This window comes from Peteryoungia aggregata LMG 23059, assembly GCF_030814435.1.
Classification (GTDB): Bacteria; Pseudomonadota; Alphaproteobacteria; order Rhizobiales; family Rhizobiaceae; genus Allorhizobium; species Allorhizobium aggregatum.
The window spans coordinates 1-228,416 of record NZ_JAUSUW010000001.1; the positions used below are offsets into that span (position 1 = coordinate 1).

Annotated in this window: 210 protein-coding genes, 2 tRNA genes and 1 other RNA gene (1 of these 213 running past the window's edge); 127 read left to right on the forward strand and 86 right to left on the reverse strand. The window is 62.0% G+C overall.

Annotation, left to right across the window (positions count from 1 at the left end; all coding sequences use genetic code 11):
* Positions 1-94 precede the first annotated feature (94 nt).
* The gene (gene dgcA / locus J2045_RS00005; RefSeq protein WP_307367646.1) at positions 95-1,078 is read right to left on the reverse strand and encodes an N-acetyl-D-Glu racemase DgcA; all 984 of its coding nucleotides are present in this window, start codon (positions 1,076-1,078) and stop codon (positions 95-97) included.
* 181 nt (positions 1,079-1,259) lie between these two features.
* On the opposite strand from dgcA, the gene mnmA reads away from it, so the two are divergent.
* Together mnmA and J2045_RS00015 are read left to right on the forward strand one after the other, a co-directional pair.
* Positions 1,260-2,456, forward strand: a complete 1,197-nt coding sequence (mnmA, locus tag J2045_RS00010; protein WP_307367648.1) for a tRNA 2-thiouridine(34) synthase MnmA — start codon at positions 1,260-1,262, stop codon at positions 2,454-2,456.
* Between the two features lie 159 nt (positions 2,457-2,615).
* Positions 2,616-2,692 (forward strand) — tRNA-Met (locus J2045_RS00015).
* A gap of 131 nt (positions 2,693-2,823) precedes the next feature.
* Here the strand turns inward: J2045_RS00015 and J2045_RS00020 are convergent.
* Positions 2,824-3,642, reverse strand: a complete 819-nt coding sequence (locus tag J2045_RS00020; RefSeq protein ID WP_307367652.1) for a DUF2971 domain-containing protein — start codon at positions 3,640-3,642, stop codon at positions 2,824-2,826.
* Between the two features lie 39 nt (positions 3,643-3,681).
* Complete coding sequence (locus tag J2045_RS00025) at positions 3,682-4,323, reverse strand: ThuA domain-containing protein (protein WP_307367655.1); 642 nt, start codon at positions 4,321-4,323, stop codon at positions 3,682-3,684.
* A gap of 216 nt (positions 4,324-4,539) precedes the next feature.
* Here J2045_RS00025 and J2045_RS00030 point away from each other — a divergent pair, with 216 nt between their 5' ends.
* Positions 4,540-5,124: a transglycosylase SLT domain-containing protein gene (locus J2045_RS00030; protein ID WP_370872943.1), complete on the forward strand. Its 585-nt coding sequence runs from the start codon at positions 4,540-4,542 to the stop codon at positions 5,122-5,124.
* A 314-nt stretch (positions 5,125-5,438) separates the two neighbouring features.
* Here the strand turns inward: J2045_RS00030 and J2045_RS00035 are convergent, their stop codons facing one another.
* The 3 genes from J2045_RS00035 to J2045_RS00045 form a co-directional block, all read right to left on the reverse strand.
* Entirely contained in the window at positions 5,439-6,443 is a 1,005-nt protein-coding gene (locus tag J2045_RS00035; protein ID WP_307367658.1) for a Tim44 domain-containing protein, read from the reverse strand.
* Positions 6,444-6,741: 298 nt separating this feature from the next.
* Positions 6,742-8,337 carry a phosphoglycerate dehydrogenase gene (serA, locus tag J2045_RS00040; protein WP_307367661.1) on the reverse strand — a complete coding sequence of 532 codons (1,596 nt, stop codon included), beginning with the start codon at positions 8,335-8,337 and terminating at the stop codon, positions 6,742-6,744.
* Positions 8,338-8,485: 148 nt separating this feature from the next.
* Positions 8,486-9,664 carry a phosphoserine transaminase gene (locus J2045_RS00045; protein ID WP_307367664.1) on the reverse strand — a complete coding sequence of 393 codons (1,179 nt, stop codon included), beginning with the start codon at positions 9,662-9,664 and terminating at the stop codon, positions 8,486-8,488.
* Between the two features lie 245 nt (positions 9,665-9,909).
* On the opposite strand from J2045_RS00045, the gene J2045_RS00050 reads away from it, so the two are divergent.
* Entirely contained in the window at positions 9,910-10,902 is a 993-nt protein-coding gene (locus tag J2045_RS00050) for a transporter (RefSeq protein ID WP_307367667.1), read from the forward strand.
* 68 nt (positions 10,903-10,970) lie between these two features.
* On the opposite strand, the gene J2045_RS00055 is transcribed toward J2045_RS00050, so the two are convergent.
* Both J2045_RS00055 and J2045_RS00060 read right to left on the reverse strand, forming a co-directional pair.
* Positions 10,971-11,816: an outer membrane protein gene (locus J2045_RS00055; RefSeq protein ID WP_307367671.1), complete on the reverse strand. Its 846-nt coding sequence runs from the start codon at positions 11,814-11,816 to the stop codon at positions 10,971-10,973.
* Positions 11,817-12,169: 353 nt separating this feature from the next.
* Positions 12,170-13,171 carry an LLM class flavin-dependent oxidoreductase gene (locus tag J2045_RS00060; RefSeq protein WP_307367674.1) on the reverse strand — a complete coding sequence of 334 codons (1,002 nt, stop codon included), beginning with the start codon at positions 13,169-13,171 and terminating at the stop codon, positions 12,170-12,172.
* Positions 13,172-13,324: 153 nt separating this feature from the next.
* Here J2045_RS00060 and ruvC point away from each other — a divergent pair, with 153 nt between their 5' ends.
* The 18 genes from ruvC (at position 13,325) to glmM (ending at position 28,621) form a co-directional block, all read left to right on the forward strand.
* Positions 13,325-13,837, forward strand: coding sequence for a crossover junction endodeoxyribonuclease RuvC (gene ruvC, locus J2045_RS00065; protein ID WP_307367675.1), 513 nt, complete (start codon positions 13,325-13,327; stop codon positions 13,835-13,837).
* A 55-nt stretch (positions 13,838-13,892) separates the two neighbouring features.
* Complete coding sequence (locus J2045_RS00070) at positions 13,893-14,153, forward strand: AbrB/MazE/SpoVT family DNA-binding domain-containing protein (RefSeq protein WP_166600906.1); 261 nt, start codon at positions 13,893-13,895, stop codon at positions 14,151-14,153.
* Positions 14,134-14,553: a type II toxin-antitoxin system VapC family toxin gene (locus J2045_RS00075; protein ID WP_307367680.1), complete on the forward strand. Its 420-nt coding sequence runs from the start codon at positions 14,134-14,136 to the stop codon at positions 14,551-14,553. Before J2045_RS00070 ends, J2045_RS00075 begins: the two co-directional genes overlap by 20 nt.
* A gap of 17 nt (positions 14,554-14,570) precedes the next feature.
* Positions 14,571-15,188: a Holliday junction branch migration protein RuvA gene (ruvA, locus tag J2045_RS00080; RefSeq protein WP_307367683.1), complete on the forward strand. Its 618-nt coding sequence runs from the start codon at positions 14,571-14,573 to the stop codon at positions 15,186-15,188.
* A 62-nt stretch (positions 15,189-15,250) separates the two neighbouring features.
* A complete protein-coding gene (locus tag J2045_RS00085) occupies positions 15,251-15,532 on the forward strand; it encodes an AbrB/MazE/SpoVT family DNA-binding domain-containing protein (protein ID WP_307367686.1) in 282 nt (93 codons plus the stop codon).
* A complete protein-coding gene (locus J2045_RS00090; protein WP_307367689.1) occupies positions 15,529-15,924 on the forward strand; it encodes a type II toxin-antitoxin system VapC family toxin in 396 nt (131 codons plus the stop codon). The genes J2045_RS00085 and J2045_RS00090 overlap by 4 nt, the downstream gene beginning before the upstream one ends.
* Entirely contained in the window at positions 15,921-16,961 is a 1,041-nt protein-coding gene (ruvB, locus tag J2045_RS00095; protein ID WP_307367692.1) for a Holliday junction branch migration DNA helicase RuvB, read from the forward strand. Before J2045_RS00090 ends, ruvB begins: the two co-directional genes overlap by 4 nt.
* A gap of 4 nt (positions 16,962-16,965) precedes the next feature.
* Entirely contained in the window at positions 16,966-17,481 is a 516-nt protein-coding gene (locus tag J2045_RS00100) for an NUDIX hydrolase (RefSeq protein WP_307367695.1), read from the forward strand.
* A gap of 58 nt (positions 17,482-17,539) precedes the next feature.
* Positions 17,540-17,983 (forward strand): tol-pal system-associated acyl-CoA thioesterase, encoded by a 444-nt coding sequence (gene ybgC, locus J2045_RS00105; protein ID WP_307367698.1) that lies wholly within the window; start codon positions 17,540-17,542, stop codon positions 17,981-17,983.
* Positions 17,984-18,229: 246 nt separating this feature from the next.
* Positions 18,230-18,949 (forward strand): protein TolQ, encoded by a 720-nt coding sequence (tolQ, locus tag J2045_RS00110; RefSeq protein WP_307367701.1) that lies wholly within the window; start codon positions 18,230-18,232, stop codon positions 18,947-18,949.
* A gap of 24 nt (positions 18,950-18,973) precedes the next feature.
* A complete protein-coding gene (tolR, locus tag J2045_RS00115; RefSeq protein ID WP_102018331.1) occupies positions 18,974-19,426 on the forward strand; it encodes a protein TolR in 453 nt (150 codons plus the stop codon).
* A gap of 10 nt (positions 19,427-19,436) precedes the next feature.
* On the forward strand, positions 19,437-20,465 hold the full coding sequence (gene tolA, locus J2045_RS00120; protein ID WP_307367705.1) for a cell envelope integrity protein TolA: 1,029 nt from the start codon (positions 19,437-19,439) through the stop codon (positions 20,463-20,465).
* Between the two features lie 21 nt (positions 20,466-20,486).
* On the forward strand, positions 20,487-21,791 hold the full coding sequence (gene tolB / locus J2045_RS00125; RefSeq protein WP_166600916.1) for a Tol-Pal system beta propeller repeat protein TolB: 1,305 nt from the start codon (positions 20,487-20,489) through the stop codon (positions 21,789-21,791).
* 165 nt (positions 21,792-21,956) lie between these two features.
* A complete protein-coding gene (gene pal / locus J2045_RS00130) occupies positions 21,957-22,493 on the forward strand; it encodes a peptidoglycan-associated lipoprotein Pal (RefSeq protein WP_166600917.1) in 537 nt (178 codons plus the stop codon).
* Between the two features lie 161 nt (positions 22,494-22,654).
* Positions 22,655-23,641, forward strand: coding sequence for a tol-pal system protein YbgF (gene ybgF, locus J2045_RS00135; RefSeq protein WP_307367712.1), 987 nt, complete (start codon positions 22,655-22,657; stop codon positions 23,639-23,641).
* Entirely contained in the window at positions 23,641-24,966 is a 1,326-nt protein-coding gene (gene tilS / locus J2045_RS00140) for a tRNA lysidine(34) synthetase TilS (protein WP_307367715.1), read from the forward strand. Before ybgF ends, tilS begins: the two co-directional genes overlap by 1 nt.
* 120 nt (positions 24,967-25,086) lie before the next feature.
* Positions 25,087-27,018: an ATP-dependent zinc metalloprotease FtsH gene (gene ftsH / locus J2045_RS00145; protein WP_166600920.1), complete on the forward strand. Its 1,932-nt coding sequence runs from the start codon at positions 25,087-25,089 to the stop codon at positions 27,016-27,018.
* Positions 27,019-27,265: 247 nt separating this feature from the next.
* Positions 27,266-28,621, forward strand: coding sequence for a phosphoglucosamine mutase (gene glmM / locus J2045_RS00150; RefSeq protein ID WP_307367720.1), 1,356 nt, complete (start codon positions 27,266-27,268; stop codon positions 28,619-28,621).
* A gap of 80 nt (positions 28,622-28,701) precedes the next feature.
* Here the strand turns inward: glmM and J2045_RS00155 are convergent, their stop codons facing one another.
* Entirely contained in the window at positions 28,702-29,448 is a 747-nt protein-coding gene (locus tag J2045_RS00155; protein WP_307367724.1) for a YebC/PmpR family DNA-binding transcriptional regulator, read from the reverse strand.
* 162 nt (positions 29,449-29,610) lie between these two features.
* On the opposite strand from J2045_RS00155, the gene J2045_RS00160 reads away from it, so the two are divergent.
* Complete coding sequence (locus J2045_RS00160; RefSeq protein ID WP_307367727.1) at positions 29,611-30,114, forward strand: pyridoxamine 5'-phosphate oxidase family protein; 504 nt, start codon at positions 29,611-29,613, stop codon at positions 30,112-30,114.
* A gap of 9 nt (positions 30,115-30,123) precedes the next feature.
* On the opposite strand, the gene J2045_RS00165 is transcribed toward J2045_RS00160, so the two are convergent.
* On the reverse strand, positions 30,124-30,966 hold the full coding sequence (locus J2045_RS00165; RefSeq protein ID WP_370872944.1) for an MBL fold metallo-hydrolase: 843 nt from the start codon (positions 30,964-30,966) through the stop codon (positions 30,124-30,126).
* 226 nt (positions 30,967-31,192) lie between these two features.
* Here J2045_RS00165 and J2045_RS00170 point away from each other — a divergent pair, with 226 nt between their 5' ends.
* Positions 31,193-32,548: a methyl-accepting chemotaxis protein gene (locus J2045_RS00170; RefSeq protein WP_307367730.1), complete on the forward strand. Its 1,356-nt coding sequence runs from the start codon at positions 31,193-31,195 to the stop codon at positions 32,546-32,548.
* 33 nt (positions 32,549-32,581) lie between these two features.
* On the opposite strand, the gene J2045_RS00175 is transcribed toward J2045_RS00170, so the two are convergent.
* Complete coding sequence (locus tag J2045_RS00175; RefSeq protein ID WP_307367733.1) at positions 32,582-33,406, reverse strand: TIGR00282 family metallophosphoesterase; 825 nt, start codon at positions 33,404-33,406, stop codon at positions 32,582-32,584.
* Between the two features lie 10 nt (positions 33,407-33,416).
* A complete protein-coding gene (locus tag J2045_RS00180; RefSeq protein WP_307367736.1) occupies positions 33,417-33,995 on the reverse strand; it encodes a 5-formyltetrahydrofolate cyclo-ligase in 579 nt (192 codons plus the stop codon).
* Positions 33,996-34,162: 167 nt separating this feature from the next.
* Here J2045_RS00180 and J2045_RS00185 point away from each other — a divergent pair, with 167 nt between their 5' ends.
* On the forward strand, positions 34,163-36,184 hold the full coding sequence (locus J2045_RS00185) for a methyl-accepting chemotaxis protein (protein ID WP_307367739.1): 2,022 nt from the start codon (positions 34,163-34,165) through the stop codon (positions 36,182-36,184).
* An 85-nt stretch (positions 36,185-36,269) separates the two neighbouring features.
* On the opposite strand, the gene ssrS is transcribed toward J2045_RS00185, so the two are convergent.
* From ssrS to J2045_RS00200, 3 genes are all read right to left on the reverse strand, one after another.
* Positions 36,270-36,428: non-coding RNA, 6S RNA (ssrS, locus tag J2045_RS00190), on the reverse strand.
* A 54-nt stretch (positions 36,429-36,482) separates the two neighbouring features.
* Positions 36,483-36,863, reverse strand: a complete 381-nt coding sequence (locus J2045_RS00195; protein WP_166600928.1) for a cell division protein ZapA — start codon at positions 36,861-36,863, stop codon at positions 36,483-36,485.
* Positions 36,864-36,932: 69 nt separating this feature from the next.
* Complete coding sequence (locus tag J2045_RS00200) at positions 36,933-37,205, reverse strand: DUF4164 domain-containing protein (protein WP_166600929.1); 273 nt, start codon at positions 37,203-37,205, stop codon at positions 36,933-36,935.
* Positions 37,206-37,545: 340 nt separating this feature from the next.
* Here J2045_RS00200 and tkt point away from each other — a divergent pair, with 340 nt between their 5' ends.
* The 7 genes from tkt to J2045_RS00235 all read left to right on the forward strand — a co-directional run bounded on the left by tkt (position 37,546) and on the right by J2045_RS00235 (position 47,027).
* On the forward strand, positions 37,546-39,528 hold the full coding sequence (gene tkt, locus J2045_RS00205; RefSeq protein ID WP_307367744.1) for a transketolase: 1,983 nt from the start codon (positions 37,546-37,548) through the stop codon (positions 39,526-39,528).
* A gap of 75 nt (positions 39,529-39,603) precedes the next feature.
* Complete coding sequence (gene gap, locus J2045_RS00210) at positions 39,604-40,614, forward strand: type I glyceraldehyde-3-phosphate dehydrogenase (protein ID WP_307367747.1); 1,011 nt, start codon at positions 39,604-39,606, stop codon at positions 40,612-40,614.
* A gap of 373 nt (positions 40,615-40,987) precedes the next feature.
* Positions 40,988-42,817, forward strand: coding sequence for a potassium/proton antiporter (locus tag J2045_RS00215; protein WP_307367750.1), 1,830 nt, complete (start codon positions 40,988-40,990; stop codon positions 42,815-42,817).
* Positions 42,818-42,901: 84 nt separating this feature from the next.
* A complete protein-coding gene (locus J2045_RS00220; RefSeq protein ID WP_307367753.1) occupies positions 42,902-44,101 on the forward strand; it encodes a phosphoglycerate kinase in 1,200 nt (399 codons plus the stop codon).
* A 417-nt stretch (positions 44,102-44,518) separates the two neighbouring features.
* Positions 44,519-45,433 (forward strand): fructose bisphosphate aldolase, encoded by a 915-nt coding sequence (locus tag J2045_RS00225; RefSeq protein ID WP_307367756.1) that lies wholly within the window; start codon positions 44,519-44,521, stop codon positions 45,431-45,433.
* A gap of 103 nt (positions 45,434-45,536) precedes the next feature.
* Positions 45,537-46,460 carry a PhzF family phenazine biosynthesis protein gene (locus tag J2045_RS00230; RefSeq protein WP_307367759.1) on the forward strand — a complete coding sequence of 308 codons (924 nt, stop codon included), beginning with the start codon at positions 45,537-45,539 and terminating at the stop codon, positions 46,458-46,460.
* Positions 46,461-46,583: 123 nt separating this feature from the next.
* Complete coding sequence (locus J2045_RS00235; protein WP_307367762.1) at positions 46,584-47,027, forward strand: PACE efflux transporter; 444 nt, start codon at positions 46,584-46,586, stop codon at positions 47,025-47,027.
* 12 nt (positions 47,028-47,039) lie between these two features.
* On the opposite strand, the gene J2045_RS00240 is transcribed toward J2045_RS00235, so the two are convergent.
* The gene (locus tag J2045_RS00240) at positions 47,040-47,195 is read right to left on the reverse strand and encodes a hypothetical protein (protein ID WP_307367766.1); all 156 of its coding nucleotides are present in this window, start codon (positions 47,193-47,195) and stop codon (positions 47,040-47,042) included.
* A 207-nt stretch (positions 47,196-47,402) separates the two neighbouring features.
* On the opposite strand from J2045_RS00240, the gene J2045_RS00245 reads away from it, so the two are divergent.
* The 3 genes from J2045_RS00245 to rcdA all read left to right on the forward strand — a co-directional run bounded on the left by J2045_RS00245 (position 47,403) and on the right by rcdA (position 49,760).
* On the forward strand, positions 47,403-48,698 hold the full coding sequence (locus J2045_RS00245) for an MFS transporter (protein ID WP_307367769.1): 1,296 nt from the start codon (positions 47,403-47,405) through the stop codon (positions 48,696-48,698).
* Positions 48,695-48,889, forward strand: a complete 195-nt coding sequence (locus J2045_RS00250; protein ID WP_307367772.1) for a DUF1192 domain-containing protein — start codon at positions 48,695-48,697, stop codon at positions 48,887-48,889. Before J2045_RS00245 ends, J2045_RS00250 begins: the two co-directional genes overlap by 4 nt.
* Positions 48,890-49,241: 352 nt before the next feature.
* Complete coding sequence (rcdA, locus tag J2045_RS00255; protein ID WP_166600941.1) at positions 49,242-49,760, forward strand: protease adaptor protein RcdA; 519 nt, start codon at positions 49,242-49,244, stop codon at positions 49,758-49,760.
* Between the two features lie 145 nt (positions 49,761-49,905).
* Here rcdA and J2045_RS00260 read toward each other — a convergent pair whose 3' ends face one another.
* A complete protein-coding gene (locus tag J2045_RS00260) occupies positions 49,906-51,357 on the reverse strand; it encodes a methyl-accepting chemotaxis protein (RefSeq protein WP_307367775.1) in 1,452 nt (483 codons plus the stop codon).
* A 248-nt stretch (positions 51,358-51,605) separates the two neighbouring features.
* Positions 51,606-51,827 carry a 50S ribosomal protein L31 gene (gene rpmE, locus J2045_RS00265; RefSeq protein ID WP_166600943.1) on the reverse strand — a complete coding sequence of 74 codons (222 nt, stop codon included), beginning with the start codon at positions 51,825-51,827 and terminating at the stop codon, positions 51,606-51,608.
* 188 nt (positions 51,828-52,015) lie between these two features.
* On the opposite strand from rpmE, the gene J2045_RS00270 reads away from it, so the two are divergent.
* Together J2045_RS00270 and J2045_RS00275 are read left to right on the forward strand one after the other, a co-directional pair.
* Positions 52,016-53,818: an ABC transporter transmembrane domain-containing protein gene (locus J2045_RS00270; protein WP_307367779.1), complete on the forward strand. Its 1,803-nt coding sequence runs from the start codon at positions 52,016-52,018 to the stop codon at positions 53,816-53,818.
* Between the two features lie 213 nt (positions 53,819-54,031).
* Positions 54,032-55,003, forward strand: a complete 972-nt coding sequence (locus tag J2045_RS00275) for a Bug family tripartite tricarboxylate transporter substrate binding protein (protein WP_307367784.1) — start codon at positions 54,032-54,034, stop codon at positions 55,001-55,003.
* A 66-nt stretch (positions 55,004-55,069) separates the two neighbouring features.
* Here the strand turns inward: J2045_RS00275 and J2045_RS00280 are convergent, their stop codons facing one another.
* The 7 genes from J2045_RS00280 to J2045_RS00310 all read right to left on the reverse strand — a co-directional run bounded on the left by J2045_RS00280 (position 55,070) and on the right by J2045_RS00310 (position 63,062).
* Entirely contained in the window at positions 55,070-56,716 is a 1,647-nt protein-coding gene (locus J2045_RS00280; RefSeq protein ID WP_307367788.1) for an FAD-binding dehydrogenase, read from the reverse strand.
* A gap of 88 nt (positions 56,717-56,804) precedes the next feature.
* Positions 56,805-57,836 carry a peptidoglycan -binding protein gene (locus J2045_RS00285; RefSeq protein ID WP_307367790.1) on the reverse strand — a complete coding sequence of 344 codons (1,032 nt, stop codon included), beginning with the start codon at positions 57,834-57,836 and terminating at the stop codon, positions 56,805-56,807.
* A complete protein-coding gene (locus J2045_RS00290) occupies positions 57,837-58,871 on the reverse strand; it encodes a flagellar motor protein MotA (protein ID WP_307367793.1) in 1,035 nt (344 codons plus the stop codon).
* A 99-nt stretch (positions 58,872-58,970) separates the two neighbouring features.
* Positions 58,971-59,771: an inositol monophosphatase family protein gene (locus J2045_RS00295; RefSeq protein ID WP_166600949.1), complete on the reverse strand. Its 801-nt coding sequence runs from the start codon at positions 59,769-59,771 to the stop codon at positions 58,971-58,973.
* Between the two features lie 139 nt (positions 59,772-59,910).
* Complete coding sequence (locus J2045_RS00300) at positions 59,911-61,176, reverse strand: MgtC/SapB family protein (protein ID WP_307367798.1); 1,266 nt, start codon at positions 61,174-61,176, stop codon at positions 59,911-59,913.
* A 39-nt stretch (positions 61,177-61,215) separates the two neighbouring features.
* Entirely contained in the window at positions 61,216-62,406 is a 1,191-nt protein-coding gene (locus J2045_RS00305; protein ID WP_307367799.1) for a tetratricopeptide repeat protein, read from the reverse strand.
* Between the two features lie 8 nt (positions 62,407-62,414).
* Positions 62,415-63,062 (reverse strand): thiamine phosphate synthase, encoded by a 648-nt coding sequence (locus tag J2045_RS00310; protein ID WP_307367801.1) that lies wholly within the window; start codon positions 63,060-63,062, stop codon positions 62,415-62,417.
* Between the two features lie 105 nt (positions 63,063-63,167).
* On the opposite strand from J2045_RS00310, the gene J2045_RS00315 reads away from it, so the two are divergent.
* Together J2045_RS00315 and J2045_RS00320 are read left to right on the forward strand one after the other, a co-directional pair.
* The gene (locus J2045_RS00315; protein WP_307367803.1) at positions 63,168-63,944 is read left to right on the forward strand and encodes a sulfite exporter TauE/SafE family protein; all 777 of its coding nucleotides are present in this window, start codon (positions 63,168-63,170) and stop codon (positions 63,942-63,944) included.
* Positions 63,945-64,028: 84 nt separating this feature from the next.
* Positions 64,029-64,289, forward strand: a complete 261-nt coding sequence (locus J2045_RS00320) for an ArsR/SmtB family transcription factor (RefSeq protein WP_166600953.1) — start codon at positions 64,029-64,031, stop codon at positions 64,287-64,289.
* Positions 64,290-64,442: 153 nt separating this feature from the next.
* Here J2045_RS00320 and J2045_RS00325 read toward each other — a convergent pair whose 3' ends face one another.
* A complete protein-coding gene (locus J2045_RS00325) occupies positions 64,443-64,619 on the reverse strand; it encodes a YdcH family protein (protein WP_166600954.1) in 177 nt (58 codons plus the stop codon).
* A 234-nt stretch (positions 64,620-64,853) separates the two neighbouring features.
* Between J2045_RS00325 and J2045_RS00330 the strand changes: the two genes are divergently transcribed.
* The 5 genes from J2045_RS00330 to J2045_RS00350 all read left to right on the forward strand — a co-directional run bounded on the left by J2045_RS00330 (position 64,854) and on the right by J2045_RS00350 (position 67,688).
* Positions 64,854-65,057 (forward strand): YdcH family protein, encoded by a 204-nt coding sequence (locus tag J2045_RS00330; protein WP_006726870.1) that lies wholly within the window; start codon positions 64,854-64,856, stop codon positions 65,055-65,057.
* 16 nt (positions 65,058-65,073) lie between these two features.
* Entirely contained in the window at positions 65,074-65,574 is a 501-nt protein-coding gene (purE, locus tag J2045_RS00335) for a 5-(carboxyamino)imidazole ribonucleotide mutase (RefSeq protein WP_166600955.1), read from the forward strand.
* Positions 65,571-66,635 carry a 5-(carboxyamino)imidazole ribonucleotide synthase gene (locus J2045_RS00340; RefSeq protein ID WP_307367811.1) on the forward strand — a complete coding sequence of 355 codons (1,065 nt, stop codon included), beginning with the start codon at positions 65,571-65,573 and terminating at the stop codon, positions 66,633-66,635. Before purE ends, J2045_RS00340 begins: the two co-directional genes overlap by 4 nt.
* A 178-nt stretch (positions 66,636-66,813) precedes the next feature.
* A complete protein-coding gene (ykgO, locus tag J2045_RS00345; RefSeq protein ID WP_006726873.1) occupies positions 66,814-66,939 on the forward strand; it encodes a type B 50S ribosomal protein L36 in 126 nt (41 codons plus the stop codon).
* A 113-nt stretch (positions 66,940-67,052) separates the two neighbouring features.
* Positions 67,053-67,688 carry a tetratricopeptide repeat protein gene (locus tag J2045_RS00350; protein ID WP_307367814.1) on the forward strand — a complete coding sequence of 212 codons (636 nt, stop codon included), beginning with the start codon at positions 67,053-67,055 and terminating at the stop codon, positions 67,686-67,688.
* Between the two features lie 19 nt (positions 67,689-67,707).
* Here the strand turns inward: J2045_RS00350 and J2045_RS00355 are convergent, their stop codons facing one another.
* Positions 67,708-67,977 carry a helix-turn-helix domain-containing protein gene (locus tag J2045_RS00355; protein WP_307367817.1) on the reverse strand — a complete coding sequence of 90 codons (270 nt, stop codon included), beginning with the start codon at positions 67,975-67,977 and terminating at the stop codon, positions 67,708-67,710.
* On the reverse strand, positions 67,955-68,227 hold the full coding sequence (locus tag J2045_RS00360; protein ID WP_307367820.1) for a BrnT family toxin: 273 nt from the start codon (positions 68,225-68,227) through the stop codon (positions 67,955-67,957). The genes J2045_RS00355 and J2045_RS00360 overlap by 23 nt, the downstream gene beginning before the upstream one ends.
* A 164-nt stretch (positions 68,228-68,391) precedes the next feature.
* On the opposite strand from J2045_RS00360, the gene J2045_RS00365 reads away from it, so the two are divergent.
* Positions 68,392-69,399, forward strand: coding sequence for an alpha/beta fold hydrolase (locus tag J2045_RS00365; protein WP_370872962.1), 1,008 nt, complete (start codon positions 68,392-68,394; stop codon positions 69,397-69,399).
* Positions 69,396-70,112, forward strand: coding sequence for a dienelactone hydrolase family protein (locus J2045_RS00370; protein WP_307367823.1), 717 nt, complete (start codon positions 69,396-69,398; stop codon positions 70,110-70,112). The genes J2045_RS00365 and J2045_RS00370 overlap by 4 nt, the downstream gene beginning before the upstream one ends.
* Before the next feature lie 52 nt (positions 70,113-70,164).
* Here J2045_RS00370 and pyk read toward each other — a convergent pair whose 3' ends face one another.
* Positions 70,165-71,604 carry a pyruvate kinase gene (gene pyk, locus J2045_RS00375; protein WP_166600958.1) on the reverse strand — a complete coding sequence of 480 codons (1,440 nt, stop codon included), beginning with the start codon at positions 71,602-71,604 and terminating at the stop codon, positions 70,165-70,167.
* A complete protein-coding gene (locus J2045_RS00380) occupies positions 71,604-71,993 on the reverse strand; it encodes a DUF1036 domain-containing protein (RefSeq protein ID WP_246699848.1) in 390 nt (129 codons plus the stop codon). Before J2045_RS00380 ends, pyk begins: the two co-directional genes overlap by 1 nt.
* A gap of 302 nt (positions 71,994-72,295) precedes the next feature.
* On the opposite strand from J2045_RS00380, the gene J2045_RS00385 reads away from it, so the two are divergent.
* From J2045_RS00385 to J2045_RS00395, 3 genes are all read left to right on the forward strand, one after another.
* Complete coding sequence (locus J2045_RS00385; RefSeq protein ID WP_307367827.1) at positions 72,296-73,105, forward strand: N-formylglutamate amidohydrolase; 810 nt, start codon at positions 72,296-72,298, stop codon at positions 73,103-73,105.
* A gap of 11 nt (positions 73,106-73,116) precedes the next feature.
* Positions 73,117-73,422 (forward strand): DUF1244 domain-containing protein, encoded by a 306-nt coding sequence (locus J2045_RS00390; RefSeq protein WP_307367830.1) that lies wholly within the window; start codon positions 73,117-73,119, stop codon positions 73,420-73,422.
* 106 nt (positions 73,423-73,528) lie between these two features.
* The gene (locus J2045_RS00395; RefSeq protein ID WP_054148241.1) at positions 73,529-73,795 is read left to right on the forward strand and encodes a DUF2312 domain-containing protein; all 267 of its coding nucleotides are present in this window, start codon (positions 73,529-73,531) and stop codon (positions 73,793-73,795) included.
* Positions 73,796-73,872: 77 nt separating this feature from the next.
* Here J2045_RS00395 and J2045_RS00400 read toward each other — a convergent pair whose 3' ends face one another.
* Positions 73,873-75,714: a peptidoglycan L,D-endopeptidase MepK gene (locus tag J2045_RS00400; protein WP_307367833.1), complete on the reverse strand. Its 1,842-nt coding sequence runs from the start codon at positions 75,712-75,714 to the stop codon at positions 73,873-73,875.
* A 188-nt stretch (positions 75,715-75,902) separates the two neighbouring features.
* Entirely contained in the window at positions 75,903-77,420 is a 1,518-nt protein-coding gene (locus J2045_RS00405) for a sigma-54-dependent transcriptional regulator (RefSeq protein WP_307367836.1), read from the reverse strand.
* A 253-nt stretch (positions 77,421-77,673) separates the two neighbouring features.
* Here J2045_RS00405 and J2045_RS00410 point away from each other — a divergent pair, with 253 nt between their 5' ends.
* The 16 genes from J2045_RS00410 (at position 77,674) to J2045_RS00485 (ending at position 94,510) form a co-directional block, all read left to right on the forward strand.
* Positions 77,674-79,524 carry a M3 family oligoendopeptidase gene (locus J2045_RS00410; protein WP_307367840.1) on the forward strand — a complete coding sequence of 617 codons (1,851 nt, stop codon included), beginning with the start codon at positions 77,674-77,676 and terminating at the stop codon, positions 79,522-79,524.
* A 20-nt stretch (positions 79,525-79,544) separates the two neighbouring features.
* Entirely contained in the window at positions 79,545-80,705 is a 1,161-nt protein-coding gene (locus J2045_RS00415; protein ID WP_307367845.1) for an aminodeoxychorismate synthase component I, read from the forward strand.
* Entirely contained in the window at positions 80,690-81,310 is a 621-nt protein-coding gene (locus tag J2045_RS00420; protein WP_307367849.1) for an aminotransferase class IV family protein, read from the forward strand. The genes J2045_RS00415 and J2045_RS00420 overlap by 16 nt, the downstream gene beginning before the upstream one ends.
* A 3-nt stretch (positions 81,311-81,313) precedes the next feature.
* Positions 81,314-82,615, forward strand: a complete 1,302-nt coding sequence (locus J2045_RS00425; protein ID WP_307367852.1) for a hypothetical protein — start codon at positions 81,314-81,316, stop codon at positions 82,613-82,615.
* A gap of 4 nt (positions 82,616-82,619) precedes the next feature.
* Positions 82,620-82,904 (forward strand): YciI family protein, encoded by a 285-nt coding sequence (locus J2045_RS00430; RefSeq protein WP_307367855.1) that lies wholly within the window; start codon positions 82,620-82,622, stop codon positions 82,902-82,904.
* Between the two features lie 56 nt (positions 82,905-82,960).
* Entirely contained in the window at positions 82,961-83,143 is a 183-nt protein-coding gene (locus J2045_RS00435) for a type II toxin-antitoxin system HicA family toxin (RefSeq protein ID WP_307367858.1), read from the forward strand.
* A 20-nt stretch (positions 83,144-83,163) separates the two neighbouring features.
* Positions 83,164-83,562, forward strand: a complete 399-nt coding sequence (locus J2045_RS00440) for a type II toxin-antitoxin system HicB family antitoxin (protein WP_307367861.1) — start codon at positions 83,164-83,166, stop codon at positions 83,560-83,562.
* A gap of 3 nt (positions 83,563-83,565) precedes the next feature.
* Positions 83,566-84,468, forward strand: coding sequence for a heme-dependent oxidative N-demethylase family protein (locus J2045_RS00445; RefSeq protein WP_307367865.1), 903 nt, complete (start codon positions 83,566-83,568; stop codon positions 84,466-84,468).
* Positions 84,469-84,604: 136 nt separating this feature from the next.
* Complete coding sequence (locus tag J2045_RS00450) at positions 84,605-86,047, forward strand: homospermidine synthase (RefSeq protein ID WP_307367868.1); 1,443 nt, start codon at positions 84,605-84,607, stop codon at positions 86,045-86,047.
* Between the two features lie 185 nt (positions 86,048-86,232).
* A complete protein-coding gene (omp10, locus tag J2045_RS00455; RefSeq protein WP_307367872.1) occupies positions 86,233-86,598 on the forward strand; it encodes an outer membrane lipoprotein Omp10 in 366 nt (121 codons plus the stop codon).
* A 205-nt stretch (positions 86,599-86,803) separates the two neighbouring features.
* Positions 86,804-88,651 carry a 5'-nucleotidase C-terminal domain-containing protein gene (locus J2045_RS00460; protein ID WP_307367874.1) on the forward strand — a complete coding sequence of 616 codons (1,848 nt, stop codon included), beginning with the start codon at positions 86,804-86,806 and terminating at the stop codon, positions 88,649-88,651.
* A 121-nt stretch (positions 88,652-88,772) separates the two neighbouring features.
* Complete coding sequence (gene hemH / locus J2045_RS00465) at positions 88,773-89,807, forward strand: ferrochelatase (RefSeq protein ID WP_307367877.1); 1,035 nt, start codon at positions 88,773-88,775, stop codon at positions 89,805-89,807.
* Positions 89,808-90,216: 409 nt separating this feature from the next.
* A complete protein-coding gene (locus J2045_RS00470; RefSeq protein ID WP_307367882.1) occupies positions 90,217-90,825 on the forward strand; it encodes a hypothetical protein in 609 nt (202 codons plus the stop codon).
* An 81-nt stretch (positions 90,826-90,906) separates the two neighbouring features.
* The gene (locus J2045_RS00475) at positions 90,907-92,862 is read left to right on the forward strand and encodes a methyl-accepting chemotaxis protein (RefSeq protein ID WP_307367884.1); all 1,956 of its coding nucleotides are present in this window, start codon (positions 90,907-90,909) and stop codon (positions 92,860-92,862) included.
* Positions 92,863-93,041: 179 nt separating this feature from the next.
* Positions 93,042-94,046 (forward strand): SPFH domain-containing protein, encoded by a 1,005-nt coding sequence (locus tag J2045_RS00480; protein ID WP_307367887.1) that lies wholly within the window; start codon positions 93,042-93,044, stop codon positions 94,044-94,046.
* A 5-nt stretch (positions 94,047-94,051) separates the two neighbouring features.
* Entirely contained in the window at positions 94,052-94,510 is a 459-nt protein-coding gene (locus J2045_RS00485) for an NfeD family protein (RefSeq protein ID WP_307367889.1), read from the forward strand.
* Between the two features lie 8 nt (positions 94,511-94,518).
* Here the strand turns inward: J2045_RS00485 and J2045_RS00490 are convergent, their stop codons facing one another.
* Complete coding sequence (locus J2045_RS00490; RefSeq protein WP_307367892.1) at positions 94,519-95,514, reverse strand: KpsF/GutQ family sugar-phosphate isomerase; 996 nt, start codon at positions 95,512-95,514, stop codon at positions 94,519-94,521.
* Positions 95,515-95,667: 153 nt separating this feature from the next.
* Here J2045_RS00490 and J2045_RS00495 point away from each other — a divergent pair, with 153 nt between their 5' ends.
* A complete protein-coding gene (locus J2045_RS00495) occupies positions 95,668-97,212 on the forward strand; it encodes an outer membrane beta-barrel protein (protein WP_307367895.1) in 1,545 nt (514 codons plus the stop codon).
* Positions 97,213-97,233: 21 nt separating this feature from the next.
* Here J2045_RS00495 and galU read toward each other — a convergent pair whose 3' ends face one another.
* Complete coding sequence (galU, locus tag J2045_RS00500) at positions 97,234-98,121, reverse strand: UTP--glucose-1-phosphate uridylyltransferase GalU (RefSeq protein WP_307367898.1); 888 nt, start codon at positions 98,119-98,121, stop codon at positions 97,234-97,236.
* A gap of 194 nt (positions 98,122-98,315) precedes the next feature.
* On the opposite strand from galU, the gene J2045_RS00505 reads away from it, so the two are divergent.
* Positions 98,316-99,527, forward strand: a complete 1,212-nt coding sequence (locus J2045_RS00505) for a lytic murein transglycosylase (protein ID WP_307367901.1) — start codon at positions 98,316-98,318, stop codon at positions 99,525-99,527.
* A gap of 108 nt (positions 99,528-99,635) precedes the next feature.
* Positions 99,636-100,847 (forward strand): SGNH/GDSL hydrolase family protein, encoded by a 1,212-nt coding sequence (locus J2045_RS00510; protein ID WP_307367904.1) that lies wholly within the window; start codon positions 99,636-99,638, stop codon positions 100,845-100,847.
* Between the two features lie 76 nt (positions 100,848-100,923).
* Here J2045_RS00510 and J2045_RS00515 read toward each other — a convergent pair whose 3' ends face one another.
* The gene (locus J2045_RS00515; RefSeq protein ID WP_307367907.1) at positions 100,924-102,378 is read right to left on the reverse strand and encodes a glutamate synthase subunit beta; all 1,455 of its coding nucleotides are present in this window, start codon (positions 102,376-102,378) and stop codon (positions 100,924-100,926) included.
* 174 nt (positions 102,379-102,552) lie between these two features.
* Complete coding sequence (gltB, locus tag J2045_RS00520) at positions 102,553-107,271, reverse strand: glutamate synthase large subunit (RefSeq protein WP_370872946.1); 4,719 nt, start codon at positions 107,269-107,271, stop codon at positions 102,553-102,555.
* A gap of 414 nt (positions 107,272-107,685) precedes the next feature.
* On the opposite strand from gltB, the gene J2045_RS00525 reads away from it, so the two are divergent.
* The 5 genes from J2045_RS00525 to J2045_RS00545 all read left to right on the forward strand — a co-directional run bounded on the left by J2045_RS00525 (position 107,686) and on the right by J2045_RS00545 (position 111,546).
* Positions 107,686-108,732: a threonine aldolase family protein gene (locus tag J2045_RS00525; protein WP_307367910.1), complete on the forward strand. Its 1,047-nt coding sequence runs from the start codon at positions 107,686-107,688 to the stop codon at positions 108,730-108,732.
* Between the two features lie 145 nt (positions 108,733-108,877).
* The gene (locus J2045_RS00530; RefSeq protein ID WP_307367915.1) at positions 108,878-109,180 is read left to right on the forward strand and encodes a BufA1 family periplasmic bufferin-type metallophore; all 303 of its coding nucleotides are present in this window, start codon (positions 108,878-108,880) and stop codon (positions 109,178-109,180) included.
* A gap of 101 nt (positions 109,181-109,281) precedes the next feature.
* Complete coding sequence (bufB, locus tag J2045_RS00535; RefSeq protein ID WP_307369212.1) at positions 109,282-110,178, forward strand: MNIO family bufferin maturase; 897 nt, start codon at positions 109,282-109,284, stop codon at positions 110,176-110,178.
* Positions 110,168-110,950: an HvfC/BufC N-terminal domain-containing protein gene (locus J2045_RS00540; RefSeq protein ID WP_307367917.1), complete on the forward strand. Its 783-nt coding sequence runs from the start codon at positions 110,168-110,170 to the stop codon at positions 110,948-110,950. The genes bufB and J2045_RS00540 overlap by 11 nt, the downstream gene beginning before the upstream one ends.
* Positions 110,947-111,546 carry a DoxX family protein gene (locus J2045_RS00545; protein ID WP_307367920.1) on the forward strand — a complete coding sequence of 200 codons (600 nt, stop codon included), beginning with the start codon at positions 110,947-110,949 and terminating at the stop codon, positions 111,544-111,546. Before J2045_RS00540 ends, J2045_RS00545 begins: the two co-directional genes overlap by 4 nt.
* 26 nt (positions 111,547-111,572) lie before the next feature.
* Here J2045_RS00545 and J2045_RS00550 read toward each other — a convergent pair whose 3' ends face one another.
* On the reverse strand, positions 111,573-112,043 hold the full coding sequence (locus tag J2045_RS00550; protein ID WP_307367922.1) for an Hsp20 family protein: 471 nt from the start codon (positions 112,041-112,043) through the stop codon (positions 111,573-111,575).
* 396 nt (positions 112,044-112,439) lie between these two features.
* Here J2045_RS00550 and J2045_RS00555 point away from each other — a divergent pair, with 396 nt between their 5' ends.
* Entirely contained in the window at positions 112,440-113,429 is a 990-nt protein-coding gene (locus tag J2045_RS00555) for an alpha/beta fold hydrolase (protein ID WP_307367925.1), read from the forward strand.
* Positions 113,430-113,438: 9 nt separating this feature from the next.
* Here the strand turns inward: J2045_RS00555 and hisN are convergent, their stop codons facing one another.
* Both hisN and J2045_RS00565 read right to left on the reverse strand, forming a co-directional pair.
* Positions 113,439-114,215: a histidinol-phosphatase gene (hisN, locus tag J2045_RS00560; RefSeq protein ID WP_307367928.1), complete on the reverse strand. Its 777-nt coding sequence runs from the start codon at positions 114,213-114,215 to the stop codon at positions 113,439-113,441.
* 320 nt (positions 114,216-114,535) lie between these two features.
* Complete coding sequence (locus J2045_RS00565; RefSeq protein ID WP_307367930.1) at positions 114,536-115,411, reverse strand: N-formylglutamate amidohydrolase; 876 nt, start codon at positions 115,409-115,411, stop codon at positions 114,536-114,538.
* Between the two features lie 198 nt (positions 115,412-115,609).
* Here J2045_RS00565 and cpdR1 point away from each other — a divergent pair, with 198 nt between their 5' ends.
* On the forward strand, positions 115,610-115,972 hold the full coding sequence (gene cpdR1 / locus J2045_RS00570; RefSeq protein WP_006726917.1) for a response regulator CpdR1: 363 nt from the start codon (positions 115,610-115,612) through the stop codon (positions 115,970-115,972).
* 95 nt (positions 115,973-116,067) lie between these two features.
* Positions 116,068-116,142: transfer RNA gene (locus J2045_RS00575), tRNA-Val, on the forward strand.
* 88 nt (positions 116,143-116,230) lie between these two features.
* Here the strand turns inward: J2045_RS00575 and J2045_RS00580 are convergent.
* Positions 116,231-116,656: a hypothetical protein gene (locus J2045_RS00580; protein WP_307367951.1), complete on the reverse strand. Its 426-nt coding sequence runs from the start codon at positions 116,654-116,656 to the stop codon at positions 116,231-116,233.
* A gap of 1 nt (position 116,657) precedes the next feature.
* Positions 116,658-117,350 carry a fumarylacetoacetate hydrolase family protein gene (locus J2045_RS00585; protein ID WP_370872964.1) on the reverse strand — a complete coding sequence of 231 codons (693 nt, stop codon included), beginning with the start codon at positions 117,348-117,350 and terminating at the stop codon, positions 116,658-116,660.
* A 254-nt stretch (positions 117,351-117,604) separates the two neighbouring features.
* On the opposite strand from J2045_RS00585, the gene J2045_RS00590 reads away from it, so the two are divergent.
* The 18 genes from J2045_RS00590 to J2045_RS00675 all read left to right on the forward strand — a co-directional run bounded on the left by J2045_RS00590 (position 117,605) and on the right by J2045_RS00675 (position 142,953).
* Positions 117,605-119,032 (forward strand): mannose-1-phosphate guanylyltransferase/mannose-6-phosphate isomerase, encoded by a 1,428-nt coding sequence (locus tag J2045_RS00590; protein WP_307367956.1) that lies wholly within the window; start codon positions 117,605-117,607, stop codon positions 119,030-119,032.
* 132 nt (positions 119,033-119,164) lie between these two features.
* Positions 119,165-122,509: a transglutaminase family protein gene (locus J2045_RS00595; protein ID WP_307367958.1), complete on the forward strand. Its 3,345-nt coding sequence runs from the start codon at positions 119,165-119,167 to the stop codon at positions 122,507-122,509.
* A gap of 4 nt (positions 122,510-122,513) precedes the next feature.
* Positions 122,514-124,928 carry a circularly permuted type 2 ATP-grasp protein gene (locus J2045_RS00600; RefSeq protein WP_307367961.1) on the forward strand — a complete coding sequence of 805 codons (2,415 nt, stop codon included), beginning with the start codon at positions 122,514-122,516 and terminating at the stop codon, positions 124,926-124,928.
* 4 nt (positions 124,929-124,932) lie between these two features.
* Complete coding sequence (locus tag J2045_RS00605; protein ID WP_307367964.1) at positions 124,933-125,814, forward strand: transglutaminase family protein; 882 nt, start codon at positions 124,933-124,935, stop codon at positions 125,812-125,814.
* Positions 125,815-125,909: 95 nt separating this feature from the next.
* Positions 125,910-127,127 (forward strand): TadE/TadG family type IV pilus assembly protein, encoded by a 1,218-nt coding sequence (locus J2045_RS00610; RefSeq protein ID WP_307367966.1) that lies wholly within the window; start codon positions 125,910-125,912, stop codon positions 127,125-127,127.
* 263 nt (positions 127,128-127,390) lie between these two features.
* Positions 127,391-129,853, forward strand: coding sequence for a glycogen/starch/alpha-glucan phosphorylase (locus tag J2045_RS00615; protein WP_166601461.1), 2,463 nt, complete (start codon positions 127,391-127,393; stop codon positions 129,851-129,853).
* Positions 129,853-132,066 carry a 1,4-alpha-glucan branching protein GlgB gene (gene glgB, locus J2045_RS00620; RefSeq protein WP_307367971.1) on the forward strand — a complete coding sequence of 738 codons (2,214 nt, stop codon included), beginning with the start codon at positions 129,853-129,855 and terminating at the stop codon, positions 132,064-132,066. The genes J2045_RS00615 and glgB overlap by 1 nt, the downstream gene beginning before the upstream one ends.
* A 12-nt stretch (positions 132,067-132,078) precedes the next feature.
* A complete protein-coding gene (gene glgC / locus J2045_RS00625) occupies positions 132,079-133,338 on the forward strand; it encodes a glucose-1-phosphate adenylyltransferase (RefSeq protein WP_307367974.1) in 1,260 nt (419 codons plus the stop codon).
* Between the two features lie 8 nt (positions 133,339-133,346).
* Positions 133,347-134,786 carry a glycogen synthase GlgA gene (gene glgA / locus J2045_RS00630; RefSeq protein ID WP_307367977.1) on the forward strand — a complete coding sequence of 480 codons (1,440 nt, stop codon included), beginning with the start codon at positions 133,347-133,349 and terminating at the stop codon, positions 134,784-134,786.
* A 3-nt stretch (positions 134,787-134,789) separates the two neighbouring features.
* On the forward strand, positions 134,790-136,418 hold the full coding sequence (locus J2045_RS00635; RefSeq protein ID WP_307367980.1) for an alpha-D-glucose phosphate-specific phosphoglucomutase: 1,629 nt from the start codon (positions 134,790-134,792) through the stop codon (positions 136,416-136,418).
* Positions 136,419-136,534: 116 nt separating this feature from the next.
* Positions 136,535-136,894, forward strand: a complete 360-nt coding sequence (locus J2045_RS00640; RefSeq protein ID WP_307367984.1) for an ArsR/SmtB family transcription factor — start codon at positions 136,535-136,537, stop codon at positions 136,892-136,894.
* 10 nt (positions 136,895-136,904) lie between these two features.
* Positions 136,905-137,414: an arsenate reductase ArsC gene (locus J2045_RS00645; RefSeq protein WP_307367987.1), complete on the forward strand. Its 510-nt coding sequence runs from the start codon at positions 136,905-136,907 to the stop codon at positions 137,412-137,414.
* A gap of 5 nt (positions 137,415-137,419) precedes the next feature.
* A complete protein-coding gene (locus tag J2045_RS00650; RefSeq protein WP_307367990.1) occupies positions 137,420-138,121 on the forward strand; it encodes an aquaporin in 702 nt (233 codons plus the stop codon).
* Positions 138,118-138,531 carry an arsenate reductase (glutaredoxin) gene (gene arsC / locus J2045_RS00655; RefSeq protein WP_307367994.1) on the forward strand — a complete coding sequence of 138 codons (414 nt, stop codon included), beginning with the start codon at positions 138,118-138,120 and terminating at the stop codon, positions 138,529-138,531. Before J2045_RS00650 ends, arsC begins: the two co-directional genes overlap by 4 nt.
* A complete protein-coding gene (gene arsH / locus J2045_RS00660; protein WP_370872947.1) occupies positions 138,506-139,246 on the forward strand; it encodes an arsenical resistance protein ArsH in 741 nt (246 codons plus the stop codon). The genes arsC and arsH overlap by 26 nt, the downstream gene beginning before the upstream one ends.
* Before the next feature lie 82 nt (positions 139,247-139,328).
* Positions 139,329-141,287: a glycogen debranching protein GlgX gene (gene glgX, locus J2045_RS00665; protein WP_307368000.1), complete on the forward strand. Its 1,959-nt coding sequence runs from the start codon at positions 139,329-139,331 to the stop codon at positions 141,285-141,287.
* A gap of 89 nt (positions 141,288-141,376) precedes the next feature.
* A complete protein-coding gene (locus tag J2045_RS00670) occupies positions 141,377-141,865 on the forward strand; it encodes a MaoC family dehydratase (RefSeq protein ID WP_307368003.1) in 489 nt (162 codons plus the stop codon).
* Between the two features lie 20 nt (positions 141,866-141,885).
* Complete coding sequence (locus J2045_RS00675; protein ID WP_307368006.1) at positions 141,886-142,953, forward strand: DUF2332 domain-containing protein; 1,068 nt, start codon at positions 141,886-141,888, stop codon at positions 142,951-142,953.
* Here J2045_RS00675 and J2045_RS00680 read toward each other — a convergent pair.
* From J2045_RS00680 to J2045_RS00705, 6 genes are all read right to left on the reverse strand, one after another.
* A complete protein-coding gene (locus J2045_RS00680) occupies positions 142,942-143,256 on the reverse strand; it encodes a type II toxin-antitoxin system RelE/ParE family toxin (protein WP_307368009.1) in 315 nt (104 codons plus the stop codon). The two genes, J2045_RS00675 and J2045_RS00680, sit on opposite strands and share 12 nt — an antisense overlap.
* Positions 143,243-143,512: a type II toxin-antitoxin system ParD family antitoxin gene (locus J2045_RS00685; protein ID WP_307368012.1), complete on the reverse strand. Its 270-nt coding sequence runs from the start codon at positions 143,510-143,512 to the stop codon at positions 143,243-143,245. The genes J2045_RS00680 and J2045_RS00685 overlap by 14 nt, the downstream gene beginning before the upstream one ends.
* A gap of 133 nt (positions 143,513-143,645) precedes the next feature.
* Complete coding sequence (locus tag J2045_RS00690) at positions 143,646-144,200, reverse strand: sarcosine oxidase subunit gamma (RefSeq protein WP_307368015.1); 555 nt, start codon at positions 144,198-144,200, stop codon at positions 143,646-143,648.
* Positions 144,193-147,186, reverse strand: coding sequence for a sarcosine oxidase subunit alpha (locus J2045_RS00695; RefSeq protein WP_307368018.1), 2,994 nt, complete (start codon positions 147,184-147,186; stop codon positions 144,193-144,195). The genes J2045_RS00690 and J2045_RS00695 overlap by 8 nt, the downstream gene beginning before the upstream one ends.
* Positions 147,183-147,503, reverse strand: coding sequence for a sarcosine oxidase subunit delta (locus tag J2045_RS00700; protein ID WP_054148190.1), 321 nt, complete (start codon positions 147,501-147,503; stop codon positions 147,183-147,185). Before J2045_RS00700 ends, J2045_RS00695 begins: the two co-directional genes overlap by 4 nt.
* A gap of 17 nt (positions 147,504-147,520) precedes the next feature.
* On the reverse strand, positions 147,521-148,774 hold the full coding sequence (locus tag J2045_RS00705) for a sarcosine oxidase subunit beta family protein (protein WP_307368026.1): 1,254 nt from the start codon (positions 148,772-148,774) through the stop codon (positions 147,521-147,523).
* 304 nt (positions 148,775-149,078) lie between these two features.
* Between J2045_RS00705 and rpsU the strand changes: the two genes are divergently transcribed.
* Both rpsU and J2045_RS00715 read left to right on the forward strand, forming a co-directional pair.
* Positions 149,079-149,303 carry a 30S ribosomal protein S21 gene (rpsU, locus tag J2045_RS00710; protein WP_006726944.1) on the forward strand — a complete coding sequence of 75 codons (225 nt, stop codon included), beginning with the start codon at positions 149,079-149,081 and terminating at the stop codon, positions 149,301-149,303.
* 124 nt (positions 149,304-149,427) lie between these two features.
* The gene (locus tag J2045_RS00715; protein ID WP_166601481.1) at positions 149,428-150,306 is read left to right on the forward strand and encodes a tetratricopeptide repeat protein; all 879 of its coding nucleotides are present in this window, start codon (positions 149,428-149,430) and stop codon (positions 150,304-150,306) included.
* 151 nt (positions 150,307-150,457) lie between these two features.
* Here J2045_RS00715 and J2045_RS00720 read toward each other — a convergent pair whose 3' ends face one another.
* The 3 genes from J2045_RS00720 to J2045_RS00730 form a co-directional block, all read right to left on the reverse strand.
* A complete protein-coding gene (locus tag J2045_RS00720; protein WP_166601482.1) occupies positions 150,458-150,682 on the reverse strand; it encodes an aa3-type cytochrome c oxidase subunit IV in 225 nt (74 codons plus the stop codon).
* A 132-nt stretch (positions 150,683-150,814) separates the two neighbouring features.
* The gene (locus J2045_RS00725; RefSeq protein ID WP_307368036.1) at positions 150,815-151,564 is read right to left on the reverse strand and encodes an N-acyl amino acid synthase FeeM domain-containing protein; all 750 of its coding nucleotides are present in this window, start codon (positions 151,562-151,564) and stop codon (positions 150,815-150,817) included.
* A gap of 200 nt (positions 151,565-151,764) precedes the next feature.
* Positions 151,765-154,074 (reverse strand): putative bifunctional diguanylate cyclase/phosphodiesterase, encoded by a 2,310-nt coding sequence (locus J2045_RS00730; protein ID WP_370872965.1) that lies wholly within the window; start codon positions 154,072-154,074, stop codon positions 151,765-151,767.
* 378 nt (positions 154,075-154,452) lie between these two features.
* Between J2045_RS00730 and J2045_RS00735 the strand changes: the two genes are divergently transcribed.
* Positions 154,453-155,043, forward strand: a complete 591-nt coding sequence (locus tag J2045_RS00735; RefSeq protein ID WP_307368042.1) for a TRAP transporter small permease subunit — start codon at positions 154,453-154,455, stop codon at positions 155,041-155,043.
* Positions 155,036-156,817, forward strand: a complete 1,782-nt coding sequence (locus tag J2045_RS00740; RefSeq protein ID WP_307368045.1) for a TRAP transporter large permease — start codon at positions 155,036-155,038, stop codon at positions 156,815-156,817. Before J2045_RS00735 ends, J2045_RS00740 begins: the two co-directional genes overlap by 8 nt.
* A 197-nt stretch (positions 156,818-157,014) precedes the next feature.
* Here the strand turns inward: J2045_RS00740 and J2045_RS00745 are convergent, their stop codons facing one another.
* Positions 157,015-158,121: a TRAP transporter substrate-binding protein gene (locus J2045_RS00745; RefSeq protein WP_307368047.1), complete on the reverse strand. Its 1,107-nt coding sequence runs from the start codon at positions 158,119-158,121 to the stop codon at positions 157,015-157,017.
* 239 nt (positions 158,122-158,360) lie between these two features.
* Here J2045_RS00745 and J2045_RS00750 point away from each other — a divergent pair, with 239 nt between their 5' ends.
* Complete coding sequence (locus tag J2045_RS00750; protein WP_307368051.1) at positions 158,361-159,119, forward strand: gamma-glutamyl-gamma-aminobutyrate hydrolase family protein; 759 nt, start codon at positions 158,361-158,363, stop codon at positions 159,117-159,119.
* On the opposite strand, the gene J2045_RS00755 is transcribed toward J2045_RS00750, so the two are convergent.
* The 4 genes from J2045_RS00755 to J2045_RS00770 form a co-directional block, all read right to left on the reverse strand.
* Positions 159,120-159,599, reverse strand: a complete 480-nt coding sequence (locus J2045_RS00755) for a hypothetical protein (protein ID WP_307368054.1) — start codon at positions 159,597-159,599, stop codon at positions 159,120-159,122. It abuts the gene before it with no gap.
* 76 nt (positions 159,600-159,675) lie between these two features.
* Entirely contained in the window at positions 159,676-160,638 is a 963-nt protein-coding gene (locus J2045_RS00760) for a 2-hydroxyacid dehydrogenase (RefSeq protein ID WP_307368056.1), read from the reverse strand.
* A gap of 56 nt (positions 160,639-160,694) precedes the next feature.
* Complete coding sequence (locus tag J2045_RS00765) at positions 160,695-161,711, reverse strand: LacI family DNA-binding transcriptional regulator (RefSeq protein ID WP_166601491.1); 1,017 nt, start codon at positions 161,709-161,711, stop codon at positions 160,695-160,697.
* A gap of 76 nt (positions 161,712-161,787) precedes the next feature.
* A complete protein-coding gene (locus J2045_RS00770) occupies positions 161,788-162,315 on the reverse strand; it encodes a MarR family winged helix-turn-helix transcriptional regulator (RefSeq protein WP_307368064.1) in 528 nt (175 codons plus the stop codon).
* A gap of 90 nt (positions 162,316-162,405) precedes the next feature.
* Here J2045_RS00770 and J2045_RS00775 point away from each other — a divergent pair, with 90 nt between their 5' ends.
* From J2045_RS00775 to J2045_RS00790, 4 genes are all read left to right on the forward strand, one after another.
* A complete protein-coding gene (locus J2045_RS00775; protein ID WP_307368067.1) occupies positions 162,406-163,203 on the forward strand; it encodes a creatininase family protein in 798 nt (265 codons plus the stop codon).
* A 94-nt stretch (positions 163,204-163,297) separates the two neighbouring features.
* On the forward strand, positions 163,298-164,410 hold the full coding sequence (locus J2045_RS00780; RefSeq protein ID WP_307368072.1) for a CobW family GTP-binding protein: 1,113 nt from the start codon (positions 163,298-163,300) through the stop codon (positions 164,408-164,410).
* 57 nt (positions 164,411-164,467) lie between these two features.
* Positions 164,468-165,454, forward strand: coding sequence for a WD40 repeat domain-containing protein (locus J2045_RS00785; protein WP_307368075.1), 987 nt, complete (start codon positions 164,468-164,470; stop codon positions 165,452-165,454).
* 302 nt (positions 165,455-165,756) lie between these two features.
* Positions 165,757-167,592: a methyl-accepting chemotaxis protein gene (locus J2045_RS00790; protein ID WP_307368078.1), complete on the forward strand. Its 1,836-nt coding sequence runs from the start codon at positions 165,757-165,759 to the stop codon at positions 167,590-167,592.
* 74 nt (positions 167,593-167,666) lie between these two features.
* On the opposite strand, the gene J2045_RS00795 is transcribed toward J2045_RS00790, so the two are convergent.
* The 5 genes from J2045_RS00795 to odc2 form a co-directional block, all read right to left on the reverse strand.
* Positions 167,667-168,299 carry an outer membrane protein gene (locus tag J2045_RS00795; RefSeq protein WP_166601497.1) on the reverse strand — a complete coding sequence of 211 codons (633 nt, stop codon included), beginning with the start codon at positions 168,297-168,299 and terminating at the stop codon, positions 167,667-167,669.
* A gap of 313 nt (positions 168,300-168,612) precedes the next feature.
* Positions 168,613-169,248: an outer membrane protein gene (locus J2045_RS00800; protein WP_307368083.1), complete on the reverse strand. Its 636-nt coding sequence runs from the start codon at positions 169,246-169,248 to the stop codon at positions 168,613-168,615.
* A 174-nt stretch (positions 169,249-169,422) separates the two neighbouring features.
* Positions 169,423-170,121: an OmpW/AlkL family protein gene (locus J2045_RS00805; RefSeq protein WP_307368086.1), complete on the reverse strand. Its 699-nt coding sequence runs from the start codon at positions 170,119-170,121 to the stop codon at positions 169,423-169,425.
* A gap of 269 nt (positions 170,122-170,390) precedes the next feature.
* On the reverse strand, positions 170,391-170,987 hold the full coding sequence (locus tag J2045_RS00810) for a GNAT family N-acetyltransferase (RefSeq protein WP_307368089.1): 597 nt from the start codon (positions 170,985-170,987) through the stop codon (positions 170,391-170,393).
* A gap of 69 nt (positions 170,988-171,056) precedes the next feature.
* Positions 171,057-172,190, reverse strand: a complete 1,134-nt coding sequence (gene odc2, locus J2045_RS00815; protein ID WP_307368092.1) for an ornithine/lysine decarboxylase — start codon at positions 172,188-172,190, stop codon at positions 171,057-171,059.
* A 567-nt stretch (positions 172,191-172,757) separates the two neighbouring features.
* Between odc2 and J2045_RS00820 the strand changes: the two genes are divergently transcribed.
* The 3 genes from J2045_RS00820 (at position 172,758) to J2045_RS00830 (ending at position 175,485) form a co-directional block, all read left to right on the forward strand.
* Entirely contained in the window at positions 172,758-173,651 is an 894-nt protein-coding gene (locus J2045_RS00820; RefSeq protein WP_307368095.1) for a LysR family transcriptional regulator, read from the forward strand.
* A gap of 77 nt (positions 173,652-173,728) precedes the next feature.
* A complete protein-coding gene (locus tag J2045_RS00825) occupies positions 173,729-174,373 on the forward strand; it encodes a DUF1007 family protein (RefSeq protein ID WP_307368097.1) in 645 nt (214 codons plus the stop codon).
* Entirely contained in the window at positions 174,367-175,485 is a 1,119-nt protein-coding gene (locus J2045_RS00830) for a nickel/cobalt transporter (protein WP_370872948.1), read from the forward strand. The genes J2045_RS00825 and J2045_RS00830 overlap by 7 nt, the downstream gene beginning before the upstream one ends.
* A 5-nt stretch (positions 175,486-175,490) precedes the next feature.
* On the opposite strand, the gene J2045_RS00835 is transcribed toward J2045_RS00830, so the two are convergent.
* The 4 genes from J2045_RS00835 to J2045_RS00850 form a co-directional block, all read right to left on the reverse strand.
* Positions 175,491-175,892 (reverse strand): hypothetical protein, encoded by a 402-nt coding sequence (locus J2045_RS00835; RefSeq protein WP_307368100.1) that lies wholly within the window; start codon positions 175,890-175,892, stop codon positions 175,491-175,493.
* Between the two features lie 14 nt (positions 175,893-175,906).
* Positions 175,907-176,596: a GNAT family N-acetyltransferase gene (locus J2045_RS00840; RefSeq protein WP_307368103.1), complete on the reverse strand. Its 690-nt coding sequence runs from the start codon at positions 176,594-176,596 to the stop codon at positions 175,907-175,909.
* A gap of 108 nt (positions 176,597-176,704) precedes the next feature.
* A complete protein-coding gene (locus tag J2045_RS00845; protein ID WP_307368105.1) occupies positions 176,705-177,403 on the reverse strand; it encodes a tellurite resistance TerB family protein in 699 nt (232 codons plus the stop codon).
* Between the two features lie 86 nt (positions 177,404-177,489).
* Entirely contained in the window at positions 177,490-178,128 is a 639-nt protein-coding gene (locus J2045_RS00850) for a 2-dehydro-3-deoxy-phosphogluconate aldolase (protein ID WP_307368108.1), read from the reverse strand.
* A 154-nt stretch (positions 178,129-178,282) separates the two neighbouring features.
* Here J2045_RS00850 and J2045_RS00855 point away from each other — a divergent pair, with 154 nt between their 5' ends.
* Together J2045_RS00855 and J2045_RS00860 are read left to right on the forward strand one after the other, a co-directional pair.
* On the forward strand, positions 178,283-178,771 hold the full coding sequence (locus J2045_RS00855) for a CYTH domain-containing protein (RefSeq protein WP_307368111.1): 489 nt from the start codon (positions 178,283-178,285) through the stop codon (positions 178,769-178,771).
* A complete protein-coding gene (locus J2045_RS00860) occupies positions 178,755-179,663 on the forward strand; it encodes a CHAD domain-containing protein (protein WP_307368114.1) in 909 nt (302 codons plus the stop codon). The genes J2045_RS00855 and J2045_RS00860 overlap by 17 nt, the downstream gene beginning before the upstream one ends.
* A 37-nt stretch (positions 179,664-179,700) precedes the next feature.
* Here the strand turns inward: J2045_RS00860 and J2045_RS00865 are convergent, their stop codons facing one another.
* The 4 genes from J2045_RS00865 to J2045_RS00880 are packed head-to-tail and all read right to left on the reverse strand — an operon-like array spanning position 179,701 to position 184,362.
* Complete coding sequence (locus J2045_RS00865) at positions 179,701-181,101, reverse strand: ABC transporter ATP-binding protein (protein WP_307368117.1); 1,401 nt, start codon at positions 181,099-181,101, stop codon at positions 179,701-179,703.
* Positions 181,098-181,916, reverse strand: coding sequence for an ABC transporter permease (locus J2045_RS00870; protein ID WP_307368120.1), 819 nt, complete (start codon positions 181,914-181,916; stop codon positions 181,098-181,100). Before J2045_RS00870 ends, J2045_RS00865 begins: the two co-directional genes overlap by 4 nt.
* Positions 181,913-182,848, reverse strand: coding sequence for an ABC transporter permease (locus tag J2045_RS00875; RefSeq protein ID WP_307368123.1), 936 nt, complete (start codon positions 182,846-182,848; stop codon positions 181,913-181,915). The genes J2045_RS00870 and J2045_RS00875 overlap by 4 nt, the downstream gene beginning before the upstream one ends.
* Entirely contained in the window at positions 182,845-184,362 is a 1,518-nt protein-coding gene (locus J2045_RS00880) for an ABC transporter substrate-binding protein (RefSeq protein ID WP_307368126.1), read from the reverse strand. Before J2045_RS00880 ends, J2045_RS00875 begins: the two co-directional genes overlap by 4 nt.
* 172 nt (positions 184,363-184,534) lie before the next feature.
* On the opposite strand from J2045_RS00880, the gene trhO reads away from it, so the two are divergent.
* Positions 184,535-185,479, forward strand: coding sequence for an oxygen-dependent tRNA uridine(34) hydroxylase TrhO (gene trhO / locus J2045_RS00885; protein WP_307368130.1), 945 nt, complete (start codon positions 184,535-184,537; stop codon positions 185,477-185,479).
* A 24-nt stretch (positions 185,480-185,503) separates the two neighbouring features.
* Here the strand turns inward: trhO and J2045_RS00890 are convergent, their stop codons facing one another.
* From J2045_RS00890 to J2045_RS00900, 3 genes are all read right to left on the reverse strand, one after another.
* Positions 185,504-185,752, reverse strand: coding sequence for a hypothetical protein (locus J2045_RS00890; protein WP_307368133.1), 249 nt, complete (start codon positions 185,750-185,752; stop codon positions 185,504-185,506).
* A gap of 71 nt (positions 185,753-185,823) precedes the next feature.
* Complete coding sequence (locus J2045_RS00895) at positions 185,824-188,058, reverse strand: putative bifunctional diguanylate cyclase/phosphodiesterase (RefSeq protein WP_307368136.1); 2,235 nt, start codon at positions 188,056-188,058, stop codon at positions 185,824-185,826.
* A 242-nt stretch (positions 188,059-188,300) separates the two neighbouring features.
* Positions 188,301-188,939, reverse strand: a complete 639-nt coding sequence (locus J2045_RS00900; RefSeq protein WP_307368139.1) for an NAD(P)H-dependent oxidoreductase — start codon at positions 188,937-188,939, stop codon at positions 188,301-188,303.
* 162 nt (positions 188,940-189,101) lie between these two features.
* On the opposite strand from J2045_RS00900, the gene J2045_RS00905 reads away from it, so the two are divergent.
* Positions 189,102-189,497, forward strand: coding sequence for a winged helix-turn-helix transcriptional regulator (locus tag J2045_RS00905; protein ID WP_307368142.1), 396 nt, complete (start codon positions 189,102-189,104; stop codon positions 189,495-189,497).
* A gap of 33 nt (positions 189,498-189,530) precedes the next feature.
* Here the strand turns inward: J2045_RS00905 and J2045_RS00910 are convergent, their stop codons facing one another.
* The 6 genes from J2045_RS00910 to J2045_RS00935 all read right to left on the reverse strand — a co-directional run bounded on the left by J2045_RS00910 (position 189,531) and on the right by J2045_RS00935 (position 197,423).
* A complete protein-coding gene (locus tag J2045_RS00910) occupies positions 189,531-190,904 on the reverse strand; it encodes a GH1 family beta-glucosidase (RefSeq protein WP_307368144.1) in 1,374 nt (457 codons plus the stop codon).
* Positions 190,905-191,178: 274 nt separating this feature from the next.
* On the reverse strand, positions 191,179-192,351 hold the full coding sequence (locus J2045_RS00915; protein WP_307368148.1) for a Gfo/Idh/MocA family protein: 1,173 nt from the start codon (positions 192,349-192,351) through the stop codon (positions 191,179-191,181).
* Positions 192,352-192,557: 206 nt separating this feature from the next.
* Positions 192,558-193,610, reverse strand: a complete 1,053-nt coding sequence (locus J2045_RS00920; RefSeq protein ID WP_307368151.1) for a sugar phosphate isomerase/epimerase family protein — start codon at positions 193,608-193,610, stop codon at positions 192,558-192,560.
* A 139-nt stretch (positions 193,611-193,749) separates the two neighbouring features.
* On the reverse strand, positions 193,750-194,703 hold the full coding sequence (locus J2045_RS00925) for a substrate-binding domain-containing protein (RefSeq protein ID WP_307368154.1): 954 nt from the start codon (positions 194,701-194,703) through the stop codon (positions 193,750-193,752).
* Between the two features lie 73 nt (positions 194,704-194,776).
* Positions 194,777-195,799: an ABC transporter permease gene (locus tag J2045_RS00930; RefSeq protein WP_307368157.1), complete on the reverse strand. Its 1,023-nt coding sequence runs from the start codon at positions 195,797-195,799 to the stop codon at positions 194,777-194,779.
* A 97-nt stretch (positions 195,800-195,896) separates the two neighbouring features.
* Positions 195,897-197,423 carry a sugar ABC transporter ATP-binding protein gene (locus J2045_RS00935; protein ID WP_307368159.1) on the reverse strand — a complete coding sequence of 509 codons (1,527 nt, stop codon included), beginning with the start codon at positions 197,421-197,423 and terminating at the stop codon, positions 195,897-195,899.
* A gap of 176 nt (positions 197,424-197,599) precedes the next feature.
* On the opposite strand from J2045_RS00935, the gene J2045_RS00940 reads away from it, so the two are divergent.
* A complete protein-coding gene (locus J2045_RS00940) occupies positions 197,600-198,619 on the forward strand; it encodes a LacI family DNA-binding transcriptional regulator (RefSeq protein WP_307368162.1) in 1,020 nt (339 codons plus the stop codon).
* 99 nt (positions 198,620-198,718) lie between these two features.
* On the opposite strand, the gene J2045_RS00945 is transcribed toward J2045_RS00940, so the two are convergent.
* Positions 198,719-199,255 carry a metal-independent carbonic anhydrase family protein gene (locus J2045_RS00945; RefSeq protein ID WP_307368165.1) on the reverse strand — a complete coding sequence of 179 codons (537 nt, stop codon included), beginning with the start codon at positions 199,253-199,255 and terminating at the stop codon, positions 198,719-198,721.
* Between the two features lie 129 nt (positions 199,256-199,384).
* On the opposite strand from J2045_RS00945, the gene J2045_RS00950 reads away from it, so the two are divergent.
* Complete coding sequence (locus J2045_RS00950) at positions 199,385-200,323, forward strand: LysR substrate-binding domain-containing protein (protein ID WP_307368168.1); 939 nt, start codon at positions 199,385-199,387, stop codon at positions 200,321-200,323.
* A 135-nt stretch (positions 200,324-200,458) separates the two neighbouring features.
* Positions 200,459-200,941: a transcription elongation factor GreA gene (gene greA / locus J2045_RS00955; protein WP_307368171.1), complete on the forward strand. Its 483-nt coding sequence runs from the start codon at positions 200,459-200,461 to the stop codon at positions 200,939-200,941.
* Positions 200,942-201,185: 244 nt separating this feature from the next.
* On the opposite strand, the gene xylA is transcribed toward greA, so the two are convergent.
* The 5 genes from xylA to J2045_RS00980 all read right to left on the reverse strand — a co-directional run bounded on the left by xylA (position 201,186) and on the right by J2045_RS00980 (position 208,224).
* Positions 201,186-202,496: a xylose isomerase gene (gene xylA, locus J2045_RS00960; RefSeq protein ID WP_307368175.1), complete on the reverse strand. Its 1,311-nt coding sequence runs from the start codon at positions 202,494-202,496 to the stop codon at positions 201,186-201,188.
* A gap of 253 nt (positions 202,497-202,749) precedes the next feature.
* On the reverse strand, positions 202,750-204,198 hold the full coding sequence (gene xylB, locus J2045_RS00965; RefSeq protein WP_307368178.1) for a xylulokinase: 1,449 nt from the start codon (positions 204,196-204,198) through the stop codon (positions 202,750-202,752).
* A gap of 23 nt (positions 204,199-204,221) precedes the next feature.
* Positions 204,222-205,247 (reverse strand): LacI family DNA-binding transcriptional regulator, encoded by a 1,026-nt coding sequence (locus J2045_RS00970; RefSeq protein ID WP_307368181.1) that lies wholly within the window; start codon positions 205,245-205,247, stop codon positions 204,222-204,224.
* A 169-nt stretch (positions 205,248-205,416) separates the two neighbouring features.
* Complete coding sequence (locus tag J2045_RS00975; protein ID WP_307368184.1) at positions 205,417-207,000, reverse strand: DHA2 family efflux MFS transporter permease subunit; 1,584 nt, start codon at positions 206,998-207,000, stop codon at positions 205,417-205,419.
* A 33-nt stretch (positions 207,001-207,033) separates the two neighbouring features.
* Complete coding sequence (locus J2045_RS00980; protein WP_307368187.1) at positions 207,034-208,224, reverse strand: HlyD family secretion protein; 1,191 nt, start codon at positions 208,222-208,224, stop codon at positions 207,034-207,036.
* A gap of 142 nt (positions 208,225-208,366) precedes the next feature.
* On the opposite strand from J2045_RS00980, the gene J2045_RS00985 reads away from it, so the two are divergent.
* From J2045_RS00985 to J2045_RS01010, 6 genes are all read left to right on the forward strand, one after another.
* The gene (locus tag J2045_RS00985) at positions 208,367-209,068 is read left to right on the forward strand and encodes a TetR/AcrR family transcriptional regulator (RefSeq protein ID WP_370872949.1); all 702 of its coding nucleotides are present in this window, start codon (positions 208,367-208,369) and stop codon (positions 209,066-209,068) included.
* A 112-nt stretch (positions 209,069-209,180) separates the two neighbouring features.
* The gene (locus J2045_RS00990; protein WP_307368190.1) at positions 209,181-209,942 is read left to right on the forward strand and encodes a TerC family protein; all 762 of its coding nucleotides are present in this window, start codon (positions 209,181-209,183) and stop codon (positions 209,940-209,942) included.
* Positions 209,943-210,088: 146 nt separating this feature from the next.
* Positions 210,089-211,858: an SLC13 family permease gene (locus J2045_RS00995; RefSeq protein WP_307368194.1), complete on the forward strand. Its 1,770-nt coding sequence runs from the start codon at positions 210,089-210,091 to the stop codon at positions 211,856-211,858.
* 441 nt (positions 211,859-212,299) lie between these two features.
* Positions 212,300-213,757: a glutamate--tRNA ligase gene (gene gltX, locus J2045_RS01000; RefSeq protein ID WP_307368197.1), complete on the forward strand. Its 1,458-nt coding sequence runs from the start codon at positions 212,300-212,302 to the stop codon at positions 213,755-213,757.
* Between the two features lie 171 nt (positions 213,758-213,928).
* Positions 213,929-215,425 (forward strand): lysine--tRNA ligase, encoded by a 1,497-nt coding sequence (lysS, locus tag J2045_RS01005; protein WP_307368200.1) that lies wholly within the window; start codon positions 213,929-213,931, stop codon positions 215,423-215,425.
* A gap of 271 nt (positions 215,426-215,696) precedes the next feature.
* Complete coding sequence (locus J2045_RS01010) at positions 215,697-216,341, forward strand: hypothetical protein (RefSeq protein WP_307368203.1); 645 nt, start codon at positions 215,697-215,699, stop codon at positions 216,339-216,341.
* Between the two features lie 211 nt (positions 216,342-216,552).
* Here the strand turns inward: J2045_RS01010 and J2045_RS01015 are convergent, their stop codons facing one another.
* Positions 216,553-217,926 (reverse strand): M20 family metallopeptidase, encoded by a 1,374-nt coding sequence (locus J2045_RS01015; protein ID WP_307368207.1) that lies wholly within the window; start codon positions 217,924-217,926, stop codon positions 216,553-216,555.
* 112 nt (positions 217,927-218,038) lie between these two features.
* On the reverse strand, positions 218,039-219,652 hold the full coding sequence (locus J2045_RS01020) for a hypothetical protein (RefSeq protein ID WP_307368210.1): 1,614 nt from the start codon (positions 219,650-219,652) through the stop codon (positions 218,039-218,041).
* A gap of 246 nt (positions 219,653-219,898) precedes the next feature.
* On the opposite strand from J2045_RS01020, the gene J2045_RS01025 reads away from it, so the two are divergent.
* The 5 genes from J2045_RS01025 (at position 219,899) to arsA (ending at position 225,265) form a co-directional block, all read left to right on the forward strand.
* Positions 219,899-220,786: a metal ABC transporter substrate-binding protein gene (locus tag J2045_RS01025; RefSeq protein ID WP_307368213.1), complete on the forward strand. Its 888-nt coding sequence runs from the start codon at positions 219,899-219,901 to the stop codon at positions 220,784-220,786.
* A gap of 2 nt (positions 220,787-220,788) precedes the next feature.
* Positions 220,789-221,670 (forward strand): manganese/iron ABC transporter ATP-binding protein, encoded by an 882-nt coding sequence (locus J2045_RS01030; protein ID WP_442417748.1) that lies wholly within the window; start codon positions 220,789-220,791, stop codon positions 221,668-221,670.
* Positions 221,651-222,559 (forward strand): metal ABC transporter permease, encoded by a 909-nt coding sequence (locus tag J2045_RS01035; protein ID WP_307368221.1) that lies wholly within the window; start codon positions 221,651-221,653, stop codon positions 222,557-222,559. The genes J2045_RS01030 and J2045_RS01035 overlap by 20 nt, the downstream gene beginning before the upstream one ends.
* Positions 222,556-223,413 carry a metal ABC transporter permease gene (locus J2045_RS01040; protein WP_307368223.1) on the forward strand — a complete coding sequence of 286 codons (858 nt, stop codon included), beginning with the start codon at positions 222,556-222,558 and terminating at the stop codon, positions 223,411-223,413. The genes J2045_RS01035 and J2045_RS01040 overlap by 4 nt, the downstream gene beginning before the upstream one ends.
* Before the next feature lie 82 nt (positions 223,414-223,495).
* Positions 223,496-225,265, forward strand: a complete 1,770-nt coding sequence (gene arsA / locus J2045_RS01045; protein WP_442417747.1) for an arsenical pump-driving ATPase — start codon at positions 223,496-223,498, stop codon at positions 225,263-225,265.
* A 13-nt stretch (positions 225,266-225,278) separates the two neighbouring features.
* Here the strand turns inward: arsA and J2045_RS01050 are convergent, their stop codons facing one another.
* Positions 225,279-226,175 carry a DMT family transporter gene (locus J2045_RS01050; RefSeq protein WP_307368227.1) on the reverse strand — a complete coding sequence of 299 codons (897 nt, stop codon included), beginning with the start codon at positions 226,173-226,175 and terminating at the stop codon, positions 225,279-225,281.
* A 187-nt stretch (positions 226,176-226,362) separates the two neighbouring features.
* Here J2045_RS01050 and J2045_RS01055 point away from each other — a divergent pair, with 187 nt between their 5' ends.
* The 3 genes from J2045_RS01055 to J2045_RS01065 form a co-directional block, all read left to right on the forward strand.
* A complete protein-coding gene (locus J2045_RS01055; RefSeq protein ID WP_307368230.1) occupies positions 226,363-227,271 on the forward strand; it encodes a LysR family transcriptional regulator in 909 nt (302 codons plus the stop codon).
* Between the two features lie 2 nt (positions 227,272-227,273).
* Positions 227,274-227,954, forward strand: a complete 681-nt coding sequence (locus tag J2045_RS01060) for a hypothetical protein (protein WP_307368232.1) — start codon at positions 227,274-227,276, stop codon at positions 227,952-227,954.
* A 127-nt stretch (positions 227,955-228,081) separates the two neighbouring features.
* Positions 228,082-228,416 carry the beginning of an ABC transporter substrate-binding protein gene (locus tag J2045_RS01065; protein WP_307368235.1) on the forward strand. It continues 823 nt past the right edge of the window, so the window shows 335 of its 1,158 coding nt (coding positions 1-335); it begins with the start codon at positions 228,082-228,084; its stop codon lies off the right edge, out of view.

Consider the following 228,416-nt stretch of genomic DNA (forward strand, 5'->3'; position numbering starts at 1 on the left):
CCGGCCCGCGCTGGCGCTCGGCGGCCCGGCCCCCCCGGCCCCCGGCGGCGGGCCCGGCCGCCGCCCGCGCCCCCCCCCCTATGTCGACAGCCTTCTACCCCCACAACCCACGCGGCGGCAGCGGCATCACCGCGCCGTCATAGGCAATCGCTGGCTCGCGATCCCGCGCCAGAAGCAGCGGACCGTCGAGATCGACAAAGGCAGCCCCCTGCCCGATCAGAAAGGCCGGCGCCATGGCAAGCGAGGTGCCGACCATGCAGCCGATCATGATCTCGAAACCGGCTTCAACAGCCGCATCCCGCATAGCAAGCGCTTCCGTCAGCCCGCCGGTCTTGTCGAGCTTGATGTTGACCGCATCATACTTGCCCTTCAGGCCGCCAAGCGAGGCCGCGTCATGGCAGCTTTCGTCGGCACAGACGGGCAGGACACGATCGAGGCCGAGAAGAGCATCATCAGAACCCGCCGGAAACGGCTGCTCGACGAGCTTCACCCCGAGATCGAGAAAGACAGGCGCCAGCGCCTTGTACTGCTCGAGGCTCCAGCCCTCATTGGCATCGACGATGATGGCAGACGTCGGCGCACCCGCCCTGACAGCCCGGATGCGCTCGACATCCCCCTCACCGCCGAGCTTGACCTTCAGAAGTGGCCGCGAGGCTTCATTCTCCGCCGCCGCCTGCATGCTCTCAGGCGTGCCGAGCGACAGCGTGTAGGTCACGGACAACGGCTTTGGCTCTGGTAACCCAAGAAGTTGCCAGACCGGCTTGCCTGCCCGCTTGGCCTCCAGATCCCAGAAAGCGCAGTCCAGCGCATTGCGCGCAGCGCCCGGCTTCAGCCGGCTCTGCAGCCCTGCCCGGTCGAGCCCATCAGCCACCTCAGGCACCAGCGCCTTGAGCACCTCGACCACGCTCTCCACCGTCTCGCCATAACGTGCATAGGGCACGCATTCGCCCTGGCCCGCATGCACGCCATCCGTCAGCCGCACGGTGACCACCTTCGCCTCGGTCTTCGACCCGCGCGAAATCGTGAAGGTTCCCGCAATCGGGAAGCTTTCCGGCGTGACGGTCATATGGACGGGCATTCTCAAGACCTCCCTGCGGGCAATCCCCGCGAATCGCTGCTCTTGCACGAAGAAGCAATCCTTTCTATATCCGTCAACTAAAGGACCGGTACCGGCAGCAGGTGAAAAACCCTGCAGAGCCTGGCCAAGATCGCCTGAAGCGGCGGGCTGAACGGTCGCATGAAGCACAGAGACGAAGCCCGTGAACACGCTGGATTTTGACAAGAGACCGGAAGATACGCGCGTTGTCGTCGCCATGTCGGGCGGCGTGGATTCCTCCGTCGTCGCCGGCATCCTGAAGCGCGAGGGTTATGACGTCCTCGGCATCACGCTGCAGCTCTACGACCATGGCGCCGCCGTCCACCGCGCCGGCTCCTGCTGCGCCGGTCAGGACATCGACGATGCCCGCCGCGTCTGCGAAACGCTCGGCATCCCCCACTACGTGCTCGACTACGAACAGCGCTTCCGCGACACCGTGATCAACCCGTTCATGGAAAGCTATGTCGCCGGCGAAACGCCGATCCCCTGCGTTGCCTGCAACCAGACGGTCAAGTTCGCCGACCTTCTGGCGACCGCTCGGGAACTCGGCGCCGATGCGCTGGCGACCGGCCACTATATCCGCTCGAAGTCCGTGCCGCTGGCAAATGATCCCGGCCACCGCGCCCTCTTCCGTCCGATCGATAGCGAGCGCGACCAGAGCTATTTCCTCTTTGCCACGACGCAGGAGCAGATCGACTATCTGCGCTTCCCGCTCGGCGCCATGTCGAAGGCGGAAGTCCGCGTGCTTGCCGAAGACATGGGCCTCGTCGTTGCCCAGAAGGCCGACAGCCAGGACATCTGTTTCGTGCCCCAGGGCAAATATGCCGACGTGATCAACAAGCTGAAGCCGAATGCGGCTCTGGCTGGCGACATCGTGCATCTCGACGGCCGGGTACTCGGCAATCACGAAGGCATCCTGCATTACACGATTGGCCAGCGGAAGGGTCTCGGCGTCGCCACCGGCGAGCCGCTCTATGTCATCTATCTCGATGCCCGCTCGCGCCGCGTCATTGTCGGCCCGAAGGAAGCGCTGGAAACCCACCGCGTCTATCTGCGCGACATCAACTGGCTGGGCGACCGGACGCTGGCGGAAGACGCAAGTGACGGGATGCCATGCTTCGCCAAGGTGCGCTCCACCCGCCCGCCGACGCCGGCGGTGCTGCATGCCGACGAAAAGGGCGTCTATGTCGATCTCGAAATCGGCGAAGCCGGTGTGGCCCCCGGCCAGGCCTGCGTCCTCTATTCGGCACCGGGTGCGGACGCCCGCGTCTATGGCGGCGGCTTCATCGAGCGCTCGGAACGCTCCGGCACGGCCGAAAGCGCGCTGAAGGCGCTTCTCGCCAGCCCCGTGGCGGCTTGAGGCCAAGGCTTTCGGGCCGCTCTCAAGCTCCTCAGTCAAGCCGGTGGAAAGCCACGCTGTTTTTGGCCAAACCGCGCTTGACTTTGATCGGAGCCTCGCCTTATAAGCCGCCCATCGCTTCGGACGGCGACGGCCTCAGGGTCCAGATGTTCGATGTGTGGCGGGGTAGCTCAGGTGGTTAGAGCGTGGGATTCATAACCCCAAGGTCGGCGGTTCAAGTCCGCCCCCCGCTACCAAAAAACTCCAACTATATTTTGTAATTTCAAAGTATTTCGATCAGTGTCTAAGCCAAATCTGGCTGACATTGTTGTAACGGCATCTTATGCGCCCGTTGGATTGTGATGTGACGTAGCGCTGGCTGGATTGCTCAGCGATAAGTTGCTGCCGATTTCACGACCTCCACCCCACCAAACCCATGTTTGCTAAGAAACGCCTCCACCAAAGCTTGTGAGGTGTGGTTCTTTGGCCCGATGCAAACCTTACAAATCGGCTGCGGAACGATATCGGTCAATGTTAATGGCCGGTACGCGACAATCGCTGAACCCCGCGAACGAAATTGGGTACCCGGGTTTGATAAATCACTCCGAAGAATAAGGCGGCTCTCCCTTTCTTCAGAGAAGGCCGGATTTTTAATTAGATAGGGTACGTCGTGCAGCATTATCGAAATAGGGCTGGCGCTCGAAACATCACCGCCAATTGATTCAATTATAGCACGCTCGACAGCATCAATCGTGTCTAGATCAAACGCCAAGTGTTTCCAGTTTAGTGAGGCAAGCCGCTCGCGAATTAGCTCGATATGCTGATCAGAACTATAGAGCACCTTCTCAATTTTCGCCACGCCGTGTTCGCTCATGTAACCCATGCGAGAAAAGTAGTCTTCATTGAAGCCTATTGAAAATCCCGCAGCATCATCCGCGTAACCTCGCCACTGACTGAGCATATCGCCCTGATCTGACAAACAAAATCCGAATGTCTGAAATTTGCTCGAGATCGCGTCCACCTGTAAGGCGATGGTCGGCCATATTGAGTGCTCCTGCGGCGACTTAGAAGCTAGGCTCATGAGTAGCCTAGTCATCCAGCGCCCCTCTTCACTGTCGTTCGAAGCAGAAAGATCTGAAAGCCAGATAGAACGATTACTGATTATGCTCCAGAACGCATGGCTATTGCAGTAATGAAATAGGGGCATCTACCACTCCTAGTATTCCACGAACCTTTCTACAAACCCTCACCGCGCCGCCCAAACCAGCCCTCTCCGCACAATCTCCCGCATCTGCGGCACGTCGAACTCCGCCGCCTGGTGGCCGAGCGAGGAGTAGAACACCCTGCCCTGCCCGTGGCGGCGCTTCCACACCACCGGCATCTTATGCCCGTCAATCCAGGCATCATGCTCGCCGGTAAAGGTGGTCGTCGCCAGCACCTCGTTGTTGGGGTCGACATGCATGTAATACTGCTCGGAGCGATATGGGAAATCGCCGATGCCTGTCACGAGCGGGTCCTCGGGCTTCACGATATTGACCGTGTAATCATAGATATTGCCGGGATGGGCGACCCATTGGCCGCCGATCATGTATTGATACTGCACGCAGTCGCGAAAGCTGTCGCCCGCCTGGCCGTGGAAGCCGCCGAGGCCGACGCCGCCGCGCACGGCGAGCTCCAGGTTCTCGATCTCGGGCTTCTCGATCCTGGTCATCGTCGACATCGGCACTATCAGGCTGTAGTCGCGGATCGCGGGATCGGCAAAGGCCGCCGTGCCCGCTTCGACGCGGACGGAAAAGCCTTCCGCCTTGAGCATGTCGGAGACGATGGCCGCACATTGGTCGGGCTGGTGCCCGTCCCAGCCGCCCCAGCAAATCAGAACCTGACGCATGTAAATTTCCTCGCAAGCCCCCGGCCGCTCCCCTGCCGGGAGCGGCAGACTGCGGGCAAAGCGATCCAAGGTCAACGGCGCGGCAGGCGAAGACTGCGCCGCCCTCGACAGGCATCCCCACCCCCCGATTGGGGGATGCGAGATCCGGGGGCGGTTAAAAAAACCTTTCGTTAAATTTTAATGAATAGAATGGTGGGCCTGTAGCGAGGTTTTGTCATGCGTACCGCTCTTTACTCTGCCCTCGGCGTCATGCTGACGCTGTCGGCCTGCGCCAAGCCGCCATCCCAGACCCGCAATGCCTGCGCGATTTTCGAAGAGCGCGACGGGCTGTTCAACAACTGGCGCCGCGCCGCCGTCGCCGCCGAACGCGAATATGGCGTCCCCGTCCCCATCCTGATGGCGACCATCTATACGGAATCGAGTTTCCGCCATAACGCCAAGCCGCCGCGCAAATGGTATCTCGGCTTCATCCCCGGCAAGCGCGCCTCCTCGGCCTATGGCTATTCGCAGGCCCTCGACGGCACCTGGGAACGCTACCAGCGCGAAACCGGCCGCTGGGGTGCCCGCCGCACCGATTTCGCCGACGCCATCCGCTTCATTGGCTGGTATCACCGCGAGAGCGCGACGAAGGTCAATATTCCGCTCAACGACCCCTACAAGCTCTATCTCGCCTATCACTCCGGCCACACCGGCTATCTGCGCGGCGCCTACAACAAGCGTCCGGAGGCTCTGCGGGGCGCCAAGCGGTTTACCGATATTACATATACTTACGCCCGACAGTTGCAGCAGTGCCCGGGTTGAGGGTGGGGCTTTAGGTTCTTAGGCTGGCGGTTGACGTCGGCGGTTGCGATACCCCCCTCTGCCCTGCCGGGCATCTCCCCCACACGGGGGGAGAACGGCGCGCGGCACCCTCTCCACATCCCACAACCGTTCTGCTCGTGGTTTCCGTCCTGCTGGTCAGGCGGCCACGGCGGTGGTGGCCACTCTCCCCCCGTGTGGGGGAGATGTCACGAAGTGACAGAGGGGGGTACCCCGCGCACCAACGTCGACAGCCAAAGAAAAAACCTCCCCACCGTAACCGATGGGGAGGCTTCTTGCATTCAATGACCTAAGGATCAGTTGGCGCTCTGGATCGCCGAGATCTGCCACTGCGTGTTCGGACGGCGGGCGAAGGTCCAGATCTCGACCGATTCGACCGGCGTGTTCGCATCACCCTCGACGACGTCTCCGCTCTGGCGGTCGACGACATAGTCGATCGCCTCGTAGCGCATCGCGACAGTCGCGTATTCCATCTTGTCCTCGGCCCAGCTTTCGGCCACGTCGCCCTGGACGAGATGCACGTCGCGCACCTCGTTCTTGACGCCCTTGGTGGCGTTTTCACTCAGTTCCTCGGCCAGATAGGACATGGCTTCCGGCGTCGTGACGCGGCGCAGTGAACCATAGTCCTCGGCTGCATAGGCGCGCTGCATCTCCTGCAGCAGTTCCTCGAAGCGCTCGAGATCCTTCGGCGTGATGCCGAGTTCGTCGGGTTGACCGGACCGACGTGCCGAGGCCGCCGACGCCACACCGCCGCCAAGCTTCGGGATCTGGAAGCTCGGGCGAGCCTGATCACCGCTCTGGTTGTCACGCGCCATGCCGCCAAAGCCGCCGAAGCCCGGAGGATTGCCGGCGCCAGACGTTGCAGCCTGACGATTGGCGAACATGCGCATCGCAAAGCGGATCAGGAAGAAGATCAACAGGCCCTGCAGCAAAAGACCGAGGAAGCCGAAGCCGCCGCCAAAGCCTGTGCCCATCATCATGCCGAACAGACCGCCGAGCAGCAGGCCGCCCATCAGACCGCCGGCCAGACCACCGAAGAGGCCACCGGGACGGGCTGCCTGATTGGCAGCGGTCGACGGGTTGGCGCCGGGCTGGTTGGTATTGGTGCGCGGGGTCATGGTCCGCTCGATCGGCGCTGCCGGCGTCGGTGCCGTCCGCGTTGCCGCCGGTGCGTCGAAGGTGCGCGTGCCACGGCTGCCGAGGCCGCCTGAGGCGCGACGCGCCTCGGCGAAATCGACGGCCACCAGCGTGACCATCATGCCGAGCGCGAGTGTCGCGAATGTCTTTGCGTATTGCCGCATAGGTTTTTCCTGTCCTCCTCGAAACGAACTTTCCTGCCCCGTTGGGCTTGGGCCCCATATGGAGAGAGCTCTCTTACATTTGAAGAGAGAGCGAGCCGATTTCCATTGAATTTCAAGTGATCGAATTCAGGCCTTGAGCCAAAGCTTGATCATCAGCCCGACGACGCATTGAGCGAGAAACGGCTAAGAAGCGACAAAATCAGATAACTTTGGTCAAGCTGGGCACCATCAGAAAAACGCAAACGGCGCGGATTTGATCCCGCGCCGTCCATGACTGGCAACAATTTCAGGACAAACGTCAGTCGACGTTGAAGACCAGCGGCTTGGCCTGCTTGATCGCCGGGTTGGCGCCCAACTGGTCGAGAACGGCCTGCTCGACGGGACCGTCGACATAAAGAAGCGCGATGGCATCGCCGCCTTCCTTGTCGCGACCGAGCTGGAAGTTGGCGATATTGACCTTGGCATTGCCGAGCGTCGTGCCCATGAAGCCGATCATGCCGGGCACGTCGGTGTTGGAGATGTAGATCATGTTCTGACCGACATCGGCATCCATGTTGATGCCCTTGATCTGGATGAAGCGCGGCTTGCCGTCGGAGAAGACCGTGCCGGCAACCGAGCGGGTCTGCTTCTCGGTGGTGACGGTGAGCTTGATATAGCCGTCATAGACGCCGGTCTTGTCGCGCTTCACTTCCGAAACGATGACGCCCTTTTCCTTGATCATGATCGGGGCCGAGACCATGTTGACATCGGCGACCTGCGGGCGGATGAGACCGGCGAGCAGCGCCGAGGTCAGCGCCTTGGTGTTCATGGTCGAGGTCACGCCGTCATAGAGGATCTCGATTTCCTTGATCGGGTTCTCGGTCATCTGGCCGGCAAACGAACCAAGGACATCCGCAAGACGGATGAACGGCTTCAGGATCGGTGCTTCCTCAGCCGTGATCGACGGCATATTGATGGCGTTGGAGACGGCACCCTTCATGAGATAGTCCGACATCTGCTCGGCGACCTGCAGAGCGACGTTTTCCTGGGCTTCCGTGGTCGAGGCGCCGAGATGCGGTGTGCAGACAACGTTCGGCAGGCCGAAGAGCGGGCTTTCGGTCGCGGGCTCGACTTCGAAGACGTCGAAGCCGGCACCGGCGACATGGCCGGACTTGATGGCGTCCGCAAGCGCTGCCTCATCGACCAGACCGCCGCGGGCGCAGTTGATGATGCGCACGCCGGGCTTCGTCTTGGCGATGTTCTCGCGGCCGAGGATACCGCGCGTCTTGTCGGTCATCGGAACATGCAGGGTGATGAAGTCGGCCTTCTCCAGCAGTTCGTCGAGCTCGACCTTGGTCACGCCCATTTCCTGGGCGCGCTCGGTGGAGAGGAAGGGGTCGTATGCCAGCACATGCATGCCAAGGCCGATGGCCTTCTTGCAGACGATGCCGCCGATATTGCCGGCACCGATGACGCCGAGCGTCTTGCCGGTGATTTCGACACCCATGAACTTCGACTTTTCCCACTTGCCGGCCTGGGTCGAGGCATCGGCCTGCGGCAGCTGGCGGGCAACGGCAAACATCAGGGCGATGGCGTGTTCTGCCGTCGTGATCGAATTGCCAAACGGCGTGTTCATCACGATGATGCCGCGCTTGGAGGCAGCCGGGATATCGACATTGTCGACGCCAATACCGGCGCGGCCGATGACCTTGAGGTTGGTCGCAGCCGCGATCAGCTTTTCCGTCGCCTTGGTGGCGGAGCGGATGGCCAGACCATCATAGTTGCCGATGATTTCGGCGAGCTTTTCCTTGTCCTTGCCGAGCTTCGGCTGGAAATCAACTTCCACGCCGCGATCACGGAAGATCTGGACAGCGGTTTCCGAGAGTTCGTCGGATACGAGAACGCGAGGTGCCATGGTATGGGCTCCTTAAAGGGGTTCAGACTGAAACCTTTCCGCCGTCATGCTCGGGCTTGTCCCGAGCATCTGCGACCGATCGGTCTTGGTGATGGGATCAGATCCTCGGCACAAGGCCGAGGATGACGATGTCATGCGGTGAAAAAGATCAGACAGCAGCCTTGGCCAGAGACGCCTTTTGCGTCTCATAGGCGAAGGTGAGCCACGGCATCAGAGCCGCCATGTCGGCAGTCTCGATCGTCGCACCGGCCCAGATGCGAAGGCCGGCCGGCGCATCGCGGTAAGCGCCGATGTCGAAGGCGACACCCTGCTTTTCGAGGATGCTGGCAATGCCCTTGGCAAAGGCCGCCTGGGCATCGGCATCGAGTGCCGTAATCGCCGGGTCGACAATCTTGACGCAGACCGAGGTGTTCGAACGCGTCGCATCGTCGACCGCGAGATTGGCGATCCAGTCGTTCTTGTCGATGAAGTCGAAGATCACCTTGGCATTGGCATCGGCACGGGCGATCAAGGCTTCGAGGCCGCCGATCGACTTCGCCCATTTCAGCGCATCAATGTAATCCTCGACGCAGAGCATCGACGGCGTGTTGATGGTCTCGCCGACGAAGATGCCTTCGATCAGCTTGCCGCCGGATGTCATGCGGAAGATCTTCGGCAGCGGCCAGGCAGGCACATAGGTCGTCAGGCGCTCGACAGCGCGCGGGGACAGGATGATCACGCCGTGACCGCCCTCGCCGCCCAGAACCTTCTGCCAGGAGAAGGTCGTGACATCGAGCTTGGAGAAGTCCAGGTCCTGAGCAAAGGCAGCAGAGGTGGCGTCGCAGATCGTCAGACCCTTGCGATCATCAGGGATGAAATCGGCATTCGCAACGCGCACGCCAGACGTCGTGCCGTTCCAGGTGAAGACGACGTCGCGGTCGAAATCGACGGCGGCGAGATCAGGCAGCAGGCCGTAATCGGCATTGAACTTGCGGACATCGGCAAGCTTCAGCTGCTTCACCACATCGGTGACCCAGCCGGCGCCAAAACTTTCCCAGGAGAGCATGTCGACGCCGCGTTCGCCGAGCAGCGACCACATGGCCATTTCAACGGCGCCCGTGTCGGAGGCCGGAACGATGCCGATGCGGTAGTCAGCGGGAACGTTCAAGATTTCGCGGGTAAGGTCGATGGCCAGCATAAGCTTTTCCTTGCCGACCTTGGCGCGGTGCGAACGACCGAGCGGGGCATCGGAAAGCGCATCGAGCGACCAACCGGGACGCTTCGAGCAGGGGCCAGACGAAAAATGAGTATTTGCCGGACGCGCGGCGGGGGCGATCACATCAGCCATATAGATACCCTTCCAGGTAATTAGCCTCTCGTTGGGGAGAGGTGTCCCGCCGTCGGAACTACTCTTGTCGACGACCCCAGTCAAGCGGGGTTGCGTCGCGATGAGCAAAATTTTTGTTCCGTCCGCGCCAGAGATGGCGCAGCCCCGCTGCAACGACTGTCATCAATCCGTCATCCATCGGGCGCATCTGCCTCAAGACCCACCGCCTCCCCGCCTCCAGTCCCGCCACCACGGAGCCAGCAACGATGTTTCCCCTGAGCAGCGCGATTCCCGGCCTCGTCTGGGCCTACCGGATCACCCCCGGCATGCGAAGCGAACGACTGCCGGCGGAATGTTCCATCGAGCAGGCGCAGCCCGGGGATGGCTTCATCTGGCTCCATCTCAACCTAGCGGACGGACGCGTGCCAGCGTTTCTCGAACAGTTTCAGCCCCTGACACCCCCGGCGATCGCAGCGCTCACGACCCATGACACGCATGCAGCACTATCGGTGGACGAAGGCCTGCTGTTTGGCACGTTGATCGATTTTCAGCGCGAGTTCGATTCGACCACAAGGGACATCGGCTGGCTGCATGTCGCCCTGTCCGGCAACTTCATCATCACGACCCGGCTGCAACCGATCCGCTCGGTCGACAAGGTCCGCGCTGCGGTGGAAAAGAACGCCGCCCGCTACACTTCACCGCTTCAGATCTTCGAACTTCTCGTGGCCGAGTTTCAACGCGGCCTGATTGCCGTGGTTCTGGAACTGACGGAAGAGCTGAACCAGATCGAAGACCATGTCTACGGCACGGAAATGCGCGACGAGCGGCGGCGACTGACACCGGTACGGCGGTTGATCGTCAGGCTGCACAGGCACTTGCGCACCATGCTGCTGGTCATGCGCCGGGCTGCAGCCGCCGACGACGAGGACCTGCCGGAGGAGATGGAGGACAGCCTGGCGCGTCTCGCAGCAAGGCTAGAAGCCGTCGATCAGGATGTCTATGCGCTGGCCGACCGGGCGAGACTCCTGCATGAGGAACTGGATTCCAAGCAGAGCGCCGAGACGAACCGGCATCTCTACATTCTCTCTCTGATGACGGCGCTGCTCCTGCCGCCGTCGCTAGTGACAGGCTTCTTCGGCATGAACACCACCGCCCTCCCCTTTGCGGAAGGTTTGCACGGCACGGCCTATGCCTTCGGCTTCATCCTGATGTCGGTAATGCTGTCCTGGTGGATCCTGCGCAGAACCGGAATTCTGTGATCCCAAATGCGCGAAAGGGCCCGAACGGGGCCCTTTCTGATCTGTGACGTTGGACGTCCGTGTCCGGCTTACTTGTAGACCGGCAGTTCCGGCGGCGGCTCGTAGGCGACGGGGGTTTCGCAGCCGCCGAAGACGTAACGCGCGCCAGCATGCAGGCTGTGGCTATGGAAGCCCTTGTCGTAGCCGGGGCCGCCGTTCGAGGCATAACCGAACATGTCGCCGCCCATGGTGTGGCGGAAGCGATAGCCGACATCGGCCTTTACGTTGCAGGTGACGTCGATCGAGGCACCGGCCATCAGCTGATAGGCGAAGCGCCAGCTGCCCTTGCCGCCGTGTTCAACGGTCGGGTCGCAACCAGAACCGTCGTCAGCGCACGACGTGTTGCGCAGCTTGTCCCACTTGACGTAGGAGCCGCCGATACCGCCACCGATGTACGGGGTGAAGTAGGCGTATGTGCCGAGGTCGACATAGGCGTTCGCCATAAGGGTGTAGGCCTTCATCGCCGAAATGTCTGCTGAAGTACACGCCACGGCGCAGGCGCCAGCACCGGCACCGCCGCCGGTCGTCGAGCCACGGAAGTCGGACTTGAAGAGGTAGTCGAACGTCAGGTCGGTGCGCAGATAGCTGTTGACCTGATAACCGACACCGCCGCCGACCCAGAAGCTGTCCTTGATCGAGGACGTAGTGAAACTGGCTTCGTCGGCGTTGGAACCCTGAAAGAATTTGGCACCGCGCAGCTTGTTGAAGCTGTAGCCGAGGTCCCCGCGCAGATACCAGCCGGAGGCTTCGGCAACTGCAACTTCAGGGGCATCCACATAAACAGGCTGCGGCTCAGGCTGATACACATCGGCGGCATAAGCGGCCGAGCTCGCAAGCAGGGCAGCCGTTGCCGCGGCAAGAATGGTTTTCGTCATGACAGGATACTCCAAGTCCCAGCGTTGTCGCGTCAGGCTGTCTCACGCCCGACATCCTGAATTGGGACAGATAATGGAGTGCAAAGGTTAAGTTGGGATTAACTACAGTTCTTAACTCTAACCTTTACCCCTTTGCTAACCTTGATACTTGGAACAATCCGGGTTCCGAAATGAAAAGACGCAGTCCCTTGCGGAACGGATCTTTTGTAAACAGGACAAAAGGGTGGAGTTGCCAGGTGAAAGAGCCCTCCGGCCACGCGCTTGCACTCCGCTTCGATGGGTCAAAAAGGTCGCGGCAACAGGCTGTACCGCCCATATCGACCTGGAAACGACGGAAGACGGCCGTCAGCACATCAGGCCGGCTGGGCGACACGCTTCCGCAGTCCGGCAAAGAGTTCGACCGAGCGGATGCGGGCACCGAGATCATGCACCGGCGTGGACACGATCAGCTCGTCCGGCCCCACCTCGGCGATGAAGTCGTCGAGCCGGCGCGCCGCCGTCTCGGGCGAGCCCACGATCGCATAGCGCAATGTGTGCTCCACCCCGATCCTTTCGATCTCGGTCCAGTAGTCATCCATACTGGCGACCGGTCGCGGGAACGGGCGACGGATGTTGCGGCGGAGGTTGACGAACTGCTGCTGGGCAGAGGTGAAGAGATGGGCAGCGATCTCGTCCGTCTCGGCCACGGCCGCCATCACCCCGACCATCACATGCGGCTTCTGGAGCCCTGCGGACGGCTGGAAACGTTCCCGATAGATCGCGACGGCATCGAGCAACTGGTCCGGCGCAAAATGCGAGGCAAACGCATAGGGCAGCCCCAGCGCGGCAGCCAGATGAGCGCTGTAGAGACTGGAACCGAGCAGCCAGATCGGCACATGGCTGCGCATGCCCGGGACCGAGAGCAGACCCTGCTCCTCATCGGGTTCGCCGAGAAGCCGCTGCAGTTCGAGGATGTCATGCGGAAAGCTCTCGGCCCCCGCCTCCATGTTGCGCCTCAGCGCCCTGGCAGTGCGCATGTCGGTGCCCGGTGCCCGTCCAAGACCAAGATCGACACGCCCCGGAAACAGCGCCTCCAGCGTGCCGAACTGTTCGGCGATAACAAGCGGCGCATGGTTCGGCAGCATGATGCCACCGGATCCGACGCGGATCGTCTGTGTGCCCGCTGCCACATGCGCGATGACGAGCGCCGTGGCCGCACTGGCAATGCCTGGCATGCCATGATGTTCGGCAAGCCAGAAGCGACGATAACCGTTGGCTTCGGCCACCTGTGCCAGCCTGCGCGACGCGTCCAGCGCCTCGCGCACGGAGTGCCCTTCGGCAACGGGAGAGAGATCGAGGATGGAAAACGGAATCATTGGCATGGATCCTGAACGGGGCATCTCTCTCATTTAGGCAACGACCTGAAGCGACCCAAGGGGTGATCGTGATATTTTATAACGACACTCGCTTGTTTTTGTTTTGTTCACATTTCACTGGCACAGATCCCATCGCTTGCATTAGGGTTAGCCATGACTTCCACGATTCGCATCATCGGCATAGATCCGGGCCTCCGTCGCTGTGGCTGGGGCGTTATCGAGACATTAGGCAACTCGCTGCGTTTCGTAGCCTCCGGCACGGTCACCTCTGACGGCGACATGGATCTTGCCTCCCGTCTCTGCCAGTTGCATGACGGTCTGGCCGAGGTGGTTCATACCTACAAGCCGGATGAGGCCGCCGTCGAACAGACCTTCGTCAACAAGGATGCGGTGGCAACACTGAAGCTCGGCCAGGCCCGCGGCATTGCCATGCTGGTCCCGGCCCGCGCCGGTCTGCGCGTCGCCGAATATGCCCCGAATGCCGTGAAGAAAGCCGTCATCGGCGTCGGCCACGGCGAAAAGGCGCAGATCCACATGATGCTGAAGATCCTGATGCCCAAGGCCGAATTCAAGGGCAATGACGCAGCCGATGCGCTCGCCATCGCCATCTGCCACGCCCACAATCGCGGCGGGGAACGCATGCGGCAGGTGCTCGCATCCGCCTGATTTGTTCTTGACTTGTTCCACTTCGTCGCTTAAGTAATACCGCAGAGGTATTACTATGCGTGTCACCGAAAAAGGTCAGGTCACCATCCCCAAGGACATCCGCGATCGGCTCGATATCAAGCCCGGGTCGGAAGTAGAATTCGTTGTCGCCGAGGAAGGTGTCATGCTGGTCAAGAATGGCGACGCAGCGGATGCGTTCAAGGATTTCGATGCCTGGGCTCGGAGCGTTCAAGGGACCTTCGACACCGCTGGAATGACAGCAGACGAGTATGTCGATTGGCTTCGAGGACCACGTGATGACCTCGACCGTCATTGACACAAATACGCTGATCGACGTGCTCGGGCCAGCCGGCGCAACGCGCGCCTGGTCGCTTGATGCAATGAAGCGCTGCTTCCATGAAGGCCCGCTCGTGATCAATCCGGTGATTTGGTCTGAACTTGCAGCCTCGCCCTTGAGCGAGCAACAGCTGAGCCTGGCGCTCGATTGGCTCGACCTGAAGAAGGAACCACTATCCTACGAAGTGGCGTTTCGCGCGGGCAAGGCGCACCTGCTCTACAGAAGAAACGGTGGCCAGCGCGAACGCACCCTGCCGGACTTCTTTATCGGCGCGCACGCAGCCGTTCGGTCGCATCGCCTGCTGACGCGGGATGCTGCGCGCTATCGCAGCTATTTCCCTGATCTCGACATCATCTCCCCCGAAACCCACCCCCTGTGACGCGACGGACTCATCCCATGATCGGCAAACTCAAAGGCACCATCGATGAGATCGGCGACGACTATGTCCTCGTCGACGTCCACGGCGTCTGCTACGTCGCCCACTGCTCATCGCGCACGCTCGGCCGGATAGGCTCGGCCGGCGAGGCAGTCGTGCTGTTCATCGAGACCTATGTGCGCGAGGACCAACTGAAGCTCTTCGGCTTCATGAGCGCGCTGGAACGCGAATGGTTCAACCTGCTGCAAAGCGTCCAGGGTGTCGGCGCAAAGGTGGCGCTGGCCGTCCTCTCCACCCTCACCCCGTCGGAACTCGCCAACGCCATTGCGCTGCAGGACAAGGCCGCGATTTCCCGCGCCCCCGGCGTCGGGCCGAAAGTCGCGCTGCGCCTCGTCACCGAACTGAAGAACAAGGCCCCCGCCTTTGCCGGCGAAGCCTCGGCCAATATCGGCCTCAAGCAGGAACTCGGCGAAGGCGTCGCTTCCGCCCCGGTTGCCGATGCTGTCTCAGCGCTCACCAATCTCGGCTATTCCCGCGATCAGGCGGCCAACGCCGTGGCGGCAGCCTTGAAGAACGGCGGCGAAGGGGCAGACAGTGCGAAACTGATCCGGCTGGGGTTGAAGGAGCTTTCGCGGTAGGAATTGGTGCGACACCGGAATACTGCTATCCTTAAAGTAGGAATTAGTCGAGGAGGTAAGAAATGGGTGCGATGACCGTCATGACCTCCAAGGGTCAGATCACGATCCCGAGCGAAGTTAGAGACTCATTGAATTTGGCGCCAGGCACACGGTTCTATGTGGCCGCCCGCAACGGCTACGTCGTCGCGATCCCCAAGAACAAGAACCTGATGGATCTTGCTGGCATGTTCAAAATGCCTCCGGGTGCGAGCTTGAGCCTCGAAGACATGGAGACTGCCGTTGCGGAGGCTGTGTCCGAGGATGACCAGCGCATCCGCCGCGAAACCGCAGAGCGATTGAAGTGATAGGGGTCGATACCAACGTTCTTGTTCGATTTCTTGTCGAGGACGATCTACTGCAACACGCCCTTGCGCGCGACTTCTTCTCAAAACGAAGCGCCGAAGACCCTGCTTATGTCAGCGCGATTGTCATCGCAGAGACTGTGTGGGTGTTGCGCCGGAACTTGAAGCTGCCCTCGTCAACCGTTAGCAACCTCATTCAAAATTTGCTGGCAGCAGATCGCCTCGTCGTGGAGTTTACCGAAGAACTAGACGCCCTGCTCTCTGGAGACCTGCCCGGAACGGATATCGCGGATTACCTGATTGCCTGGTCCGCGACGCGGGGAGGCTGCGAGAAAACTGTAACCTTCGACAAGACTGCGGCTGTAGCAATCCACGGCATGGAACTTCTCGCATGATGACCAACAACCCGATCCTGACGCCTGAAAAGCGCGGCGAAGACCTCGATGCAGCGCTGCGCCCGCAGACGCTCGACGACTTTACCGGCCAGGCGGAAGCCCGGGCCAATCTGAAGATCTTCATCGAGGCTGCCAAGAACCGCGGCGAGGCGCTGGATCACGTCCTCTTCGTCGGTCCTCCCGGCCTCGGAAAGACCACGCTTGCCCAGATCATGGCCAAGGAACTCGGGGTGAACTTCCGCTCGACATCAGGCCCTGTGATCGCCAAGGCCGGCGATCTCGCGGCTCTTCTGACCAATCTCGAAGAGCGAGACGTGCTCTTCATCGACGAAATCCATCGCCTGAGCCCCGCGGTCGAGGAAATCCTTTATCCGGCGATGGAAGACTTCCAGCTCGACCTGATCATCGGCGAAGGGCCTGCCGCCCGCTCGGTGAAGATCGACCTGTCGAAGTTCACACTCGTTGCCGCCACCACTCGCCTCGGCCTTCTGACGACCCCGCTGCGCGACCGTTTCGGCATTCCGGTGCGGCTGAATTTCTACACCGTCGAAGAACTGGAATCGATCGTCCGCCGAGGCGCTCGCCTGCTCAACCTGCCGATGACCGAAGACGGCGCCCGCGAAGTCGCCCGCCGCGCCCGTGGCACGCCGCGCATCGCCGGCCGCCTGCTCCGCCGTGTCCGCGATTTTGCCGAAGTCGCGCGTGCCGAAGCCGTCACCCGCCAGATCGCCGATGAGGCACTCACACGACTGAACGTCGACAACATGGGCCTCGACCAGCTCGACATGCGCTATCTCTCGATGATCGCGGTAAATTTCGGCGGCGGCCCGGTCGGCATCGAAACCATCGCCGCCGGTCTCTCTGAGCCACGCGATGCAATCGAGGACATCATCGAGCCCTACATGATCCAGCAGGGTTTCATCCAGCGCACCCCGCGCGGCCGTGTCTTGACGGCCACCGCCTGGAAGCATCTCGGCATGACGCCACCGAAGGATCTCGAAGCGGCACAATTCCGGCTGACGCTTGAGGATGATTGACCCCGTGTCCAAACGCACCCTGATCACCATCAAGGACGGCAAGCGGCGCTTCAACCATCGCATCGCCGGCCTCGCCTTCCGCGACGGCCATGTGCTGGTCCACCGCGCCACCCACGAAACCTTCTGGACCTTCCCCGGTGGCCGCGCCGAGATCGGCGAGACATCGACGGAAACGCTGGTCCGCGAGATGCAGGAGGAGCTGGGCGTCGAGGCTAAGGTCGGTGAGCTGCTCTGGATCGTCGAGAACTTCTTCGACTACGAGGACAAGGCCTGGCACGAGCTCGGATTCTATTACCGGATGGAGATCGCGGACCACTTCCCCTTCCATCCCACCGACATCGTCCACCGCAACGAAGACGGCAAGAACAGCCTGGAGTTCAAATGGGTCGCCGCAACGAAGCAGGCGCTGAAAGAGCTCGATATTCCACCCTATTTCATCGCCGACGAGATCGAGACCTTGCCGACGACACCGAAACACATCGTCTGGCATGACGGCGATCTCGACGAGAAGCAGGGCTGAGACTGGCTTACCCCTGCGGATTCTGCTAGGTGCCGCCAGAAATCAGCGAGGACAGGGCGTGGACGAGACAAGATCCATTTCACTTTGCGGCGAGATCCGGGACGACGTGCATCACCTCATCCAGCGCGTCTATTATGAGGACACCGATTTCTCCGGCGCCGTCTATCATGCCCGTTACCTGCACTTCATGGAGCGCGCCCGCACCGACTATCTGCGCTGCCTTGGCGTCGAGCAGTCGGGGCTTTTCGAGACCTCGGACGAAGGGCTCGCCTTCATGGTCCATCGCATGGAGATCGACTTCAAGGCCCCGGCCCGCATGGATGACATCGTCACGATCCTGACCCGCACCGAGAAGGCGGGCGGCGCCAAGATGATCCTGCAGCAGGAGATACGCCGCGGCGAGCAACTCTTGATTTCGGCCAAGGTCGTGATCGCCGTCGTCAATCGCAACGGAAGGCCGCGCCGCCTGCCGGAAGATCTCGCCAGACAGTTCCTCGGCTGAATTCACAAAGCCCTGATTGAAGCGTCCGGTAACACCTTTTTAACCTTAATCGGGTCTTACTCCGAGCTTGGAAGTTTGTGCAGCGCACGCCTTCCTTTGACCAAATTTTCATCCCAGAAGCACTCTGGGAGCTAAGGCGGGAAAAGGGTTTCGGCGGCTGCGACCGCACAAGTTTTCCACCAGTAAAGCTCATATCGCCGCCCGGTCCAACCCACCGGGCGTTTGGATTTCGGGGAATTGAAGGCGATGGAACAAGTTGGAATGGCGGCAGCGACCCATGACGTGAGCCTTTGGGGCCTCTTCATGCAGGCGGGCCTGATCGTCAAGCTCGTCATGATCGGCCTGATGGCTGCCTCCGTCTGGACCTGGGCCATCGTCATCGACAAGTATCTGAGCTACGCCCGCGCCCGTCGCCAGTTCGACCAGTTCGAACAGGTGTTCTGGTCCGGCCAGTCGCTCGAAGAGCTCTATCGCACCCTTGCCGAGCGCAACAACACCGGCCTTGCCGCCATCTTCGTCGCCGCCATGCGCGAGTGGAAGAAGAGCTTCGAGCGCGGCGCCCGCTCGCCGATCGGCCTTCAAATGCGTATCGACCGTGCCATGGATGTGACGATGGCACGCGAGTCCGAAACGCTAGAATCGCGCCTGTCGTCGCTCGCCACGATCGGCTCCGCCGGTCCCTTTATCGGTCTCTTCGGTACCGTTATCGGCATCATGACCTCGTTCCAGGCTATCGCCGGCTCGAACAATGCCAGCCTCGCGGTCGTCGCACCGGGTATCGCCGAAGCGCTGCTCGCAACCGCAATCGGCCTGATCGCCGCTATTCCCGCGGTCATCGCTTACAACAAGTTCTCCGGCGAAGCGGGCAAGCTCTCGTCGCGCATGGAAGGCTTCGCAGACGAGTTCTCGGCCATCCTGTCGCGTCAGATCGACGAGAAGCTGCAGCCGCGCCAGGCGGCACAGTAAGGCCCGGAAGGCAGGAGACGCATCATGGGTATGTCGGTCGGATCGGGTAGCAAGGGTGGCGGACGCCGCGGACGTCGCGGTGGCAAGAAAGCCCTCGTCAGCGAAATCAACGTCACACCCTTTGTCGACGTTGTGCTCGTGCTTCTGATCATCTTCATGGTCGCCGCACCGATGATGACCGTCGGCGTGCCGATCGACCTGCCGCAGACCCAGGCCAAGGCGATGAGCAGCGAGAACCAGCCGATCACCGTCTCGGTCAATCCGGCGGGCGAGATCTACCTGCAGGAAACGGCGATCCCGATCGAGGAAGTCGTGCCGAAGCTGCAGGCGATCGCCACCACCGGCTACAATGAACGTATTTTCGTCCGCGCCGATACCGCCGCCACCTATGGCATTGTCATGCAGGTCATGGCGCGGATTTCGTCGGCCGGCTTCACCAATATCGGTCTTGTGACCTTGCAGGAACAGCAGAATTGATCGGACGGACATGAAGGGCAGCCTCTTCACATCCTCGTTTCTGCACACACTGGCGCTCTCTGCAGCCCTGGTGAGCCTCGGCTCGCCTGAAAAGCTGGAGATGGCGCCGATGGAAACCCTCCCCGTCGATATCGTGCCGATCTCGGAATTCACCCAGATCCAGCAGGGCTCCAAGACGGCACCGCTGGCGGAGACATCCGCACCCGTGCCGACGAAAAAGCCGCCGATCGCCGAACCGGCTGAGAACTTCGGTGACAATGAAGTCGACCTGAAATCGCCTCCCACGCCGTCACAGCGCCCTGTCGAGCAGGAAGTTGCCGCAGCACCGAAGAAGGTGGAGACGCCGGCACCGACCCCTGATCCGGAAGTGAATGAGGTGAAGGAAGTCGTGCCCGAAGAGACGGCACCGCCACCGGAACCCGAAACACAGCCGACCGAAGAGGCCGTGCCGGAAGAAGCCGTCGCCGAAGAGATCCCGCTGCCCGAGAAGGCGCCGATCCCGGCTGCCCGCCCGAAACCCGAGATCGCCAAGCCGGCAGAGACGAAGCCGAAGCCTGACGCCAAGAAGGACACCAAGGCCCAGGAGACCGCGAAGTCGAAGCCGCAGATGGAAAGCGACTTCAACGCCGACGATGTGGCGGCCCTCCTCAACAAGACAGATGCAGCCGGTGGCGGCGCCAAGCGCTCGACCGCGCCCGAGGCACTCGGCGGCAGCACCAACACCGGTGGCTCGACATTGAGTCAGAGCGAGCTAGACGCGCTGCGCGGCATCATCCAGGACAACTGGCTGATCACCCCGGGCATGGCCGATGCCGCAGACGTACGCATCAGGGTGACCTTCCGCCTCGACCAGAACGGTGCGCTTGTCGGCGAGCCCGAGGCCACAGCGACCGGCGGTTCTCCTCAGGCCCAACAGGTTCTGATGAGCGGCGCCGTGCGCGCCGTACGCAAGTCCGCCCCCTTCACAAATCTGCCCCCGGACAAATACGACGCTTGGTCTGAAGTTGTCGTCAATTTCGACCCCAGCGAACTGATGTAAGAGCTGAAAGGCTTGGTAAGCATGAAAACTCTCCTCCTCCGAATTCTGCTGGTCTGTGCCGGCATGGCGGGCGCCTTCGTCGCCCCGGCGAATGCGACCGTCGAAATCAACATCAACCGCGGCAACGTCCAGCCGCTGCCGATCGCGATCACCGACTTCATCTCGGCCGACGGCATCGGCGCCCAGATCTCCGCTGTGGTCGAAGCCGACCTCAAGCGTTCGGGTCTCTTCGCGCCGGTCAATCGCGCGGCCTTCATCGAGAAGATCCAGAACCCGGACCAGGCACCGCGCTTCCCCGACTGGACGGCTCTCAAGGCCGAAGCACTCGTGGTCGGTCGGATCGCCCGCGAGCCGGATGGCCGCCTGCGCGCCGAATTCCGCCTGTGGGACACCTTCGGCGGCCAGCAGATGACGGGCCAGCAGTTCTTCACCGACCCGAAGAACTGGCGCCGTGTCGCCCACATGATCGCCGACGCCATTTATGAGCGTATCACAGGCGAAAAAGGCTATTTCGATACCCGCATCGTCTTTGTCTCCGAAAGCGGCCCCAAGACCGACCGCAAGCGCCAGCTCGCGATCATGGACCAGGATGGCGAGAACATGCGCCCCCTCACGAGCTCCAAGGACATCGTGCTGACGCCGCGCTTCTCGCCAAACCGCCAGGAAATCACCTACATGTCCTTCGAAGGCGACCAGCCGCGCGTCTATCTGCTGCAGCTGGAAACCGGTTCTCGTGAGGTCGTGGGCAATTTCCCCGGAATGACATTTGCGCCGCGCTTCTCGCCGGATGGCCAGCGGGTCATCATGAGCCTGCAGCAGGACGGAAACGCCAACATCTATACGATGGACCTTCGTTCGCGCACCACGACGCGCCTGACTTCGACCGCAGCGATCGACACCTCGCCCTCCTATTCGCCGGATGGCAACCAGATCGTCTTCGAAAGCGATCGGGGCGGCCGCCAGCAGCTCTACATCATGGGTGCCGATGGCTCCGGCCAGCGCCGCATCTCCTTTGGTGACGGTTCATACTCGACCCCGGTCTGGTCTCCGCGTGGCGACCTGATCGCCTTCACCAAGCAGTCGGGCGGCAAGTTCTCGATTGGCGTGATGAAGACGGATGGTTCCGGTGAGCGTATCCTCACCACCGGCTTCCACAACGAAGGCCCGACCTGGGCTCCGAATGGCCGCGTGCTGATGTTCTTCCGCCAGAACGCCGGCGCAGGTGGTCCTCAACTCTACTCGATCGACCTGACGGGCTACAACGAACAGCTGGTGAAGACGCCATCCTTCGCCTCTGACCCGGCATGGTCGCCGCTGATGGAATAGTGATCGCAAAGAGGCGCATTTGCGCCTCTTTCTCGCCGCAAACGGCCTTCAGATCCGGCCATACAGGCGTGAATTGATCACTTGTTAACCACGATTGTTGGAAGCCGGTTAACCGCGATTGGTTAAGGTCCGGCAACCCTAACAGAGAATTCAAGGAGACCGGCAATGAGCCGCATTCATTCCCCGGCCACGAGCCGTCTGCAGAAAATGGCAACCAACCCGGCCATGGTCGCATTTGCCGTGGCGCTTGCCCTCGCAGGCTGCGCCAACAAGAAGAACCTGCCCAACAGCGCCGGTGAACTCGGTCTCGGCGCGGGCGCCGGTGCAGCGACCCCGGGCTCGGCCCAGGACTTCACCGTCAATGTCGGCGACCGCATCTTCTTCGACACCGATTCGACGGCAATCCGCGCCGATGCCGCCCAGACGCTCGACCGTCAGGCACAGTGGCTCGCCCGCTACCCGAACTACGCCATCACCATCGAAGGCCATGCCGACGAACGCGGCACCCGCGAATACAACCTGGCGCTCGGTGCTCGTCGTGCCGCCGCTACGCGCGACTACCTTGCACAGCGTGGCGTTCCGGCGCAGCGCCTGAAGACCATTTCCTACGGCAAGGAACGTCCGGTCGCCGTCTGCGACGACATTTCCTGCTGGTCGCAGAACCGTCGCGCCGTCACCGTTCTCGGTGGCGCCGGCATGTGATCGGGCCCACCGGTTATCACCAGCACGTGAAGGCGGTCCTCGGGCCGCCTTTTACTTTTCTCCATACTTTGGCCGAACTTGGTTGCTTTTTGCAGGCAATTGGGAAAACTCCTGTCGGCGCTGGTTCGGCGCAATTCGTCGCGAAAACAGGAAAAAGGAACATGAACAAACTTGTGATGGCCGCTCTGCTTGCGACGGCCTCGCTGACGGGACTGCCTGGATACGCAAACGCGTTCCAGCTGTTTCCGAACGTCCAGTTGGGCCAGAAGACTGTGCCTGAACATTCGCCAAAGGCAGAGGTCCATCTCGCCCAGGCAACAGACCCGACCCTGCGTGTCCAGCAGCTTGAGGAAGAGATTCGCGCCCTGAACGGCAGGATCGAGGAAATGAGCTTCCAGCTCCTGCAGATGCAGGAAGCCATCCGCAAGCAGCAGGAAGACAACGAGTTCCGTTTCCAGGACCTTGAAAAGAAGAGTGGTTCCCTGACCCGTCCCGCAACGGCCGGTGGCCAGCAGGATTCGGTCGCTGAGATCATCACCGAAACCCCGGACGTCGGCGAAACCGCCGACGCTTCCGGTCTTGGCCAGTCGCCCGGCACGCCCCCCGGTGAACAGACGCTCGGTTCGATCGCACTCGACGAGAGCGGCATGCCGGTCACCGCAACGTTAAACGAGGACGCCCTCGGTAACGGATCGACGGCCCTGCCGGGTGTCACCGCCCCCTCGACGGTGCAACAGGCAGCCCCCCAGCAGACTGCGTCGCTGAATTCCGAAAGCGATGTCTACCAGATCGCCTATGCCCATGTGCTCTCCGGCGACTATTCGCTGGCCGAGAGCGAATTCCGCGATTTCATCGCCGCCTATCCGAGCAGTGCGAAGATCGCAGACGCGAATTTCTGGCTCGGCGAAGCACTCTACTCCCAGGGCAACTACAACGAGGCAGCCAAGACCTTCCTCAATGCCCACCAGACCTACAACACCTCCCCCAAGGCGCCAGAAATGCTGCTGAAGCTCGGCATGTCGCTCGCCGCCCTCGAGAACACCGAGACCGCCTGCGCCACGCTGCGCGAAGTCTCCAAACGTTACCCCAAGGCTTCCCGCGCCGTCGTTTCCAAGGTCGCGAGCGAGCAGAAGCGCCTCGGCTGCTGATGGCGGCCCCGCTCGCGGCAGGCACTTCCCTGCCCGAACTTTCGCCAGACGCGGCGATCTCTGAATTCCTTACCTCTCTCCAGCGACCGATGCGCCTGCTCGTCGCGATATCCGGCGGCAGCGATTCGACCGGCCTGCTCGTTGGTCTGGCCCGTGCCTTGGAGACGCAGCGCTTTCCGCATCGCCATTCCCTTGTCGCCGCCACCGTAGACCATGGCCTCCGATCTGCCTCGACCGAAGAAGCGCGCATGGTGGGCAGCCTCTGCCACGATCTCGGCATACCGCACCGGATTTCGCGCTGGACAGGCGAAAAGCCGCAGGCCGGTCTTTCCGCTGCCGCTCGGCTAGCGCGCTACCGCCTGCTCGCCGAAGCGGCGAACGCTCTCGGTGCCGATGCGATCGTCACGGGCCATACGCGCGACGACCAGATCGAAACGGTCACCATGCGCGCCGACCGCGCGCCGCAAGCGACCCTCGGTATGGCGGGTATGGCGGACGCCACGCTTTATGATCGCCACCTGTGGATCCTGCGCCCGTTCCTGCATACGCGACGCGCCGCAATCCGCGACGAGTTGCATGCCCTCGGTCGGCCCTGGATCGATGACCCCAGCAACGAAGACACCCGTTATGAGCGGGTCAGGACCCGGAAGGGCAAGGTCTCGATCGACATCGCACGGATCGAGGACGCAGCGCGAAGACGCCGGGTCCTCTCGACGGCCGCAGCCGCCTGGCTGACGCGCCATGCCTGGACCTTCCCAGGCCCCTCCGTAGCCATCACGCTTGATGGTTCACCGTCATGTCCTGCAGACATCAGGGACCATGCGCTCGCGGCACTGATCGCCATTCTCGGCGGCAAACCTCATCGCCCCTCTGCAGACAGCTTCAACCGACTTGTCGATCGTCTCGACTCGGGCGCCGATTTCCGCCTGACCCTGTCCGGCACGCTGGTGCTGCGCCGCCGCGACAGGCTGTTTCTGCTGCGCGAGAGGCGCGGTCTTTTGCCGCTGCCCGTGCCAGCGGGAACACGTGCCGTCTGGGATGGTCGTTTCGAAGTCGAGAACAAAGGCGTGATCGAGGTCATCGTCGAGGCTGGCCCTGTTCCGGTGATCGACCCCGACCTGCCGGGTCCGGTCCGGGCCGCCATGGCTGGCAATGCGCCGAAAATCCCCTTTTCCAACGGCTTTTCCGGCAATCTTGCGCCAGAGGTCATGGTGAAGCCGCGACTGTCTCTCTTCGCCGACTTCATGCCGGTCTTCGACCAGCCTGTCGCCGATGCAATCGGTCGGCTTTTCGGCCTGGAGCCGACGCCAACCTCTCCGATTTAAGAGTTATTGACGGAAAACGATCTCAGGCTGCCCCTTTGCCTTGGCAAGGGCGCGGCGCGATCCTATGTTACGAGGTAATTCTGCGGGGCTTCGTCCCGCACCACAGGTTCGGGGAGTTCAATGAACCCAAATTTTCGGAATTTCGCGCTCTGGGCGATCATCGCCCTCCTGCTGATCGCATTGTTCAGCATGTTCCAGACGTCGCCGTCTCAGACGAGCTCGCGCGAGATCCCCTATTCGCAGTTCCTGCGCGAAGTGGACTCGGGTCGCGTTCGTGACGTCACCGTCACTGGCAACCGTGTTCTCGGCACCTATGTCGAGAGTGGCACAGCCTTCCAGACCTATGCGCCCGTCGTCGATGACAACCTGCTGACCAAGCTGGAAGCCAAGAACGTGATGATCGTCGCACGGCCGGAAACCGACGGTTCGTCCGGCTTCCTGAGCTATGTCGGCACGCTGCTCCCGATGTTGCTGATCCTCGGCGTCTGGCTGTTCTTCATGCGTCAGATGCAGGGTGGCTCGCGCGGCGCCATGGGCTTCGGCAAGTCCAAGGCCAAGCTCCTCACTGAAGCGCATGGCCGCATCACCTTCGACGATGTTGCCGGTGTTGATGAAGCCAAGCAGGATCTTGAGGAAATCGTCGAATTCCTGCGCGACCCGCAGAAGTTCCAGCGTCTCGGCGGCAAGATCCCGCGCGGCGTGCTGCTCGTTGGCCCTCCGGGCACGGGTAAGACGCTGCTCGCCCGCTCGGTTGCCGGCGAAGCCAACGTACCCTTCTTCACCATTTCCGGTTCGGACTTCGTCGAAATGTTCGTCGGCGTCGGCGCAAGCCGCGTCCGCGACATGTTCGAGCAGGCCAAGAAGAACGCACCCTGCATCATCTTCATCGACGAAATCGACGCCGTCGGTCGCCATCGTGGCGCCGGTCTTGGCGGCGGCAACGACGAACGCGAACAGACGCTCAACCAGTTGCTCGTTGAGATGGACGGCTTCGAGGCAAATGAAGGCATCATTCTGATTGCCGCGACCAACCGTCCCGACGTTCTTGACCCAGCCCTTCTGCGTCCAGGCCGTTTCGACCGCCAGGTCGTGGTGCCCAACCCTGATATCATCGGTCGTGAGCGCATCCTGAAGGTCCATGCCCGCAACGTGCCGCTGGCCCCGAATGTCGACCTCAAGGTTCTCGCCCGTGGTACGCCCGGTTTCTCCGGTGCGGATCTCGCCAACCTCGTCAACGAAGCCGCCCTGATGGCCGCCCGCCGCAACAAGCGCGTCGTCACCATGGCCGAGTTCGAAGATGCCAAGGACAAGATCATGATGGGCGCGGAGCGCCGCTCCTCCGCCATGACCGAAGCCGAAAAGAAGCTGACCGCCTATCACGAGGCCGGCCACGCGATCACCGCCCTGCAGGTTCCGGTCGCTGATCCCCTGCACAAGGCAACCATCATCCCGCGCGGACGTGCGCTCGGCATGGTGATGCAGCTGCCCGAGGGCGACCGCTATTCGATGAGCTACAAGTGGATGGTCTCGCGTCTCGTCATCATGATGGGTGGTCGCGTTGCCGAAGAACTGACTTTCGGCAAGGAGAACATTACTTCTGGCGCATCCTCGGACATCGAGCAGGCGACCAAGCTCGCCCGCGCCATGGTCACGCAGTGGGGCTTCTCCGACATCCTCGGACACGTCGCTTATGGCGAAAACCAGCAGGAGGTTTTCCTTGGCCATTCTGTTTCGCAGACGCGCAACGTCTCGGAATCGACCGCCCAGAAGATCGACACGGAAGTCCGCCGTCTGATCGACGAGGCCTATACCGAGGCCCGCCGCATCCTGACGGACCATCACGATGCCTTCGTGGCAATCGCTGAAGGCCTTCTCGAATATGAGACGCTCTCCGGTGAGGAAATCAAGGCGCTGATCCGCGGCGAGAAGCCGTCGCGCGACAGCGGCGATGACAGCACGCCGAGCCGCGGTTCTGCGGTTCCCTCGACCGGTCGAAAAGACGCGTCGAAGGGTGGAGAACCGGAAGGCGGACTGGAACCCCAGCCGCATTGAGCGAGACCGCAGTCACTGATCAAGGCCACCCTCACGGGTGGCCTTTTTCGTTCAGCCAGCCCCGCACCGCAGAATCCGGTGGACGACATGTGCATCAGTAACGCCATGTAATCGGCTTTTGCGCTATTTTACGTGTTCTCCGGCGCATTCTATGGCATGAGCAGCCAACCGAATGTCCCCAGGCGATCGCTGAATGATGATTGCAGCCCGCTCCGGGAGACCTCGAAATAGACTTGAAGGACAACAGATGACACGTCGTTACTTCGGCACGGATGGCATTCGCGGTCTCTCCAACCGCTTCCCCATGACCCCCGACCTCGCAATGCGCGTCGGCATAGCGGCAGGCACAATCTTCCGCAGGGGCGGTCATCGGCACCGTGTCGTGATCGGCAAGGACACGCGCCTCTCCGGTTACATGCTGGAAAACGCGATGGTCGCAGGCTTCACGGCCGCGGGCCTGGACGCCTTCGTTCTCGGCCCGATCCCCACCCCTGCCGTCGCCATGCTGACGCGTTCGCTGCGCTGCGACCTTGGCGTGATGATCTCGGCCTCGCACAATCCCTTTGCCGACAACGGCATCAAGCTGTTTGGCCCTGATGGCTACAAGCTCTCCGACGAGCTGGAGCTGCAGATCGAAGATCTGCTGGAAAAGGACATTTACGGCCAGCTCGCCGCTCCGAATGACATCGGTCGTGCCAAGCGCATCGACGGCGTCCATGACCGCTATGTCGAATTCGCCAAGCGCACCCTGCCCCGCGACGTCACCCTCCACGGCCTGCGCGTCGCCATCGACTGTGCCAACGGCGCGGCCTACAAAGTGGCTCCGGCAGCCCTGTGGGAACTGGGCGCCGAGGTGGTGACGATCGGCAACGAGCCGAACGGTACGAACATCAACCTCGAATGTGGCTCGACCCATCCCGAAACGCTGCAGAAGAAGGTGCACGAAATCCGCGCGGACATCGGCATCGCCCTTGATGGCGACGCCGACCGCGTGATCATCGTCGACGAAAACGGCACCGTGATCGACGGCGACCAGCTGATGGCGGTCATCGCTGAAACCTGGGCGCAGGACCAGATGCTCCGCGGCGGCGGCATCGTCGCAACCGTCATGTCGAATCTCGGCCTCGAGCGCTTCCTCGGTGACAAGGGCCTGACGCTGGCACGCACCAAGGTCGGTGACCGCTATGTCGTCGAGCACATGCGCAGCCACGACTTCAACGTCGGTGGTGAACAGTCCGGCCATATCGTGCTCTCCGATCACGGCACGACCGGCGACGGCCTCGTGGCCGCCCTGCAGATCCTCGCGGCCGTCAAGCGGACCGGCAAGACCGTCAGCGAGATCTGTCACCGCTTCGAGCCCGTACCGCAGCTCCTGCGCAATGTCCGCTTCTCCGGCGGCAAACCGCTTGAGGATGCTGCGGTCAAGCAGGCGATTGCCGATGCCGAGTCAGAACTCGCAAAATCCGGCCGCCTCGTCATCCGCCCGTCCGGCACCGAGCCGCTGATCCGCGTCATGGCCGAGGGCGACGACCGTGCTCAGGTCGAGCGCATCGTCAACGACCTCGTCGATGTGATTGCGAGCGTCCGCAGCGCAGCAGCCTGACCCATCAGCCATGGCCCAAACGAAAGAGCCCGGCTGGTCAACAGCCGGGCTCTTTCGTTTGATGCAAGGAAGATCGGTGATCAGGCCGAGAGCTTCGCCATGACTTCATCCGACACTTCGAAGTTCGAATAGACGTTCTGCACGTCGTCATCATCTTCCAGCGTGTCGATGAGCTTCATCAGCGAGGTCGCCTTTTCTTCATCGACTTCGATCGTGTTCTGCGGCTTCCAGATCGCCTTGACCGATTCCGCGCCACCGAGCACGGCCTCGAGCGCCTTGGACACTTCATTCATGTCTTCGAAGGCGCAATAGACCGTGTGGCCGTCTTCATCGGAAACCACGTCTTCGGCACCGGCTTCGATCGCCGCTTCCATGACCTTGTCGGCATCGCCGACAGAGGCCTTGTAGGTGATTTCGCCGACATGGTCGAAGGAGAACGACACCGAGCCGGTTTCGCCCAGAGCGCCACCCGCCTTGGAGAAGGTCGAACGGACGACGGAAGCCGTACGGTTGCGGTTGTCGGTCAGCGTCTCGACGATGACGGCAACGCCGCCGGGGCCGTAGCCTTCGTAGCGGATCGCGTCATAGGTCTCGGCATCGGCACCGGACGCCTTCTTGATGGCGCGCTCGATGTTGTCCTTCGGCATCGACTGTGCCTTGGCGTTCTGAACGGCGAGGCGAAGGGCCGCGTTCATGGTCGGGTCAGGTAGACCGGTCTTTGCAGCAACGGTGATTTCGCGCGCAAGCTTGGAGAACATCTTGGAACGGATACCGTCCTGCTTCCCCTTGCGGTGCATGATGTTTTTAAACTGTGAATGGCCAGCCATGGCACCCCTGATCAGGTCTTTATGTTGGGAATGGGCGCCTTATACGGGCGAAACCGGCCCTGTTCAAGCCCATCGGACAGGCCTCGACGCTACGCAGCCGCAGGAACAAGTCCGCCGCCAACTCGTTGCCTCCACGATTGAAACGTCAGGGAGATCGACGACATGGCAAGCTTCAGCGAAGCCCGCGAAAATCCGGTAGATCAGCTTTGGGACGAAATCGACGACGTGCATGCCGGCATGCTCGGCATCGTCGGCTCCGACTTCACCATGCGCCCGATGGCACCGCAGGCTGACCGCTCGACGCATATCATCTGGTTCTTCACCAGAACCGACACCGACCTCGTCAAGGCGTTGCGCCCGGGCAGTCGGGGACAGTTCTGCATCGTCGGCAAGAACCATGACTATCATGCATCCCTGACTGGCAGCCTGACTGCGGTGAAGGACCTGGCCAAGATCAGCGAATACTGGAACTCCGTCGTCGCCGCCTGGTATGAGGGCGGCAAGGACGATCCCCTCCTCATCATGCTGGCGCTGTCCCTCGACGAAGGCGACATCTGGGCCTCGACCGGCAGTTCGATCAAATTCGGCTGGGAGATCGCCAAGGCCAATCTCAACCCCGAAAAAATGCCTGACATCGGCGTCCACCGTCACGTCCGCTTTGCCTGAAAGGCAGGCTTAGACCCCCTGAAGAACGAGGATCAGCGGCTTTTTCGGCAAGGTTCGCATGGACACGGTGAAGCCGCGGTTCTCGGATATCTGGCTATCGAAACCGCCATCGAACATCGACAGGAAGCTTTCGACGGGAGCACCGCGCCGATGCATCGGCAGGATGACGGCCGAGCGTAAGCGCTTGACGATCCGGCTCATGCTGTCGGCACCGAGCGTCAGTCCACCATCGACGGGCACCATCACGATATCAAGCCGTCCGATCTCGCCGTAATGCGTGTCGGTGAGTTCGTGATGCAGGTGGCCGAGATGGCCGATGCACAACCCGGCCACCTCGATGATGAAGATCGAGTTGCCGTTCGGCTCCATCGCACCGCCCCAGCTGCGGATATCCGTGGGGACGTTGCGCACATAGGCGTCGCCGACCACAAGCCGGTGCTGAATGGGCTGGCCGGGCTCGGCCTCGTTCCAACCGTGCAGGACCGCGCCGATCGCCGGATCGGGAGTGAGCGTGTAGTGGCTGGAATGCGCCTTGTTCATCGTCACCACGTCGGGCGTGCGCGATGTCCTGAGCCAGCCGTTGAAGTCGGTGGCGATCGAAATGCCGCCCGGCGTATCGATCTGGAAGGTCGAATGCCCGACAAAGGTGATCACAACGTCTTCCTGGACCTGCGCAAGTGTCAGCGCGGGCGCCCCGGAGGCCGGTGGAGTGAAGTTGGCATATTGCACGTGAGGAAGCCCTTCGGCGATCAGCTGGCACTGGCTGACCTGGGGACGCTCCGACTGCTGTGAGAATGCGCTACCGGCAAGGGCCGCAAGCGCCATCGTGGACAACACCAGTTTCAGCATCATGCCGCTCCCTGCACCGTATCCAGATCTGTGCAGAGAGAATGGGCCAGCTTCCCTCCGGGGTAAAGCCGAACAGCCTCCCCCGGCGTGTCAAATTGCCGTTATCGCAACAACTCGAAAATCATGGGGGGAGATTGCCATGCTTAATCGATCCTTAAGCGCTGATGGTCAATCCTTGTAACTCGAAGGAACAGAAGTTCCCATGACAACAGGTGGAGAGGAAATACCTATGCCGGCGGCGCAAGCCATATTCGACCAAGACACACAAACCACCGGCCATGCCCTTCTGGAGTGTATCGAAGCAGCCCTCAAAGACGATTTCAGCAAGTTGCCGTCCGGCGCGGACGATCTGGAGCGCGCGATTGCGCGCCTGATCACCCGGTGTCAGGAACGGTCCGCAGGCCAGTTGAAGGATGTCGTCGACGTCTCCGTCAATCTGAACGAGACGGCCACGATGTCGGCCAATCTCCTCTACGACCTGAAGCAGGTCGACCACCGGACGCATGACATTGCAGCCGCCGCAGAAGAGATGGCAGCCACCGTCGACGAGATCGCCCGCCACGGCGAGGAGATATCCGACGGCACACGCCGGGCAGGTGCCGCCTGCGACGAGGCACGCCAGGCGGCTCTGGAAACCCGCACGACCATGCAGGGCATCAACCAAGCGCTCGGCGACACCACTGGCAGGATCACCGCGATCCAGTCGCTGGGTTCGCGGATCTCGGAAATCGCTGCCAACATCAAGAAGATCGCCTCGCAGACCAATATGCTGGCCATCAACGCTGCCGTCGAGGCGGCGCGCGCAGGGGAAGCCGGCAGGGGCTTCGCCGTCGTCGCTGCCGAGGTCAAGGCGCTGTCCGATCGCACGGCCAATGCCACGACCGAGATCAGCAAGATCGTTCAGGACCTGGAGCAGGGCTTGAACTCGATGAACGAGGCGATGTCCGTCAGCCGCTCGTCGGCTGGCGCTGGCACAGAATCGCTGGACAAATTGACGGCAAGGCTCTCCGACGCACTTCGGCAGGTCACCGAAAGCGCCGACAGCGCGGCACAGATCGCAAGCGGTCTCGTCGAGCAGAAGGCGGCATCTTCCAGCGTCGCGACCGGCATCACCCACATCGCCACGAGTGCCGGCGATGCCACGCGGCAACTGGGCCGCGTCATGGACGCTGTCGCACGCGCCCAGTCGGGTCTCGACCGACGGCTGAAGACGCTTGCCGAGGAGGACATCCCCGGCAAGGTCGTACTCTTGGCACAGTCGGACCACGTGATCTGGAAGCGGCGCCTGGCCAACATGATCGTCGGGCGCGACACGCTTGACGCCCGCGAGCTCGCCGATCACAAGAATTGCCGGCTCGGAAAGTGGTATCTCGGGGCCCGGACGACGCCCCTCGGACAGGACACCGATTTCGTAGAACTCGACGAGCCGCATTGCCGAGTCCACCAGCATGGCATCGAAGCCGTTCGGAGCTTCAATGCCGGCGACATAGGAGCGGCCCTCAAGCAGCTGCAATGCGTCGAGGTCGCATCAGGGGAAGTGCTGCAGAAGCTCGGCCGCCTGGAGCGCAAGACCTCGCACGGCTGAAGCGTCTAGCTTTGCGAGAATAAGATCCCGTTGTCAGGACCAGAACGACGGGATCGTCTCCGCCAGACGCGGGCCGAGCCTGAGCGGCGCGATCTTTTCGGCAAGCCCCGTTGCATCGGAAATCTCGACGCCAACGCCGCAGATCGTCGCCGGGCCGCTTGCCGCTTCGAAACGGCCCTTCGGCATCTTCGAAATGAACCGGTTGAGCGGCTCTTCCTTTTCCATACCGAGCGAGGAATCGTAGTCGCCGCACATGCCGGCGTCGGACATGTAGGCGGTACCGCCATTCAGGATCTGATGGTCGGCGGTCGGCACATGGGTATGGGTGCCGACGACAAAGCTCGCACGGCCATCGACGAAATGGCCAAAGCACTGCTTCTCACTGGTCGCCTCGGCATGGAAGTCGAAGACGATGACATCCGCCTGCTCCTTCAGCGGGCAGGCGGCGAGGATCGCCTCGGCCGACTTGAAGGGGTCATCCAGCTCCGGGTGCATGAAGACGCGCCCCATGATATTGGCGACCAGCACGCGCGCGCCGTTGCGGGCATAATAGAGGCCTGAGCCCTTGCCCGGCGTGCCTGCGGGGTAATTGGCCGGTCGAAGGAACTGGTCGTGCCGGGTGCAGAAGGATACGGCCTCCTTCTGGTCCCAAACGTGGTTGCCGGTTGTGACGACATCGGCGCCGGCATTGATCGTTTCCAGATAGATGTCTTCGGTAATGCCGAAGCCGCCGGCAGCGTTTTCACCGTTGACGATGACAAAATCGAGCTTCAGGTCGGAGATCAGGCCCGGAAGGCGCTCCCAAACAGCAGTCCGTCCGGTCTTGCCCACCATGTCTCCGAGGAACAGAAGTCGCATTTTCGTCCAATCACTCCATGAATGTTCTAAGGCCGCTCTCGGTCAACACGGCTTCCAGCCGGACGTCATGGGCCTCATTAGGCACTTCTGCCACCTCCTGACAGTCGAATGCAATGCCGATCAGCCGCGGATGCCGGCCTTTTTCCCGCAGGCGCGCGATTGCACGGTCATAATGACCGGCACCATAGCCGATCCGATTGCCCTGTCCGTCGAAGGCCGACAAAGGAACAAGCAGAAGGTCTGGATCGACGACCGCTGCATCCGGCCCCGGTCCCCGAGTGCCGAACCCAGTGTCCACGAGTTCCGCACCGGTTACGAGTTCGCGAAAGACGATTGTCTCCCGATCGATCACCACCGGCAGGCACAGTCTGGCGCCACGCGCCTTCAGACGCGCCATCAAGGGCCTGATGTCGGCCTCCGAGCGGATGGGAAGGAAGCCGGACACGATGGCCCCGGGATCGATCGCAATCGCATCCCCCGCATGGTCGGCCATGCCGAGCCCGTGCTCCAACCTCAGCGCCGGATCCAGCTGGTCCCGTGCTGCCAGTCGCTCCTTGCGGATCAAGGCCTTGAGCTCACGTTTTTCCATGTCACATCCACTTTTCTTACTCCACCCCGCCAGAATTGGGGGAGCGGACCCGTCTTTTTCCGCTTTTGACGTCCGTCAATCGGCACCTTCAAATACCCTAAAAAACTAAGGCTTAACTCAAACCGACTAGACTAACGTTCTATTTATCGAAAATGGGACGCAACCGCATGAAGTTATTCTCGCGCTTCGGCATCACGAAAACAATTACCGCGACGACCGTGCTGATCCTGGTCGCGTCGCTTAGCGCGGTCTCCTGGGTGATCTCCGGCAACATTGAACGGCGCATCCAGGAACAGGCGATCGCTGGCCAGGACGCCAGTCTGCGCACGGCAGCCACCATCATCGAGCGTGACCTCCCGGGCACCAAGGTCACCTGGGCCCAGAACGGCAACGTCGATCGCATCGTGATGGACTCGATCCCCGCTGAATTCACCGATCATACGATGATCGAAACGATTGGTCGGATGACCGGCCAGACCGCCACGATCTTCGCCTGGGATGCCGAGAACAAGGACTTCTGGCGGCGCACGACCAACATCATCAAGCCGGATGGCAAGCGCGCGGTGGGCACCGCACTTGGCCAAACGGGCGCCGTCTACCCCTATTCGGTCAAGGGTGAAGTGTATCGCGGCGAAGCGATCATCCTCGAGAAGCCCTACTACACGATCTATCAACCGATTTTCTCCCCGACCGGTGACGTGCTCGGCATTCTCTATGCCGGCGTTCACAAGGAGGAAATCAACGGCATCGCCACGGAGATGACCTATGCGATCGGGACGACCGCCCTGGTCGTGCTGCTGGTCGCCACGGGCCTTATCGCCCTCTTCGTCCGGCAGATTGTCGGCCCCCTGCCGCGCCTGACAGCTGTTGCCGAACGCCTGGCCTCGGGCCATCTCGATACCGCAGTTCCGGATCAGGACCTGAAGAACGAGATCGGCGCCCTGGCCCGGGCCATCAACATCTTCCGCGAAAGTGCGATCCAGAAAATCGAAATCGAACGCCGCGCCACCGAGGCAGCTGCCGAGGGCGAGCGCGAGCGGACCGAACGCGAACGGGCGAAAGCCGAAGACAGCCGCACCGTCCAGGAAGCCGTCGACATTCTCGCCGATGGCCTGCACAAGCTGAGCGACGGTGACCTTACAGTTCGCATAGAACGCCCCTTTGGCGGCAATCTCGACAAACTGCGCATCGATTTCAACGCCTCGATCGAGAAGCTGAACACCACGTTGTCGGAATTGCGCGCAGAGACCTTCGGAATCGAGGCGAGCTCGGGCGAGATGCGGTCCGCCACCGACGATCTGTCGAAGCGCACGGAACAACAGGCTGCCTCGCTTGAGGAAACTTCCGCCGCTCTGGAAGAAATCACCTCGACGGTGCGCAGTTCCTCCGCCAAGGCGGACCAGGCGGCGCAGATCGCCCTCAAGGCCCGTCAGAGCACGGAAAGCTCAAGCAAGGTCGTCGCAGACGCGATCGAGGCGATGAGCCGGATCGAGCAGGCCTCAAGCGAAATCTCCAAGATCATCAACGTGATCGACGAGATCGCCTTCCAGACCAACCTGCTGGCACTGAATGCCGGCGTCGAGGCGGCCCGCGCCGGCGAAGCCGGCAAAGGCTTCGCCGTCGTCGCCCAGGAAGTCCGCGAGCTGGCACAACGATCCGCCAACGCTGCCAAGGACATCAAGGCGCTCATCAACAAGTCGGGTGAAGCGGTTGCCGGCGGCGTCTCGCTGGTCCAGCAGACGGGCACGGCCCTCGGCGAGATCTCCAATCAAGTCGCGGTCATCAACGATCATATCTCGTCGATTGCCACGGCGACCCGCGAGCAGTCGACCGGCCTCAACGAGATCAATGGCTCGGTCAACCACATGGACCAGTTCACCCAGAAGAACGCCGCCATGGTCGAGGAAGCCACCGCCGTCACCCATCGCCTCGCCGACAGCGCCCGCAACCTCGCAGCACTGATCGCGCAGTTCAGCGTCAACGACGACGGCCGCATGGGGCAGACGGCGGCTCCGGCCCGCCAGACAGCCAGCTACCAGCCCAGGGCAGCAGCCCCGCAGCCGGCGGAAGCACGCGCCCGCCCGGTCGCCTCGCCCGCCCGCAAGATGGTCGGCACGCTCGCCAAGGCCTTCGGCGGCAATTCCGCTGCGGCAGCGGCGCCGTCGAAGGACAACTGGGAAGAATTCTGATCCCGGAATCAGATCTGCAAGACAAAGCCGTCGCGAGTGATCGCGGCGGCTTTTTTTTTCGTCTGGCCGATGTCCGGAGAATGAAGTGCGATCCACGGCAACCGATGGAGATTTACGATCCTGGGTGCCTACAAACGTAGGTGGGCGCCATATGTCCGAGCCCACGGGCCCGGCCAGGGACAGCTCCCTTTGGATCGAGTATGGCCCCAGGGATTGTGGTTCCTGTCGTGAGGCGCAGATCGCAACTCAGATATAGGCGCTTCGCGGACACTTAGCCAGTGGGCTTGGCAAATAGTCCTCAGGCCTGCGTTTGCGGAGCCTGGCGCTGGGTGAGCTTGCGAGTGATCCCGTTAAGACGCTCCGCGAGCTCGGTGATCGCATGCACCATGGCTTCCTCCCGGTGATGCACGCCTGAAAGGACCGTATCGCGCCCGTCGCGGAAACCGGCAAGTTCCGCCTCGGCGGCCGCAAGACGACGGTTGATCTCCGCCATCTCGTCCATGACCATGATCCCGGCCATGACGGTGATCCTGAGATCACCAATTTCCCCGAACTGTCCCTTGAGGTGACCGACATAGCGATCGAACTGGCTCGCGAGCTCGGTGAGATGGGACTCCTGCCCCTCCTCGCAGGCCATGCGATAGGCTTTCCCGTCGATCGTCACTGTGACCTGGGCCATCGGTCTTCCAACTCTCTCCAACGCACGGCGCTCTCACGCCGGAAGAAACAAGCTCGGTTGCCCGAACCCTCAGCGATCGAGCACCGCTCGGATCGTCTCCATCGCCGTGACCAGGCGTCGCGACACTTCGCGATTGACCTCTTCCAGCCGATTGGCCCGAAACTCCGACTGGTCGAGTTCCTGGGCAAGTCGGGCACGATCGGCATGAACGCGACGAACTTCGCCGTCGATCTCGTTGTTCTCCCGCTCCGCCTCGAACCGCATGTCGACGGCATTCTCCAGTCCGGCCACCGCCTGACGAAGCGCCACGAGCGCGGCATCGACCGATTTTTCCGTCGGCATTCTACGTTCCTGCCTCAGTGATGTCTGTTCGCTACACGAATCGTCGTGGCCGCCCGGGTGTTTTGAGGGGGGACAGTAAGCCCCGCGCTTGCCGCGCGTCAATAAAGCGCAAGCCCTTCCTACAAGCCAATTCTGTGGAAGACGGACCAGTTTTGCTGCTCCGGAAGTCATTCGCAAAAGTCGCACAGGAAACAGGCAGACCGGCGCTTTCTTGGCTTCGGAAACGCCCGAAGTCCGCCCATTTGTTGACTTGTGCGGTGCACCTGCTAAGGATCACCCCCGTTCAGACGGCCCGTCCCTTCGGGCCGTGTCTCGAAGCCCCGGAACAAGCGGAAAAGCCATGATTTCTCCCGAAAAACATCAGCGGATGGCGAATGCGATCCGTTTCCTCGCCATGGATGCAGTGGAAAAGGCCAATTCCGGCCACCCCGGCATGCCGATGGGCTGCGCCGATGTCGCGACCGTTCTTTTCACCCGCTACCTGAGCTTCGACCCGAAGAACCCGCTCTGGCCCGACCGCGACCGTTTCGTGTTGTCGGCAGGTCACGGCTCGATGCTGATCTACTCGCTGCTGTATTTGACCGGCTACGAGGACATGACCATCGAGGACATCAAGTCCTTCCGTCAGCTCGGCGCCAAGACCGCCGGCCACCCGGAATATGGCCACGCCTCCGGCATCGAGACGACCACCGGTCCGCTCGGCCAGGGCATTGCCACCGCCGTCGGCATGGCACTCGCCGAAAAGAAGCTGGCAGACGAGTTCGGTTCGGACCTGCAGAACCATTATACCTATGTGCTTGCCGGTGACGGTTGCCTCATGGAAGGCATCAGCCAGGAAGCGATCACGCTGGCCGGCCACCTGAAGCTCAACAAGCTGATCGTCTTCTGGGACGACAATGGCATCTCGATCGACGGCGCGATCTCGCTCGCAGATTCGACCGACCAGCATGCCCGCTTCCGCTCGGCCGGCTGGAATACGATTGCCATCGACGGCCACGATCCGGAAGCGATCGCAGCAGCCATCGAGACTGCCAAGAAGTCCGACAAGCCTACCATGATCGCCGCGAAGACCGTCATCGGCTTCGGCGCCCCGAACAAGGCCGGCACCCACAAGGTTCACGGCTCGCCGCTCGGCGCCGACGAAATCGCCGCCACCCGCAAGGCGCTCGGCTGGAACGAGGAAGCCTTCTCGATCCCCGCTGACGTGCTGGACGCCTGGCGCCTCGCCGGCCTGCGCTCGACCAAGACCCGCAAGGACTGGGAAGCCCGCCTCGCTGGTACCGACGCCGAGAAGCGCGCCGAATTCAACCGCCGCTTCGCTGGCGAACTGCCCGGCACGCTCTCCGGCGCTGTTGACGCTTACAAGAAGAAGCTCGCTGAAACCAAGCCGACGGTCGCAACCCGCAAGGCTTCGGAAGACGCGCTCGAAGTCATCAACGGCGTCGTCACCGAAACGCTCGGCGGCTCGGCCGACCTGACCGGCTCGAACAACACCAAGACCAGCCAGACCAAGTCGATCACCCCGACCGACTTCTCCGGCCGTTACATCCACTACGGGATCCGCGAACACGGCATGGCTGCTGCCATGAACGGCATCGCCCTGCATGGTGGCCTGATCCCCTATTCCGGCGGCTTCCTGATCTTCTCTGACTATTGCCGTCCGTCGATCCGTCTGGCCGCCCTCATGGGCATCCGCGTCATCCACGTCCTGACCCACGATTCCATCGGTCTTGGCGAAGACGGCCCGACCCACCAACCTGTCGAGCACATGGCAGCGCTCCGCGCCATTCCGAACCTGATGATGTTCCGCCCGGCCGACGCCACTGAAACCGTGGAATGCTGGCAGGTGGCGCTCGAAACCAAGGATCGTCCGTCGGGGATCGCGCTCACGCGTCAGAACCTGATCCCGGCCCGCACCGAATACGAAGAGCGCAACCTCTGCGCTCAGGGTGCTTACGAGCTGATCTCGGCCAGCGACGCCAAGGTTTCGATCTTCGCCTCCGGTTCGGAAGTCGAGATCGCGATGAAGGCCCAGCAGCAGCTGGAAGCCAAGGGCATCTCCGCCCGCGTCGTCTCCGTTCCCTGCTTCGAACTCTTCTTCGAACAGGATGCCGACTACCAGGAAGCGATCATCGGCGATGCGCCGGTCAAGATCGCCGTCGAAGCCGGCATTCGCCAGGGCTGGGACGCGATCATCGGCTCCACCGGCACCTTCATCGGCATGAAGTCCTTCGGCGCCTCCGGGCCTGCCAAGGAACTCTACAAGCACTTCGGCATCACGGCGGACGCCGTCGTGGCAGCCGCCGAAGCCAAGCTTGCCTGACACAATCCCGCCAGGGCGTCCCCCGGGGCGCCCTGACATTGCCCAAGAGCTCAATATTAAATCGGGAGTGAACCAATGACTGTGAAAGTTGCCATCAACGGCTTCGGCCGTATCGGACGTAACGTTCTCCGCGCCATCGTCGAATCCGGCCGCACCGACATCGAAGTCGTCGCCATCAACGATCTTGGCCCGGTCGAGACGAACGCGCATCTGCTGCGCTACGACTCGATCCACGGCAAGTTCCCGGCCACGGTCAAGGTCGAAGGCGACTCGATCATCGTTGGCGGCGGCAAGCCGATCAAGGTCACCGCGATCAAGGATCCGGCCACGCTTCCCCACAAGGAACTCGGCGTCGACATCGCCATGGAATGCACGGGCATCTTCACCTCGCGTGACAAGGCTGCCCTTCACCTCCAGGCTGGCGCCAAGCGCGTCATCGTCTCGGCTCCGGCTGACGGCGCCGACCTGACGGTCGTTTTCGGCGTCAACCACGACCAGCTGACCAAGGACCACCTGGTCATCTCCAACGCATCCTGCACGACGAACTGCCTGGTTCCGGTCGTCAAGACGCTGGATGACGCCGTCGGCATCGACCACGGCTTCATGACCACGATCCACTCCTACACGGGTGACCAGCCGACGCTCGACACCATGCACAAGGACCTGTACCGCGCCCGCGCCGCAGCCCTGTCCATGATCCCGACCTCGACCGGTGCAGCCAAGGCCGTGGGCCTCGTCCTGCCGCATCTCAAGGGCCGTCTGGACGGCACCTCGATCCGCGTGCCGACCCCGAACGTCTCGGTCGTCGACTTCAAGTTCGTCGCCAAGAAGAACACCACCGCGCAGGAAATCAACGACGCCATCATCGCCGCCTCCAACGGCGCGCTGAAGGGCATCCTCGGCTACACCGACGAGCCGCTGGTTTCCCGTGACTTCAACCATGACAGCCACTCGTCGATCTTCGCGCTCGACCAGACCAAGGTTCTCGAAGGCAACTTCGTGCGCATCCTGACCTGGTACGACAACGAGTGGGGCTTCTCCAACCGCATGTCGGACACGGCTGTGGCCATGGCCAAGCTCATCTGATCTATCGGAAATGATCACGCCTGAGGGCGGGCCAGCGATGGTCCGCCTTTTTGCCTTTTGGGGCATCGACGATAGGGAAGGCAGAAAACTGTTCCGATCGTGTTCCTGGGTGCAAGTTACACCCTGATCAGGGAACTGCTTTCCGAACCCAGATAAAAACATGTCGGCCGGATTGAAGAATTTCGATCCGCCCCACTATCTTCAAGATCTTGTTCCACCCTCTTCAAGCCGTTCGGCAAGCACCACATCTTCCGGTTTGAGAAGGAACCCGTCCCAGGATGGGGAACGACCACCTTTCGGTTTGACAGCCGGATGGCGGCAACGGACAGTGGTGGCGTTGCCATTCGGCCGGCATCGGGAAAGGGGAAGAGGATTGAGTGAATTTTATGCGGTCACGCTCGTTGCAACGGCCCTTGTCTTTCTGGCCGCATTTTCGAGCCTGATTGCCTTTCGCTTCGGCGCACCTCTCCTCCTTCTGTTCCTGACAATCGGCCTCGGTGCCGGCGTCGACGGTCTCGGGATCGATTTTTCCAACTTTCCCCTCGCCTATGTGGTCGGCTCGCTGGCTCTCGCAGTTGTCCTGTTTGATTCGGGTTATGGCACGTCGCTGCAGTCATTCCGGCTCTCGGCCGCACCCGCCCTCACGCTCGCGACGCTCGGGGTGTTGCTCACGACACTGCTTGTGGGCGTAGCCGCGCATTTCCTGTTCGGCTTCAGTTATCTCGAGGGCATGCTGCTCGGCGCGATCCTTGGCTCCACCGACGCAGCGGCCGTCTTCTTCCTGCTGCGCATAGGCGGCATCAACATCCGCGACAGGGTGCGTTCGTCGCTCGAAGTGGAATCCGGCACCAACGACCCGATGGCGATCTTTCTCGCCATCGCGCTGGTTGAACTCATCTCCAACGGCAGCGGCGCAGGGGGTCTCTCGCTAGAACTCCTCCGGCTGTTCGTCGAGCAGATGGGCATCGGCCTGGTTCTCGGCCTCGCCGGCGGTGCCTCGATCGCCTTCATTTTGCGCAGGCTGCATATCGAACAGGGGCTCGCCCCAATCTTCATGCTGGCACTTGCCCTGATGATCTTCGCCTTCACCGGCATGATCGGTGGCAGTGGCTTTCTGGCGGTCTATGTGGCCGGCATTTATGCCGGTTCGCGCAAGCTGCCCTCCACGGTCGCAATCAAGCGCTTCCAGGACGGCATGACCTGGCTCGCCCAGATCATCATGTTCCTCGTGCTCGGGCTACTCGCGACACCCTCGCAATTCCCGGAGATCCTGCTGCCAGCCGTTCTGCTTGCGCTTTTCCTGGTTTTTGTCGCAAGGCCGATCGCCGTCTGGCTCTGCCTGCTGCCCTTCGACTTCACCCAGCGCGAAACGGGCTTCATCGCCTGGGTCGGCCTGCGTGGCGCGGTTTCCATCCTGCTCGGCATCGTTCCAGTCATCGGCTCAATGGAAAACGGCCAGGTCTTCTTCAACACCGCCTTCATCGTCGTCATGATCTCGCTCGTCCTGCAGGGCTGGACGATCAAGCCGCTCGCCCGGCGTCTGGGCCTCATCATCCCACCGCGCATCGGTGCGATCGACAAGGTCGAACTCGACCTGCCCGGCTCTGCCAATCACGAACTCCTCGCCTACCGTGTTGTGGCCGGCTGTCCGGTTCTGCGCGGCGAGCGTATCCCGCGCTGGGCCATGCCCTCGTTGGTCATCCGCGACGGCAAGTCGATGCGCTACCAGTATGCCGGACGCCTGCGCGAGAACGACCAGGTCTATCTCTTCATTGCACCCAGCTATTCCAGGCTGCTCGACCGCCTCTTTGCCACCGAAGCGCTGGTCGAGGAGGATGACACCGAATTCTTCGGCACGTTCGCCATCTCGCCCGCCACCCATGTCCACGATCTTGACGAGGCCTATGGACCATTGTCCATCTCCGACATCGAGCGCGGCAAGACCGTTGCCGAACTGATCACCCAGCGCGTCGGCGGCCGTGCCGACTATGCCGACCGGGTCCGCCTCGGCACGATTGTTCTCATCGTCCGGGACATCGACGAAAATGGCCATATCGCCTCCGTCGGAGTCTCGATGGAGCCGGTGGAGCCCGCAACTACCTGGCCGATCTTCCTCAGCATTCGCGAACTTGCCCGCGCCGCCAGCGATTACCTCCGCCACAAGCGCGCTGCGGCCGGCGGCAAACGAACCGGCGAAAAATGACGGCGCTTGCCTTGCGCCGTCACGCAAGCGGTGTAAGGTCCGGCCCGTCAGCCCAGTTCAACAGCATTCAAGACGGGTAGTTTCATGCCGGCTTTCAAGACACTCGACGATCTCACCGACATCGCAGGCAAGCGCGTGCTTGTCCGCGTCGACCTCAACGTTCCCGTCACCGACGGCAAGGTTTCCGACACGACGCGCATCGAGCGTGTGGCGCCGACGATCCTCGAACTGTCGGAAAAGGGCGCCAAGGTCATCCTGCTTGCCCATTTCGGCCGCCCGAAGGGTGAACCCGTGGCCGACCAGTCGCTATCGCTGATCGCGCCCGCCGTCGAGGAAGTGCTCGACCAGCGCGTCGCCTTCGCCTCGGACTGCATCGGAGCTCCCGCCGCAGACGCCATCGCCAAAATGGAGAACGGCGACATCCTGCTGCTGGAAAACACCCGCTTCCACAAGGGTGAAGAGAAGAACACCCCGGAATTCGTGGCAGACCTCGCCAAGAACGGCGACCTCTACGTCAACGACGCCTTCTCCGCCGCGCACCGCGCGCACGCCTCGACCGAAGGCCTCGCCCATCACCTGCCGGCCTATGCCGGCCGCACCATGCAGGCCGAACTTGAGGCGCTCGAAAAGGGTCTGGGACAGCCGACCCGTCCGGTCGTCGCCATCGTCGGCGGCGCCAAGGTCTCGACCAAGATCGACCTCTTGTCCAACCTCGTGACCAAGGTCGACGCGCTCGTCATCGGCGGCGGCATGGCCAATACCTTCATCGCCGCCCAGGGCATCAATGTCGGCAAGTCGCTTTGCGAGCACGACCTCGCAGACACAGCCCGCTCGATCATGGAAACGGCAAAGACCGCCGGCTGCGCCATCGTGCTCCCCATCGATGGCGTCGTTGCTCGCGAGTTCAAGGCGAACGCTGCAAACGAAATCGTCGACATCAACGCCATCCCCGCCGATGCGATGATGCTCGACGTCGGCCCGAAGTCGGTCGAGCTGATCAACGGCTGGATCGAAAAGGCAGCGACCCTGGTCTGGAACGGCCCGCTCGGCGCCTTCGAAATCGCCCCCTTCGACAAGGCGACCGTCTCGGCCGCTCTCCATGCAGCCGAACAGACCAAGGCTGGCAAACTCGTCTCCGTCGCCGGTGGTGGCGATACGGTCTCGGCGCTGAACCATGCCGGTGTTGCCGGCGACTTCTCCTATGTCTCGACGGCGGGCGGTGCCTTCCTCGAATGGATGGAAGGCAAGGAACTGCCAGGCGTCGCTGTCCTCACCAAGGGCTGATCTCGGCGGCAAGCCGACTGGACAATACCGAACCGCGCGCCTCCCGGGCGCGCGGTTTTTTCGTGCGCATCGTCATTTGGCCGTCAGCCCAGACATGTTAATATATACCTGAGGGGAACCTTGGTCCGGTCGAAGGGTTGTGATTTCCGGAGGCTGGCGGTGTGACGGTCGCAGATCGGCTGCCGATTGAACCGCATTTAAAAATCTTTGAATTTTCAAACGATTGAAATCATTTCAATCGTTTCAATAGGTTAGCAGGCCATTTTCCGTTCGGGCAAGTTCTGTTATCGCCGAAGTCATCGCGGTCTTGAAGACCGAAGGCGGTCACGGACTGATCGGGGCGGCTGGGCCGAACGGTCAAGAGAGCAAAGAAGTGGTCGGCGCCTGGCGCGCCATGTTCAGGGATAGGAGTGAGATATGGTGGACGCGAAGATGTTGAACACGATGACCTCGGCACCGGGGTTCATTGCAGCGCTGGATCAGAGCGGCGGTTCGACACCCGGCGCCCTGCGTCTCTATGGCATCGCAGAAACCGACTACCAGGGCGACGATGAGATGTATCGCCTGATCCATGCCATGCGCGTGCGCATCATGAAGGCGCCAGCCTTTACCGGCGACAAGGTGATCGGCGCGATCCTCTTCGAACGCACCATGGATGGTGACGTCGACGGCCTGCCCGTTCCGTCCTTCCTCTGGGAGAAGCGCGGCGTCGTTCCTTTCCTGAAGATCGACAAGGGCCTGCTCGAAGAAGAGAACGGCGTTCAGATGATGAAGCCGATGCCCGACCTCGACGCCCTGCTGATCCGCGGACGCGAGAAGGGCATCTTCGGCACCAAGATGCGCTCGGTCATCGCCCATGCCGACAAGGCCGGCATTGCAGCCGTGGTCAAACAGCAGTTCGAAGTGGCCCGCCAGATCATTGGCCAGGGGCTGGTTCCGATCATCGAGCCGGAAGTCTCGATCAAGAGCCCGACCAAGGTCGAGGCTGAAGCCATCCTGCGCGACGAGATCGCGGCTGAACTCGACAAGCTGCCATCAGGCGACAAGGTGATGCTGAAGCTCACCATCCCGACGGTCGCCGATTTCTACGCCCCGCTGATGTCCCACAATGCAGTCGTCCGCGTTGTGGCTCTCTCCGGCGGCTACAGCACGATGGATGCCTGCGACAAGCTGAGCCGCAACCACGGCATGATCGCGAGCTTCTCGCGGGCGCTCGCCGAACAGCTGCGGGTGAGCATGAGCGACGCGGAGTTCAATGCCAGCATCGCGAAGACCATCGACCAGATCTACGCCGCAAGCGTCGTGAAGGTCGGAGCCATGGCGGCCGAGTAAGCGGCAGCCCCAATTGAACCGAAACTTGTCATCAGGACACGAAAGCCCGGCATCTGCCGGGCTTCTTGCTTTAAGGGAGAAGGCAACGATTCCGGGAGCCCTTATGCCGACCGTTGCACACACCATCCCTTTCATCACCGTCGATGTCTTCACCGATACCCGCTTTGCCGGCAATCCTCTGGCCGTCATCACCGATGCGCGGGATCTGAGCGAGGCGGACATGCAGCGGATCGCCGCAGAGTTCGGCTATTCCGAGACAACTTTCGTCCTGCCACCGCAGAACCCCGAGAACACGGCCGAAGTCCGCATCTTTACGCCGGTCACCGAAGTGCCCTTCGCAGGCCACCCGAATGTCGGCACCTCGCATGTGCTGGCGGCATCAGGCAGTATCTTCGGCAGGCCCGTCGGCGACACCATTCGTTTTGAGGAAAAGGCGGGGCTCGTCGAGATCTCTGTCCAGCGCGATGCAAGGGGCGCTGTGACCAGCACGACCATCCGCGCACCGGGACCTCTCACGATCGGCGCCAAGATACCGGCCAACATCATCGCGCCCTGCCTGAGCCTGAACGAGAAGGACATCGAAACACGCCGCCATGAACCGGTCTTTGCCTCCGTCGGCCTGAAATTCATCCTTGTTGAGGTGAAGGACCTGGATGCCCTTGGACGGGCCAGCTCCCGGATCGAGCCGCTGACAGTGCTCCGCGACGCCCATGCTGGCGAAGGTTCCGACTGCGCCACGTTTCTCTACACATGGGTTGGTCCTGACCATGTTCGGGCCCGCATGTTCGCCCCCTTCGACAATGTGGCGGAAGATCCGGCCACCGGCAGTGCCTCCGGCGCTCTAGGCGCATTTCTGACGACGCTCGGAAACGCCCCGGCCGAAAGGCAGATCCTGATCGAACAGGGCGTGGAAATGGGCCGCCGCAGCCTTATCCACCTGGATGTTCGATCACAGGGTGGAGGCTTCGATCACGTCACCATCACCGGCGCCTCGGTGGAAGTCATGCGCGGGACGATCCTGATCTGAGGCAGCGGAGGAGCTTTGCGCCTTGCCGGCGGCGATGCGTGGCCCTATATCGCGGTGGAGGACGACCTCACCACCTTGGCCATCACTGCGGGACGACCCGCCTGTTTTCCCGGAGGGAAAGACATGCGCAGCGTCGCAGACCGCATCCGCCACGCAGTGAGTTTCGAGCTGATTGGGCTCGCGATGATCACGCCCCTCGGCGCCTGGGTCTTCGCGATACCGATGCACGATATCGGTGTCGTGGGCATCGGTGCCGCCACACTCGCCACGGGCTGGAACTATCTCTACAATCTCGGTTTCGACCACCTGTTGCGCCGCTTCACCGGCACGACGCTGAAGACGGTGCCCATGCGCATCTTCCATGCCCTGCTGTTCGAGGTCGGCCTGCTGATGATCCTGATGCCCTTCATCGCCTGGTATCTGGGCATCACTCTCTGGCAGGCCTTCGTCATGGACGTGGCCTTTGCCCTGTTCTACCTGGTCTACGCCTTCGTCTTCAACTGGGCCTATGACCGGCTCTTTCCCCTGCCCGAATGGCAAACGGAGAAGGCTGGCGCCGCGAACTGACGCGGTGCCAACTCATGGCCTGATCAACAGCGTGATCGACCAGGTGACGAAGGCGACCACCGCCAGTTTCCAGAAGTCGCTGCGTCGCTTCAAGCCCGGCAGGCCGAGCGGCTTGATCACCTGGACGATCATCGCGAGAATCAGAAAGGCGGAGATGGCCTTGGTCATCGAATTTCCTTGTGGAGCCCGCACGGAATGTCGCACTGGCGGCTCTTGATACGGCGACGCAGCCACATCACTGTCACTTTTGCCCGCCAGAAGGTAATCCTGCAAGCACCAAGGTCGTATTCAGACAACGGTAGGAACATCCGGCTACAGTGAATTCGTCGTGCACCTCCGTTCCGGGCGCCACCCACACCAATCGACAAGAATGCCATGAGACGTAATCTTCTGCCGGTAATGGCCCTGCTTCTGGGCACGCTTTTCCTGTTCCTCGGAAACGGCCTGCACGGGCTGCTGCTCCCGGTGCGCGGCGCAGCCGAAGGCTATTCCAACGAGGTTCTCGGCCTGCTCGGCACCACCTGGGCCGCCGGCTTCGTGCTCGGCTGCTTTGTGGCACCTAAGCTGGTCATGCGCGTCGGCCATGTCAGGGCCTTCTCCACCTTCGTCTCGCTGATTTCGGTCAACGCACTTTTGACCGGCATCATCGTCGATTCGACCTGGTGGGTAGCGCTGCGCGTCATCACCGGATTCTGCACCGCCGGCACCTCGATGATCATCGAGAGCTGGTTGAACGAGCGCGCCACCAACGAGAGCCGGGGCATGATCTTCTCGCTCTACATCTCGATCACCCTGATTGGCGTCGTGGCGGGGCAGATGCTGGTGGGCCCGCTTGACCCTCAGACCACCGTTCTCTTCATGGTCTGCGGCATCGTCTATGGCTTTGCCGTGATGCCGACGCTGATGTCGACCGCAGCCACGCCGCAGCCGCTCCGATCGATCAAGCTCGACCTGCCACTGCTCTATCGCAACTCGCCAGTCTCTTTCGTCGGCATCCTGATGATCGGCATCGCCAATGGCGCCTATGGCACGCTGGGCGCCGTCTTCGGCGCCCGCACCGGCCTCGATGCCTCGACCATTGCCCTGCTTCTGTCGGTGACGATCTTCCTCGGTGCCATCATGCAGTTCCCGGCGGGGAAGCTCTCCGACCGCATCGACCGTCGCTACGTGCTGGCCGCACTCTCGGCACTTGCCGCCTTTGCCGCCCTTGGCCTTGTCTTCCTGACGCCCACCGATCCGCTCTGGATCTTCATTTTCGTCGGCATCTATGGCGCTGCCGCCAACGCCCTCTATCCGATCGCCGTTGCCCATGCCAACGACTTCGCCAAGCCGGATGAGTTCGTCAAGGTTTCAGGCGGCCTGCTGCTGCTCTTCGGCATCGGCACGATCATCGGCCCGACGCTTGGCGGTCCGGTCATGACCGCCGCCGGCCCCTATGCCCTGTTTGCGGTCACGGCAATCTCGCATCTCCTGATCTCGGCCTATGCGATCTATCGCAGCCGCCTGCGCGCCGCGATCCCGGCTGCCGATCGCGAGAATGTTCCGAACCTGCCGATCTCGGCCTCGCCGATGAGCAGCACGCCGGAAGGCCTCAGCCTCGATCCGCGTGCAGCGCCTCTGCCGGACCAGGAGCCGTATGACGAACAACAGCAGAGGGAGGCGCGCGCATGATCATCGACGAGGAACCCCGCAAGCGCGGCACGAGCCATGAACTGGGTTGTGATCTCTCCGCCATCTCTGCCGACGAATTGCGGCACCGAATCACGCTGCTCGAAAGTGAGATTGAACGGATCAAGGGCGAGATCGGTCGCAAGGAGGCTGGCCGCAAGGCCGCCGACAGTCTCTTCGGCCCCAAAGTATAACGGGTAATTTCTACAGGAATGGCGGCGAAAGAACCATTTCTCATGTTTCCGTTTACTTCACGTTAAGCCTTCTGCGCGAAACTATGGGTATCCAGAGCTCCTGGATTCAGGCGATTTCCTTATTGTAGGTCGATCTGATTTTCTCCCTGTTTTACCTTGAGAGCCGCATTTGCGGCTCTTTTTTTGTCCAAAGGGGCAAAGGTTTCACGAAGGTGTGGGAATTAACCCTTCCTTAAGTTTCGCCTTGCGGATTTGGGCTATTGGTAGCATCGTAGCTTCACAAGATGCGGCAGGAACAAGTTCGTAGCGCTGCCGTTACATGCCTAAGTGATGCGTTTACAGGGAAACACTCATGTCTGAACTCGGTGTGAATACGGTTAGCTTCGCCGGTCGTGTGGCAGCGTCCAGCCAGTTCAAGGCGACCTATGCCGAAGGCATGGGATTGGTTGAAGAAACCGCCGCCTATCTCGACGGCTCCGGTCGCGCAGCCGCAAAGGTTCTGCCGCGCCAGGCATCGGTTCTGTATGCGGCCGAGTCGATGCGCCTGACCACCCGACTGATGCAGATGGCCTCGTGGCTTCTGCTCCAGCGCGCCGTCAACAATGGCGAAATGAGCCGCGACCAGGTTCTGTCGGAGAAGAGCAAGGTTCGTCTCGACGGTTTCAACGTCGATCGCTCGGCACCGGGCTGGAACGATCTGCCGGAAGCCTTCCGCGACCTCGTGGAGCGTTCCCTGCGCCTCCAGAACCGCATCGCCCTGCTCGACCGCGAGATCTATCGCCCGGCCACCGAAGATGACTTCCAGCCGGACAACGAAAACAGCGTACAGGCTCAGCTGAACCTGCTTCGGACCGCATTCACCGCCGGCTGATCACGCCGCAAGCACCACCTTTCACCCGGCCAGCGATTGCTGTGCCGGGTTTTTGTTGTGGTGCGGGCGCCTCTAAACCTAGTGAACCCCTGGGGCAACGACGCCCTTCACGGTCGCACTGATGCAGAGGCAGGCGACGGCAGGATCAGCCTGCCCGTCGCAGTCTTTGCCCGTGCGATGCGGACGCAGAGCCAGGCTTGGCAGAGAGCTTGAATTGGCTCACCAGCGAACGCAGACGTCCGGCCTCCTGGGCGAGCCCTTCGGAAGCAGCCGTCGCCTCTTCCACCATCGCAGCATTCTGTTGCGTGGTCTTGTCCATGTCGTTCACGGCACGATTGACCTCCGCCAGGCCCGTCGATTGCTCGGAAGCGGAGCTGGCAATCTTGTCCATGAACTGGTTGATTTGGGAGACATAGCCTCCGATCGTGCTGAGTGCGACACTGGTGTCGCGCACGAGCTTCACGCCACTATCGACCTGGCTTGAGGAGTTCTGGATCAGCCCCTTGATTTCTTTCGCCGCATTGGCGGAACGCTGAGCAAGCTCGCGCACCTCTTGAGCGACAACCGCGAAGCCCTTGCCGGCCTCTCCGGCCCGCGCCGCTTCGACACCCGCGTTGAGCGCAAGGAGGTTGGTCTGGAAGGCGATCTCGTCGATCACGCCGATGATGTTGGAGATCTGCTGAGAGCTCTCCTCGATGCGGCGCATGGCGTCTTCCGCATTGGCAACGACTTCGGCCGACCTTGCTGCATCCTGATTGGCCACCAGCGCGATCTTGCGCGCCTGGTCGGTCGTGTTGCTGGCAGAGGTGACGCTGGACGTGATCTGGTCCAAAGCCGCAGCGGTCTGTTCGAGGGATGCGGCCTGCCGCTCGCTGCGCGTAGACAGGTCATTGGCACTTTGCGTCAGGTCCTGCGTGCCCTCATCGATGGTCGCGGCTGTGGATAGCACAGAGGCAAGAACCGCGGACAATTGCTCGACCGAGAGATTGAAGTCCTGACGAAGCGGTTCGTAATTCTGGTTCAGCGGCTGCTCGAGGCGGTGCTCCAGATCCCCTTCGGCGAGGCGCTTCAACCCGCCCCCGATGGATGAGACGGCGACCTTGAGATGTTCCGCCTCCTTCTGGAGCAAGAGATCACGCTCACGACGCTCCTCCTCCATCTGCTCCTGGCCTTGCTGAAAAAAGTGGTTCATCGCAACCGCGACATCGCTGAAGACGGCACGCATCAGAGTGAGCAACAACTCATCCCGCTTCGACTTGTTCTTCCACCGGACTTTATCGACGAGCGCGCAGATGAGGCCACTGCTGTAGTGGGCATAACCACTGAGGTAATCGACATAGTCCACCTGCGAGGCAATGTTGCGTGCAATCACTGCCTGCTCGTCGAAATAGCCTTTGGAGAAGTCGCCAATCGAAATGCTTCGGAATTTTCTCTCTTCCTGACTGTACAGGGCGTCCGGCAGTGGGCTGACGCCGATGGACTTGTAGGCACGCTCCAGCACGCCCCGAAGTTCCGGCAGGATCGCGTCGCGGACAACCTCACCCTTGACCTTGTCCGCTGCATTCCAAGACTTCAGTTTCGCTTCGATGTCGATCATGCGCGCAACCCGCTCCGAGTTTTGGGTTAGAATATGCGCATATTGAGGTATTCATACTGAACAACCTGTTAACTTGGACGAGGACGGACAACGCCAGCTGCAGCCCAACAAGCGGCGGGCAGTTCGAATGAATTCAGGCATCGAAAGCTCGACCGTGACGCGGACAGGATGAAGTCGGCAGAGCGCGCCAACAACGCAAAAGCCCGGCACAGAGGCCGGGCTTTTGGTATTCAATATCGTTCGAACGATCAGAGGCCGAGGCCGCCGAAACGCTTGTTGAACTTCGAAACGCGACCGCCGCGGTCCAGCAGCTGCTGGTTGCCACCGGTCCAGGCCGGGTGCGAGCTCGGGTCGATTTCCAGGTTCATGACGGCGCCAGCCGAACCCCAGGTCGAACGCGTCTCATATTCGGTGCCATCGGTCATGACGACTTTGATGACGTGGTAGTCGGGATGGATGTCAGCCTTCATCGCTCTATTCCTGCTGTGCCGTGGGGTCCATATGCCGCAATTGCCTCGGCAGAACCTATTCAATAGATGAAGCCGCAGTCCGTCTGGGCTACGGCTTCCCAATTCGATGCCGTGCCTATACATGAAGGGCGCAGGGATAACAAGTGCCATGGCGCGAAAGCCCGTAAGCACTGAAGGAGCATGACAGAGTGACCTCGGAAGCAGATACCACAGACAAGAAGCGCCGCTCTCTGAAGCCTCTGACCAGCCTTTTTCCCTATCTGAGGAACTACCGGGGACTGGTTGCCGGCGCCCTCGTCTTCCTCTGTCTGGCAGCGGCAACCACGCTCGCCTTGCCGATCGCCATCCGCCGCATGCTGGACCATGGCTTCCAGGCAGCCGACAGCGCCTTCATCAACAAGTATTTCGCCATGATGATCGTCATGGCGCTCGTGCTCGCCGTGGCAAGTGCCCTGCGCTACTACTATGTCATCACCATTGGTGAGCGCGTCGTGGCCGACCTTCGCCGCGATGTCTTCGCTCATGTCACGCGGCTCTCGCCCTCCTTCTTCGACATCAACCAGTCAGGCGAGATTGTCTCGCGTCTCACCGCCGACACGACTCAGCTGAAATCCGCCGTCGGCGCGACCGCCTCGCTTGCATTGCGCAACACCATCCTCTGTCTGGGCGCCGTGGCGATGATGATCGCCACCAGCCCGAAGCTCTCGATCATGGTGCTGGCGGCCATCCCGGTCATCGTCTTCCCGCTGGTCGGCTTTGGCCGATCGGTCCGCCAGCGCTCGCGCACCGCCCAGGACACACTCGCCGGAGCCTCGTCCTATGCAGGCGAAGTCATCAGCGCCGCCCGCACGCTACAGGCCTTCAATGCCGAGGAAGCCGCCCGTGGCCGCTACTTCTCCGCAGTCGAAAGCGCCTACGAAGCCGCCCGCTCCGCCATCCGCTCGCGCGCCCTGCTGACCGGTGTCGCCATCGCGCTCGTTTTCGGCAGCGTTGTCGGCGTGCTCTGGTACGGCGCCCAGAGCGTACTCGCCGGCTCGATGAGCGGCGGCACGCTCGGCCAGTTCCTGCTCTATTCGCTGATCGCGGCCGGCTCGCTCGGCACCCTCTCGGAAGTCTGGGGGGAACTCTCCCAGGCCGCCGGTGCGGCCGAACGCCTGCATGAACTGCTGGCCGAACATCCCGCCATCGCGGCCCCGGCCGTACCCAAGGCCCTGCCAGAACCAGCCCAGGGCAGCCTGACCTTCGACAACGTCCACTTCACCTATCCGTCGGCGAAGACGAAATCAGCGCTGAACGGGCTCTCCTTCTCGGTCGCCCATGGCGAAACGGTCGCAATCGTCGGCCCCTCGGGTGCGGGCAAGAGCACGATCTTCTCCCTGATTCTGCGCTTCTACGATCCGGCATCCGGCACGATCAGGCTCGACGGCGTCGATATTCGCGAAGCAGATCCGCAGGCCGTTCGGGCACGCATCGCGATCGTGCCGCAGGACACGACGATCTTCGCCTCGTCGATCCACGACAACATCGCCTTCGGCACCCCCAATGCCTGCCGCGGCATGGTCGAGTCGGCAGCGGAATCGGCCCAGGCCAGCGAATTCATCAGCAAGCTGGAAAACGGCTTCGACACCATCGTCGGCGAACGCGGCGTGACGCTCTCCGGCGGCCAGCGCCAGCGCATCGCGATTGCCCGCGCCCTCTTGCGCGACGCGCCGCTGCTTCTTCTCGACGAAGCGACGTCGGCGCTCGACGCGGAAAGCGAGACCCTCGTGCAAAAGGCCCTCGACGGACTGATGCGCGACCGCACCACCATCGTGATTGCCCACCGGCTGGCAACCGTGCTGAAGGCCGACCGCATTCTGGTGCTCGACGACGGCCGGATCGTCGAGGAAGGCACGCATCAGAGCCTCATCCAGCAGGGCGGCCTCTACGCCAAGCTCGCCCGGCTGCAATTCGAGACCGGTGGCCGCGACTTCACCGCAGCAGCGCAGTAGCGCTCGCCCCACACCCGTGATGGGTGGAGATCCACCCCTCAGAAGGCGTCAAATGGGTGGATTTCCACTCACTCGATGCCACCGCTCCTCACCCAGGACCAATGACGCACGGCCTCTGGTTGAACCCGTCCGCATGCCTGCCACACTTACGCTCGTTGCCGGAGCTGGAGGAGCAGCGTCGGCGGACATTCGACACTGGATGGAGGAGTAGTCATGTCGTTCACCAAATCCCTTTTTGCCGCCGGTCTGAGTGCCGGCCTTCTGCTGGCTGCCCAGGCACAGGCAGCCTTTCCCGAGCGTCCCGTGACGCTCGTCGTGCCCTTTGCCGCAGGCGGATCGACCGACGTCGTCGCCCGCGTGATTGCCGAGAAAATGTCGGAGGATCTCGGCCAGCAGGTGATAGTACAGAACGTGGCAGGTGCCGGCGGGAGCCTCGGCGCCGGCAATGTCGCCCGGGCCGAGCCGGATGGCTACACGATCCTGATGGGCACGGTCGCCACCCACGCGCTCAATCCACTGATCCTGAAGAACAAGCCCTATGACGCCGAGGCGGATTTCGCCCCCGTCTCGCTGCTGGTGCTGGTGCCGAACGTGCTGGTCGTCAATCCCGAACTGCCGGCAAAATCGGTCGAGGAGCTTCTGGCGCTCCTGAAGGCCGAGCCGGACAAATGGAGCTACGCATCCTCCGGCAATGGCACGCCTCTGCACCTGTCGGGAGAGCTGTTCAAGTCCATGGCCGACGTGACCATGGAGCACATCCCCTACAAGGGATCGGGCCCTGCGCTCAACGACCTGCTCGGCAACCAGGTATCGGTCATGTTCGACAACCTCCCCTCCTCGTCTGCCCATATCAAGGCGGGCACGCTGAGGGCGCTCGCCGTGACCACGGCCGAACGGGCGCCATCCTTCCCGGATATACCGACCATGGCCGAGGCAGGCCTGCCGGGCTACGAAACCTATACCTGGAACGCGCTCTTTGCCCCGAAGGACACGCCGAAGGAGGTCGTCGACCGGCTGAACGCCGCAGCCGTCAAGGCCATGGCCGACCCCGGTGTCGCCGAGCGGATGAAGGAATTCTCCGCCACAATCGTTGCCTCGACCCCGGACGAACTTGCCACGCATGTGAAGGCCGAAGTCGCGAAATGGACGCCGGTCGTCAAGGACGCGAACGTCCAGATGGACTGAGCCGAAACCGGCACGAACGGAAAAGGGCGGCACGCGCCGCCCTTTTTATTCGGCCTCTGCGCCTGATCAGCGCCCGACGCTTCTCCCTGCCACCCGGCCGGAGAACAGGCAGCCCCCGAGGAAGGTGCCTTCCAGCGCGTTGTAGCCATGCATGCCGCCGCCGCCGAAGCCGGAGACCTCGCCCGCCGCATAAAGCCCCGGCACCGGCTTGTTCTCGCGGTTCAGCACGCGCCCGTCGAGATCCGTATGCAGCCCACCCAGCGTCTTGCGGGTGAGGATATGCAGCCTGACGCCGATCAGCGGACCGGCTGCCGGATCGAGTAGCCGGTGTGGCTTGGCCGTTCGCATCAGCTTGTCGCCGAGATAGTTGCGTGCGCCGCGAATGGCGACAACCTGCGCATCCTTGGAAAAGCTGTTGCTCATCTCACGGTCGCGGGCCTCAATCTGGGCACGCACATGATGCACGCCGAGACGATGCTCGCCTGAAAGCTCGTTCATCCCGGCGACGAGGTCTTCCAGATTGTCACGAACGACGAAATCCTCGCCCTTGTCCATGAAGGCCTGCACCGGCCCCGGCGGGTTCTTGCCGAGACGCTTGAGGAGCAGCGGAATATTCTTGCCGGTCAGGTCGGGGTTCTGCTCGGAGCCCGAGAGTGCGAACTCCTTCTTGATGATCGCCTTGTTCAGGATGAACCAGGAATAGTCATGTCCGCGGGAGCGGATCGCCTTCAGCGTCGCGAGCGTGTCGAAGCCCGGCATCGCCGGAGCCGGGAAACGATTACCCTCGGCATCGCACCAGAACGAAGACGGTCCCGGCAGGATGCGGATGCCATGGTTTGGCCAGATCGGATCCCAGTTCTTGAGGCCCTCGGTATAGTGCCACATCCGGTCGCCATTGATGATCTCGCCGCCGGCACCTTGCGTGATCGCGAGCATGCGACCATCGACATGGGCGGGAACGCCGGCCACCATGTGTTTCGGGGCCGGTCCGAGGCGATCAATCGGCCAGCTCTTGCGGACGAGGTCGTGATTGCCGCCGATGCCACCGGAGGCCACGATGACCGAGCCCGCTCGAACCTCGAAATCACCGACCACGTTGCGCGAACTCGATCCACCGCGCGGTGTCGCATCTCCGGCGAGAATCATGCCGGACGCGCCGGTGACGGCACCATCGGTCACTGTCAGGCGGTCGACCTGATGGCGAAAGAGGAAGGTGAGTTTGCCCGTGGCCGCCGCAGCCTCCGCGCGCTGGACGAAGGGCGCAAGTACGCCGGGGCCCGTCCCCCAGGTCACATGGAAGCGCGGCACCGAATTGCCGTGACCGTCCGCGTGACCACCGCCCCGCTCCGCCCAGCCGACGACCGGGAACCAGCGCACGCCCTGCTCTCTCAGCCAGCCGCGTTTTTCTCCCGCAGCAAACTGCAGATAGGCTTCGGCCCATTGCCGAGGCCAGAAATCTTCCGTGCGATCAAAGGCCGCCGACCCGAACCAGTCCTGCCGCGCCAGCTCTAGGCTGTCGCGAACCCCCATGCGTCGCTGCTCCGGGCTGTCGATGAGGAACAGACCGCCGAGCGACCAGAAGGCCTGGCCTCCCAGGTTTTGCGCGCCTTCCTGGTCGATCAGGCAGACTTTCAGACCGCGATCGACCGCCTCCGTGGCAGCCACCAGTCCAGCGAGACCGCCGCCGATGACGATGACGTCGAATTCCTGCATGCCGCCCTCCCGATGCCAATTTCCTTACCTTTACGCGCACGTAAGACTTCAGGCAAGTTGTCTGACGGGCAAACAATTCCGCATGGGCTCAGCGCTCGGTCAGCTTGAGCTCGATGCGCCGGTTCTGGGAGAGGACTTCGGGCGAATCGCCCTCGGCAATTGGCTGAAACTCGCCGAAGCCGGCCGCCACGAGGCGGTTGGCAGGCACACCACGGGAAATCAGATACTTGACCACGGAGGTGGCACGGGCGGACGAAAGCTCCCAGTTGTCGCGGTAACGACCCGTGCCGGTGAGAGGGGAAGCATCCGTGTGACCGTCGACGCGAAGCACCCAGTTGATCTCCGGGGGAATTTCCTGGGCGAGTTCAAGCAGGGCCGCAGCAAGCTTGTCCATCTCCGCCTGCCCTGCAGCATCGAGATCAGCCCCACCGACGGGGAAGAGGACTTCCGACTGGAAGACGAAGCGGTCGCCGACGATCCGGATGTTTTCGCGATCGGAGAGGATCTCGCGCAGCCTCCCGAAGAAGTCGGAGCGGTAACGGTTCAGTTCCTGGACACGCTGGGCAAGCGCCACATTGAGACGGCGTCCAAGATCGGCAATCCGGGCCTGGGACGACTGACCCTTGGCCTCGGACGCCTGCAGAGCCTCCTCGACCGCCGCGATCTGCGCCCGCAGAGCAGCGATTTGCTGGTTGAGCAGCTCGATCTGGCTCATGGCGCGAGCGCTGACCTGCTTTTCGGTATCCAGGGCATCGGTCAGGCGCCCCACCTTTTCGTTGGCCACATCGGCAGATCCTGCCCCGCTGTCGAGGAGCTGTTGCAGCCGCGACCGATCGGCTTCCGATGACGCAAGAGAGGATTGCAGGGACGCCAGGGTATCCTCGAGATCCTGCTTGCCGCTCTTTTCAAGCGCCAGCAACTGCGTCAGTTCCGCGATCTGGCTGTTCAGCCGGTTGAGCACCTCGTCCTTGCCCGAGATCTCGCGGCCAAGGATGAACTGCGCAACGACGAAGACCGTGAGCAGGAACATGATCGCGAGCAGAAGGGTCGACAGGGCATCGACAAAGCCCGGCCAATAGTCGATGCCGCGCTCGCGGCGCCGGTTGCGCCCCAGCGCCATTTACTTGTTGCTCCCGCTGATCTTGTCGTTCAGCCGGTCGAGCGTCTTGCGCATGGCACGCGCATCCTCCTGTTGCGCCTCGATCCAGTCACGCAGCATCTGCTGTTCGTTGCGCATGTTCTTGACCAGCCCCTGAATACCCTCGGCCAGGCCCGCAATCGCGGCCACCGAGCGATCATTGCCCTCACGGCTGGCGAGCTTCTGAATCTCTACCACCAGAAGGCGGACATCTTCTCCAGCAACCGCCCCAGACGCATCCGTGACCACCGGACGTTCGGAATCGAGATCGGTCACCGAGGACAGCCAGTTTTCCAGCTCCGTGTAGAAACGGTTCTGCGCACGACCAGCCTGGAGGTCGAGGAAGCCCAGGATCAGCGAGCCCGAAAGCCCGAGCAGGGAGGACGAAAATGCGGTGCCCATGCCGGCGAGCGGTGCCGTCAGGCCCGATTTCAACGATTGCAGGATGTCATTGCTGTCACCGGAGGCCGGATCCAGCGACTGGATCACCGCGTTGATCGAGCCGATCGTTCCGATCAGGCCCCAGAAGGTACCAAGCAGGCCGAGAAAGACGAGGAGGCCGATCAGATAACGGCTGGTGTCACGCGATTCGTCGAGCCGTGTGCCGATCGAATCGAGAATGGAACGCAGCGCGGTGGTCGAGATCGCCATCGAGCGGCGACCGCCGATCAGCGCCCGCATCGGCGCAAGGAGACGCGGATCGCGGCCCACCCGAGCGGCATTGTCGCCAGCTGCACGGAACGAGTTGAACCAGCGCACCTCCGGCCGCAGCGCAAGCACCTGGCTGAACACCAGGATGATGCCAATGGCGAGAACACCCAGGATCAGGCCGTTCAGGCCGGGATTGGTGATGAAGGCGGCGTGTGCCTGCCGATAGAGGATGGCGGCGATGAACGACACGATGATCAGGAAGATCACCATCGTCGTGAAGAAGGGCATCGGGCTGGAGAGCTTCTGACCGTATTCTCCTGTCGGCGTTCCGGCCGCCTCCAGGTCCTCCAACTTCACTTTCGCCATAATACACTCGACCTCCGGGGAATCTTGGACCGGAGGCTAGTGGAAAATTGAGACGAATTGAAGCCGCAGACTTTGGGAAAATTTTCCCCTGCCTGCCAATCAGGCGTGCGGCACCGGCCGATTCACAACCTCTTCCAATGCCTTGCGGATATATTCGTTGCCGGCGAGCACGGTGCCGTTCTCGAACATGTCCTGACCACCCTTCATGTCGGACACGAAGCCACCGGCCTCCTTGATCAAGAGAATGCCGGCTGCGATGTCCCAGGCGTTGAGCTGTGCTTCCCAGAAGCCATCGAAGCGACCGGCAGCGACATAGGCGAGATCAAGAGCAGCCGCGCCGATGCGACGTACTCCGGAGACTTCGCCCATGACATGGCGCAACTCGACGAGGAACTTGCCATGCTGGCCCCGGCCGAGATGCGGCATGCCGCAGCCGATGACACAATCGGAGAGCACCTTGCGGGCGCCGACGCGGATGCGGCGGTCATTGAGGAAGGCACCGCCGCCCTTCTCCGCCGTGTAGAGCTCATCGGTCGCCGGATTGAAGACGACGCCGGCGACGATCTCGCCATTGCGCTCAAGCGCGATCGAGACGGCAAACTGCGGAATGCCATGCAGGAAGTTGGTCGTGCCGTCGAGCGGATCGACGATCCAGCGATGCGCGCCGTCGGTGCCCTTGATCTCCTCGCCTTCCTCACCGAGGAAGCCGTAAGTCGGACGCGACTTTAGCAGTTCTTCCCGGACGATCTTCTCGGCCCGGAAATCAGCCTGCGAGACGAAGTCGCCCGGTCCCTTGACCGAGACCTGCAGGTTCTGCACTTCGCCGAAATCTCGCGAAAGCGACTTGCCGGCTTTGAGCGCGGCCTGGACCATGACGTTAAGAAGGGCGGAGCGGGCCATAGATCGAATTCCTTGAAACTGGGAGGCGCCGGAAGGCGGCGACCGGGGCAGCGCGCGATGGCGGCGGCGTTTGGCGGGTTCAAGACCACAAATGCCGCCGGAATTCAAGGGGGATGGCTGAAAGCGCCATGCGGCAGCGTCAGAGCAGACCCGCGCCAAAGGTGACCAGGACCCCCGCGAGCATGGCCGCCAGCGACGCGATGGCGACGCGGAGCGAAAAAGCTGGACTGCCGGCAGCGGCTGCATACAGGATCTTCGCACACATGTTGGCGATAACCGCAATGCCGATCGCCCGGGTGGCGACGTCGCTGGTCAGTTGCGGCACCATGCCGGTGACCGTGACTGTTGCCGCGTCGACATCGGCAAGCGCCGAAAGCGCCGAAACCACATAGAGCCCACCATTCCCGAAGATCTCGGCCGACGCACGCGCCAGGAAGGCGATGACGGTGATCAGCAGTGCCATCTTGATGACTTCACTGAGCTCGAAGGGGTTGGCCGGTGCGGCAACCTCGCTGCCGAGGCCGCCGCGCCGCACGAAGAGCAGGGCAGCAGCAGCCATGACCCCGCCGCCGATCAGCAGGCCCGGCAGCAGCACGCCGGCAATGGCAGGCGCAAGCCCGGCCAGCAAGACTCCGGTCCGCACCAGCGAGACGCCACCGGCCGCAACCGCTCCAGCAGCCGCACTCGCCGCCCCCGTCCCGACACGGCTCTGCCGCGCCATGGCAAGGGTCGTGGCGGTTGAGGAGACGATGCCGCCCACCGCTCCGGCAATGAGATCGCCCTGGCCGCCCCCGATCAGGCGGACAACGACATAGCCGACATAGGAGATCGAGGCGAGCATGATGACCAGCATCATCAGGCTGCGCGGCGAAACCCCGCCGAACGGACCATAGGGGGCAGCCGGAATCAGGGGCAGGAGGACGAAGCTCATGGCGAGCAGAACCACCGCCGAGCGCAGCTCGACCCAGGTGAGCCGCCGGATCGCGCCGTGCAGGAACTCCCGGCTGGCGAGCACAGTCACCATGAAGGCCCCGCCGGCGGAAGCGACCGCCATGTCACCAAGCACCGCGAGCGCGCCAAGGCCGAAGGTCGCGATCGACGCAATGACAGTGGTCGCGCTGAAGGAGCCCTCGGCGCGTGCCTCCATCAGGCCGAAACGGAGCATCACGAGGGCGATCATGATCAGGAAGCTGGCGAGAACAAGGCCTGAAAACCCGCCCGGCATCAGTGCTCCATCAAGGAGGCCGGCGAGCCCGCCGGTCATGCCGATCAGCGTAAAGGTACGGATCCCGGCAATCCGAGCCCCTTCCGGCTCGTCTCGTTCGCGCCAGTGGCGCTCAACCCCGACGGCGGCACCGATCGCCACCGCAAGCCCGAGACGTTGAAATATGTCGATGAGATCCATGACCGCCGCCCTCCCCCGAAGCGGCAGAGCCGGGCTTTGTCAGGTTCGCCGGAACCGGTTGGCGAGATCGATGGCCTGTTTCTGCTGTTCTTCGTTCAGGCCGAGATAGAAGTCTTCAAGCGCCGGATCCGTAAGCCCCGCGCGGCGAGAGAGAACATACCACTTGGCCGCTTCGACCGGATTGGGCGCGGTACCAAGCGCGTTGATATAGAGATGCGCGATCCGGTTCTGCGCCACCACGTTGCCGCGCTTGGCCGCGATGCTCAGCCACCGATAGCCGGCCTCGTAGTCGCGCGGGCCGTTATAACCGTTGACCAGCCACAGTCCGATGTCCAGCTGGGCGGTGTCGAAGCCCGCACGCGCCGCCCGCGTCATCCATTCCCGCGCCCGCGCCTTCTTCTCTTCCGGCACGTCCTTCAACGCCGAATAGACCTGCGCCAGCGCATATTGCGCATCGGCGATCCCCTGCTCGGCCGCCTTCTCGTAGTAGGGCATGGCCATCGTCAGACCGCGCACACCGGGATTGTCGGAAACGAGGATCTGCGCCCAGTTGAACTGCGCCGACCCATTGCCGGCGTCCGCCGCGCGGCGCATGTACTCGTCGGCCTTCGCCTTGTCCTGCGGGACGTCACGCCCCTCCATCATCAGCAAGGCATATTTGAACATGGCCGAGGGATCTCCGCCCTGGGCCGCCTGGCCGTACCAGAAGGCCGCGCCCTTCAGGTCACGCTTGACCCCGAGGCCACGCGACATGACCTCGGCCAGCAGCGTCTGCGCCGCCGGATCACCCAGTTGCGCGCGCGGCAGGGCCTTGTCGACGGCAGTCAGGAAGAGGCCGCGCTGGAAGGCACCATAGGCCTCGTCCGGCTCGCCCTCAAAGGGCTTCTCCGGCGGCAGCTCCGGCAAGGGCGTCCCCATGCGCAGATAGATGTTGATGCCCTGGAGTTCGTCGGACCGGTCACCCTTGCTCGGCTTGCCTCCCTTGGTCACGGGAGGAGTGGAATCGAGGTCACCACGATCGAGCCTGTTGGCATCACCGGTGGTGCTGCTTTCGCGCGCGCCGCGCTCGATCTCCGTTGCAGCCGACGGATCCGCCGGGATGATCGCGGGAGCCTCGCCGATGGCGAGCCCATCCTCACCGTCCTGAGCAACGGCCGGCATCGCTGCCGCAAGGCAGGACACGGCAAGCGCGGCGAGAATCAGACGATGAGGTGACGGGTTCAAACGCATATGGCGGTTCAAGCCCCAAACCGTGGCGCTTTTTCGTCAAGCTCCGCATTCACCCGTGTCACAATGGCAGCAGCCTGCGCTGGATCGGCAAACACGGCCTTGCCGAGCGCCACGAATTCCACGCCGCCTTCAGCGACGACGAGCGCCGAGGCAGGGTCCGCCCCACCCATGACAATGGCGGGGATCTCGATCATCGCCGACCACCATTCGCCAAGCGCGATGTTCTTCGAATGCGCCTCCAGTTTGATATCCCCGTCAAGCTTGCCGAAGAAGATGTAATCCGGCTGGATTTCCCCGATTTCGAGTGCATGGTGCCGGTCCATGGCATTGCCGCCGCCGACGATCAGCTTCGGCGTGTGCTTCTCGACGGCCTCGGCAAGTGCCGCGGCATTGCCCGAGATATGCAGGCCATCCGCCTTGACGCGGCCGGCGACGCGGCTGTTGTCGACGACGAGGGCAGCAGCACCCGCTTCCTGGATCACGGGAACGAGCATTTCGGCATGCTTCTGGAAAACGGAGTCATCCGCATCGTATTGCGGGATGATCACCGAGGCGACATCCCCGCCGCGCAGAGCATTGCGCAGCACTTCGGCGCACTCGGCGGGATCGGCGATCTCGGGAACGATGAGGACGAGGCGGCAGCGGTCTTCGGTCATGCGCGATGTTTCCGTGTGCGGGACGGGTCCGTATCTCGCGGATTTCGTCCTCGTTTTCTCTGGGTAAATCCGATAGACCGCTCTTCCGAAAGGATCAACCGCGCAATGCTGACAGACCTGAACTTCTATGCCGTCGCCATTCCCGCGGTTGCGCTTGTCGGCCTTTCCAAAGGCGGCCTTGGTGGCGCATTTGCTCTGATCGGCGTGCCGCTGCTGGCCATCGCCGTACCGCCCATGCAGGCCGCTGCGATCTTCCTGCCAATCCTCCTGGTCATGGATGCCGTTGCCCTCTGGGCATGGCGCCGCCACAACAACCGACCGACGCTTCTGGCCATGCTGCCGGGCGCCGTGATCGGCATCGGCCTCGGCTGGGCAACCTCGACCTATGTCTCCGCCGACGCCATGCGTCTTGTGCTGGGCGGCATATCGATTGTCTTTGCCTTGCGTTACGTCCTCGAAAGCTGGGCCGCCAGCAAGGGGCAGGAAACGGCACCGGCCGCGGAACGCCCCGTCGCCGGGTCCTTCTGGGGATCGCTTGCGGGTTATGCAAGTTTTGTCGCCCATGCCGGTGGTCCACCTTTTCAGATCTATGTCCTGCCTCTGAAGCTCGACCCGCTCACCTATACCGGCACCTCGACCCGCTTCTTCGCCATCCTGAATGCGATCAAAGTAATTCCCTATTTCGCCCTTGGCGAACTGGATGCGACCAACCTCAGCCTGTCCGGTGCCCTGTTGCCGGTGGCGCTCCTGTCGACGATTGCCGGGGCACGCCTCGTCCACTTTCTCAAGCCACAGATCTTCTATCCTCTGATGTATGGCATGGTTCTGATTGCGGGCAGCAAACTGCTGTGGGATGGAAGCCGCGGGCTGCTGGGCATCTGACCTCCGCTTCGCCCTGGCAGAACCCCTTGTTGCGCCGCACATCCGCGCTTGCCGCTGAAGTGCCTTTGACATAACCTTGGCCGCATGACGAACGCAGACCCGTTCATGGCGATCGCAGACCCGAACCGACGGCACCTCCTCGAGGATCTCCGTCGGGGCGAAAAGACCGTCAATGAACTGGCGGGCCAGCTGCCGATCAGCCGCCCTGCCGTCTCGCAACACCTCAAAGCCCTGCTTGACAGCGGTCTCGTCGACGTCCGCTCGGAAGGCACCCGCCGCATCTACTTCATCAATCGCCCGGGCTTCGACCGGATGAACATGTGGCTCGACCAGTTCTGGTCCTGATACCAAGCCTCCAGCAATCTTCCCTTTCCGACAAAACAAAGGCCCCGAAGTCGACTGAACTCCGGGGCCGAGAGTATTGCTGGCTGCTTCATGAATACATCGGGATCGGTCTTTGGGTCCGCCAGATCCCGGCGCAGCCGGAAGGGGGGTGTATCAGTGGCGTGTGGATGCCCTCAGGCGTTCCATTTCATCCTTGAGACGCAGTTTGAGGCGTTTCAGCTCGGCAATGTGCCGATCATCGACGGAGGGAGATGCAAGTGCATCATGGAGCTTTTCCTCGAGTGCTCCATGCTTCTTCTGCAGCGATTCAAGATGAGCCTGTATGGTCATTTGATGCGTCCTTCCTTATCGCCTACCTCCAGCCCTCATCCGCTGGAGTTTCAGGCTTTACGAAGATAATGTGACACGAGAAATGCGGTTTGTCGAAGGCGAACTGGTGTCGAAAGACCATCAAAAACGAAGACAGGGATAACTTCCCGTTACCGGTATTTGGTGATAGGAGCTTGCGCGAATCTTCCGGGCATCCTTAAAGGATGGGCCACACGGCGATAATGGGGAATATGCATGGCCGATCAGGAACAGGCTGACGTCAGGCTCTCGCTGGCACGGCTTCGCCAGGAGCATGAGGATTATGATGCCGCGATCAATGCCATGATCACCACCGGCTGCGATGCCCTCCGAATCCAGCGGATGAAGAAGAAAAAGCTGTCCATCAAGGACAAGATCACGGCCCTCGAGGACCAGATCATCCCCGACATCATCGCGTGACGCAGAAGGATCCGAGATGACCGCTGAGTGCCCGCCCGTCGCCATCATCATGGGTAGCCAGTCCGACTGGGAGACCATGAAGAACGCCGCAGACACGCTCGACGCACTCGGCGTCTCCTATGAAGCCCGGATCGTTTCGGCACATCGCACACCCGATCGCATGTATGCTTTTGCCAAAGGCGCCCGCGACGAGGGCTTCAAAGTGGTGATCGCAGGTGCCGGCGGTGCAGCGCACCTGCCCGGCATGGTCGCTTCGCTCACCACCCTTCCCGTCTTTGGCGTCCCCGTTCAGTCGAAATCGATGTCCGGTCTCGACAGCCTCTACTCCATCGTCCAGATGCCGGCCGGCATCCCGGTCGGCACGCTCGCCATCGGCCGTGCCGGTGCAGTCAACGCCGCCCTGCTTGCAGCCCGCGTGCTTGCCGTCTACGACGACGAGCTGGCTGACAACCTCGACGAATGGGTCGCGCGCCAGACGGCATCCGTCGCCGAATATCCCGTGGACGAGGCCCCATGACCATCCGCACCATCGGCATCATCGGTGGCGGCCAGCTCGGCCGCATGCTGGCCATGTCTGCCGCCCGCCTGAACTTCCGCACGGTGATTCTTGAGCCGCAGGCCGACAGCCCAGCCGCCCAGGTGGCAAACCAGCAGATCACGGCCGCCTATGACGACCCGGCTGCACTTGCAGAACTCGCCCGCCTCTGCGACGTCGTCACCTACGAATTCGAAAACGTGCCGGTGACCGCTGCCGAGACGCTGGCCGCAAGCGTACCCGTCTATCCGCCGCCGAAGGCACTTGAAGTTGCCCAGGACCGCGTGACGGAAAAGCGCTTCCTCAACGCATCAGGCATCGAGACTGCCCGCTTCCACGCCGTCGACAGCCAGGCCGATCTCGAAGCAGCGCTCGCCAACTTCGACGGTGAAGGTGTGCTGAAGACCCGCCGCCTCGGTTACGACGGCAAGGGCCAGAAGGTCTATCGCAAGGGTGAAGCCGCCGACGGCGGGTATGAAGCCCTGGGCGCCGTCCCGTTGATTCTCGAAAGCTTCGTGCCCTTCGTCCGCGAGATCTCGATCATCGCAGCCCGCAGCACCGATGGCGAAGTCCGCTGCTACGACCCGACCGAGAACGTTCATCGGGGCGGCATCCTGCATACCTCGACCCAGCCCGCCGCCATTGCCCCAGAAACGGCGGCAGCGGCCCGCGAGGCGGCGACCAAGCTGCTCGACGGCCTCGCCTATGTCGGCGTGGTCGGCATGGAGTTCTTCGTGCTGGAGGACGGGAGCCTGATCGCCAACGAGATCGCGCCACGTGTCCACAATTCCGGCCACTGGACGGAGGCCGCCTGCATCGTCTCGCAGTTCGAGCAGCACATCCGCGCGGTCGCCTCTCTGCCGCTCGGCGACACCGTACGTCACTCCGATTGCGTGATGACGAATCTGATCGGCGACGACGTCGATTCTGTCCCGGCCTGGCTCTCAAAGCCCAACGTGCTCGTCCATCTCTATGGCAAGACGGAAGCCAGACCCGGCCGCAAGATGGGCCATGTCACCGAAATCCTGCCGTTTCGCGACTGATTTTCCCGGTTTTTTAGCCTGATCTGTCCCGCATTTTCCGCCGGGCATGTTGACATCAAGGCCTCCCTCGGGCTAATTGCCGCCAACTCTTCAGGGGCGCGCCCAGCGGCGCGCTTTTGATTGTTTGAACACAGTGGGTGAATGACACATTCCCCGACAATCGTTGTGGACCAGAAAAATGAAGATCAAGAACTCGCTGAAAGCGCTTAAGGCCCGTCATCGCGACAACCGTCTGGTTCGCCGCAAGGGCCGTATCTACATCATCAACAAGCAGAACCCGCGCTTCAAGGCTCGCCAGGGCTGATGCCCCGGGATCTCAGGATCCCATGAGCCGCACGGACTGCCCGCCGCATCTGCGGCGTGTTGATATCGGAAATTTGAGTTTGAAAGACGGCGCTGAGGGACTACATTCCCTGTATGTGCCGTTTTTCTTTGCGACTCGCCCTCAGCCAGCTGCTCGTTCCCGCCCTGCTCACCGCAGGTACCGTTTCCGCGCAGGCACCCGAAGAACAGGGCGGAAGCCAGGCGACGCAAGCCCCCGTCGAACAGATCCCGCTGAAGCCACCGGCCAAGCCAAAAACGGTCGATGAGCTGCTGGCCGAACTGAAGCGCGAGCGCAATCCGCAAGCCGCCCGCCAGATAGCAAACTCGGCGATGGCGACCTGGAGCGAATCTCCGAGCCCGACCATCAATCTGCTGATGCAGTGGTCGGCCAAAGCCGCAGCCGAAAAGCGCAACGCCGCAGCCCTGGATTTCATCGACCGCGCGATCATCCTGAAACCGGATTTCGTCGGCGCCTGGAACCAGCGGGCCACGCTGCATTTCAGCATGGGCAATTACAAGAAGTCCGTCTCCGACATCGAAAAGGTGTTGGAACTGGAGCCGCGCCATTTCGGCGCCATTGCCGGCCTTGCCGGCATCCTCACCGAACGCGGCAGCAAGGATGCGGCACTGAAAGCCTGGCAACGCTATCTCGACGTCTTCCCCGCCGACCGCGAGGCCCAGGAGATTGTCGCCAAGCTCTCAGAAGAACTGGCTGGCCAGCGGACTTAAGGCAGGCGCAACGAAAGGCTCAGGCGACGACCTTTGCCACGAGATCCGGATGCGCGCCGATCACCCGCACATAGGCAACCGCAAAATCGGGAGGCGTCGCCCGCGCCTGCTCCCAATCCCTGAGCGTGCCGACCGGCACACAAAAGCGAGACGCAAACTCGGTCTGGGACAGACCGAGTGCCGTGCGCGTGCGGCGGATCAATCGAGACCTCTGGGCACGGTCGAGCGCCTCCGCGGAGACGTCAAAATCCTCGCTATCGGTTGGATCAGCCGGTATTACGATAGGCACGCTCTTCTCCTTGATTGCTTCTCCGGACAGAGATGAATCGCGGCTGCTCACCACGCCACACAAAGACCCCTGTGAACAGCTTCTGCTCCACGAGACCGATGACCTTGAACCTTTCCTCACCGTCGCCTTCGCGTATGGAGGGGACAATGAGATGACCAATATCGTCGAAGATCCGGAATCCAAAAGCGAGCGAAACACCGTGCTTCGCCCTGTTGATTTGGTCCTTCTCGGGATCGAACCGATCAGCCATGTCCGACTATACGGAAATCCAGTACACAGCGCAAGCCACGGCTTGAGATCAGGATGCGGGCCTTGCCTGTCACCTTGACGAAAGGCAGTGCAGCACGATCTTGTGGCTGTGTCCCCTTGCCGGAAGTATGCTCCTTGTTTCTCGCCACCCGTATCGGTCTCGCCTTGCTTATCTTCTTCCTTGTCCTCATCGCCGTGCTGGCAGCGCTCGCCATTGCCACGCAAATCCGTGCCCGTGCCATCACGGCTCAGACACCGAATATCGGCGAACTGACCGATGTCGGCGGCTACAGCCTGAACGCCCTCCACGTTCCCGCAGGACCGGAGGCCGACCTGCCACCGATCGTCTTCATCCATGGCGCCTCGGGCAATCTGCGGGACCAGGCAGGCGCCTTCCTGGAGCCGCTGCGGGGCCGGGCGGAACTCCTCTTCGTCGACCGACCCGGACACGGCTATTCGGAGCGTGGCGGCCCGGAGAATGACACACCCGACGGGCAGGCCAATGCCATCGCAAAACTGATGGAGAAGAAAGGGATCGAGCGGGCGATCATTGTCGGCCATTCCTTCGGCGGCGCGATCACGGCCAGCTTCGGCGTGCTGCATCCGGATAAGGTCGAGGGCCTGATCTTCCTCGCCGCCGCCACCCATCCCTGGCCGGGCGGTGTGGACTGGTATTACCACCTCGCATCCGCACCCGTGATCGGCCCGATCTTCTGCCATACGCTGGCCCTGCATGCCGGTATGATGCGCATCGAGGCGGCAACGGACCATGTCTTCGCGCCCAACCCGCGCCCTGCAGATTACATTGAGCATACCGGCCCGACGCTGGTGCTGCGCCCCGCGACCTTCCGCTCCAACGCAAAGGATGTCGCCGGTCTACACGCCTATGTCACTGGCTTCTCGCCGCGCTACCGCGAGATTGAAAAGCCGACCGTGGTGATCACCGGCGATAGCGACGAGATCGTGCTGGAGGAGATCCATTCGAAGGGTCTGGCCCGCGACATCAATGGCTCCGATCTTGTCTGGATCAAGGGTCTCGGACACAAGCCGGATTACATCGTCACTGACATCGCCATTGCCGCCCTGGAGAAGATTGCAGGCCGGGATCGCGACCTGCAGGCCATGGCGCGGGCTGCGGAGCAGCTATTCCTGATGGAGGGTACGAAGCAATGACGATCATCAACCTCACGCACGCCTATACCGACGGTGAGATGACATTCATCGGAAGGCTGATTTACGACGATGCCATGCCGTTCCCACGAGCCGGGGTTATCGTTGCGCCTGCTTTTGGCGGCCTAGGCCCACTCGAAGTGGAAAGGGCGATCGATCTCGCAAAGCTTGGCTATGTCGCATTGGCTGTCGACTACTACGGCAATGGCCTCAGAGCCCACTCGGAAGATGAAGCGTTCCAGCTCATGAATGTTCTGAACAACGACCGTCCACGCCTCGCAGCGCGGATGAACATCGCATTGTCAGAGTTGAAATCCCTGCCGCAGGTAGACCCCAGTCGGACTGCAGCGATGGGATACTGCTTCGGAGGCAAGGCCGTACTCGACCTCGCAAGGAGCGGAGCAGATTTCCGCGCTGCAATCTCATTCCACGGTGTCTATGATAAGTCAGGAAACATGCACACCCCGATCGTACCGTCCGTATTGATCCTGCACGGCTGGGAAGACCCGCTGGCACGTCCCTTAGAATTCACAGAGCTCGGGGCAGAACTGAATGCTCTCTGCGATGACTGGCAAGCACTCTGCTTCGGGAAGACAGGCCACGCGTTTACAAACCCGAATGCCCAGTCCCCGGACACCGGCATGGCGTTCAATGAACGCTCTTCATTCCGCGCCTGGCGCGCGCTGGTTGCATTTCTGGATGAACGTATCCGATAACCAAAAAGGGGGCCGCAGCCCCCTAATCGTTTGACGTGGAAATCGACGATCCTCAGATCCCCGTCTGGCCGTCCGAGCCGATATAGGCGATGCGCAGCATATTGGTCGAGCCGGGCGTGCCAAGCGGCACACCAGCCGACATGATGATGCGGTCGCCGGGCTTGCCGAAGCCTTCTTCGACGACGATGCGGCAGGCGCGGTTGACCATGTCGTCGAGGTCGGTCGGCTCCGAGGAGACGACGCAGTGCAGGCCCCAGACGACCGACAGACGACGTGCGGTCTGGATAACCGGCGAGAGCGCAATGATCGGCACTTCCGGGCGTTCGCGCGAGGCGCGCAGGCCGGTATTGCCCGAAGACGTGTAACAGACGATCGCCTGCAGGCGCAGCGTCTCGGCGATCTGGCGGGCAGCCAGCGAGATCGCGTCGGCACCTGTCGCTTCCGGCTGGGCGCGCTGGGCGTAGATGATGCCGGGGTAATGCGGCTCGCGCTCGACGGTCTCGGCAATCGAGGCCATGGTGGCAACGGCTTCGACCGGATACTGGCCGGATGCCGACTCGGCCGAGAGCATGATGGCATCGGCGCCTTCGAAGACGGCGGTCGCAACGTCGGAGACTTCCGCGCGGGTCGGAACCGGTGCGGTGATCATCGATTCCAGCATCTGGGTCGCAACGACGACCGGCTTGCCCTCGCGACGGCAGGCGCGGATCAGCTGCTTCTGGATGCCGGGCACGCGCTCGAGCGGCATTTCCACGCCAAGGTCACCACGGGCGACCATCAACGCGTCGGACAGCGCAATGATTTCGTCGATGCACTCGATGGCCTGCGGCTTTTCGATCTTCGACATGATGCCGACACGACCCTTGGCGATCTTGCGGACTTCCGACAGGTCTTCCGGGCGCTGGATGAAGGACAGCGCCACCCAGTCGACATCATTGACCGCAAGTACGGCGTCCAGATCGGCGCGGTCCTTGTCGGTCAGCACGCCGGTGGCGAGAATGGTGTCGGGAAGGCTCACGCCCTTGCGGTCGGAGATCTTGGTGCCCGACACAACGGTCGTCACGATGCTCTTGCCGTCGCATTTTTCGGCCCTGAGATGCAGCTTGCCATCGTCGATCAGCAGGCGATCGCCGGGCTTCACCGATTCCAGGATTTCCGGATGCGGAAGATAGACGCGGGTCGCGTCTCCGGGGGCTTCGTTGTCGTCGAGGGTAAAGGTCTGGCCGGCCTTCAGCTCGACGCTGGTCTCGGCAAACTTGCCGACACGCAGCTTCGGACCCTGCAGGTCGGCGAGGATGCCGATCGGACGGCCACAAGCGGCCTCGACGTTGCGAATGCGTTGAACCAGCGTGCGCATCAGGTCATGGCTGGCATGGCTCATGTTGATACGGAAAAGATCAGCCCCGGCTTCGTGGAGCTTGCGGATCATCGCCTCGTCGGAAGAGGCGGGACCAAGCGTGGCGAGGATCTTTACTTTGCGGTTTCGCTTCATCAGTTCTGGCTTTCCTGGGTGCCCGACGTATCGGACAGCTGGACCATCCAGCTCCCCTGCCTGCCGGTGTCGTATTCCTTGAATCCCATCTGCTGATAACCGCGCGCGAAGCAGTCCTTCACGCCGACGATCTTGAACTCGTTTTCGGCGACACACATGTTGATGTCACCGGTCCATCGACCACCGCGAGCGGCATCCTCAGCATAGAGATAATAATAGCGCGATTGGAGCTCGCCCTCGATCAGCGTGGCACAGGTGCCGGCGGGAACCTGCCACCAGCCTTCCGTGATCCAGCCCTCTTCCGCCCGGTAACCGACGGCCACACCGACGAGGTTCTGCGTTCCGTTGCAGACGCGAAACTCGGCATGGGCGGCATCGGCGGCCAGCATGGGCGAAAACAGCGCACCCGCGATCAGGAGGGGCTTCAGAAAACGTGCCTTGGCACGGTCAAAAGTCTGTCTGATCGGATGATGCACGATTGCCGCCGGAACTCCAGATATGCGCATGGGATGCCTTCTTGCGATGCTGACCAGAGAATGTCAACGCAACTCTAATCGATTATATTTTCTGCCTTTGGCCAGTCTCAAAACCTATATGTCCGATCTTGGCACAAACGTGACAGCCATGAAAGCTTGCGCTCCCCCATTCCCCATGCGATCAAGCGCTTGTAGCAGCTGATGGCTTCAAACTGATGAATGTTTCCCCCGTTTTCGAGATTTTGGAAGGCCGGTTCGACGCCGGCCTCGTGCTCCTTGCCGACCATGCGACGAACATCGTTCCCGAGCCCTACGGGCGTCTAGGCCTGCCCGAAAGCGCCTTTGATCGCCACATCGCCTATGACATCGGCATAGAACCCCTGACACGGCAGCTATCGGCCCGCCTGGGTATCCCTGCAGTGATGTCGCGCTTTTCCCGCCTGCTGATCGATCCGAATCGCGGCGAGGACGATCCGACCATCATCATGCGCATCTCCGACGGCGCGATCATTCCCGGCAATCATCCGATCAGCGGCCAAGAATGGCAGCACCGGATCGAAACCTATCACCGCCCCTATCACAGGGCGGTGTCCGAGGCGATCGCCAAGGTCGCCGAAGCCTCCGGCAAGGCGCCGCTCGTGCTATCGCTCCATTCCTATACGCCGGCCTGGAAGGGTGTGCCCCGCCCGTGGCATGCCGCCGTCCTTTGGGATACCGATGAGCGGGCCGTACGGCCGCTGATCAATGACCTTGAGGCCGCTGGCGACGTTCTAGTCGGCGACAACGAGCCCTATGACGGAGCGCTCAAGGGCGACACCATGTATCGCCACTGCATGATGACAGGCATCCCGCATGCGCTGCTGGAGGTCCGGCAGGACCTGATCGGCGACGAGTCCGGCGTCACCGCATGGGCAGATCGCCTGGCACCGATCTTCGAACGCCTCAATGCCGACCCGAAGCTGCACGAGTATGAGATCCATGCCTCGCGCACCGGCCCCTACCCTACCCAGCAAATCGCGCCCTGAAGGAGGACAGCATGACGCTCCCCACCAAGGATCAGCAGACCGAACTCGAATCCGCCGCCTTCCGTCGGCTCGTCTCCCATCTGCGCAACCGCCCCGAGGTGCAGAACATCGATCTGATGAACCTCGCCGGCTTCTGCCGCAACTGCCTGTCCAACTGGTATCTGGATGCGGCGAAGGACAAAGGGCTCGACCTCACCAAGGACGAGAGCCGCGAGATCGTCTACGGCATGCCCTATGAAGAGTGGAAGGCGCTGCACCAGCGCGAGGCAAGCACCGACCAGCAGCAGGCTTTCGAGAAGAACCGCCCGAAGGAATGACCACGTCCCCGAGCTTTGGGGCTTGACGCGGACGCCGCTTCGCGGCACGTGATCGCCACGAAAACCCACCTCAAGAATGCCATCCCTGCAATGAAGGAGATTGCCCATGTCTGATGCCGCTCACGGCGTCGCCCGCGACCAGCTCCGTGCCTTTGTCGAACGCATCGAGCGCCTGGAAGAAGAAAAGAAGACCATCGCCGACGACATCAAGGATGTCTACGGCGAAGCCAAGTCCATGGGCTTCGACACCAAGATCCTCAAGAAGGTCATCGCACTTCGCAAGAAGGACGATCAGGAGCGGATGGAAGAGGACTTGATCCTTGACACCTACCTGCACGCGCTCGGCATGATCGAGAGCCCGCCGGAAGGCTGAGCCACAGAACCGATGCCAACAAAAAACCCGCCGATCCGGCGGGTTTTCTTTTGTCTGCAATCTGCATCAGTTCGATTTTACGGAGCGCCGAAGCGGCTCGGATCAACAGTGGTCGCATCCAGGCGGAAGCCATCCGGAACCGCCGTGGCGGGTGCCACCAGCGAGCGCGACACGACGCGTGGAGCCTTGACCGGCTTGGCCACGGATTCAAACTTGCCCTGATTCAGCGCCCACTGCTCGATCATGCCCTTGGTGAGCTTGGTGCCGCCATACATGGCCATGTGCGCGCGTTCGGCGTCTTCCTGGCCCGGGCGCCCGCCCTTCTTCGGCAGAGCCGCATCGGCACCTGCAATCGGATCGGTCGGCGCATCAAACATGTCGCCGAACTGGGTTGTCGGTTCGACGTCTTGTCCCTGAGGGATCGAAGCAACCTCGACAGGCTTCTGGGCCGGCGCCGGAGTGGCCACGAGACCGGCCTGAACCGGCGCACTCGACGGTATCGGGGCCGCCATCTCAGGCACGGTGCCGTCCTCGAGCGCCGCAGCGGCTTCTGGAGACAGGATCGCCTGTTCGACTTCATCCACTTCGGCCTCTGCCTCGGCTTCTGCAGTCGCAAGCAGGGCTTCAGCCACCTGCGGCCGGGCAGCAGGCACAGGCACGGTCATGCCGTCTGCAAGCACCATGGAACCCGCATTGGGATCGATCGACGCTGTCATCACACCCGCTTCGGCAGCACCCGGCTCTGGTCGGACGCCGAGCAAGGTCGGGACGGGCACGTTGACTGCGGCAAGATCGGTAAATTCATCCGAAGGGGCGGATGCCGGTGTGGGCACTCCGCTTGCGACCTCCCGGAGAGCATCTTCGGCCGCATTGCGCGGCGGCTGGTAGAGGGCAGCCGCGAGACTGTTGTCTGCCGGACGCAAGGAGGGTCGCGCAGCCGGAACCGGTGCATCTGCGGCATCCACACCCGGCAGCGCAGTGGCCACCATGACGGGTTCGGAAGCGGTCACGATCGGCTGCTCTGGCGGCGCGGCGGGGGCCTGCGGCTGCGAGGCGATGGCCGGACGCTCCGCCGGGGCGGGAATGTCTTCCACTTCGTCCTCGTCCCCACCACCAAACAGCATGGCAAGGAAATTGCGGGGACGCGCAGACGACTTCTCTTCCGCGATCATAACCGTATTACCGGATGCCACGCGACGCTTGTACTCGGTGAGCGCCTGCTGGTAGCCCGGCAAGGGCTTTCCATCGGCCGGAATATGCACGGTCTTGCCGTCGGGAAAGAGACGCACGAGATCCTGACGGTTCATGCGCGGCCAGGCGCGTACGCCGGCGACGTCCATATGCACGAAGGGCGAACCGGAATTCGGGTAATACCCGACACCACCGGCCTGCATCTTCACGCCGATTTCGCGCAGCGTCTTGAGCGGCACGCCCGGAATGTAGAAGTCCATCGCCGTGCCGCGCATGTGCTGGCTTTCCTTGGCAACCCCCTTGGAGCGCGAGCGCAGCATGGAATTGGTGGCGGGAGACCGATAGGCCGAGACGACCTTGATGTAACCCTTGGCGCGGGACTGACGGTAGACTTCCCACACGAGATCGAAGAGGCGCGGGTCCATCTTCGTCGGCTCGTTGCGGCGCCAGTCACGGAGAATATAGTTGAGCTGTTTCAGACCCTTGGGGTCATAGCGGCCATTGCGTTTGAAGGTGATCGAGGCCCGCTCGCCGGTATGTACGAATTCGATGTTGAGCGAGCGCGTCTCGGCCTTGGCCATGCCTGGATTTGCAAGAAGACCACCAAGGCCCATCAGCATCACGGCAAACAGCGAGAACAGCAGCTTCCCTGCCAACTGCGCAGACGCAAGCCGGGTTTTGCGCCCGCTTTGCGTATGGAGCGCGCTGATGTCCTGCGATGCCTGCAATGAAATCCCCGTCCGAAAGACTACGTCCCACGCCAACCGAAATGAACGTCAAATGCGGTCATACCATGGCAAATTTGCCACATCCGCACAAGCTGTTCGTTTATGGTGAACGCTTGCCTAACAAATGCTTAGCCCCTTGGTAGGCGATTAAGCTTACCCCAGAGTTAACATCGAACGGTTGAGGCAAATCAAGCGGCATCCTTCTGCGGATCGTCGGGATCGATTCCGTAATCCTTGAGCTTGCGATAGAGCGTTGAGCGCCCGATGCCCAGCTTTCGCGCCACCTGGCTCATCTGGCCCCGGTAGAATTTCAGGGCAAAGCGGATCAGTTCCTCCTCGATTTCGGCAAGCTTGCGCACATTGCCGGCCTCATCAGTGCTGACAATGACATTGCCGGATGCCGACGCACCAAATCCTGTGGAGGAAGACGAATGGCCGCCCCCGATCCCGGCGGCACGTTCCGCGAGGGCCGCCTGAACCTTGGCGATCGGGCTCTGCTCATGGATGGCCGGTTGCAGCTCATAGCCGGAAGACCCGCCACGGGACGCATTCACCTGCGCGGCAATCTGCGGAAAATCGCTCTCCCTGAGGTTAAGCCCCTCGGCCAGGACGACAGCCCGGAAGATGGCGTTTTCCAGCTGCCGCGTATTGCCCGGCCAGTCGAAGGAGGTGAGCAAGGCCATCGCCGAGGATTCGACCTGCAGCGTTCTCGGCAGCCGCTGTTCGAGCGAAAAGCGCTCGACAAAGGCCCGGATCAGATGCGGAATGTCCTCCTTGCGGCGGCGAAGAGCCGGAATCGTGATCGGAAAGACGTTGACCCGGTAATAAAGATCCTCACGGAAGCGGCCCGCCTTGACCTCTTCGATCAGATCCTTGTTGGTCGCGAGGATCAGGCGGACATTGGTCTTCAGCGAACGCTGCTGACCACTGCGGGAGATCTCCCCGCTCTGCACGATTTCGAGCAGTCGCATCTGCCCGACCGGAGGCAACTCGCTGATTTCCTCGATGAAAAGCGTTCCGCCTTCGGCCTCCGACAGCTTGCCGGTGGCGGCATCACTGCCAAACAGCACCTCATCGATCTGCCCTGGGGAAATCGTGTTGCAGTTGACCGGTACGAACGGGCGGGACGAACGGTCGCTCGCGGCATGGATGGCCCGGGCAACGAGTTCCTTGCCGACCCCGGCCTCGCCTTCAAGCATGACGGGGATCGCAGACTGCGCGGCACGCCGCCCGAGTTCGACCACACGGGACATTGCCGCGCTGGCGGCGATCACATCGGCAAAGCTCACGGAGCCGCTGCGGGCCCGACGCGGTGTCCGCCCCTGGAGGCTGGTGCGATGAATCTTGAGAGCTGATTCGATAGCGCCGATCAGCCGCTCTTGCGCGATAGGCTTGACCAGGAAGTCGAAGGCCCCCGCCCGCACCGCGCCGAGCGCTGTCTCGGTCGCTCCTTCGGCTGTCCCGACAATCACCGGCACGGAAGGGTTGATGTCGGCCAGTATGGGAATGAGGGTCGGGTTCAGACCTTCTGCGGATGCGGCATCGATCAAAACCACCCCGATCGCATCGCGATAACGGCGGAAAACTTCGATCCCGGCATGCGCCGTGTCGGCGACATGAACGGCGTGGCCGTGCGCTTCTATGGCAGCCTTCATGCTGCGACGCTCGGCGGCATCTTCATCGATGAGTAGAATCTGTGCGGTCAACTTGCGCTCCCCGAGGCTGTTCTGGCGCCTTCGCGCTCCTGGGCTATCGCGAGGAGCCTGCCAGAAAGCCCTGAAGATGTTCTTGGGAGAAAGCCTCGCATTTTAACGGTCCTTAACCGTTTATGGCACAATCAACCGGCGCCGCTTCCGGAGCCAACCCGGCAAGGTCGCATCGTGCTGGCACACCCGGCTGCTTGCCGATCCGCAGGCGACTGACTACATCTCCGGAACGAGTTGAAGAAAGGACATCGCCATGACGATCGACCGCCGCCCCACCCTGAGCCCCGCCCACCCGGCTTCCGCCAGCGGAAATCAGAACCTCGGCGACCTGCCCGTCTGGAAGCTGGACGATCTCTATCCGGGTCAGACCTCGAGCGAATTCCTCGGTGCCGTGCAAAAGGCGGGATCCGACGCCCTTGCCTTCGAGACCAAATGGAAGGGCAAGCTTTCGATCGCGCTCGAAACCGTCGGCGAAAACTCGCTGGCCCAGGCCCTGCGCGAAATGGATGCGCTCGAAGACCTGCTTGGTCGCATCGCCTCCTATGCCGGCCTGACCTATTATTCCGACATGACCAATCCGGCGAACGGCAAGTTCTTCGGCGACATACAGGCGAAGCTGACGGATATGTCGGCCCGCCTGCTGTTCTTCCCTCTGGAACTGAACCGCCTGTCCAACGATGCCGTCGACGCAGCGATGGACCGTGATCCGGCACTCGCCCATTTCCGCCCCTGGATCGTCGACCTGCGCAAGGACAAGCCCTTCCAGCTCGACGACCGGATCGAGCAGCTTTTCCTTGAGAAGTCCCAGACCGGTGCTGCCGCCTTCAACCGCCTTTTCGACGAAACGCTCGCTTCGCTGCGCTTCAAGATCGGCGACGAGGAGATGCCGCTTGAGCCGACACTGACGATGCTGCAGGACGCCGATCCGGCCAAGCGCAAACTGGCGGCCGAAGCCCTGTCGAAGACCTTCAAGGACAATATCCGCGTCTTCACCCTGGTGACCAACACGCTCGCCAAGGACAAGGATATCTCCGACCGCTGGCGCGGCTTTGAGGACATCGCCGATAGCCGCCACCTGGCCAACCGCGTCGAACGCGAAGTCGTCGACGCACTGGCCGAAGCCGTACGCGAGGCCTATCCGCGCCTGTCGCATCGCTATTACAAGATGAAGGCGAAGTGGCTCGGCATGGACCAGATGAACTTCTGGGACCGCAACGCCCCGCTGGCCGAGACGCCTGACCGCCTCATCTCCTGGGACGAGGCCAAGGACATGGTTCTCTCGGCCTATGGCGGTTTTGCCCCCGAGATGGCCGAGATCGCCGGGCGCTTCTTCGACGGCGGCTGGATCGACGCCCCTGCCCGCCCCGGCAAGGCGCCGGGCGCATTCGCCCATCCGACCGTGCCGTCCGCTCACCCCTATGTGCTCGTCAACTATCTCGGCAAGCCGCGCGATGTCATGACGCTGGCCCATGAGCTGGGCCACGGCGTTCACCAGGTACTGGCCGGCGGCCAGGGTGCGATGATGTGCCAGACACCTTTGACCCTTGCCGAAACCGCCTCCGTCTTCGGCGAGATGCTGACCTTCCGCGCGCTCCTCGACAAGACGACCGACAGCAAAGAACGCAAGGCCATGCTCGCCCAGAAGGTCGAGGACATGATCAACACGGTCGTGCGCCAGATCGCCTTCTACCAGTTCGAACGCAAGATCCACACGGCCCGCAAGGAAGGCGAACTGACGGCCGAGAAGATCGGCGAACTCTGGCTCTCGGTGCAGGAAGAGAGCCTCGGGCCGGCGATCAAGATCTCGGAAGGCTACGAGACCTGGTGGGCCTATATCCCCCACTTCATCCACTCGCCCTTCTATGTCTATGCCTATGCCTTCGGCGATTGCCTGGTGAACTCACTCTATGCCGTCTACCAGAACGCCGATCAGGGCTTCCAGGACAAGTATTTCGAGCTCCTGAAGGCCGGCGGCACCAAGCACCATTCGGAGCTTCTCGCTCCGTTCGGGCTGGATGCGACCGATCCGTCGTTCTGGGCCAAGGGCCTGTCGATGATCGAGGGGCTGATCGACGAATTGGAAGCGCTAGATAAGGCAGCCTGAACCGGAGCCGCCGTTATCCCATGCGTGACCACGCGCCCTATGCGCTCTTCCGCGACGACCGCGCGGGGACGAGCCTTGTCTTTGCCGAACCGGAGACGCTCGTCGTCGCCCGGACGGCGGACGAGGTTGAGCCTGCGCTTGCAAAGCTGGAAGAGCACCGGAAGGCCGGAAAATGGCTTGCGGGTTACCTCTCTTATGAAGCGGGGTATGTGTTCGAGCCGAAGCTTCGCCCCCTGATCGAAGAGGGTCGCGAGACGCCGCTGATCTCAATGGGTGTCTTCGCCGCCCCCGCATTAGCCGAACACCCGCTGGCCGAGGCGCCCTCGAACATCCCGAACGCCCCCTTGCTCACCGATCCCAGAGCGGGCTGGGATTTCGACACCTACCGCACCCGCTTCGATCGCCTGCATCATCACCTGCGCAAGGGCGACTGCTATCAGGCGAACCTGACCATGCCGGTCGAAGCCCGCTGGGAAGGCGACCCGCGTGCCGCCTTCTGGTCGCTCGTTGGGCGCCAGCCGGTGCATTACGGAGCACTGATCGATTTCGGCGATCCTGTCATCCTGTCCCGCTCGCCGGAACTCTTCTTCTCCGTCGACAAGGACGGCTGGATCGAGACGCGCCCGATGAAGGGCACGGCGGCCCGCGGCGCTTCACCGGAAGAAGACGAGGCGATCATCGCCGCCATGCTCGACGACGAAAAGACACAAGCCGAAAACCGTATGATCGTCGACCTCCTGCGCAACGATGTCTCTGTCATCAGCGAGGTCGGCACATTGTCCGTCCCCAAGCTCTTTGCCATCGAGACCTATCCGACAGTCCACCAGATGGTGAGCTATATCAGGGCAAAACTCTCGCCCGGCATCGGCCTGGCCGAGATCATGGCAGCCCTTTTCCCCTGCGGCTCCGTGACGGGCGCGCCAAAAATGTGGGCGATGCGCATCCTGCATGAACTGGAAGCCGGTCCGCGCGATATCTATTGCGGTGCGATCGGCTGGTGCGATCCAGCCGGCCCGATGCGATTTTCGGTTGCGATCCGTACGATCTCCCTTTTCAACGGAGGCCGCGCCGTCTTCAATGTCGGCGGCGGCATCGTCTTCGATTCGAAGGCGGAAGCCGAATACGAGGAATGCCTGTTGAAGGCGCGCTTTGCCGTGGGAGACGAATGGATTTCTCGCTGATCGAGACTTTGCGGTGGCAGCCGGACGCAGGCTTTCTGCGGCTCGACCAGCACTTGCGTCGCCTCTCCCGCTCGGCCGATGCGCTCGGCTTTCGCCAGCCGCAGGATGCGAAGGGCAAGCTCGAGAAGGAAGTCTCCGGCGGCACACCGTTGCGCGTGCGCCTGGTGATGACCTATCGCGGCAAGATGGAGGTGACTGTCACCCCTTTCGAACCCGTGCCGGAGGAGAAGGTCTGGCGCCTGAAAATTGCCAAGACGCGCCTGCAATCCGAAGACAGCCTTTTCCGTCACAAGACAACCCGACGCGAACCCTATGAGACCGCCCGCGCCGAATTCCCAAATGATGAAGCGGACGAGGTGATCCTGCTGAACGAACGCGGCGAAGTCTGCGAAGGCACAATCACCAACATCTTCGCCGAGACCGCCGACGGCATGCTGCTCACCCCGCCGCTCACCAGCGGCCTCCTGCCGGGCGTCTTGCGCGCCGAACTGATCCGCGAGCGCAAGGCGCGCGGCGAAGTGCTGAAACTCGACGACCTGCGCCACCGCAAGCTCTTTGTCGGCAACTCCCTGCGCGGGCTGATCCCCGCCGAACTGGTGGACTGAAACATGACGCTGACGATGGCAACTGCGCCAGGTGCCGAAAAATCCTTCGGAAGGTATGGCTGGCAGCTCGCCGTACTCGGGATTGCGCTGACCTTGGCGTTTATGATGCCGGCGCTGATCAATCGCTTCCCACTCGTGATGGAAGACTCGATCGGCTATTCGGGTCAGGGCGTCGGCTGGATCAGATCAAAGGTGCCACCGATCCTGATTTATCCACTGTACCGGGTGATGGGCTATTGGGCGCTGCCTCTGTTCAATGCGATCGTCAATGCGGCGGCTTGGCTTGTGCTGATCTACGGTTTCCGCATACGGAAGGCCTGGCTGGTATTGCCATTTGCCGTGGCGGCACTGCAGCCGATATACACCAGCGCAGTGCTCGTTGACGCATGGTTCTTTCCGGCGATAGTCTTCCTCGTCTTCTCGGTGAAATGGTCCAGCCCCTTCCTCGGGCTGGCTGCCGGACTGCTCCTGGCGGGTCATGGCAGCGGCCTGCCATTGGCAATCACGTTCATCCTGATTGCAGCCTTCCTGTTTGGCCTGAAATCCATCCGTATGACATTATTGGCCATCGTCATGATGGTCAGTGCCAATGCGTTTGTGAACAGCAAGTATTTTCCTGACACGCCTCCGATGAGCAAAACATTCCTGGCAGCACGGCTGTTTTCGGTGCATCCGGAGTTGTTGCGGCGTGAATGCGAACGCTCCGGCAACGAAGTCCTGTGCGAAGCGGCAGTTTTGGTAGAGGATTTGAAACAAGACCCGGAGACGGCAGGCCGTCGGGACTATTTCTGGGATCTGGCCCGGATTCTCAGGGAGCGTTTTGACCTCAGGGACTTCGAGCGCAACCATGCAAAGGCCATCATACTCGACGGCCTGACCTACCGACCGTTCTTGACTGCACTTGTGGTCGTGCAGGACTTTTTCAGTTTCTTCGGCCCCGGCACGAAGCTGGACTTCAACGCTGTACTGAGCGAGCCCATGCCGCCCGCCTATGACGGCTCGCTACAGGCAAAGGGTCTCTGGCAAGACGATCAGACGCGCACTCTGCTGACAGGATTGAGGTTCGTCTTCTATGTGGCATGCATCGTAGCCGTCGCCGTGGGCTGGCGCAGCTCAACCATCGACATGCGCAAATGGTTCTTCGTCATCGTCCTGATGTGTCTCGCCAACGACGCGCTCTTCGCCTTACTTTCGGGCCCGCCAGATCGCTACCATCACCGGATACTCCCCTTGTATGCGGCCGCAGCTTGCATTCTGTGGCTATCAGCAAGAAGTGCCAGTGTCCCCGCTGAGCAGAAAAGCTAGCTACATGTTCATTCTCTCCCTCACCTATGTGAAGCCCACCGAAGAAGCCGATCGTCTGATGCAGCCGCATATGGACTGGGTGAATGCTGGCTATGACAGCGGCCTGTTCCTTGCGTCCGGCCGCAAGAACCCACGCACCGGTGGAGTGATCCTCGCCCGGGGCGATCGAGCCGAGATCGAGGCTTATGTCGCAGCCGACCCCTTCGCGGCAGGGGGTGTTGCCGTGTATGAAGTGACGGAAGTGGCTGTGACGCGAACGTCGGTTGGGCTGGAAGGGTTGAAGGGATAAAACCTAGTCATTGAAAGCAGCCTGAAATACGCATATATTTGCGCACTGGAACAGAGATGGAGAAGGACTCTCGCAAAATCATCCAGCGGCTCCGGTCCGAAGGGTATGAGCTCGTCTCGGTGTCCGGCTCCCATCACAAATTTCGAAAAGACGACAAAACGATCATTGTGCCGCATCCGAAAAAGGACCTTCCATTGGGCACGGCACGGGCGATTGCCAAACAGGCTGGCTGGATCTGAAAAGCAAAAGTGAGCGGCAAATGCGATACTATGTGGCTTTGGTGCATAAGGATCCGGACAGCGCCTACGGGATCAGTTTCCCTGATTTGCCATCCGTTTTTTCGGCGGCGGACAGCGACGAAGATCTGGTCATCAATGCAATCGAGGCCTTAAGGCTTTGGGCGGAGGATGAGGAGCTTCCAGCAGCCTCCCCTCATCAGGACATCGTGGAGCGCCCCGACGTTCGCGACGAACTGGCTGCGGGCGCCTTTCTGATCCGCGTCCCGCTGATCGAGGACGATACACGGACTGTCCGGGCAAACATTACGATGGAAGCCGGAACCTTGGCGGCAATCGACCAGGCGGCAAAACAGCGTGGCCTGACGCGCTCTGCTTTTCTGGCAAGCTGTGCGCGCAAAGAGATCGAGCGTTCGGCCTGACCAATGGGCGGTACTTTGACCAATCTCACCCACACCCCCTATGCCGGCCCAACACACCCCTTCACCATCGGCCTCTCGACCCTCGATCCAAACCGCTGGATCGAACCGGACAGCGATCTGACCCGCTATCTCGCCGAGAAGCGGGACCTAGCCGCGACCCGCCTCCCCGAGATCTTCCGCGCGACAGACGACAGCCTTGTAGCTCAGCAGGAATGCCTGACCGAACTTGTCTCGCATCTAGAGACCCATCATCAGGAGCTTTACCACCGCGACGGCAACCTGATCCATGTCGCCGGCCATACCCTCGACCTTTCCGACGAAACGCTCCCCCCGCTTCTGCGCGCCGGAATGCTCGTGCAGGACGACCTCGTGATCATGATGAGGCGCGAAGCGGGCTGGTACATCGCAGCGGCCCATCTCTCCTTCCCCTCTTCCTGGTTGTTGGCCGAAAAGTTCGATCGGCCAATGGAGGAAGTCCACGAGCATGTGCCGGGCTTCGAAGGCGGCACGCGCAATGCCGCGATGATCAATCGCATCTTCGACCATCTGGCGCCCGGCCTGCCGGCCGAACGCTTCAACTGGTCGATCAATTGGAGAGAGAAGCTCTTTCATCCCGAGACAGGCCGCAACGACACCGCTGAACCGGACGAGGCCGTCGTGCGGGTCGAGCGGCAGACCTTGACGAAACTCCCGGAGACCAGCGCGATCGTCTTCACCATCCGCATCTATCTCGACCCCGTCACCCTGTTCGAAAAACATGCGGATGGCAGGCGCCTGGCCCTGGCACTCGCCGGCCAATTGGAGGCTCTGAGCGAGCCCCAGCTGCGCTACAAGGGCCTCGACCGACAGCGATCAAGGCTCGTGGCACGGCTGCGGCAAGATGCGACGTCCGAAAATCGCAGCTAGCAGCCTTCTGCCCTCGGCACCCACTCTTTATTGTGTCAGAGTTTTGTGATCTAGAACCGCCAGTATCGCTCCGGCCGTAACAAACAGGCCGGAAACATGGCCCGGGCGAAAGAACCGGTCCTCCAAGGAGACAAGAATGAGCGAAAAGACCTACCCGGTTTATGGCGAGATCACCGGCCCGATCGTGATGATCGGCTTCGGATCGATCGGCCGCGGCACCCTGCCGCTGATCGAACGCCACTTCAAGTTCGACAAGAGCCGGATGGTCGTCATCGATCCGCGCAGCGACGAAGCTGATCTGCTCGCCAAGCATGGCATCAAGCACATCCAGGCGCATGTCACCAAGGACAACTACAAGAAGCTGCTGAAGCCGCTTCTGACCGAAGGTCAGGGTCAGGGCTTCTGCGTCAACCTTTCGGTCGATACCGGTTCGCTCGACCTGATGAAACTCTGCCGCAAGCTCGACGTTCTCTACATCGACACGGTTGTTGAGCCCTGGCTCGGCTTCTACTTCGACAAGAACATGAAGAATTCCGAGCGCACCAACTATGCGCTGCGCGAAACGGTCCGCCAGGAAAAGGCGAAGAACCCCGGCGGCACGACAGCTGTCTCCACCTGTGGTGCAAACCCGGGCATGGTCTCCTGGTTCGTCAAGCAGGGTCTCGTCAACGTCGCCAACGAACTCGGCATCAAGTTCGACGAGCCGGATCAGAACGATCGCGAAGGCTGGGCCAAGCTGATGAAGAAGGTCGGCGTGAAGGGCGTACACATCGCCGAACGCGACACCCAGCGCACCAAGAACCCGAAGCCGCTCAACGTCTTCTGGAACACCTGGTCGGTCGAAGGCTTCATCTCCGAAGGTCTGCAGCCGGCAGAACTCGGCTGGGGCACCCATGAGAACTGGATGCCGAAGAACGCCAAGAAGCACAAGAAGGGCTGCAAGGCCGCGATCTATCTGGAGCAGCCGGGCGCCAACACCCGCGTTCGCACATGGTGCCCGACGCCGGGTCCGCAATACGGCTTCCTGGTCACCCATAACGAGTCGATCTCGATCGCCGACTACTTCACCGTCGAGAAGGATGGCGAAGTCGTCTACCGCCCGACTTGCCACTATGCCTACCACCCGGCCAACGACGCCGTGCTGTCGCTGCACGAAATGTTCGGCAATGGCGGCACGCAGCAGCCGGTCCTGCACGTCCTCAACGAGGATGAGCTGGTCGATGGCGTCGACGAACTCGGCGTGCTGCTCTATGGCCACGACAAGAACGCCTACTGGTACGGTTCGCGCCTGTCGCTGGAAGAAACCCGCGAGATCGCGCCTTACCAGAACGCAACCGGCCTGCAGGTGACCTCTGCCGTGCTCGCCGGCATGGTCTGGGCCATCGAAAACCCGAAGGCCGGCATCGTTGAAGCCGACGAGATGGACTACAAGCGCTGCCTCGAAGTGCAGTCGCCTTATCTCGGCCCGGTCGAAGGCCACTACACCGACTGGACCCCGCTCGACGGTCGCCCGGGCCTCTTCCCGGAAGACCTCGACGAGAAGGACCCGTGGCAGTTCCGGAACATTCTGGTCCGCTGAACGATTTAGGCACGAAATGGAGGCCCGTCGCTCGCGGCGGGCCTCTTGCCATTTAGAGCAAGCCCGGGATAACCCCGACAACGCAGGGCTATCGCCTTGCTTTGACCATGGCTTCGCGGCATGTTTTGATGACAATGCAGAAGGCGGGCGGCGCAGCCGAACCGCCGAGTTGGTGGGAGACAAGAATGAAAACCAAGTCCCTGGTCGCCGTCGCAGCAGCGTGCCTCGCGCTCACGTCGTGCTATTCGAGCCCGCCGCGCCAGTTGCCGGCGGTCCAGCAGGGTCCCTCCATCGAAGGTGCCTGGGTTGATCCGAACGGCATCGCATCCACCTTCCAGGGCGGCACATTCACGACGCGCACCACCGACACGAACCAGATCCTCGCCTCCGGCACCTACATGCTGGTCAACGACCGTCTCGTCGAGATCAACATGACGTCACTGGTTCGCAACACCCAGCAGAAGGTGAATTGCGCTCTTGTGACACCGACGCAGCTCAACTGCACCTCCGACAGCGGAGCACAGTTCTCGCTCGCCCGCAGCGGTATCTGATCCACTCGAATATCACGGTAATTGCAGAAGCGGCCCACGAGGCCGCTTCTTTCGTTTTGGACTCGCTAACATGCAACCGTGTGCCGATTTTCGCTTGCCCTGCACCGGTCTTGATGAAAACATTCGCCATCGGATTTCGGGTGCACCTTTGTCATGGGGGTGTGCCAGACTGGTTTGAAATGGATTGGAACAGGAGAGATACAAGATGTTCAAACACTTGAAGATTGGCCTATTCAGCGCCTCGGTGCTGGCCCTGACGGCCGGAACAGCCCTGGCCGATTTCGAACTCAACATCCTGCACATCAACGACCTGCATTCACGCATCGAAGCGATCAGCAAGTCCGATTCGACCTGCTCTGCGGATGACGCGGCCAAGAACGAGTGCTTTGGCGGCATCGCCCGCGTGAAGACCGCAATCGACACCCGTCGTGCGGAACTGTCGGGCAAGAATGTGCTGACGCTCGACGCCGGCGACCAGTTCCAGGGTTCGCTCTTCTACACCACCTACAAGAGCGCCCCGATCGCCGACTTCATGAACGGCATCGGCTTCGACGCCATGGCGATCGGCAACCACGAATTCGACGACGGCCCGGAAGAACTGGCCAAGTTCATCGACGCGCTGAAATTCCCGATGATCTCGGGCAACACGCTGGCTGGTCTGAACTCCCCGGTCGCCGACAAGTTCAAGCCCTATATCGTCAAGGATTTCGCAGGCGAGAAGGTCGCCGTCGTCTCGGTTCTGGCAACCGACACCGATGAAACCTCGTCGCCCGGCGACAGCGTCCTCTTCGCCGATGAGATCGGCTACCTGAAGGAAGCCGTGGCGGAGATCGAAGGCCAGGGCATCGACAAGATCGTGCTGCTCTCGCATGTCGGTTACGTCAAGGATCAGGAAATCGCCGCAGCCGTTGACGGTATCGACGTCATCGTCGGCGGCCATAGCCACACGCTGCTGTCCAATACCGACGAAAAGGCCGCCGGCCCCTACCCGACCATGGTCAAGAACCCGGCCGGCAAGGATGTGCCGATCGTTCAGGCCTATGCCTATTCCAAGTATCTCGGTGACCTGACGGTCGTCTTCGACGATGCAGGCGTCGTCAAGACAGCCACCGGCGAGCCGAAACTGCTCGATGCATCCGTCACGCCGGATGCCGGCTTCGTCGCCAAGGTCGCGGAACTGGCAGGTCCGATCGAGGAACTGAAGCTCAAGGAAATCGGTGCCACCGCAGAGGCCGTTGACGGCGCGCGCGACACCTGCCGTTCCGTAGAATGCTCGATGGGCAACCTCGTCGCCGATGCGATGGTCGACCGCCTGAGCGACCAGGGCATCACCATCGCCATCCAGAACGGCGGCGGCCTGCGTGCCTCGATCGACGCCGGCACGGTCACCATGGGCGAAGTCCTGACGGTGCTGCCGTTCCAGAACACGCTTGCCTCCTTCCAGCTCAAGGGCTCGGATATCGTGGCAGCACTCGAAAACGGTGTGAGCCAGGTCGAGGAAGGCGCAGGGCGCTTCCCGCAGGTCTCCGGCCTGAAGTATACGGCGGACCTCAACAAGCCGGCCGGCAGCCGCATCACCTCGGTCGAAGTCAAGGAAGGTGATGCCTTCGTCGCAATCGACGCGAACAAGGTCTATGGCGTCGCCACCAACAACTACATGCGCTCCGGCGGTGACGGCTACAAGATCTTCGCCACCGGCGGCCAGAATGCCTATGACTTCGGTCCCGGCCTCGAAGCTGTTGTCGCGGACTACATCGCGAAAAACAGCCCCTACAAGCCCTATACCGACGGTCGCATCACGATGATCGCTGCGGCAGCCCAGGCATCTGCCGAGACAGCACCGGCCACCGAAGCTCCGGCCGCGACCGCAACCGAAGCCGCGATGGCCACCGCAGCGACCATGTACAAGGTGGTCGCCGGAGACAGCCTGTGGAAGATCGCCGAGGCAACCTATGGCGATGGTCTGCTCTGGAAAAAGATCGCGGAAGCGAACACGCTGCGCAATCCGAACGTGATCTCCATCGGCCGGGAACTTGAACTGCCGGCCAAGTAAGACCGTTTGACGCATGACAAAAGCCGGTCCGGGCTTCCCCGGGCCGGCTTTTGCTTTTATCAGATGATCTCAACAGGCCTTCGTGACGTAACGGTCGAGATCTCATCACCAGGATATAACGATGAATGCACTTCCCGCCCATTGGCCCTCCGACCACCCGCCCGTCAATTTCGGCAAGGTCGGCGTGCTGCTCGTCAACCTCGGCACGCCCGACGGCACGGACTACAAGTCCATGCGCCGCTATCTCGAGGAGTTCCTGACGGACAAGCGCGTCATCGAGTGGTCGCGGTGGTTCTGGTACCCGATCCTCTACGGCATCGTCCTCAACAAGCGTCCGCAGAAGGTCGGCAAGGCCTATGAGGAGATCTGGAACAAGGATCTCGACGAAAGCTACCTGCGCACCTACACCCGCAGCCAGGCGGAAAAGCTCGCGGTTGCCCTGAAGGACCTTCCGAATGTGCATGTCGATTGGGCGATGCGCTACGGTCAGCCGGCGATCCAGGCGAAAATGAACGAAATGCAGAAGGCCGGTTGCGAACGCATCCTCGTCTATCCGCTCTATCCGCAATATGCCGCAGCCACGACGGCAACCGTCAATGACGAAGCCTTCAAGGCGCTGCTCAAGATGCGCTGGCAGCCAGCACTTCGAACCGTTCCGCAATATGCCGACGATCCGGTCTATATCGAGGGACTTGCCAATTCGATCAACAAGCATCTGGCCACCCTCGACTGGGAGCCGGAACTGGTGATTACCTCCTATCACGGCATTCCGAAGTCCTACTTCATGAAGGGCGATCCCTATCATTGCCAGTGCTACAAGACGACGCGCCTGCTGCGCGAGCATCTCGGCTGGGAGAAGGAGAAGCTGATGGTCACCTTCCAGTCCCGCTTCGGGCCGGAGGAATGGCTGCAGCCCTACACCGACAAGACGGTCGAGAAGCTTGCCCAGGAAGGCGTGAAGCGCATTGCCATCCTGAACCCGGGTTTCGTGTCCGACTGCCTGGAAACGCTGGAGGAAATCGCCGGGGAAGCCGGCGAAGACTTCCTGCACAATGGCGGCGAGAAGTTCACCCACATCCCCTGTCTCAACGACAGCGAGGACGGCATGCGCGTGATCGAAAACGTTGTTCGACGCGAATTGCAGGGTTGGGCCTGAGAGCAGGCAACCGCGGCAGCAATCAATGAGATCGATCGGCCGCCGCAAGGCGGCCGTTTTCGTTTTTGGGGAAGAACCGGCAGCTCCGCACGCACACATGTTTCAATTCAGAAAATGCGAATGTACGCAACCAATACGTTTCCCGTGGTGTATTTTGTGGTTACGAAGAAGTGAGCGCAACGTGAGATCGCCTCGGATTTGCACATCAATTTCATCCGTTTACCGGATCAGTCTGCATGAACTTTGATCCATCTGGGTCAACTCATGGCTGCCGAACCAGCACCCCACGGAGACGTGGAACACGGAGTTAAATCATTGGATTTAATTACAATTCTAGAGGAGTGATTTCTTATATTAACGCTCCGTTTAATAATGATGCCTAGAATTAGGGCATTGAAGGAGACGCCCTATGCCCAAGTTCCTGATGACCCTGGCATCCGCCATCGTTGCGGTGTCTTTTATGCCGGCCCATGCCGAGCCCCCACAGCCCGACGTCAGCAAGCTCGTTTCGCCGGCACTGATCGAGGAAATGCGTAGCTTCATCAACACCGAGATCGTCCAGGTCTCGGTGGCAGCGCAGAACCAGCGCCTGACGGCCATGGCCCAGGACAAGATCGACGCCCTCGACAACCAGTGGAAGGCAGAGCGCGAGGCGACCGACAAGCCCCTGATCGCAGCAACCCTGTCCAACCCGCTGTCCGTCTATCTCGCCCGCATCCAGGGCAAGTCTCTCGGTCTCTATGCCGAGATCTTCGTCATGGACCAGAACGGCCTGAATGTCGGCCAGAGCTCGGTGACCAGCGACTTCTGGCAGGGTGACGAGGACAAGTTCCAGAAGACCTACCAGGTGTCGGACGACGCCATGTTCGTCGACGCGGCCGAATGGGACGACGAAGCCAAGATCTGGCGCAACCAGGTCAGCTTTACGCTTCTTGACGCCTCGAAGAAGAAGATCGGCGCGGTAACCGTCGAGATCAATCTGACCGAACTCGAGAGACGCCTGCTGGCAGCATCCTGATGGTCCAGCCACGGGTGCATGACGGTGCCTGTGCCTCCAAACATGTGAAACCTCCCTGCAGATCGAGACTGGACCAGCGTCATGCTCAAGAACCTATCCGTAAGCGCAAAAGGCTTCATCGCTTTCGGAATTCTCGCCACCATTGCCATTGCGGCGTCAACCTTCATTCACAGCCGTTCGATCGTGGCACGCGAACAGGTGGCCGAAACGGCCATCGTCAACGAGGTGGTGACAGCCATCGAGGAATTCGGCGCTGATCTTTCGCTCGCCAATCTGCAGCTGAAGACATTTCTGCTGACCGGCAATCGTGACTACGCTGCGTCCTCGCAGAAGGTCGTCGCCGAGATGACCGAAGACAAGGCCAGACTCGAAGCCCTGTTCAATCAGGCCGCTCCATCGGAACTGCCGAAGCTGAAGGAGGCCTTTGCCTCTCTCGACGCCTGGAAGACCAACTTCGTCGATCGCCAGATTTTGCTGATGCGCGATCCGGTCACGGTGGAACTGGCCCGGGCGATTGAAGTCACCGGCGAAGGCGAGGCCCTGGCCACGGCCTTCGTGGACAAGCTCGGCGAAGTCAAAGCCGCCATGACGGCCCGTGCAGCGACGGCAACGGAAAATCAGAGCAAGGCGCTCGACCTGGTAGAGACTGTCAGCCTGATCGCGTCAATCGTGGTCGCCGCTGCGGCCATTCTGATGGGCTTCCTCAACTTCCAGCTCGTCTCCCGCCCGCTCGGCAAGCTCGCCGATGGCACGACACGTCTCGCCAATGGCGATCTCGACATCGCCATCGAACAGGGCGGCAAGGACGAGATCGGTCGGATGGCAGCCGCCATGCAGATCTTCCGCGAGGCAGCGATTGCCAACAAGCGACTGGAATCGGAAGCCGAAGGCAACCGCCAGCGTGCCGAAGCTGAACGCCTCGCGACCCAGCAGCGCGCAGAGGCCGATGCCGCTGAACGCCTCCGCACCGCGACTTCCGGTCTGGCGACCGGCCTCAAACGCCTCGCCGCCGGCGATCTGGCCTTCCAGATCCACGAAGCCTTCGCCCCCGACTTCGAGGCCCTGCGCCACGACTTCAACCAGTCGATCCGCCAGCTGAACCAGACCATGGCCGCCATCACCAACAGCGTCGCCACCATGGAAACCGGCACCCGTGAAATCGCCTCGGGCACCGATCATCTGTCGAAGCGCACCGAACAGCAGGCCGCAGCTCTGGAAGAAACCGCAGCCGCCGTCGAGGAAATCACCGCAAACGTTGTAAACTCGACCAAGCGCACCGAAGAGGCCCGCGGCGTCGCGTCCCAGGCGAACACCTCCGCCAACCAATCGTCGGAGGTCGTATCCCGCGCTGAAGACGCCATGCGCCGGATCGAGGGCTCCTCACAGCAGATCTCGAACATCATCGGGGTCATTGACGAGATCGCTTTCCAGACCAACCTGCTCGCCCTGAATGCAGGCGTCGAGGCAGCACGCGCCGGTGAAGCCGGCAAGGGCTTTGCCGTCGTTGCCCAGGAAGTCCGCGAACTCGCCCAACGTTCGGCCAACGCTGCGAAGGAAATCAAGGCGCTCATCCAGAACTCCTCGACGGAAGTCGCAGGCGGTGTGGATCTGGTCCGCAAGACTGGCGAAGCACTGCGCACCATCGGCGGCTTCATCACCGAGATGAACACCCACATGGATGCCATCGCCATCTCCGCCAAGGAACAGGCGACCGGCCTTTCGGAAGTCAACCACGCCGTCAACTCGATGGACCAGACGACCCAGCAGAACGCAGCGATGGTCGAGGAATCCAACGCTGCATCCGCTGCTCTGGCCAGCGAAGCCGCCAAACTGCGCGAATTGATTGCACACTTTACCATTGACGGTGTGCAGCTGACCCAGGCCTCGGCGCTGCGGGAAACCGCCCGCACCATGGCCCAGCCGTCCGCCCATCGCGCTCCGGCACCACGCGCGGCAGAACCCGCACGCCACGCGGCGCCGGCCCTGCGCAGCCACGGCAATGCCGCCGTCGCCAAGGACAGCTGGGAAGAGTTCTGAGACACCGGTTCATCCGACATCAAGGAAGGGCGGCGGGATCGATCCGGCCGCCCTTCTGCTTTTCTGCCTGCACACGGACGCATCCGGCTGTGATCCACAACCCTTGCAATTGCCATGTCACCCCACGATGTTAGAACGCGGGGGCGCGATATTCATCAGCGCCGCAGCTGGAGGATTTCATGCCCATCACCGGTCCGGACATCGTCGTCATTGCACTCGTCGTACTCGTCATCCTGGTCCTGTTTGCCGGGATCAAGACGGTGCCGCAGGGCTTCCGGTACACGATCGAGCGTTTCGGCCGCTATACGCGGACGCTGGAGCCGGGCCTGAACCTGATCATTCCCTTCTTCGAGCGCATCGGCGCCAAGATGAACGTGATGGAGCAGGTCCTCGACGTACCCACCCAGGAGGTGATCACCAAGGACAACGCCTCGGTCTCCGCTGATGCGGTTGCCTTCTACCAGGTGCTGAACGCTGCGGAAGCCGCCTATCAGGTCGCCAATCTCGAAAATGCGATCTTGAACCTCACCATGACCAACATTCGCTCGGTCATGGGCTCGATGGATCTTGATGAACTTCTCTCCAACCGCGAGGTGATCAACGACCGCCTGCTGCGCGTCGTCGACGAGGCCGTCCGCCCCTGGGGCATCAAGGTGACCCGCGTCGAGATCAAGGACATCCAGCCGCCCGCCGATCTCGTCGACGCCATGGGTCGGCAGATGAAGGCCGAGCGCGAGAAGCGCGCCCAGGTTCTCGAAGCCGAGGGCTTCCGCAATGCGCAGATCCTGCGCGCCGAGGGTGCCAAGCAGTCGGCCATCCTCGAGGCTGAAGGCCAGCGCGAAGCCGCCTATCGCGAGGCCGAGGCCCGCGAGCGTCTTGCCGAAGCCGAAGCCAAGGCCACCCGCCTCGTCTCCGAAGCCATCGCCGCCGGTGACGTCAACGCCATCAACTACTTCGTTGCGCAGAAATACACCGAAGCCATGGCCGCCATCGGCACGGCCAGCAATTCGAAGATCGTGCTGATGCCCATGGAGGCAACGTCTCTCATCGGCTCGCTCGGCGGTATCGGCGCCATCGCCCGTGAGGTCTTTGGCGAGGACAAGCGCCCTGCCCCGCCGCGCCCGGCCCCGACTGCCCCCCGCAGCACCCCGCCGATCTCCTCCTTCAACCCCAACGGCGAGTGATGACAATGCTCGGCCGGATCATAGCCGAACTCGGCCCCTGGAGCTGGTGGGTGCTCGGCATGCTGCTTCTGGCGGCAGAGCTCGTGATGCCGGGCGTCTTCCTGGTCTGGATCGGCCTTGGTGCCATACTGACCGGCGCTGTGTCGTTGCTGCTTTGGGACGCGGGCTTCTGGACCTGGCAGGTCCAGTCGCTGGTCTTCGCCGCAAGTGCCGTGGTCTTCACGCTCGCAGGGCGCCGCTACTTCTCGCGCCTTGAGACCGAAAGCGATCAGCCACTCCTCAACCAGCGGGGCGCAAGCCTGGTCGGCCGCACGGCCGTGCTCGCGGAGCCGATCCGCGAGGGACGCGGTCGCATCCGGCTCGACGACACCTTCTGGGTAGTTTCAGGCCCGGATCTGCCGGGCGGCGCCCGCGTGCGCATCGTGTCCAGCAACGGCCGTGATCTGATGGTCGAAGAGGCGTAACGCGAAGCTCAGGCCACGCCAATCCTGAGCAGGTCGTGGAAATGGATGAGGCCGACGGGCGTGTTTTCGTCATCGACGACGATAAGCGCACCAATGCCGTGTTTGTTGATCATCGCAGCAGCTGTCGTGGCGAGTGCATCGCCCTTGATGACCTTCGGATTGCGGGTCATCACGTCCTCGACATTGAGGATGGACAGATCCCGGGCGAGATTGCGTGCCATGTCGCCTTCGGTGACGATACCGCACAACTTGCCTGTCTCGTCGGTGATACCAACGCAACCGAAATGCTTGTGCGACAGCGTCTTCACGGCCTCGGGCATGGGCGTGCCGAGTGGCACCAGAGGCAAACGGTCGCCGGTATGCATGATGTCGCGCACATGGGTGAGGGCCGCCCCGAGCTTGCCACCAGGATGGAAGGTGCGGAAATCGGATGGGCTAAAGCCGCGGGCCTCGAGAAGAGCGATCGCAATCGCATCACCAATGGCAAGCTGCAACACCGCCGAACTCGTCGGCGCAAGCCCGTGCGGGCACGCTTCCTGCACCTTCGGCATCAGCAAGACCACATCGGCATTGCGTGCGAGCGTGGAATTCTCGCCTGAAGTGATGGCGATCAGCGGGATCGAGAAGCGGCGCGAGAATGCCAGGATGCCCTGCAGCTCGGCCGTTTCACCTCCCCAGGAAATCGCCAGGATCGCATCGTCCTGGGCAATCATGCCGAGATCGCCATGATTGGCCTCAGCCGGATGCACGAAGAAGGCGGGTGTCCCCGTCGAGGCAAAGGTTGCGGCAATCTTCGAACCGATGTGACCGCTCTTGCCCACGCCGGTGACGATAACCCGACCACCGATGTCCCCGATCGTCCTGACCGCATTGCAGAAGGGCTCAGCCAGCGGTCCTGCGAGCGCTTCCTCCAGCACCCGCAACCCCTCCCGCTCCGTCGAGACGACGCGGATCGCAGATTCGGTGGCACTGGCTTCGACGAGATTGACTGCGCGCTTGATCATGGCGTCCCATACTGCGTTTATCGGTCGGTGTAAATTCTCGGTTGCTCACCTTGCACCGCAAGCTTGACTTCGATCCGTGAAGGCCTGCCGAAACCAAACATTAACCATCAGGCTTTACGTTTGGGTAAGCATTGCAGATTGCCGGGCGCAGGGATGACATCAGAGACAAAACGGGACATGCGCGACGCTGGCCGCCAGGGGCTGCGCGCCTTTGCAGGCCTGCTGGCACTTTTCGTGCTCGCTCATCCCTCCCTTCTCTCGGCGCAACAGGCTGGCGCCACAAGCCAGACGGCCCAAAACACGCCGACCTGGTCCTTGATGCCCGGCAGTGGACAGACGGCAGACCCAACGACGGACACAAGTGACACCGTCACAGCGGCGACAGACGGCGTCGCGCCAACGACCGATGCCACGACCACCGGAACCGTCGCCCCCGGCAGCCAGGCTGCCGAACCGCTCATCGACCCCGACGCCATCCCCCTCGACGAGGACATCGGTCGCCAGAACCTGCGCGAGACGCGACTCGACGACCCGACCGCCGACCGTATCCGACGCGACGCCCGCGAGACCGAGGACGACAGCGGCATCAGGCTCGGCAGCCTGATTCTGCGCCCTTCGATCAGCCAGAGTGTCGGCAGCGAGACCGAAAAGACAGGCGGCGTGAAAGACGACCGGACGTTCTCTGAGACCGGCACCAAGGGTACGCTGACATCTGACTGGTCCCGCCATGAGTTGACCGTGGGTGCCGAGGGCATCTGGCAGGAAACACTGTCCGGCGACGACACCGACAAGCCGCGTGCGGATATCGACGCGCGCCTGCGCCTTGATCTCGCCGACGACACCATTGCAACGATTTCCGGCTCCTACAGTTTCAGCCGCGAGGACTCCGATGATCCGAACGCCGTCTCGGGCGCCAAGGTCCAGTCGGGCGTCAACGAATTCGGCGGCGGCGTTTCCGTCGAACGTGACTTCGGCCTCATTCGCGGCTCCATCGCCGCCGATGTCACACGCTACCAGTATTCGGATGCCGAACTGTCGGACGGCAGCACGCTTGAACGCAGCGATCGCAATCGCAACCGCTACGCCCTCAGTTCACGCCTGGGCTACGAGATTTCCCCAGCCCTTACCCCATTCATCGAGGGCACGATCGGCAAGATCGACTATGACGACGCGGTGGATTCTGCCGGCTATCGCCGCTCGGCAGATCTCTACGGCGCAAAGACCGGTGTGGCGGTCGATCTGGGGGAAAAGTTGCGTGGCGAAGTCGCCGTCGGCTACGAACATCAGAAATTCGAGGATGGGCGCCTTGAGGAACTGTCGGCGCTGACGGTGGACGGCAACATCTTCTGGTCGCCGCGCGAAGGCACCACGATCGACGTAACCCTCGACACCAGCATCGACCCCTCCACTACGGCAGGCATCAACGGCGCAACGATCCATCGCTTTACCGGCGTGCTCGCGCACGACCTGCGCAATAATCTGGTCGCGCGCCTGACCGGCGGCACGACATTCACCAATTATGATGGAGATGCCAGTTCAAGCGACACGACGGCCTATCTCGCAGGCGCCGGCTTGACCTGGAAGATCAACCGCTATCTCGACGCGACAGCGGACGTCACCTACGAGCGCACGCACTACAAGAGCGGCACCGATAACGACAGCCTCACGGCTCTGGTGGGCCTGACCGCCAAGCGCTGAGCCCGGCGGTCAGGAAGTCGATTACTTGAGGGCTGCGAGCAGCGCCTTCAGCTGGTTTTCGATCGCCGGACGGATGTCGGCGCGCTCAATGGCGAAGGCGACATTCGCCAGGATGAAGCCATCCTTGGCGCCACAGTCGAAGGTCTCGCCCTTGAAGTGGTAACCGGCGAAATCTTGGGCCTGCGCAAGCTTCAGCATGCCGTCGGTGAGCTGGATCTCGTTGCCAGCGCCACGCTCCTGGGTTTCCAGGATCTTGAAGATTTCCGGCTGCAGGATGTAGCGGCCGTTGATGAAGAAATTCGACGGTGCCGTACCCTTGGCAGGCTTCTCGACCATCTGGGTGATCCTGAAGCCGCCTTCAAGCGCCTCGCCGACGCCCACGATGCCATATTTGTGCGCCTGTTCCGGCGCGCATTCCTCGACCGCCACGATATTGCCACCGGTCTTTTCATAAAGTTCGACCATGCCCTTGAGGCAAGCCTTTTCCCCGCGCATAATCATGTCAGGCAGGAGAAGGGCGAAGGGCTCGTGCCCAACAATGTCGCGCGCACACCACACGGCGTGCCCGAGGCCCAGCGGCTCCTGCTGGCGCGTGAAGCTCGTCTGGCCGGCTGTGGGCTGCAGCGAGTCGAGAAGTGACAGCTCGGCATTCTTGTTGCGGGCCTTGAGCGTCTGCTCGAGTTCGAACTGGATGTCGAAATAGTCCTCGATGACCGCCTTGCCGCGGCCGGTCACGAAGACGAAATGCTCGATGCCGGCTTCGATGGCCTCGTCAACCACATACTGGATGACCGGCTTGTCGACGACGGTGAGCATTTCCTTCGGAACCGCCTTGGTGGCGGGCAGAAAACGGGTGCCGAGACCGGCGACGGGAAACACGGCTTTCCGGAGCTTTTTAGTCTGAACCACTCATTCCTCCTCGAGGATCTAATCGATTAACGCCTTCATAACGCGGTCACAGCCAGTAACATACAATTGCTTCAAAATGGCAAAGACTAAGCTTGGGCGGACAACGTGGTAAAGGGTTTGTTGACTGAACAGCATTAACCTGCGGTGAACAGCCTTGTTTCGGCTGCCAACTCGAGAATGCACGGGAGATGCCCATGAAAAGACACCGCCCCAGCCTGCTCGGCGCGATTGCCCTGACGCTGTCGACAGCGCTTTTCCCGCTGGACGCCTTTGCAGATGCCGGTTTCCAGAAGTGGATCCGCGACTTTTATCCTGTCGCCGCCAAGGCCGGCATCACCGAGCGCACCTATAACCAGGCGTTCAAAGGCGTCAGCGAGCCTGATCAGTTCGTGCTGGAGAAAGCGGCTTATCAGCCGGAATTCAAGCACGAGATCTGGGACTATCTCGACAGCCGCGTGAACCCCTACACCGTCAAGATCGGACAGGAGATGCTGGCCAAGCACGGCCGCCTGCTGACCGCGCTCGAAAACCATTTCGGCGTCGACAAGCACGTGCTGCTGGCGATCTGGTCGATGGAATCAAATTACGGCGCAGCCCTTGAACGTCCGGACCGCCTGCACAACGTGCCGCGCTCGCTGGCGACGCTCGCCTATGCCGACAAGAAACGGGCGAAATATGCCCGCACCCAGCTGATTTCGGCGCTCAAGATGCTGCAGAACGGCGACGTCACCAACAAGAACCTGATGGGCTCCTGGGCCGGCGCCATGGGCCACACCCAGTTCATCCCATCCAGTTACCTGCTTTACGGCATCGATGCCGATGGCAATGGTGACAAGGACATCTGGCACTCGATCCCGGATGCGCTGGCCACCGCCGCCAACCTTTTGACCAAGAACGACTGGCAGACGGGCCGGACCTGGGGCTACGAGATCGTTGTGCCGAGGGGCGGCCACAAGTATTCCGGCCAGACCAAGACGCTCGCCCAATGGCAGGCGCTCGGCTTTGCCCGTCCGACCGGCAAGGGCTTCAAGAACGGTGCCGAACGGGCAGAGCTCAAGATGCTGGGCGGTGCGAACGGACCGGGCTTCCTGATGACCAAGAACTTCTTCGTCATCAAGCGCTACAACGCTGCCGACAGCTATGCTCTTGGCGTTGGACTGCTCGCAGACGAAATCGCCGGCTATGGTGGTATGAAGCAGCGCTGGCCGCGTCCGGACGGTTCGCTCGACATCAAGGAGAAGTTCGAGCTGCAAAGCCGCATGCAGGCGCTCGGCTATTACGACGGCAAGATCGACGGCAATTTCGGCTCCGGCTCGAAGGCAGCCATCACTGCCATCCAGCAGCGCCTTGGCATGACTGCAGACGGCCAGCCGTCGCGCGTCCTGCTTGATGCCCTGCGCAACTGATAGCACCACGGCAGCAGCACGAGGTTGACTTGCCGTCCGCCGCGATCCAGAAACATCGGATCGCGGCGGACTGTTTTCGACGCTGCGGCGACGGCTAAGGAGAGTGAGTTGAAAAGCCCGCGCGGACCCCTTGCCCGCTTCCTGATACTCGGCCTGGCCTTGACGCTCGGCACGACCGCGTTCCTCACGTCATCGGCACAGGCACAGCAGCAGCCCGAACGACGCCGGACCCTGCTCGATCTGCTGTTCGGCGAACGCCAACCCGTTTATGTCCCCCCGCAGGACGCACAGCCGCCCCGCGACGGCAAGACCCGCAAGAAGAACAATCGCAGCGTCACCACGATCAAGACCCGCGCGCCCTCGCCGCGCGCCGCAGCGACGCCGCCCCCACCCCCAAAGCTCGACAATGCCAAGAAGGTTCTGGTCATCGGCGATTTCGTCGCCGGCGCCCTCGGCGACGGCCTGAAAACCGCCTTCGAGGATGCGCCGGGCGTACAGGTCGAGACCCGCGCCAACGGCTCCTCCGGCCTCGTGCGCGACGACTTTCATGACTGGCCAACACAATTGCCGACCCTCATCACCGAGGTGCAGCCGAGTGTCGTGGTGATCCAGATCGGTGCGAATGACCGGCAGCAACTTGTTACCGCTGGCGGTCGTTTCGACTTCCGCACGGATGAATGGTTCAGTGCTTATGGCGAACGCGTCTCCCGCCTCGCAACAGTCGCGACGGAAACCAGGGTGCCGGTGATCTGGGTCGGTCTCCCGGCCTTCAGACCGCAGAACATGACGGCCGATGCGCTGCGCCTGAACACCATCTACCGCTCCAGCATCGAGAAGGTGAGTGGCGAATTCGTCGACATCTGGGAAGGCTTCGTTGACCAGGACGGCCGCTTCATCGTCACCGGCTCCGACATCAACGGCCAGCCCGTGCGCCTGCGCGGCAATGACGGCATCAACTTCACCGGTCCCGGCAAGCGCAAGCTCGCCTTCTATGTCGAGAAATCCGTACGCCGCCATCTCGGCGACATGACGAGCCCCGATCTCGTGCGCCTCGACGCAAGTAACCTGCCGGAGCTGGTGAGCCTGCCGCCGTCGGAAAGCAAGGCAATCATCACCACGCCGCCGATCGACCTTTTCGATCCGGAACTCGACGGCGGGGACGAACTGCTGGGCGGCATCCTGCCGCCGTCCTCGACCTTCCCCACACCACGCGACCAGTTGGTGCAGAACGGTCGCCTGCCTGATCCGCCGGTCGGAAGAGTGGACTACGTCAAGCGCGCACCGCAGGCAGCCGCGCCCCCGGCATCCGCGATGCCCTGACCGTCAGACTTCTTGAGCCATACGAAAAGGGCCGCTCGAAAGCGGCCCCTCTATCGTTTAACGAGCCAGAGCTAGATCAGCGCGGCAGCACACTTTCGCCCATCAGCGCCTCGTCGATGGCGCGCGCCGCCTGGCGTCCCTCGCGGATCGCCCAGACAACCAGCGACTGGCCGCGACGAGCGTCGCCGGCAACCCAGACCTTATCAACCGACGAGCGGTAGTCCTTGTCATTGGCCACGACATTGGTCGAGCCGCGACGGTCGGTGTTGAGCTCGAGCTTGCCGTCGAGATCCTTCAGCACGCTGTCGGTGAACGGGCCGGAGAAGCCGATGGCGATGAAGGCGAGATCAGCCTTGATGATGAACTCGGTGCCCGGGATCGGCTTGCGGCGCTCGTCAACCTGGCAGCACTTCACGCCGGTCAGCACGCCGTCTTCGCCGACGAATTCGAGCGTTGCCACCTGGAATTCGCGGTTGGCGCCTTCGGCCTGACTGGACGAGGTGCGCATCTTGGTCGCCCAGAAGGGCCAGATCGCAAGCTTGTCTTCCGTCTGCGGCGGACGCGGGCGGATGTCGAGCTGGGTCACCTTGACAGCGCCCTGGCGGAAGGCGGTGCCGACGCAGTCAGACGCCGTGTCGCCACCACCGACGACGACAACATGCTTGCCACCGGCGAGGATCGGATCGGCCGGCCAGCCGACGCTGTCGATGTTTTCGCGACCGACGCGACGGTTCTGCTGCACGAGATAGGGCATGGCATCATGCACGCCATGGAATTCGACGCCGGGAATGCCGGCCTCGCGCGGCGTTTCAGAACCACCGCAATAGAGGACTGCGTCGTAGTCGGCGCGCAGCTTCTCGACGGTCACGTCAACACCGACGTTGACACCGCAATGGAAGGTGACATTTTCGCCCTGCATCTGCTCAACACGGCGATCGATGAAGTTCTTTTCCATCTTGAAGTCCGGAATGCCGTAGCGCAACAAGCCGCCGGGCTTCGACTCGCGCTCGTAGACATGCACTTCATGGCCGGCGCGGCCGAGCTGCTGAGCAGCGGCCAGACCCGACGGACCGGAGCCGATGACGGCGACGCGTCTGCCGGTATGGATCGTTGCCGGCTGCGGAACGATGAAGCCGAGTTCATAGGCCTTGTCGGCAATCGCCTGCTCGACGGTCTTGATCGCAACCGGCGTATCTTCGAGGTTCAGCGTGCAGGCTTCCTCGCAAGGTGCCGGGCAGACGCGACCGGTGAATTCCGGGAAGTTGTTGGTCGAGTGGAGGTTGCGGATCGCCTCCTCCCACTTGTTGTTATAGACGAGGTCATTCCAATCCGGGATCTGGTTATGCACCGGACAGCCGGTCGGACCGTGGCAATAGGGAATGCCGCAATCCATGCAGCGCGCCGCCTGCTTGGTGACCTCAGCATCCGACATGGGGATGGTGAATTCGCGGAAATGGCGGATGCGGTCGGAGGCCGGCTGATACTTCGCCACCTGCCGGTCGATTTCCATGAAACCTGTAACCTTGCCCATTTTCTTTCCCTCTAACTCACTTCTCTGTCGTAGATGCCCCTCATCCGCCTGCCGGCACCTTCTCCCCGCATGCGGGGAGAAGAGGCAGCCCGCGCCGCTGGCGGTCCCCCTCGCCCCGTTTACGGGGAGAGGGTCGCCGAGCGAAGCGGAGGCGGGGTGAGGGGCGGACCCTGGTTATTCCGCAGCCACGCCCATGCGCATGCGTTCCATTTCCTCAAGCGCACGGCGGTATTCCACCGGCATGACCTTGCGGAACTTCGGACGATACTCGGCCCAGCTGTCGAGGATCTGCTTGGCGCGGTTCGAGCCAGTGTAGTGCAGATGGTTCGAGATCAGCTGGTAAAGGCGCTCCTCGTCATGGCGGGTCATGTCGCCGGATACGTCGACCAGGCCCTTGTGCATGAGGTCGCCGCCGTGATGGTGCAGCTTCTCCAGCATGTCGTCCTCTTCCGGAACCGGCTCGAGTTCGACCATGGCCATGTTGCAGCGCTTGGCGAAATCACCGCTCTCGTCGAGCACGTAAGCCACACCGCCGGACATGCCGGCTGCGAAGTTGCGGCCGGTTTCGCCGAGCACGACGACGACGCCGCCCGTCATGTATTCGCAGCCATGGTCACCCACGCCCTCGACGACGGCAATCGCACCCGAGTTGCGCACGGCAAAACGCTCGCCAGCCACACCGCGGAAGTAGCACTCGCCGGAGATCGCGCCGTAAAGCACGGTGTTGCCGACGATGATCGAGTTTTCCGCAACGATGCGGGCATTTTCCGGCGGACGCACGATGATGCGGCCACCCGACAGGCCCTTGCCGACATAGTCATTGCCATCGCCCACGAGGTCGAAGGTGATGCCACGTGCCAGGAAGGCGCCGAAGGACTGCCCCGCCGTACCGTTCAGCGTGACATGGATGGTGTCATCCTTCAGGCCCTTGTGGCCGTAGCGCTTGGCAACTTCGCCCGACAGCATGGCGCCGGCCGAGCGGTCGACGTTCTTGATGTCGACGTCGAAGACGACAGGCTGCTTGGCTTCAAGCGACGGCATCGCCTTCTCGATCAGCTTGCGATCGAGAATGTCGATGATCGGGTGGTTTTGGCGCTCGGTCCAGTAGGTGGCGGACTTAGGCGCATCGACCTTGTGGAAGATCTTCGAGAAGTCGAGCCCCTTGGCCTTCCAGTGGGCGAGCATCTCGTCCTTCTCGAGAAGCTCGGAAGCGCCGATGATCTCGTCAAGCTTGGTCACACCAAGCGAAGCGAGGATTTCGCGCACTTCTTCGGCGACGAAGAAGAAGTAGTTGATGACATGCTCGGGCGTGCCCTTGAAGCGCTTGCGCAGCACCGGATCCTGGGTGGCGACGCCCACGGGACACGTGTTCAGATGGCACTTGCGCATCATGATGCAGCCGGCAGCAATCAGCGGCGCGGTGGCAAAGCCGAATTCGTCGGCACCCAGCAGCGCGCCGATGATGACGTCACGACCGGTCTTCAGGCCGCCGTCGACCTGCAGCGCGATGCGCGAACGCAGACCGTTCAGCACCAGCGTCTGCTGGGTCTCGGCAAGGCCGATTTCCCAGGGGGAACCGGCATGCTTCAGCGAGGTGAGCGGGGAAGCGCCCGTGCCGCCGTCAAAGCCGGCAACCGTGATATGATCCGCGCGCGCCTTGGCGACACCGGCGGCAACCGTGCCGACGCCAACTTCCGAGACGAGCTTGACCGAGATGTCGGCCACCGGATTGACGTTCTTCAGGTCGTAGATCAGCTGTGCCAGATCTTCGATCGAATAGATGTCGTGATGCGGCGGCGGCGAGATCAGGCCGACACCCGGGGTCGAGTGACGGGTCTTGGCAACCGTCGCATCGACCTTGTGGCCGGGCAGCTGACCGCCTTCGCCGGGCTTGGCACCCTGCGCGACCTTGATCTGCAGCATGTCGGCATTCACAAGGTATTCGGTCGTGACACCGAAGCGGCCAGAGGCAATCTGCTTGATCGCCGAACGCTCGGGGTTGGAGGACCCATCCGCCAGAGGCAGGTAACGATCGCTCTCTTCACCGCCTTCACCCGTGTTCGACTTGCCGCCGATCCGGTTCATGGCAATGGCAAGCGTCGTATGGGCCTCGCGGCTGATCGAGCCGAAGGACATGGCACCCGTCGAGAAACGCTTGACGATGTCGACTGCAGGCTCGACCTCGTCCACGGAGATTGGCTTGCGGCCAAGCGCTTCCGCCGATTTGATCTTGAACAGGCCGCGGATGGTGTTCATCCGCAGGTTGCTCTCGTTCACCATCTCGGCGAATTCGCGGTACCGCTCCTGGCTGTTGCCACGCACGGCATGCTGCAGCGAGGCGATGGAGTCAGGGCTCCAGGCGTGGTTTTCGCCACGCATGCGATAGGCATATTCGCCGCCGATATCGAGCGTGTTGGCAAGAACCGGATCCTTGCCGAAGGCCGAGGAGTGGCGGGCAACCGTTTCCTCGGCAAGCTCGGTCAGGCCGATGCCTTCGATGGTGGTGGCTGTGCCGAAGAAATACTTGTCGACCAGCTCGGACGAGAGGCCGATCGCGTCGAAGATCTGCGCGCCGCAATAGGACTGATAGGTCGAGATGCCCATCTTGGACATGACCTTGAGAATGCCCTTACCGACAGCCTTGATGTAGCGATAGACGACTTCGTCTTCCGACACCTCCTTCGGGAACTCGCCATGCTTGTGCATGTCGAGAAGCGTGTCGAAGGCGAGATAGGGGTTGATGGCCTCGGCGCCGAAGCCCGCGAGACAGCAGAAGTGATGCACTTCGCGCGGCTCGCCTGATTCTACGACCAGACCGACCGAGGTACGCAGACCCTTGCGGATCAGGTGGTGATGCACGGCAGCGGTCGCCAAGAGCGCCGGGATGGCGATGCGGTCAGGGCCGATCTGACGGTCGGAGAGCACGATGATGTTGTAGCCGCCGCGAACCGCCGCTTCCGCACGCTCGCAGAGGCGGTCGAGCATCTCAGGCATGCCTTCGGCACCACGCTCCACGTCATAGGTGAAGTCGAGCGTCTTGGTATCGAACCGGTCTTCCATGTGACCGATCGAGCGGATCTTTTCGAGATCGCCATTGGTCAGGATCGGCTGGCGCACTTCCATGCGCTTGGCATGCGCCATGCCCTCATGGTCGAGAATGTTCGGACGCGGCCCGATGAACGAGACGAGGCTCATCACGAGCTCTTCGCGGATCGGGTCGATCGGCGGGTTGGTGACCTGGGCGAAGTTCTGCTTGAAATAGGTGTAAAGCAGCTTCGACTTTTCCGACATCGCCGAGATCGGCGTGTCGGTGCCCATGGAGCCGATCGCTTCCTGACCCGTGGTCGCCATCGGTGACATCAGGATCTTGGTGTCTTCGGTGGTATAGCCGAAGGCCTGCTGGCGATCGAGGAGCGACACGTCGCGGCGCAGCGCGCGCGGCTCGACCGGCTTCAGGTCTTCGAGGATCAGCTGGGTGCGGTCGAGCCATTCGCGATACGGATGGCTGCCGGCAAGCTGCGACTTCACTTCCTGGTCGGAAATGATGCGGCCTTCCGCCATATCGATGAGCAGCATCTTGCCCGGCTGCAGGCGCCACTTCTTGACGATCCGCTCTTCCGGAACGGGCAACGTGCCGGCTTCGGATGCGAGAATGACGCGGTCGTCGTCGGTGACGAGATAACGGGCCGGACGCAGACCGTTGCGGTCGAGCGTCGCACCAATCTGCTTGCCATCGGTGAAGCAGACGGCAGCCGGACCATCCCACGGCTCCATCATCGCGGCATGATATTCGTAGAACGCCTTGCGCTCAGGCGACATCAGCTGGTTGCCCGACCATGCCTCGGGGATCAGCATCATCACGGCATGCGCCAGCGAATAGCCGCCGCGCTGCAGGAATTCGAGCGCGTTGTCGAAGCAGGCGGTATCGGACTGACCTTCATAGGAGATCGGCCAGAGCTTGGAGATGTCGTCGCCGAACAGCGGCGAGGACACCGACGCCTGACGCGCAGCCATCCAGTTGACGTTGCCGCGCAGCGTGTTGATTTCGCCGTTATGGGCGACCATGCGGTAGGGATGCGCCAGCTTCCACGACGGGAAGGTGTTGGTCGAGAAGCGCTGGTGAACGAGCGCGACAGCAGACTCGAAACGCGGATCGGCAAGGTCCTTGTAATAGGCACCGACCTGATAGGCGAGGAACATGCCCTTGTAGACGATCGTCGAGGACGACAGCGACACGGGATAGAAGCCGGTTTCCTGGCCGCCATACTGGTCATAGATCCGGTTGGAGATCACCTTGCGCAGCAGGAACAGGCGACGCTCGAACTGGTCCTGGGTCGCAGCATCGCGGCCGGCACCGATGAAGACCTGGATCTGGCGCGGCTCGGTTGCGGCAATCTCCGGAGCCTTGGACAGCGAGGAATTGTCGACCGGCACGTCACGATAGCCGATCAGATGCTGACCTTCGGACTGACAGACTTCGGCGATGACCTGCTTGAAATGGGCGATCTGCTCCTCGTCCTGCGGGAAGAAGAAGTGACCGACGGCATATTCACCGGCCTTCGGCAGGGTAATCCCCTGGGCCGCCATTTCCTCGCGGAAGAAGCGGTCGGGGATCTGCACGAGAATGCCCGCACCGTCGCCCATCAGCGGGTCGGCGCCGACGGCGCCACGATGGGTCAGGTTTTCCAGGATGAACAGACCATCCTTGACGATCTGGTGCGACTTGACACCCTTCATATGGGCAATGAAGCCGACGCCGCAAGCATCGTGCTCATTGCGCGGATCGTAGAGACCCTGTTTCGGAGGCAGACCGGTGCGCGCGATCGCCGTCTCGGCGACTGCTTCCGCACTGGCGGACCGCATGATCTCTTCGGATGACGGAACCTTCGTCATGACCTTTACCTCCATTGAAGCCGGACTGGCCGGGCTGATTGGACACGCTTCGGGCGCCGACAGGCGCCAGCGGCCGCCACACCATCCTGCACGGATCGCTTGACCACCGCATGACGCCCGAAAACCTGCCGCCTTCGAAACCTGAATTAGGTCAACTAATCTGACCTAATTTCTGTTGTCCATATGACAGAAAGTGAACACGCATGCAAGCGTTGCACCAGAAAATTAACGGATCAAAGGACGCGAAATTACGGCGATCTCTGCATCGGCGAAATTTTATTACGCAGCCTTGTTTCTTTCTTTCCGCTTCTTGCGGACTTGCCGTCTTGCGGCCTCGCGGGGACCGGTCCGGATTGATAGCGAGGCGGAAAGGGCTAAAGTCCTCGCACTCACCTTCGCCTCAGGAATGATGCCATGCACTTCGCTTCCGACAACTGGTCCGGCGCCCATCCCAGGATCGCCGAAAACCTCACCCACCACGCCTCCGGTTTCGCTCCCGCCTATGGCACGAGCGACCTGGACAAGGCGGTCGAAGACCGGTTCAGCGCCATTTTCGAGCGTGAGGTCGCAGTCTTCTTCGTTGCCACCGGCACGGCCGCCAATTCACTGGCTCTGGCGAGCGTGGCCAAGGCAGGTGGCGTGAGTTTCTGTCACGCCGATGCCCACGTCAACGCGGATGAAGGCGGCGCGCCGGAATTCCTGACCGGCGCGACAAGGCTCTTTGGCGTCGAGGGAGATGAGGGCAGAATCAACCCCAAGGCTTTGGAAGCCGCCATCTCCCGCTTCGAACCCGCCTCGCCCCATCATGGCCGCGCCATGGCCGTGACGGTCACCCAGGCGACCGAAGTCGGCACCGTCTATTCGCTGGAGGAACTCGACGCGATCGCTACCGTCGCCAAGGCCCGCAACCTGCCCCTCCATATGGATGGTGCGCGCTTCGCCAACGCCCTTGTCGCCCTCGACGTCTCGCCTGCCGAAATGACCTGGAAACGCGGGATCGACATGCTGTCCTTCGGCGGCACCAAGAACGGGTGCTGGTGCGCCGAGGCGATCGTCTTCTTCGATCCGGACATGGCAGCCGACATGCCCTTTATCCGCAAGCGCTCGGCCCAGCTCTTCTCGAAGAGCCGCTTCATCTCCGCCCAGCTCGAAGCCTATCTCGACGGCGATCTCTGGCTCGATCTCGCACGCCATTCGAATGCCATGGCCGATCGCCTGCGGGCCGGCCTGTCGCAAAAGAGCACCACTCGCCTCGCCTGGGAAACGACAGCCAATGAAGTCTTCGCCGTCATCGAGACGTCGTCTGCCGATCGTGCCAGAGAAAAGGGGGCACGATTCCACCCCTGGCAGCCGCCACAGGGATGGCTCCCCTTGCCGGAGCAAAATCAAACCCTAATTCGATTGGTGACCAGCTTCGCGACGACCGAAGAAGAGGTCGATCAATTCATAGAAGTCGTTTGACGAAGGCGTTTCTTACAGTCGAAACGCGCACGTTTTCTACAAAAAACCTTGATTTTTCAAAGCTGCAAATCCTCGACATGATGTGTTTGCCAGCCCCGCCGAGGGCTGGAACAACAACACGCTTCACGATCCGAGGAGAAGCTTCATGATCAAGACCACCATCAACACCGCCGCCCTCGCCGCCGCTGTCACCATGGCGATCGGCAGCGCCGCCCTCCTGTCGGGTCCGGCTGTGGCCCAGGAAAAGGAAAAGTGCTTCGGCGTTTCCATGGCTGGCAAGAACGATTGCGCCGCCGGCCCCGGCACCACCTGCGCCGGCACCTCCAAGGTCGATTTCCAGGGCAATGCCTGGACCTATGTCGCCAAGGGCTCCTGCACCACCATGGCACTTCCGGATGGCCGCATGGGCTCGCTTGAAGCCCTCGACCGCGACCTCCCCAAGGCCTGAACCGATACGGCATCTGCGGCACGTCCGCAGATGCCGTCCCGCTTTTCTTTCCGAGATGAATGCTTGAGGAGCCGGCCGTGTCTGTCCATCCCGCTGTAGAGATCACTCGTTGCGACAGAAGCCGTCCGGGCACTGCCGCCCGCCTCCCCCGCCGTGCAGGCGCCGGCTTCAAGCCTCAGCATGCCGACGCAATCCTTGAAGACGACTTCCGCATCGGCTTTCTCGAAGTCCATGCCGAGAACTACATGGGCGCCGGCGGTCATCCGCACCGCATACTGACGCGCATGCGCGAGGATTTCCCGCTTTCGATCCACGGCGTCGGCCTGTCCATCGGCAGCCCGACCGGCCTCGACCCCGAGCATCTCGCCCGCCTGAAGACCGTCGTCGACCGCTATCAGCCGGAACAGGTTTCCGAACATCTGGCATGGTCGACCCATGACAGCCATTTTCTGAACGACCTGCTACCGGTCCCCTATGACCGGGCAACACTCGACAGGGTCTGCGACCACATCGACGAGGTCCAGGAGGCGCTTGGCCGCCGGATGCTCTTGGAAAACCCCTCGACCTATCTCGGCTTCGAAGCCTCGACCATGTCAGAGACGGATTTCATCCGGGCGATCGCCCGTCGCACCGGCTGCGGCCTGCTGCTCGACATCAACAATGTCCATGTGTCAGCCACCAATCACGGCTATGGCGCCCGCGACTATCTCGCCGATTTCCCTCTCCTTTGCGTCGAGGAAATCCATCTGGCTGGCCACGCCGAAGATATGGATGATGCCGGACTGCCGCTGCTCATCGACAGCCATGATCGCCCGGTCGACGATCTCGTCTGGGATCTCTACGACCATGTCATCGCCAAGCTCGGACCGCTGCCAACCCTCGTCGAATGGGACAACGAGGTGCCGGACTGGCCGGTACTGAAGCGCGAGGCGCAGCGCGCCGATGCTGTTCTCGACCGTCACGCCATTGTCGAGCTGGGACGTCGCCATGCGTCCTGACCCTGTCCAGAGCGGTGCCTTTGCCAAGGCGCTCTTCACACCAGAGCTCCCGGCACCCAACGGGTTGGCGGGACGGGATCAAGTGCGACCGGAGCGGCGTTTCGCCGTCTACCGCAACAACGTCACGGTGTCGCTGATCGATGCCATGGCCTCGATCTTCCCGACCGTGCAGAACCTTGTCGGCGAAGACTTCTTCCGGGCGATGGCGCGGCTTTATGTGACCGCCCATCCGCCAACCTCGCCTCTGCTCTTCACCTATGGCGAGACCTTTCCGGCTTTCCTGGAAAGCTTCCCACCCGCGGCGGACCTTCCATTCCTCGCTGACGTGGCGCGCGTCGAGCGCCTCTGGCTCGACGCCTATCACGCAGCAGATGCCGCACCGCTCGACCCGGCCGCCCTTGCACAGGTCCCGGCGGAAGAGCTGGCCGGCATCCGTTTTCGCCCGCATCCCGCCACGCGCCTTGCGCGCTTGAGGTACGCAGGCGGCACCATTACCCGCCGCGACCGGGCCGGCACCTCGCTTGAAGGCGTGGACCCCACGGCGCCGGAAGCGGTGCTTATCACCCGACCGGACTGCGACGTGGCGGTCGAACTGCTGCCGTCAGGCGGCGCGACCTTCTTCGAGGCGCTCATCGCCGGGCAAACGCTAGGCGAAGCCTTTGCCGCCGCCGCAGGCGATGAGGAGACTGATATCGCCGGATTGCTTGGCCTCGCTCTATCCAGCGGCGCCTTCAGCGCAATCGACATCCATCACGAAAGCCCGATCCTATGACCTCTGCTGTCTCGCTCATCGAACTCTATCGCCGGGCCGTCCGCGGGCTGGAAACCGCGCTCGATCGCTGGTTCCTCGGGCTCCTCGCGCGCATCGTCTTCCTCGCCGTGCTCGTGCCGTATTACCTCAACTCCGCACTCACCAAGTTCGAAGGGCCCTTCTCGATCGCGGACGGCGCCTACTACCAGATCGCACTGCCAGCCGTGGATGCGGCAGGCGGTGATGTGTCCGCCGTCTCTTTCTTCCCCTGGGGCCTGATGGTGTTTCTCGGATCCTACGGCGAGGTCATCCTGCCGCTTCTCGTGGTCGCTGGGCTCTTCACCCGCTTCGCCGCCCTTGGCATGATCGGCTTCATCATCGTCCAGACGCTGACTGACATCCTCGTGCACAACGTTGACGCCACCACGATCGGCGCGCTCTTCGATCGCTTCCCCGATAGCGTGATCCTCGACCAGCGCCTGCTCTGGATCTTCCCGCTCGTCTATCTCGTGGTGAAGGGGGCTGGCCTCTTCTCGCTCGACAAGCTGCTCTGCACCGTGTGGACGCGCCGTATGAGCGCCCAAGCAAAAGGCGGCCGGCTTGCGCCGACCGCCTGACTGGGAGCTTGTTACAGCAACAGTGATCAGTTCACATGCGCCTCGATGGCCTTCGGGGCTGTGCCGACAGGTTCTGCGGCAATCGAGATCCGGCGGGGCTTCATGGCTTCGGGAATGTTGCGCAAAAGGTCGATGTGCAGAAGGCCGTTCTTCAGCGAAGCGGCGGTGACTTCCACATGGTCGGCAAGCTGGAAGCGGCGCTCGAAGGCGCGCTTGGCAATCCCGCGATAGAGGAATTCGCTCTGCTCGGCCTTTTCGTCTTCGGCCTTCTCACCCTTGACGGTCAGCACATGCGCATGCGCCTCGATCGAAAGTTCGCTTTCGTCGAAGCCGGCAACGGCCATGGTGATCCGGTAGAGATTCTCACCGGTGCGCTCGATATTGTAGGGCGGATAGCTCTGGGCCTGTTCCGGCTGACCAAGGCTGTCCAGCATGGTGAACAGGCGATCGAAACCGACGGTGGAACGATAGAGAGGGGAAAAATCGACGTGACGCATGATGTCCTCCTTGAAGCGACGTTGGCGTTTTGCATGTCGCGCGCATCCCGCTTGGGGCGATGCTGGCGGCGGTTCGCGGACCCGTTTGGCGTCCGCAATCCCGATGTGGGAAATGCCCAATGCGAATTCAAGATCGTCCGTTTCCCTGCCCGACTGCCGCGATGAATAGTCCGTGAACATCAGGTTCAAGCCGCATTCAAGCGGTCTGTTCTAGTGTCTCTCCATCGGTTGTCTCGACCGACCGGGCCGGAGATATCGTCCCTTCCACTTCGGCCGGGCTTCGCCGGAACCGCGTCCCTCCGTATGCGGTTCCGGCTTTTTTCTTTGACTTCTGCGGGGGCCGCATCCTATCCCGGAGTAACCCGAGGCGCTCTCAACCGACAGGCAGTTGCAGGCATGGATGCCATTCTTCACGCCACCCCCGGCAATCCCATCCCAGGGAACCCGCTTGCCGGCTTCTTCCAAGGCCACAAGGGTGTGCGGCTGCGCTACGCGGTCTTCCGTTCCAGCGCCCCGAAAGTGTTGGGCACCATCGTTCTTGTCCACGGTCGCAACGAAACCATCGAAAAATATTTCGAAACGATCCGCGATCTGACCGAACGCGGCTTCTGGGTCGCGACTTATGATTTTCGCGGCCAGGGCGGCTCCGAGCGTCTGTTGAAGGATACCCGGAAGGGCCATGTCGCCCGTTTCGACCACTATATCCGCGATCTCGAGATCTTCCTTGAGGAGATCGTCCTGCCGGATACACGCCTGCCCTTTTTCCTGGTCGCCCATTCGACCGGCGGCCTGATTGCGCTCAAGGCAGCGCCACGTTTGGCAAATCGGATCGAACGCATGGTGCTGTCGGCCCCCTTTGTCGGGCTGGCCGGCCAGAAGACATCACCGGAGAACATCCGGCGGCTGGCAACCCTGGCAAGCCTCACGGGCTTTGGCAGCATGACCCTGAACAAAGATGAGCCGCTCAAGCCCTTCGAAGGCAATCCGCTAACTTCGGATGCGCTGCGCTTTGCCCGCAATCAGAGGATCCTCGCCGACCATCCGGAATTGGCCCTTGGCCCGCCCACGGCGCGCTGGCTCTATGAAAGCCAGAAAGCGATCGATCACATCCGGCGCCCCGGCCATCTCGCCTCGATCACCGTGCCGACCGTGATCATCGCCCCCGGCAATGATCCGATCGTGCCCTTCCACTATCAGGAATCGCTGGCGCAGTACTTCCGCGCCGGCCAGCTCGTGCCCGTGCCCGGCGCCCGCCACGAGATCTTCCAGGAGCAGGATCGCTATCGCAAACAGGCCATGGCCGCGCTCTTTGCCTTCATGCCCGGCGGCGAGCCCGAGGAGGCCGATCCCGTCAGCGAACTGACCGACACGACGCTCGAAGCCTGAGCGAGAGCCTCAGCGCCGCTTCAGCATCTCCATGGCCTCGGCATGCACGGCCCTGGAGCCCGCGGCAATGATCGAGCCGCCCGCCTCGGGACGTCCGCCGTCCCAGGTGGTGATCACACCGCCGGCCTGCTCGATGATCGGGATCAGCGCGCCCACATCATAGGGCTTCAACACCGTCTCGATCACGAGGTCGACATGGCCTGCAGCCAGCAGGCAATAGGCGTAGCAGTCGACGCCGTAGCGGAACAACTTCACCTTGTCCTGCACGGCCTGGAAGCGTTCGACTTCCCAGTCCTTGAAGAGATGCGGAGAGGTGGTGAAGAGGATCGCGTTTTCGAGGTTGCCGCAATCGCGCACCTCATTTTGCCGCTCGCCATCCGGGCCAAAATACCAGGAGCGCTCGCCATCGGCATAATAGCGCTCACCGGTGAAAGGCTGCTCCATCAGGCCCATGACCGACTTGCCATGCTCCTGGAAGCCGATCAGCGTGCCCCAGACGGGCACGCCGGAGATGAAGGCGCGCGTCCCGTCGATCGGGTCGATGACCCAGAGCTGGTCGCTATCCATGCGGATATTCTCGTGCTCCTCGCCAAGAATGCCATGGGTCGGAAACTCTGCCTCGATCAGCTGACGGATGGCGATCTCGGCAGCCTGGTCGCCCTCGGTAACCGGATCGAACCCGGCCTTCTCCTTGTTGACGACAGAAAGTCCGGAGCGAAAGCGCGGAAGGGTCTCGGCCTTGGCGGCATCGGCAAGGCGGAAGAAGAAATCACGGTCTGGGCGCATGGAAGGATCCGTCGTCTGGAGGGAGCGTCCGTCTTAATGCCAGTCGCAACGAAAGAAAACCTCCGGCCGGACTGACCGACGCCAGAACCACTGCACAGCCGGCAAACCGGTCAAAACTGCGCATTTTTTGGCCTTGCTCAAAAATGCACCAAAAATAAACTTGACAATGGTGCAGCGCAACATCTAACGTGTCACTTACAGTCTTCTGACTGTAAATACCCTCCTTGGGTGTTTCCTCCCTAGACTTAGCCGCGCCATGGGCGCGGTTTTTTTTGCCCGACGCATCACGGCAGGCACGGGAAACACTGGGATTGAGAAGGTTATTCTGCCGCGAGCGCCCGATCGCCGGCATAGTCGGCGACGAATTCGGCCATCTGCTCCATGAAGACGGCAAGCGACCCGGCGAGAACATCGAAGTCCGGACGCTTTTCCAGCGTCACCTCATCGATATAGATGGACCGGTTGACCTCGATCTGCAGCGCGTGAAGCCCACGGGCCGGCCGGCCGTAATGCTCGGTGATGAAGCCTCCGGCATAGGGCTTGTTGCGCACCGCCGTGTAGCCGAGATCCTCGAGAAACTGCAGGGCAGCCTGGCTGAGTTCGCCCGAGGCACTGGTGCCATAGCGGTCACCGACGATGAAATCAGGCTTCAACCCGCTGCCCGCAACCCGGATATTGCCGGGCATAGAATGGCAGTCAATCAAGACGCCGAAGCCGAACATCGCATGCGTCCGCGCAATCAGCTTCCTCAGGCAGGCGTGATACGGCTTGTAGCAGTTCTCGATCCGCTCCATGGCAACCGAGAGCGGCATGCGTCGTTCGTAGATCTCCATGTTTTCCGCAACGATGCGCGGAATGGTGCCAAGCCCGCCGACCACGCGCGCCGAATTGCTGTTGGCAAAGGGCGGCAACGGATCACAGAACATCCGCGGATCAAGCTCGTAGGGCTCCCTGTTGACGTCGACATAGGCACGCGGGAAATGCGCGACGAGCAGAGGCGCGCCGAAACCGGGTGCCGCAGCGAACAGTTCGTCGACGTAATGGTCCTCCGACCGGCGAATCGAGACATCATCGAGTCGCGACTCATCCAGGAAGGTCGACGGGTAGCGGCGACCGCTATGCGGGGAATTATAGACGAAGGGAATGGTCTGGATCACGGGCTCTCGAACCTCGAACAGCTCGAATTCGTTGGTCATCCGCTTCCCAGGGCCTCTTCTTTACCAAGTCACAAACTTGTTGCGTATGTCATGTTGCCAGTTGGCCACCGGGAAGTCCATACTGCCGGAAATGGCGGAGCAGGCTCACTTTTTCGTTGTTCACCGGTTCTTTACTGAGCCGACCCTAAAGTGAGCGACTGCGAGCTTCCCAATGCAATCGAGTACAGCGGTCCCTAAATGACTCAGAAAATCCTTCTCGCCGAAGACGACAACGACATGCGCCGGTTCCTGGTCAAGGCGCTGGAAAAGGCGGGGTATAAAGTTTCCTCCTTCGACAACGGCGCCAGCGCCTATGACCGCCTGCGGGAAGAACCCTTCTCCCTTCTGTTGACCGACATCGTGATGCCGGAAATGGACGGCATCGAGCTGGCGCGTCGCGCCACCGAGCTCGATCCGGACCTCAAGGTCATGTTCATCACCGGCTTTGCAGCCGTTGCCCTCAACGCCGATTCGAAGGCGCCGAAGGATGCAAAGGTCTTGTCCAAGCCTTTCCACCTCCGCGATCTCGTTGACGAAGTGAACAAACTCCTTGCTGCGTAAGGCCTGCCGAAGGGGTTGAAAAAATCTCTTCACAAAACTGCAAAATGCCTATTGACGGGCGAACAGGTTTTGTGGTCTTAAGCCGCTCATCGGATGGGCGTGTAGCTCAGCGGGAGAGCACTACGTTGACATCGTAGGGGTCACAGGTTCAATCCCTGTCACGCCCACCATTCGAATTCTTTCAAGGGCTTGCCGGAAACGGCGAGCCCTCTTTGATTTAAGGCGGGGCGACAGCGTTTACGCGCGAATCACCGCAACTCAACCCTTCACCACCGAAACATCTTCCCCCGCATAAACCACCACATAGCCGCCCTCAGGCCTCAGCATCCGCGCCCGCGCCTCAAGCCAGCCCAGATAAGGCGCCTCCCGCCAGATTGCAGCCGCCTCCGGCTCCACCAGCACGGTCAATTGCGGTCCCTGGCCATACATCATCATCCGGCTCAGCCTAGGCTCCCATTCGTCCCCGAGCGTCGGATCCGTGCGCCAGAGACAGAAGAAGTCGCGACAGGTCGCCGGCCTGACATCATAGGCGTCGCAGCCGCCGCCGGGCACACAGTGGCGGCAGGGCTCGTTCGCCGGTTTGTCGAATTCCGCGATATCGGGAAGGATGCAGCAGAGTGAACAGCTGCCGCATACGCGGCCCGGCACCAGCGCCGGGCCCTGGCCTTCCCTCGATAGAGCCATGTCAGGCTGCCGGGCCAATGGTGACGGAGATCGGCGACAGCCCCTCCACCGCGCCTTCAAGCCGATCGCCCGGCTGCAGCGCGCCGACGCCCGCCGGCGTGCCGGTGAAGATAAGGTCGCCCGGCGTCAGGTGATAGTAGCGCGACAGATGACTGATGATCTCCGGCACCGACCAGATCATGTCGGAGAGATGCCCCTGCTGACGCAGCCCGTCATTGACCATCAGGGAAATCCGCTGCGCTTGCGGCGCAAAGCCTGCAGCCGGGGTGATCGCGCCGATGACAGCCGAGTCCTCGAAAGCCTTGGCGATATCCCAGGGCCGCTGCTTTTCCTTCATGACATTCTGCAGGTCGCGCCGGGTCATGTCGAGACCAACGGCGTAACCGAACACAGCCTTCATGGCGTCCTCGGAGGAAACCCGGAAGGCCGGCGCGCCGATCGCGATCACCAGCTCGATCTCGTGATGATAGTCCTCCGTGCCCGGCGGATAGGCGATTGCGCCCCCCTCGATGACAAGACCGGTCGGCGGCTTGGTGAAGTAGAAGGGTGCGACGCGGTCGACCGTATTGCCGAGCTCTGCGGCATGCGCGGCGTAGTTCCGGCCGACACAGAAGATACGGTGGATCGGAAAGCCCTGTTGCCGGCCGAGGATCGGAACCAGCGGGGCGGTCGGGACGGAAAACAGCGGGCGGATCTCGGACAAGGATATTCTCTCTGGCTGGATGTTATGCCGCGACCTCAGATCACGGCGCCACCGCCAGCATAACGATCCATCCGCAGCAATGCATCCGCCATGATCATGACGCCGCATTGCCGGTCGGGCTTGGAACATCAGCCCAAAGATGTAACAAAACCGCCGCAACTGCGTTCAACTGCGTATGCGGCCCAGTCGTCGCTCCGACTGAGGCCAGGACGTCCCCCCGGCAAGGCATCGAAAGGCAAGGACATATGAGCATCAAGATCGTGCCGGTCATCATGGCCGGCGGCAAGGGAACCCGGCTCTGGCCCCTGTCGCGCGCCGCAGCCGCGAAGCAGTTCATCCGTTTCCTCGGCGACGAAACCTTGTTGCAGAAGACGTTGGCCCGGGTTTCGGACCAGAAGATCTACGACGCCCCGATCGTGATCACCAACGAGGACTTCCGCTTTCTTGTGGCCGAACAGGCTCGCGAACTCGGCATGAAACTCGACGCCATCGTGCTTGAGCCGGAGGCCCGCAACACCGCCGCCGCAGTCGCCGCCGCCGCCGTCATCGTCAGCCAGCGCCATGGCCGCGACGCCATCATCCAGGTTCTCCCCTCCGACCACGAGATCACCGTGGACGAGACCTATCGCACCTGTGTCGAAAAGGCGGCTCAGGCTGCGCGCGCCGGCAAGATCGTCACCTTCGGCATCACCCCCACGGAGCCCGCCACCGGCTACGGCTATATCGAGATCGGCGAGGATCTCGGAGGTGGCGTGCACAAGGTCTCGCGCTTCGTCGAAAAGCCCAAGGCCGAATTTGCCGAACAGATGCTGGCAAGCGGTAACTATGCCTGGAATTCCGGCATGTTCGTCTTCTCCGCCGGGCAGATGATCTCGGAACTCGAGGCCCTGGCGCCTGAAGTGCTCGCGGCCGTCGAAAAGTCGGTCGAAAACGCCAAGGGCGACCTCGACTTCACCCGTCTCGACGCCGCAAATTTCGCCGCAAGCCCGAGCATCTCGATCGACTACGCCGTCATGGAAAAGACACCGAACGCCGCCGTCGTTCCATCCCCGATCACCTGGTCCGACCTCGGCAGCTGGGATGCCATCTGGAAGCTCGCCGAAGGCGATGAGCATGGCAATGTGATCAATGGCAATGCCACCGTCTCTGACACCACCAATTCGCTGATCATGTCGCGCAACGCTCATCTGGCCGTCCAGGGCATGGAGGGCGTTGCCGTCATAGCCTCGGAAGACGCCGTCTATGTCGGTCGCCTCGACCGCAGTCAGGACGTCGGCAATCTGGTGAAGATGCTCGCCGCCAACAAGGAAACGGCGCATCTCACCGAAAACCATCCGACGGCGCTACGCCCCTGGGGTGGTTATACCTCGATCCTCAATGGCGACCGCTTCCAGGTGAAGCGCCTCTTCGTGCATCCGGACAAGAAGCTCTCGCTGCAGAAGCATCACCACCGTGCCGAACACTGGGTCTGCGTGCGCGGCACGGCGGAAGTGACGATCGACGACAAGGTGACGGTGCTACACGAGAACCAGTCGATCTACATCCCGCAAGGCTCCGTCCATCGTCTCGCCAATCCCGGCAAGATCCGCCTCGAGGTGATCGAGGTCCAGACCGGCTCCTATCTCGGCGAAGACGACATCATCCGCCTGGTCGACGAATTCGGCCGCAGCTGACACAGCATCATCCACTGCACAAGCGCGGCCCGGCGGCTTCCACCGTCCGGGCCGCTTGCTTTATGGCGCTGCATTGCACAAGATCGAAGCAAGCCGGAAAAAGCGGCAGGGCGAACAGCGAAGCGGTAAAGAATGGCGATCAAGGCAAGCATCTATCATCTCACCCACTACAAGTATGATAACCCGGTCCAGCTTGGACCGCAGATCATCCGGCTGAAGCCTGCCGCCCATTCCCGCACCAAGGTTCTCTCCCATTCGCTGAAGGTCACGCCCGAAAATCACTTCGTCAATCTGCAGCAGGACCCCTACGGCAACTACCTCGCCCGCTTCGTCTTCCCGGACCCGGTGACGGAATTCAAGATCGAGGTCGACCTCGTCGCCGACATGACGGTCTACAATCCCTTCGACTTCTTCACCGAGGAAGTCGCGGTCAAATGGCCCTTCGACTATCCGGAAGATCTGCGCGACGACCTCAAGATCTACATGACGCCGGAACCCTCATCCCCGGCGCTCGATGCATTCATGGCGACCGTCGACACGACACCGGGCCAGGGCACCATCGACATGGTGGTGGGCCTGAACGCTCGCCTACAGCACGACGTGGGCTACGTGATCCGCATGGAGCCGGGCGTCCAGACGCCAGAGGAGACACTCACCTCCGCGCGGGGCTCTTGCCGCGATTCGAGCTGGCTGCTCGTCCAGATCCTGCGCCGCCTCGGTTTTGCTGCCCGTTTCGTCTCCGGTTATCTCATCCAGCTCGCACCGGACCTGAAGGCGCTTGATGGACCCTCCGGCACCGAGGTCGATTTCACCGACCTGCACGCCTGGACGGAGGTTTACATTCCCGGCGCCGGCTGGATCGGCCTTGATCCGACCTCGGGCCTCTTGACCGGCGAGAGCCACATACCGCTCGCCGCCACCCCGCACTACAAGAACGCCGCTCCCATCTCCGGCGGCTATGTCGGCCAGGCCAATACCGAATTCGCCTTCGACATGCAGGTGAAGCGCGTCGCCGAGCACCCGCGCATCACCAAGCCTTTCTCGGACGACAGCTGGGATGCCCTGAACGCCCTCGGACAAATGGTCGATGCCGAGCTGAAAGCCCATGACGTGCGGCTCACCATGGGCGGCGAGCCGACCTTCGTGTCGATCGACGACTTCCAGTCCGCCGAATGGAACACCGATGCCGTCGGCCCGACCAAGCGCGATCTCGCCGACAAACTCATCCGGCGCCTGCGCGAGCGCTTCGCCCCCGGCGGTTTCCTGCATTACGGCCAGGGCAAGTGGTATCCGGGCGAAAGCCTGCCGCGCTGGACCTTCTCGCTCTACTGGCGGAAAGACGGCAAGCCGATCTGGCATGATCCGGCGCTGATCGCCGCCGAACACAAGGATACCGGCGTCACCCACCAACAGGCGGAAGCGCTGATGGCGGGCATTGCGGCCGAGCTCGAGATCGAGCCCGACATGATCATCCCGGCCTTCGAGGATCCGGCCGAGTGGATCATCAAGGAAGGCAGCCTGCCTGAGAACGTCGACCCCTCGAATTCCAAGCTCGAAGGCCCGGAAGAGCGGGCCCGCATCGCCAAGGTCTTCGAACGTGGCCTGACGACCCCGACCGGCTACATCCTGCCGGTTCAGGCCTGGAACGCCAGGGCCGGCGGTCGCCGCTGGGTCAGCGAAAAATGGCGCACCCGGCGTGGCAAGATCTTCCTCATCCCCGGCGACAGCCCGATCGGCTTTCGCATGCCGCTCGGCACCCTGCCTTACGTGCCGCCGTCGCAATATCCCTACATCCACACCACCGATCCCTCGATCCCGCGCGCACCCCTGCCGGATTTTGGCCCGCAGGTCCGTGAGGGCCGCGCCATGCCCGAGGCCTCCCGCAAGAGCGGTGAAGCCCATCAGGATCGCAACGAGCAGAACATCACGGGCTCTGCCGGCGACATCAGGGGCGCCGTGCGCACGGCGATGAGCGTCGAACCGCGCGACGGCCGCCTCTGCGTGTTCATGCCACCGGTCGAAGCCGTCGAGGACTATCTCGAACTGGTGGCTGCCGCAGAGACCGCCGCCCGTGGCCTTGGCCTGCCGGTCCATATCGAAGGTTATGCACCGCCGCAGGACGAGCGCATCAATGTTATTCGCGTAGCCCCGGATCCGGGCGTCATCGAGGTCAACATCCACCCGGCCTCCAGCTGGGATGACTGCGTCGCGACGACAAACGCCATCTACGAGGAAGCGCGCCAGACCCGCCTTGGCGCCGACAAGTTCATGATCGACGGCCGCCACACCGGCACCGGCGGTGGCAATCACGTCGTGGTCGGCGGCGCCAATCCCGCCGACAGCCCCTTCCTGCGCCGTCCGGACCTGTTGAAGAGCCTCGTTCTGCACTGGCAGCGCCACCCGGCGCTCTCCTACCTGTTCTCCGGCATGTTCATCGGCCCGACCAGCCAGGCGCCGCGTTTCGACGAAGCCCGCCACGACAGCCTCTACGAGCTGGAAATCGCCATGGCCCAGGTGCCGATGCCGGCCAGTGGTGCGGCGCCCCCCCTGCCCTGGCTGGTCGACCGCCTATTCCGCAATCTCCTGATCGACGTCACCGGCAACACTCACCGCTCGGAAATCTGCATCGACAAGCTGTTTTCGCCGGATGGTCCAACGGGTCGCCTCGGCCTTGTCGAGTTCCGTGGTTTCGAAATGCCACCGAACGCGCGCATGTCGCTGGCCCAGCAATTGCTGGTCCGTGCGCTGATTGCCCGCTTCTGGAAGAACCCGATCGGCGGCCGCTTCGTCCGCTGGGGCACGAGCCTGCACGACCGTTTCATGCTGCCGCATTACCTCTGGCTGGACTTCCTCGAAGTGCTGGCGGATCTCCGCGAAAACGGCTTCGACTTCAAGCCGGAATGGTTCGCCGCCCAGCTCGAATTCCGCTTCCCCTTCGTCGGCGAAGTCACCTACGAAGGATCGAAGCTGGAACTGCGCCAGGCGCTCGAACCCTGGCATGTCATGGGTGAGGAAGGTGCGATTGGCGGTACCGTCCGCTACGTCGATTCCTCCGTCGAACGCCTGCAGGTCCAGCTGGAGACAGCCAATCCTGAACGTTTCGTCGTGGCCTGCAACGGACGTCAGGTGCCGCTGCGTAAGTCAGGCGTCAATGGTGTCGCTGTGGGTGGCGTGCGCTACAAGGCATGGCAGCCGGCATCCGGCCTGCATCCGGTCCTGCCCGTCAACACACCGCTAACATTCGACATCTATGATACATGGTCCGGGCGCTCGATAGGTGGCTGTGTTTATCACGTCGCCCATCCCGGTGGCCGGACATATGACACTTTCCCTGTGAATGGGAACGAAGCGGAAGCCCGTCGGCTTGCACGTTTCGAGCCTTGGGGCCATACAGCCGGCTCCTATCCCCTATGGCCCGAAACCGTGTCGCCGGAATTCCCGCACACTTTGGACCTGAGACGACCGCAAGGTATCTGATCTGATGGCACAAAAGACGGCAGCGGAGCTATCCCCGCCAGATGCGCCGAAAAGCAAGGCCCGCACGGCCGGCTATCGTGCGCTGGCGGGCGCCGCCGACGAGATGATCGACAACAAGGGCAATGTCCGCCCCGTCTGGCAGGCCCTCGTCTCCGCCATCGACACGATGCCGGAGCAGGATCTGCACGAGCGCTTCGCCCGGGCCGATCGCTATCTGCGTGACGCCGGGGTCTTCTACCGCGCCTATGGCAGCGGCGGATCGAGCGAACGGGCCTGGCCCTTCTCGCATATCCCGGTGATGATCTCTGATGCGGAATGGCAGGTCCTGGCAGAAGGCCTCGTGCAGCGTGCAAACCTTCTGGAAGCGGTCGTTGCCGATATCTATTCCGAAAATCGACTGGTGCAGGAAGGCTTCCTGCCGCCGCAGCTGATCGCCTCCAATCCGGAATTTCTGCGACCGCTGGTCGGCATCAAGCCCGCCGGTGGCCATTACCTGCATTTCTGTTCCTTCGAAATCGGGCGCGGCCCCGATGGCAACTGGTGGGTGCTGGCCGACCGGACTCAGGCGCCCTCGGGTGCAGGCTTTGCGCTCGAAAACCGGGTCGCAACCGCCCGCGCCTTCTCCGACGTCTATGCCGAGACCCATGTCCACAGGCTTGCCTCCTTCTTCGGCGCCTTCCGCAAGGCATTGCAGGCCCGCACCCGCAACAGCGACGAGCGGATCGCCGTCCTCTCGCCGGGTCCAGCCAACGAGACCTATTTCGAGCATGCCTATATCGCCCGCTATCTCGGCATCATGCTGCTCGAGGGCGAGGATCTGACCGTCGTCAACGGTAAGGTCATGGTGCGCACCGTCGCCGGCCTGAAGCCCGTCAGCGTACTCTGGCGCCGTCTGGATGCCGCCTTTGCCGATCCACTGGAACTCGACCAGAACTCCTATATCGGTACGCCGGGAATGGTTCAGGCCCTGCGCAACGGCGCCGTCACCTTCGTCAATGCGCTCGGCTCCGGCATTCTGGAGACACGCGCCCTGCTTGCCTTCATGCCCACACTCTCGCGGCACCTGCTCGGCGAAGAGCTGAAGCTCCCTTCCATCGCCACTTGGTGGTGCGGCCAGAAGGCCGAGCGCGAGCACGTGGCGAACCATCTCGACCGCATGGTGATCGGCTCGGCCTTCTCCCGCCTTCCCTTTTTCGACGACGGCGGACGTTCCGTGATGGGATCCCGATACAAGGACCCGCAGGGCCGAACCACCGCCGAGTGGCTGGAGGCAGAAGCCGGGAACCTGGTCGGCCAGGAGGTCGTCACGCTCTCGACGACACCGGCCATCGTCGATGGCAAGCTGACGCCGCGCCCGATGTCGCTACGCGTCTTTGCGGCCCGCACGCAAAACGGCTGGCAGATCATGCCGGGTGGCTTTGCCCGGATCGGCAGCGGCTCGGATGTCTCGGCGATCGCCATGCAATCCGGCGGAAGTGCCGCCGATGTCTGGATCGTTTCCGACAAGCCGGTCGACCGCACCTCGCTGCTACCCGCCGAGGAAACCTTCACCCGCAACATGCCCGGCAGCCTGCCGAGCCGGGCTGCCGACAACCTCTTCTGGCTGGGTCGTTACATCGAGCGGGCCGAAGGCGTGCTTCGCATTCTGCGCGCCTGGCATGCCCGTTATGCCGAAAGCGCCAATCCGGATCAGCCGCTGCTCGCCTTTGTCAGCGAATACCTCTCCGACATTGACGTCGATACGAAATCGGGTGTTCCGGAAAGCCTGCTGCGCAACATCGACAGCGCCGTCTACTCCGCAAGCAACATTCGCGACCGCTTCTCGCCCGATGGCTGGCTGGCGCTGAACGACCTGTCAAAGACCGCCAAGCGTTTCCACGAACGGGTGAAGCCGGGTGACGACGCGGCCCATGCCATGACCATCCTCCTGCGCAAACTCGCAGGCTTCGCCGGTCTCGTGCATGAAAACATGTACCGCTTCACCGGTTGGCGATTTTTGACAATCGGTCGCCTCCTCGAACGTGGCCTGCACATGACCCGCCTGCTCGGCCACATGACAGGGCCTGATGCACCCGACGGCGCGCTCGATATGCTTCTGGAGATTGGCGACAACGTCATGACCCACCGCAGGCGCTACAACGTCTCGACGGCGCGGCTTACGGTCACCGACCTGCTCGCGCTCGATCCGCTCAATCCACGCTCTATCCTCTTCCAGCTGAACGAGATCCGCATCGAGGTGGAGCAATTGCCGAACGCCATGCTCAACGGCCAGATGTCGAGCCTCTTCCGCGAGGCCATGCGCCTGCATTCGGGACTTGCGGTAATGACGCCGGAAGCCATGTCAGCCGAGGTCTACACCAATCTCGAGCGGGAACTGGAGAAGCTCTCCGATATCCTCGCCCAAACCTATCTGAGCTGACGTGATGCTCTACGATCTCTCGCTCCACATCGGCTATCGCTACGAGGTCCCGGCGTCCGGCGCCCACCACATGCTGCGACTTCTGCCGCTCTCCCTGCCGGAGCGCCAGCGGCTCATTGCCGGTGCGATCACGGTCACGCCGGAGCCGGACGAGATCTCGACGTTTGACGACTTCTTCCGCCATCCCGCAAGCCATGCGATCCTTCGCGGGCCGCACGAGAAGCTCGACATCCGCATGCAGGCCCGCGTCATGGTGCAGGCCCAGCCAATGGCAGCGGATTTTTCCCCCCTCCTCGACCGCCTTCCTCAGGAGATCGCCGAGACCTGGTCGCTGGACGCCGAATCACCACACCATTTCCTCGGCATCAGCCCGCGCCTGCCCCGCGACAAGGCAATCGCCGCCTATGTGCGCAGCATGCTGAAGCCCAGCATGACAGTGCGCCAGATCGCCGAAACGCTGTGCCGCCGCATCCACAAGGATTTCAAGTACGACGCCGAGGCAACGACCGTCGACACGACGCCGGCGGAGGCTTTCGCCAAGAAGCGCGGCGTCTGCCAGGATTTCTCACATGTCATGATCGTGGCACTGCGCAGCCTCGGCATTCCCGCCGGCTATGTCAGCGGCTTCCTGCGCACCATTCCGCCACCGGGCAAGGAACGGCTGGAGGGGGCAGATGCCATGCATGCCTGGGTTCGCATCTGGTGTGGCAGGCTGAGCGGCTGGCTGGAGCTCGACCCGACCAATGACATCGCGGCAGGCACGGATCATATTGTGGTCGGCTACGGGCGCGACTATGCCGACGTGGCGCCGGTGATCGGCGTGCTGAAGAGCTACGGCTCTCACCAGACGGCCCAGGCGGTCGATGTCATCCCCGTAAAGCCGTGAACCTGGGCGTTTCGCTCAAATTCTAACGGTTGCCTTAAGGCGATTGCAATCTGTTCATTCTACAACCGTGCAAAAGCTGCATTTGGATGGACATGATGACTAAGCCTGACAGCACCCGGAATTCCTTCCTTTCCCGCTTCTGGCGCGACCGCGCCGGCAATTTCGGTCTGTTGACGGCGATTATCTTGCCAGTGGCCGCAGCCACGGTCGGTGTCGCCCTCGACCTGAACTCCATGGTACAGGTGCGCTCTGCCTTGCAGGAATCCGCCGATTCCGCAGTCCTGTCAGCCGCCAATGCACTCGCCAAGAACAATGCGATGTCGGACGAGGCGGCACTGGCTCTCGCGCGAAAGTTCATGAAGTCTCAGTTCTTCAACGTGGTTCCCGAGGCTGTCAGGGCTGCCGGTGACAGCGCCAATCTGCCGCCAGCGGAGGATCCGCTCGCAGGCGCCGTCGGCAATGTGGAGAGGACGACCGGCACTTCCGGGAAAACATTCGAAGTCACCCTGAGCCCCTCTTTTACCATGCCGACCAATGGCCTCACGGCGCTGCTCGGGTGGAAACAAGTGACCGTCGGCGTAACGGCCACGGCAATGGCCACGACCGAAAGCAAGAACGCCCTCTCGATGTATCTCGTTCTCGACCGCTCTGGCTCGATGGCCTGGGACACCACTACGGTGAACGAGGCACAGCCCACTTACGACTGCGGATCCTACAACAGGAGGGGCAAGTGGGTCAGCAAGACATGCACCAAGTACTACACGAAGATGGAATCGTTGAAGCTTGCTGTGGCGAGCCTCACCACACAGCTGAATAGTGCTGATCCAGAAACCAAATATGTGCGCACGGCTGCTGTCTCCTACGAGGCGCAGATGCACACACCCGTCGCATTCAACTGGGGCACCACCCACACCCTAAGTTACGTCCAGGCCCTGATCGCAGATGGCGGCACCGATTCGTCGGACGCGATGGCACGCGCCTATTCGGACATCATGAAGTCGAGCGAAGACACCGCCCACAAGAACAGGAACGGCCAGCAGCCGAGCAGGTTCATCGTCTTCATGACCGACGGCGACAACAACTACGACAGCGCAGACACCGAAACTGAAGCCACCTGCGAGAGCGCCAAGTTGGCCGGCGTGGAGATCTTCACAGTCGCCTTCATGGCGCCGAGCAAGGGTCGTGCGCTCCTTGAGGGATGCGCCACGAGCACCTCACACTATTACGATGCTCAGAATGCTGCGGAACTGGTCGCGGCCTTCAAGGAGATCGGCGACAAGGCTGTCGAGGCCTCAACCCGCCTCACCAACTGACGTTATCCAAAGCGTTTTAGTTTTTTCGGCAAAATCGACCGCGGTCCACAGGGACTGCGGTCGCATCACACATTCATGTTTTACAAATAAAACAATCACATCAGATACTTGCGCCTGTTCGTACGACTTCTGAACAAATTTTACCGCGCGTCGCCACGCCTGTTGCAACTGTCTCATTTCGATGCGTAAACTGCCGTCACAAGGGCCGGCGCCGGCAATCGCATCGGAGCCGCCCGGAGACACGAACAACGCCAGGCGGACCGATGATCAAGACTCCCCACAAAGTCGACCTTCCCCTTCCCAAGCGCGAAGTGTCCGATCCGGACTCGCTGGCAGCGGAAATCATGGAGAAGCTGACCTACAGCATCGGCAAGGATGCCAAGGTGGCTACCTCGCATGACTGGCTGACAGCGACGATCCTCGTGGTGCGCGATCGCATCATCGACAACTGGATGGAATCCACCCGCGCCACTTACATGAACAACGGCAAGCGGGTATATTACCTATCGCTTGAGTTTCTCATCGGTCGCCTGCTGCGCGACGCCATGTCGAATCTCGGACTGATGGACGACATCCGCCAGGCACTGTCCTCGCTCTCCGTCGAGTTTGACGTGATTGCGGGTCTGGAACCCGACGCGGCGCTGGGCAATGGCGGCTTGGGACGCCTCGCTGCCTGCTTCATGGAATCGATGGCCACCGTCAACATCCCGGCCTATGGCTACGGCATTCGCTATGTGCATGGCCTTTTCCGTCAGCAGATGGCCGATGGCTGGCAGGTCGAACTGCCGGAAAGCTGGCTCGCGCACGGCAACCCCTGGGAATTCGAACGCCGCGAAAGCTCCTATGAAGTCGGTTATGGTGGCACGGTCGAGACGATCGAAGGCCCTGATGGCGAGCCGCGTTACGTCTGGAAGCAGGGCGAGCGCGTCATCGCCACCGCCTACGACACCCCGGCCGTGGGCTGGCGCGGTGAGCGCGTCAACACGCTCCGCCTCTGGTCGGCCCAGCCGATCGACCCCATCCTCTTGGATGCCTTCAACGCCGGTGACCACATCGGCGCACTGCGCGAAAGCAACAAGGCCGAATCCCTGACACGCGTCCTCTATCCGGCCGATGCCACGCCTGCCGGCCAGGAACTGCGCCTGCGCCAGGAATTCTTCTTCTGTTCGGCCTCCCTGCAGGACATTGTCCGCCGACACCTGCAGCAGGGCAACACGCTCGCCCAGATGCCGGAGAAGGTCGCGATCCAGCTGAACGACACACACCCCGCCGTCTCCGTCGTGGAGCTGATGCGCCTTCTCGTCGACGTGCATGGCGTCGCCTTCGACGAGGCCTGGGAGATTTCCTCCAAGACCTTCTCCTACACCAACCACACCCTCCTGCCGGAAGCGCTGGAAAGCTGGCCGGTGCCGCTGTTCGAGCGCCTGCTGCCGCGTCACATGCAGCTCGTCTATGCGATCAACGCCAAGGTCCTGCTCGACGCCCGCAAGATCCGTGGCTTCAACGATCATGAAATCCGCCAGATCTCGCTGATCGACGAAAGCGGCGACCGGCGCGTGCGCATGGGTAACCTCGCCTTCATGGGCTCCCACTCGATCAACGGCGTCTCGGCGCTGCATACCGAGCTGATGAAGGAGACGGTCTTCTCCGATCTCCACAAGCTCTATCCCAACCGCATCAACAACAAGACGAACGGCATCACGCCGCGCCGCTGGTTGATGCAGTGCAACCCCGATCTCACGAACCTGATCAAGGAAGCGATCGGCCCTGAGTTCCTCGACGACGCCACCAAGCTCAAGGGCCTCGACGCCTTCGCCGACGATGCCGCCTTCCAGCAGAAGTTCGCGGCAGTGAAGCTTGCCAACAAGCAGAAGCTCGCGAGCCTCGTTGCAAGCCGCATGGGCATAAAGCTCGATCCGCATGCGATGTTCGACATCCAGATCAAGCGCATCCACGAATACAAGCGCCAGCTCCTGAACATCATCGAGACGGTCGCCCTCTTCGACCAGATCCGCTCGCATCCCGAGCGCGATTGGGTACCGCGCGTCAAGCTCTTTGCCGGCAAGGCGGCGCCGAGCTATCACAACGCCAAGCTGATCATCAAACTGGCCAATGACGTCGCCCGCGTCATCAACACCGACCCTTCGGTGCGCGGCCTGCTGAAGGTCGTCTTCATTCCCAACTACAATGTCTCGCTGGCCGAAGTCATGGTGCCAGCCGCCGACCTCTCCGAACAGATTTCGACCGCCGGCATGGAGGCCTCCGGAACCGGAAACATGAAGTTCGCGTTGAACGGTGCATTGACCATAGGAACGCTCGATGGCGCCAATGTCGAAATGCGCGATCATGTGGGCGAGGAGAACATCGTGATCTTTGGAATGACCGCAGACGAGGTTGGACGTGTGCGCGCAGAGGGACATAACCCCCGCGCCGCGATCGAGGCCTCGCGCGAATTGCAGCAGGCATTGTCTTCGATCGCCTCTGGCGTCTTCTCGCCTGATGATCGTGATCGCTATGCCCAGCTGATGCAGGGCATCTACCAGCACGACTGGTTCATGGTTGCCGCCGATTTCGACGCCTATGCCCAGGCGCAGCGTCAGGTGGACGGCATCTGGACCGACACCTCGGGCTGGTACTCCAAGACCATCCGCAACACCGCGCGCATGGGCTGGTTCTCGTCGGATCGCACCATCAGGCAGTATAACGCGGACATCTGGAGAGCTTGATGGCAAAATCACCGAAGAGGAGCGGTGACGAAGCGAAGCCGGACACACCGTCGGCAGCAGACATTGAAGCGATCATCCACGGGACCCATGGCGATCCCTTCGCCTTTCTTGGTGTGCATGAGGCGGGCAAGGGCCATGTCGCCCGCTGCTTCATCCCGGGCGCAGAAACCGTCGTGGCTCATAACCTGGCTGGAGAGCCGGTCGGTGAGCTGACACGGCATCATGACGCGGGCTTCTTCTCCGGCACCGTCAACCTCTCCGGCGTCCTGCCCGTCCGCTACCGAGCGACCCGTGGCGATGCCGAGTGGACGGTGACGGATCCCTACAGCTTCTGGCCGATCCTCGGGCCGATGGACGATTACTTCATCAAGGAAGGATCGCATCTGCGGCTCTTCGACAAGATGGGCGCCCATCCGATCAAGCACCAGGGAGTCGACGGCTTTCACTTCGCCGTCTGGGCTCCCAATGCCCGCCGCGTCTCCGTCGTCAGTGATTTCAACGACTGGGACGGCCGCCGGCATGTCATGCGCCTGCGCCGCGACACAGGCATCTGGGAAATCTTTGCACCCGACGTGCGCGCTGGCGCCACCTACAAGTTCGAGATCGTCGGCCCGCATGGCGAACTCCTGCCGCTCAAGGCCGACCCCTATGCGCGGCGCGGCGAATTGCGCCCGAAAAATGCCTCCGTCACAACACCGGAGCTGGAGCAGGTCTGGGAAGACGAAGCGCATCGCAAGCACTGGGCGAGCATCAACCAGCGCCGCCAGCCGATCTCGATCTACGAGGTCCATGCCGGCTCCTGGCAACGACGCGACGATGGTTCCATGCTCTCCTGGGACGAGATGGCAGCAAGGCTGATCCCCTACTGCGTCGACATGGGCTTCACCCATATCGAATTCATGCCGATCACCGAACATCCCTATGATCCGTCCTGGGGCTATCAGACCACCGGCCTCTATGCCCCGACCGCCCGTTTCGGCGAGCCGGAAGGCTTTGCCCGCTTCGTCAACGGCTGCCACAAGGTCGGCCTTGGCGTTATCCTCGACTGGGTGCCGGCGCATTTCCCGACCGATGCCCATGGGCTTCGACATTTCGACGGCACCGCCCTTTACGAACATGCAGACCCGCGTCAGGGCTTCCACCCCGACTGGAACACGGCGATCTACAATTTCGGTCGCCTCGAAGTCCTCTCCTACCTGATCAACAACGCGCTCTACTGGGCCGAAAAATTCCACCTCGACGGCTTGCGTGTCGATGCGGTCGCCTCGATGCTTTACCTCGATTACTCCCGCAAGGAAGGCGAGTGGGTGGCAAACGAATATGGCGGGCGCGAGAACCTGGAATCGGTTCGCTTCCTTCAGCAGATGAACGCCCATGTCTATGGCAGCCATCCCGGCATCATGACCATTGCCGAGGAGAGCACGTCCTGGCCCAAGGTGTCGCAGCCGGTTCACGAAGGCGGCCTCGGCTTCGGCTTCAAGTGGAACATGGGCTTCATGCATGACACGCTGAGCTATTTTGCCCGCGATCCGATCTACCGCAAGCATCACCACCAGGAACTGACCTTCGGTCTGCTCTATGCCTTCTCGGAGAACTTTGTCCTGCCGATTTCCCATGACGAGGTCGTGCACGGCAAGGGCTCGATGATCGCCAAGATGCCCGGCGACGACTGGCAGAAATTCGCCAATCTCCGGGCCTATTACGGATTGATGTGGGGCCATCCAGGCAAGAAACTGCTGTTCATGGGACAGGAATTCGCCCAGTGGGGCGAGTGGTCGGAGGAGCGTTCGCTCGACTGGAACCTGCTCGACTACGCCCCGCATGAAGGCATGCGCCGGCTGGTTCGCGATCTGAACTTCACCTATCGCTCGAAGCCGGCTCTCCATGCCCGTGATTGCGAGGGCGAAGGCTTCGAATGGATTGTCGGCGACGACCAGGACAATTCGGTTTTCGCCTGGCTGCGCAAGGCCCCCGGCGAAAAGCCGGTCGCGGTGATCTGCAATCTGACGCCGACCTATCACGAAAGCTACGAATTTAGCTTGCCTGTGGCCGGGCGTTGGCGTGAGATATTGAATACCGATGCTGAAATCTATGGTGGCAGCGGCAAGGGCAATGGTGGTCGCGTGGAGGCGCATGCCACGGGAAGCGGCTGGGCAAAGGCGGGGCTGACGCTGCCGCCACTGGCCGTCATCATGCTGGAATTGGAACAGTAAGGGGAGGACTAAATGACGGAAAAGAGAACAAAAAGCCTGTCGCGCGATGCCATGGCCTATGTACTGGCCGGTGGTCGCGGAAGCCGCCTCAAGGAACTGACGGACCGCCGCGCAAAGCCCGCCGTCTATTTCGGCGGCAAGGCCCGCATCATCGATTTCGCCCTGTCGAATGCGCTCAATTCCGGTATCCGACGCATCGGCGTCGCAACCCAGTACAAGGCCCATTCGCTTATCCGCCATCTGCAGCTCGGCTGGAACTTCTTTAGGCCCGAGCGTAACGAGAGCTTCGACATCCTGCCGGCATCGCAGCGTGTCTCTGAAACCCAGTGGTATGAAGGCACGGCCGACGCCGTGTACCAGAATGCCGACATCATCGAATCCTACGCACCGGAATATATGGTCATCCTGGCCGGCGACCACATCTACAAGATGGACTACGAGCTGATGCTGCAGCAGCATGTCACCTCGGGTGCCGACGTGACCATCGGCTGCCTGGAAGTGCCGCGCATGGAGGCAACCGGCTTCGGTGTCATGCATGTCGACGCGACCGACCGGATCATCGATTTCGTCGAAAAGCCCGCCGATCCGCCGGGCATTCCCGGCAATGAGGACTTCGCCCTCGCCTCAATGGGCATTTATGTCTTCCACACCAAGTTCCTGATGGAACTGCTGCGCCGGGACGCCGCCGATCCGGATTCCAGCCGCGATTTCGGCAAGGACATCATTCCCTACGTGGTGAAGAGCGGCAAGGCCGTCGCCCACCGCTTCGCCCAGTCCTGCGTTCGCTCCGATTTCGAGCGCACCCCCTACTGGCGCGACGTCGGCACGATCGACGCCTATTGGCAGGCCAATATCGACCTAACCGACATCGTTCCGGAACTCGACCTCTACGACAAGACCTGGCCGATCTGGACCTATTCCGAAATCACACCGCCCGCCAAGTTCGTCCATGACGACGAAGGCCGTCGCGGCTCGGCGATTTCCTCGCTCGTGTCTGGCGATTGCATCATCTCCGGCTCCTCGCTCTACAAGAGCCTGTTGTTCACCGGCGTCCGTGCCAACTCCTATTCCCGCCTCGAAGGCGCCGTCGTCCTTCCCAAGGTGCAGATCGGTCGTCATGCGCGCCTCACAAACGTCGTGATAGACCATGGCGTGGTGATCCCGGAAGGGCTGATCGTCGGCGAGGATCCGGAAATGGATGCCAAGCGCTTCCGCCGCAGCGAAAACGGGATTTGCCTCATCACACAGTCGATGATCGACAAACTGGGTTAGCCAATTCGATGAAGGTCCTTTCGGTCGCCTCCGAACTCTATCCGCTGATCAAGACCGGAGGCCTCGCCGACGTCGCGGGCGCGCTGCCGATCGCGCTCGCCGCCCATGGCGTTGAGACGAAGACGCTCATTCCCGGTTATCCCGCCGTGATGAAAGCGGTGAAGTCGCCGAAGAAAGTCCACGAATTCGACAATCTTCTCGACGAACGGGTGACCCTGCTCGAGGCCCAGCACGAGGGCCTCGATCTCCTCATTCTCGACTGCCCACCGCTTTACGAGCGCTCGGGTGGTCCCTATCTCGACACCCAGGGCCGCGACTACCCCGACAACTGGAAGCGCTTTGCGGTGCTGTCAAAGGCGGGCGCGGAAATCGCGGCTGGCGTTCTGCGAGGCTTCAAGCCGGATCTCGTGCATGTGCATGACTGGCAGGCCGCCCTCGTGCCGGTCTACATGCGATATGCCGAGGCGCCCGAGGTCCCGAGCCTCATCACCATCCACAACATCGCCTTCCAGGGCCAATTCGGGCCGACGCTCTTCCCCTATCTCGGTCTGCCCGGCCATGCCTGGAACGAGGCGCTCGAATATTACGGCACGATCAGCTACCTGAAGAGCGGCCTGGTGACGGCCCATGCGCTGTCCACCGTCAGCCCCTCCTATGCCGAAGAAATTCTGACGCCCGAATTCGGCATGGGCCTCAACGGCGTCATCGCCAGCCGCGCAGACGATCTCTACGGGATCGTAAACGGCATTGATGCCGATGTCTGGAACCCCGCCTCCGATCCTCTGTTGCCAAGCCACTATTCCGGCACCGCCTTGAAGAAGCGTGCCGGCAACCGGGCAACGATCGTCGAACGCTTCGCATTTGATGGCGACGACGGCCCGATCTTCTGCGTGATCTCCCGCCTCACCTGGCAGAAGGGCCTGGATCTCCTGCCGGACGTGATCAACGAGATCATTGAGGCTGGCGGCAGGCTCGCGATTCTCGGCTCCGGCGAAAGCGGTATCGAAGCCGCTCTGCAGAACGCAGCCGCCCATCACCGTGGACGCGTCGGCATGGTGCTGGGTTACGACGAAAAGCTCTCGCATATCATGCAGGCAGGGTCCGACGTCATTCTCGTACCCTCGCGTTTCGAGCCCTGCGGCCTGACCCAGCTTTACGCCCTGCGCTACGGTTGCGTTCCCGTCGTCGCCCGCACCGGGGGCCTGGCCGACACCATCGTCGATGCCAATGAAGCAGCCCTCGCCGCCGGTGTCGCCACCGGCGTGCAGTTCGCCCCCGTGACCACGGAGGCCTTCCGCCGAGCCATACGCCGCACGCTCCGCCTCTACAGTGACCAGCGTCTCTGGTCGCAGATGCAGAAGCAGGGCATGAAGTCCGACGTCTCCTGGGACAGGAGCGCCACCACATATGCCGAACTTTATCAACGCCTCGTCTCGAAAGGCCAGTAATCGATGATCTCGACCGTCTCCACGAAACCCTATGCGGACCAGAAACCCGGCACATCGGGACTGCGCAAGAAGGTTCCGGTCTTCCAGCAGGAGAACTATGCGGAGAACTTCATCCAGGCGATCTTCGACAGCCTGGAAGGGTTTGAAGGCCAGACGCTGGTGATCGGCGGCGACGGCCGCTACTACAACCGCGAAGTCATCCAGGTGGCGCTGAAAATGGCCGCTGCCAATGGCTTCGGCAAGGTCATGGTCGGCAAGGGTGGCATTCTGTCGACGCCGGCAGCCTCGCATGTCATCCGCAAATACCATGCCTTTGGCGGCATCGTGCTCTCGGCCAGCCACAATCCGGGCGGCCCGACCGAAGATTTCGGGATCAAGTACAATATCGGCAATGGCGGCCCGGCACCGGAGAAGATCACCGACGCGATCTTTGACAGAACCCGTAACATCGAGAGTTACAAGATCGCCGACGTCGCCGACATCGACCTCGACACGGTGGGCAGCTTCGATCTCGCCGGCATGACCGTCGAGGTCATCGACCCGGTTGCCGACTATGCCGACCTGATGGAAACCCTCTTTGACTTCCCCGCGATCCGCAACCTGATCTCGGGTGGCTTCCGCGTGGTGATCGATTCGATGAGCGCCGTCACCGGCCCCTATGCCGTCGAGATCCTCGAAAAGCGCTTGGGCGCGCCCGCAGGATCCGTCCGCAACGAAGTCCCCCTGCCCGACTTCGGCCACCACCACCCGGACCCGAACCTCGTTCATGCCAAGACCCTCTATGACGACGTCATGAGCGCCGATGGCCCGGACTTCGGCGCGGCGTCCGATGGCGACGGCGACCGCAATATGGTGGTCGGCAAGGGCATGTTCGTCACCCCCTCCGACAGCCTCGCAATGATCGCCGCCAACGCCACCTGCGCCCCCGGCTACAAAAACGGCATCGCCGGTATTGCCCGCTCCATGCCGACGAGTGCTGCCGCCGACCGCGTTGCCGAAAAGCTCGGCATCGGCATGTACGAGACCCCGACCGGCTGGAAATTCTTCGGCAACCTGATGGATGCCGGCAAGGTTACCGTCTGCGGCGAAGAAAGCTTCGGCACCGGCTCCGACCATGTGCGCGAGAAGGACGGTCTCTGGGCGGTGCTCTTCTGGCTCAACATCGTCGCTGCCCGCAAGCAGAGCGTCAAGCAGATCGTGGAAAGCCACTGGGCCGAATACGGCCGCAACTACTATTCCCGCCACGACTATGAAGGCGTCGACACCGACAATGCCAACGCGCTTGTCACAGCACTCCGGGCCAAGCTCGACAGCCTGCCCGGTACCCAGATCAACGGCCTGACCGTGACCGCCGCCGACGACTTCGCCTATCACGACCCGATCGACCACTCCGTCTCGAAGAACCAGGGCATCCGCATCCTCTTCGAAGGCGGCAGCCGCATCGTCTTCCGCCTCTCCGGCACCGGCACCTCGGGCGCGACGCTGCGCCTTTATGTCGAGCGCTATGAGCCCGACGCCAGCCGCCACGGCATCGAGACACAGGAGGCCTTGGCCGACCTGATCGCGGCAGCGGAAGAGGTGGCCGAGATCAAGCGCTATACGGGGATGAACGAGCCGACGGTCATCACCTGATCCAATAGAGGCCCTCTCTCACATATTGAAACCCCGGTGTCCTCGACGCCGGGGTTTTTCTGTGACTGCGGAACGACCCCAATTGACTCCCACATCATATCCACTATTCTGGATATATGGATGAAAAATCGACGATCGCCGCGCTTGCCGCTCTGGCCCAGCCGACCCGCCTGCAGACCTTTCGTCTGCTGGTGGCGCACGAACCCGATGGCGTGCCTGCCGGTGAACTTGCGCGCCTGATCGGTGTGCCGCAGAACACCATGTCGGCGCATCTGTCGACACTGTCCCAGGCCGGTCTGGTCAAAGGCGAGCGCCAGAGCCGCTCGATTATCTACCGCGCCGATCTCGACCGCTTCCGCGCTGTCGCCCTTTACCTGCTCAAGGATTGCTGCGGCGGCAATGCCAGCCTCTGCCAGCCGCTGATCGACGATCTCACTTGCTGCAGCCCAGGCCTTCAACCGACCCGACCCAACTGAGAGACCGGCCATGCCCGACAAGATTTACAATGTCCTCTTCCTTTGCACCGGCAATTCCGCCCGCTCGATCATCGCGGAAGCGCTTCTGAACCGGCTCGGCCAGGGCAAGTTCAAGGCCTATTCCGCAGGCTCGCAGCCGAAGGGTGAGGTTCACCCTTACACGCTGCAGCTTCTGAAGGGCATGAACTACGACACGAGCTTCGCCCGCTCGAAGAACTGGGACGAATTTGCAGTCCCCGGCGCCCCTGAACTCGATTTCGTCTTCACCGTCTGCGACAACGCCGCCGCCGAAGCCTGCCCCGTCTGGCCCGGCCAGCCGATGACCGCCCATTGGGGCGTGCCGGATCCCGCAGCCGCCGAAGGGACAGACTCCGAGAAGCACTTTGCCTTTGCAGAGGCCTATCGCATGCTGAACAACCGCATCTCGATCTTCGTCAGCCTGCCGATGTTGAGCCTCGACAAGCTCTCGCTTCAGAAGCGCCTGAACGAGATCGGTAGCAGCACCCAGACAGTCGGCTAAAGACCATGGCCGATCTTTCACGCCGCCTCGCAGCCGAGGCGCTTGGCACTGCGATGCTGGTCGCAACCGTCGTCGGTTCCGGCATCATGGCGGACCGGCTCTCCGACGATGTCGCCGTGTCCCTGCTCGGCAACACCATCCCGACCGGCGCCATCCTCTTCGTGCTGATCACCATTCTGGGGCCGATCTCCGGCGCCCATTTCAACCCGGCGGTGACAATGGTCTTTGCCCTGCGCAAGGAACTGGAGACCTCTGCGATTCTGCCATACGTTCTCGCCCAGATCCTCGGCGGCATCGCCGGCACGCTCATCGCCCACGCCATGTTCGAACTCCCGATTTTTCAGCTGTCGGAGACAGCTCGTACGGGATCGGCGCAATGGACGGCCGAGGCGGTCGCAACCTTTGGCCTGCTGCTGACAATCCTCGGCGGCCTGCAGGCGCGACCTAAAGCCGTCCCGATGCTGGTCGGTCTCTACATCACGGCGGCCTATTGGTTTACGGCATCGACCTCTTTCGCCAACCCGGCTGTGGCGATTGCCCGAAGCCTGACCAACACCTTTGCCGGCATCCGCCCTGTCGACCTTACCGGCTTCATCCTCGCCCAGGTGGCCGGCGCCCTGATCGCAGCCGCCCTGGCCACCTGGCTCTTTGCCGAAAGGCGCAACGTAAATCCCCCTCTCGCCTCCGAAGGAACCGACCGTCCATGACCGTCACCATCTATCACAACCCGGCCTGCGGCACCTCGCGCAACACGCTCGACCTCATCCGCCATGCAGGCATCGAGCCCACGGTCATCGAATATCTGAAGACCCCGCCGAGCAAGGAAGCCCTGGCGAAGATGATCGCCGACTCCGGCCTTTCGGTACGCGAAGCGATCCGCGAAAAGGGAACGCCCTATGAGGAACTCGGCCTTGCCGATCCCGCTCTCTCGGACGACCAGTTGCTCGACGCCATGATCGCAACGCCGATCCTGATCAACCGTCCGCTTGTTGTCACCGACATGGGCACCCGCCTCTGCCGCCCGTCCGAAGTGGTGCTCGACATCTTGGCCCCAGACGCCTTCGTCAAGGAAGACGGCGAGGCCGTGCTCGATGCGGAGGGCAAGCGCATTGTCTGACCCCAAGCCAGAACAGACCTCGGACCTGCCCGCAGCCGATCTCGACCACCTGGACCTGACGGATCTTGAGGCGCTGCGCCGCCCATTCTCGACCCATAAGCCGCGTATCCTGATCCTCTATGGTTCCCTGCGTCAGGTGTCCTTCAGTCGCCTGCTGGCGATGGAAGCCAAGCGCCTGCTCGAGCATTTCGGCGCCGAGGTGAAGGTATTCGATCCCTCCGGCCTGCCTTTGCCCGACGATGCGCCGGTAAGCCATCCGAAGGTGCAGGAACTGCGCGACCTCTCCCAATGGTCCGAGGGTCAGGTCTGGGTGAGCCCCGAGCGTCACGGCACGCTGACCGGCATCATGAAGGCGCAGATCGACTGGATCCCCTTGTCGGTCGGCGCTATCAGACCGACCCAGGGCAAGACGCTCGCCGTCATGCAGGTCTCCGGCGGCTCGCAGTCGTTCAACGCGGTCAATGCCATGCGCCTGCTCGGTCGCTGGATGCGGATGATCACCATCCCCAACCAGTCCTCGGTCGCCATGGCCTGGCAGGAATTCGACGGTAACGGGCGGATGAAACCCTCGTCCTATTACGAGCGCGTGGTGGATGTCTGCGAAGAGTTGGTGAAGTTCACGTTTCTGACCCGCGATGTCTCGGCCTACCTCACCGATCGCTATAGCGAGCGCAAGGAACAGGCCGCAAAAGCCGTGAACCTCAAGGCCATGTGAGCGCAACCGCTCTGGTCGAAGCCTTACGGCCTGCTATTGTTCCCTCGATCCAGGGAGCGAATCACCGGACCGCGAGGCAGCTATGACGGAAGCGATGCTTGGAGCCACCCTCGGCAAGACGGGCGCCGATTTCCGCATTTGGTCGCATCACGCGGATCTCGTCGAGATCTGCCTGTTCGATGAACGCGGTGAGACGGAAATCGCCCGTCTCACCATGACCCGCGGCGAAGGCGATGTGCATCACGTCTTTGCCAAAGGCGTCAAGGAAGGCGCCCGCTACGGTTTCCGCATCCACGGCCCCTATGATCCTGGCCAGGGCCACTGGTACGATCCGTCCAAGCTGCTGGTCGATCCCTATGCCACCGAGCTCGACCGCACCTTTGTCTATGATCCAAGGCTTGGCCAGGTTGGCGTCGATACCGCCGACCTGATGCCGAAGACGATCCTCAAGACCCACAAGGCGCTGCGCCCCATGATGCCACTCGGCGACCGGGCCGGCTTCATCTACGAGGTCAACGTCAAGGCCTTCACCATGCTGCATCCGGAGGTTCCGGAAGCCGAGCGCGGCACGCTGAAGGCGCTTGCCCATCCTGCAATCCTTGCGCATCTGCGCCGCATCGGCGTCGACATGATCGAGCTGATGCCGATCACCGCCTGGATCGACGAACGGCATCTGCCCCCGCTCGGCCTCACCAACAGCTGGGGCTACAATCCCGTCGCCATGATGGCGCTTGATCCATGTCTTGTGCCGGGCGGTGTGAAGGAACTGCGCGAGACGGTCGCTGCCCTGCATGCCGAGGGCATCGGTGTCATCCTCGACCTCGTCTTCAACCATACCGGCGAAAGTGACGTCCACGGCACAACGCTCTCGCTGCGCGGCATCGACAACCGCTCGCTCTTCCGCCATGTGGCACATGATCCAGGCACGCTGGTCAATGACACCGGCTGCGGCAATACGCTCGCCTGCGACCACCCGTTCATCCGCCAGCTGATAACAGATACGCTGCGCCACTTCGTGCTTTCGGCCGGTGTCGATGGGTTCCGCTTTGATCTCGCCCCGATCATGGGCCGACACTGGGACGGCTTCCATGCGAACGCACCGACACTGAAGGCGATCCTCGAAGACGACGTGCTGGAGGACCGCATTCTGATCGCCGAACCCTGGGACATTGGCCAGGGCGGCTACCAGCTTGGCCGCTTTCCGGACGCCTTCCTGGAATGGAACGACCGCGCCCGCGACACCTTTCGCCGCTACTGGCGCGGCGATGCCGGCACGACAGGCGATCTGGCAACGGCGCTGGCCGGCTCCGCAGATCTCTTCGCCCATCACGGCGCAGCCCAGAGCCGCAGCGTCAACTTCATCTGCGCCCATGACGGCTTTTCACTCCTCGACCTCGTTTCCTACGAACACAAACACAACGAAGCGAATGGCGAGGAAAATCGTGACGGCCACAACGAGAACCATTCCTGGAACAATGGCATCGAGGGTGAAACCTCTGACAAGGCGATCCTGAAGAAGCGTCGGCAGGATGTCGAAGCGCTGCTGGCTACGCTCTTTGCCAGCCGTGGCGCAGTGATGATCACCGCCGGTGACGAATTCGGCCGCACGCAACTCGGCAACAACAACGCCTATTGTCAGGACAATGTGCTCACCTGGCTCAACTGGTCCGCCGTCGATCCGGAACTGATGGAGACCACGGCAAGGCTTGCCGCCATGCGCCAGCGCTTCGGCTGCTTCAGCGATACCGGCTTTCTCACCGGAAACGGCGATGTCGAATGGTTGGGACCGACTGGCGAGACCATGACAACAGCCGAATGGGAAACGCCGGATTTATCGACGCTGACCATGGTGCTTTCAACGCTTGACGGCGAGACGGCCAAGCCGGCGCGCATCGCCGTGCTGTTCAACCGGAGCACGGAGCCGCGCGATATCGTCCTGCCTCAGGCGACCGGGCGCAAATGGCGCCGCCTTGCCACCGGTCGGGCCCAGGCGGCCATTTCAGTCAAACCGCGCAGCGTGGATTTCTGGGTCGAAACCTGAGAAACTTGCATGGCCGTGATCAACAGCTATTCCCGATCACGGGAACGGGCTGTAGCGTGCCGGGCAGTATTGTCAGATCAGGTGTTTTCATGCCGCGTGAGATTTCCCTTTCGGATGTTAAAGGCCTTGTCGGAACGGTGGTCGGCATTTCCGACTGGATTACCGTCGACCAGACCATGATCGACGCCTTTGCCGGTGCCACCATGGACCACCAGTTCATTCACACCGACCCCATCCGTGCCGCCGCCGAGACGCCCTTCGGCGGCACCATTGCCCATGGCTTCCTGACCGTCTCGCTGTTGTCGGCGATGAACTACGATTGCCTGCCCAAAATCCGCGAACAGACGCTCGGCATCAATTACGGCTTCGACAAGCTGCGCTTCATGTCACCGGTCAAGACCGGAAAGCGCATTCGCGGCTCGTTCAAGCTCGCCGAAGCCCGCTTTCGCGGTGCCGGCATGCTGATGAACACCTATGAGGTGACCGTCGAGATCGAAGACGAGCGCAAGCCGGCACTCACCGCCAACTGGATCACCATCTCACAATTCGATCCGAAGGATCGGCCGGAGAACGTCTGATACGCGAGGTGGAGACTGGCATGACCGACGACCGCAGTAAGCTCATCCGCCAGAGTTTCCTCCGCCAGGCGAAAGCCTGCGCCGATCTCGGCTCCCCCTTCACCGCCCGCCTCTGCACGCTGGCGGCAGAGCGGCTCACCGCCGAAACATCGGTAGGCGCCATGATCCTCGGCTGGCCCGGCAATCCCGATGGTACCGGCGATGCGCTTGCCCTGCGCCTCGCCGGCACGCTGCATGCGCTGGTCCGCTCCGCACAGGACCCCGCCCTGATAGCCGTCTATCCGCCGAATGCCGTCGACGACGACAAGCTCTGGACCACCGTCGAGGCCGCCCTGCGCCGCGACGAAGCCTTCATACTGGAGCGCCTGAAATCCGCCCCGCAGACCAACGAGGTGCGCCGTTCCTCCGCCCTGCTTCCCGGTTTCCTGACGATCGCGGCACTGACAGGCAAGCCACTCGTTCTGTCGGAAGTCGGCGCCAGTGCCGGCCTCAATCTGCAGTGGGACCGCTATGCCTACAGGCTGGGCGGCGTCGGCTGGGGCAAGGCCTCCGCCGTGGAACTCGCCCCGCGCTGGGAAGGCCCGCCGCCGCCGCAAGCCGCAATAGAAATCACCGAACGCGCCGGCTGCGACCTGAATCCACTCGACCCCGCCTCGCAAGACGACCGCCTGCGGCTCTTTTCCTACATCTGGGCCGACCAGCAGGACCGCCTCGACCGCACGGCAGCGGCGCTAGCCATGGCCACCGAAAGCGGCCTGAAGGTGGAAAAGGCCGACGCCATCGACTGGCTGCGAAAGCGCCTCGCGACGCCCCGTCCCGGCATGACCCACGTCATCTACCACACCATCGCCTGGCAATATCTGCCACCGGCGCTGAAGGCTGAAGGCGAAGCGCTGATCGCCGAAGCGGGCGCCCGCGCGACAGAAGCCGCACCGCTGGCCCGCCTGCAGCTGGAGGCCGACGGCAAGCCGGAAGGGGCGGCACTCTTGCTCACGCTCTGGCCGACGGGCGAGACTCACGAGATCGGCCGAGCGGATTTTCATGGGCGGTGGGTGAAATGGGTGGGGTGGGAAGGTTCAACTGGATGAGTTGAACAAAGCCGCATAGTTCCGCCGTCCGTAGAAGATGTTGGTGATCACGACGTCGCCAGCATCAACGAGGTAGAGTACAACCGCACTATGCTCGAACGGAACCATGCGCAGCCCAGGAGCCAAGTCCTCTCTCGACACGCCGCCGTATAGCGCATCACCGATTGTCTCGCAGCGCGCACGAATACGACCGACATAGCGTCTCGCGGTCACAGGTGATTGGCTGAGCGACAGCACGAACGCGAATATGTCTCGAAGATCGTTCAACGCCTCCGGGCGAAAGCGAACCTTAGCGCGCCGCACGTCCCGGCACCGATTGCGCCTCGGCCATCATCTGGTCGAGCGCGGCGTCCACCTCTTCCACGCTGAGGCTTGGGCGAGGATCTTCGATCGAGCGACGCACGCGAAGCCGGATGCCCTCAAGCTGTTGAGCTGGATCGTCCGTCGTCTGGTGCCAGGCCTGGATGGCAGCAAGCACAGCCTCGTCCGCCGACGCAAAACCGCCGATCTCAACCAGATCGTCCACGGCCCTCAGGGTCTCTTGTCCCAAGGATTTCATCGTATTTGACCTCCTTGCTCTGGTGTGTCGGCTCAGACGATACCATGCGGAGCCGACCGAAGCGAGATCCACCCCAAACGCAAAAAGGCCGGGTCACCCCGGCCTCCTCAACACCTGCCCGAACACCCGCCCCTCAGAGCGAGGCATCCTCCGCGCCCTCGGACAGCATGCCAAACGCATAGTCCGCAAAGGACCGCCAGCATTCGACGCGGAACGTCTCTTCCTCGACGCGGTAAAGGATGATCTCGATCTTGCCGAAGACGGTGCGCGTGACGGCACCCACCGGGAAGGCGGCGAGCGAGAGGTCGAGCGGGCAGGCCGCATTCAGCGTATCGGCGGCAGCCGGACCCGAAACGATGATTGCCGTATTGCGGTGGGAAATGTCCGCCGCCGAATGAACCACGCCGGAGGCGGCGCAGTCGGCCATCAGCGCGTCGCCCTTCTCGTCGATCAGGAACCACTCGTCCGGACCGATCCAGAAGGCAGTGCGGCCCTTGGCCGAGGCGGAGGTTTTCGGCTTTGTCGGCAGCTTCAGGCCGAGCGACTTGGAAAGCGCCGCCACGGCATCGGCGCCTGCCCGCAGCGACACGCGGATCGCGGGAAGCGCCGGGGTGAGGCGCACCTTGGCGCTGCCGCCGTGGAAGCCGGACAGGACCGTCTTGCGCTCTGCGGTAAACGTATCAGCCATGGATGCGGACTCCTTCCTTGTCAACGAACACCATGTCGGTGACCTCAACTGCGATGGTCTTGTCCTTCATCGGCACGTAAAGCGTCTCGCCCATCCGGCCGCGTCCACCGGCCACCATGGCAATCGCAATCGAGCGCCCGAGGTTTTCCGACCAGTAGGACGAGGTGACGTGACCGAGCATGGTCATCGGCTTCGGCTGGTTCGGGTTGGCGACGATCTGCCCGCCCTCTTCCAGCACTTCGTTCGGATCCTTGGTGAAGATGCCGACAAGCTGCTTGCGGCCTTCCTTGACGAGGTCAGGTCGTTTCATGCCGCGAATACCGACAAAGTCGGTCTTCTTCTTCGACACCGCCCAGGAAAGGCCGGCATCGTCAGCCGTCAGCGTTCCGTCGGTGTCCTGACCAACGATGATATAGCCCTTCTCGGCGCGCAGTACGTGCATGGTCTCGGTGCCATAGAGGCAAGCACCAAGTGATTGCGCGCGCTCCCAGATCTGGCGGAAGACATCGGCGCCGAAATCGGCGGGCACGTTGACTTCGAAACCGAGTTCACCGGTAAACGAGACGCGGAAGAGACGCGTCGGCACGCCGCAGAACATGCCTTCGGCCACGCTCATATGCGGGAAGGCCTCGTTCGAGATGTCGATGCCCTCGACGAAAGGCGCGATGATATCGCGCGCCTTCGGACCCTGGACGGCGATGACAGCCCATTGTTCGGTGGTCGACGTCAGCCAGACCTTCAGATGCGGGAATTCCGTCTGCAGATAGTCTTCCATGTGGTGCATGACACGCGGCGCACCGCCCGTCGTGGTGGTCACGTGGAAGCGATCCTCGGCCAGACGACCGACGACGCCATCGTCATAGATGAAGCCGTCTTCACGCGTCATGATGCCATAACGCGCCTTGCCGGGCTTCAGCGTGTCCCAGGCATTGGTGTACATCAGGTTCAGGAACTCGGCAGCATCGGGCCCGACGACCTCGATCTTGCCGAGCGTCGAGGCGTTGAACACGCCGGCCGCGTCACGCACCGTCTTGCATTCGCGGTTGACGGCGGCATGCATGTCCTCGCCCGCCTTGGGGTAATACCAGGCGCGCTTCCAGTTGCCGACATCTTCATAGACGGCGCCCTGGGACACTTCATAAGCATGCATCGGCGTCTTGCGCACCGGATCAAACAACGCATCGCGCGAATGGTTGATCAGCGTGCCGAAGGTGACGGGCGTATAGGGCGCGCGGAAGGTGGTGAGACCGACCTGCGGGATCTCCTTGCCGAGCACTTCGGCTGCGATCGCCAGACCATGCATGTTGGAAAGCTTGCCCTGGTCAGACGCCATGCCGTTGGTGGTGAAGCGCTTGATGTGCTCGATCGAATGCATGCCTTCGCGCACGGCCAGACGAATATCCTTGGCGCAGACATCGTGCTGGAAGTCGACGAAAGCCTTGACGTTGTCCTCGCGGCCAGCGCCTTCGGCAGCGCCGATCATGCCGCCGGTCCAGCCGTGGGCATTGGCGCCGGAGAGCGAGAGCGAAGGCGCCTCAGCTGCACCCGCAGCCTTGGCCGAGGAGAGACCGGCAGCCGTCGCCTCGTCGAGCAGCGCCTGCAGGTCGTCAGTGCCATTGCAGCCACCGACAGAGACGCAGTCCTGCACGTAGATATCAGGCAGAAAACGGTCATTGGCAGCATCATATTTCAGCTTGCCGCGCGACTGCGAGAACATGTGCACAGACGGCGTCCAGCCGGCTGACATCAGAAGCGCATCGACCTCGATCTTGCGAGTGGAACCGCCGCCATTGCGACGAACGGTGATCGAGCGGACGCGTAGACGGCCTGATGTGTCGACCACTCCGTGGCCGGTCAGCACCTCGATGCCGAGCGCACGCGCCTGGGCGAGAACGCCGTCGCCCGGCTTTTCGCGGGCATCGACGATGACGGGTACGGAAACGCCCGCCTTCTTCAGATCGATCGCCGCTTCATAGGCCGAGTCATGCGCCGTGTAGACGCCGACCTTGGCACCGACAGCGACGCCGAAATGGTTGAGATAGGTGCGGCCGGCAGAGGCCAGCATGATGCCCGGACGGTCGTTGTTGGCGAACACCATATGACGCTCAATCGAACCGCTGGCGATGATCACGCGCTTGGCACGCACCTGCCACAGCCGCTCGCGCGGCTGGTCCTTCGAGGGCTTGGCGATATGGTCGGTGACGCGTTCGACCAGCGCCACGTAATTGTGGTTATGATAGCCAAACGCCGTCGTGCGGGAGAGCACGGTGACGTTGGACATACCCTTGAGCTTGGCGACGGTGGCCTGTGCCCAGTCCCAGCCGCTCTGGCCGTCGACGGTGGCACCTGTATCGAAGTGGAAGGCACCGCCCATTTCCGGCTGTTCATCGACGATCATGACGCGCACGCCCGTCTGGGCGGCAGCGAGCGCCGAGGCGAGACCGGCGGCACCACCACCGATCACCAGCACGTCACAATGGGCGTAGCGGTTGGCGTAATGATCCGGATCGGCTTCCTTCGGGGCATGGCCGAGACCGGCGGCGCGACGGATGAAGGGCTCATAGATCTGGTGCCAGGCAGCCTTCGGCCACATGAAGGTCTTGTAGTAGAAGCCGGCGGCGAAGAAGGGCGATAGCAGATTGTTGACCTCGCCAATGTCGAGCGACAGCGACGGCCAGCGGTTCTGCGTCTCGATCTTCATCCCGTCGAAGACTTCCTGCACGGTCGCTCGCACATTCGGCTGGCGGCGGGCAGCGTCACGCGAGACGTCGAGCAGCGCATTCGGCTCTTCCGGACCTGCGGTCAGGATGCCGCGCGGACGGTGATACTTGAACGAGCGGCCGGCGAGATGCATGCCGTTGGCGATCATCGCGGATGCGACTGTGTCGCCCTCGTAAGCCGTCAGCGTGCGGCCATCGATGGTGAAGCGGGCAGTCAGCGCCGGCGTCAGGCGGCCCTTGCCGGGAATACGGTTGGCAGCGCTCATGCCTTTTCTCCCTTCGATGCAGACGGGGCAACCAATGTTGCAGGATCGGGCATGGGTTCACCGGCCTTGTAGGTCAGCAGAATCTTGTCGGAGATCGTGTCGCGGGCAGCATTGAAGAAGCGACCGCAGCCATGGATATGGCGCCAGCGCTCGAAGATCAGGCCCTTCGGGTTGTCGCGCAGGAAGAAATAGTCGGCGAATTCCTCGTCCGTGATCGAAGCGATGTTTTCCGGGCGTGCGATATGCGCTTCACCGGCGGCGCGAAACTCGAGCTCTGCACGCTCTTCTTCGCAATAGGGGCATTTGATGACCAGCATGATGGATGATCCCTAATTCAGTGCGCCACGGCAGCGGCGGCTGCCTCGTCGATGAGGCGGCCGGTGCGGAACCGGTCGAGCGTCAGGCCCTGAGCCAGCCGGTGCGGCTCGCCCTTGGCGATGAGATGGGCAAAGAGGTTGGCAGACCCCGGCGTCGCCTTGAAACCGCCCGTACCCCAGCCGGCATTGACGAACAGGTTCTGAACCGGCGTGACGCTCTGGATCGGCGAACGGTCGGCCGTGTTGTCGGTGATCCCGCCCCACTGGCGCATCATCTTCACACGACGGAACATCGGGAAGAGCTCGCAGATGGCATCCAGCGTATGGGTGATGATCTGCATGCCGCCGGTCTGGCTGTAGGAATTGTACTGGTCGGTACCGGCACCGATGACCAGCTCGCCCTTGTCCGACTGCGAGATATAGGCATGCACGGTGTTGGACATGACGACGCAGGGGAAGATCGGCTTCAGCGGCTCGGACACGAGCGCCTGCAGCGGCGTCGAGTGAACCGGAAGGCGCACGCCCGCCATGCCCATGACGACGGAGGAATGGCCGGCAGCGGAAACACCGACCTTCTTGGCGCCGATGAAGCCGCGCGTCGTCTCGACACCGGTCACTTCGCCATTCGGGCCGCGACGGAGCCCCGTCACTTCGGTGTTCTGGATGATGTGCACGCCGCGATCCGACGCTGCGCGCGCATAACCCCAGGCAACCGCATCGTGGCGCGCGGTGCCACCGCGACGCTGAAGCGCAGCCCCATTGATCGGGTAGCGCGCGGTCTTGGAGATATCGAGCGGCGGGCAAAACGCCTTGGCCTGCTCCGGCGTCAGCCACTCATTGTCGATGCCATAGAGGTTGTTGGCATTGACATGGCGCTTGAACGACTGCTGGTCATGCACATTGTGCGACAGCATCATCACGCCGCGCGGCGAATACATGACATTGTAGTTGAGGTCCTGGCTGAGGCCCTCCCAGAGCTTCAGCGAATGCTCGTAGATGTCCATGCTCTCTTCATAGAGATAATTGGACCGGATGATCGTCGTGTTACGGCCGGTATTGCCACCGCCGAGCCAGCCCTTCTCGATCACGGCGACATTGGTGATGCCGTGCTCCTTGGCCAGATAATAGGCGGCGCCCAGACCATGGCCGCCGGCACCGATGATGATGACGTCATAGGACTGCCGCGGCTCGGGAGAGACCCACTGAGCCTCCCATCCCTTGTGGGCACGCATGGCCTCACGGACAACGGCAAAGACCGAATATTTGCGCATTCGCCTTAAACTCCTGTGGTTCAGGCACTGGGGTAGGACGATACACCTGGCAGATCAACCCACGTCGTGACGTCCGTTTTGCGACGCAATGTCATCCGTCTTTCGACACCCTCGCCGAAGGGCACTCATCGACGCAAAATTCTTGGCGGGAAGCCTTGCGCCATATGGACTTCACCCGCTTGTTCTGGTAATTCGCAGCCTAATCGCCGGACTCACGGGCCGGGCGAACTCATATGCTGTTTCCGTTGATGTGACCTGCATCGGCGGAAGGACCAACTCAAAGAACCAAAGGAACGGGATAAACGTGCAGGTACTAGTCCGCGACAACAACGTTGACCAGGCGCTCCGCGCTCTCAAGAAGAAAATGCAGCGCGAAGGTATCTTCCGCGAGATGAAGATGCGCGATTTCTTCGAAAAGCCGTCCGAAAAGCGTGCACGCGAAAAGGCCGAAGCCGTTCGTCGCGTCCGCAAGCTGGCGCGCAAGAAGATGCAGCGCGAAGGCCTGCTGCCGGCTGCGCGCGGCCGTTGATCTGCCCCGATTTGGGCGTTTTCCTGTGAAATGAGGGCGGGGGCGAGACGAATCGCCGCCGCTCTTTTGATATGCAACACGAACTTGCGCTGTCTGCTGCCTCCTTGGCGCTGCCAGCTGCCGGATGATGCGCCTCATGACGAAAACCTCCGTCCTCACCACCGCCTTCCACGCCAAGCGCAGGCACAGACTGGCTTCTGCAGCCGTCTTGCTCGCCGCCCTGACCCTGGTGGGCTGTGCCACGACGACGGAAACCACTGATGTCATCCGCCTCGACCGCGCGCAGGGATCGGAAGAGAACATCGCCTCCCTGACCGCCGTCATTCAGGCCAATCCACGCGATCCGGAAGGCTACAACGTGCGGGGCTCGGCCTACGGACGCGCCGGTCAGTTCAAGCAGGCGCTCGACGATTTCAACACCGCATTGCAGCTCAACCCGCAGTTCTTCCAGGCTTATGCCAACCGCGCATTGGTCTATCGCAACATGGGCAAGCCGGTCGAAGCTGCGGCAGACTACAACATGGCGCTGAAGATCAACCAGAATTACGACGTTGCCTATATCGGCCGCGGCAACATCTATCGCCAGGCTGGCCGTATCGACGAAGCCTTCGGCGACTTCAACCGCGCCATCCAGCTCGACACAACCGATGGCCGCGCCTATCACAACCGCGGTCTGATCTACCAGCTGCGCGGCGATCACCCCAAGGCGATCGAAGACTTCTCCAAGGCCATCTCGCTGTCACCGCGCGCACCGGAGCCCTACAATGGCCGGGGCGTGTCCTATGCGGCGCTGAATGACGACGACAACGCCTTTGCCGACTTCAACCTCGCCATCGAGCTGAACAACAACATCGCCGAAAGCTGGGCCAACCAGGCTCTGATTTACGAGCGCCGTGGCGACAAGGCCCGCGCTGCAAAATCCTATTCGCACGCGCTGCGTCTGGATCCGAAATACGAGCCCGCCAAGCAGGGCCTCGCCCGCACACGCGCAACGACGAGCTGAGCTCTACAATCACGACCGATCATGACGAACGGCGGGGCAACCCGCCGTTTTCTGTTGCGCAGGTCGCGGCCTGAGCAAGACAGACACCGGCAAACAAAAAAGGCGACCCGTTGCCGGATCGCCTCGTCGAGACTGTGATGTGCCCAGTCAATCAGCGCATCATGAAGATGCCAGCGACCGTCAAAACGATCCAGATGAAGAACCCGCCGATCAGGCCGGCACCGCCGAAGAAGCCTGCAGCCATGGCGATCATCAGCGTGACGAGGAGCACGGTGCCATACTTGGTGCCGGCGATGAAGAGGTCGTAGGTCTTCTCGTGCTCCTTGTAGTCCATCGAAGCACCGGTTTCGACCGGACCGGAATGATGTTCGCTCATGTTCGATCTCCCAAATCGTAGGACTGGCGGCACCACGGCAGAATCACGCTAGATGCGGCTGTGGGCGGAATTTTATCTTTTTCCCGCATACACAAACGACAAGCAGAGTGCAATCGCCTCCATTGTTCGTGGTCAATAATCCCGTCCGGCGACGGCACCCGTGATCTTGCCAGCCGCCACGAGGCGCGCCGACGGCAGGATCGTCAGCGGCGTTGTCGGCAGGTGCGCCTCCTGCCGTCCGAACATCAGCCGTCGTTCATGCACACCGGAATCGAAGAAGGGGTATCGCTTCAGAAGCTTTTCACCCGTCGTATGGGTATTCGTCGCCATCAATGTCAGTTCGAGACCATAGATCTCCGTCATGCGCCGGTCGACCACCGTCTCGGCGTAGAAGACGCGCTTGTAGAACGCAGCATGATGAGGGCGTACATGCTGAAGGACCCGGTCGGCCTTGAAGTAGGCGGCCGCAACGATGCTCGGACGAAGGGTGATGTATGGCAGGATCGGAAGTTCTGCCGCAACGTCCGGATCGACCGCGAAACGCGCCGGGTCGATCAATGTCAGGCCGGCATCGAGATAGGCCTCCATCACGTCGGGAAAGACGCCTGCAGACTGCGAAAGAGGATGGGCTGGGTTGACGTGATGCAGCCGGATCGTGCTGACGAGTTCCTCGAAGTAGTAGATCCCGAAGACATAGGCATGTGGATCGAAATCCGCCTCGTCGATCATGCTTGGAGCTGCGACAGGCAAGACATTCGCCGCCTTGTATGCCTTGTAGCGAAGCTGTTCGATGTCTTCGAAATCTTCCTGGGTTTCGACCCGGCGATACTCGATGAAATCGAGATGCCGCATCAATCGTTCCGAAAAGCCTTCCAGTTCCATGCCAGACGCTCGCCCCGGTCGTTGCCGATGCCAATGGGGTATCACGCCCTGTTCCCAGCCGCCCCCCTCAATATTAACAAGCAATTAAAATGACAGGTATTAAGGTTAATGGTTGCGAGCGAAATCAATGTCTCGCAAGGCACCGGAATGAAGAGAAAAAGCTGACAATTGAAACGCAAAGACTGCGGCCCGGAATATCTTCAGGCGACGCCAGCCTCCCCCTTGATGCCCGTGAGCTCCGCCTGTTCGGCGAGTGCGGCCACGGCATGCGGACTGATCGGCATGGAAAACACATAGCCCTGGATGAGATCTGCACAATTGTGCTTCTTGATCAGCGCCAGCTGCTCCCGCGTCTCGACCCCCTCGATCACGATTCCGATGTCCAGCCCTCGTGCCAGGCTGACGATGCCACGCAGCAGCTTGAGGCGGCGCGCATTTTCGCCGATGTCCCGGACGAAGGAACGGTCGATCTTGACGACATCGACCGGCAGCGTGTCGAGATAGCTGAGGCTCGAAAAACCCGTGCCGAAATCATCGATCGAGATCGTGATCCCGAGCTGCCTCAACCTGTCCAGCATGGCACGGGCGGCGGACAGTTCCTCGATCAGGCTGCTCTCTGTAACCTCCAGATGCAAGCGCTTCGCTGAAAGCCCGGTTTCCTGAAGGATGCGCTCAACGGTTCCGGCGAGATCGCCGTGGCGCAGGTCATGAACCGAAAGATTGACAGACACGCCGATCGTTTCAGGCCAGTTGCCGCAGTCGATGCAGGCCTTGCGCAGGACCTGGTGTGTGATAGCCGAAACGATGCCCATCTCCTCGGCAATCTGGATGAAGATATTGGGGGCGATCGCACCTTTCTCCGGATGGTGCCAGCGGGCCAGCGCCTCACAGCAGGCAAGGCCACGCCCATCCGGGGTGAACATCGGCTGGTAGACGACCGTTATGTCATTGTCATCGACAGCTGCCCGCAGGTCGGCCTTCAACCGCTGGCGCTCAAGATAGCGCGCGTCCATCTCGTCGGCAAACAGGGTGAACTGGCCACGGCTGCGAGCCTTGGATTCGAACAGTGCAATGTCGAGCTTGACCGGCCAGTCGTCCATCTTCACGTCGGCACTGGCGAGCAGAACCGCGCCAGCGGAGAAGTTGACCGGAATGTGTGATCCGGCGACATCGTAACTTCCGAAGGCTGCGGCATGCAGGCTGCGCATGTCGGCCTCGAGGTCCTCGCGCGCCTCCACATTGGGGAAGAAGCAGATGAAGTGGTCGCCCACCAATCGACCGACCACCGCCTTGCCGGCCGCCAGCTCCGTAAGCCTGGTGGCAATCGCGACGAGCAGCCTGTCACCCGTCAGATGCCCCTTGAGGTCGTTGACATGCTTGAAGTCGGTCACATCAAGGATCATCAGCCCGATCATCGGACCGAATTCCCCGGGTCGCTCCATGCGCTCGCGAACCAGATCGTTAAAATACGCCCGCTGCGGCAGACCGGTCAGGCTGTCATAGCGGGCCATGTGGAGGATCTTCCGGTCCGCACGCACCCGCGCCGTCACGTCTTCGAAGATCAGGACAACGCCCCCTTCATCTCGACGCTTGGCGGAGAACTCCAGCACGAGATCGTCGGAGAAGTGCATCATGGCCCGGTTGGACAGCCCCTGCGTCAGCTGCGCGAGTTGCTTCTGCAGCAGGCTGGGCATCGCTCCGTCGATGAAGGTATGGCGGACACCGTAGCGCAGGACCACATCGAGATCGCACCCCGCCAGCCGCCCCCGGTCGCCGAGATGGAGCAGTTCGCAGGCCTTGCGGTTGATAACCTCGATTCGGTTGCCGGGATCGAGCATGATCAGGCCGTGGGTCATGTTGCTCAGCGCCGTATCGAACCGGTCGGCAATTTTCGCCATCTCACGGGAGGCAATGACATTCTCGTACAGGAACTCGCGCACGCCGTTCGCCATGGCCCGCACTGTCAGGCCGAAGGGCACCAGCATCAGGGACAGCAGCGCCTTGAAGATGTCCTGCGCGAGAAGACTGCCGATCACCATCGGCGTGCAGCAGGCGAGCGTTTGCAGATCAACGGCAAGTCGCGAGCCATAGTTGCGCCCCACGACCGAAACCATCGACGCCATGGCGACGGAAATGCAGGCGAGCTCGGCGAAGGTGTCCTCGAAGGCAAGCATGGCGTAACCGCTGCCCACGCCGAGAATGGCTGCCGTAGAAGCAGCCCCCAGCACATAGCGGCGTTCCCACGCCGCGATCCGCTCTCTGGTCAGGGACTTCTTGTCCTCGCGATCGAACAAGAAGAAGGAGTGCAGGCGGAACGCGAAGACGAGGACAAAGCATGCACAGAGCAGGAGATAGAAGGAAGCACCCGTCTGCACGAAGACGGTGACGAAGGTCAGGATGTGGACAACCATGCCGGTGAACAGCGTGAAGCGGTTGTCGAACAGTGAGCTCACAAACGACAGATAGACATCCGTGGGCACATGCTGGTCATGCCCCTTCTCGGCGCTCATCATCTGCCCTCCCGGCGAGGTTGGACGCGAAACTCAGATATCAAATGATATGTCTTTCAATCCCTGCGCCCCATGAAAGGGCCAAAAAGCATGTCCTAAAACGTCACAGTAACACTCCAACCGAAGCAGATGCTAAAATGCACTGCTTCGAAGCGGGACGCAAACGACTAAGTCAGAACCTGTTAAGGCCAACCAACCGGAACCGTTAAAATGCCACAGATCGGCACACGTCCCGTGGAAAGGGCGCCGCCACCCTGTGGCGCGGAGGCACACACGGCGCTTCAACTTTCGTCGGCTCCCGGGGACCATGTGCGCAGTCCAGTTGCGCGCGCTTGGCCATTGCTCTAAGCACGAAACGACAAGGGGAGAACAAACACAATGACAATCCTGTTGGCTGTTTCCCGGCTGATCGACGCGATCAACGGGGCCATCGGGCGCTGGGTTTCCTGGCTGCTCCTGGCCGCCGTCCTGATCAGCGCCGGCAATGCCGTAATTCGCAAGACCTTCGACATTTCCTCCAATGCCTGGCTTGAGGTCCAGTGGTATCTGTTCGGTACGGTGTTCATGCTGGCTGCGGCCTATGCACTCCAGCGCAACGATCATGTGCGCATCGACGTCTTGGCTGGCAACTTCAAGAAGCGGACGCGAGACTGGATCGATCTCCTCGGCCACATCTTCTTCCTGCTGCCGTTCTGCCTGATGATGACCTACTTCGCATGGCCCTTCTTCTGGCGTTCCTTCATGTCGGGCGAAATGTCCTCCAACGCCGGTGGTCTGATCATATGGCCGGCAAAGGCAAGCATCTTTGTCGGCTTCTTAATGCTGAATCTCCAGGCATTCTCCGAGATCATCAAGCGCTACGCCATCATGCGTGGCGACCTGGAGGAACCGACGATCGTATCCGGACACGCCCAACCAGAACAGGCCGAGAACGCAACCAGGCAGACGAAGGAGGGCAGCAATGCTTGATCTTTTCGCCCATAACCTTGCGCCGATCATGTTCGTCATTGTCATGGGCATGCTCCTGCTCGGTTATCCCGTCGCGTTTACCCTGGCTGCAGGCGGTATCTACTTCTTCATCTTCGGCGTTGAACTGAGCCACATTTCGCCGGAGATCCGTCTCTCCTGGCCGCTGGCGCAGGCGAACATGAACCGTGTCTTCGACATCATGCGCAACGACACGCTTCTGGCCATTCCCTTTTTCACCTTCATGGGGCTGATCCTTGAGAGATCACGCATGGCGGAAGACCTGTTGGACACCGTCGGCCAATTGTTTGGAACGGTGCGCGGCGGTCTGGCCTTTGCGGTTGTCATCGTTGGCGCCCTGCTGGCGGCAACAACCGGCGTGGTGGCCGCCTCGGTCATCGCCATGGGCCTGATCTCGCTGCCGATCATGATGCGCTACAACTACCACCCCGGCCTGGCAGCCGGCACGATTGCCGCGTCAGGCACGCTGGCCCAGATCGTACCCCCGTCGCTCGTCCTGATCGTGATGGCAGACCAGCTCGGCCGTTCCGTCGGTGACATGTATGTCGGCGCCATCGTGCCAGCGATGATGCTGATCGGCATGTACTGCCTCTACATCTTCGCGATCACGCTGCTCAAGCCAAAATGGGTCCCGGCCCTGCCCCCGGAAGCGCGCCCGCTGGGCAGTGGCGGACGTTCGCTTTACCTGATCCTTGTCGCCGCAGTGCTGCTGTATGTGCTCGCTTATTATCTCATCTTCGGTAGCTTCCGCTATGAGACGCGCGTTGTCTGGTCGGCCTTGCTGGCAACGGTTCTGCCTTACCTCTTCGCGCTGGCAAACCGGCAAATGAAGCTGGGCTATCTCTCCAAGATGGCAGAGCAGGTGATCATCGTCCTCATTCCACCGCTGGCGCTGATCTTCCTCGTCCTCGGCACGATCTTCCTTGGCATTGCCACACCGACCGAGGGTGGTGCCATGGGCGCGGCAGGTGCCCTGATCATGGCAGCCGCGAAGGGCCGCCTCGATTTCAAGACCCTGTCGCAAGCTCTGGAAGCAACGGCCAAGCTGGCGACATTCGTGATGTTCATCCTCATCGGGGCCCGTGTCTTTGCCCTCACCTTCTATGGCATCTCCGGTGACATATGGGTCGAGGATCTGATGCTGGCGCTTCCGGGTGGCCAGACCGGGTTCCTGATCGTCGTGACGATCATTGTCTTCATCCTCGGCTGCTTCCTCGACTTCTTCGAGATCGCCTTCGTTCTCGTGCCGCTTCTGGTGCCGGTGGCAGAGCAGCTTGGTATCGATCTGATCTGGTTCGGCGTCCTTCTCGGCTTCAACCTCCAGGTTGGCTTCCTAACGCCACCCTTCGGCTTTGCCCTGTTTTACCTGCGCTCCGTTGCACCGACCAAGGCCTGGTACGACAAGACGACCGATCGGATGATCGACCCGATCACGACGCGCGCGATCTATACCGGGACGCTACCCTTCATCGTGATCAACATCGTCATGCTGGGCATTCTCATCGCGTTCCCTGGCCTCGTCACCCACTACAAGTCCGAGCCGATCCAGATGAACCAGAGCGACATCAACAGCCAGATCAACAATGCCGGCGGATCAGGATTCGGTCAGCCGGGGATGAGCCTGGATGGTGGAATGGAACTTCAAGGCACGCCGTCATTCGGGCTTCCGGGGCCGGGAGACGGCATGCCAGCGCTCCCGAATTTCGGAGCACCCGCAAACCCGCCTGCTGGGGGTGCAACTCCACCAGCTCCCTAAGTGATTGCAGTTCTACGCGATACCGGCGACTTGCCACGCGTTGATCGAAAGCATCATGCTAGAACCTCGAACCCGGCGGAAACGCCGGGTTTTTCTTTGCACGAGCAACCGATGGCGGGCGCAAGCCTGTCAACCAACGGAAAAGGGCCCCGGGACTTTCATCCCGGGGCCCTGTCGACCGATTAGCAGTGAAAGGCTTAGAGCTTGCCGGCGCGCTGCTGAAGCATCATGAACGTGTCGAAGCTGTATTCCGACAGCTGGAACCACAGATAACCGTCGCCGCGATAGCCCATGTAGGAATCGTGCAGCTTCTTGAACTGCGGGTTCTCGGCGCTGATCTGCCCATAGACCTTGGTTGCTGCATCGAAGCAGGCTTCCAAGATCTCGCGGCTATACGGACGAAGCTGCGTACCCTCGGCGACGAGCTTCTTCAGAGCGGCCGGGTTGAGGCTGTCGTAACGCGCCATCATCACGCCGTTGGCAAGTGCCGAAGCGCTCTTGATGATGCCCTTGTAGTTGTTCGGCAGCTCGTTCCACTTGTCGAGGTTGATCATGTTCATCAGCGTCACGCCACCTTCCCACCAACCGGGATAGTAGCAATAGGGCGCGACCTTGTTGAAGCCGAGCTTGGCGTCGTCGTAAGGGCCGACGAATTCGGCGCCATCGATCGTGCCGCGCTCGAGAGCAGCGTAGATGTCACCACCCGGGATGTTCTGCGGAACAACGCCGAGTTCGGAGATGATACGTCCGCCAAAGCCGCCGATGCGGAACTTCAGGCCCTGCAGATCGGCAACGGTGTTGATTTCCTTGCGGAACCAGCCGCCCATCTGCGCACCGGTATTGCCAGCCGGGAACGAGATCATGTTGTTGGCGGCATAGAACTCGTTGAGCAGGTCAAGACCGCCGCCCTCGTAGAGCCAGCCATTGGTCATGCGCTGGTTCAGGCCGAACGGAACACCCGTGCCGAATGCCCAGCTCGGATCCTTGCCGAAGAAGTAGTAGGACGCGGTATGCGCCATTTCGATGGTGCCATCACGAACGGCATCTGCGCCTTCCAGCGCACCGACGATTTCGCCAGCGCCAAAGACCTGGATCTGGAAATTGCCGTCGGTTGCTTCGTTGACGGCTGCGGCAAACACTTCCGCCGCACCATAAATGGTGTCAAGCGCCTTGGGGAAGCCCGACGAGCAGCGCCAGGTGATCTTGGGGTTTTCCTGCGCGATGGCGGGTGCGGCAAGCACGGTGGACGCGGCTGCGCCCGCACCGGCAACGCCAGCCTTCTTGATGAATGAACGACGATCCATAAACTACCTCCCATTTAGTGGCCCCACCGGCGGGCATCGTCGGCCCCTCCCGGCAGCGATGCGCGAGCTAACCATTTTGGTCAAAGCGTTTCAAGCGCTTGCGTGCTATTCTTTTGGGTGAGGCGAAATGCCCCGCAAGCGCTTGTGACGACGAGGTTTTGTGTTAGCGCGAACAAGGATGGCGCTTGACAGGATATGCCTTCGGACGCCAAGCATGTCGCCTGTTCCAGGAGAGCTCGATGCCCAGACCGATCGTCGCCATCCCTGCAGATATCCGCCAGTTCGACGGAACCACCTGGCATGCCGTCCAGACCCAGTACGTGAAGGCGGCCATCAAGGCTGCCGAGGTCGTTCCCCTGCTGGTTCCGGCGCTGGAGGACGGCATCGATCCGGATGTGATTCTGGATCGCGTTGACGGGCTGCTCGTCTCGGGCTCCGCGACCAATGTCCATCCGAGCCTCTACGGCGCCGAAGTGAGGGAGAGTGATGGCCCGTTCGACCCCGCGCGCGACGCCACCTCCCTGCCGCTGATCCGCCGGGCGATCGACCGGGGCATCCCGCTGCTCGCCATCTGCCGGGGCATCCAGGAACTGAACGTCGCCCTCGGCGGAACACTGGCGACGGAAATACACGAACAGCCCGGCATCGAGGATCACCGCAAGCCGCAGCACCCCGACCGCGACGTCGCCTATGCCATCCGACAGGATGTGATCATCGCCGAGGGCTCCTGTATCGCACGCTATCTCGGCGCAGGGCGGGTGCCGGTGAACTCCCTGCATCGCCAGGCAATTTCCAAGGCAGCACCACGGTTGCAGGTCGAGGCACTGGCCGACGACGGAACGATCGAGGCCGTTTCGGTCATCGACGCCAAGGGCTTCGCTGTCGGTGTCCAGTGGCATCCGGAATACTGGGCTGAAACCGACGCGCCATCACGCGCCCTCTTCGAGGCTTTCGGAGATGCCGTCCGCGATTTCGCCGCCCGCCGGAGCCCGTCCTGATCAGGGCAGCATGAGCAGGGCGAGGTCGTCTGCCGAAGCCTCTGCCGCCTCGTAGGAAAAATGCCGCCCGCGCACCAGCGCAAGCACGGTGGCCCCGTGCCCATCGGTGATTGTCACGCTTCCGTCCTCGTTCTGCGTCCAGTTGGTCGCCCGGGTGAGCCCCGGCCAGACATGCTCGCAATCGGGTGGAGCGAAGAAATCCCGGCTTCGGCTCGTGAGCGCAGCACCGCGCTCCACCAGACAGACCGTCTTGCGGCTGAAATTCGATACCGAGAAGATGGCAGGCGGCGAAGCGGTCTGCATTTGCAGAGCGGCGGGAATGGGAAGTTCGGCTGTCCCGGCGGACGGAATGGTTCCGAGCACGATCGGATCCGCGACCTCCTGGTCTGCCGATTTCGGCACACCCCAGAGCGTGAGCCCGAACGCCGAAATACCCGCACAAACCAGGGAGGTCGCCACGATGGCGAGAGAGGTCTTCATGCGATCATCCTTCCGCTCGAAACCCCAGGTTCTGGCAGGATGCGCGTCGAAACTTGCGGAAGGCTGGCTTCGCGAATCAGTCCGGTGAGACCGGGGTTTCCGGGACCGGCGTCAGCGGTCGACCTTCATTGAACCAGGAGAGGAGATTGTCGACGACCAGATCGGCCATGGCATCGCGTGTCGGCACCGATGCAGAGGCGACATGCGGCAGCAACGAGACATTAGGCAGATCGATGAGCGCCTGCGGCACATGCGGCTCATCGGCGAAGACGTCGAGACCGGCACCGGCGATCGTGCCATCCTGAAGGGCGGCGATCAGGGCAGGCTGATCCACCGTCGAGCCGCGCCCCACATTGATCAGCACGCCGCTCGGTCCGAGCGCGGCAAGCACCTCGACATTGATTGCGCCGTTCGTCTGCGGCGTCGACGGCACGATCGAGATCAGGATGTCGACCGCCTTTGCCAGTCCCACCAGCGTGTCGTGATGGGCAAAAGGCACATCCGTGCGCGGTCGCCGGGTATGGTAGGCGATTTCTACCTTGAACGGGACGAGCCGGGCGGCAATCTCCATGCCGATGCGTCCGAGGCCGTGAATGCCGACCCGCCTCCCCTTGAGCGACAGGGGCGACAGCGGAAAGGCCCCTTCCCGCTCCCAGCGCCCGTCGCGCAGATGCCGCTCGGCAAAATGAAACAGGCGCACGGTGTTGAGCAGCAGCGCGATCGTGGTATCGGCCACTTCGTCGTTCAGCACGTCTGGCGTATTCGTCACCACAATCCCGCGCGCCGCAGCCGCCGTCACATCAACACCATCATATCCGACGCCGAAGCTCCCGATCACCTCGAGCTTCGGCAGTCGCGCGATGAGTGATGCCGGAAAACGGCCGGAAACGGCAGCGCCTCGCACCTGAGCGAGCTTCTCGACGTCGCATTCCGATGCCGACGCGTCGCCAGCCTCAAGAAGCTCGAACTTCTCGGCAAGGCGGGATCGCACGCGCGCATGGATACGACCGGGGATCAACATGACGGGGCGATCGGACATGGCTGTCTCCTGGCAGGCAAGGTTGGGAGCGGCCGGGCATGAAAACCGGCCGAGGGTCAGCGGCGGATAGGTCCGGTCGACTGGCGGATGCGCATCTCGGGCTTTATCAGGTGGATGCCATCAGGCTCATGACTTCCGGCCAGCTTGTCGAGCAGGGCGCGGGCGGCAAGCCGCCCGACCTCCGCCTGTCCGTTCCACACGGTCGTCAGCGATGGAGTGGCGATCGAGGCCTCCTCGAGGTCGTCATAGCCGGTGACCGAAATGTCCTGACCCGGGATCAACCCGGCACGGGCGATCCCGTTCATCAGGCCGATCGCAACGAGATCGTTCCAGCAGACGGCCGCCGTCGGCTTCTGCGGCAGGGAAAGGAAGTTGACCGCCGCCTCGAAGCCGCCCTGCTTGGTACGCGGTCCCGGGATGCGCAGCCCCGGATCCACCTCGATGCCGGCCTTGCGCAGGGCGTTGACATAGCCCTGGTAGCGATCACGGCCGGTGGATGTCTGGTCCGTGCCACCGATCATGGCAATCGAGCGATGGCCGAGACCGATCAGATGGTTGGTGGCAAGAGAGATGCCGTAGGTGTCGTCACCACGATAGATCGGCACCTCGACACCATCCATCGAACGCGCAATGAAGATCGCCGGCATGCCGTTGTTTTCCGCCAGCATGACGTCTTCCGGTGGTGTGCCGATGGCCGGCGACATGATCACGCCATCGCCGCCGAGCTGCAGGAGCGTTTCAACGAACATCCGCTGCTTGTCGACACTGTCATAATGGTTGGACAGGATGAAGGTATGCCGGCTGCGATCGAGTTCGGTCTCGATGGCCTTCAGGATTTCACCGTAGAACGGGTTCATGATGTCGTGCACGACCACGCCGATGATCCCGGAGCGGGACGTGCGCAGGCTGGCGGCGCGACGATTGTAGATATAGCCGAGCGCGCGCGCCTGTTCCTTGATCTTCTCGCGGGTATCGGCGGCCACAAGCGGGCTGTCACGAAGCGCAAGCGAGATGGTGGCGGTCGAAAGACCGAGCGACTCCGCAATGGTCGAAAGCTTTACCTTTTGTGCCACGTTTCCTCCCTCGCAGCAGAACGGCGGGCGTTTCATCGCCCTTAAAAGTTTTAATTAAACAATTTAAGGAGGTGTTTCAATCGTCTTCCTCGGCCTCGTTCGAAGGTCGCATAGGAGCATGGCCGGAGAGATTGCTGTCGATTACCGACAACAACTTGACCAGTGTCTTCAGCTCCTTGCCCGACAGCCCCTGGAGCGCCTGTGCCTCGCAGGCCGCTGTTGCCTCGGCGATGCGGGCCACGCTGCCACGCCCCTCGTCGGTGAGATAGACCTTGGTGAGCCGGCCGTCGCGATCATCGGTGCGACGAAGGACAAAACCCTGCGCCTCCATGCGCCCGATAGTGCGGGTCATGGTCGGCGCCTTCACGCCAAGCTGGTGGGCGAGCGCGCCGGGTGTCTGCCCGTCTCCCTGGGCGAGCAATTGCACGACGCCGTCCTGGCCGGGGTAAAGACCGCTTGCGGCAAGACCATGGGAAAGATGAGTGCGCATGGCGCGCGCAACCTGGGTAACGCTGGCACACAGAACGCCGGAGCCTGGCGGCTCCTTCTTCTTGCCCTTCTTCTTTTCGCCGCGGTCCTTGTCGGCCTTGTCCTTTTTCGCCATGACTCTCCCCGGTCGACACACGCTGCGGTCGCCACTTCATACACGCAGCGACGGCTGCAATGCATAACGAAGATCAGGAGCTTAGACCAGATGGCGAAACCAGCCCCGTGGTTCAAGGATAACGATCCGGAACTGACTGCAGCCGATCGGCACGACTGGATCGCCGTCCTTCCTCTTGGTGCCCATGAGCAGCACGGTCCCCACCTGCCCTTCGAGACCGACACGATCATTGCCGCCGGCATCGCCGAGCGTGTGGTTGCAGCACTTGCCGAACACCTGCCGGTCACCATGCTCCCGGTCGAACCTATCGGCTATTCCATCGAACACATGGACGTCGAGGGCACACGCACCCTTGACTATGACGAGGCGGTCACCCGCTGGCTCGGAATTGCCGAGGATCTCCATCGCCAGGGTATCCGCAAGCTCGTGCTGCTCAACGCCCATGGCGGCAATTCTCCGCTTCTGACCATCGTCGCGACCGAAGCGCGCGTCCGCTTCGACATGCTGGTGGTAGCCACCAGCTGGACCCGCTTCGGCCAACCCGAGGGCTGGATCAGGCCGGAAGACAAGGCGATCGACATCCATGGCGGCGATATCGAGACGTCGGTGATGCTGGCCCTCGCCCCCGAACGCGTCGACCTGACGAAAGTCCGCGCCTTCCCTTCCCGCCAATCCGAGTTTGCGGCGAGGTACAAACACCTGCGCGCCTACGGCCCGCATGCCTTCGGCTGGAAGATGTCGGATCTGAACCCGGACGGCGTCGCCGGCAATGCGGCCGCAGCAACGGCGGAGCGGGGAGACGGGCTGATCGCCCATGCCGTGGGCGGGCTCCTGGAACTACTGGAGGACGTGCATAGCTTTGATGTCTCGGACCTCGTCTCGACGTGACGAAAGCCTTTGAACTGGCGAAGCGGAACGCCTATATGGGGGTAATACCATTACAGCCGCATCGCCCGGCGCTCCCAGGACATCAGAGGCTTTCATGACCGAAGCATCCGTAAAACCGACTCCCGTCACCGTGCTCACCGGCTATCTCGGCGCCGGCAAGACAACACTGCTCAACCGCATCCTGTCGGAAAACCATGGCAAGAAATACGCCGTCATCGTCAACGAATTCGGCGAAATCGGCATCGACAACGACCTGATCGTCGAGTCGGATGAAGAAATCTACGAGATGAACAATGGCTGCGTCTGCTGCACCGTGCGCGGCGACCTGATCCGCGTCGTCGAGGGCCTGATGCGCCGTCCCGGCCGCTTCGACGGCATCATCGTCGAGACGACGGGCCTGGCCGACCCGGTCCCGGTCGCCCAGACCTTCTTCATGGACGACGACGTACGCTCCAAGACCGAGCTTGATGCGGTGGTCACGCTGGTCGATGCCAAGCACCTGCCGCTGCGCCTGAAGGACAGCCGTGAAGCCGAAGACCAGATCGCCTTCGCCGATGTCGTCGTCGTCAACAAGGCGGACCTCGTCAGCCATGACGAATTGCACCAGATCGAGCACATTGTGCGCGCCATCAATCCCTCGGCCCGCATCTACTCGACCACCCGCTCCGGCGTCGATCTCGCCAAGGTCCTGAACCAGGGCGCCTTCAATCTTGAGCGCGCGCTCGAAAACGATCCGCATTTCCTCGACCATGACGAGCCGGACCATGTCTGCGGCCCGGATTGCGATCACGATCATCATCACCATGGCCACGATCATCATGACCATGATCACGGGCATGATCATCACCATCATGATCACGGCCACGGCCACCACCACCATGACCACGCCCCCTCGGCGATCCATGACGTGACGGTGACCTCCGTGTCGCTGCGCGGCGGCGAGATGAACCCGGACCGCTTCTTCCCCTGGATCCAGAAGGTCACCCAGACGCAAGGGCCGAACATCCTGCGGCTGAAGGGCATCATCGCCTTCAAGGGCGACGAAGAACGTTATGTGGTGCAGGGCGTTCACATGATCGTCGAGGGCGATCACCAGCGTCCCTGGAAGGACGGCGAGAAGCGCGAGAGCCGCCTCGTCTTCATCGGCCGCGAACTCGACCGGGAGAAACTCGAAGCGAGCTTCAAGGCCTGCGAAGCCGCCGCATGAACGGGGCGCGCTGCGCCCCTCATCGCCTGAACTCTGCCTGAAAGAAAGCCTGTCCGTATGCCCACTGTCGCGCCGCTCGATATCGAAGGTCACGTTGTCTCGACCCATTTCCTCGGAGACATCCCGGTCTTTGCCGCCGCGACGGGCGCGATCCACCGACTGGATGGCGGCGAGAAGGTGACCGAGGCCAATATCGGCCTCCTCACTTGCATCAAGGATCCGGCAAGCCAGACACTGCTGACCGGCGGCGAGGATGGTCGCGTGTTGCGGATCGCCCATGACGGCACCGTGACTGAACTCGCCCATGTACCGCGCAAGTGGATCTCGGTCATTGCTCCTGGACCGCAGGGCGCCATTGCCTATGCCGTCGGCAAGTCGGCCTTCGTGCGCCTCGCAGACGGGACGACGAAGGAATTCACCGAGGAACGCACGGTCGAGGCGGTTGATTTCGCCCCCAAGGGGCTGCGCATCGCAGTTGCCCGGTACAACGGCGTGACACTGCATTGGGTCGGCACTGCAGGCGCACCTGTCGATCTCGACTGGAAGGGCGCCCATACCGGCGTCACATTCTCGCCGGATGGCCGCTTCGTCGTCACCATGATGCAGGAATCGGCGCTTCACGGCTGGAAGCTCGACGGCAAGGCCTCCGAGACGCGCCACATGCGCATGACCGGCTATCCGGCCAAGGTGAAGTCACTCTCCTGGTCGCCCAAAGGCAAGTGGCTTGCTTCGTCAGGCGCACCGGCTGCCATCGTCTGGCCCTTCTCGGGCAAGGACGGCCCGATGGGCAAGGCACCGCTGGAACTCGGCACCCGCTCCAACATCCTTGTCACACAGGTCGCCTTCCACCCGGTGGAGGAAGTGCTGGCGATTGGCTTCATCGACGGCATGATCCTGGCGGTGCGGATTGCCGATGGCAAGGAGGCCCTTTTGCGCCGTCCGGGCAAGGGCGCGATCACCTCGCTCGCCTGGAGCAGCACCGGCAAGCTCCTCGCCTTTGCCTCCGAAGCGGGCGACTGCGGCGTCGTCGACATCACCGGCTGATTGCGAAACCACCTCCCAAAGCGTTTCAGTTGCGTGCAAACGCACGAAGAATCACGCCTGGCGATCAAATACTGCGAAAATTCGCAGCATGCCGTTCATCATTCGCTCACCTTAACCATGTGGTAGTATTTCTCTCCCTAATTTCGGGGGGGACGAGCGAGAGACAACACAGCCGCGCCTCGTCGAGACTGGGAATCATTCCTCTAAGGCCATTCTTCAATTTGCTCTTCAACCACGGCAGCCAGGCCGAGGGCGCAAACCCGTGCGCCCGGTCAGCGCGCAGCCCTGCAAACGGACAACACATGAACCTGAACCTGAAAATAGTGGTGACGGCGGCAGGTCTTGCCCTCGCCGCCGGCATTGTTGCAGTGGCCGGCGTTGGCGCCCAGACACTGCAGACGCTGAAGGTCAACGGCCCGATTTACAAGCAGATCGTTGACGGCAAGGACCTGATCGCAGACATCCTTCCGCCCCCCCTCTACCTGATCGAATCCTACGCTCTCGCCAACGAAGTCTTCATTCATCAGGACACGGCCGCCGTGAACGTGCCGCGGTTTGATCTGCTCAACAAGCTCTATGACGAGCGCCGCGAATACTGGAAGAGCTCGACGCTTCCCGAAAACCTGCGCGCCAAGCTTTACAACGAGGTCATCGCCAAGGGCGATCGCTATTGGAGCACCTTGCAGAACGACCTGAAGCCCGCTCTTGCGGCCGGCGATGCAAGCGCTGTCATGCCCATTCTGGCGCGATTGAAAGTCGAGTTCCACGATCACGAGACCTCGGTGAACGAGCTCGTGACCATGGCGACGGAATATCTGGTCGACCGCGAAGCCTACGCGGCCGGCGAATCCTCGAGCCGCGAAGCTCTCGTTCTGACCCTTGGACTGCTCCTGATCGGAACCGCGCTCGGCAGCGTCTACTTCATTCATCGCCGCGCCCTAAAACCGCTCGGCGAGATCACCGGCTTCATGACAAACATGGCCTCGGGCGACTTTACGGCGACTGTGCCCTATGCAGACCGCCGCGACGAAATCGGCCACATTGCGGCCGCCGTTGAGGTCTTCCGACAGGCCGGCCTGGAAAACCAGCGCCTGCAGGCCGAGACCGAGGCAGCCCGGGCCGAGGCCGACCATGAGCGCGCCCTGCGCGACCAGGATCGGGTCATCGAAGCGGAAGCCTTGCGCTTTGTCATCGAGGCCCTCGGCGCCGGCCTGCATCGCCTCGCCGAATGCAACATCCGCATGACCCTGGACGATGCCTTCGACGCCCGCTTCGAGCCCTTGCGGCAGGACTTCAACCACTCCATTGCCACCTTCCAGGCAACATTGGAGAAGGTCATGGACGAAACCCGCCGACTGCTGGAGAACAGCCAGGAAATGCGCGAGGCCTCCAGCAATCTCGCGAGCCGCACGGAACAGCAGGCAGCAGCCCTCGAAGAGACCTCCGCGGCGCTCGAGCAGGTGACCGCCACGGTCCGCGCATCGGCAGACCGCACCAGCGACACCCGGGAACTGGTCCGGGAAGCAAAGAACTGTGCGATTGCGTCTGGAGGCGTCGTTCGCTCGGCCGTATCAGCCATGGAGCGGATCGAATCCGCCTCGTCCGAAATCGGCCAGATCATCGGAGTGATCGACGAGATCGCCTTCCAGACCAACCTGCTGGCGTTGAACGCCGGCGTGGAAGCAGCACGTGCCGGTGATGCAGGCAAGGGCTTCGCCGTGGTCGCCCAGGAAGTCCGGGAACTGGCCCAGCGCTCCGCCAATGCCGCACGCGACATCAAGGGTCTGGTCCAGAAATCGAGTGTCGAAGTGTCCTCGGGCGTCCAGCTTGTCGGCGAAACGGGCAGCGCCCTTGATCAGATCGGCGACTATGTCAGCCGTATCGATACCAATGTCGATGCCATCGCAACCGCTGCACGCGAACAGGCCCTCGGTTTGCAGGAAATCGGTGCCGCCATCAGCAGCATCGACCAGATGACCCAGCAGAATGCTGCCATGGTCGAGGAAACCACCGCCATCAGCCACACACTGGCCGAAGGTGCCGTGCAACTCACCAAGCTCGTCAACCATTTCCAACTGAGCGGGCGAAACGACAGCCGCAGCACCGAGCGAGGGATCGTCGGCCAGCGGGCCGCCTGACCGCTGCGATGCGCGCACGAAAGCGCCCGTCCCTCCGCAAGGAGAGCCGGGCGTCTTGTTTTCAGCCGTTCGGATCAGAACTTGACCGCGAGACCGACATTGACCACGTGCTGGTCGAAGTTCACGTCGGTGCCGCCGAGATCACCATCACCGAAATCATTGTAGCGATATTCGACGCGGGTAAAGACGCGATCGGTCAGCGCGTAGTCCACGCCACCACCAATGGTCCAGCCGTGCAGCGTGTCGTCTTCGTCAAAGCCAGTCCCTTGACCGGACACGTTGGTACCCGTGTAACCGCCGGCTGCGAACAGCAGGGCACGGTCCATGGCGTAGCCAACACGGGCGCGCGCCGACCAGTTCAGGCCGGAATCGAAGTCGGTACCGCCAACGGTCTCTTCGTTCCAGTCGTAGTTCAGGTCACCTTCGAGACCAACGACAAGCTGGTTGCCGAGATCCCAGTTGTAGCCGGCGAAGCCGCCGAACCGGGCGCCGTCGAAATCGGCCGAACCGGCGATGCCTTCGATCTCGCCCTCACCCCAACCGTAGCCGGTCAGGATACCTGCATAGCCGCCTGCCCAGGAAAACTGCGGCGCGGTTTCCACGACCGCCGGCGGTTCCGCCGGTGCTTCATAGATGGCGTCAGCCGCGAAAACCGAGGTCGAAACCGCCAGGGCGGCGGCAGATCCGAGAAGGATGCTTTTGAGCATGTGTTTGACTCCTGTGTTACAAGACCGGTTATAACGCCATTTGTGGTTTAAGTATGTGATGATTATACATCATAATCATCGAAACCAATCCGGCGCCTTTGTTCCCGCCCGTGCGAAATTTTTCGCGCCGGACCCCGCAGCAGGAAGCATCAAGCGACAAGATAGTTCCCCAGCGTGGCGGAAAAAGGACGGCTGTGTCAGGATTGCGCGAACCCAAGAAAGGCGGCCGTTCAAGCGATCCGATAACCCGGCGCAAAAGAAGACGCCCGGCTCTGGGAAGAACCGGGCGCGCCATTGACAAAGCTTGGGAGGGTCAGAAGCGGACGCCGAGGCCCACCTGCACGACATGCTGGTTGAAATCGATATCCGTGCCGTCGACCGTCTCACTGCCATAGTCGTTATAGCGGTACTCGCCGCGCGCGAAGATCCGATCCGTCAGCGCATAATCGAGACCGGCGCCGATCGTCCAGCCGTTCAACGTCTCGCTGATATCAACGCCCGTATCCTCGTATTTCAGCTGCGTGGCGGTCCAGCCACCGGCTGCATAGAAGAGTGCCCGATCAACGGCGTAGCCGGCACGGGCACGGAGACCGCCTTGCACGGTCGTCTTCAGCGTCTCTGTTCCGGCACTGTATTCGTTCCAGTCATAGGCGAGATCCGCCTCCAATCCGACGACGAAGCTGGAACCGGCGGTCCAGTTGTAGCCCGCAAAGCCACCGAACCGCCCACCGTCGAAATCAACATCTCCGCCCGTGCCGCCCTGGCTCAATGTCGTGTCGCCCCAGCCGTAACCACCCTGCACGCCGGCATAGCCACCGGCCCAGGACCAGGTGGAAACCTCCTCCGCCATTGGGGGTGGTTCCGCCGGCGCGCTGACCGCGTCAGCCGCCTGAGCACCACCAGCAAGGCCCAGCCCTGCCAGAACCCCGAGCAACAAAATTCTCTGCATCATTTTCTCCTTGATCCAAATGATAGCCAACGGCTCCGCTTGGCCTAAGAAATGCAGGTGGTGCGCACCAGTCCAATCTTTGCAGCTATGTGCCTCTCGTCCTTTCCCTCACGGTTCAGAAAAAGGGCGGACACCGTCGGCGCCCGCCCACAGATCAGCCGTCTGCAGACTCGGTTAGAACCGGTAGGTCACACCCGCACCAATCAGCCAGGGATCAAGCTTCGCCTTGCCCGAGTAGTCAGTACCCCCGATCGTCGCGTCGAAGTCGGCCTTGAGGAACAGCTTCTTGACGTCAAAGTTGACGCCCCAGTGTTCGTTGAACATGTAGTCCGCGCCGATCTGCAATGCCGTTCCGAACGTGTTCTTGACGTTTAGGCTGCTGGCCGCATCGCCCTCCTGGCTATAGAACATGGTGTAGTTCACACCCGCACCGATATAGGGCTTGAAGGCGCCGAAGTCGGTGAAGTGATACTGTAGCGTAAGCGTCGGCGGCAGCACCCATGTCTTGCCCACCTTGCCAACACTCGCCAGGCTGCCCTCGGCATGGATGTTGGCATAGGTCGTACCGAGGATCAGCTCGGCCGCGATATTGTCGGTGAGGTAGTAGGTGATGTCGAGTTCCGGGATCACGCTGTCGCTGTACGACAGGTCCGAGCCGGCAACACCATTCACCGAACCGCTGTCGTTGGTGATCACCCCGAGACCACGCACGCGGATCTGCCAGGGGCTTGCTGCTGCCACCGTTTCGGTCGCCGCCTCCGGAGCCGGTTCCATGAGAGGCGCGATATCCGCCGCGAGCGCTGCAGGGGCGAGCAGCATCAGCGTGGCGGTCGCGGCAAGGGCGCGGGTCGAGGCAGTCCGGACGGTGGTCATCATTCTCTCCTTGAAACAGATATTGGCGTAAGCCGAGGCCAGCTAGCAGCTCCGGAGAGGGGAGCCGCTTGAGCCAGATCAATAGGTTAGATGATAGTTATGAACTAATGCGATCGCATTCACGACTGTAACCGCGAAGCCACAGCCAGACTTGACGATTGGAAAACGGGCGCGCCAAGGCCGCGCCGCAGTGGTCGGAAAAGCAAAGGAAAGGGCCCGGCGCGAATAAATCGCGACCGGGCCCTTCAGCCAGCATCCGGGAGCCTTGATCAGGCTGCGCGGCGCGAAGCCGCCGGCTGCGACAGCTTGGAACCTGACGCGACCACCATACCGGCGGCTCCTTCGAGCCAGCCGGACACGAGTTCCAGCGCCAGGAAGCGATCGCGCGCAAACGGACCCGGCATCACCAGATGCTGCGTCTTGTCGGCAAAGAAGCCGAAGCGCTCGTAATATGCGGCATCGCCGACGAGGAGGACCGCGCCATGACCGCGCGTCTTCGCCTCGGTGAGGGCCGCCCGCATCAGCGCGCCGCCGATGCCCTTGCCCTCATGCGCCGAATCGACGGCGAGCGGACCGAGCAGCAGGGCTTCCACAGGCTTGCCCTCACGGCTGACGCCGGCCTCGACGTTCCAGAGACGCACCGTACCGATCACATGCCCGGCCCGATCCCGTGCCACGAAGGCCAGTCCTTGCGCCGGAATACGGCCGCGGCGGATCTTCTCCGACGACTTCTTGCGGCGATCCTTGCCCATGGCACGGTCGAGCAGCGCCTCGCGCGACACAACGTCAGCAGGCGTTTCATGATCAATGACAAAAGCAGGCGCCGGCGCGAAAAGCGCGCGCATGCTGGTCAGAACAGCGGCCATTCTGGCCTCCTATCCCAAGCGATGACGATGATTGTGAAGGTCCGTGCCGGTTGGCCGGCACGGGAGACGTCAGATGACGTAGGACTTCAGCGGGTCGAAGCCGTTGAACGCCACCGCCGAATAGGTGGTGGTGTAGGCGCCGGTGCCCTCGATCAGAACCTCGTCGCCGATCGAAAGCGAGATCGGCAGCGGATACATGTTCTTCTCGTACATGACGTCAGCCGAATCGCAGGTCGGACCGGCGAGAACGCAGGGCTCCATCGCGTCGGCGTCATGGGCGGTGCGGATCGGGTAACGGATCGCTTCGTCCATGGTTTCGGCGAGACCGCCGAACTTGCCGATGTCGAGGAACACCCAGCGGTGCTCGTCATTGTCAGACTTCTTCGAGATCAGCACGACCTCGGCCTTGATCACACCGGCATTGCCGACCATGCCGCGGCCCGGCTCGATGATGGTCTGCGGGATGTTGTTGCCGAAGTGCTTCTTCAGCGACGCCTTGATCGCCTGACCATAGGCCTCTGCCGACGGGATGTCGCGCAGGTACTTGGTCGGGAAACCACCACCCATGTTGACCATCTGGAGCACGATGCCCTGCTTGGCCAGCGAGTTGAACACGCGCTTGGCATCGGCAAGAGCGCCGTCCCAGGCATCGACCTTGGTCATCTGCGAACCGACATGGAACGAGACGCCGAAGGATTCGAGGCCGAGCTGGTGGGCATAGACGAGAACGTCGACGGCCATTTGCGGCACGCAGCCGAACTTGCGGGAAAGCGGCCATTCGGCGCCTTCGCCATCCGTCAGGACGCGGCAGAATACACGGGCGCCGGGAGCGGCACGAGCGATCTTCTCGACTTCCTCATGGCTGTCGACGGCATAGAGGTTCACGCCGAGTGCGAAGGCACGGGCAATGTCGCGCTCCTTCTTGATGGTGTTGCCGAAGGAGATGCGCGTGGCATCTGCACCGGCATCGAGCGCCATCTGGATCTCGGCAACGGAAGCGCAGTCGAAGTTCGAACCGAGCGACGCCAGGAGCTGGAGGATCTCCGGCGCCGGGTTCGCCTTGACTGCGTAGTAGATGGCGCTGTCCGGCAGGGCATGACGGAACGCACCGAAATTGTCGCGCACGACGTCGAGGTCGACCACGAGGCAGGGACCTTCGGGACGTCGGGTGTTGATGAAGTCGAGGATGCGAGCAGTGGTCATCGATGTAACCTTCCAAATTCCAGCGATACCCGAAGCTGCCAAGCTTCGGATGGACAAAGGACGGCGAGACATCGCTCGAAACCAGTCGGTGGAGACACCGGTACCGTACGAACGCTCGACGCGCGAAACGATGGATCAACGCACTCTGGAAACGAGTACAATAATCCGCTTTGTCTGCCATGGATTGGAGGGAGACCCTACCGCACTTCCGGCAATGATGGTGTGCCTCTGAAGTAACTCCAGCTGATGGAAAGCCGGAAGAGACTAGAAAGGCCCGCACCGTCGTTGCTTCGTATGTCCTCGCATTTTCCGGTTGGCCGGAATAGCGACTGGAGGGGTTAGTTCCAGGTACCTTACCGATGACCTCACCTTAGGGAATAATCCCCATTCGAGGGTCGGCGGACACACACGGGCACGTGCGACTTTGGGCTGAACACGAGATAAGAAATGTGTCGGTCATAATCAAGAGGTTTTTTCGCCCCTGGTTAATTTTGCCGGCTTGGACACTTTTCTTTGAACAATTTCCTCCATACGTTCACAAATAGCGGTAAATTTTGGGGGATTGGGATGGACACGCTCACTCGAATTCGTGCCTTCATCGATGTGGTCGAAGCCGAGGGCTTTTCCGCAGCCGCCCGCAAGACAGGCCGCTCCAAGGCGCTTTTGTCCAAATATGTCAGAGAGTTGGAGGATGAGCTCGGCGCCTTGCTGCTCAACCGCACCACAAGGCAATTCTCGCTGACAGAGGCCGGCCACACCTATTACCGCACCGCCGCCGACATCCTGAAGGAGATCGACAACCTCGCCGACCTCGTGCGCGAGAACAATGCCGACCTGAAGGGCAAGCTGAAGGTCACCCTGCCGCGGACCTTCATCGATGCGGAAATCGGCCAGTCGCTGATCGATTTCGCCAAGGAAAACCCGGAACTCTCGCTTGAGATCGTCGCCGAGGACCGCTTCGTCGACCTGATCGAGGAAGGCTTCGACCTCGGCATCCGAATCACCAAGCTCGATGATTCGGGCATGATCGCCCGCAAGCTCTCGGACTTCAGGGTCTATGCCTGCGCCACGCCGGCCTTTGTCGAGGCCCACGCACCCCTCACCCATCCCAGCGAGTTGTCGCGGGTTCCGTTCCTGATCGACACCAACTCCCGTTCGCACAACAGCCTGCGCTTCATCGATTCCGACGGCAGCACGATCTCCGTCAACGTATCCGGCCCGATCGAGGTGAACAGCCCGCAGGCCACCCTGCGCGCGGCGCGCGCCGGCCTCGGGGTCGCCATGATTCCCGATTTCATTGCCCGTCCCTATCTGGCATCGGGCGAACTGGTCTCGCTGTTCGACGAATTCATCGCCAAGGACCGGGGCATCTATGCCGTCTATCCCCACCGCCGCTACCTGCCGGCGAAGGTTCGCGCTTTCGTCGACTATCTCCACGCATGGTTTAAGCGCTATTCGTGAGGCTGAGGGTCCCACTTTTGTCCCAATCATCGGACACGGAGAGGCGGCAAGCGAGAATTCTGGAAGGGTTTACGGGAATGCGGAAAGGCCTCGGTTACTGGGCGGCCGGAGCGGTCGTGGCTTTTGCGACGCCAGCGCTCTCCCATCCGCACATCTTTGCCGAAGCACGCGTGGAGATCGTTGCCGCCGATGACGGTACGCTGAAGGAACTACGCAACGTCTGGCGCTTCGACGATATCTTCTCCTCGAGCGTGCTGATGGACTTCGACAAGAACAGCGACCTGAAGCTCGACCACGGCGAACTGAACGAGATCGCCAACACCATCAGGGATTCGCTCGGCGACTACAGCTATTTCACCTCCATCACGAAGGACGGCGCTTCGAGCGAGATCGCACGGCCCGAAGTCTTCAACGTCGACTTCAAGGACAATCAACTGCTGGTCTTCTTCGTAGCGAAACCCAAGACACCAGTGAAGATCGGAGGCCGCATGACATTCGGCATCTACGATCCGACCCTCTACACCGCGATCGACTTCGCCAAGGACGAGGACATGACGGTCGAGGGCAAGGCCTTCGAGGCTTGCGCCCACAAGGTGGTTCGGCCCGACCCGGACGAAGTTATCTCCCAGAACCAGTTGAACCTGACGGAAGCCTTCTTCAGCGACCCGACCGGCAACGACATGGGCAAGCTCTTCGCCACCCGGCTGGAGGTGACATGCTGAGGCCTGTCCGACGTGATCGGGCCATGTCGCTTGCCACTGCAACGCTCGCCTTCGTCCTCGTAGCGAGCCTTGCCCATGCGGCCTCCCCGCTCGGTATCGGCACCGCCGAACCCAGCTACCAGCCCACAAGCGGTCCCTTTGCCGAACTTCTCGTGTGGATCAACGCCCACCAGCAGGCCTTCTATCGCTCTCTGACCAACGCTTTGAAGGCGATGCGGGAAGATCCCTGGAGCCTCGTCACCTTGATCGGGCTGTCCTTCACCTATGGCATCTTCCACGCTGCAGGCCCCGGCCATGGCAAGGCGGTCATCTCATCCTATCTGCTGGCCAACGAGATCGAGTTGCGCCGCGGTATCCTCATCTCTTTTGTCTCGGCCTTCCTGCAGGCCCTGGTCGCGATCGCGGTCGTCGGCACCGCCTATCTCGCTCTGCGCGGCACCTCGATCAGCATGACCGATGCAACGCGCACGCTGGAGATCGCCAGTTATGCAATGATCGTTGCCTTCGGCCTCTGGCTACTGGTGCGCAAGCTCAGGACCTCCCTCGCCCATCCTGCCCCTTCGGCAATGACCGGAGGCCTCTTCGACACCCAGCCGACCCCGACAGGCGGCAGCGTCACGGCATCCCTCTTCGCCGAGTCGTCTGATACGGGGCCCCCTGGCAGACCGAGTGGCTCACGCTTTCGCGCAATGGCGGTATCCCATGATCACGATGCGCTGGCCCCGGGCTCCGTCTGCCACGAATGCGGCATTTCTCACGTCCCCGATCCGAGCCTTGTCGGCGGCAGCGTTTTCGGCCTGCGGGATGCCTGGTCAGCGGTGATCGCCGTGGGTCTGCGACCCTGCTCCGGCGCCCTGCTGGTCATGACCTTTTCCCTGCTGAACGGGCTGCTGCTCGGCGGGGTCTTGTCGGTGCTCGCCATGGCGCTCGGCACCGCAATCACGGTCTCGGTTCTGGCGAGCCTGGCTGTAGGCGCCAAGGGACTGGCGCTGAAGCTATCCGGTCCGGGCTCCCGTCGCGCCGGCATGCTCGCAAGTGGAATCGAAGTGGGCGCAGCGCTGATCGTCGTCCTTCTCGGCGCCCTGCTGCTCGCAGCAAGCCTGAACGCCTAAGCCGGTCAGCCCTCGTCGGCACCATGGCTGCGCTGATAGCGCGAGCGCAGCCAGAGGATCAGAAACAGCGCCATCAAGGCTACACCGCCGACCACCGCCCCGAGTTCCGGCGAATAGCGACCGAGCCAGAGGACCACGGTCGGAACCACGAGCATCAGCCCGAAGATGACGGCGACGACGACAGCAGCCTGGGCTGCCGGCGAACGGGACGTCGATGGGGCTCCTTCGGGGCGTGCCACCTTCTTCGGTTCCGGCAAGAGGCTGAAGGCATAGACCACCACACCGATCGCGACACAGATGCCCACCGACCAGGCGACGGTGGCGCTCTTGAAGCTCGCATAGGCGAGCGTGGCGACGACGACAGCCGTGCCGACATAGAGTATGATGCTGAAGATATTCGGCTTCACGATTGTGTTTCCTATCAGGTCGAGGATGCCGCGAGCTCGGCCCGCAGGTCTTCCAGCCGGCGCCGCTGGCGGCCGGTCTCGTCGAAATTGTCAGGCGACAGCCAGGCCTCGAAGGCGGCCCGGATCAACGGCCACTCGCCGTCGATCATGGAGAACCAGGCGGTGTCGCGGTTCTTGCCCTTGGACAGCATGTGCTGGCGGAAGACGCCCTCGAAGCTGAAACCGTAGCGCTTCGCCGTCACCTTGGAGGGCGCGTTTTCGTTGTGGCATTTCCACTCGTAGCGGCGATAGCCGAGATCCTCGAAAACATGGCGTGCCAGCAAGTAATGGGCCTCGGTTGCCAGCGGTGAGCGGCTCATGCCAGGGCCATGGGCGACCCCACCGATCTCCACCACGCCATTGGCCGGATCCGGCCGCATGAAATTCGCCATGCCGACAACCTGTCCGGTCGCCTTGTCACGGAAGACCTCGGTGACCCAACCGCCTTTCTGGACGGCAGTCAGCCAGGCATCGAAGTCCTCGATGCCCTTGAAGTCCGGCTGCGTGAAATAGGTGAGCAGCGGATTGATCTCCATGCCACCCAGGCCGTTCCACAGAGCCTGGAGATGGACCTCGCGGTCATGGGGCTCGATCACGACAAAACGCCCCTCCAACCTGACGGGCTGGGGGACAGGACATCCCTTGAAGGTGGACAGGTCACGCATGCGCAAGCCTCTGGATCGACATTCGGCTGAGGCTTAGGCCACCGACAGGCCAAAGGCAACCGCTTCAGCGGTTGCCGACCCGGACCGGTTGCCGCAGAGGCGATCCGATCAGAGGCTGATCTTGGCCGAGGCGACCGTCGCCTCGATGTGATCGACCAGTGCATCGGGAAGCCCGAGACGGCCGGCCAGCATGTCGAGATAGCCGCGTTCGGTGCGGGTGTCGGGCTCGATGGTCAGCCGCGAGGCGGTGTAGATCTCGACCTTCTGCTCCTCGGTCTTCGCCGAGGCGACGAGCGCATCGAGATCAATCGGCTTGGCAAGCTCGGCCTCGATGAAGGCCTCCGCCTCCGAGCCAAGCCCCGAGAGATGGACCTTGTCCATGATGCGCGAGCGCTCTTGCTCATCGATATGGCCATCGGCCTTGGCAGCCGCGATCATTGCACGCACAAGCGAGAGGGCGAAATCGTTGGAGACCGCAGCCGGCTCTGTGCTGAAAGGCGAATCCTTCGGCGGCGGCAGGAGCTCCGGCAGCGACTGTGTCGGCTCGACAGGCTGACCGGATTTGTAGTTCTTGTAGGCCTGGTATCCGAGGCCGGCAATAACCGCGAGCCCGCCGAGCTTCAGCGCGCTGCCACCGATCGACCGCCCCGTCTTGGTGCCGAGCAGCACGGCTGCGATGGCACCGGTTGCCAGCGGATTGCCCTTGGCCAACCCCATCAGATCGGTGCCCTTCTGGCCGATCGAGCCGGAGGCACCCGGCATCTGCGATCCCAGGAATTGATCCAGCAGCTTCTTGGCGTCGAACATCGCGGTCTCCTTGTTGAAACAGTCGCCCCCTAGATAGGAAGCGACTGTGACATTACAAACAGTCCGGTCAGCGATTGACGCAGATATCAGCCCTTGAGAGCGCAGGCTTCGCTGGCAAGCTTGGTGATGCCCGCCCAGTCGCCAGCCGAAACCAGTTCCTTCGGCGCCACCCAGGAACCGCCGACGCAGACGACGTTCGGCAGCGACAGGTAATCCATGGCATTCTTCAGCGAGATGCCACCGGTCGGGCAGAACAGCGTGCCGGCGAGCGGCGAGGACAGCGCCTTGAGATAGGCGGCACCGCCGGCCTGCTCGGCCGGGAAGAACTTCAAGACCTTATAGCCCTCTTCGCGCAGCGCCATGACTTCAGATGCCGTGGCGGCACCCGGCAGCAATGGAATGTCGGAGTCCCGTGCCACGTCCAGCAATTCCTGGGTCGTGCCCGGGCTGACGATGAACTGCGAGCCGGCATCCACGGCGGCGGCATAGTGTGCGGCATTGAGGATGGTGCCGGCGCCGACCACGGCCCCTTCGACTTCCTGGGCGACGAGACGCACCGCCTCAAGCGCGGCATCCGTGCGCAGCGTGATCTCGATCGCCTTCAAACCGCCGGCGACGAGCGCGCGCGCCAAGGGTACGGCGGTCTTGGCATCTTCGATGATCAGGACCGGCACGACCGGTTGCAGCTTCAGGGTGGAGAGGAGCTTTTCGGTTTTGTCGCCCATGGCAGGACCCTCTTTTAAAACGATTAGATCGGCATTTCACTAACCCGCATGGGCCAGGATGTCGAGCCCGACAGGTAGCACGGAATCTTTCCGGTTTCCTAACAGCGACCGCTCCGCTATGGTTCGCTCGCGTAATATTTCGGAGCGTGAGCGTATGGCGAAGGAAATCGAGCGCAAGTTTCTCGTACGGACCGATGGCTGGAAAAGCGGCGTCACTTCCGAGACCCGCATCCGGCAGGCCTATATTGCCGCCGAAACGGATCGCTCGGTGCGCGTCCGCACACGCAATGACGAGACGGCCCAGCTCACCATCAAGTTCGGCAAGGGCATGCTGACGCGCGACGAGTTCGAATACCCGATCTCCCATGATGACGCGCTTGAAATGCTGGCCTTTTCCATCGGCAACATCATCGAGAAGACCCGTTACACCGTCGATTTCGAAGGTTTCACCTGGGAGGTTGATGTCTTCGACGGTGCCTATCGCGGACTGGTGACCGCCGAAGTCGAGATGGCCTCGGAAGAGGACGCCCCTGCCCTGCCGACCTGGCTCGGTCGGGAGGTGACCGGCGACAAGCGTTATTCCAATCAGGTTCTCGCCACCGAGCGCATGCGGCCGGAGCTGGTGCATGCCATATCGCATTAAGCCCGACCGCCAACTGCTCACCGAGGTTCGATCGGTGGCCCGCGGCGAGCTCGACAAGGCGATCGAAATCCTGCAAGCAAAGCCCGAGGGGCTTCATCCTGCGATCCATGCGGCCCGCAAGAAATTCAAGCGCCTGCGCAATCTCTATCGATTGGTGGCAACCGGCGACAAATCCTTCCGCCGCCAGGAGAATGCGCGGCTGAGAGACATCGCACGCAGCCTGTCGCGCATCCGTGATGCCACAGCCCTGATCGAGACAGTCGAGCATCTGGCCGATCATGCCGTCACCGATGATGAAAGCGTCTCACTTGCAGCCACCCGCGAGGTGCTGACGCGCCGCCGCGACGAAATTGCTGCTGCCGAAAGCGACCTCGAAGCCAAGGTATCCGATGCGATCGAAGCGTGCCGGGCGGCCATCCTCGCACTCGACGATCTGACACTCCCCTCGAAACCGGGCCATGCGGCACGGCTGATCGCGAAGGGCTGGCGCAAGAGCCTCGAGCAGGCGCACCAGGCGCTGGAAAGCTGCGAGGGCGAAGGTCACGGCGAGGCCTATCACGACCTGCGCAAGGCAGCCCAGGCCTATTGGATGAACCTCTCGCTTTTGCGCGACCTCTGGCCAAGCGCCTTAGATGCCAAGCGCAGTGACGCAAAGACGCTGGTCGAGCTGCTCGGCCACGAACACGATCTGACGGTGCTCACCACCCTTCTCGACCACGAACCGGAGCTGTTCGGCGACGGCGAAGGCCAGTCATTCCTCCTGGCCATCATCATCCGCCGCCAGATGGCGCTTCGCCGTGAGGCGCTAACACTGGCCGATCAGGTCTTTGCCGACGCCGCAAAGGACGAGGCAAGCATTGTCGAGACGCTGTGGCTGAGGGCATCGGCCTAACGCGTCTCGCGCAATGGCGAGAAGATCACGGCGCGCTTTAGACCCCGATCTGCACCTGCCGGTCGCAGGTCTTCTCGATCAGCGCCGCATCATGGCTGACAAGCAGGACTGCGCAATTGCGCTCCCGCGCCAGCTCCGTCAGCAGGTCGATGGTTTCCTGCTGGGTGATGAGGTCGAGGCGCGAAGTCGGCTCGTCGGCGAAGAGGAAGAGCGGGTCAAGGAGCAGCACCCGCAGCAATGCGAAACGCTGCAACTCGCCGCCGGAGACCTCCGTCGGCAGGCGCGAGAGAAGCGCGGACGAGAGGCGCAACCGCTCCATCAGGGGCTGGACGCGCGTTCCATCAAGCCGATGCAACCGCAAGAGATCGGCGATCGCATCGCCGAGCGTGATCTTCTGCGGAAAGGCCGAGGGCGGATCCTGGTAGAGCTTCTGATAGCGGACCGGCTTCGCCTGCGGCAGGCGCGTGACCTCACCCGCATCGACTTTCAAAAGCCCGAGCAGCACGTCGCCGAGCGAGCTCTTGCCCGAGCCGCTCGGGCCGGTAATGCCGACGATCTCGCCGGGTCGGAGCGACAGGTCCTGGCCTGAGAACAGAAGCTTGCCGCCTCTGCTCTTCCTGATCCCTGACGCGACCAGGATCGGGTCGACATCCTCGACAACGGCCGAAACCCGTTCGGCCCAGTTCTCCGGCTCCGCCGCAATCAGACGACGGGTATAGTCATGCGAGGGCGAAGACAGAACCTCGACCGCCTCGCCCGTCTCAATGATCTTGCCTTCCAGCATCACGGCGAGATCGCCACCCATCTGCCGGGCCAGCGCGAGATCATGAGTGATGACGAGAACCGTGCCGCCGGCCTCGACCTCCTGCATCAGAAGTGCAATCACCTCGTCGCGCCTGCTGACGTCGAGCCCCTTGGTCGGTTCGTCGGCGATGATGATCCGCGCACCGCCGGCCCGCGCGGCGGCAAAGGCGACGCGCTGCGCCATGCCACCGGAGAGCTGTCCGGGAAGCTTCGCCTCGGCATCGAGCACGCCGAGCGCTTCGAGATCGGTGCGAGCGGCAGAGATGGCCTCGTCTTCCCCGAGACGACCGAGATAGCGATGCCCCTCGGCCACCTGCTCGAGCGCCACCATGGTGGGATCAAGCGCCAGCCAGGGTTCCTGCGGCAGAACCCCGACCTTGCGGCCCCAGAGCGGCCGAAACCGCTTCGGCTCGGCAAGCGACAGGACCTGCCCGTCGATGGTCACACTACCAGTTGCCGTCAGCCCCTCCGGCAACACACCGATGATCGCCTGAGCGAGCAGGCTCTTGCCGGAGCCGGTTTCGCCGAGGATGGTGAACGGACGCCCGGCCTTGAGGGAGAACGAGACCGGAGCGACGATCTCGCCGGTCGCGGCAGAGACCGAGGCCGCTTCGACGGAAAGAAGAGTGGTCATGGCTTGTCCTTTCCGCCGATCAGCTGCAGTGCGAGCACCATCAGGAAAATCACGGCAATCGGCTGCAGCAGCGCATGCGGCGCTTCCTGGTAGTAGGGCAACAGCTCGATCATCATCGACCCGAGCTCCGGCGTCGGCGGACGAACCCCAACGCTGACGAACCCGAGCGCTGCAATCGCCATGATTGCAGACGCAGCACCATAAGCGGCCACCGTCAAAATCATCGGCGCCAGTTCCGGCCAAAGATGTCGGCGCAGGATATAGGCAGGACCGAAGCCGAGCAGCCGCGAGGCCTCGACCGCCGGCGACAGCAGAAGAGGCCGCGCCATGGCCCGCGTCAGGCGGAAATACTCGACCCACAGCACCAACGAAATGCCGATGTAGAGCATGGCCGGATTATCAGGCACGATCGCCGTCAGCATCAGCACAAGCAACAGTCCCGGAAGGGCCAGGAACGCCTCCGACACCGATCCGACGGCCCGATCAACAAAGCCGCCGCGCCAGGCAGCCAGAACTCCGAGCAAAACGCCGGGGATCATCGCGGTGAAGACCGACAGCAAAGCCAGCCCGAGCGACAGGCGCAGCGCTGCCGCAAGCCGCGCCTGCATCGAGCGTCCCAGATGGTCATAGCCGAACCAGTCGGCAGCACTCGGCCCCTGCAGGGTCAGGCGCAGCGTCTGCTTCAGCGGATCGACGCCACCGATCACCAGCGGCAGGAAGGCGAAAGCGAGCAAACCGGCGAGGATGCCCACACCGGCGAGCCGGCGCATCGGCCAGCGCGCCGGGCGCGGCGCCACATAATCAAGCGTCGTCATGCGCTGCGCCTCCTAGGATCTATGCCATGGCAGAAGAGATCGACCAGCGCGTTGAGCGCGACGAACATCAGCCCCATCACGAGTGCCGTCCCCTGGATCATCGGCACATCGCGCCCGAAGATCGCATGCACCAGGGCATGGCCGATGCCCGGCCAGGCAAACAGCGTCTCGACGACCACGACACCTTCGACGAGATAGACGAATTGCACGCCGAGATAGGTGACGATCGGAACCGCGACATTGCGCAATCCATGCCGCGAAAAGACCTGCCATTCCGAAAGCCCCTTCGTCCGACCGAAGGCGTAGTAGGGCGAGCGAGATACGGCGACCATGGCATCGCGTGCCACGCGGTTGGAGACCGCCGCCAGTCCGAGCGCCAAAGTCAGCGCCGGCAGCACGAGATGCGCCCCATGGGTGTGACCGGCCGCCGGCAGGAGATTGAGCGTCAGGCCGAAGACGATGATCAGGATCAGGCCCACCACGAATTGCGGCAGTGCGCGCAGCGCCGTGGAGACGATCATCAGCGTGCGGTCGAGCACGCCGCCGGGCCTCAGACCCGCGAGAATGCCGAGCGGCGGACCGATGAACAGCGACAGCACGATGGCGGCCAGCGCCAGCTCGATCGTATGACCGAGCTGCATGGCGATTTCCTCGATGACCGGCTTGCCGGTGACCAGGGAGGTTCCGAGATCGAAACGCAGAAGATCGCCCATCCAGTCGAAGAGGGCCAGGATGGCCGGTTTGGCGAGATCGAGCTCGGCGGCCACCTTGGCAGCGGCCGCGCTGTCGACGACATCATAGCCATAGCGGCCGGCAGCAATCCGGTAGGCAAGATCGCCCGGAAGCGACCTTGTCATCACAAAGCAGATGAGACCCACCATGAAGGCCACCAGAGCCGCCTGGACCAGGCGGTTCAGGATCGCCCTGGTCATTTTGCCCACCGCATGGTTTCAAGACCAAAGGTCCGCTCGAACGGGTCGATTGTGGCACCCTCCAGCTTTGGCGAGAAGGCCACCGTCTGCTGGTACCAGGCGATCGGAATGACCGGCAGATCGGCCTGAATGGCGGCCACGGCCTGATGCCGCAGCGTCTCGCCTTCAGCGGGATCCGCGACGCGGGTCAGATCATCCAGCGCCTTTTCGAAGCCGGCATTCGTCCAGTTCATCGCGCCCCAGTCACCACCGCCTGGGCCGTAGTCGGAAAGCATGGTGCCGATCGGATCGGGAACCAGCGCGAAGTTACGCGCCATCAGCGCGAGTTCCAGCGAGCCGTCCTGATGCTTGGCCGGAATCTCGGAGGAATTGGTCGAGTTGATGGTGAGTGCAACGCCAATCTCCTTCAGCTGGTCCTGCAAGACAGCCGCGATCAATGGCAGTTCGGGGCGATCGGGATAGGTGGTCAACGTCAGCGCGAAAGGCTTGCCGTCCTTTTGAAGGATGCCGTCGGCGCCCGGCGTCCAGCCAAGCTCGGCAAGCAGCGCCTTCGCCTTCTCAGGATCATAGCCGAGCGGTGCGAGATCGGCGTCGTGCCAGATCTTCAGGCTCGGCGGGAAGAGTTGTGTGGCAGCAGCGGGATAACGGAGAATGGCAACAGCCAGGCCTTCACGATCGATGGCCAAGCTCAGCGCCTCGCGCGCCTTCACGTCGGCAAGGAAGGAATGCCCGGCATTGACCTTGAGCAGCACGCTGCGCGGGATCGACACCGACTGCAGCACGACCTTGTCGCTTTTCGCCAGTCGCGTGCGGCTCGCGGGATCGAGGTTGAAGACATAGTCGGCATCGCCGCTTTCGGCCATCAGCGCGCGGGTTTCGGCACGGCTGACTGAGAGATAGGTCGCCTTCTCGATCTCGGGCTTCTGCCCCCAGTAGTCGGCGAAACGTTCAACGGCGAGGCTCTGCGGCGCCTCAAGCTTTGTCAGCTTGAAGGGACCCGTGCCGATGATCGCCTTGACCTCGGCACCTTCATAGGCAGCCGGCGCCAGGATCTGGGCACGGTTTTCGGCAAGGAAGGCCAAGAGCGGCACAAATGGCTTCGACAGCGAGACGACGACCGCCCCCTCGCCGTCCGCCTTGATCTCGGTGATCGGCGCCTTGCTGAGGAGCCCAGCCTTGTCCTTGGCGATGTTGAGTGCGGACGCCACCGCTTCTGCCGTCAGCGCTGTGCCATCCTGGAATTTGACACCAGACTGCAGCTCGAAGCGCCAGGTCAGGCCGTCTTCGCTGACGGCCCAGCTCTTCGCCAGCGCCGGAACCGGATTGCCGTCCCTGTCGGCTTCGACCAGCGTCTCGACGATCCGCATGCGCAGGAAGATGTCGCCGGACTTCGCCGGATCGAGGCCGGTGATCTCGAAGGGTGCAACGATGTCGACCACGCCGTCGGTCGCCATGACGGGGGTGGCACCGGCCAGCATGGCCAGGAAGGAGGCAGCGATGATATTCTTGAACATTAGCATCACCTTTAATGTTATAAAGTTACACCCGTCTAACCAAACCGATCCGTGCTGTCCAGTGCCGTCACGCCTCCGCCCACAACCGCCCTGCCAATTGACGATTTTCAAACTTGCCCGCAGACGCGGAAATCCGTTGCGCTGCAGGGGCTGAGGCGGTATTTCGCAGGCCATGACAGAACACATGACAGCCCCACGCCCCGAGACAAGCGGCGCCTTTTGCGTCGCCGCCCTCTATCACTTTGCCAAGTTTCCGCGTTTCGAGAGCTTCCAGGAACCGCTCGAGGCGCTCTGCAAGGCGGAAGGCGTCAAGGGTACGCTGCTTATTGCCCATGAGGGCATCAACGGCACGATCTCCGGCACCGACGCCGCGATTGCCAAGGTTCTGGCCTTCCTACGCAGCCAGCCGGAATTCAAGAATCTTGAGCACAAGGAAAGCCGGGCTTCCAAGATGCCCTTCCTGCGCATGAAGGTGCGGCTGAAGAAGGAAATCGTCACCATGGGCGTCGAGGACATCGACCCCAACGAGATCGTCGGCACCTATGTCGATCCGAAGGACTGGAACGACCTGATCTCCGATCCCGAGACCATCGTCATCGACACCCGCAACGACTATGAGACGGCGATCGGCATCTTCCACGGTGCGGTCGACCCGAACACCAAGACGTTCCGCGAATTCCCGGATTGGGTGAAGAACAATCCCGGCCTGCACAACAAGCCGAAGATTGCGATGTATTGCACCGGCGGCATCCGTTGCGAAAAGGCGACAGCCTTCATGAAGCAACAGGGTTTTGACGAGGTCTACCACCTCAAGGGCGGCATCCTGAAATATCTGGAGGAAGTGCCGGAAGATCAAAGCCTCTGGGATGGCGCCTGCTTCGTCTTCGACGAGCGTGTGTCAGTCACCCATGGCCTGAAAGAGGGCAACCACAAGCTCTGCCACGCCTGCCGCAACCCGATCACAGCGGAGGAACTGACGCACCCGCACTATGAGGAAGGCGTCTCCTGCAGCCATTGCTACGAGAGCCGCACCGAAGCCGACCGCGACCGCTACCGCCAGCGCCAGCTGCAGATCGCGCTCGCCAGGAAGCGCGGCGTAAAGCATATCGGCGGCTGATCGCCGCCGATCAATCCCTTCGCATCAGCCCGAAATCACGGCGCCGCGCTTCCAGTCCCGTCGACCCCAGCTGCGCAGCCGCATGCGCGGCGCCACGGCCAGCGCGGAGAACGGAGCGACGGCAAAGGCTGCCACAACGACGAGCGGCAGCAGGATCTTGGCATGACCAGCCAGCGCCGGGATCGACAGAACGAGAATGGCGCCAACGCCGAAGATGACGGCATGGATCATCATGCTGCAGACGATTGTGAACCAGGTCTCGGGGGTGAACATGGTTCGTCTCCCTTTCCTGAAAGGGAGACGAACCCGGCAACAGGTTCCGGCGGGATCATGCCGGGTTCAGCTCAGATCTCTGCCCGATCGCTCCGATGGGCCGCGAAGGCGAGTTCTGCGGCCTTAGCCCGCAACTCCATGGGGCGCTGCATCAGCGATGCGATTTCCGCCGGCGCCTGCGGGCGTCCGAACAGATAACCCTGCAGCTGATCGCAGCCGGCCAGCCGCAGGATGACCGCCTGCTGCTCCGTCTCAACCCCTTCTGCGGTGACCGGAATGCCCAGGGAGCGGGCGAGCGCGACGGTTGCCTGCAGCATCTCGACAGCACGATGCCCACGCTCCAGGGCCTGCACCAGCGATCGGTCGATCTTCATCCGGTCGAAGCCGAACTGCCGGAGATAACCGACACTGGAGAAGCCGGCGCCAAAATCGTCGAGTGCGATGCGCAGGCCGAGATTGCGCAGCCGCTCCAGCGCGAGGCGCGCGCGCTCCGGGCTCTGGACGAAATAGGTCTCGGTCATTTCCAGCACTACGCGCGCTGGGTCGATCCCGGTTTCGCGGAACAGATATGCCACATGATCGACAAAAGCTGGATCGCGGAACTGGCCGGGTGAAACATTGACCGACAGCTTGAGGCCGGGCCATTCCTGCAATTGCAGCAGCGACTTGCGCAGCACGCAGAGCCCCAGTTGGTCGATCAGCCCGCTGGTTTCGGCAACAGGGATGAAAAGCTCCGGCGACACCGGTCCATGCCCCCGTCGGGTCCATCGGGCCAGAGCCTCCACACCGACCAGTTCGAAGGTCTTGGAATCGACGACGGGCTGATAGACGACCTCGATCTCGTCTCGGCCGATCGCGCCGCGCAGGTCGATCTCCATCTGATTGCGCGTTTCCCGCTCCTCGTCCATCTTGGGGTCGTAGACCGTCCAGCGACCGCGCCCCCCATCCTTCGAGGAATACATGGCCATGTCCGCCCGGCGCGTCAGCTCCGCACCTCCGACGAGGCCATTCTCGGAAACGCAGAGCCCGATGCTGCACCCCACGACGACGGTTCTTTCGCCAAGTGCAAGCGGTTGATCGAAGAAGGCGAGAATGGAGGACGCGAGCGCGAGCGCCCGCTCATGTGCGTCGTCTCCGGACAGGACAATGCCGAACTCATCGCCCCCGATGCGGGCGAGGCCGGCCTCGTTTCCGACCAGCACCGTGAGGCCCGCCGACACAGCCCTTATCAAACGGTCGCCTGTGGCATGGCCGTAGGCATCATTGACTTCCTTGAAGCCATCGAGGTCGAGATAGAGAAGCGCAATATCCGCAGACGTCTCGCGCCCTCGCCGCACCTCCTCTTCCAGAAGCTGGTGCAGACCCGCGCGGTTCAACAGGCCGCTCAGCCGGTCGGTCTGGGCCAGCCGGACCGCATCCGCCTCGTCCGCCCTGACACGTCGCATTTCGCTGTTGCCGATGACCACGAGGAGGAGGCAGTAGACCGTGACGATGACGAGGGCCGCCGTCATCAGCGGCTCCACCTGCTTGCGACTCTGATCCCCCGGAGCGCGAGGGGTCCAGGCGAGCGACGCAATGGCCTGCCCCGAGGGCGCGGTGATCTCCACCGCCGTACTGCGCGAGGACGGGGGCACGAGTTCGAGCCCGGGCAGCACGTAGGCTTCCGAGAGCCGCTCGACCGTCAGTGGTGACAGATGTCGGACGAAAGCGAGATAAAGATGTTTTTCGGTCGGCTGGCCGATGTCACCGGACTTCGGTCGGATCAGGGCCACGCCGGCAGCACCGATGCCCTTTTGCGTGCGCAGGAACCCGAGCGCCTGCGGCACATGCCCGGTCTGGCCAAGGCGGACGCGGTCGAAAAGCCCCATCAGGTCGGGTGTCAGGTACCCTCCCAGCTCGCCCTCGACAGGCTGGCCATCGGAATAGGCCATCAGTGGGCGCCCCTGATGGTCGAGCACGATGGCCACATCGAAAAGGTCACTGTCGAAGGTCATGTCGCCGAAATTGCTGGTCATCCAGGCCATATCCTGATGAACATAGACATTCTCGGCGGCATCGTCCCAGGCCGTATAGTCCAGCAGTGTCGCGCCCAGTTGATGCTCGAAGGTCTGGACCGCGCCGACAAGCGTCTCGCGTGATCGCTCCTCATCCAGATGGTTGGCATAGCGGGCGACCCGATCAAGGGCTGTCAGCACGATGGATGCGACCATGACCGCCATCAAGGCGAACACGACGAGCAGCGCCGCAACCGCGACACGACGGTTCGCAAGTGGCCGAAGCCGTCTGTCCAAAACGTGAAGCCGCATGCGATTTACCCGAGGATGGAGCCTCACCTTGGGCAGGAATGTGTTCAATTTGACTTAACATCATGAACACATGGAGAAAATTGTCTAATCCGAATAGGCCAATAGCCTCATGGACCACCACAGGCAGGGGGCATGCCCGTTCGCTCTGCCGGACACATAGGCGACCAGCAAAAAAGGGCTCCGGTGATAGCCGGAGCCCTCGCTTGGGCCGGCCTGGAGGCGCCGGCTTCAGATCGGATGCGTCAGGCGACGACGGAAACGAACTGGTCCTTCGGGCGGCGAACCTTCTTCAGGTTCACCAGCCAGTCGCCTTCTGCGGCGCGGTAGCCGAGCGGCAGGATCGTCACCGAACGCAGGCCCTTTTCCTTGAGACCGAGGATTTCGTCGAGCTTGACCGGATCGAACCCTTCCATCGGCGTTGCATCGACGCCTTCAAAGGCGGCAGCGGCAACCGACATGCCAAAGCCGATATAGGCCTGACGGGCGGCATGTTCGAAATTCACCTGGGCATCGCGCTGCGGGTAATTGTTGAGCAGCATCTGGCGATAGTTTTCCCAGCCTTCATTGGTGAAGCCGCGCTCTTCGTTGACGAGGTCGAACATGTGGTTGATGCGCTCGGGCGTATAGTTGTCCCAGGCGGCGAAGACGAGCAGATGCGAGCCTTCGGTGACCTGCGCCTGGTTCCAGGCGATTTCCTGGATGCGGGCAAGAACGTCCTTGTTGGTCACAACGAAAACTTCAAACGGCTGCAGACCGCTGGAGGTCGGCGCGAGGCGAGCCGCCTCGACGATACGCTCGACCTTGTCTTCGGAAACGACCTTGGTCGGGTCCATCTTCTTGGTGGCATAGCGCCAGTTCAGCTTTTCGATCAGTGCGGACATGATCTCGCTCCTGGTTGGACCTGCCGGGGCGCCTTGGGAGTTGGCACGGACGACGATGTCTGGTATCAATTAGTAACCAGGCCTAGATATGGAACCGGAGAATTTGTGCAAGAAGGCACATTTTTGATACCAGGTTACACCGATGAAACGATGGAAACCGTCATGTGCGACAACTATGATCCGACCAAGTGCCAGACCGTCAGCGAAATGCTGGCGAGACTCGGTGATAAGTGGACGGTTCTGGTGATCATGATGCTCGGCGACGGTCCGCAGCGCTTCTCCGATCTCAAGCGCTCGGTCGTCGGCATCTCACAGCGCATGCTGACATTGACGCTGCGTTCACTGGAGCGTGACGGCATCGTCGAGCGCACCGTGCATCCGACTGTCCCGCCGAAAGTGGAATATGCGCTGACCGATCTCGGCCGCTCTTTCGGTGAGCCGATCAGGGCACTCGGCGGCTGGGTCTTCACCCATCACGACCGCATCCAGACGGCCCGCGCGGACTTCGACCGCCGCAACGAGGTGGATGCCGGCAACAAGCTGATCAAGCTCGGCTGAGCAGGAGCATGGGGGCCGGAGCCCCCTGCCCGGTCAATCCGCCTTGAAGTTACCCTTGGGGAATTCGAGAGCCAGATCGCGATACCACTTGCCGCTCTTCTTGAGGGTGCGGACCTGCGTGTCGTAATCGACATGCACGAGGCCGAAGCGCATCTTGTAGCCTTCCGCCCATTCGAAATTGTCCATCAGCGACCAGGCAAAATAACCCTGCATCGGATAGCCCTCGGCGATCAGATCGGCGACCTTGTCGAGATGTTCGGCATAATAATCGAGCCGCAGCTGGTCCTCGACCTCACCCCCCTCGACCTCCATGTTGTAGCAGGCACCGTTTTCGGTGATGTAACAGACCGGCAGATCGTAGCGGGCATAGAGCCGCTCGACGAGCGACTTCAGAGCCGGCGCATAGACCTCCCAGCCGATATCGGTCTTGACCTTGGAGACCGGCGGCGCCCCCACGGTGGCCGGGAATTCGGCACCGGGCGTCGGATCATCGGCCACGCGCATCGGCGTGTAATAGTTGAGCCCCCACCAGTCGAGCTTCTGGCTGATGATGGCAAGGTCACCCTCTTCAATCTTGGGCATGCGATGACCGAGCGCCGCGAGAAACTCTGCCGGATACTCGCCCTTGAACACCGGATCGAAGAAGACACCATTGTGGAACTGATGCGCCCGCTCGGCAGCAGCCTTGTCGGCAGCGCTGTCCGAACCCGGCAGTGTCTCATGCGCATTCAGCACCAGCCCGACCGGGACATTGGGCGCGATTTCGCGGATTGCCTGAACCGACAGACCATGCGCAAGGTTGGTATAGTGCAGCGCATGAAGGGCCGCATCCATGCTGCGTTCGCCCGGCGCATGCACACCGTAGAGATGGCTGAGCCAGACCGAACACCAGGGCTCGTTGAAGGTGGCGACGGCATCCAGCCGGTCGCCGAGGCGCTCCATGACGACCTTGGTGTAACGCTGAAAGGCCTGCGCCGTGGAGCGCGCCGTCCATCCGCCCTCGCCCATGAGAGCCAGAGGCAGATCCCAATGGTAAAGCGTCGCATAGGCCTTGATGCCGCGCGCCTTCAAGCCATCGATCAGTCTGTCGTAGAAATCGAGACCCTTCTCGTTGATCGGGCCAGCACCATCCGGAATGATGCGCGGCCAGGCGATCGAGAAGCGATAACCGGTGACGCCCATGTCCTTGATCAGGTCGAGATCGCTTTCCCACCTGTTGTAGTGATCGCAGGCCATATCACCATTGTGCCGCCCGAAGACCCGGCCCGGCATGTTGGAGAACGCATCCCAGATCGAGGGCTTGCGCCCATCGGCTTTCGACGCCCCTTCGATCTGGAAAGAGGCGGTCGCGACCCCGAACAGGAAGTCACCGGGAAAACGCGAGGCGAGCGCCTTGGGATCGATCATCGAACACATCCTTCGTCAGGTCTGGGCGGAAGGGCCGCCACGGGTCAGTCGATGAGCGGTTTAGAGCAATCGAACGACGCGGTGAAGACATCGCCAACAAAAAACTGCAACGTTGCAGTTTTCACACCCTCCCCTTGAGGGGGAGGGTCGGAGCGCAGCTCCGGGGTGGGGTGATGTGCCGAAGGCCGGCGTAACCAATCACGCCGAACTCGTGGCCTTTGTCACCCCCACCCGCCGCTTCGCGGCGACCTCCCCCCTCAAGGGGGAGGTAGGCTTACACCTTCACCCATCCACCATTCTGCTTCGACGAGGCGATGCAGGCCTCGACGAACGCCACCCCCTTCACGCCGTCATCGACTGTCGGATAGACCACCGCCGAATCGACAGCAGTTCCAGCCTTCGCCGCATTGATGGCGGCTGCCGCTTCCGTGTAGATCGTCGCAAAGGCTTCGAGATACCCTTCCGGATGCCCCGAGGGAATGCGGGTGACACGGCCAGCTGCGGCATTCGCCCCTGCCCCGCCGCGCGTGATCAACTGCTTCGGCTCGCCAAGACGCGTGAACCAGAGATAGTTCGGGTCGGCCTGCGTCCATTCGATACCGGCCTTGGTGCCATAGATCCGAACCTTCAGCCCGTTTTCATTGCCGGTCGCCACCTGGCTGCACCAGAGCAATCCCTTCGCCCCGCCCTTGAAGCGCAGCATCACATGGGCATTGTCATCGAGACGGCGGCCCGCGACAAAAGTATGCACATCGGCGGCCAGTTCATCCAGTTCGAGGCCCGAAATGAACGAACCGAGATTATAGGCATGCGTGCCGATATCGCCGGTCGAACCGCCCGCACCCGACTGCTTCGGATCGGTGCGCCAGGCGGCCTGCTTCTGGCCGGTCTGCTCGATCGGCTCGGCCAGCCAGTCCTGCGGATATTCCATCTGCACCAGCCTGATATCGCCGAGCTCGCCGGAGCGCACGAGTTCGCGCGCATGCCGCACCATCGGATAGCCGGTGTAATTGTGGGTCAGGATGAACAGCGCCTTTGCCTTGTCGGCAACCGCCTTCAGCGCCTTGGCATCTTCGAGATTGGAGGTCAGCGGCTTGTCGCAGATGACATGGATGCCGCGCTCGAGAAAGGCCTTGGCCGCCGGGAAATGCACATGGTTGGGCGTGACGATTGACACCGCCTCGATACCATCGGGACGCGCCGCTTCCTTCTCCGCCATTTCCTCGTATGAGCCGTAGCAGCGGTCGGGATCGAGCCCGAGTTCGCGACCGGAGGCCACCGACTTCTCCGGCGTCGAGGACAGCGCACCGGCAACGAGATCATACTGGTCATCGAGCCGCGCTGCCATGCGATGCACCGCGCCGATAAAGGCGCCGGCACCGCCGCCAACCATGCCCAGACGGATCTTCGGTGTCCGCTCGCCCGATTTGCTTGCTTCGATCGCCATGATGTTTTTCTCCCTGGATTCTCGGTGTGTGGGGTTACCCCCCTCTGTCACTGTCGTGACATCTCCCCCTCAAGGGGGAGATTGTTCGTTAACGTCCCGCCTCAATCAAAGTCCCGCCAACGGCGCGGCATGCGGTCTCCCCCCCTTGAGGGGGAGATGCCCGGCAGGGCAGAGGGGGGTACCATGCCCCAGAACGACAGAAGCAGTTAAAGCCCCAGCATCCGCCGGTTCGCCGCATCATCCGTGCCACCGGCGGCAAAATCGTCAAACGCCTTTTCCGTCACCCGGATGATATGCGCCTTGACGAACTCAGCCCCCTCGCGGGCGCCGTCTTCGGGGTGTTTCAGCGCGCATTCCCATTCGACAACGGCCCAGCCGTCGAAATCGTTCGCTGCCATCTTCGAGAAAATCGCGCCGAAATCGACCTGACCATCGCCCAGCGAGCGGAAGCGCCCGGCCCGGTTGACCCAGCCCTGATAGCCGCCATAGACGCCCTGCCGGCCGGTCGGATTGAACTCCGCGTCCTTGACGTGGAACATCTTGATCCGGTCCTTGTAGATGTCGATGTTGTCGAGATAGTCGAGGCATTGCAGCACGTAATGCGAGGGATCGTAGAGCATGTTGGCGCGCGGATGGTTCTTCACCCGCTCAAGGAACATCTCGAAGGTCACGCCGTCATGCAGGTCCTCGCCCGGATGGATTTCGTAACACACGTCGACGCCCTGCTCCTCGGCATAATCGAGGATCGGCAGCCAGCGGCGCGCGAGTTCATCAAAGGCAGTCTCGACGAGACCGGCCGGTCGCTGCGGCCACGGATAGATATAGGGCCAGGCGAGCGCGCCGGAAAAGGTCGCATGCGCCTTGATGCCGAGATTGCGCGAAGCCTTCAGCGCATACTTCACCTGCTGCACGGCCCATTCCTGGCGAGCCTTCGGATTGCCGCGCACTTCGGGTGCCGCAAAGCCGTCAAAGGCTTCGTCATAGGCCGGATGAACGGCCACGAGCTGGCCTTGCAAATGGGTGGAAAGTTCGGTGATCTCGACGCCGTTACTCCGCGCCACACCGGCAAGTTCGTCGCAATAATCCTTGGATTCAGCCGCCTTTTTCAGGTCCATCAGCTGGCCGGCCCAGGTCGGGACCTGCACGCCGACATAGCCCTTGTCGGCCGCCCATTTGGTAATTCCATCCCAGGTATTGAACGGTGCGGCATCGCCCGCAAACTGGCCAAGAAAGATCGCCGGCCCCTTGATCGTCTTCATGAATTCTCCTCCCTGAGCATTCCTGCAACGTTTCCGTTAACGATTACAGGAGATGGAATTTCGACACAACGGCAATGATGCCCGAGACGGAAATCTGCCCGGGAAAACCCGGGCAGACTGATTTTGCTTCGCTTTCGGATCAGAACGGCGAATCCGGGAAGTAGTAGTTCTTCGCGTTGTCGGGCGTGATCAGCGTCGCGTCGAGCGTATAGGTGCCGTGGACGGGAACGGCGTCGTAGATCGCAGCCGCCGTCAGCTCCATGGCCGTGCCGACCATCGACGGCGGGTAGAGAACGTTGACCGGAACCATCTTGTCGCCGTCCATGACCTTCTTGATCATGTCCTTCGAGCCGGCACCGCCGATGATGTACTGGATGTCGGTACGACCGGCCTGTTCGATGGCCTGGAGAACGCCAACGGCCATGTCGTCGTCCTGGCACCAGACGACATCGATCTTCGGATACTTGGTCAGGTAGTCCTGCATGACCTTGAAGGCATCGTCGCGGTTCCAGTTGCCGAACTGGCGATCGAGCACCTTGACGTTGGAACCCTTGATGCCTTCATCGAAGCCGTCCTGGCGCTGCTGGTCGATCGGGATCGGCAGACCGCGAATGACAACGACTTCGGCGTCCGGCGAGTTCTTGGCGATGTATTCGCCGGCAACCTTGCCGAGCGCCGGATTGTTGCCGGCCACATAGAGGTCACGCACGCTGTTGTCGTTCGCTGACGGCGCACGATCCACGATCGTCACGAAGTGGCCCTTGTTCTTCACTTCCTTCATCGCGTTGACCAGCGGATCCGGATCGGTCGGCAGGATGACGAGCGCATCAATGCCCTGGATTTCCAGATCCTGGATGGCATTGGCCTGGGTGGCCGGATCGGCCGAGGTCTTGACGATGACGTTGAGGCCCGGATGCTCCTTCATCAGAAGCTCGGCCACACGATTGGCGTGATAGACGACGCCAGCGGTCCAGCCATGGTCGGCAGCCGGAATGGAAACGCCGATGGTCTTCGTCTCCTGCGCTTCTGCTGCCGTGAAGATCGAGGCCAGCGCCGTCATGGCGACAGCAAGGCCCAACAGTTTCTTGTGCATTGGTTTCCTCCCAAAGTGACAAAGGGTCTCTGAACTGACGGACCGGGCGCCCCTCCTGCGCCCGACCGTTTCTCTACGCCTTGCGCGCCAGCGACCGCTGGACGAGCATCGCGATGATGATGATCGTGCCCTGGATGGCGCCGATCAGATATTCGGAGATGAAGTTCGACAGCAGCATGATGTTGCCGACGAGTTCGAGGATGAAGGCACCGCAGATCGTGCCCCAGACGCGGCCCGCCCCGCCCTTCAGCGCCGTGCCACCGACAACGACGGCGGTGATCGCCTGCAGCTCCCAGAGAATACCCGTGGTCGCCGAGGTCGAACCGAGGCGCGGCACGTAGAGGAGCACGGCGATTGCGACGCAAAGCCCCTGGATGACGAAGGCAATGGTGCGGACCCGGTCAACGGCGATGCCGGAATAGCGGGCAACGTCCCGGTTTGAGCCGACAGCAACCACATGGCGGCCATAGCGCGTGCGGTAGAGAATGACGGCAGCAATCGCGGTCACCACGAGGATTACGACGATCGGCACCGGCAGACCGAGGATCGAACCGAAATAGACCGGGCGGTAGATCTCCTGCTGCACAGGGTCGCGCAGCGTGATCGCCCCGCCCTGGGAGAGCCATGTGGTCAGCCCGCGATAGATGCCCATGGTGCCGAGCGTGGCGATGAAGGGCTCGATCTTACCGACGGTGGTGATCAAGCCGTTCAAGAGCCCGCAGAGCGACCCGATGATGATGGCGAGTGCCATGGCGGACGCGATCATAAGGCCCGGATCGGCAATGGCGCCGGAATTCATGAACAGGATCATCAGGCTGGCAACGAAGGCCACCATCGAACCAACAGACAGATCAAGATCCCCCGAGGAGATGACGAAGGTCGCACCGACGGCGATAATGGCGATGAAGGCCGAGCGTGTCGCAACATTGGCGAGGTTGGTGAGGCCGATGAAATTCGGGTTCACCAGCGCCCCGACGATCAACAGGATCAGCAGCGCGGCAAAGGGTGCCACGGCGCGCAGATCGATATCGCGCCAGGTGCGGCGTGAACGGCCAGGGCCAGCGCCAGGGGTCGTCGTTTCAGTCTCGGCAGTCATGTCTTCCCGTCTCCTCCCGCGCGCCCTGTGTTCAAGGCCGCGCACCCTGAAGTCTTGGTTCTCAAACCCGGTCTTGCCGCCGGGCTGTGCAAATCGCTCAGCTCGCCATCTGCCGTTTCAGGCCGGCGGCGTAGCGCATGATCGTCTGTTCGTTGATATCCTCACCCTCGAGCAGGCCGACCATCCGGCCCTCACGCATCACGGCAACCCGCGTGCAGAGCCCGATGACTTCAGGCATTTCCGAGGAGATGACGATGATCGAGCGCCCTTCGCGGGCGAGTGCAGCAATGAAATGATAGATCTGCTGCTTGGTGCCGACATCGATACCGCGCGTCGGCTCGTCGATGATGATCACGTCGGGCTCAACTTCCATGATCTTGGCGAGGAGGAGCTTCTGCTGGTTACCACCGGACATGCGCCCGACCCGCACCTTCTCGTCGCGCACGCGGATGTCGAAACGCCGCTTGGCACGTGCCATGGCCTTCGCCTCGCTGCTGGGATCGAGGTAGCCGTGGCGGACGTGATTGTCCATCGACTGCAGTGTCAGGTTCGCGGTCATGCCCTCGCCGAGCAACAACCCCTTGCCCTTGCGATCCTTGGTCATATAGGCGAGCCCGCGCCGGTTCGCCTCGCGAAAATCCTGCTGGTCGAGCACCATGCCCTTCAGCCAGACGTCGCCCGACAGCCGGGGTCTGAGACCAGCGACCGCCTCCATCAGCTCCGTGCGTCCAGAGCCGATCAGCCCGGAAAAGCCGAGCACCTCGCCGCGCTTCAGGTCGAAGCTGGCATTCTTGACGAAGCCGGTCGTCAGATCCTTGACCGACAGGACGATCTGCTCGTCGACATCGGGCTCGTGTTTGTTGGGATAAAGGCTCGACAATTCGCGGCCGACCATCAATTGGGCGATCGCCTCGCCGTCGAGCGCAGACGTCGGCGCCGTCTTCACCCACTGACCATCACGCAGCACCGTGACGCGATCGGTCAGTTCCATCACCTCATCGAGCTTATGGCTGACGAAGACGAAACTCGTGCCGCCGGCGCGCAGCTTGCGCACCTGGCCGAACAGCACTTCCGTTTCGTCACGCGAGAGGACAGCCGTCGGCTCATCCATGAAGACGATGCGCGCCTTGCGGCTGATCGCCTTGGCGATTTCGACCATCTGCTTGTCGGCGACGGCGAGCGAACTGATCAGCGCATTCTCGTCGATTTGAGAGCCCAGCTGATCCAGGACCCGCCGGGCCTCGGCGCGCATCACCTTGCGGTCGAGCATGCCGAAACGCGTGACCTCGCGGCCGAGAAACAGGCTTTCGGTGACGGTCAGGTGGTCCGCGAGATTGAATTCCTGGTGAATGAGCACGATGCCAAGCGCTTCGGCAGCACCATTGGCCGGCAGGATCACCGGCTCGCCGTCCAGCAGGATGCGCCCGGCGGTCGCCTGCTCGAAGCCCGAGAGGATCTTCACGAGCGTCGACTTGCCCGCGCCGTTTTCGCCCATGAGCGCATGCACCTCGCCCGGCATCACGTCGAAATCGATGCTGAACAGCACCTGCACGTCGCCAAATGATTTGGAGATACGCTCCGCCACGAGCACGGGTGTCCGCGCCTCGCCCCCAACCGATGTCATGCAATCCTCCCGGCGGTTCCTCCACCGCTCTGACATCCCGTGTAAACCTTTACATGATTGATGTAAAGGTTTACATCGTCACATCATGGGGACAATTTGCTCCCTCTCGGCTTTCGCAGTCGCAGCAGTGAATGTAAGGTCTCCAACGATTCCAGACGGATAGGGGATAAAGCCGCGTGCCGGATTCTGCACCAGCGACGATCGAGGACGTGGCACGCATCGCGGAAGTGTCGATCGCGACGGTGAGCCGTGCGATCCACACCCCGGACAAGGTGGCCAAATCGACCCGCCAGCGCGTCAATCAGGCGATCGCCATCACCGGCTATACGACCAATGCCATGGCGCGCTCGCTGCGCATGGGCCGGTCGAACATGATCCTGATCCTCGCCCCTGACATCGGCGACCCGAATTTTTCCTCGACCCTCATTGGCCTCGAAAACGAGGCGCGGGCCCATGGCTTTGGCGTGCTCATCGGCCATACCCAGAACGACCCGGAGCGCGGGCTGGAATATCTAAAATTCTTGAGCTCCGGTCAGGCGACGGGCCTCGTGCTCTTCACTGGCCACGAGCCCTTCGGCCATCAGGTCGTCGGCCAGCGCCTGCCGCCGTCCGTCGCCGTCTTTGAACCCGTCTTCGGCTCGAAGATCTCCTATGTCGGCGTCGACGATGTCGCCGGCGCCCGCAAGGCCGCCGAACATCTTCTCGCCGCCGGTCACCGCTCTATCGCCTTCATCGGCGACAGCAAGACAAGGCTCGGCCACCAGCGCCGCCGCCAAGGTTTTGACATCGCGCTCGACGCCGCCCGCATTCCGCCGCAGCAGCGCTTCGTGCTGGAAGGCGAAGGCACGATCGAAAGTGGGCGGCTGGCCGTCGAACAGCTCTTCATGCGCGACACGCTGCCCACAGCCTTCATGTGCGTCAACGATGCAACCGCCGTCGGTGTGTTGAACGGCCTCAACGCCCGCGGCTACGACCTGCCGCACGACTTCTCCGTCATCGGCTTCGACGACGTGCCTCAGGCGACCTATGTGAACCCGGCGCTGACCACCATCCGCCAGCCGCGCACCGCCATCGGCCGCCAGGCGATGTCGCTGTTGATCAAGTCTCTCTCCGACCGCCCGACGGAGCGCCAGGAAATCCTGCTGATGCCGGATCTGATCGTGCGCGGATCGGTCACGGCGCCGGTTCGCCGCTGAGCGGGCGGACCTCACCCGGACTTCAACCCAAATAGACAAAGACCCCGCCCTTTCTGAGGGCGAGGTCTCCGGCTCCGATATCTGGCCGATCAGCGGTGATCAGCTCGGCTTGTAGGGCAGCGACGAGTGATGCAGCACGATCTTCAGCGTGCCGTCATCCATCCGCTCCATGCCGAAGGTGTATTCCACCTTCACTTCAGAGCCGTCCTTGGTGGTGAAGTAGTAATTGCCCATCGACAGCGCGCTGTCGGAATCGATCACCGTGCCTTCGTTCTCCCAGCGGACATTCGAATAGGGCGCGATGGCAAAGCCTTTGTCTTCGGCGATGCTGCCCTTCACGAAATAGGACAGCGCCTCGTCGACCGTTCCACGGAACTGGTCTTCGGCAGCCAGCGTCGGCTTGAACAAAACGGGGCTCTCGCCATAGGCGTAGAATTTCGCGATATGGGCGCTGGCCGCCGCCTTGTAGTCGCCGCCGTCGGTGAAGGTCTTGCCGATCTCCACGATCCCCTCACCCCAGGCCTTCTGCGTTGCTGTGACCTCGGCTTCCGTGATCGGCGTCTTGTCGTTGGCTTGCGCGGCACCGACTGCGATGGCGCTGACCAGTCCAAGCGACATGATGGCTGTGCGAAACATTCTCTTGATCTCCCGTTTCTGCGGCGTGATTGCCGGACAGGACAGAGGTGGTGTCGACAGCTTCATAGTGCCAATTGAAATTAATCTCAGCATTGATAGCCTAAGGGCATCAATCAACGAGACCTCTTCATGCGCCCCACGCTTCGCCAGTTGCAGTATTTCGTCGCGGTCGCCGAATACGGCTCCTTCGGTATCGCCGCCGAACGGCTGGCCGTCAGCCAGCCGAGCCTGTCGAAGCTTCTGGCCGGCATGGAGGACGAACTGGGCTTGATCCTTTTCGAACGCACTTCGCGCCGCGTGGCGCTGACGGCAATGGGCGCCGCCCTCCTGCCGAGGGCCCGGGCGATCCTTCTGGAGGTCGAGGATTTTCGCGCAGCCGCACGCAGCGTTTCGGACCCCTTCGACAACAGACTGAGCATTGGAGTCCTGCCCTCGGTCGGCGCCTATTACATGCCGCTTGCCAACAAGCGCCTGCACCTGCGTTTCCCCAACCTGCGCCTCGCCATCCATGAGGGCAGCACCGTCGAGCTCCTGCATCAATTGCGCGACGGCCATCTCGACGCCGTCATCGGCTCGACGATCGAAAGCGAACATGTCACCAGCCGGTTCCTGTTTTCCGAAACGCTCTGGATCTGTGCGGCGGAGGACGATCCGCTGTCGCAATCGAAGGAACCTGTCACGCTTGCCGATCTCGCCGGCAGGCCGCTCCTGTCGCTGCGCCCGGGTTATGCCCTGACCCGCATCGTCGAACATCTGGCCGAACTTGCCGGCACCAAGGTCAGCCGGGACTATCAGGGGTCGAGCCTGGACGCCGTTCGCCAGATGGCGGTGATCGGCGCCGGTGTCGCCGTCCTGCCTTCGCTCTATGCGCTGGCCGAAGCGATAAGGCAGCCGGATTTCGTCGTCCGCCGGCTGGATCATCCCGAGGCCCTGCACCCGGTCGCGCTCCACTGGCGCAGCGCCTCCCCCATGGCCGATGCCTTCGAGACGCTGGCCAAGGCCCTGATCGCGGTCAAGGAAGAGATCCGCGCCGCCCGCACCGACCCCTTTGCCCGGCGCGCGCCCTGAAACGGGGGAACCGAAGCCCCCTCCATCGTGTTGCATGGAGCATAGCCCTTAGGCCTGTCGAGAATGACAGGAAAACCTTGGCCTTGCCGCCCCGGCTGCCTATGTAGGAAACCAAAACGACGACTGGGACAAGACATGAGTGTCGCCTTCACCAAGGAAGAGAGTTCGGAAACCGCAGCGGAGCTGCATCTGCCGGACAGACCGATTTCGCCCCATCCGAACCTGGTGACCGCAGAAGGCTTGAAGCGTCTCGAAGTCCAGGCGGAAGAGGCACGTGTCGCCTATCTGGGCGCCCAGGCGGTCGAGGATGTCAACGAGCGCCGCCGCCAGTCGGCAGTGCCGTATCGCGACCTGCGTTATCTCACCGAACGGCTGCGCACCGCCCAGGTGATCCCGGAACCGGAGAGCAATGCCGTGGTCGCCTTCGGAAGCCGGGTGACTTTCGAGCGCGATGACGGCCGCGTGCAGACCTATCGCATCGTCGGCGAGGACGAGGCCGACCCGAAATCCGGCTCGATCTCCTTCGTCTCGCCGGTGGCCAGCCGGTTGATGGGCAGAGCCGTGGGGGATGTCGTGACGGTGGGCGATCAGGAGCTGGAGATCACCGCGATCGGCTAAGCGGCGTTTGCCCCCGCGCGCCCGACCGTCATCCTCGGGCGCAGTCCCGAGGATCTACTGCCGCCTGCCGAAAACCCGTCTCTTCAGCCGACCGCTGGGCCCGCCCCACACTCACGAACCGTCCCCACCGCGACCACCCTTGGCAGATCCTCGGGACTTCGCCCGAGGATGACGGCGGTACAGGAATGCGAAAGGCCGGGACGCTTGCGCGCCCCGGCCTACAAAGACATTCAGAGCGTCAAAATCAAACGTAGCGGTTGACCACGTTCTCCAGCAGTTCCTGCTTCCCGGAAACCGGCTGCGGGTTGATGTTTTGGGCTTCGACGCGGGCAGCGATGGCGTCGAGGCTTTCCTCGCCGCGCAGCATCTTCTGGTTTTCGGCCTTGTCCCAGCCGGCATAACGCGAGCCGAGCGGCCCCGACAGCGCCTTGTCCTCGATCATCTTCGCCGCAGCCTTCAGGCCACGGGCGCAGCAGTCCATGCCGCCGATATGACCGATCAGCAGGTCTTCGGCGTCCAGCGACTGGCGGCGCAGCTTGGCGTCAAAGTTGGTGCCGCCCGAGGTGAAGCCGCCGGCCTGCAGAACCTGGTAATAGGCCAGCGCCATTTCCGGAACATTGTTCGGGAACTGGTCGGTATCCCAGCCGGACTGGTAGTCGTTGCGGTTCATGTCGATCGAGCCGAAGATGCCGAGCGCGCCGGCAAGCGCCAGTTCGTGCTCGAAGGAATGGCCGGCGAGGATCGCATGGCCCTGCTCGATGTTCACCTTCACTTCCTTTTCGAGGCCGTACTTCTTCAGGAAGCCGTAGACGGTGGCGACATCGTAGTCGTACTGGTGCTTCGACGGCTCCTGCGGCTTCGGCTCGATCAGGATCGCACCCTTGAAACCGATCTTGTGCTTGTATTCGACGACGAGGTTGAGGAAGCGGCCCATCTGGTCGAGCTCGCGGGACAGGTCGGTGTTGAGCAGGGTCTCATAGCCCTCGCGGCCACCCCACAACACGTAGTTCTCACCGCCGAGACGCTGGGTCGCGTCGAGGCAGGTCTTCACCGTCGCGGCTGCAAAGGCAAAGACGTCAGGATCCGGATTGGTGGCAGCACCCGACATGTAGCGGCGATTGGAGAACATGTTCGCCGTGCCCCAGAGCAGCTTGACGCCGGTATCGGCCTGCTTCTTGGCGAAGTAGTCGACGATCTCATTGAGGTTCTTCGTGTTCTCGGCAAAGCTGTTGCCCTCGGGGCGAACATCGGCGTCGTGGAAGCAGTAATAGGGCGTGCCGAGCAGCTGGAAGAATTCGAAGGCAACGTCTGCCTTCAGCTTGGCTGCATCCATCGTGTCGTTGAACCACGGACGCTCGAACGTGTTGCCGCCGAACGGGTCGGTGCCCGGCCACACGAACGTGTGCCAATAGGCAACGGCAAAGCGCAGATGGTCTTCCATGCGCTTGCCGAGGACGACTTCGTCCGGGTTGTAGTGGCGGAATGCCAGCGGATTGGTGCTGCCTTCGCCTTCATATTTGATCTTCTGGATATTGCCGAAAAAGCCTGTGTTCATGGGTGTTTCTCCTCAATTAATGTCTAGTCGTCTTCAAAACGTCATCGTGCCCAGGATACCCCCCTCTGCCCTGCCGGGCATCTCCCCCTCAAGGGGGGAGATTGGAGTGGGGTACGCTCTCTGCCTCACGCCATCGACACGTAACGGGTGAGGCATATTCTTGGCGAAGGTCCCGCCTCCTGCGGATCTCCCCCCTTGAGGGGGAGATGCCCGGCAGGGCAGAGGGGGGTACCAAGCCCAAGGACCTTGACCGTCAAATCCCCCGGATCGCCGGATAAAGCGCCCGGTAGCGCCCGTAAGCCGCCTCATAGGCAGAGCTCAGCGCCTTCACCGGTTCCACCGTCTCCGCCGTCTGCGGCGCCGTGCAGACCGAGAGCGGATCAGCCCCGGTTGCCGCGATCAATCCCAGACGTGCCGCCCCGAAGGCCGCGCCGAAATCGCCATCGGCGGGAATATCGACCGGCATGTCGAGCGCGGTGGCGATCGAGGACAGCCAGTAACGCGAGCGCGAGCCGCCGCCGATGGCCGTCACCCGCGAGATCTTCGTGCCCGCAGACTTCAGGGCTTCGAGACTGTCACGGATGGCAAAGGTGACGCCTTCCAGCACCGCCTGGGTCAGCACGACACGGTCGCTCTCATGGCCGAGGCCGATAAAGGCGCCGCGGATCTTAGCGTCATTATGCGGTGTCCGCTCGCCGGAGAGATAGGGCAGGAAGGTGACTCCGGTCGGTGCCTTCAGAACATCACCGAGTTCGCCGGTCAGCTCGCCGGCCGATTTGCCGGTGACCGTCGAATGCCAGTTGAGCGCGTCGGTTGCCGAGAGGATGACACCCATCTGGTGCCAGGTCTTGGGCAGCGCATGGCAAAAGGCATGCACGGCACTTTCCGGCTTCGGCAGGTAGGAGGCATTGGCGGCAAACAGCACGCCCGACGTGCCGAGCGAGACAAAGGCCTGGCCTTCGGCCACCGTGCCCATGCCGCAGGCAGAGGCGGCATTGTCGCCTGCCCCACCCGCCACGACGACGTTCGAGCCTAGGCCCCACTTTTCAGCCAGTTCGGCGCGCAAGGTGCCGGCGCGATCTGTGCCTTCGACAAGGCCCGGCATCTGCTCGACGGTCAGGCCGGTGGCCTCCAGAAGTTCGCTCGACCAGGCGCGCTTGCCCGTATCGAGCCAGCTGGTGCCAGCCGAGTCCGACATATCGGAGAGGTATTCGCCGGTGAGCCAGAGGCGGAGGAAATCCTTGGGCAGGAGCACCTTAGCGACCTTGGCGAAGGTATCCGGCTCGTTGTTCTTCACCCAGGCGAGCTTCGGCGCGGTAAAGCCCGGGAAGACGATATTGCCGGTCAGCGCCCGGAAGCGCGGGTCTGCATCCAGCGCGGCGGCTTCCGCATGGCTGCGCGTATCGTTCCAGAGGATGCAGGGGCGGAGCACCCGGTCCTTGGCGTCGATGAGCGTTGCGCCATGCATATGGCCGGAAAGACCGATGCCCTTGACGGCGGCGAGTTCCGTCGGATGCGAGGCCTTCAGCGCCGCGACCGCCTCTTCCGTCGCCCTCAGCCAGTCGCCGGGCGCCTGCTCCGACCAGCCGGGATGCGGCCGCTGGACGGTGAGACCCGCGTGACCGACACCGATCACCCGCTGCTGATCGTCGATCAGCATGGCCTTCACGCTCGACGTGCCGAGATCCAATCCGAGATACATGGGTGTCCTCCATTCCTCCACCCTCAGGGCAGATTGTCCTTCAAGAATATGTCGATACGAATGCGCTCCTGGGCAGCGACAACAGGCAGCCCATCGGCCTTCGCCTTCAAAACGCGGATGGCGCTGCGCACTTCATGGCCGGCATCCTGGTTGAGTACGGCATCGATCAGCCCCGATTGCAGCGCGCCACGCGTCGTTTCCGTCAACTCGTGGGCGATGACCACGGGACGGCGCTCGGCGGCAAGGCGATCCAGCGCCTTGATCAGGCCGCGGTTGCCGGCCCCCAGACTGTAGAGGCCGACAATGTCGGAGCGTTCCGCAAACAGCGCCGTCACCAGCATATCGACGATCGCCGGATCGTCGCGCCCCTCCAGCACCGGCAGGCGCTCGAAACCGGCAAAATCGCAAGCCATGGTGGCGGAGAAGGCCTGGAAGCGTTCGCGGTGGTCGCGCACCAGCATCGAACCCGCCAGGACCGCTACAGCGCCCTCTCGTCCGCCGAGGAAGCGGCCGATCAGGCTGGCAGCCGTGCGCCCGGCCGCCGCATTGTCGATACCGGCATAGTGGTCGCGGCCAGCGCCCGTGAGGTCCGAGACCAGTGTCACCAGGGGAATGCCGGCGGCGAGCACCCGTTCGGCAGCGGCCGCCACCTCCGGCGCATCAACGGCGACGAAGGCAATTCCGGCCGGCGCTTCGGTCACGGCACCATCCAGCGCCTGTGCCAGCGCCTGCGGGTCGAAAGCCGGTACGTCGACGATGCGGATCGCGATCCGCTCGACGGCAGCGTGTCCGGTCGCCTCATCAAGCGCGACCCTAAGACCGCGCATGAACGAATTATCGTTGGAGGGAATGAGAAAGGTCAGCGGATAGACGCGCCCCTTGGCAAGATTTGCCGCTGCCACATCACGCACGAAACCGAGCGCGCTCACCGCCTGGTCCACCTTCTCGCGGGTGCGCGCACTGACCCCCGGTCGCCGGTTCAGGACCCGGTCGACGGTGGCAAGGCTGACGCCCGCGCGGCTCGCGATGTCATGGACAGTGGGCTTCATTCTCTCCTCCGGCGCCTGTCCTACACCAGCGGATGAGGTACGTAAATCAGAAATCTGATGTACGTACCTCTTAATGATCAAAAAAAGAGGCCGCCCCACAGGATGGGACGACCGAGTAATGGAGATCAATGGAACACTGGACCCGCAACCTTATGCGGGCATGGTGTCCTCAGTGCCCTGCACCGGCGGGTGCTGCTCCCTTGGGCTTCTTCAGAAGCAACGTCAGGAAGACCAGCGCGGTGAAAAGCACGGTGAGCCCCATGAAGACATCCATGAAGGACAGGAGCCAGGCCTGCTGGGTGGCAACACCCGACAGCTTCTTGATCGCCACAGCAGTCCCGTCCAGACCGTAGCTGTCGTAATTGGCCCCCACGCTCGCCAGCCAGTCGAGAGCCGCCTGATTGCCCCAGCTCAGCTGTTCCGCAAGCCGTGCATAGTGATCGTCGGTGCGCTGGGTGAGCATGGTATTGATGATCGCCAGGCCAACCGCGCCACCCAGATTGCGTGTCAGGTTGAACAGACCGGACGCATTCTTCATCCGCTCCGGCGGCAGCGTGCCGAGCGCCAGATTGTTGATCGGCACCATGCAGATCATCAGCGAGCAGCCGCGCAGGATCTGCGGCACGAGCAGCTCGTAGAAATCCCAGTCTGCCGTGATCCCGGTCATCATGTAGGTCCCGAGCGCAAAGCCGGAAAAGCCGATCATCATCATCACGCGTGGATCGAGCTTGTTCGAGAGAGCGCCGGCGACCGGTGCGGTCAGGAACATCGCAGCACCAGAGACAAACATGGTCTCGCCGATCATGAGGCTGTCATAGCCGCGGATCCGGCCAAGATAGAGCGGATAAAGATAGGTCAGTCCGTAGAGCCCCACCCCCATGACGAAGGAGAACAGGGAACCGAAGGCGAAATTCGCATTCGAGAACGCCCTGAGATCGACGACCGGGAAATCCACCTTGAACACCCGACGGAAGAAGATGAAGCCGCCGATCACCATGGCGATCGTGCCCATGACGATGTGATGGTCGTTGAACCAGTCCTTGTTGTTGCCTTCTTCCAGCACGAACTCCATCGAGCCGAGGAACACGGCCATGGAGGCCAGTCCCCACCAGTCGAACTTCTTGAACAGGCTGTATTCCGGCTCGTCGAAATCGATCAGGCTCCAGGCTGCCGCAGCGACGATCACGCCGGGAATGACGTTGATCAGGAAGAGCCAGTGCCAGGACATGGCATGGCTGATATAGCCGCCGATCGTCGGCCCGATCGTTGGCGCGAGTGTCGCGACGAGACCAACCATCGGCGAGACGATGCTGCGCTTGGAGGGCGGGAAGATCGTGAATGCCGCCGCAAACACCGACGGGATCATGCCGCCGCCGATGAAGCCCTGGATCGCCCGGTAGACGATCATCTGCTCGATATTCGTCGCGGTAGCACAGAGCGCACTGGCAAGCGTGAATCCGGCGGCGCATACGGTGAACAGCACCCGGGTCGAAACGATCCGTGCCAAAACGCCCGACAGCGGGATCATGATCACTTCGGCGATCAGGTAGGACGTCTGGACCCATGCGATTTCGTCGGACCCCGCGCCAAGACCGGCCTGGATCTCGGACAAGGAAGCCGAAACGATCTGGATGTCGAGGATCGACATGAACATGCCGAAAACCATTGCCAGAAAGGCGAGGACGCGCCTCGGATCCATCCGCTCCTCGGCGGGTGCCGATGCAGCGATGTCTTGTGTATTGATAGCGGCCATGTGACGGCCCTTTCGCTTACGACAGCCGGTGGTTTACTGTGCGGCAAGCGCCTGGCCCTCAGGGGCCGTGCGGGTGTCGACGTCGACGATGACGCTGAGGCCGGCGCGCAAGTGGCCGCCAGCGAGCGCATCCTTGGGCAGCGCGATACGAACGGGCACGCGCTGCACGACCTTGGTGAAGTTGCCGGTGGCATTCTCCGCTGGCAGCATAGAGAAGATAGCGCCGGAGGCCGGAGCGATCGAGGTGACCGTCCCCTCGAGCGGCTGGTCGCCATAGGCGTCGACATGGATCGAAACCTTGGAACCGGGAACCAGATCGGCGATCTGCGTCTCCTTGAAATTCGCCTCGATATAGAGCTCGTTGGTCGGGACCAGTGCGGCGAGCCGCTTGCCAGCCGAAACAAGGTCACCAGCCTGGACCGAAAGATTGCCGATGACACCGTCATACGGCGCCTTGAGCACGGTAAAGTCGAGGTCTCGCTTGGCCTTGTCGATTGCCAGCTGCTGCAGGCGCACAGCGCTCAGCGCCTCCTCGCGCTGGGCCTTCAGGAGCGCCAGATTGGCTTGCGCCGAGGAAACGGCCGCCTGGCCGGCAACGACATTGGCCCGCGCCTGATCGAGCGCTACCTTAGCATTATCCAGATCAGCGGCAGTGCCAACAGACTTGGATGCGAGCTCGCCGGCGCGATTTGCAGTGATTTCAGCGCCGCGAACGGCCGCGTCGAGCGCACCGAGCTGCGCTTCGGACTGCGCTACACTCGCCTCTCCACCGATGATCTGCGCATCGATCCGCTTCACGGACAGTTCAGCGCTCTCCTTGCTGGCCAGCGCCTGCTCGTAGGCGATCTGGTAGTCGCCACCGTCGAGCGTGACAAGCGGATCGCCGGCATGGACGATCTGGTCGCTGGTTACGTTGACCTTCTCGACATAACCGGAAACCTTGGGCGAGATGATTGCAATGTCACCTTCTATATAGGCGTCTTCCGTCGACACCATGAAGCGCCCCTCTGTCCACCATCCATATCCATACCAGGCCGCGCCGCCGAGCAGTGCCGCGACGAGGATGGGGAAAACAGAGTTGCGCTTCTTGGCCTTGTCCGCGACGAGCGCCTCTGCCGGTGGTGATTGGGCCCCCGCATCCGTTTCCGTCAGGGGCGCAGCCTCATTCCGGTCGACTGGAGTGGAAGTGGAACTAAGGGCGGTGGATCTTTGCGTGACTGACATGATACGGACCGGGGATGGGTTGAACTTATTCGAACTGAACCGTTCGGTTCGATTGACATAGAGCCTTTTTTACCTCATATCAAGAACAATTCCCGAGGATGCGTCCTCAGAACCCCGATTGAGTTAATTTTTCGAAGGCGGCATGCCGAGACAGATGATGAAGCAGGACGAAATGGAGATGACGACGGCCCAGATGTGCGGGGCGGCCGGACGATTTGCGGCCGGCGCGGATCCGGTGAAACGCGGCCAGATCCTGGACGGCGCCAAGCGCGTCTTCATGAAACTCGGCTACGACGCTGCAAGCATGAACGACGTGACGCGCGAAGCGGGTGTCTCGAAGGGGACCATCTACGTTTACTTCCAGAGCAAGGAAGATCTGTTCGGCGCTCTGGTCGAGCGCGAAAAGAGCGCCTTCGATGCCGCCATCCAGCAGATTCTTGCCGAAAGCAACACGGTCGAGGAAGGCCTGCGGCGCTATGCGATCGCCCATGCGCACTTCATTCTCGATACCGAGATGATCCCCACCATGCGCATCCTAATGGGCGTGCTCGATCGCATGCCGGCGCTCTGTCAACGATTCTTCGCGTCGTCGCCGACCAATATCAAGGTGTTGCTGCAGGACTACATCGCCGCTGCGAACGAAAAGGGCGAACTCTCAGTCGAAGACACCGATCTCGCCGCACGGCAGTTCATCGACATGTCGACGGCCGGCTACTTCAAGAAGAAGCTGTTCAATGACATCCCCGTGCGCCCTGACGACAAGGAGATCGAACGGGTGGTGGAGTCCGGTCTTCGCATGTTCATGACGTTCTACGCACCCCGGAAAGACGCGACTTCCGACTGATCGCCCAACGGCGTCTGCTCCCTCTCCGGCGAAAAATTCACCGCTTGCCATTTGCGGCGATATGTCTCATGTCCTGAATGGCCCATCCGTTTGATCAGCACGGAAGAACTTCATGCAGGATATTCTCGTTCTTCTCCAGGACCCCGCCGCCTGGGTCGCACTCGTGACGCTTGTCGTCATGGAAGTCGTTCTCGGCATCGACAATCTGATCTTCATTTCGATCCTGACCAACAAGCTGCCGGCCGAGATGCGCGAAAAGGCCCGTCGCATCGGCATCGGTCTGGCACTCATCATGCGCCTCGCCCTGCTCGGCACCGTCGCCTGGATCGTCCAGCTGACCACGCCCGTATTCGAGCTATTCGGCCACGGCTTCTCTTGGAAGGACATGATCCTGATCGCCGGCGGTCTCTTCCTCGTCTGGAAGGCGACGAAGGAAATCCACCACGCCGTGGACCCGGTCGACAAGCAAGAGGACTTCATCGCCTCGACCGCATCGACGACCTTTGCCAGCGCCATCGGCCAGATCCTGCTGCTCGACCTCGTCTTCTCGATCGACAGCATCATCACCGCCGTCGGCATGACCCCACATGTGCCGATCATGGTCGTCGCCGTGGTCGCAGCCGTCACCGTCATGCTCGTTGCAGCCACGCCGCTTGCCAACTTCATCGAGAAAAATCCGACCATCGTCATGCTGGCGCTGGCCTTCTTGATGATGATCGGCACGACGCTGATCGCAGAAGGCATGGGCTTCCACGTGCCGAAAGGTTATGTCTACGCCGCCATGGCCTTCTCGGCCCTGGTCGAGGTGCTCAACATGTTCGCCCGCCGCAAGCGCGAGCGTGATCGAAACGCGAAGGCCACAGTTGCCCATTGAGGCGCGAACCCGAAAATCAACGAAGGCCTGTCGCAAGATGGGCCTTTTTTATGGTGGAGCGTATAACGTCGGAACTGATCACCCCTTGCCGGAATTGCAGCTAGCGCCTACGCCGACATCGATCATCCGCATTTTGCCGGAGCCCCATGACCTACGAGCAAATCCTCGCCTTCAGCCTTATCGCGTTGATGATGGCTGCCTTTCTCTGGGAAAAGTTCCGCTACGACGTCGTGGCCTGCGTCGCCCTCGTCGCTGCGGTGACGTTCGGCCTGGTACCGGTCAACAAGGCATTCTCCGGCTTCTCCGATGATCTCGTCATTATCGTCGGCAGCGCCCTCGTGGTCAGCGCCGGCGTGGCGCGATCGGGCGTCGTCGACCTTGCCATCAAACGTTTCTTTCCGGCGCTCTCGTCGCTGCACGGGCAGATGCTGCTGCTTCTCGTCACCGTCACGATCCTCTCCGCCTTCATCAAGAACATCGGCGCGCTCGCCATCATGATGCCCGTCGCCTTCCAGTTCGCCCGCCGCTCCAATGTGCCGCCCTCGGTCTTCCTCATGCCCATGGCCTTTTCCGCCCTGCTCGGCGGGCTGATGACGCAGATTGGCACTTCGCCGAACATTGCCGTCTCGCGCCTGCGCGAGGAACTGACCGGCCAGCCCTTCACGATGTTCGATTTCACCCCGGTCGGCGCGACGCTCGCGGCAGCCGGCATCGTCTTCCTGATCTTCTTCTACTGGCTGGTGCCGCGCCGCGAGAACCAGAACCCATCGCTGCAGGAGGCGCTCGAAGCCTCAAGCTTCGCGACGGAAGCCATGATCACCCGCCAGTCTCCCTTTGTCGGCAAGACGCTGCACCACTTGCTCCAGACATCCCATGGCGAAGTGACCGCCACCGCCATCCTGCGCGGACAGACCCGTCTGTCGCCCTTCCCCGACGTCCTGCTGCACGAGGAAGACACGCTGCTGCTGGAAGGTCCATCGGAAGCACTGGACCGCATCGTCTCCCAGGGCAATCTCAGCCTTTCCGGCAACACCGATGGCGACCGCAAGCGGCGTGGCGACATCTCCTCCGTCGAGGCTGTCATCGGACGCGGCTCGCCACTGATCGGCCAGACAACCAGCGAGCTGTCGCTGGTCCACACCTACGGCGTCAATCTGCTCGCCGTCAGCCGCCAGGGCAAGCGCATACGCGAGCGCCTCGGCCAGCTAACCCTGCGCTCAGGCGACGTCGTGGTGCTGCAGGGCCTGCGCCAGCAGATGCCGTCGATCCTCACCGAACTCGGCTGCCTGCCGCTCGCCGAGCGCGAGATCCTGCTCGGCACGAGCCGCAACATCTTCATCCCCCTGGCAATTCTGGTCATCGCCATGGGGGCGACAGCCCTCGGCCTCGCCCCGGTCGCCATTGCCTTCTTTGCCGCAGCGCTCGCGATGGTGGCCTTCGGCGTGATCCCGGTCAGCGAAGTCTATCGCGCCGTCGATGGTCCGATCCTTGTGATGCTGGCGGCTCTGATCCCGGTTGCCGATACGCTGCGCACTTCTGGCGGCAGCGACGTCATCGCCGGCTGGCTCAACATGCTGGCTGGCGGCATGCCACCCTGGGGCGCCGTCGCCATGATCCTTTTGACCGCCATGGCAGTGACACCCTTCCTCAACAATGCCGCAACCGTGCTCGTCATGGCCCCGATCGCCGCGAGCTTCGCCACCACCCTTGGCTACAAGCCGGAGGCTTTCCTGATGGCAGTTGCCATTGGTGCCGGCTGCGATTTCCTTACCCCGATCGGCCACCAGTGCAACACGCTGGTCATGGGGCCGGGCGGCTATCGCTTCTCCGACTATCCAAGGCTTGGCCTGCCTCTTTCTGTTCTCGTCGTCCTGGTGGCGGTCCCGGCCCTGCTGATGGTCTGGCCGGTTCAATAGGACAAACCCAGAAAAACCTGCGTCGGCGGACGCAGGTTTTCCTTTGGGGCGGGACTTGGGGGAGAACGCAGGCCAGACGTTAAGGGGCTCGTCTGCATTGCGTCGGCGACGGGGAGAAACCGGAAAAACCTCCGTATCCCCCTTGATCCGTGGCATCCGCTTGGCACGGCCGGCGTTCTGTCACGGAAACGCAAGTCTGCCCCTCCAGTTCCAACGCATACGAATTTTTTCAGATTGTTTTCGAGGACCGCTCGGCATCACCAGATTTCCGTGGTTTTTCTTGACGCAACGGCCTGAATATGGCCTAAGGCCAGCCGGTGGAACCGGCTTGCACAGGCAGACTTCCTCGCCTGTTTCCGGTGAGCCGCCATACTGATTTCGCACATTGTCCCGATCCGGCGCCTGTCGCCCGATCACCCGCACGCACCACGAGCTTTATCCATGACCAAGTCCGGCGTCCGAGTCCGCATTGCCCCCTCCCCGACCGGCGAGCCCCATGTCGGCACCGCCTATATCGCGCTGTTCAACTATCTCTTCGCCAAGAAATTCGACGGCGAGTTCATCCTGCGCATCGAGGACACCGACGCGACCCGCTCGACGGCGGAATTCGAGCAGAAGGTGCTGGACGCGCTGAAATGGACCGGCCTCACCTGGACGGAAGGCCCCGATGTCGGCGGCCCCTACGGCCCCTATCGCCAGTCCGAGCGCAAGGATCTCTACCGCCCCTTCGTCGACAAGATGCTCGACAATGGCGGCGCCTTTCATTGCTTCTGCACGCCCGAGCGGCTGGACGCCATGCGCGAAGCCCAGCGCGCCGCCGGCAAGCCGCCAGGTTATGACGGCCACTGCCTGCATCTGAAGGCCGAGGAAGTGACCGCCCGCGTTGCCGCCGGCGAGCCGCATGTCGTGCGCCTGAAGGTGCCGACCGAAGGCTCCTGCGACTTCCATGACGGCGTCTATGGCGATGTCTCGATCCCCTGGGAAAGCGTCGACATGCAGGTCCTCTTGAAGGCCGACGGCATGCCGACCTACCACATGGCAAACGTCGTCGACGACCACATGATGAAGATCACCCACGTCGCCCGCGGCGAGGAGTGGCTGGCATCGGTGCCGAAGCACATCCTGATCTACCGCCATCTCGGCCTTGAGCCGCCGGTCTTCATGCACCTGTCGCTGATGCGCAATCACGACAAGTCGAAGCTGTCGAAGCGCAAGAACCCGACCTCGATCTCCTACTACTCCGCTCTCGGCTACCTGCCGGAAGCCCTGATGAACTTCCTCGGCCTGTTCTTCATCCAGATCGCCGAAGGCGAGGAACTGCTGTCGATGGAAGAGCTGATCGAGAAGTTCGACCCCGACAACCTCTCAAAGGCCGGCGCGATCTTCGACATTCAGAAGCTCGACTGGCTGAACGGCCGCTGGCTGCGCGAAAAGCTGACACCGGAAGAGTTTGTTGCCCGCGTCCTCGACTGGTCGATGGAAAACGATCGCCTCGTCGAAGGCCTGAAGCTTGCCCAGAGCCGCGTCACCAAGCTCGGCGAAGTCCCGCCGCTCGCCGGCTTCCTGCTCGCCAACGACGTTGGTCTTTCGCCCGCCTCCTTCGGCGGCTTGAAGACCAGCCCGGCGGAAACACTCGAAATCGTCACCACCGTTCAGGCGGATCTCGAAAAGATCCTCGAATGGAACGTCGCGACCATCGAGGAAGAGCTGCGTGCGATCTCCGAGCGCATGGGCAAAAAGCTCCGCGTCGTCACCCCGCCCCTCTTCGTCGCCGTCTCCGGCAGCCAGCGTTCGCTGCCGCTGTTTGACTCGATGGCGCTGCTCGGCCGCTCGGTCGTGCGCCAGCGTTTGAAGGTGGCGATCCAGGTGCTGACGTCGATGGCGGGTGCGCAGAACTGATTTGAGACATTGCCCCTCATCCGCCCTTTGGGCACCTTCTCCCCGTAAACGGGGAGAAGGCCACGACGGCCACCCTCGGCAAGACGTCCCCTCTCCCCGCCTGCGGGGAGAGGGTAGGGTGAGGGGCAAAGACATACGGCAGAGGCCAGAGGCCGCCACAGGAACCACACAATGACCGAACAGACCAACGAAACCGCCCTCTCCTCCGACCCGACGGAAGTCCGCCGCCAGAAGCTTGCGCTGCTGCGCGAAACCGTCGGCGACGTCTATCCGGCGCATTTTCACCGCACGATGACCAATGCGGAGTTTGCCGAGAAATATGCGGGCCTGGAACTGGACGAAACGTCTGACGACATCATCACGGTCGCCGGTCGCGTCTATTCCTCGCGCAATTCCGGCATGTTCATGGATATCCATGACGCCTCGGGCAAGATCCAGATCTTCTCCCACAAGGACACGACCCCGGAGGAAGCCCGCGCGCTTCTGCCGATGATCGACCTTGGCGACATCATCGGCGTCAAGGGCCAGGTCCGTCGTACCAAGCGCGGCGAACTGACGATTAACGCCCATGAAATCACCATGCTGACCAAGACTCTCCTCCCCATGCCGGAGAAGTATCATGGCCTGGCCGACATCGAGCTGCGCTACCGCAAGCGCCACCTCGACATCCTCACCAACGAGGAATCCAAGCTCCGCTTCCAGCAGCGCTCGAAGATCATCTCCGGTCTGCGCCGCTTCCTCGAAGGCGAAGGTTTCCTCGAAGTCGAGACGCCGATGCTGCAGACGGTCTATGGCGGGGCGAACGCAGACCCGTTCAAGACCTTCCACAACACACTGAAGATGGACATGTATCTGCGCATCGCGCCGGAACTGTTCCTCAAGCGTACGCTGGTATCGGGCCTGGCCGACAAGGTGTTCGAGGTCAACCGCAACTTCCGCAACGAAGGTGTGTCGACCCGCCACAATCCCGAATTCACCATGATGGAATGCTACTGGGCCTATGCCGACTACGAGGACATGATGGGCCTCGTCGAGCGCATGTTCGAGACGCTCGCGGTCGGCATCCACGGCACGACCGACCTCACCTTCGGTGACAAGCAGCTTTCCTTCAAGGGACCGTTCAAGCGCGTGCCCATGCCTGATGCCGTGAAGGAAGCAACCGGCATCGACTTCCTGTCGATGAAGACCGACGAGGAAGCCCGCACCGCCGCCAAGGCCGCCGGCTTTGCCGTCGAGAAGGACTGGACCTGGGGCGAATGCCTTGCCTTCATCTTTGAAGAGAAGGTCGAGGGCACGCTGATCCAGCCGAGCCACGTCACGCATTTCCCCAAGGACATCTCGCCGTTTGCCAAGGAAGTGCCGGGCGAGCCGCGCCTCGTCGAACGTTTCGAGACCTATTGCAACGCCTGGGAAGTCGGCAACGCTTTTTCCGAGCTCAACGACCCGGAAGAGCAGCGCAAGCGCATGGTCGAGCAGCTTGAACAGGCCCATTCGCGCGGCGAAAAGGACAAGCAGCTGGACGACGAATTCCTGGATGCGATCGACCAGGGCATGCCGCCCGCCGGCGGTCTTGGCATCGGTGTCGACCGCCTGATCATGTTGCTCACCAACGCCCCGTCGATCCGCGACGTCATCCTCTTCCCGGCACGCCGCAACAAGGCCGACTGAGCGGGACGGCTAATACAGGTTTCAAATCCCGGATCTCTTCGCAGGTCCGGGATTTTTCGTTTGAAGACAGCCCATTCAGGTCCGCGCACTGACGAGCGCACCTTCAGCGCCTATTCTTTTCGTTGCATGTGAAAAGCGAGAGCCCGCCAGAGGTAGAAGTTAACGGAAAATTCATTAGCTTACCCCTAATGGTTGAGAAGGCATGATGCAGCCTCGCGTTTGACGAGGTCAATTTTCAAAAGTGTTTCCCGATATCCTTAGGAAGCAAACCATGATTTCCGGCGTCAATTCGCTATCAAGCTCCACGATCTCGCTGCTTTTCTCTGCAACGCCCTCACAATATGAGGGCGGGAACACGTCGGCAGCGAACTCCTCAATTGAGGCGACCGGAAACACCGATAACGTCTTCAAGGCCGCAAATGCGATCGGCAAGATCATCGAAATTGTGGCCGGAATGGGCGGCTCTGAGGCTGCCTCCTATGGCATGTTCACGATGGAAGGCGCTCATCGCACCGAGAACGCGAACGGCACCTACACACTGACGAAAACCGGCACCGGGAAGGGCGTTCCAGACGATCACTATGCGGCTACGGCGATGGCCTCGTGGAAGGAAAAAGCCGCAGGAAACGGCCCCAAGGCCGAATGGGCGCGGTCTTATCTCGATGCCTTGGAGAAGGGAACGATTGCCATCTACGATATGTCGAAGATGGGTGTCACGTCGACCATGACCGAACGCCAGACTTTCAACGCGGACGGGAGCATGCGAGGCTCGAGCACCAGCTGGAACACCCAAGGTATGGACGCTTTCCTCGAGCAATACACGGAGATCAGAGACGGCGTCATGTATGACAAGGCCACCGGCGGCCATGCGTCGATCTCCCAGAACGGAACTGTATTCACCTATTCGGTTTGGTAGAGCACAGGAAACCGCAGCACATGCGGCAACGCTCCTTTCGAACTCAATAACACCGAAGAACAGCATAAGCATATGGCCGATCCGCGATCGTCATCCTCTTCCCAGCGCGCCGCAACAAGGCCGACTGAGCAGGACGGCAGATACAAGTTTCAAATCCCGGATCTCGCAGGAGGTCCGGGATTTTTCGTTTCCGTCGGACACAAGATCCGGCTCAGCCCGAAGCCGGCGCGCCCTTCTCGGCGATATCGAGAAAAAGCCCCGTCATGATCCGCATGCCCTCTTCGGCAATCGACAAGAGCGCATGCTCGTTCGGCCCATGCTGGCCGCAGTCGGCATGCGCATGCGGGATCCAGATCGTCGGCAGACCCAGCACGTCGGTGAAGACATCGTTCGGCAGCGACCCCGCAAGATTGGGCAGGAGATGCGGAGCCTTGCCAGTTGTTGCGGTAATGGACTGCTCGACAAAGCGCACCCAGGGATGATCCGGCGGAAAGCGTGTCGCCTTGAAGGCCGGCCCTTTGGCCCGGATCTCCACCATCGAAAAGCCTGCGGCATCGAGATGCCGCCTGAGCGCCGGCAGGATCTCGTCCATGTCAGTGCCGACGACAAACCGCAGCTGACAGGTCGCCCGCGCTGACCCCGAGATGGCATTCTGCGGGGCCGCGATATTCCCTGCCGAAATCGCGAGAACGGTCAGCGAATTCCAGCCGAAGACCCGTTCGGACGGCGTGAGATCCGCCTCGCCCCAGCCCTCATCATGCCGGCGCGGCGGCAGATCCTTGAGCGCTGCACGAATGTCGGGTGTGAGGCTCGTCGGGCGCCATTCCGGCACCAGGATCTGGCCGCGCCGATCGACAATGGCGGCGATGGCATGGGTGAGCAGGATCACGGGATCGGCAAGCAACCCGCCGAAATTGCCGGAATGATGATCGCCCGGCCGCAAGTCCACCACGAGATCGAAGCTTAGGCCGCCGCGCGAGCCCATGAACATGGTCGGCGTCTCGACCTGCAGCCTCGGCCCGTCCGAGGCAATCAGCACATCCGCCGACAACAGGTCGCGTTCGCGCTCGAAGAAGTCCCGCAAGCCGTAAGACCCGGTCTCCTCCGCCATTTCCAGCACAATCTTGACGTTGAAGCCGAGGCGCCCTCGTCCCTTGATCACGGTCTCCAGGGCCTTGATGTTGATCAGGTGCTGGATCTTGTTGTCGGCGGTGCCCCGACCGTAAAGCCGGTCACCCTCCTGCGTCAGCCGGAAGGGATGCAAACCCTCGCGCCAGCGGGATGCCTCGCCGTTGCAGACATCGCCATGCCCGTAGATCAGGATGGTCGGCAGGCCCGCACCCTCGATCCGCGACCCGACGAGAATGGGCGCACCATCCGGCAGCGGATTGTCGAAGGTCCGGCAGTCAAAGCCGATGCCCTCCAGCATCGGCCTGACATCCTCCTTGAGATAGGCGATGAGATCGTCGGGCAGCCCCTCCGATTGGCTCACCGAAGGGCGCGCGACAAGCGCTGCGAGATCAGCGGCGAGAGCGCCACTCGACGCATAGTCGGATGCGTGCTGAATTAGGGCCTGTCGTTCCATGAGTTCCCGGTCGTCTTGCGTTGGACCTCCCGACGCAAGACTACAGGATTCGCCGTCGTTGACGATCGGTCACAGCGGATAAGCAGCGTCATGACCGAAGCGGCGACCGGCCTCAGTGCTCTGCCTTGGCGTGCTCGTCACCCTTGGCTTTGGCCTTGGGCGGCAGGATCGCCTCATCTTCGGCAGGTGCCGCATGGCCTTCTGAGCCGTGATCTCCTGCAGGCTGGCCGGCATGCTGCTCGCCTACTGCAGGCGTATGGCCATCGGTGACAGCGCCATGCTCTTCCGGTTTGGCAGCAGGTTCTGCGGCTCCGCCGCCATCAGGCGTGATCGGCTGTGCCCGCATCTTCTCCAGCCAGGCCGCGCCATGGTCGGCGCTCGCAGCACCCTCGGAAGCCTTTGCAGGCGCGGCCTCCGCCGTCGCATCCTCAACCGGCGTCTCCGCCTCGGAACCGCCGAGCCCGACCATGCTCTTCAGGGAGCCGAACCAGCCTTCGTCTGCGGCGGGAACCTCTTCGGCGGGGACTTCGTGGCCTCCAGCCTGTTCGATGGCAGCGTCGTGGCCGCCGGCATCCGCGCCGTGGGCAACCTCGTCGACGGCAGCCGGTTTTTCTTCTGTCTGGACCAGCTGTTCTTCGGCATGCGCAGGCGCTTCGCCATGCGCATCTTCGGCAGCCTGTGTCTCGCTATGATCAGTCGGCGCGGCAGCGGAATGCTGGGCATCACCCTCGTCAGCGGCTTCCTCATGCGTCTCGGCCGAGCCCGCATCGCCATGCGCCACGGTGGAGGGCTCTGCATGATCCTCAGCCGGCGCGTCGTGTCCTTCAGCGGTTGCGCCGTGACCATCGGCAGGTGCGCCATGTCCATCCGCCGGGGCCGCATGACCATCAGCGGGAGCGGCGTGTCCCTCGGCGGCAGGCGCTTCATCGCCGCCGAAACCCACCATGCCCATCAGCGAGGCCATCCAGCCCTTGCTCTCTTCAGCACCATGCTCGGCGACAGGCGTTTCCTCGCCATGCTCACCGGCTGGCGCATCGCCGTGTTCACCCTCGGCTTCGCCATGGCCGTCAGCAGGCTTTTCTCCATGCCCCTCGGCCGGCTTTTCGCCATGGGCATCCTCGGCGCCATGAGCCGGCGCCTCTCCGTGACCATCGGCGGCCTTCTCGCCATGGCCCTCCCCTTCGGGCAGTACCACTTCAGGCTTCACGCAATCGGTTGCATCGCTGAGTTTCGCCAAGAGCGCCTGGATGTCGTCTTCCAGCATGTCGACACGTTCGCCGAAGAACTCGCCATTGGCCGCAGCAAGGCCATCGGTATAGCGGGCAGTCAGGACACGCGCCGAAATCTCTTCCGGAACATGGCTCGGATCAGGGACGTAGATGACATCGGCGCCAACGGCACGGCCACGCATGCCGGAACGATCCTTGGGGCCGTTCGCATCGAGCACGACGACCTGCACAAGGTCAGCCTTTTTGCTTTCCTGCAGGGTCTTCGCCACGCGCAATGCCGTCTTGACGCGCGTCAGACCATCGCCGGGCTCATTGGTGGTGATGAATTTGCGCACCCAGAAGCGGTCCTTTTTGTGGATCTCGACCGTCTTCACCTCGGTACATTCAAGCCCGTTCAACTCCGCATAGGAGGGCCCGAGCAGCTTGTCTGCACCGATATAGACAGCAGCGGCACCTGTGCCGCCAAGGGTGACGAACACCCCGCCCAAAATCAGCATGAGCTTTCGTGAAAGGTGGATCTTCGGCACCTTCACGCTTGGAACTCCGCCATGACACCGTCCCGACTGTTTACGCAATACTGGACGTGATCATACGCCGCTCTCCTTGCGGAACCTTTAACCCCGCCCTTCCTGTTCCGGCACAGACCACGGAAAGCTTTTTGCAAATGATTTGCAAAAGCGTTGACATCAGCGCGAAGCGCGATAGATTTTAATGCGAATGACTTGCAAGAACAGGAATGGACCATGGTCTCAAAGCTTGCCTGCCGTCTTCTCGCCCTGGCGCTGCTGCTGCCGGGTGCAGCCTATGCCAACGACAAGCCGAAGGTCGTCACCACCTTCACCGTCATTGCCGATATCGCTCAAAATGTTGCGGGTGATGCGGCGACCGTCGAAAGCATCACCAAACCCGGGGCGGAAATCCACGGCTATCAGCCGACCCCCCGCGACATCCTGAAGGCCCGGGATGCCGATCTCGTCCTTCGCAACGGTCTCAACCTCGAAGCCTGGTTTGAAAAATTCCTCGCCAATCTCGGCGATGTGCCGACCGTCACCGTCAGCGACGGTGTCGAGCCGATCGGCATTGCCGGCGGCGCCTATGACGGCAAGCCGAACCCGCATGCCTGGATGTCTCCCGAAAATGCACTCATCTATGTCGAAAACATCCGCAAGGCGCTGACCGACATCGACCCCGCAAACGCCGCGATCTATGAGGCCAATGCACGCACCTATTCCCTGAAGATCAAAGCCGAGATCGAGCCGATGCAGGCGGAGATCGCCAAGATACCGGAAAACGAGCGCTTCCTGGTAACGAGCGAAGGCGCCTTCTCCTACCTCGCCCGCGATCTCGGCATGAAGGAACTCTACCTCTGGCCGATCAATGCCGACAGCCAGGGCACACCCCAACAGGTCAAGACTGTCGTAGACCAGGTGATCGAAAACAAGATCCCCGTCGTATTCTCTGAGAGCACTGTCTCCGACAAGCCGGCCAAACAGGTGGCAGCCGAAACCGGGGCACGCTACGGGGGCGTCCTTTATGTGGATTCCCTCAGTGAACCCGATGGGCCGGTCCCGACCTATCTGGATCTCCTGAAGGTGACGGTCTCGACCATCGTGAAGGGATTTGCCGGATGATCATGGGATCGGGCGCAAGACGCAATCGCGAAGGGATCGCCGCAGACGATGTGACGGTCACCTATCGCAACGGCCACACGGCCTTGCGCCATGCGAGCTTTGCAATCCCGCCCGGAACCATCACCGCCCTTGTCGGCGTCAACGGCGCCGGCAAGTCGACGCTTTTCAAGGCCATCATGGGCTTCGTCCCCGTCGCATCAGGCGAAATCCGCGTGCTCGGCATGAGCGTGCGCGAGGCCCTCAAGAAAAACCTCGTCGCTTACGTCCCCCAGGCAGAAGAGGTCGACTGGGACTTTCCCGTTCTCGTCGAGGATGTCGTGATGATGGGCCGCTACGGCCACATGAACTTCCTGCGCATCCCCTCGAAACGCGATCACCAGCTTGTCGATGAGGCACTATCCCGAGTCGGCATGAATGACTACCGCAAGCGCCAGATCGGCGAACTTTCCGGCGGCCAGCGCAAGCGCGTCTTCCTCGCCCGCGCGCTGGCCCAGGAGGGTCAGGTGATCCTGCTCGATGAACCCTTCACCGGCGTCGATGTCACCACCGAAGAACAGATCATCGGGTTGATGAAGGACCTGCGCGCCGAAGGCCGCGTCATGCTGGTCTCCACCCACAATCTCGGCAGCGTGCCCGACTTCTGCGACCGGACCATCTTCGTCAAGGGAACCGTCATCGCCTCCGGCAAGACCGAGGACACGTTTACCGAAGACAACCTCAAGACCGCCTTTGGCGGCGCGCTGCGCCACTTCGTGCTTGCCGGTCGCGATCTGCACGACGATGATGACGGCCGCGAAGTCACCGTCATCACCGATGACGAACGCCCCTTCGTCATCTATGGCCAGCCGAAACCGGGAGCATCAGATGCTCGCGACCCTGGTTGAGCCCTTCACCTATGATTACATGCGCAACGCCATTCTGGTGTCTGCGCTGGTCGGCGGCGTTTGCGGGTTTCTCTCCGCCTATCTGATGCTGAAAGGCTGGTCTCTGATCGGCGACGCGCTCTCCCATGCCATCGTGCCCGGTGTTGCAGGCGCCTATATGCTCGGCCTCCCCTTCGCCTTCGGCGCCTTCCTGTCCGGCGGGCTCGCGGCCCTTGCCATCCTCTTCCTCAACCAGCGCACCAAGCTGAAGGAAGACGCAATCATCGGGCTGATCTTCACCTCGTTCTTTGGCCTCGGCCTGTTTATGGTGTCGATCTCGCCCGTCTCGATCGACATCAAGACCATCGTGCTCGGCAATGTTCTCGCCATCTCGCCCGCCGACACGCTGCAGCTCATCCTGATCGGCGGCATCAGCCTTCTCGTGCTGACGCTGAAGTGGAAGGACCTGATGGTCACCTTCTTTGACGAAAACCATGCCCGCTCGATCGGCCTCAAGCCCGAGCGGCTGAAGGTGATGTTCTTCACCCTGCTCGCCGCCTCCACCGTTGCCGCCATGCAGACCGTCGGCGCCTTCCTCGTCATCGCCATGGTCGTGACCCCGGGCGCCACCGCCTATCTGCTCACCGACCGCTTCCAGCGGCTGATCCTGATGGCGCTTGGCATCGGTGCGGGCACCAGCTTTGTCGGTGCCTATGCCAGCTACTTCCTCGACGGCGCGACCGGCGGCATCATCGTCGTCCTCCAGACAGTGATCTTCCTCCTGGCCTTCCTGTTCGCCCCCAAGCATGGCTTGCTCGCCGCCCGCAGCCGCGCCCGTGAAGCGCTAGAACCGATGCCTTCCACATCGACAGTGGAACACGGACGACTCCCCGAGGAGCGCGCCGCATGAGCGAAACCCTCGAACTCGCGATTCTGCCCTTCCAGCTTCCCTTCATGCAGTCGGCCTTTGTGGTCACACTGATGATCGCCATCCCCATGGCGCTCCTCTCATGCCTCCTGGTGCTCAAGGGGTGGTCGCTGATGGGGGACGCCGTTTCCCATGCCGTCCTTCCCGGCGTGGTCATCGCCTACATCGCCGGTATTCCGCTGGCGATCGGTGCCTTCATCGCCGGTCTCGTCTGCGCGCTCCTGACAGGCTTCATCAAGGAAAACAGCCGCATCAAGGAAGACACGGTGCTCGGCATCGTCTTTTCCGGCATGTTCGGTCTGGGCCTGGTGCTCTATGTCCAGGTCCAGAGCTCGGTGCATCTCGACCACATCCTCTTCGGCGACATGCTGGGCCTGCTGCCCTCGGACCTCATCGAAACAGGCCTGATCGCCCTCTTCGCCACGCTCTTCCTGATCGTGCTGCGCAAGGACCTGCTCGTCCACGCCTTCGACCCGCAGCACGCCCGTGCTATCGGCCTGTCGGTCCGGCTCCTGCATTATGGTCAGCTTGCCGTGCTCTCGCTCGTCGTCGTCGGCGCCCTGAAAGCCGTCGGCATCATCCTGTCGGTCGCGATGCTGGTCGCCCCCGGCGCCATCGCCTTCCTGCTCACCAAGCGCTACGCAACGATGCTGGTGACGGCCGTGATCGTTGCTGTCTCGTCTTCACTCGCGGGCATATATCTAAGCTTCTTCATAGACAGCGCGCCTGCCCCGACAATCGTCTTGATCATGAGCGGCATCTTCATCCTCGCCTTCTTCCGCACGCTCTGGCAGGCCCGCAGCGTCAACCGCATCGCCGCAGCGGAAGACATCTGATCACCCTGCCACTTGGCATGGATCAAGTCCGCAAGGGCAAGTGCGGGCTAGGGTCAGACCATCAACGCGAGGATGGACACCCATGTCGACGATGAAGCTTCTTCAAAATCCCACCCGCCACCTCTTCTTCACCGGCAAGGGTGGCGTCGGCAAGACCTCGCTCGGCTGCGCGACAGCCATTGCGCTCGCCGACCAGGGCTTGAAGATCCTGCTCGTGAGCACCGACCCCGCCTCCAATCTCGACGAAATGCTGGGGCTTAACCTCGGCAGCGATCCGACACCTGTGCCGGGCGTGCCAGGCCTGTCCGCGATGAACATCGACCCGGAGAGTGCCGCCGAGGAATACCGCGCCCGCGTTCTCGACCAGATGGGACCGCTCGCGACGCCCAAGGACAAGGCAACCGTCCGCGAACAACTGTCAGGCGCCTGCACCACCGAGATCGCTGCCTTCGACGAATTCGTCGGTCTGCTCGCCGATGACAACCCGCTGTTTGACCACATCATCTTCGACACGGCGCCGACCGGCCATACGCTGCGGCTGCTCAGCCTGCCCAAAGCCTGGACCGGTTTTCTGGAGGCCAATGAACGCGGCGCCTCCTGCCTTGGGCCGCATTCCGGGCTGAAGATGCAGGAGGATCGTTTCCGCAGCGCGCTGGAATGCCTCGGCGATCCCGCCCGCACCACCATCGTGCTGGTGACGCGCGCCGACCGCGGTGCAATGCGCGAAGCCGCCAGAACGGCCGGAGAGCTCTCCGAACTCGGGCTTTCCAACCAAATGCTTGCCATCAACTGTCGCTTCATCCCGACTGACCCCAACGATCAGGTGGCGAGTGCCTTCGCGGCAGAACAGACCAAGGCGTTAACGGATCTGCCAACCGCCCTGGCATCGCTTCCCCGTGATGAGGTTGCCCTCAAACCGTTCGACATGGTGGGTCTCGACGCACTTCGCGGACTGCTGTCCGAGAGCGCTGCCGGTCCAGCCCCGGAAGACCCAAAGGAAGAAATCACCACCCCCGACCTCCCCCGCCTCTCGCCGCTGGTCAATGAAATCGCTGCAAGCGGCAAGGGCCTTGTCATGGTCATGGGCAAGGGCGGCGTCGGCAAGACCACCGTCGCCGCAGCCGTCGCTGTGGGGCTCGCCGCCCGTGGCCATACGGTCCACCTCACCACGACAGACCCGGCAGCCCATCTGTCCTTCGTCGTGGGCGCCGACGCCATGCCAGGCCTCACCGTTGACCGTATCGACCCGGAGGCGGAGACAGCCCGCTACATCGACAAGATCATGGCGACGAAGGGCCGTGATCTCGATGACGCCGGCCAGGCGCTGCTGCGCGAGGATCTCGCCTCGCCCTGCACCGAGGAAGTCGCCGTCTTCCATGCCTTCTCCCGTGTCGTCGGTGAAGCGCGCTCAAGCTTCGTCGTCATCGACACGGCCCCGACAGGCCACACACTGCTGCTGCTCGACGCGACAGGTGCCTATCATCGCCAGATGACACGTCACATGGACGACACCGCTCCCGGCCGCATGGTGACCCCACTCATGCGGCTGCAGGACCCCGCCTACACGCGCGTCCTACTCGTAACCCTGCCGGAGACGACACCGGTCTCGGAAGCATCGGCCCTGCAGGACGACCTGCGCCGCGCCGGCATCGCGCCCTATGGCTGGGTGGTCAACAAATCGATGGCGATCACGGGCACCCGCGATCCCCTCCTGCGCGCCCGCATCCGGAGCGAAAAGGCGCAGATCGAAAGGGTGAAGCGCGATTGCTCAAGCCGTGTCTATGGCCTGGACTTCCGTCCAGTCGCACCGGTGGGCCTGGAAGAACTGAAAAAGATCGGGCAGGAGGGTTGACCACCTCCACACCTTAGACCCGCCCTACTTCCTCGGCCCGCCTTGCGCGACGCGACACGACCCACTCCCGCCAGACGGTGAAGAGGCCTGCGCCGACAACGATGATGGCCCCAACCACCGTATTCCAGCGGAGGACCTCACCGAAGACCGTGGTGGCGATGACAGCGCCGAGCACAAGCTGCCAGTAGGAAATCGGCTGCACGATCACGGCGTCGAGGTTCTCATAGGCCTTGATCAGCGCCAGGTGCCCGACGATCCCCGTGCAGCAAAGCCCCAGCATCAGCCCCCATCCCGCCGGCGTGAACGGCGTCCAGAAGAAGGGGCCGAGCAGGTTTGAGCCGATGAAGCCGACGATCGCAAGATAGAAGAAACTGGTCGAGGGCTGGTCGTCGCGGCTGACCAGGCGCGTGGCGATGCCGTAGATCGCCCCCATCACCGCGCACATCAGCGGCAGCCAGATATAGACGTTAAAGCCGTCGCCGGTCGGCGCGAGCATGATCACCACACCGACTAGGCCGAACAGGATCGCCGTCCAGCGGCGCCAGCCGACTTTCTCCCCGAGGATCGGCATGGAGAGCAGCGCCACGAAAATGGGCCCCGCCGCAAAGATCGCCTGGCTCTGGGCAAGCCCCACCTGCGTGAAGGCGACGATCGAGACCAGGATCTGCGTAAAGAGCAGCAGGCCCCTGAGGATCTGTAGAAACGGACGCTTTGTATTGACCGCAACCCGCAATCCGCCGCTCGACCGCATCGCCAGAAAAAGCGCGAAAGCGACGAAAGCCCAGTAGCGCACCATCGCCACCTGCACCGGCGAATGGGTTTCGCCCAGATGCTTGGAGAGCCCGTCCTGAACAGCAAAGACGGAGAAGGCGAGAAAGGTGAAGAGATAGCCGAGCGGCGTCGATTTCATGATGTCGATGGAAGCTTTGCACGAGGAAGGATCCGTGGCGAACCAACGGCGCGGGCTGCACGATCCTACACCCTGACCACGCTTTGCCTAGTGCAGTTTTGCAGACCTGCCTTGCAACCTGACACCCCCTCACCCACTGACCGGCAGAGCGCCTTGCCTCCGATCGGGCGGCATGCTTGAAAGGGCCATGGCCTTCACCTTCCGCCAATTGCAGTATTTCGTCGCCGTCGCCGAACAGGGATCGGTGACGCGCGCTGCCCAGAACCTCTCGATTTCGCAATCCTCGGTGACCGAGGCGATCAAGGAACTCGAGGGCGATCTCGGCGTCGAGCTCTTCGAGCGCCATCCGCGCGGCCTGACGATCACCTATAACGGCCACCAGTTCCTCCGCCACGCGACGAAGATCCTGGCGGATGTCTCGGATGCCCGCAATGTCTTCACCGAGACCCAGACCAGCACCGGCGGCACGCTCAATATCGGCGTCACCTCGCTCGTCGCCGGTTACGTGCTATCGGATCTGCTCGCCCGCTACCGCCGCGCCTGCCCGGGCGTCGAGGTCTCCGCCATCGAGGACAACGGCTCCTATCTCGAACATCTGCTGATCGGCGGTGAACTGGATGTCGCGGTGATGGTCATCTCCAACCTGCGCGACCGACTGGCGCTGCAGGCCGAGATCCTGGAAACCTCGCCCTACCGCCTCTGGCTCCCGATCGGCCACCCGCTCGTCTCGGCCGACATCATCTCGATCGCCGACATCACGAAAGAGCCGCTGATCATGCTGACGGTGGACGAAATCGAGGAGAACACCGGCAAGCTGCTCTCCGCACTCGGCGCCCGCCCGCATGTCGCCTTCCGCACCCGCTCCGTCGAAGCCGTCCGCAGCCTCGTCGCCACCGGCGCCGGCGTGGCGCTCCTGCCCGACCTCGTCTACCGCCCCTGGTCGCTGGAAGGCGACCGTATCGAAAGCCGCGATGTCTCGGGCGCGCTGCCCGTTGTGCAGGTCGGCATGGTCTGGCGCAAGGGCTCGAGCCTGCCCCAGGCAGCACGCGATTTTGTGGGGATTGCGGAGGCGAGCCGGAGTGGGCGGGTGAGGTGAATATGCCAAAGATTGAGAATTCATGGCTGAGGATCGACGAGCGGACAGACGTGCTTGCGTCTTTGGCAGTTTGTCTAACATGCCTGCATAAAGTCACCGAACACCCGATGTTCTGGAAGCAAGTATTAGTCAGCCTTCACAATGGCTTGCAAGGGTCAATGGTATGCCATCTTTCCGGAACTGCGCAGATGGGAGCGTTAGATGAAAGGTCTTGGCGGAAGGCTCATGAATGGCATGATAAAGATCGAGCAGGCAAAATTGAGTATGAAGCATCTGAAGAGGATGGTTGGCCAGTTCGTCGTGCAAAGTCCGCGAAAGATGAGTTTCCCGCACAACGTCTTGCTGACGCCAAGACTCTGTTTTCCCGACTGTCTAGTGAGACCCTAAGGCTGGAAGCTGCAGGACCCATAATTTTAGTCACCGACGGCCAGATCAATTCATTCGATAGGCTACATTCTCTGAGAAACGGGCTATCTCACTTTGCCCCTGCAGGCTGGTCTATTGAACTCGCAGGATTGCCTAAAATCACCTTGGATTGCTTGAACGTGGTGAAATCGATTTTCGAGGGCGATTGGGCGTTCAGGCATATGAGTTCGGACGAAAAGACAGCTTTGGCCGAAACGATCGAATCTTTAGAGATGCACATAAATGCCATGCTAGCGCGCACTCCCACCGAAGCATGACCCATCGGAAAAACCGATATCGACATTCTGACGAATGAATTTGCGAATGCGGTTAATTCGCGGCAACCTTTCATCCGGGAACAAATGGCCAGCAAAAATGCGGCCCTCACAACCGGGAGACCTCGCGATGAAATCTCTTCTGAAGTCTTGCACTGTCCTTGCCACCGTCCTGAGCTTCACCTCCTCGGCACTTGCCCAGGAGCCGTTGCAGGCACTCGGAGCCGGCGAAGGGGCGCTGTCCATCGTTGCCTGGGCCGGCTATATCGAGCGCGGCGAAACCGACAAGAATTTCGACTGGGTCACCGAATTCGAGAAGAAGACCGGCTGCATGGTCTCAGTGAAGACCGCCGCCACCTCGGATGAAATGGTCGCCCTGATGAACGAAGGCGGCTTCGACCTCGTCACCGCCTCTGGTGACGCGTCGCTGCGCCTCGTGGCCGGCAAGCGCGTCCAGCCGATCAA

What these genes read in the sequence shown, in the direction of transcription:
- dgcA (WP_307367646.1), bottom strand. Translation starts at nt 1,078, where the DNA reads ATGCCCGTCCATATGACCGTCACGCCGGAAAGCTTCCCGATTGCGGGA.
- J2045_RS00020 (WP_307367652.1), bottom strand. Translation starts at nt 3,642, where the DNA reads ATGCCCCTATTTCATTACTGCAATAGCCATGCGTTCTGGAGCATAATC.
- J2045_RS00025 (WP_307367655.1), bottom strand. Translation starts at nt 4,323, where the DNA reads ATGCGTCAGGTTCTGATTTGCTGGGGCGGCTGGGACGGGCACCAGCCC.
- J2045_RS00030 (WP_370872943.1), top strand. Translation starts at nt 4,540, where the DNA reads ATGCGTACCGCTCTTTACTCTGCCCTCGGCGTCATGCTGACGCTGTCG.
- J2045_RS00035 (WP_307367658.1), bottom strand. Translation starts at nt 6,443, where the DNA reads ATGCGGCAATACGCAAAGACATTCGCGACACTCGCGCTCGGCATGATG.
- serA (WP_307367661.1), bottom strand. Translation starts at nt 8,337, where the DNA reads ATGGCACCTCGCGTTCTCGTATCCGACGAACTCTCGGAAACCGCTGTC.
- J2045_RS00045 (WP_307367664.1), bottom strand. Translation starts at nt 9,664, where the DNA reads ATGGCTGATGTGATCGCCCCCGCCGCGCGTCCGGCAAATACTCATTTT.
- J2045_RS00050 (WP_307367667.1), top strand. Translation starts at nt 9,910, where the DNA reads ATGTTTCCCCTGAGCAGCGCGATTCCCGGCCTCGTCTGGGCCTACCGG.
- J2045_RS00055 (WP_307367671.1), bottom strand. Translation starts at nt 11,816, where the DNA reads ATGACGAAAACCATTCTTGCCGCGGCAACGGCTGCCCTGCTTGCGAGC.
- J2045_RS00060 (WP_307367674.1), bottom strand. Translation starts at nt 13,171, where the DNA reads ATGATTCCGTTTTCCATCCTCGATCTCTCTCCCGTTGCCGAAGGGCAC.
- ruvC (WP_307367675.1), top strand. Translation starts at nt 13,325, where the DNA reads ATGACTTCCACGATTCGCATCATCGGCATAGATCCGGGCCTCCGTCGC.
- J2045_RS00070 (WP_166600906.1), top strand. Translation starts at nt 13,893, where the DNA reads ATGCGTGTCACCGAAAAAGGTCAGGTCACCATCCCCAAGGACATCCGC.
- J2045_RS00075 (WP_307367680.1), top strand. Translation starts at nt 14,134, where the DNA reads ATGACCTCGACCGTCATTGACACAAATACGCTGATCGACGTGCTCGGG.
- ruvA (WP_307367683.1), top strand. Translation starts at nt 14,571, where the DNA reads ATGATCGGCAAACTCAAAGGCACCATCGATGAGATCGGCGACGACTAT.
- J2045_RS00085 (WP_307367686.1), top strand. Translation starts at nt 15,251, where the DNA reads ATGGGTGCGATGACCGTCATGACCTCCAAGGGTCAGATCACGATCCCG.
- ruvB (WP_307367692.1), top strand. Translation starts at nt 15,921, where the DNA reads ATGATGACCAACAACCCGATCCTGACGCCTGAAAAGCGCGGCGAAGAC.
- tolQ (WP_307367701.1), top strand. Translation starts at nt 18,230, where the DNA reads ATGGAACAAGTTGGAATGGCGGCAGCGACCCATGACGTGAGCCTTTGG.
- tolR (WP_102018331.1), top strand. Translation starts at nt 18,974, where the DNA reads ATGGGTATGTCGGTCGGATCGGGTAGCAAGGGTGGCGGACGCCGCGGA.
- tolA (WP_307367705.1), top strand. Translation starts at nt 19,437, where the DNA reads ATGAAGGGCAGCCTCTTCACATCCTCGTTTCTGCACACACTGGCGCTC.
- tolB (WP_166600916.1), top strand. Translation starts at nt 20,487, where the DNA reads ATGAAAACTCTCCTCCTCCGAATTCTGCTGGTCTGTGCCGGCATGGCG.
- pal (WP_166600917.1), top strand. Translation starts at nt 21,957, where the DNA reads ATGAGCCGCATTCATTCCCCGGCCACGAGCCGTCTGCAGAAAATGGCA.
- ybgF (WP_307367712.1), top strand. Translation starts at nt 22,655, where the DNA reads ATGAACAAACTTGTGATGGCCGCTCTGCTTGCGACGGCCTCGCTGACG.
- tilS (WP_307367715.1), top strand. Translation starts at nt 23,641, where the DNA reads ATGGCGGCCCCGCTCGCGGCAGGCACTTCCCTGCCCGAACTTTCGCCA.
- ftsH (WP_166600920.1), top strand. Translation starts at nt 25,087, where the DNA reads ATGAACCCAAATTTTCGGAATTTCGCGCTCTGGGCGATCATCGCCCTC.
- glmM (WP_307367720.1), top strand. Translation starts at nt 27,266, where the DNA reads ATGACACGTCGTTACTTCGGCACGGATGGCATTCGCGGTCTCTCCAAC.
- J2045_RS00155 (WP_307367724.1), bottom strand. Translation starts at nt 29,448, where the DNA reads ATGGCTGGCCATTCACAGTTTAAAAACATCATGCACCGCAAGGGGAAG.
- J2045_RS00160 (WP_307367727.1), top strand. Translation starts at nt 29,611, where the DNA reads ATGGCAAGCTTCAGCGAAGCCCGCGAAAATCCGGTAGATCAGCTTTGG.
- J2045_RS00165 (WP_370872944.1), bottom strand. Translation starts at nt 30,966, where the DNA reads ATGATGCTGAAACTGGTGTTGTCCACGATGGCGCTTGCGGCCCTTGCC.
- J2045_RS00170 (WP_307367730.1), top strand. Translation starts at nt 31,193, where the DNA reads ATGCCGGCGGCGCAAGCCATATTCGACCAAGACACACAAACCACCGGC.
- J2045_RS00175 (WP_307367733.1), bottom strand. Translation starts at nt 33,406, where the DNA reads ATGCGACTTCTGTTCCTCGGAGACATGGTGGGCAAGACCGGACGGACT.
- J2045_RS00180 (WP_307367736.1), bottom strand. Translation starts at nt 33,995, where the DNA reads ATGGAAAAACGTGAGCTCAAGGCCTTGATCCGCAAGGAGCGACTGGCA.
- J2045_RS00185 (WP_307367739.1), top strand. Translation starts at nt 34,163, where the DNA reads ATGAAGTTATTCTCGCGCTTCGGCATCACGAAAACAATTACCGCGACG.
- J2045_RS00195 (WP_166600928.1), bottom strand. Translation starts at nt 36,863, where the DNA reads ATGGCCCAGGTCACAGTGACGATCGACGGGAAAGCCTATCGCATGGCC.
- J2045_RS00200 (WP_166600929.1), bottom strand. Translation starts at nt 37,205, where the DNA reads ATGCCGACGGAAAAATCGGTCGATGCCGCGCTCGTGGCGCTTCGTCAG.
- tkt (WP_307367744.1), top strand. Translation starts at nt 37,546, where the DNA reads ATGATTTCTCCCGAAAAACATCAGCGGATGGCGAATGCGATCCGTTTC.
- gap (WP_307367747.1), top strand. Translation starts at nt 39,604, where the DNA reads ATGACTGTGAAAGTTGCCATCAACGGCTTCGGCCGTATCGGACGTAAC.
- J2045_RS00220 (WP_307367753.1), top strand. Translation starts at nt 42,902, where the DNA reads ATGCCGGCTTTCAAGACACTCGACGATCTCACCGACATCGCAGGCAAG.
- J2045_RS00225 (WP_307367756.1), top strand. Translation starts at nt 44,519, where the DNA reads ATGGTGGACGCGAAGATGTTGAACACGATGACCTCGGCACCGGGGTTC.
- J2045_RS00230 (WP_307367759.1), top strand. Translation starts at nt 45,537, where the DNA reads ATGCCGACCGTTGCACACACCATCCCTTTCATCACCGTCGATGTCTTC.
- J2045_RS00235 (WP_307367762.1), top strand. Translation starts at nt 46,584, where the DNA reads ATGCGCAGCGTCGCAGACCGCATCCGCCACGCAGTGAGTTTCGAGCTG.
- J2045_RS00240 (WP_307367766.1), bottom strand. Translation starts at nt 47,195, where the DNA reads ATGACCAAGGCCATCTCCGCCTTTCTGATTCTCGCGATGATCGTCCAG.
- J2045_RS00245 (WP_307367769.1), top strand. Translation starts at nt 47,403, where the DNA reads ATGAGACGTAATCTTCTGCCGGTAATGGCCCTGCTTCTGGGCACGCTT.
- J2045_RS00250 (WP_307367772.1), top strand. Translation starts at nt 48,695, where the DNA reads ATGATCATCGACGAGGAACCCCGCAAGCGCGGCACGAGCCATGAACTG.
- rcdA (WP_166600941.1), top strand. Translation starts at nt 49,242, where the DNA reads ATGTCTGAACTCGGTGTGAATACGGTTAGCTTCGCCGGTCGTGTGGCA.
- J2045_RS00260 (WP_307367775.1), bottom strand. Translation starts at nt 51,357, where the DNA reads ATGATCGACATCGAAGCGAAACTGAAGTCTTGGAATGCAGCGGACAAG.
- rpmE (WP_166600943.1), bottom strand. Translation starts at nt 51,827, where the DNA reads ATGAAGGCTGACATCCATCCCGACTACCACGTCATCAAAGTCGTCATG.
- J2045_RS00275 (WP_307367784.1), top strand. Translation starts at nt 54,032, where the DNA reads ATGTCGTTCACCAAATCCCTTTTTGCCGCCGGTCTGAGTGCCGGCCTT.
- J2045_RS00280 (WP_307367788.1), bottom strand. Translation starts at nt 56,716, where the DNA reads ATGCAGGAATTCGACGTCATCGTCATCGGCGGCGGTCTCGCTGGACTG.
- J2045_RS00285 (WP_307367790.1), bottom strand. Translation starts at nt 57,836, where the DNA reads ATGGCGCTGGGGCGCAACCGGCGCCGCGAGCGCGGCATCGACTATTGG.
- J2045_RS00290 (WP_307367793.1), bottom strand. Translation starts at nt 58,871, where the DNA reads ATGGCGAAAGTGAAGTTGGAGGACCTGGAGGCGGCCGGAACGCCGACA.
- J2045_RS00295 (WP_166600949.1), bottom strand. Translation starts at nt 59,771, where the DNA reads ATGGCCCGCTCCGCCCTTCTTAACGTCATGGTCCAGGCCGCGCTCAAA.
- J2045_RS00300 (WP_307367798.1), bottom strand. Translation starts at nt 61,176, where the DNA reads ATGGATCTCATCGACATATTTCAACGTCTCGGGCTTGCGGTGGCGATC.
- J2045_RS00305 (WP_307367799.1), bottom strand. Translation starts at nt 62,406, where the DNA reads ATGCGTTTGAACCCGTCACCTCATCGTCTGATTCTCGCCGCGCTTGCC.
- J2045_RS00310 (WP_307367801.1), bottom strand. Translation starts at nt 63,062, where the DNA reads ATGACCGAAGACCGCTGCCGCCTCGTCCTCATCGTTCCCGAGATCGCC.
- J2045_RS00315 (WP_307367803.1), top strand. Translation starts at nt 63,168, where the DNA reads ATGCTGACAGACCTGAACTTCTATGCCGTCGCCATTCCCGCGGTTGCG.
- J2045_RS00320 (WP_166600953.1), top strand. Translation starts at nt 64,029, where the DNA reads ATGACGAACGCAGACCCGTTCATGGCGATCGCAGACCCGAACCGACGG.
- J2045_RS00325 (WP_166600954.1), bottom strand. Translation starts at nt 64,619, where the DNA reads ATGACCATACAGGCTCATCTTGAATCGCTGCAGAAGAAGCATGGAGCA.
- J2045_RS00330 (WP_006726870.1), top strand. Translation starts at nt 64,854, where the DNA reads ATGGCCGATCAGGAACAGGCTGACGTCAGGCTCTCGCTGGCACGGCTT.
- purE (WP_166600955.1), top strand. Translation starts at nt 65,074, where the DNA reads ATGACCGCTGAGTGCCCGCCCGTCGCCATCATCATGGGTAGCCAGTCC.
- J2045_RS00340 (WP_307367811.1), top strand. Translation starts at nt 65,571, where the DNA reads ATGACCATCCGCACCATCGGCATCATCGGTGGCGGCCAGCTCGGCCGC.
- ykgO (WP_006726873.1), top strand. Translation starts at nt 66,814, where the DNA reads ATGAAGATCAAGAACTCGCTGAAAGCGCTTAAGGCCCGTCATCGCGAC.
- J2045_RS00350 (WP_307367814.1), top strand. Translation starts at nt 67,053, where the DNA reads ATGTGCCGTTTTTCTTTGCGACTCGCCCTCAGCCAGCTGCTCGTTCCC.
- J2045_RS00360 (WP_307367820.1), bottom strand. Translation starts at nt 68,227, where the DNA reads ATGGCTGATCGGTTCGATCCCGAGAAGGACCAAATCAACAGGGCGAAG.
- J2045_RS00370 (WP_307367823.1), top strand. Translation starts at nt 69,396, where the DNA reads ATGACGATCATCAACCTCACGCACGCCTATACCGACGGTGAGATGACA.
- pyk (WP_166600958.1), bottom strand. Translation starts at nt 71,604, where the DNA reads ATGAAGCGAAACCGCAAAGTAAAGATCCTCGCCACGCTTGGTCCCGCC.
- J2045_RS00380 (WP_246699848.1), bottom strand. Translation starts at nt 71,993, where the DNA reads ATGCTGGCCGCCGATGCCGCCCATGCCGAGTTTCGCGTCTGCAACGGA.
- J2045_RS00385 (WP_307367827.1), top strand. Translation starts at nt 72,296, where the DNA reads ATGAATGTTTCCCCCGTTTTCGAGATTTTGGAAGGCCGGTTCGACGCC.
- J2045_RS00390 (WP_307367830.1), top strand. Translation starts at nt 73,117, where the DNA reads ATGACGCTCCCCACCAAGGATCAGCAGACCGAACTCGAATCCGCCGCC.
- J2045_RS00395 (WP_054148241.1), top strand. Translation starts at nt 73,529, where the DNA reads ATGTCTGATGCCGCTCACGGCGTCGCCCGCGACCAGCTCCGTGCCTTT.
- J2045_RS00410 (WP_307367840.1), top strand. Translation starts at nt 77,674, where the DNA reads ATGACGATCGACCGCCGCCCCACCCTGAGCCCCGCCCACCCGGCTTCC.
- J2045_RS00415 (WP_307367845.1), top strand. Translation starts at nt 79,545, where the DNA reads ATGCGTGACCACGCGCCCTATGCGCTCTTCCGCGACGACCGCGCGGGG.
- J2045_RS00420 (WP_307367849.1), top strand. Translation starts at nt 80,690, where the DNA reads ATGGATTTCTCGCTGATCGAGACTTTGCGGTGGCAGCCGGACGCAGGC.
- J2045_RS00425 (WP_307367852.1), top strand. Translation starts at nt 81,314, where the DNA reads ATGACGCTGACGATGGCAACTGCGCCAGGTGCCGAAAAATCCTTCGGA.
- J2045_RS00430 (WP_307367855.1), top strand. Translation starts at nt 82,620, where the DNA reads ATGTTCATTCTCTCCCTCACCTATGTGAAGCCCACCGAAGAAGCCGAT.
- J2045_RS00435 (WP_307367858.1), top strand. Translation starts at nt 82,961, where the DNA reads ATGGAGAAGGACTCTCGCAAAATCATCCAGCGGCTCCGGTCCGAAGGG.
- J2045_RS00440 (WP_307367861.1), top strand. Translation starts at nt 83,164, where the DNA reads ATGCGATACTATGTGGCTTTGGTGCATAAGGATCCGGACAGCGCCTAC.
- J2045_RS00445 (WP_307367865.1), top strand. Translation starts at nt 83,566, where the DNA reads ATGGGCGGTACTTTGACCAATCTCACCCACACCCCCTATGCCGGCCCA.
- J2045_RS00450 (WP_307367868.1), top strand. Translation starts at nt 84,605, where the DNA reads ATGAGCGAAAAGACCTACCCGGTTTATGGCGAGATCACCGGCCCGATC.
- omp10 (WP_307367872.1), top strand. Translation starts at nt 86,233, where the DNA reads ATGAAAACCAAGTCCCTGGTCGCCGTCGCAGCAGCGTGCCTCGCGCTC.
- J2045_RS00460 (WP_307367874.1), top strand. Translation starts at nt 86,804, where the DNA reads ATGTTCAAACACTTGAAGATTGGCCTATTCAGCGCCTCGGTGCTGGCC.
- hemH (WP_307367877.1), top strand. Translation starts at nt 88,773, where the DNA reads ATGAATGCACTTCCCGCCCATTGGCCCTCCGACCACCCGCCCGTCAAT.
- J2045_RS00470 (WP_307367882.1), top strand. Translation starts at nt 90,217, where the DNA reads ATGCCCAAGTTCCTGATGACCCTGGCATCCGCCATCGTTGCGGTGTCT.
- J2045_RS00475 (WP_307367884.1), top strand. Translation starts at nt 90,907, where the DNA reads ATGCTCAAGAACCTATCCGTAAGCGCAAAAGGCTTCATCGCTTTCGGA.
- J2045_RS00480 (WP_307367887.1), top strand. Translation starts at nt 93,042, where the DNA reads ATGCCCATCACCGGTCCGGACATCGTCGTCATTGCACTCGTCGTACTC.
- J2045_RS00485 (WP_307367889.1), top strand. Translation starts at nt 94,052, where the DNA reads ATGCTCGGCCGGATCATAGCCGAACTCGGCCCCTGGAGCTGGTGGGTG.
- J2045_RS00490 (WP_307367892.1), bottom strand. Translation starts at nt 95,514, where the DNA reads ATGATCAAGCGCGCAGTCAATCTCGTCGAAGCCAGTGCCACCGAATCT.
- J2045_RS00495 (WP_307367895.1), top strand. Translation starts at nt 95,668, where the DNA reads ATGACATCAGAGACAAAACGGGACATGCGCGACGCTGGCCGCCAGGGG.
- J2045_RS00505 (WP_307367901.1), top strand. Translation starts at nt 98,316, where the DNA reads ATGAAAAGACACCGCCCCAGCCTGCTCGGCGCGATTGCCCTGACGCTG.
- J2045_RS00515 (WP_307367907.1), bottom strand. Translation starts at nt 102,378, where the DNA reads ATGGGCAAGGTTACAGGTTTCATGGAAATCGACCGGCAGGTGGCGAAG.
- gltB (WP_370872946.1), bottom strand. Translation starts at nt 107,271, where the DNA reads ATGACGAAGGTTCCGTCATCCGAAGAGATCATGCGGTCCGCCAGTGCG.
- J2045_RS00525 (WP_307367910.1), top strand. Translation starts at nt 107,686, where the DNA reads ATGCACTTCGCTTCCGACAACTGGTCCGGCGCCCATCCCAGGATCGCC.
- J2045_RS00530 (WP_307367915.1), top strand. Translation starts at nt 108,878, where the DNA reads ATGATCAAGACCACCATCAACACCGCCGCCCTCGCCGCCGCTGTCACC.
- J2045_RS00540 (WP_307367917.1), top strand. Translation starts at nt 110,168, where the DNA reads ATGCGTCCTGACCCTGTCCAGAGCGGTGCCTTTGCCAAGGCGCTCTTC.
- J2045_RS00545 (WP_307367920.1), top strand. Translation starts at nt 110,947, where the DNA reads ATGACCTCTGCTGTCTCGCTCATCGAACTCTATCGCCGGGCCGTCCGC.
- J2045_RS00550 (WP_307367922.1), bottom strand. Translation starts at nt 112,043, where the DNA reads ATGCGTCACGTCGATTTTTCCCCTCTCTATCGTTCCACCGTCGGTTTC.
- J2045_RS00555 (WP_307367925.1), top strand. Translation starts at nt 112,440, where the DNA reads ATGGATGCCATTCTTCACGCCACCCCCGGCAATCCCATCCCAGGGAAC.
- hisN (WP_307367928.1), bottom strand. Translation starts at nt 114,215, where the DNA reads ATGCGCCCAGACCGTGATTTCTTCTTCCGCCTTGCCGATGCCGCCAAG.
- J2045_RS00565 (WP_307367930.1), bottom strand. Translation starts at nt 115,411, where the DNA reads ATGACCAACGAATTCGAGCTGTTCGAGGTTCGAGAGCCCGTGATCCAG.
- cpdR1 (WP_006726917.1), top strand. Translation starts at nt 115,610, where the DNA reads ATGACTCAGAAAATCCTTCTCGCCGAAGACGACAACGACATGCGCCGG.
- J2045_RS00580 (WP_307367951.1), bottom strand. Translation starts at nt 116,656, where the DNA reads ATGGCTCTATCGAGGGAAGGCCAGGGCCCGGCGCTGGTGCCGGGCCGC.
- J2045_RS00590 (WP_307367956.1), top strand. Translation starts at nt 117,605, where the DNA reads ATGAGCATCAAGATCGTGCCGGTCATCATGGCCGGCGGCAAGGGAACC.
- J2045_RS00595 (WP_307367958.1), top strand. Translation starts at nt 119,165, where the DNA reads ATGGCGATCAAGGCAAGCATCTATCATCTCACCCACTACAAGTATGAT.
- J2045_RS00600 (WP_307367961.1), top strand. Translation starts at nt 122,514, where the DNA reads ATGGCACAAAAGACGGCAGCGGAGCTATCCCCGCCAGATGCGCCGAAA.
- J2045_RS00605 (WP_307367964.1), top strand. Translation starts at nt 124,933, where the DNA reads ATGCTCTACGATCTCTCGCTCCACATCGGCTATCGCTACGAGGTCCCG.
- J2045_RS00610 (WP_307367966.1), top strand. Translation starts at nt 125,910, where the DNA reads ATGACTAAGCCTGACAGCACCCGGAATTCCTTCCTTTCCCGCTTCTGG.
- J2045_RS00615 (WP_166601461.1), top strand. Translation starts at nt 127,391, where the DNA reads ATGATCAAGACTCCCCACAAAGTCGACCTTCCCCTTCCCAAGCGCGAA.
- glgB (WP_307367971.1), top strand. Translation starts at nt 129,853, where the DNA reads ATGGCAAAATCACCGAAGAGGAGCGGTGACGAAGCGAAGCCGGACACA.
- glgC (WP_307367974.1), top strand. Translation starts at nt 132,079, where the DNA reads ATGACGGAAAAGAGAACAAAAAGCCTGTCGCGCGATGCCATGGCCTAT.
- glgA (WP_307367977.1), top strand. Translation starts at nt 133,347, where the DNA reads ATGAAGGTCCTTTCGGTCGCCTCCGAACTCTATCCGCTGATCAAGACC.
- J2045_RS00635 (WP_307367980.1), top strand. Translation starts at nt 134,790, where the DNA reads ATGATCTCGACCGTCTCCACGAAACCCTATGCGGACCAGAAACCCGGC.
- J2045_RS00640 (WP_307367984.1), top strand. Translation starts at nt 136,535, where the DNA reads ATGGATGAAAAATCGACGATCGCCGCGCTTGCCGCTCTGGCCCAGCCG.
- J2045_RS00645 (WP_307367987.1), top strand. Translation starts at nt 136,905, where the DNA reads ATGCCCGACAAGATTTACAATGTCCTCTTCCTTTGCACCGGCAATTCC.
- J2045_RS00650 (WP_307367990.1), top strand. Translation starts at nt 137,420, where the DNA reads ATGGCCGATCTTTCACGCCGCCTCGCAGCCGAGGCGCTTGGCACTGCG.
- arsC (WP_307367994.1), top strand. Translation starts at nt 138,118, where the DNA reads ATGACCGTCACCATCTATCACAACCCGGCCTGCGGCACCTCGCGCAAC.
- arsH (WP_370872947.1), top strand. Translation starts at nt 138,506, where the DNA reads ATGCGGAGGGCAAGCGCATTGTCTGACCCCAAGCCAGAACAGACCTCG.
- glgX (WP_307368000.1), top strand. Translation starts at nt 139,329, where the DNA reads ATGACGGAAGCGATGCTTGGAGCCACCCTCGGCAAGACGGGCGCCGAT.
- J2045_RS00670 (WP_307368003.1), top strand. Translation starts at nt 141,377, where the DNA reads ATGCCGCGTGAGATTTCCCTTTCGGATGTTAAAGGCCTTGTCGGAACG.
- J2045_RS00675 (WP_307368006.1), top strand. Translation starts at nt 141,886, where the DNA reads ATGACCGACGACCGCAGTAAGCTCATCCGCCAGAGTTTCCTCCGCCAG.
- J2045_RS00685 (WP_307368012.1), bottom strand. Translation starts at nt 143,512, where the DNA reads ATGAAATCCTTGGGACAAGAGACCCTGAGGGCCGTGGACGATCTGGTT.
- J2045_RS00690 (WP_307368015.1), bottom strand. Translation starts at nt 144,200, where the DNA reads ATGGCTGATACGTTTACCGCAGAGCGCAAGACGGTCCTGTCCGGCTTC.
- J2045_RS00695 (WP_307368018.1), bottom strand. Translation starts at nt 147,186, where the DNA reads ATGAGCGCTGCCAACCGTATTCCCGGCAAGGGCCGCCTGACGCCGGCG.
- J2045_RS00700 (WP_054148190.1), bottom strand. Translation starts at nt 147,503, where the DNA reads ATGCTGGTCATCAAATGCCCCTATTGCGAAGAAGAGCGTGCAGAGCTC.
- J2045_RS00705 (WP_307368026.1), bottom strand. Translation starts at nt 148,774, where the DNA reads ATGCGCAAATATTCGGTCTTTGCCGTTGTCCGTGAGGCCATGCGTGCC.
- J2045_RS00715 (WP_166601481.1), top strand. Translation starts at nt 149,428, where the DNA reads ATGATGCGCCTCATGACGAAAACCTCCGTCCTCACCACCGCCTTCCAC.
- J2045_RS00720 (WP_166601482.1), bottom strand. Translation starts at nt 150,682, where the DNA reads ATGAGCGAACATCATTCCGGTCCGGTCGAAACCGGTGCTTCGATGGAC.
- J2045_RS00725 (WP_307368036.1), bottom strand. Translation starts at nt 151,564, where the DNA reads ATGGAACTGGAAGGCTTTTCGGAACGATTGATGCGGCATCTCGATTTC.
- J2045_RS00730 (WP_370872965.1), bottom strand. Translation starts at nt 154,074, where the DNA reads ATGAGCGCCGAGAAGGGGCATGACCAGCATGTGCCCACGGATGTCTAT.
- J2045_RS00735 (WP_307368042.1), top strand. Translation starts at nt 154,453, where the DNA reads ATGACAATCCTGTTGGCTGTTTCCCGGCTGATCGACGCGATCAACGGG.
- J2045_RS00740 (WP_307368045.1), top strand. Translation starts at nt 155,036, where the DNA reads ATGCTTGATCTTTTCGCCCATAACCTTGCGCCGATCATGTTCGTCATT.
- J2045_RS00745 (WP_307368047.1), bottom strand. Translation starts at nt 158,121, where the DNA reads ATGGATCGTCGTTCATTCATCAAGAAGGCTGGCGTTGCCGGTGCGGGC.
- J2045_RS00750 (WP_307368051.1), top strand. Translation starts at nt 158,361, where the DNA reads ATGCCCAGACCGATCGTCGCCATCCCTGCAGATATCCGCCAGTTCGAC.
- J2045_RS00755 (WP_307368054.1), bottom strand. Translation starts at nt 159,599, where the DNA reads ATGAAGACCTCTCTCGCCATCGTGGCGACCTCCCTGGTTTGTGCGGGT.
- J2045_RS00760 (WP_307368056.1), bottom strand. Translation starts at nt 160,638, where the DNA reads ATGTCCGATCGCCCCGTCATGTTGATCCCCGGTCGTATCCATGCGCGC.
- J2045_RS00770 (WP_307368064.1), bottom strand. Translation starts at nt 162,315, where the DNA reads ATGGCGAAAAAGGACAAGGCCGACAAGGACCGCGGCGAAAAGAAGAAG.
- J2045_RS00775 (WP_307368067.1), top strand. Translation starts at nt 162,406, where the DNA reads ATGGCGAAACCAGCCCCGTGGTTCAAGGATAACGATCCGGAACTGACT.
- J2045_RS00780 (WP_307368072.1), top strand. Translation starts at nt 163,298, where the DNA reads ATGACCGAAGCATCCGTAAAACCGACTCCCGTCACCGTGCTCACCGGC.
- J2045_RS00785 (WP_307368075.1), top strand. Translation starts at nt 164,468, where the DNA reads ATGCCCACTGTCGCGCCGCTCGATATCGAAGGTCACGTTGTCTCGACC.
- J2045_RS00790 (WP_307368078.1), top strand. Translation starts at nt 165,757, where the DNA reads ATGAACCTGAACCTGAAAATAGTGGTGACGGCGGCAGGTCTTGCCCTC.
- J2045_RS00795 (WP_166601497.1), bottom strand. Translation starts at nt 168,299, where the DNA reads ATGCTCAAAAGCATCCTTCTCGGATCTGCCGCCGCCCTGGCGGTTTCG.
- J2045_RS00800 (WP_307368083.1), bottom strand. Translation starts at nt 169,248, where the DNA reads ATGCAGAGAATTTTGTTGCTCGGGGTTCTGGCAGGGCTGGGCCTTGCT.
- J2045_RS00805 (WP_307368086.1), bottom strand. Translation starts at nt 170,121, where the DNA reads ATGACCACCGTCCGGACTGCCTCGACCCGCGCCCTTGCCGCGACCGCC.
- J2045_RS00810 (WP_307368089.1), bottom strand. Translation starts at nt 170,987, where the DNA reads ATGGCCGCTGTTCTGACCAGCATGCGCGCGCTTTTCGCGCCGGCGCCT.
- odc2 (WP_307368092.1), bottom strand. Translation starts at nt 172,190, where the DNA reads ATGACCACTGCTCGCATCCTCGACTTCATCAACACCCGACGTCCCGAA.
- J2045_RS00820 (WP_307368095.1), top strand. Translation starts at nt 172,758, where the DNA reads ATGGACACGCTCACTCGAATTCGTGCCTTCATCGATGTGGTCGAAGCC.
- J2045_RS00825 (WP_307368097.1), top strand. Translation starts at nt 173,729, where the DNA reads ATGCGGAAAGGCCTCGGTTACTGGGCGGCCGGAGCGGTCGTGGCTTTT.
- J2045_RS00830 (WP_370872948.1), top strand. Translation starts at nt 174,367, where the DNA reads ATGCTGAGGCCTGTCCGACGTGATCGGGCCATGTCGCTTGCCACTGCA.
- J2045_RS00840 (WP_307368103.1), bottom strand. Translation starts at nt 176,596, where the DNA reads ATGCGTGACCTGTCCACCTTCAAGGGATGTCCTGTCCCCCAGCCCGTC.
- J2045_RS00845 (WP_307368105.1), bottom strand. Translation starts at nt 177,403, where the DNA reads ATGTTCGACGCCAAGAAGCTGCTGGATCAATTCCTGGGATCGCAGATG.
- J2045_RS00850 (WP_307368108.1), bottom strand. Translation starts at nt 178,128, where the DNA reads ATGGGCGACAAAACCGAAAAGCTCCTCTCCACCCTGAAGCTGCAACCG.
- J2045_RS00855 (WP_307368111.1), top strand. Translation starts at nt 178,283, where the DNA reads ATGGCGAAGGAAATCGAGCGCAAGTTTCTCGTACGGACCGATGGCTGG.
- J2045_RS00860 (WP_307368114.1), top strand. Translation starts at nt 178,755, where the DNA reads ATGCCATATCGCATTAAGCCCGACCGCCAACTGCTCACCGAGGTTCGA.
- J2045_RS00865 (WP_307368117.1), bottom strand. Translation starts at nt 181,101, where the DNA reads ATGACCACTCTTCTTTCCGTCGAAGCGGCCTCGGTCTCTGCCGCGACC.
- J2045_RS00870 (WP_307368120.1), bottom strand. Translation starts at nt 181,916, where the DNA reads ATGACGACGCTTGATTATGTGGCGCCGCGCCCGGCGCGCTGGCCGATG.
- J2045_RS00875 (WP_307368123.1), bottom strand. Translation starts at nt 182,848, where the DNA reads ATGACCAGGGCGATCCTGAACCGCCTGGTCCAGGCGGCTCTGGTGGCC.
- J2045_RS00880 (WP_307368126.1), bottom strand. Translation starts at nt 184,362, where the DNA reads ATGTTCAAGAATATCATCGCTGCCTCCTTCCTGGCCATGCTGGCCGGT.
- trhO (WP_307368130.1), top strand. Translation starts at nt 184,535, where the DNA reads ATGACAGAACACATGACAGCCCCACGCCCCGAGACAAGCGGCGCCTTT.
- J2045_RS00890 (WP_307368133.1), bottom strand. Translation starts at nt 185,752, where the DNA reads ATGTTCACCCCCGAGACCTGGTTCACAATCGTCTGCAGCATGATGATC.
- J2045_RS00895 (WP_307368136.1), bottom strand. Translation starts at nt 188,058, where the DNA reads ATGCGGCTTCACGTTTTGGACAGACGGCTTCGGCCACTTGCGAACCGT.
- J2045_RS00900 (WP_307368139.1), bottom strand. Translation starts at nt 188,939, where the DNA reads ATGTCCGCACTGATCGAAAAGCTGAACTGGCGCTATGCCACCAAGAAG.
- J2045_RS00905 (WP_307368142.1), top strand. Translation starts at nt 189,102, where the DNA reads ATGTGCGACAACTATGATCCGACCAAGTGCCAGACCGTCAGCGAAATG.
- J2045_RS00910 (WP_307368144.1), bottom strand. Translation starts at nt 190,904, where the DNA reads ATGATCGATCCCAAGGCGCTCGCCTCGCGTTTTCCCGGTGACTTCCTG.
- J2045_RS00915 (WP_307368148.1), bottom strand. Translation starts at nt 192,351, where the DNA reads ATGGCGATCGAAGCAAGCAAATCGGGCGAGCGGACACCGAAGATCCGT.
- J2045_RS00920 (WP_307368151.1), bottom strand. Translation starts at nt 193,610, where the DNA reads ATGAAGACGATCAAGGGGCCGGCGATCTTTCTTGGCCAGTTTGCGGGC.
- J2045_RS00925 (WP_307368154.1), bottom strand. Translation starts at nt 194,703, where the DNA reads ATGCACAAGAAACTGTTGGGCCTTGCTGTCGCCATGACGGCGCTGGCC.
- J2045_RS00930 (WP_307368157.1), bottom strand. Translation starts at nt 195,799, where the DNA reads ATGACTGCCGAGACTGAAACGACGACCCCTGGCGCTGGCCCTGGCCGT.
- J2045_RS00935 (WP_307368159.1), bottom strand. Translation starts at nt 197,423, where the DNA reads ATGACATCGGTTGGGGGCGAGGCGCGGACACCCGTGCTCGTGGCGGAG.
- J2045_RS00945 (WP_307368165.1), bottom strand. Translation starts at nt 199,255, where the DNA reads ATGTTTCGCACAGCCATCATGTCGCTTGGACTGGTCAGCGCCATCGCA.
- J2045_RS00950 (WP_307368168.1), top strand. Translation starts at nt 199,385, where the DNA reads ATGCGCCCCACGCTTCGCCAGTTGCAGTATTTCGTCGCGGTCGCCGAA.
- greA (WP_307368171.1), top strand. Translation starts at nt 200,459, where the DNA reads ATGAGTGTCGCCTTCACCAAGGAAGAGAGTTCGGAAACCGCAGCGGAG.
- xylA (WP_307368175.1), bottom strand. Translation starts at nt 202,496, where the DNA reads ATGAACACAGGCTTTTTCGGCAATATCCAGAAGATCAAATATGAAGGC.
- xylB (WP_307368178.1), bottom strand. Translation starts at nt 204,198, where the DNA reads ATGTATCTCGGATTGGATCTCGGCACGTCGAGCGTGAAGGCCATGCTG.
- J2045_RS00970 (WP_307368181.1), bottom strand. Translation starts at nt 205,247, where the DNA reads ATGAAGCCCACTGTCCATGACATCGCGAGCCGCGCGGGCGTCAGCCTT.
- J2045_RS00975 (WP_307368184.1), bottom strand. Translation starts at nt 207,000, where the DNA reads ATGGCCGCTATCAATACACAAGACATCGCTGCATCGGCACCCGCCGAG.
- J2045_RS00980 (WP_307368187.1), bottom strand. Translation starts at nt 208,224, where the DNA reads ATGTCAGTCACGCAAAGATCCACCGCCCTTAGTTCCACTTCCACTCCA.
- J2045_RS00985 (WP_370872949.1), top strand. Translation starts at nt 208,367, where the DNA reads ATGCCGAGACAGATGATGAAGCAGGACGAAATGGAGATGACGACGGCC.
- J2045_RS00990 (WP_307368190.1), top strand. Translation starts at nt 209,181, where the DNA reads ATGCAGGATATTCTCGTTCTTCTCCAGGACCCCGCCGCCTGGGTCGCA.
- J2045_RS00995 (WP_307368194.1), top strand. Translation starts at nt 210,089, where the DNA reads ATGACCTACGAGCAAATCCTCGCCTTCAGCCTTATCGCGTTGATGATG.
- gltX (WP_307368197.1), top strand. Translation starts at nt 212,300, where the DNA reads ATGACCAAGTCCGGCGTCCGAGTCCGCATTGCCCCCTCCCCGACCGGC.
- lysS (WP_307368200.1), top strand. Translation starts at nt 213,929, where the DNA reads ATGACCGAACAGACCAACGAAACCGCCCTCTCCTCCGACCCGACGGAA.
- J2045_RS01010 (WP_307368203.1), top strand. Translation starts at nt 215,697, where the DNA reads ATGATTTCCGGCGTCAATTCGCTATCAAGCTCCACGATCTCGCTGCTT.
- J2045_RS01015 (WP_307368207.1), bottom strand. Translation starts at nt 217,926, where the DNA reads ATGGAACGACAGGCCCTAATTCAGCACGCATCCGACTATGCGTCGAGT.
- J2045_RS01020 (WP_307368210.1), bottom strand. Translation starts at nt 219,652, where the DNA reads ATGCTGATTTTGGGCGGGGTGTTCGTCACCCTTGGCGGCACAGGTGCC.
- J2045_RS01025 (WP_307368213.1), top strand. Translation starts at nt 219,899, where the DNA reads ATGGTCTCAAAGCTTGCCTGCCGTCTTCTCGCCCTGGCGCTGCTGCTG.
- J2045_RS01030 (WP_442417748.1), top strand. Translation starts at nt 220,789, where the DNA reads ATGGGATCGGGCGCAAGACGCAATCGCGAAGGGATCGCCGCAGACGAT.
- J2045_RS01035 (WP_307368221.1), top strand. Translation starts at nt 221,651, where the DNA reads ATGCTCGCGACCCTGGTTGAGCCCTTCACCTATGATTACATGCGCAAC.
- J2045_RS01040 (WP_307368223.1), top strand. Translation starts at nt 222,556, where the DNA reads ATGAGCGAAACCCTCGAACTCGCGATTCTGCCCTTCCAGCTTCCCTTC.
- arsA (WP_442417747.1), top strand. Translation starts at nt 223,496, where the DNA reads ATGTCGACGATGAAGCTTCTTCAAAATCCCACCCGCCACCTCTTCTTC.
- J2045_RS01050 (WP_307368227.1), bottom strand. Translation starts at nt 226,175, where the DNA reads ATGAAATCGACGCCGCTCGGCTATCTCTTCACCTTTCTCGCCTTCTCC.
- J2045_RS01055 (WP_307368230.1), top strand. Translation starts at nt 226,363, where the DNA reads ATGGCCTTCACCTTCCGCCAATTGCAGTATTTCGTCGCCGTCGCCGAA.
- J2045_RS01060 (WP_307368232.1), top strand. Translation starts at nt 227,274, where the DNA reads ATGCCAAAGATTGAGAATTCATGGCTGAGGATCGACGAGCGGACAGAC.